This is a genomic window from Streptoverticillium olivoreticuli subsp. olivoreticuli, from assembly GCF_003391135.1.
Lineage (GTDB): Bacteria > Actinomycetota > Actinomycetes > Streptomycetales > Streptomycetaceae > Streptomyces > Streptomyces blastmyceticus.
This window is the reverse complement of the sequence record NZ_CP031455.1, coordinates 914,835-1,145,520: the sequence shown is the minus strand read 5'-3', so window position 1 is coordinate 1,145,520 and position 230,686 is coordinate 914,835. Positions and strand designations below refer to the sequence as shown.

The window sequence follows — 230,686 nt, the reverse complement described above, 5'->3', positions numbered from 1 at the left end:
CGGCAGCCCTGCGCCCGGGCCCGGCTCGGGCGACCAGACGTTGACCGTCAGCCAGTCGTCGCCCACCGCATCCCGCGACAGCGCGTCCATGCCGAAATGGCCGCCCTGAGGTGGCGGCGGTCCGTACGACACCGCCGCCCGCACCCCGTCCCACCCCCGCACCGGCCGTGGCGCGGCGAAACGCAGCGAGCCGACCGGCGGCTCGGCGAACGGGATGCCACGGAAGACCGCCACCCCCGCCTCCCGGCTGCCGCGCAGCGCCCCGGCCGCCGCGCGGACTTCGGGCCGGGACCCGGACGGTTCGGACGCGACGACGGTCATCACAACTCCCTCTCCGTCCGGGTGGAGCGCGATCACAGGGGTTCGCGTCGGCTCCGGACACTCCGGATGGTCCCGCCGCGTCACGACGCGCGCCAGCCATTTATGGATGGCCCGTGGCCTGGCCATCAGGTCGGCGCTCTGTGGGCCAGGGGAGCCGGAGCGGGTGTGGACGGGGCCCGTGGCAGCCTGCGGCACAAGGACACCCCGGCCTTCCAGGCCACTGCGCGGGAGCGGCTGTAAGTTGAACCGCATCGAGCGCGTGTGGCGCTCGGTGAAGTGCGAGGACATACCCGTCCGCGCCTACACCAGCTACCTGGAACTGCACGTCGCCGTCAACCACGCGATGACACGACACGCAACAGCCCTGGAACCGTCCACAACGCGCTCACCCGAGACCGCTCAGCCGCGCCGCAGAGTATCCTGAACGGCCTCGGCCATGCTGGCTTCGCCCTTCGCGTTGGGGTGGAAGGCCATGGCCTGGAGGGGGTTCACGGGCACCATGCCCTCGACCCAGCGGTCGTTGCGGGGCTGGCAGGCGTCGTGTCCGACGGTCGGCGTGTAGGTGTCGACGTAGGACGCGCCGGCCGCCTTCGCCTCATGGCTGAGCATCGTGTTGAGGCTGCGCATCGTGTCCCGCAGGTAGGGAATGTCGCCTACCGGCAGCCGCAGGGAGGCCTTGCAGCCTTCTGCGTCCTCGGACTTCTCCGAAAGGAACGCGGGATAGCCGACGACGAGCACGCGCGCATGCGGCGACCGCTCGCGGATCTCCTTGAGGACGTCGGCGACCTTCGGAGCCGTCTGCAGGATGCGCTCTTCGAGCTCGTCGACGCCGCCCGCGGTGTAGCGCCGCTCGCAGGGGTTGCCGTCCGGGACCGGTCGGAGCGCGTAGGTACAGTTCTTGATGATCTCGCCGAAGCCGATGTCATTGCCGCCGATACCGAGCGAGACCAGGGTGGTGTCCTTCTTGAGCGCGTCCAGCTGCGCGGGATTGTCCATCCCGGGCTGCGGCCGCCACATGTCGTTCGTCGTGGCGCTGCCGCAGCTGATGTCCCGGAAGCTTGCGGGCGTCAGCCAGCTGGAAGTCAAGGACGGGTAGTTGCTGTTGGAGCGCGCACACCAGGAGCCGTCCTGGACCGGGATGAAGGGGCCGGAGGTGAACGAGTCGCCAAGGGCGACATAGTGCTCTGCCCGCGGCCGCGGGGCCGACTGGGACGCGGCGGTCGCAGGCGCGAGGGCACCTGCGGTCAGGGCCGCTGCGGCGCCGCATGCCGCGAGAACTAATCGGGCTCTGCGCTGGCCGGCCGACGCGGTGGAAGTACGGAACATCTGTGCCTCCTCGTAGTGGAAGATCCGGGCGCCAACATTCGAGGGCGGCATGACCGGCGTCAATCGACATCCCTAAATGTCATGTAAATGTGGCTGGATACCAGGACTTCGGCGTCCAGTTGGCCGGGCTTGACGGAGTCGTCCGGGACTGGGCGCGTTCACGGGTATGTCGCCCCCCGGTACGGCGAAGATGCCGTGCCATGCGAACATCCCGTCCGAAAACGGAGGTTGACACGCCTCACCAGGCAACCTGGACGCATGTTCGTGCAATCCTCCTTGACGTCCAAAGAGACGTTTCAGGAGGCGCAGAGTGATCAAAAGACTCGTAGTGCTCATCACGGCCCTCGGGCTGACCCTCTTACCCATAGGTGCCGCCCAGGCGCAGGGCACCGGCCCGGCCCGGGCCGCCGCACCGGGTGATTCGACCCCGCCGCCCCTGACCGACGGCTACGGCCTCACCCAGGTCGGCACCGCGACCGGCACCGCCACGAACTTCGTCATCACCGTGACCACGCCCCAGGTCGCCGGCCGGCATCACATCAAGATCATCCTGCCGAGCGACTACGACGCCAATCCGGACAAGCGCTACCCGGTGTTGTACTTCCTCCACGGCGCGGGGGACGACCCGGTCAACCAGACCTACCCGGCTCTGCTCAAGTCCAAGTCGATGATCACGGTCATCCCGGACGGCGGTCTGCGGGGATGGCACGCCAACTGGCGTGACCAGAACACGGCCGCCGGCGCACAGAACTGGGAGACGTTCAATATCAACCAGGTGATCCCCTTCGTCGACGCCAACCTCCGCACCGTCGCGACCAAGCAGGGCCGGGCCGTCGCAGGCGTCTCGATGGGCGGGTTCGGTGCCTTCCACTACGGCCAGGACCACCCCGAACTGTTCAGCCAGGTCGCCTCGTTCTCCGGCGACATCGACCTGTCGGTGGACTCGATGGACCTGCGCCTGGCCGTCGTCGCCTCACTGACCAACGCCGCCGGCGCGCTCTGCGGCAACATCTTCGGCAACTGCAACGGGCCCTACGGTCCCACCGTGTCGAGTGACGCCCTCTTCGGCTCCCCCTACCCGGTGTTCAACGTCGACTGGAAGTGGAATCAGATCGACCCCTCCCGCCACATGGACAAGCTGAAGGGCATCGGCATCTCGATCTACGTCGGCAACGGCAACGGCAACCCCCTCGAAGCGGAATTCTGGCTGGAGGGAGCGTCCAAGCACGTCAGGGACAACCTGAACGCCCTGGGCATGCCCTACTACTTCGCGGACTACGGCAACGGCTCCAAATGGGGCCCGAACTGCAACGGTGGCCACAACGGCTACTGCTGGGCACAGGACCTCGAGGACTTCATCCCGCGCCTGGAGCAGGCCTTCGCCTCCTCCTGACCGGATCAGCTGGGCTTGCGAACCCGACTGATTCAGCGCGACGAAGGCCCGACAGCCGAGCTGCCGGGCCTTCGTGCGAGTAGCGGGGACAGGATTTGAACCTGCGACCTCTGGGTTATGAGCCCAGCGAGCTACCGAGCTGCTCCACCCCGCGTCGGTACGGTGAACAGTACGGCATCAAACCGGTGGAGACCACTCGCCCGCGAGGATCACGTCAGAACACGCTCGACCAGGTCATGGACCAAGGCGTCAGCGGCTTGTGCGTCACGGGCCCCGCCGAACACCTGGAAGTCGGGGCGGATCGCGACCACGGAGGCGTTGAGGCGTTTGAACCAACGCGCGTAGGCGCCCTCGGCGTCCTTGAGTCCTTCGGGCCCGAAGTGGGCGCTGCGGCCGCCCAGCCGACGCCAGGCGGCGCGCCGAGGCGGGGAGAGCAGCTCGACCGGGTCCCGGTCGCGTCCGAGGAGGAGGAAGCCGGGCGGGGCGATCACTTCGTCCAGGAGCGCCGTACGCCCTCCGCCGTCCACCGTGGCCTGCAGTCCGAGGCTGCCTCCGATCCCGTCGTCCCGCAGGGTGCCGCCCCGTAGGAGCCAGTTCTTGTGAGCGTCTTCGATCCCCGTGGTCGCGTCGCGCCTGAGCTCGGCGTCGCGCAGCGCGGTCTGCGCCGGATCGAGCATGCAGATGAGCCGGCCGACGGCCACGGTCTCCTTGACGATCTGTGCGACTTGCGTGGAACGTTCAGCGCTGTAGTCGTCGAGGAGGGATTCCTTGCCCTCTCCGTTCACCAGCAGGGCCAGGCGCCAGGCGAGGTTGGCCGCGTCGCGGATGCCGGAGTTGAAGCCCTGGCCGAGGAAAGGAGGCATCTGGTGGGCGGCGTCGCCGGCGAGGAGCACGCGCCCTTTGTGCCACCGGTCGGCCCAGCGGCCGCGGAAGGTGTAGTGCGTGTGCCGGACGAGGTCGGCGTTGCCGGGGTGGATGCCCCAGGGGGCGAGAAGGCGCCAGGCGTTCTCATCGGTGTCGATGCCGGCCGGGTCGTCGGTGGGCATGACCATGAACTCCCAGCGCCGCCGCCCCGGACCGGCCGGCACCAGGGTGGTCGGCCGCGCGGGACCGAGCCGCTGGCAGGCATAAGGAAGCCAGGTGGGCGGGGTGTGCGGAACGACGTCGACCACCACCCAGTCGCGGTCGAAGCCAAGGTCTGTCATCTCCGGTCCGAGCAGGGAGCGGACGGTGCTGTTGGCTCCGTCGCAGCCCACCACGTAGGCCGCGCGCACGGTGCGGGGAGCGCCGTCCGCCACCGGAGCGAGTCCGGTGTGCGGCACGACGGTGGCATGGACCGCGGACCCGTCGTCCGTGAGGTTGTCCAGGGCGAAGCCCCTGTACTGGTCGATCAGTGGGGCGGCCTGTACGCGCCGCTCCAGCACCTGCTCGAGGTCCGGTTGCGAGAAGCCGGACATCTGGGCGAATCCCGAATCGGATTCCATCGGGTAGCGCGACTCCACCAAGGTCTGCCCGGAGGAGTCCACGAAGCTGAAACGGTGCCCGTCCTGGCCCCAGGGCTCGAGCATGGCGGAGAGCTCCTCGCCCGGCCCGAGCTGCCGCAGGACGCGCTGGACGTCATGGCTCATCGCCACGGCACGCGGCAGCGGGTAGGGCCGCGCCCACCGTTCCACCACGCCCACGCGCAGCCGGTGCTGTGCGAGCAACAGCGCCAGTACCTGACCGACAGGACCGGCTCCCGCGATCAGTACGTCGCAGTCGAGTTCTTCGGTCTCGGCGGTCATGGCTCAGCCCAGCGGTCCCATGTAGGCCCGGTCGGCGTACGTGTCGGACAGCGGGGCGAGCGTCTTCGGCCACGGGTCGGTCACCGCGCGGCGCAGCCCGGCCGGCCTGGGCCTGCCGTCCCACCCGACCTGCTCCATGTAGGAGTACAGGCAGACCAGGTGACCGTCGGGGTCACGGAGATGCGCCGCGTAGTCGATACCCAGGTACAGCTCCGGTGGCACGCCCTCGACCAGGGTGTGCCCGGCGTTCACCAGATGCTCCACCGCGGCCCGCAGTTGGGCGTAGCTGCCCACTTCCATGCCCATGCTGAGGCACGAGGTGTGTTCGCTCAGACCGAGCCGGCCGCGCAGCGCCTTGTCCGCCAGGACGAAGGTGTGGTGCTCGGTGCCGCTGCGCAGGTACACGATGCGCTTGCCCTGGTGCTCGGCCTCTTCGACGATCTCGAAGCCGAGCAGCTCGGTGTAGAAGGCGAGCATCTCCGCCATCCGCTCGGTGAACATCGAGACCGGGCCGAGCCCGGTCACCTTGAAGGGACGCGGCAGCAGGACGCCGCCGACGTCGTGGGTCTCCTTCAGGTGCCCCTCGGACGGGCTCCAGCCGGAGTGGATGTCGATTCCCCGCTCCAGCGCTTCGCGCACCTCGGCGGCCTCCGACAGCTGGGGCAGCGGTGGCACTCCGTCGAAGCCGCGGTAGTGCATGTCGTGCGGCCTGGACCGGCGCGTCCAGCCGATCTGTTCCATGCCGTAGTACAACTCGACCGTGTTGTCGTCCGGGTCACGGAAGTAGATGTGCCAGTTGCCGCCGGGCATGTCCCGGCCGGTGCGTCCGATCTCCACTCCGTGCGCACGCAGGTACGCCCCGGCGTCCACGACTTCCCGCAGGCTGCCCACCTGCCAGGTGATCTGGCTGAGCGTGATGTCCTTCGCCTTGCGGTCGTTGCCGTTGAGGACGCCGAAGGTGCGGTGTGCCAGCAGCAGCGCGTGGTGGTCCGAGGAGTTGCTGGTGAAGATCATCCGCGGGTCGGTGACGACCTCCTCCACGATGGGGCGCACCTCCGGGGGCACCTGGTCGAAGAGGCTGACCTCGTCGGTGACGCGGAAGCCGAGCAGGTCGGCGTAGAAGGTGACCGCTTCGTCGAGGCGGTCCATGTTGAGGCCGAAGTGGCCGAAGCGCCGGATCTTGAAGGGGCGTGGCAGGAGGACTCCGCCGACGTCGTACCGCTTCGGTGCCGTGGTCGTCATGACTGCTCTCCTTCCTGGTCGGTGCCGTCGGCGTAGCCGGGGCCCGCTGTCACGGGGTTGCGCAGCTCCCCGATGCCGTTCACCCAGCTGACGAGCGTGTCGCCGGGCTTGAGGAAGAGGGGCGGCTCGCGGAAGGCTCCGACGCCGGTCGGTGTGCCGGTGAAGATCACGTCGCCGGGCAGCAGCGGGCACACCGCGGAGATGCGGGCGATCAGTTCGGCGACGGTGAAGACCATGTCGCCGGTTCGGCCCTTCTGCATGAGGCGGCCGTTGAGGCTGCAGCCGAGCTCCAGGTCGTCGGGGTCGTCGAGCTCGTCGGGTGTGACGAGTACGGGGCCCATCGGCCCGAATCCGGGGAAGGACTTCCCCATCGAGAACTGCGGTGCGGCACCGGCGAGCTGGAGGACGCGTTCGGAGATGTCCTGTCCCACGGTGAGACCCGCGACGTGGCGCCAGGCCCGCTGCTCGGAGACGCGTTCCGCCCGCCGGCCCATCACGACGACGAGTTCGACCTCCCAGTCGACGTTCCGGCTGGGCAGAGGGATGGCGTCGCAGGGGCCGGACAGACTGCTCCGGAACTTGGTGAAGACCAAGGGAGTGCCGTGCGGGGCACCCGCGGGAATGGTGTTGCCCTGTGCCCCGTGGTGGGCGGCGGCTTCCGCCACGTGGTCGAGGTAGTTGGCGCCGATACCGAAGACCTGGCGGGGTGCGGGGACGGGGTTCTGCAACCGGCCGAGGGGCAGCAGTTCCCCGCCGTGCTCGTACGTGGCCGCCCAGTCGACCAGTGCGTCCCAGCTGTCGAAAATGTGCGCGGGGTCGGCCGGGAACCGGCCGCCGCCGGCTCGTTCGATGTCAACGGCCGTATCGCCGTCGACGAGGACCAGTCGGTTTGCCATCACTCCGAGGCGCATGATGACGCCCTCCTTCCGATGGACCGTTCAGTGGGCGGTGTGCGGTTGTGTCCGCTCGCCGTCGAGGGGCACTCCAGGGGCTACATGTGGACGACGGGTGCGGCGTCGGCGTCCTGCCGGGGCACGCCGCGGCGGTAGAGCAGGCCGCTGACGATCAGGCCTGCGGCGAAGAAGCCGGCGGCCCACCAGTACGCCGTGGAGTAGCTCTCCAGGGCGGCCTGGGCGAGGACGGCGGGGTCCTTCGGGTTCTTGTCCGCGAGGTAGTGGGTGGCGGCACCGGTGGAGAGCGTCGTGAGCAGCGCGGTGCTGATGGAGCCACCGACCTGCTGCATGGTGTTGACGGCGGCCGAGGCGACGCCGGCGTCCTCGGCCGCCACGCCGGAAGTGGCCAGGCTCATCGCCGGTGCCATCACCAGGCCGATGCCGAGCCCCGTCACGATCAGTGGTGGCATGACGTCCGAGGCGTAGCCGCTGGTCAGGTCGAGGGCGGTCATCCAGGCCAGGCCGGCGGCGGCGAGGCCCATGCCCAGCGGCACGACCGGCTTCGGGCCGAATCGCGGGACGAGGACATTGGTCGCGAGGAGAGTGGTGACCATCAGAGCGGCGACCATGGGCATGAAGGCCAGGCCGGTCCTGGTCGGGGTGTAGAGCAGGCTCTCCTGCATGTAGTACGTCAGGAAGAGGAAGACGCCGAACATGCCCGCGCCACTGATCAGTACGGCGAGGAAGGAAGCGCCACGATTGCGGTCCAGCAGGACGCGCAGCGGCAGCAGAGGGTGGGCGGCCTTGGTCTGCCACCAGGCGAATGCCGCGAGCAGGGCGGCACCGGCTAGCAGGAATCCCCAAGTGGCCACCGAACTCCAGCCGTGGGTCTCGGCGTTGGAGAAGCCGTAGACCACGCTGAAGAGGCCGGCCGAGACCAGCACCGTGCCGGGGACGTCCAGGGTGGCGCTCTTGTCGCGGGCGCCGCGGGTCAGCAGCAGGGCACCGCCGGCGAAGGCCATGGCGGCGAAGGCCAGGTTGACGTACATCGTCCAGCGCCAGTCGAGATGCTCGGTGAGCACGCCGCCGAGGAGCAGTCCGATGGCGGCCCCGGCGCCCGCGATGGTGCCGTAGACGCTGAACGCCTTCGCGCGTTCCTTGGTGTCGGTGAACGTGGTCGTCAGCAACGACAGCGCGGCGGGTGCGAGCAGGGCGCCGAACAGCCCCTGTCCCGCGCGGGCGGCGACCAGCATGCCGAAGCTGTCGGCCGCGCCGCCCAGCGCGGAGGCGCCGGCGAAGCCGACCACTCCCACCAGGAATGTGATCTTGCGGCCGAACAGATCGGCTATTCGGCCGCCGAGCAGCAGCAGGCTGCCGAAGGCCAGTGCGTACGCGGTGACGACCCACTGCCGGCTGCCGTCACTGAAGCCCAGGTCGTGCTGGGCCGAGGGCAGGGCGATGTTCACGATGGTGGCATCGAGGACCACCATCAGCTGGGCGACGCAGATGACGGCGAGGATCCACCACCGGTGGCGGGGCGCCTGGCCGACCGGGGCGGGTGCGGTGTCGACGTCGGTCACGTCGGCAGTGGTGCGGGACATGGTGTGAATCTCCGGAAAGGGGGTGGGCCGGGGGAGACCGGATCAGGAGTGCAGCAGCGCGGGCAGGAGGGCGTGGTCGACGCAGCTGGTGAGGAAGTCGGCGTCGGCGAGGCCGCCCGACAGCAGCGGGCGGGTGATCGTCACGCTGAGGATCAGCTGCGGCAGGAAGTTCGCGGCGGCGGGCCGCGAGGCCAGCTCGCCACGCTCGACGGCTCGGTCGACGACCCCGATCAGGTCACCGGACCAGGGCTCCACCAGCGAGGTGCGCACCGCTGTGGCGAGCTCCTCGTCCGTGAGCACGGCGTGCCCCATCGCGGCGATCAGGGCGGTGTCCTTCGCCGCCTGTGTGGCCAGCAGCTCGACCATGGTCAGCAGATCGCCGCGGAGCGTGCCCGTGTCGATCTCCTCCGGCTTCATCGGCCGCGTGGCGTAGAGCGCGGCGGCGACAAGCTGCGGCTTGCCCGGCCACATCCGGTAGAGCGTGGCCTTGCTGCAGCGCGCCCGGGAAGCGACCAGATCCATCGAAAGGGCCTCGTAGCCGACCTCGCGCAGCACATCCAGCGCCGCGTTGAGCAGATCCATCTCCCGGTCGGGGGTCATCCGGGGGCGGCGGATGCGCGCGGCCTCGGTGTCGTCGGGCATCGGGACCTCCATTTAGTACGGAACAGTTTCGTACTATCAAGGTAGGCCGGTCTCGGGAGAAACGCAACCGTACTATCCGTGGATGTCGATGCCGGGACTCGGCGGTCACGTCACCGGAGTCTTGGTTCGACTTCGAGGCCCGTCGGCCATCCGCACCGCGCGGGCGAACTCCCGGCGAAACGACCGGACTTGCGTCAAACCGACCGGCTGAACAGGAGGGCATCGGCCGCCTTGACGCTCGGAACGCCAAGGCGGCACCTGGTCTCACGGCCAGGTGCCGCCTTGGGCGCAGGCGCAGGGCGCGCGGCTGTCGGATGCCCGGTTCAGGATGGTGCTGCCGGTGGTTACGCTGTGCCGCAGGCCGGCCAGCCGCTGGTGTCGCCGATGATGTCGGCGTCCCAGATGTAGCCGACGGTGTTGGCCCACTGGATGCCGTTCCGCCCCGGCCGCTCGATGCCGAGGATCATCCGGTTGCCCCTGTTGTCGTTGATCTGGCAGATACCGGCTATGTTGTCGCCGGCCCACGCGGTGCCGACCCGAGGGGTGCTCAGGCCGGGGCCCGAGTACATGCCGGTGTCGACGGCGGTGTGGATCTCCCACCCGATTCCCGTAATTCCGGCTGCCGCCTTCGGCGCGGTCGCGGCTGCCTTGGCGACGCCGGGCGACCGGGGGGTTTCCGTGGACGGGGCAGCGGCGCTCAGTGCCACGACCGCGCAGGCCGCGATGACGACGGACAGGGGTCTGGCTATTCGCATAGTGGTTCCCTCCCGCTTCCCCGCCTGGTCGGTCGACCGGGCGGCGTGGGAATACTCGTCCTCCTCATGGAGGTTCTGCGACGCTTCGTCCGTCATTGGCTCGAAGCCGCTCACAAGGACTTTGGGGTCTCTTCCGTCAAGCCGGTCAGGACCGGGCGATGGATCGACCAGTGGTGTCCTGGCCGACGGCTGTTCTGGACGCTCACATGCGAGCCGTCCCGGTGAGCGCCGGGAGATAGCCCTGCGCATGACCGACGGCTGTGGGGTGGTAGGACTCGCCGACGGGAAAAGTGGCGGAACGGATCCAGGGTGCCTCGGAACAGATCTCGTGCCTGGTGAAGCGCTCCCTGACATCCGCGAAGGCGAAGCCGTGACCGGCGGCGCGCTTGGCCATGACGGCGTCCAGCACATCGGCGGCATCGTCGATGGCGGCCCGCTTCGTCTCGCTCATACCGAGCACACAGAGGCCGTGCCGGGCGAAGAGCCGCGGGTAGCCGAGGACGACGACGCGGGCGGCGGGAGCCTTCCCCCTGATGGCGCGGTACATCGTGTCCAAGTCGTGGGGGAGGGTGTGCTGGATGTACGTACGCGCCTTGGCGACCCGCTCCTGGCAGGCGCTCTCACCGCCGAGCGTGCAGGTCTCCATCACCTCGCCGAACCCCGCGTCGTTGGCGCCGGCGGTGATGCTGACGAGGGCGGTGCGTCTGCCGAGCGGCCGCAGCTGACTGGTGACGACGTCTTTGGTGGTGGCCCCGGAACAGGCCGTGAACGCGAACTGCCTGCCCCGGTGAGCCGCCGCCCACAGCGCCGGGTAGGAGCTGGAGCTGCGCTTGCACTGCCCGCTGTCGTCGTCGTAGTGGCCGGCGCCGAGGCCGGAGGAGTAGGAGTCGCCGAGGGCGACGTAGCCGTCGACGGGTGGCGCGTCGGCGTGGGCGGTGGCCGCCCCGCCTCCGGTGAGCAGCAGTGCGGACAGCAGGAGGGCGAGCCGTCGGCGGCGCGGTTCGAGAGTCATGTTCCGCTGAACGAGCCGGAGCGCGGGGCGGATACGGGAGTTTCCTCCCCTCTCCCCGATAACGAACAGTGACCTGCGGGTACAACCCGTATGTGGGCGTATCCGGCGACATCCTCATGGGTGATTGGCGGTATATTACATATTGTCCACATGTGGAGGCGGCTCACGATGGGCTGAGCGATGAACACCGACACGCATGACCGTGACGCCCGCGCGATCCGGAAGGCGGCCGCGCGGTACCGGGAACTGCTCGGCTCGGAACGTCGGAGCGCGGCGCTGTACCGGGGGCTCGCGGAGAGTGCCACCGGGGAACAGCAGCGGATCTTCCTGGAGCTGGCCTCGGTGGAGGAACGGCACGCCGCCCACTGGGAGGACAAGCTCACCGCCCTCGGCGCGCGCGTACCCGGGCCCTGCCGACCGGGGCCGCGCACCAAGCTGCTGTCCTGGCTGGCCGGCCGGTTCTCCGTCGACGAGGTCCTGCCCTTCCTGGAGCGCGCCGAGCACTCCGACGCCGGGCTGTACGAGGGCGACCCGGAAGCCGCGCCGGGGATGGCCGCCGACGAGCGTTCGCATGCCCGCGTGCTGACCCGGCTGCGTGACGAGTCGCAGGGTGACACCGGCGAAGGCGGCCGGGCGATCGCCCGGCGCGAGCGCTGGCACCGCAGCGACCGTTCCGGCGCGCTGCGCGCCGCCGTGTTCGGCGTCAACGACGGCCTGGTCTCCAACGGTTCCCTGGTCATGGGATTCGCCGGCTCCGGAGCGGCGGGCACGACCATCCTGTTCGCCGGAGTCGCCGGGCTGCTCGCCGGCGCGTTCTCCATGGCCGCCGGCGAGTACATCTCCATGCGCAGCCAACGGGAAGCCTACGAACGGGAGATCGCCCTCGAGGCCGAGGAGCTGCGCGACGACCCCGAAGCCGAGGCCGAGGAGCTCGCGTTGATCTACCGGGCCAAGGGGCTGGACGGTGACGAGGCGCAGCGGGTCGCCTCGACCATCATGAAGAACAGCGACACCGCCCTGGACACCATGGCCCGAGAGGAACTCGGACTCGACCCCGACGAACTCGGCTCGCCCTGGTCGGCGGCGTTCTCCAGCCTGATCGCCTTCGCCCTCGGGGCGGTCGTGGTCGTCCTTCCCTACCTGTTCGGCTCCGGCACCGCCGCACTTGTCACCGCGATCGCCCTGGCCGCCACCGCCCTGTTCGCCGTCGGCTCCGCCCTCGGACTGCTCAACGGCAGAACGGCCCTGCGCTCCGGCGCGCGTCAGCTCCTCGTCGGCTCCGGCGCCGCTCTGGCCGTCTACTTCATCGGACACGCGCTCGGCGCCGGTCGGATCTGACCCGAGCGATCCTCGGTCCTTCGGCGGCGAACACGGCAGGAAACTCTCACGCTTGCTACCCGAATGGCACGGCGGATGAACACAACCGACATATCCGGATGAGTTATGTTCTCGCGCATCGTGCCGTGCGGCACGCTCCTGCCCAGCCCGTCGGGCGTTCCCGCCCTACGGCTCTCAAGAGGAAAGCTGTTCGTACATGCGTGATAAAAGGACCGCGGTTCCGGATCCGGCGATCGCGGTGGTCGGGGTGGCATGCCGCTTTCCGGGAGGCATCAAGGATCTCGACGGGCTGTGGGAGGTGTTGGAGCAGGGCCGTGACGTGATCGGTGAGGTGCCGGCCGACCGCTTCGAGTCGCGCCGCTTCGTGGACACCTCGATGCCGCGCACCGGGAAGAGCTACACGGCCGCGGGCGGATTCCTGGACGACGTCGCCGGATTCGACGCGGGCTATTTCGGCATCGCGCCGAAGGAAGCGGCCCGGATGGATCCCCAGCACCGGCTGCTGATGGAGCTGGCCGTCGAGGCGCTGGACGACGCCGGTATCGCCCCGGACCGGCTCGCGGGGTCGGACACGGCGGTGTACGTGGGAGTTTCGGACACCTCGTACGGCGGTCTGCAGATGACGACGCCGGAGTCGGTCAACGCGTACACGATGTCAGGGGCCGCCTCCTCGATCGCCGCGAACCGCCTGTCCCACTTCTTCGACCTGCGCGGCCCGAGCATGGCGGTCGACACCGCCTGCTCCTCGTCCCTGGTGGCGCTGGACCGGGCGTGCCGCACCCTGCGGGACGGCACCAGCCGCTCCGTGCTCTCCGCCGGTGTCAACGTACTGCTCAGCCCCTACCACTACGTGGGGTTCTCGCAGGCGGCCATGCTCTCGCCCACCGGCAGGTGCGCGTCCTTCTCGGCCCACGCCGACGGCTTCGTACGCGCGGAGGGCGGCGGCCTGGTGGTCCTCAAACGGCTCGCGGACGCCATGGCCGACGGCGACCGCGTACACGGGGTGATCCTCGGCAGCGCGTCCAACAGCGACGGCAGGACGATGGGCCTGGCGCTGCCCAACGCGGAGGCGCAGGAGGACCTGCTGCGCGCCGTGTACGCCGAGGCGGGCGTCGGCCCCGACGAACTGGTCTACCTCGAAGCGCACGGCACCGGCACCCTGGTCGGCGACCCGCTGGAGTGCCGGGCCATCGGACGGGCCATCGGCAGACACCGCACAGGCGGGGTGCTGCCGATCGGATCCGTCAAGACCAACATCGGGCACCTGGAGCCCGCTTCCGGCATGGCGGGCCTCCTCAAGGCCCTGCTGGTGCTGCGGCACAAGGTGATCCCGCCCTCCCTGCACGCCTCCCCGCCCAACCCGGACATCGATTTCGCGGCGCTCAACCTCGCACCCGTCGACACGGTCCGGCCGCTGAGCTGTGCCGAGCGCCCCGTCGTAGGAGTGAACTCCTTCGGCTTCGGGGGCTCCAACGCCCACGTCGTCGTCACCGCTTCCCCGGCACTGCCCTCCCCGCCCCGGGAGAGCGCCCCTGCCGCAACCCCCGCCGCGCAGGGCGAGACACTCCCGGTGATCGTATCCGCGCGCACTCCGCAGGCGCTGGAGGATGCCGCGGCCCGGCTGGCCGACCGGCTGGCGGACGCGACGCCGCAGGAGTTCTACGACATCGCGTACACCACGTGTCTGCGGCGCGGCAAGCACCCGCACCGTGCGGCAGTACTGGCCACCGCCGGCACCGCCGCCCAGCGGCTGCGCCGGTTCGCCGGTGAGGCCGCACCCGCCGACGGGGGAGAGGCGAGCGCGGCGGAGACCCCGGCCATTCCCTCCCCACGGGACGACGAGGCCGTCGGCGCCACCGAACAGGCGGTCGACCACGGACGCGTCGCGTTCGTCTTCTCCGGGAACGGCTCACAGTGGGCGGGCATGGGATCCGAACTGCTCGCGAACAGCGAGGTGTTCAGGGAAGCCGTCGCGGCGGTCGACGCGGCCCTTGCTCCCCACCTGGGCTGGTCGGTCACGGAGGAGCTCACCGTGCCCGCCGACCGGGCGCGCCTGGAGCTCACCGAGATCGCCCAGCCACTGCTGTTCGCCGTGCAGATCGGCGTGGCGCGGATGCTCCAGGAGCGGGGCGTCGTCCCGCACACCGTGCTGGGCCACAGCGTCGGGGAGGTCGCCGCAGCCCATGTCGCAGGTGCCCTCGACCTGGAGCAGGCCGCGCAGGTCGTCGCCGCGCGCAGCCGGACCCAGGCGGCCACCGCCCACATGGGCCGCATGGCCGCCGTCGGCCTGCCGCTGTCACGCGCCGAGGAACTCCTCACCGCCCACCCCGGGTTGGAGGTGGCGGCGGTGAACAGCGCGCGGGACGTGACCGTCGCCGGGCCCGCGGCACAGCTGAAGGACTTCGCCGAGGAAATGTCCCGGCAAGGGGTGGTCTGCAAGGAACTCGACCTGGACTACGCCTTCCACAGCGCCGCGATGGACCCGATCCAGGAGCCCCTGTCCAAGGAACTGACCGGACTGCGGCCCGGCCCGGCACACACCACGATGATTTCCTCCGTCACCGGCGCACCGGTCGACGGCACGAACCTGGACGCCGACTACTGGTGGCGCAACGTCCGCGAGCCCGTCCGGTTCGCCACGGCCGTCGAGCACGCCCTCGACGACGGCACGGACGTCCTCGTGGAGATCGGGCCGCACCCCGTGCTCCGCTCCTACCTGCGACGGATCGCAGCCTCCCGGCCCCGTACACCGATCGCGGTGACACCCACCCTGCGGCGCGGCATCGACGCACGCGCGGCCATGCGCCAGGCGGTGACGGCACTCATGGCCCAAGGCGCCCGGCTCGACTGGGGCGTGTACTTCCCCCGGCGGGGCCGGGTGACCGAGCTGCCCGCCTACCCGTGGCAGCGCGAGCACCACTGGAACGGCACCCCGCAGACATGGCTGCGCACCAGCGGCTCCGGGCTCCTGGAGCATCCGCTTCTGGGCGAGCGGCTGCCGTCCCCGCTGCCGACCTGGCAGGGCACCATCGAACCGGTGCTGGTCCCCTGGCTGGTCGACCACAAACTCGCCGGCTCGGTCGTCGTCCCGGCCACGGCCTACGTCGAGATGGCGCTGTCGGCCGGGCGCCTCACCCTCGGCACCGCCGCCGAAGTGGACTGCCTGGAGATCACCCGCCCCCTGGTCGTGCCCTGGGCGGACGCCGGCAGCGTACGGGTCCAGCTGGCCCTGACCCCGGACGACGGGCTGGTCGAGATCACCAGCACCGACGCGCAGGCCCGTCAACCGCGCCCGCACGTACGGGCACGGGTCCGCACCCTCCTCGGCCGGGCACCCGAGCCCCTGGACATCCCGGGCGTCCACTCACGCTGCGCGCGCGTGGTGACCGGTGAGGAGCACTACGAGGCCGTCGGGCGCGCCGGTCTCCAGTACGGACCCGCCTTCCAGGTGCTGAGGGAACTGCGCGCGGGCGACGGCGAAGTGCTGGCCTCCTACCGGCACGACGCCCCCGCCGAGGAGTACGAAGCCCACCCGGCCCTGCTGGACGGAGCACTCCAGGCGGGCGCGCCGCTGCTCGCCGACGCGGTCGCCGACGGCGAGGTGTATCTGCCCGCCTCCATCGGAGCCGCCCGGGTGTGGCGCACTCCGGCCGTCTCCGGATGGATCCATGTGCGGCAGCGGTCGTCCACGGCGAACGAGGCGTGCTGGGACATCGTCGTCACCGACGAAGACGGAACGGTCAGCGTCGAACTGCAGGGGTGCCGGCAGCGGCGCCTGGCCGCCAGTCACCGCACACCGCTGATCTCCCACCACACCGTGCTGCGCGCGGCACCGCACGTCCAGGAGCCGGTGGCCGACAAACCACCCGTCACCCCCTCGGACATCGCGGCAGCCGCAGCCGACCACGTGGCAGCGCTCCGCGAGGACTGGCACCAGTACCCCTACGAGCGTTTCGTGGCGATGCTCAAGGAAGCGAGCGCCCACCGGCACGCCGCGGCCATCGCGGCGCTCCTCCCCGACACCTCCGCATCCTTCGATGTCACCACCCTCCTCGCGGCAGGCATGGACCCGCGACGCACCTCCTACTTCGAAGCGATGATCCCGGAAATGCTCCGCCATGGCCTGCTGGAGCGGGAGGCGGCCGACCGGCTGAGACTGACCCGGACGACCTTCGCCGACCAGGAACTGCTGCGCCGGCTGGTACTGGAATTCCCAGGTGGTTCGACGGAGACCCGACTCGCCGTCCGCGGCTTGCGCGACGTCCTCACCGGCGACGGCACCGACCCCATGGAGCTCCTGCTGTCGGACGGCAGCCTCACGGACGTCGAGCAGCTCTACGACACCGCCGTCATCAGCCGCTTCCACAGCCGCCTCGCGCAGACATTCCTGCGCGAGGCGGTACGGGCCTGGCCCGCCGACCGGCCACTGCGCGTCCTGGAAGTGGGAGCCGGCACCGGTGGCACGGCGGCCGCTCTCCTCCCGCTGCTCCCTGCCGAACGCACCCGGTACGTCTACACCGACATCTCACTGGTGTTCCTGGCCCGTGCCGAACAGCGTTTCGCCGCGTACGACTTCGTGACGTACCGCCCCTTCGACCTGGATGCCGACCCCGACGGCCAGGGACTGCCCGAGGCGGCCTTCGACATCGTCATCGCCGCCAACGCCCTGCACACGGCCAAGGACCTCGGCGCGGCACTGCGCCGCGTCGCCACGCTGCTGGCCCCTGGCGGACTGCTCCTGGCCGCGGAGTCCCACGACCCGTACGTTCTCGCGCCGTACTTCGGCACTCTGGACAGCTTCTGGAACCGTACCGACCGCGAGGAACGGCCGGATTCGCTGCTGCTGCCCGCCCACCGGTGGCCGGACCTGCTCACACGGTGCGGATTCACCGACATCGTGCAGACCGGCGACGATGCCCCGCCTTGTCGCGACGGCTTCTCCGTCATCCTCGCCGCCGCCCCCGATCGCACTGTCGCCTCCCCGCCCCCGGTCGAAACGCCGTCGGTCCGCTGGGTCGTCGCCGCGGAGACCTCCGGCGAAATGGCGCTCGCAGAGGCGGTGGCCGGGCTCCTCCCGCGCGCCGACGGCATGGAATCCCAGGCCCGTCCGGTGGGCGAGGATCCGGCCGACTGGATGCCCGAGCACTTCGGGGACGGCACGGGCCTCTGCCTCGTCCTGGGCGACACACCCCCGCGCGACCCCGATGACCTGGTGGCGCTGACCACCCGGCGCGCGGCCCTCCTTCGCACCGTCTCGGCGGCCTGCGAGCGTCTGCCGGAGAACGCGCGAGCGCCGCTGACTGTCGTGACCCGGCCCAGCGGCGCACTCCCGGCCCCCGAGCGGCCCGCCGCCACCCAGGACGCCGCGGTGTGGGGGATCGCCCGCAGTCTGGCCAACGAGGAGTCCCGGCTGACCGTCCGGGCCGTCTCGCTCGACCGCAGCGGGGAGACGGCCACCGACGCGCACCGGCTGACCCGGGAACTCCTCGCGGACCACGCCGAGACCGAAGTCGTCCTCACAAAGAGCGGTGGCAGGTTCGTACCCCGCGAGATGTCCCTGCCCGCCGACCACCGCATGGTGACGCCCACCGCACCGGACGTGTTCGCGCTCGACGTGCGCACCCCCGGCCTCTCCTACCAACTGGCCTGGTCCGAACGGGCACCGGTCACCGCAGGCCCGGGCCAGGTCGCGATCGCCGTACGGGCTGCCGCCCTGAACTACCGCGACATGATGCAGGCGGTCGGACTCCTGCCGACCGAGGCGGTCGAAGGCACTTACACCGAGGTCGGCCTCGGCCTGGAGTGCGCCGGGGTCGTCACCGCCGTCGGCCCCGACGTGAGAGGGTTCCGACCGGGCGACCGGGTGTTCGGGCTGGCACCCGCCTCCCTCGCCTCGCACACCGTCACCGCCGCCCAGGCCGTCGGCCACATCCCCGACGGGATGCGATTCACCGAGGCCGCGACCCTGCCCGTCGTCTTCTCCACCGTCCACTACAGCCTCGACCACCTCGCCCGGCTCTCGGCGGGCGAGACGGTCCTGGTGCACGGCGGGGCGGGCGGCATCGGGCTCGCGGTCCTCCAGTACGCCCGACTGCACGGCGCCCGCGTGATCGCCACCGCGGGCACCCCCGCCAAGCGGGAACTGCTGCGCCACCTGGGGGCCGACCACGTCCTCGACTCACGCAGCCTGGACTTCGCCACCCAGGTCATGGATGTCACCGGCGGAGTCGGCGTGGACGTCGTCGTCAACTCCCTCGCGGGGGAGGCCATCACCCGCAGCCTGGAACTCCTGCGACCCGGCGGGCGCTTCATCGAGCTGGGCAAGCGGGACATCTACGAGAACAAACCACTCCTCCTGCGCCCCTTCCGCAACAACATCGCCTTCTTCGGCGTCGACCTCACGGCACTGGCCTTCGACCCCCATGCCGGCGCCAAGCTGTTCGCCGATGTCACCGAACACGTACGCAACGGTTCCTACCGCCCGCTGCCGCACCACGTGTACCCCGCCGCCCGGGTGGCCGAGGCGTTCCAGCTCATGCAGCACTCCCGCCACGTCGGCAAGGTCGTCGTCGCCCTCGACCCGCTGGACGAACCGGTGCGGGTCGAGCAGCGCGCCCAGGCACCGGACCTCGATCCCGACGGCACCTACCTCGTCACCGGCGGTCTCAGCGGCTTCGGCGCCGCCACGGCCGGCTGGCTCGCCGAGCGAGGCGTACGGCATCTGGCCCTGGTCAGCCGCCGGGGCGAGGAGGCCCCCGAAGCCGCGGACGTGCTGGCGCGGCTCGGCGAGCGTGGTGTGCGGGCCACCGCGTACGCCGCCGATGTCTCCGACCTCTCCGCGATGCGGCGCGTCCTCGACGAGATCGACGCCGGCGGGCACCCGGTGCGCGGCGTCGTCCACTGTGCGATGCACCTTGAGGACGACCTGCTGACCGAGCTCACCGACGAGCGGTTCTCGGCCACCTTGATCCCGAAGATGGCCGGTGCCATGGTGCTGGACCAACTCCTCGGTGGCCGGGAACCGGAGGTGTTCCTGATGTACTCCTCCGGCACGACGCTCCCGGGCAACGTCCGGCAGTCCAACTACGTGGCCGCCAACCTCTGGCTGGAAGCCCTCGTCCGCAGGCGCCGTGGCGACGGAGCGGCCGGACAGGCGGTCGCCTGGGGCGCCATCGGAGAGACGGGATATGTCGCCCGCAACGAACTCACCCAGCCCCTGACCTCCGCCGGCATCGAACCCCTCGCGCTCCGTGAGGCCTTCGCCGCCGCCGACCGGCTGCTCTGCCGCGACACCGACGTGGCGGGTGTCGGACGCTACAACTGGACCCGGCTGCGCGCCTTCCTCCCGGCCCTCGAAGCTCCCCGCTGCTGCCTACTCCTCCCCGGGCAGTTGGACTGCGTGGACCACACACAGGAGGAGATCCTGCGGACCCTGGCGGGCATGGACCCCGAGGAGGCGGTACGGGCCGTCGCCGACAATCTGGCACAGCTGCTGGTCGAGGTCCTGCACATGGAGCAGAAGGACCTCGACCACAACCGGCGGCTCGACGAGTACGGACTTGACTCGCTCATGCTCGCCGAGATGCTGGTCTCGCTGCGCAGGCGGTTCGACGTCGAGATCCCGCCGCTGGAACTCCTGCGCAGCGGCGGCACGATCACCGACGTCTCGCACCTGGTGCTGCTGCGCCTCGGCCTCGCGGGCGGCCCCGACAGCACCGGGGCGAGCGGCACGGGCGTTACCGAGAGGGTCGCGGCGGTAGGTGCCCAGGCCGGGGAGCGGACGACGTCACCGGTGTGAGCGCGGTGTCCCGGGGGCCCGGCACGCCCTCGGCGCCCCTGTCCCCGGACCGGTGCCACCGGTCCGGGGACAGGCGCCGGTGGAGCGCGGCGAGGGGGCGGGGTGCCCACCAGTTGGCGTGACCGGTCAGCCGCATGAAGGCGGGGACGAGCACACCCCGTACGACGGTGGCGTCGACCAGGACCGCCAACGCCAGCCCGCAGCCGAAGAGTTTGAGCAGGACGATGTTGGAGGCGACCAGGGGGAACAGCGCGGCCGCGAGAATGGTCGCCGCGACCGTGACCATCCTTCCCGTGCGGGCGATTCCGGCGACCACGGACGCCCGGTGGTCGCCCGAGATCCGGTACTCCTCCTGGATGCGCGAGATGAGGAACAGCTCGTAGTCGACCGACAGCGCGAAGGCGGCACCGAAGATCAGCACCGGCATGGAGGTGTCCAGCTCACCCGTGACCGTGAAGTTCCCGAGCAGACCCCGGAGATGCCCGTCCTGGAAGACATGGACCATGACCCCGAAACTCGCGCTCAGGCTCAGGGCTCCCATCAGCACCGCCTTGAACGGGATGAGCAACGAACCCGTGAAGAGGAACAGCAGCAGCAGGACGCTGCCGACGACGATCGCCGCCGCCCACGGCAGGGCCCGGAGGATCGCGTTCTCCGTGTCCAGCAGCCGGGCAGGACGCCCCGAGACCAGGTGCGGCCCCGGCGAGGGAAGCGCGCGCAGCTCCTCGACCAGACGCTCGTCCCCGGGCGGCGGGCCGCTGCCGGTCACGGCCAGCCAGGTCGCGCCACGGGTGATGTACAGGAGTGAGCCGACCGTGGGACCCGCCGTGAGCCGGCCCTGAGCATAGACACCGCCCGCCGTGGAGACCTCGCCCACCGCGGGGAGGGCGGAGACACGGCGCGCGTAGGCGTCCAGCTGCTCCTGCTGGTTCACGGCGTCGACGTCGGTCAGCACCACGGCCAGGGTCCGGTTCCACGGCAGGTCGAATTCGCGCTCGATCCTGGAGGCCGTCGCGTGCGACTCCACCCGCGCCGGCAGGACGCGCTCGTCGGCGACACCGAAGCGGACATGGGCGAAGGGGAACGCCAGCGTCACCAGGAAGAGGGCCGCCAGGCCGCCCGACAGCACCGGCCGCGCCGTCGCGACACGGGCCGCACGGTGCCACAGCGACACATGGCCGTCCCGCCGCGGCCGGCGCAACGGCGCGAACAGGTCGCCCCGGTCGATACGGGTCCCGATGACGGCCAGCAGGGCGGGCAGGACCAGCGCGGTGGTCGCCGCCGCCAGCGCCACCACGCTCATCCCCGCGACGGCCAGGGAGCGCAGGAAGCCCAGCGGGAAGAGCAGCAGCGTGCTCAGACAGATGACGACCGTGGCCGCGGAGTACATCACCGTCCGGCCCGCCGTGCGCATCGTGCGGGCGACGGCCTCCGCGGGACCGGTGCCGGTGGACACTTCCTCCCGGAAGCGCGTGACGACGAACAGGCCGTAGTCGATGGCCAGTCCGAAGCCGAGCGCGGTGGTGATGTTCGACGCGAACGCCGAGACGGGCATGACCGCCGTCAGCAGCCGCAGCACGGCGAACGTGCCCGCCACGGCGAGCCCCCCGACAGCCGCGGGCAGCAAGGCGGCCGTCAGCGAGCCGAAGGCGAACAGCAGGACCAGTACGGCCAACGGCGCGCCGATCAGCTCGGCCTGGAGCAGCTCCCGTCCGCTGACCTGGGTGGCCTGCGCCATCACCCAGGCCGGGCCGGTTGCCGTGACCCGAAGCGGACCGTGCCGGCCTGTCAGCCGCGGTACCAGCGCCGCCGCACGCCGCGCCGCCGCGTGCTCACCCCCGTCGAGGTCGACCGTGACAAGGGCCGCGTGCCCATCCCTGCTCAGCAGCCGGGAGTCGCCGACGGTCCAGTAGGACAGCACCCGGCGCACCCCGGGCTGCTCCGCGACCTTCTGGGCGAGCTCGCGACCCGCGCGGTCCACGGCGGGATCGGTGACGGGCGCGTCGGCCCGTACGTGCAGGACGAGGTCGGGAATGCCGGCGTCGAACCGGTCCTTGAGGATCTTCTCGGCGCGCGTCGCCTCGGTGCCGTTCGCGATGTAGCCGCCGTTGGACAGGCGGGCGGGGGAGCCGACCGCGGCGAGGGCCAGCAGCGCGCCGAGCCCCAGCGCCGCCGCCAGCACCCACCACGGATGACGTACGGACCACCGGGCCACCCGGCCCCCTCCCGCACCGTGCCTTCGTGGACGGGCTGTTGGATCGGGCACGGAACGGCGCCATCGCATGTGCGGGTCCTTTCGTCGGCGGGCCGATCATGACGAAAGGTGCCCGACTGGAGCAAATGCCCTGTAGGCCGTGTGGGCTATGAAAGCGGGGCAAATGTGGCAAGTTGTGGGTGGTTCGGCTAACTTGCGTCACCCGCGCTCGACCGAGCGACCGCATGAACCTTCAGTGGCAAGGGAAAAGACATATGCCCGACAGGGCTCACACCATCCACACCGCCGGAGCCGTCCGAGTGCGCCGCGGCATCAAGGCACTGGCAGTGACCGGAGCGGCTCTCGTGCTGCTCGTGACCGGCACCACCACCGCCCGCGCCGAGCCGCGGGTACGGGCTTCCGCGCGGGCGGCCGACACCCTCAAGTGCCACCTGCAGACCGCGCCGGGCGGCCGGATCACCTTCTCGCCCGCCGTCTCCAACGCACCCAGGCGCATCTCCGCCCACGGCACCGTCGACCTGGACGACTGCACCTCACCCAACGGCCGTCAGCCACGGATCAAGTCCGGCCGGCTGACGCTCAGCGGCAGCGGCCTCGCGACCTGCTCCGGAGCGACCGGCGTGCAGGGGAGCGGCACCGTCACCTGGTACTCCGGCCCCAACCGCACGGGCCGCACCCTCGGACGCACCACGCTCCAGCCCGCCTCCAACGGAGGCCAGGGCTACACACCGGTCGACTCCTTCCTCAGCGGCGTGGCCGCCTCCGGCCTCATGTCGGGCCGCCCCTTCTCGGGCACGGCGGTGCCCACCAACGACGTCAGGCGGTGCTTCACGGGAGGCCTCGGCTATATCGAAGGGCGCGGCAGCCTCACGGTCGGCTGACGCGAACGCCCGGCGCGTTTTGCGTTGATCAGTTCCTCAGGAGTCGGGAGAGTGCCGGTACGAGGCGGTAACGGCGGTGATCCACCCGCCGGGTGCGCAGGACCGTGCCCAGGACCCGGGCGGCGGGGAAGAACCCGGCCTGCCGGGAGTCGTAGCTGTTGTGCGCGTTGTCGCCGATCAGCACGAGCGCCCCGGGCGGTACACGTCCGCCGTCCGCGGCGGACGACGCCGGGACCCCGGGCGGGAGCGGGTCACCCGCGACCGCCGCCACGCGCTTGATGATCCACTCCCGTCCGGCCGGTACGGCGGCCTCCACGGTGGGCGGCGCCGGTCGCCGCCGTACGTCCCTCTCCCCGCCCCGTTCCACCACTCGTTCCACCACGACCACCCGTCCCACCGCGTACCGTCCTCCGCGCCGGACGAGCACCCGCTCCCCGTCGCGGAACGCCGGCTCCATGCTGACGCCCCGTACGGTCACCACGACCAGCGTGCGCCTCAGCACCACGACGGTGAGTACTGCCATGCCCAGGCCCCAGTACAGCGCCGCCGCTCCGCGCCCGGAGGACCGTACCGCCATCAGGCCACCTCCTCCGCGGTCGTCCGGGACGCGTCGGCGCTCAGCTGGTAGCCGGAGGCCTGGAGTGTGAAGAGCCGTGCGTATGCGCCGCCCGCCGCCATCAGCGAATGGTGGTCCCCGCGTTCGGCGATCTGCCCGTCCTCGAGCACGACGATGAGGTCCGCCTCCCGGACAGCGCTGAGCCGGTGCGAGATCAGCAAAGTGGTGCGCCCGTCGCGGTGGGCCCGCAGCGAGGCGTGGATCTCGTGCTCCGCCTCCGCGTCCAGTCCGGCCGACGGCTCGTCGAGGATCATCAGTTCGCGCCGCTCGCAGGTGTCGCGCAGGAAGGCCCTCGCCAGTGCCAGCCGCTGCCACTGCCCGCCCGAGAGGACCACACCCGTCTCCGGGTCGTTCTTGTCCGCTTCCATGAAGAACATGCGGGTGAGGAGGGTGTCGTAGCCGCGGGGGAGTGCCATCAGCTCCTGGTCGATCCGGGCCTGCCGGGCGGCCTCGCGCAGCAGGTCCCGTGACCGGTCCGGTTCGCTCAGCGTGCTCGGTTCGCCGAGCGCGATGTTCTCCGCAGCGGTCATGTCGTACTGCATGAAGTCCTGGAAGACGGCGCCCACGCGTCGCCGCAGCTCCGCCGGGTCCACCTCGCGGATGTCCACTCCGTCCCACAGGATCGCGCCCTGCGTCGGGTCGTAGAACCGGCACACCAGCTTCACCAGCGTGGACTTGCCCGCACCGTTCAGCCCGACGAGCGCGAGTGCCCGGCCGTGCGGGATGCGCAGGGTGACGCCGCGCAGCACCCATGGATGGTCGGCCGAGTAGCGGAACCACACGTCGCGGAACTCGATGCCGCGGCGCAATCGCGGCAGGGGGACCGGCCGCTCCGGCGCGGCGAGGTCCGGCCCGGCCGTCGTCACCGCCGTGAAGTGGTCGAACATCAGCAACGTGTGCTGTCCCTGCGCGGCGTCCCCCGCGAGTGAGACGAGGGCTCCCTGTACTCCGGCGACGGCGGCCACGAACATCGTCACGTCGCCCACCGACAGCGCCCCGTCGCGCGCGGCGAGCACCGCCCACAGCAGCCCGCCACCGGAGACGAGCGCGGCCAGCAGCCCCAGCCCCGTCTGCACGGCGATCTCGCGCAGGTTCATGACGCGCTTCGCCGTGTTGGCCGCGCGCCGCTGCGCGAGCATCCTGCCGCGCAGCAGTGAGCCGATGCCGAAGAGCCGGATCTCCTTGGCGGCCTCCACGCTGGAGAGGAGGTCGGTGTAGAAGAACTCGCGCCGCTCGATGGGGCCGATCTCCCACAGCATCCGCGCCCGCCGCCGCGCGAGCGCGACCTCGGACCACAGCACGGGAATCCCCGCGGCCAGGACCACCCCGGTCATGACCGGGGTGAGCAGGAGGAGCGAACCGAGGAAACCGGCGACGGTGATCCCCGTGCGGACCGTGCCCAGGAGGCTGTCGAGGGCCCGGGTGGCGGCCTCGTGACCGGCCTGCTGGGCCAGCCGCAGCCGGTCCAGGAAGTGCGGGTTCTCGAACCGTCCCAGCCCGGTGAACCCGTCGACCGCGACGAACAGCCGGTCCTTCATCACCAGCCCCACCCGGCGGTCGAGTTCCGCCTGCGCGAACCGCAGGCCCTGGCCCGCCGCCACCGCCAGGAGCCCCAGCCCGGCCAGCCCGGCGCCCAGCCCCACCAGCCTCCCGGTCACCCCGCGCGTCACGTCGTCGAGGACGAACTTCGTCAGCCACGCCGTGACCACGGGCACCACGCCCACGGCCACCGTCAGCGCCGCGTGGAGAGCCACCGTCCCGGGGGCGGCGCGGGCCGTGACCGCGAGGACGGCGGCGATCCGCCGCAGCGCGGCCCCGGCCCGCGCCGGACGGCCGGGGGGAGCACAAGAGGGGTCGGCCGCCTCCTGGGAGGTCTCCCGCGAGTCGCTCACGGTACCCGTACCGGCACCTCGGGCAGGGACAGGTGCGCCGAGTCGGAGGTGACGACGACCCTGCCGTCCGTGTCCGGCATGACCTTGAGGACGGTGGGGAACGCCATGATCTCGAATGCCAGGCCCACGGCCTCCTCGTTGCGCGTCTGCGCCACCACCTGTGCCACCGCGCGCAGTTCGTCGATCATCGGCCTGACCTGTTCGGCCTCGCCGACCACCGTGGCCAGTACCCGGGCCCGGCCGCCGGGCATTGTCCGCGCGTGTTCCACGAACCTCGGCAGCAACTCCTTGCACGGCCCGCAGTTCGGTGTGAAGAAGCCCACCAGCGTCTCGCCGGTCATCATGTCGCGGCCGACCGGTTCGCCGTCCACGGTGTGCGCCGTGAACTCACCCACCTGTTCGCCGAGTTGGATGGAGGAGCGCGGGCCGTTGGTCGCTTGTGAACTCAGCAGTTCACCGTGCTCACGCAGGCGTTTGACCACGCCCACGGTGAGGATCAGATCCAGCGTGCACAGTGCTCCCACGAGGACCAGGACGCTGATCAGAACCGGCATGGACACCCCTTGTCAGTTGCGTATGTGCCTGCGGTCGTGCGTGTTTCCGTGGTCGTGCATGTGCCTGCGGCCGCCTCGGCGCGCTGTCCGCGTGCGGCCCGGCCGGCGCGAAGAGCGCGGCCAGGTCGTCGAGTACGGTCACCAGAGCGCCCAGGATCAGCCCGGCCACCGCTGCCACCGCACCGCCCGCCGCCGTGGCCTTCGCCGTCCCCCCGAGCGCCGCGAGCGCGCCGCCCACGCAAACGGTGATCAGGACTACGTTGCGCACGACGTGCCGGGGGCCGAGCGGAACCGTCGTCGCGCCGAAGCAGCGACAGGACGTCCGCGCGCCCCGGTGCACCGAACGGGCGATGACGACGGCGAACGCGCTCAGCAGAACGGCCGCCAGGGACAGCCCCGCGGCCGTCGCCTCGTCCGACGGCGTCACGAGCAGCACCCAGATCGCACCCTCCGCCGCCACCACCGCTCCTGCCACCGGGGCGGCCGGCCCCGACGGTGCCACGCCGAGGGCGGCGACCGAATCCACGAAGGCGGCGAACGCTGCCCGCCCACGCGCCTTGCTCCAGAAAGAAACCAGGAAAACCGCGCCGATCAGAGCGCGGATCGCGATCACGACATACTGCACGGCGCTCCTCCGTGTCGGTGGCGCCGCGCGCGGGGCGCGGCGCCGGGAGCGGCCCCCGCGTTGTCCGGAGGGGACCGCCCGTCGGCTGCCGCCGGCGACGACGCACCCGTGCGAGGGGGCCGTCACCGGCGGTCAGCGTGGACACGAATCGATTCAGCAGCCGCGGCAGCCGGAGCAGTCGAAGCCACCGGCGCTGTTCTTGCAGCAGTAGGCGTTACAGCCACACGGCCCGCCGTACGCCTTGTTGCACTGCCAGCACTGCGGCCAGCACTGCTTGATCTGCAACGCCGAGGCGTCCACCTCGGGGACGAACAGGCCGAGCAGCTTGCTCCCCATGGATTCGAGTTTGTTTCTGAGCACGTCGACTCCTCTCACGCCGGACCCGCGCTGTCGGATGACGGGCGTGGGCTGACTGACTGATCCGTCTTGTGTGCGCAGACGAAGGTGGCAGTCGAGGGGAACCGTCCACAAGTGGCCCACAGAGCACTGTGGTTCCTTCTCGGACACCCGTCGCAGCTGTGTACGTGCGTCACTTGGCTACCGGAGCGCATCCGGCACGGGTGCCGTACGCCGGACACGGGGCGACACCGCCCGGGGGCCGGGAAACCGAAGGAGCGCTGGTGGGTGGAACCGGCGGCACCGCGCGTGTCCCCGTCCCGGGACCCGGGCCGGAGGGCGGAAAGCCATGGCCCGGGTGCCGAGTACGGTTACTGTGCGCAGTCCCCGCATGTCGGTGCCCTGATCGCGAATGACCAGAAGATGATGGGCAGTTCAACTTCCTGCCTTGGGCGTGCACTCATCTTGAGCAAGGGCGATCAGGGCAGAGTGTGGTGTCAGGAGCCCGCCGGGCGGGTATGGGGCCGACGATCGCGCGCCGCATCACCCGTCCCGGGCGGCATCGCCGCCTGGTAGGCGGCCGCCTGGAGGGTGAACATCTGGGCGTACTCGCCTGGTTCGCCCGTGGGGGAGCGCCGGGCCATGAGCGTGTGGTGATCGCCGGACTCGATGACGCGGCCGTCGCGGAAGACGTAAATGCGGTCGCACTCCGTCACGCTGCTCAGGCGGTGGGAGATCAGGACGGTGATGCGGTCCGGGCGGCGCGGGCCGTGGAGGACGGCGTTGTAGACGGCGTGTTCCGCGCGGGCGTCCATGCTGGCCGTCGGCTCGTCCAGTACGAGTACGCAGCCGTCCTGGTACAGGCCCCTCGCGACGGCCACCTTCGACCAGTTGCCCCCGGAGAGCTCCTGGCCGCCCTTGAAGCGCTTGGACAAGGGGGTGGCCCACTGCTGCGGCAGGGCCGCGATGACGCGGTCCGCCCCGGATTCGACCACCGCCTGCCGGGCCCGCGCCGGGTCGGCCTCGGTGATCGTGCCCGCGCCGATCGTGACGTTGGCCAGCGCCGTCAACGGCCACTCGACCGGGTCCTGGAGCACCATGGCGACCTGGGCCTGGATGCTCTCGGCGTCCACCTCCCCGACCTCGACCTCGTCCCAGTGGATCGTCCCACCCGTCGGCGCGTACAGCCCGGCCAGCAGCTTGGCCATCGTGGACTTGCCCGAGCCGTTGGCCCCGACGAAGGCCACGGTCGAGCCCGCCGTCAGTTTCATCGACACCCCGCACAGCGCGGGCCGGGCCGCCTCCGGGTAGGTGTACCGGACGTCCGTGACGGTGATGGTCTTGACGTGGTCGGGCAGCTGACGGCCGGTCCGGTGCGGCTGGAGGCCGCGGCACCGCTCCAGGTGCGCTTCGAGATCGTCGATCCACAAGGCGTGCTCATAGGCCATGTGCATGGCGGTCACGACGCTGACGAGCGTGCCGCGGCTGGAGCGGATCGCCAGGAACGCGCCGCCGCCCGCTGCCAGCGGCAGCCACCCCGTGGCCGTCATCCACCCCAGCGCGGCATAGGTCGCACCGACCGCCAGGCCCCCCACCGTCCTGCCGGCCAGCGAGACGTTGGCTTCCTCCTGCCCGAGGCGGGTGTCCTCCTCCTCGATCCGGCGGGCGAAGCGCTCGTGTTCCTCCAGCAGTGCCCGCTGCGCGGTGGAGGAGCGCACCTCCGGCGCGGAGTCACGGTCGAGCAGCAGCCAGGTGAAGAGCCTGATACGGCGCTGGAGGGTGCTGTAGCGGCTGTGGGAGAGGAACTTCTGGCGTGCCGAGCGGACCGCCGCGTACCCCTGCGGAACGACGGAGACCACCAGCAGCGGGAGCAGCACGGGGTGCAGGACGGTCAGGACACCGGCGGAGCCGATGAGGGCCAGCACGGCGTGCGCGAGCTGGATCAGCTGGGGAACGGCCTCGCGCATGTAGTACAGGCCGCGGTCGTTGGCCTTGTGGGCTTCGTCGGACCAGTTGGCGTCGTCGACCGCTTCGAGACGTACGTGGGCGTTCAGCCGCAGGAACTCCTGCTCCACCGTCCGCCGGACCTTCGGGGTCAGCGCGGCCTGGCCGCGCGCGACCCCGAAGTCGAGTACCCCCTGGGCCGCCATCAGCCCCGCGACCAGTGCGAGTGAGGGCAGGGCGTTGTGGATGCGGTCGGAGGTCGCGCCCTGGGTGAAGAGCGCCGACAGGACCCGTACGGAGGCCAGCAGCCCGAACGCGCTCATCAGCGCCGACCCCAGCTGCAGCGTCACCACCATGACGGTGGCCCGCGGGTCGGCCCGGTACGCCATGCCCAGCACACGGCGGCTGATCGAGGGCAGCCGGCGGAGGATCCGCCACACGCTGGTACGCGCGGCTTCACCGTCCCACTGCGCCCAGTACGCGCTGGTCAGCTCGTCGCCGACCTCCTCGCCCTCGGGCGCCGCCGAGGCCGAGGCCGGGGGCAAGGACAGCGGCTCGTGGCGGGGACCGGGAACCGTCCCGTCTGTGGTCGCCTCGCTCATGCGCGCCTCCCCGCGTGTCGGACCGACAACAGCGTCGCATCACATAAAGCGGCTCGGTCGGGAGCCGGTCGTGGCGAGGCGGATTCGTACGGGTCATGCATGGCGGCCTCCAGGAGTGTGATCGGATGGAACGTCAGGCCAGGTCGGTGGCCGCACCGGGGCGGGTGGGCGCGGTGATGTTCGCGTAGAGGGATCCGGCGACGAAGTGCGTCAGCACGGTCCGGGTATAGGAGTGGCAGTCGGGCGGCGGGTTGCCGGGGTCCACCCAGAACAGGCCCGTGTGGGTGGGCTCGCGGTTGTACGGCTCGCCCTCCCAGCGCCGCGCGGTGAACGCCATGCCGATCCGCCGCCGCCCGCACGGGGCCAGGTAGTGCACGAGCTGGCAGAACTCGAGATCCGCCGGGGAGACCCGGACGCCCACCTCCTCGTACGCCTTGCGCAGCGTCGCCTGGTCGGCGAATTCACCGTCGCCCAAGTGCCCGCCCACGGCCGTGAGCAGACCGGGCGCGTGCGCGCAGGACGCGTCGCGGCGCACGGCCAGGACACGGCCGTCGTTCCACCGCTGGAGCAGCACGATCACATTCACCGCGCCCGGGCCGCGGCCGTGGCCGTGGCCGGTCAGCATGTGAACTCTCCGCTCGCCAGCCGCTCGAGGGTGCGGCGGCCGCGTGCGGCGCCGGGCGGTCCCGACGCCAGGCGGCTCGTGGCGTCGACGGCGGCCAGGCACCGCAGCATGCGCCGTTCCTCGGTGGTGAGTTGGCGCCCGTAGCCGGTGAAGAAGGCCGCCCGCCGGTCGGGGTGTTCGGCCCAGGTGCCGCACGTCATGGCGGTGAAGTCCTGTACCGCGGCCGCGAATCGGGAGCGTTCGAAATCGATCAGCGCAGTGTGCCGACCGGACCACAGGAGGTTCTGGGGCCGGGCGTCTCCGTGGACGAACCCGAGCGGCACGGGCCCGGCCAGCCGCAGTTCCTCCGCACTGTCACGGACGAGCTTCTGCTCCTGCGCGGACAACAGGCCGCCTCGCCCGAGGTACCGCTCGGCACCGTCCGCGGCCGTTCTGAGGGAGGCCTTGGCCTCGGCGTACGTCTCGCTGGTCCACTGGTCCACCTCGTGGAGGCGGGCCAGGAGGGCACCGGCCCGCCGGTGCGCCGTGCGGTGCTCGGCCGACGTCAGCCGCAGGCGTGGGACGGGGGCGCCCGGCAGCGCCGTCAGCAGCAGGGCGAGAAGTCCGGCGTCGCTCTCCACCAACTGCGGCGCGTGCCCGCCTCCGAGCGCGGGCACGGCGTGCCGGTAGGCGAAGGTCTCCCGGGTGAAGGACACGGCACTGGGCGAGAGCTTGAGGAAGAACCGGGCGCCATCGGACCGGGCGAGCTCCCAGAGCCGGGAGCCCGGCCGGGCGCGAGAGGCGTCGCGTGCGCAGAGGAGCGGACCGAGGAGTCGCTCGGCCCACGCGCGGGGCTCGGCGGGGATGTCGTGACGACCGGTCATGCCCCCCACCTCGGCGCCGGACTGGACGGGTCGAATGCGCGGACGAAGAAACCGTCAACCACAGCATCGCCGCCCTCCGGCCGGTCGGCAGGGAGGTTTTCGAACGCGATCCGAGGGGTGGCGGGGATGGGGACGGGATTCATGATTCCTCCGACAGGTCGTGGTCGCGCGTGGATGTCTGGAGGAACGGTGCTGATCAGCGACCCGTCACGGGGATGGATGGGCGAACTGGCGCGTGAAGGTTCGATTTTTGGTGATGGTCCAAGGCGTGCTTGGGGAGCGGCGTGGCCGTGTCCCGTTCGATCACCCCTGAGGGGGTGGCTCACTCGTAAGGGGGATTGCTTGCCCAGGTGCCACTCGCGCATCCACTCGCATCACCGGGCAGGGGAGGAGCCGGCAGGTGCGGCTTCTCCCCTGCCCGGCCGTGGGACGTATCGGGCCGTCGATAGGGTGGCGTGGCCCCGTCGACATGGCCGGGTGGCCGGAGGCGAGTGCTTCCCGGCCGCGGGTCTCCCGCACTGCCACCCCGTAAGGACCGACGTGACCGACTGGATCACCACGCCCATCGAACCGCGCATCCTGCGCGGCGCCCTCGACGTGGAACGCACCGCGCGCGGCGTGCTGCCGCACCGGCTGCCCGCCTGGGCCCGCAAGCAGTTCCCCGACGGGAACCTGGCCATGGTCGAGGCCCAGCCCTCCGGTGTACGGCTGGCCTTCCGCACCCGGGCCACCGCCGTCGAGCTGGACGTGCTGGCCACGAAGACGGTCTACCAGGGTGCCCCGACCCCTCCCGACGGCGTGTACGACCTGCTCGTCGACGGCCGTTCCGTCGGCCAAACCAGCGTGGCGGGCGGCAACGTCAACACCATCGACATGACCACCCAGTCCATGGCCACCCGTCCCGGCCCGGCAGGCACCGTCCGGTTCACCGAGCTGTCGGCCGACGAGAAGGACGTCGAGATCTGGCTGCCGCACAGGGAGGTCGTCGAACTGATCGCCCTGCGCACCGACGCCCCGGTGGAGGCCGCGCCGGACCGCGGCCGCAGGGTGTGGCTGCACCACGGCAGTTCGATCAGCCACGGCTCCAATGCCGACAGCCCGACCTCGACCTGGCCGGCGCTGGCCGCCGCCCGGGGCGGCGTGGAACTGATCAACCTGGGGCTGGGCGGCAACGCCCTGCTCGACCCGTTCGTCGCGCGCACCATGCGTGACACCCCCGCGGACCTGATCAGCCTCAAGATCGGCATCAACCTGGTCAACACCGACCTGATGCGCGTGCGCGGCTTCTCCCCGGCGGTCCACGGCTTCCTCGACACCATCCGCGAGGGGCACCCCACCACGCCGCTGCTGGTCGTGTCCCCCATCCTCTGCCCCATCCAAGAGGACACCCCGGGCCCTCTCGCCCCGGACTTCACCGCTTCGAAGCTGAGCTTCCGGGCCGTCGGCGACCCGTCGGACCGCTCGCGGCTGACGCTCACCATCATCCGGAACGAGCTCTCCCGCATCACCGCCCAGCGAGCCGCCGACGACCCGAACCTGCACTATCTCGACGGCCGCGCGCTCTACGGCGAAGCGGACTTCGCCGAACTGCCCCTGCCCGACCGGCTCCACCCGGACTCCGCCGGTCACCGCCGCATGGGCGAGCACTTCGCCGAGCAGGTCTTCGGCGAGAGCGGACCGTTCGCTGTCAAGAGCCACTGAGCCTCTTCTACTTCACACTGCCGAGTGGCGAGGCGAGTTGTAGGTTGGCTTTCGCGATCGATTCAAGTCGGAGGCAGTTGTGCCCATCAGCGCACCGGTGGATGGTTTTCGGATCGGCTATGACCGCTCGGGTTCGGGAGACGCGGTCGTCCTGCTGCACGGCTGGCCGGGCGATCGTACGGACTACCGCGACGTCGTGCCGCTGCTCGGCGGGAAGCGCGATGTCGTCGTTCCGGACCTTCGGGGATTCGGCGAATCCGACAAGCATGCCGCCGATCCCTCGGAGCAGTACGGCGCCGCCGCCCAGGCCCGCAGCGTGGCCGGGCTCATCCGGGAGCTGGGCCTGGCCCGGCCCGTGATCGCGGGCTACGACATCGGCAGCCGCATCGCGCAGGCCGTGGCACGGGATCACCCGGAACTGGTACGTGCGCTGGTCGTGACGCCGCCGCTCCCCGGGATCGGCGGGCGGATCCTCGATCCGCAGGCGCAGCGGGAGTTCTGGTACCAGTCGTTCCATCAGCTGGCGCTGGCCGAGAACCTGCTCGACGGCCACCCCGAGGCGCTGCGCGACTATCTGCGCCATTTCTGGTCCCACTGGTCGGGTCCGTCGTTCACTCCCGACGCCGATGCCCTCGACCACCTCGTTTCCGTCTACGGCCCTCCGGGCGCGTTCACGGCCTCCATCGGGTGGTACCGGGCGGGCGCCGGTGCCGTCGCGAGCGCGCTGGGCGAGACGCCACCCGCCCGTGAGGACCGGATCACCGTCCCGACGACCGTGCTGTGGCCCGAGCACGACCCGCTCTTCCCCAGGAGCTGGTCGGACCGGCTGGACGACTTCTTCCACGATGTCACCCTCGACTTCGTCGACGGCGCCGGGCACTTCGCGCCACTGGAGTATCCGGACCGCTTCGCGGCGGCCATCAGCGCCGCGATCGCGGTGTGAAGCGGCCACTTCCGCCGAGGCGGTTTCGGGATGTGAAGGTCACGACCGTCCCCTCCGAGGGGACGACCATGTCGCCGAGGAGCCGGCCGGGGCCGACCGCAGGAGTGACCAGGCTCAGGTCTTCCGCGAGCAGGAGGCTCGCCGCAATGGCCTGGAGCTCGTTCAGGGCGAAATAAGCGGCAATGCACTTGCGTGCGCCGCCGCCGAAGGGGACCCAGGTGTAGGGGGCCGGCCTTTTGTCCAGCCACCGTTCGGGACGGAAGCGGCAGGGGTCGGGATACGCCACCGCCCGGCGATGGGCACCGAAGCCGTTGACGGCGACGTGCACACCGGCGGGCAGGGAGAAGCCTGCGACGGCGAATCCGGGCCCGAGCACGCGGCGGGGCACGATCGGGTTGATCGGGTAGAGGCGCAGTGCCTCGGTGACGGCCGCCGTGAGGTAGGGGAGCCGCGGCAGATGGTCCACGCCGAGAGGGCAGCCTTCGGTCACGTCGCGCAGCTCGGCCCGGGCGCGGTCGGCCGTCTCCCGGTGGGCCAGGACGGCTTCCATGACCCACGCCAGGCTGTAAGTAACGGTCTCCGCACCGCTGCCGAGCACCACCACGAGGATGTCGCGAAGGGTGTCGTCGTCCAGCGGCGCGCCGTTGGGCCTGTCCGCCCGGAGCAGCGCGGTCACGAGGTCGCCGTCCGTCGTGCAGGGGAACGCGCGGCGTGTGGCGCAGAGCTCTCGCAGACACGTGTCCAGCCGGTCGCGGGCGCGGCCGTACCGCCGCCAGGGCCCCACGGCAACCTTGGACGGGAGCTGTGGCAGGTGGAAGGTCAGCGGCCGGTGGGCGGCGTCGATGAACGCGTGCAGGAGTTCCTTGACGTGCAGTGATTCATCCCGGTCGGCCTTGAGGAACTTCTGCGTGAGGACGTCGGTGGTGATCGACATCAGGCGGGGCACGAGAGGAAAGGGCCGGTCGGTCGGCCAGGTCGCCATGGCCTCACGCGTCGCCTCCAGCGCCAGCCGTTGCCCGTGGGTGACGTGGGAACGGTGGAACAGCGGCATGAGGAAGCGTCGTTGCCATGCCTGTTCGTCGCCGTCCCGGGTCAGCAGCGAGCGGGTCCCGTAGATCACGTCGAGTATCCCCCGGGCCCGGCCCGCGGCCAGCACGTCCGGGGGAGCGGCGACGATGTTCCGGATCCCCTCGGGGTCGCTCACCATGACGAGGGCGCCCATGCCGGCAAGACGCAGGGTGAAGGCGTCGCCGAAGCGGGTGTGTTGTGCGGCCAGCATCGCGTAGGGGTCCCGCAGGAAGCGCACCGACTGGACGGGAGTCGGTGCCGCAGGGCCCGGAGGCAGGCGACAGCGAGTGCTCTTCACGGCCCTGTCCTCCTGAACGCCCTTGGGAGCGTGCCTATATGGCCGTATGTCCCCGGCCTCCCCGCCGGAAACCGCATGGTGGAGGCGCCGGTGTATCGCCCGTGCCCTCAGGGGGCGTCCGTCCCCCGGACACCGCTCCCGTCGTCCGCCCCCGAGCGCCCTGGTGCGGCCCGGTCCTGGATGGGACCGTGAGGATGTGCCGGAGCAGCGCCCTCCGTGCGCGCATCCAGGCCCGGAAGCGAGGACGCACGTTGGCACCGACCCACCGTGAATCCCTTGCCGACCGGCTGGCGTCCGTCGTCGCCTTCGCCGTCAACCCCAACAAGTGGATCCATTGGTGGAACCCGTACATCTGGTACCTGGCCCTCCGGGGCGGGCCCGTTCCCAAGGGGTCTTTGGGCAAGGGCATGCACGCCGCCCAGGTCCGGGACTGGCAGGCCGAGCGCCGTTCCCGCAGGCCCCGCTGAGCCCGCTCCGCACCTGTCGAACCGTCGGAGACCGTCGAAGACCTTCGAGAAGGCTGGAGAGGCGAGTCATGGACATCGTCGGCAGATGTGCGTCCTTCACCCGCTCCCGCCAGGCCAAGAGTCTCGGCCTGTACCCGTTCTACTCCGCGTTCTCCGGCCGGGGCCCGGGCGCCGCCCGCACGGTGGGCGGCCGGGATGTCATCGTCTGCGGCTCCGGGGACTACCTCGGGCTCGCCGCCGACCCGCGCGTCACCGAGGCCGCCGCCGAGGCGGCCCGCCGGTACGGCACGGGTTCCTCGGGCTCCCGGCTGCTCAACGGCAACCTCGATCTGCACGAGCAACTGGAGGACGAACTCGCCCAGTTCTTCGGCAAGCCCGCCGCCCTGGTCTTCGCCACCGGCTATCAGGCGGGTCTCGGCGCCGTCGCCGGGCTGTGCCGGACCGGCGACCACGTGCTCGTCGACCAGGAGGCCCACGCCTCCCTCGTCGACGCCGCCCGGCTCAGCCGCGCCAAGGTCCACTGGTTCCCTCACAACGGCACGGACCGGCTCGCCGCAGGGCTGAAGGCCCTGCCGGGCAACGGCGGCCGCATGGTCGTCGTCGACGGCGTCTACAGCATGCGCGGCGACCTGTGTCCCCTGCCCGACCTGGTCCGCGTCTGCCACGAGCACGGCGCCACCCTGGTCGTCGACGATGCCCACGGTGCCGGAGTGCTCGCCGAAGGGCACGGCACCTGCGCGCAATACGGACTCACCGACGACGTACCGGTCATCTCCCTGACCTTCTCCAAGGCGTTCGCCTCCATCGGCGGTGCCGTCCTCGGCGACAGGGCCGTCATCGAGTATCTGCGCCACTACGCCCGTCCCCTGGTCTTCTCGGCCGGGGCCAGCCCGGCCAACACCGCCGCCGCCCTGCAGGCCCTGCGCATCGTGGGCGACGAACCCTGGCGCGGCCGGACCGCCCTCGACAACGCCCGTCGTATGCGGCGCGCGCTCTCCGCACTCGGATACCGGGTGCCGCCCGGCGACACCCCTCTCGTCCCCGTCGACGTCGGTGACGAACTGCGCACGGCCGTCGCCTGGAAGCTGCTGCTGGACCGCGGCGTGCACGTCAACGCGGTCATGCCCCCGGCCGCGCCCGCCTGTCTGCGCGCGAGCTTCTGCGCCTCGCACACCGAGGAACAACTCGACGCGGTCACAACGGCGTTCGCGGACATCCGCGAGCCGCTGGCCGCCCTCGACCTACCGGAAAATGATCTCGCCGCCTCGCACACCAGCCACCTCCGGCTCCCCGGCGCCGAGGGGTCCGCCGAGACCTGGGTCGCGGGGATCCGCCACCTGCTGCCCTGAACCGCCCGCGCCGTACCGCCCTGGAGGAACCGTGGCCACCGCCCTCGTCACCGGCGCGACCGCGGGCCTCGGCAAGGCCCTCGCCCGGGCCCTGGCAAGGGAAGGAGCCGCCCTCGTCCTCGTCGCCCGGACCCGGAAGGACCTGGAGGAGACCGCCCGGCAGTTGCGCGCCGCGGGCGCCGCACACGTGGACATCCTCCCCGCCGACCTGGCCTCGGCCATGGGCTGCGCCGCGGTCGCGGCACGGCTCGCCGACCGGGGAGCGCCGGTCGACCTGCTCGTCAACAACGCCGGTATGGGCTACGCCTCGTCCTTCCCCGCGAACACCGTCGCGGATGAGGAGTACCTCCTCGACGTCAATGTGCGCGCGACGCTGCGTCTGACCCACGCCGCCCTCGGCGCGATGATCCCGCGCCGCTCCGGAGCCGTCGTCAACGTGGCGAGCGTGGCAGGACTGGGACCCGCCTGGCTCGCCTCCACCTACCCCGCCAGCAAGGCGTGGACGGTCAACTTCACCGAGTCGCTGGCCCGTTCGCGCCAGGTCCGGGAGTCGGGGGTACGGCTGATGGCGCTGCTCCCCGGATACACCCGCACCGAGTTCCACCAGCGCGCCGGTATCGGCACGGCCTGGCCACCGGCGTGGCTGTGGCTGGACGCCGACTACGTGGCCCGTACGGCCCTGCGGCACCTCCGGCGCGGTGCCGTCCTCAGCGTCCCCAGCCTGCGGTACAAAGCCGCCGCCTGGGGGCTGCGCCACCTGCCTCGCGCCCTCATCAGGCCCTTCGCCTGGGAGGCGGCGCCCCGGTGAACCGGGCGCGCCGTCACGGCCGGGCGAACACCAGGCAGGCGTTCTGGCCGCCGAACCCGTAGGAGAAACTGGCCACGGCCTCGAGACGGCACGGCCGCGGCCCCCCGTGGACCACGTCCAGATCGATCTCCGGATCCATCCGGTCCAGATTGGCGGTGGGATGGATCAACTCCCGCTGCACTGCAAGGGCACAACACACGGCCTCGATGGCGCCCGCCCCGCCGATGGCGTGCCCCAGGGCGCCCTTGGTCGCGGTCACCGCGGGCGGAGTGCCGAACACCCGGCGCAGCATACGGGCCTCGGCCAGGTCGTTGAGCCGCGTGGCCGTCGCATGCGCGTTGACGTGCCCGATGTCCCGGGGCGCCAGACACGCGTCCGCCAGGGCGGCGCGCACCGCCCGCGCGGCACCCTCGCCGTCCGGGTGCAGCCTCGTCGAGTGGTAGGCGTCGGCCGAGGCGCCGTAACCGGCGAGCAGGGCGTGGACGCGCGCGCCGCGCGCCCGCGCGTGCTCCAGCCGCTCCAGGACCACTATCCCCGCGCCTTCACCCAGGACGAACCCGTCGCGATCGGCGTCGAAGGGACGCGACGCCGTCGCGGGATCGTCGTTGCGGACGGACAGGGCGCCCATGCGCCAGAACGCCACCGCGGCCATCGGCGAGGTCGGCGCCGATTCGCTGCCACCGGCGACCACGATGTCGCAGATCCCCGACTCCAGGAGTGACTTGGCCAGCCCGATCGCCGTCGCGCCGGACGCGCAGGCGGTGCTCACGCAGAAGTTGGGCCCCGACGCCCGCAAGTCGATGCCGACTTCGCCTGCTGCCATGTTCGGCAACGACCGTGGGAGCGCGGTGGGGGAGATCGCCTGGTAGCGGCGCTGCGCGAGGTGCGCGTAGGCCTGTGTGCAAGTGTCGTGACTGCCGGTGCCGACGCCTATGACGACTCCGACCCTGCTTCCCTCCCACGCGGTCGGATCGAGCCCCGCGTCCTGCACGGCTTCCCGCGAGGTCACCAGCGCCAGCTGGACGAACCGGTCGAGGCGCCAGCCCAGCCGGCGCCCCACCACGGCCTCCAGGGCGCCGTCCGGGACCCGGCAGGAGAACGTCACGGGCATCCCGGCGAGCCGCGGGTCGGCGGTCGCCGTCGACACGCCCGCGCAGAGGGCCTGCCACCCCGCCTCCACGCCCAGCCCGGCCGGGGTCGTCAGCCCGAGTCCGGTGACGGCCACCTGCGTCCGGCTCAACTCCCGCTCCGCGAGCCGGCGTCGCCCGCCCGCTCGCCGACGTCCGGTGCGGACGGCGACAGGGCGACGGGGCGCCCGGCCCGCTCCAGGTACTCCACGGCCTCGGCCAGCGTGGTCGACAGCCCCAGCCCACCGGCATCGTCGGGCAGCCGTACACCGAGCCTGTCCTCGACGATCACCGCGACCTCCACCAGAGCGAGGGAATCCATCTCCAGCTCCTCGAATGTGGCCTCCGGGCGCAGCTCCGACTCCTCGAAACCGAAGTGTTCCGACAACAGGCGGGCCAGGACGGGGAATGAGATCACAGAGGCATCCTCGCTCAGTACCGGCAAATGCTTCTCCCGACCATCCCCTGTCGACCACGGGGGTGAAAGAGCGCAGAGGCGCGCAGCCGGGGCGGAGCCCCCGCCCGGGTGTGACAGGGCAACCCACTGATGCGCAGGCGTGCGCTGCGGCGGACAGATCCTGGAGCGGACAACTCCCCTCACCATGCAGGGCGCGCTCCTACGAGCCGTGCTCCGCGAGTGTGACCTTCCGGCCGGTCCGTGCCGCCTCTCGGACCTTCTCCAGCATGCCGTGCCGCCGGACCGCGTGCCGGAAGTCGGGAACGCCGTCCGTGTCCGGTGCAAGGCTCCCGGTGATCTGGTCGCGCAGAAGCGCGTACTGGTGGGCGATGCCGTAGGCGGGCTCGGCGGATCGCCCGGTCCATTGCGTCAGCGACCGCTGGTAGCGGGCGGGAACCGGAAGTTCGGCCAGGACGCCGTCGCCCCGGGCACCGTACAACCGCAGCCGCCCCCACCACCACTGAGGCTGGTCGGCCTTGACGACGAGATCACCGTCCGTGCCGTTGATCTCCCAGTGGAACCCGGTGGCGCGGGACGCGCCGCCACGGAAGTGCACAGCGGCCACGGCCCCCGATGCGAGCAGACCGGTGACGGCGATCTGGTCCTCGGTGCTCTTGGCCGCGACCGCCCCGCTCGTGACGTGGGTGACCTCGGGACGCAGGTTCTCCATGAGGGCCGCCACCTCGCGGAACTCCCCGAGCACCATGGCCAGCGCGTCGACCGAGTGCCCGAAGGGGATCGACAGCAGCGTGGCGCCGCTCGTGGCGTCCAGCAGGTACGTATGGCCGTCGTCGTACGTGGCGCCCCAATAGCCGCCCGACCCGAGCATGCTGGTCGACAGCACCCGCCCGACATAGCCCCCGGTGACCAGGTCCCGCAGATACCGCAGCGGCGGAGCCGACCGGGCCTGCAGGCCCACGGCCGTCAGCACCCCCCTGCGATGCGCGAGGTTCGCCAGCACCTCGGCCTGCGCGAGGTCGGCACCCAGCGGCCACTCGCTGAACACCGTCTTCCCCGCTTCGAGCGCGGGCCGGATGAGCTCCAGGTGCTGCGGAACCCTCACCGTCACGACCACGAGATCGACTTCCTCGCTGCGGGCCAGCTCCTCCGCGCTGCCGAAGGTCAGCGGCACCGCGTACTTCTCGCCTGCCGCGCGCGCCGACTTGTCGCTGCTGGCGCTGAGCGCCCGCAGCTCGTATCCGTCGAGCCCGGCCAGCGCCGGCACATGGGCGGTGGCCGCCCACCCGCCGCTCGCGCTCAGACCTGCGACACCGACGCGAATCGGTCCCTGACGAGGGGAAACGGACGTCATATGTGCACCCCCTGGCTCTCCCGTCAACGCTCAACAGCCGTGCAGGACATGGTCCCAGGCGTACGGCGGCCCTGCGCATTCCACACGCGAGGCCGGGGTCAAATGGCGGTGCGGCCGCCGTCGACGGCGACGGTCGCGCCGGTGATGTACCCGGCCTTCGGCGAGGCGAGGAAGGCGACGACTTCGGCGATCTCCGCGGGGTCGGCCGCGCGCTTCATCGCAGTGGTCCCGGCGATCGCGTCGAACAGGTCGCGGGCCTCGGGCCGGGTGTAGACCGGGCCGGGGGCGACGGTGTTGAAGCGGACGCCACGGCCGCTGTACTCGGCCGTCCAGCTCCGCGTCAGGGATGCCAGCGCGGCCTTGGTCGCGCCGTACGCGGCGGCGTTGGCCAGTCCGAGGGTGCCGGCCATGCTGCCGATGTTGATCACGCTGCCCGATCCCTTCGCCGCCATCGCCGGGGCGAGGGCGGCCACGAGGAAGAACGGTGCGCGGACGTTGCCGGCGAACATCGCGTCGTAGTCGGAGATCTCCATCTCCTCGGTGGGTGCCCAGACGGCGTGCCCGGCGTTGTTGACCAGGATGTCGATCTCGCCGGCCGCCGCGGCGAGCCGGTCGACGCCGGCCGGGTCCGCCAGGTCCGCCGCGACGAACCGGGCGTGGCCGCCAACCGTGGTGATCTCCTCGACGGCCTCGGCGCCGCGCCGGGCGTCGCGGCCGGACAGCACGACGGAAATCCCGTCGGCGGCCAGCCGTTTGGCGACCGCCCGGCCGATGCCGGACGTGGCCCCGGTGACCAGGGCGGTCCGGGGACGCGGGTCGGGGTTCGCACGCTCCGCGGACATGGCACGCCCCTTTCGATCGGCCGGAGCGGCGCACGCCCGACGGGCAGGTCGGCCACGACGCGCCGGCCCCTGACTCCTGCCCTCCACTGTCCGTCCCGCCACGGGATCCGGCACCCCCGGCTACTCCGTCCCGGGGCGCCGCACCATCGTCGGATCACCGGCCGTCCGATTACGGTGCCGGCCGCTCACAACCGGCGGCCCGCCCGCGCACGGGCGGCCAGGTACTCCTCGAACGTCCCCGTGCCCACGGCCCGGTCCGGGGCGAGGTTGGCTCCCGCGCGCAGGCTCCGGCCGATCCTGCCCGGCAGCCGTACCGGCACGAGGCGCCGGCGCAGGCCCGCCGCACGGAGCGTGGCGTTCGCGAGGTCGCGGGCGTCCCGTACCTCGGGTCCCGCCATGTCGGGCACGCGTCCCGCCGGTGCGCCCTGGGCCAGCTCCGCCATGCGGTCGGCGACCTCCGTCACCTCGACGGACTGAAAACGCACGCCACTTGGTGTCAGCACCAGCGGCAGCCGACGCTGCACGGTGGTCAGGGTCGCCACGAGGTCGTGGAACTGCGTGGTGCGCAGGACGGTCCACGGCAGCCCCGATTCCCGGACGATCCGCTCCGCCTCCAGCTTCGACCGGTAGTAGGGGAGCGGTACCTCGTCGATACCGACGATCGAGATGTAGAGGAGGTGCGGGCCTCCGGAGCGCCGCGCGGCCTCGGTCAGCCGCCGGGTCGTCGCCACGTCGTTGCGCGCGTTGGTCGCGCAGTGCACCACTGCCCGCACATCCGTCAGGGCGGCGTCGAGGCCGGAGCCGTCGGCGAGGTCGCAGACCGCCCACTCGCACGGCCGGCCGTCGTCCGCCCGCCGCGGTCGGCGGCTCATCACGCGTACCGTCACGTCGTCGGCGAGGAGCCGCGCCACGACGGCGCGGCCGAGGGTGCCGGTGCCGCCGGTTACCAGAATCGGCCTGTCCATTGCTCTCGTACCTCCGGGTCTGGTTCCACTGTCACAGTGAAGGACGGGAGGGGACTCCGGGATGTGACATGAGGGTTCACGGTGCGGAAGAGCGGTGTACGCCACGGGCCGGCCGTCTGGAAAGACGGCCGGCCCGTAGGCGGTACAGACCCGTGTCAGGGCGTGGCCAGGGCCTCGCGCCGGGAGAGGGCGTCGGAGGTCCTGACGGTGATGTAGAGCGACGCCGCCAGTGTGAGGACCAGCGCGGCACCCACGGCGAAGATGCTCCCGTCCGAGACGGGCGGCGGGCTGCCGGCCTCGGAGCGGGCGGAACCGCTGAGGAACGGGACGACGGCCAGGACGGCGCATCCGAGGGCGACCTCCGCCCACACGACCTTGGGGAAGTGCCGCAGGGTCAGGTGCAGGAGGGAAGCCGTGGAGTCGGCGCGGCGGGCCTGAGCGATGCGGGGCATCAGCCAGAACTGGTTGAAGCCGCCGGCCGCCACCATGCCGAGGACCAACAGGATCTTGACGAGGAGGAAGAAGCCGTAGGTGGTCGTCCACAGCTGCCCGATGGAGCCGACGTGCTTCCAGCTCATCCACAGGCCGGAGGTCAGCACGGCACCGACGCAGACCAGCGCGACCAGGCTGAAGCGGCGCCAGAGGTCCGCCCACAGGACGCCGGCGTTCTCGCTCAGTCGGCCGCGGGCGCCGGCGACGGTGGCGAGCAGGGCCAGACCGCCGGTCCATACCGCGCCGCTGATGATGTGGACCTGCCCGAAGAGGAGGTCGAGCACCTTGTCCGCGTCCTTCAGCGCGGTGGCCGGTATCGCCGAGATGAGCGACACTGCGAGGGAGAGAGGAAGTGCGGTCAGCGCCAGCGTGTTCAGGTGCCGGCGCGCCCGCGGGGCGAACAGCGCGATCAGCGCGGCGGATGCCAGCACCAGAACGATGTTCTGGACCAGGTAGATCGTGCCCTGGGCCACCCAGGCCCCCTTCGCCGCGGGCGCTTGCAGGAAGTCCCAGATCCGCCCCGGTGCAAGGGCATCACCGAAGGGCATGCCCTTGCCGGCCCGGGCTACGCGGGCTGCGAGCTGGAAGTAACCGGCCACGAGCAGGACGACCCCGGCCCACGCCAGGTAACCGGAGATCCGCTGGCGCATGGCGGCGACGTCGCCGCGCTCGCTCTCCGGAGCGCGAAGCGCCGGACGGACTGCTGCCGCGTACGTCACCGTGGCACCGACGGCCCCGGACAGGCCAAGGAAATAGCCCGATTTGGTGAGAATCCTCCAGAGTGGAGGCATGCTGTAGCCGGCCGAGGCGGCCAGATGAACGAGGGTCATGGTAGGTAAGGCTAACCTAAAGTTACCGGGGGTCCGACTGTGATCCTGACGGACATCGTCCGGCTGTGAACCGTCCCTGTGCAGGGAGGGCTTCCTGTGATTCCCTGGGAGACCACCGCGCGAATCGCCGCTCTCGCCATCGTCATGATCACGATGCTCTACAACGGGCCGCTCGTCGTCATGGGCGTCCTCTTCGTCCGCCGCTCCGACGGATCGCTGGGCGGCCGGCTCGCGCCGGACGGGCAGCCGCATCGTCCGCGGCCACGGAGCCGGACTGTTCACGCTCCCGTCCGGCCCGCTGTGGATCCAAGTCCTCGGCGGCGTCGGCTGGTACGCCCTGTCCTCCGCCGGTTGTCTCGCGCTGGCTCTGCTGTACTGGCGGCGCGCTCGCGATCTGCCGGTCTGGACGGCCCTCCTCTACTCCCACGCCTTTCTGCTGTGGACCTACGTCAGCTTCATCGCCGCCTGGCGGGCCGCGTGGCGGATGGCCACCCTCCGCAGGGGCTGGATCAAGAGCGAGCGTACGGAGGAAGTTGCCGTCGCCACCGCGCGGGCGGTCGCACCGCGCGTCACGAAGGGTGCGCGCTGAACCACGCGTTCCGCGCGAGGCCGGCAAGCGCGCCATCCGCGAGAAGACCGCCGCCGACGTGCACGCCGGGCGTGCCGCGCCGGTGCCTGTCGAGTACGAACAGGGACCGGCGCGGCGCGGCGCCCTTGGCCCGCAGCGTGGCCGGGGCCGTGAACCCCGGTGTTCAGCCCGGGTGTGCGGTCGGACCGGCCCTCACGGCGAGGTGAGCGGTTCGGCCTGGTAGGCCCGGTGGAGCAACTCCAAGAAGGACGGCGCCTCGGGCAAGGGCACGGAGCCGATCCGGTGTACCGCCACGCCCGGCGTCCATGAGTTCATGACGACACCCCCGGCCAGCGCCGGCAGGTCGGCGAGCGTGATCTCTTGGACGCGCTGGGGCACACCGAGACGATCCAGCTGCCGGCGGACGATCCCCATCGTGGTTCCGCCCAGCATCTCGGCCAAGGGCCACACCACAGCGGAGCCGTCCCAGAAGGCCAGATTCCAGATCGTCCCCTCGCTGAGCCGGCCTCGACGGTCGACGAAGGCGGCGTCGTCGAAGCCTTGTCCGACGGCCTGACGGAGGAAGTACGTCTTGGCCACCTCGCCGACGTGCTTCACAGCGGGGAGGACCCGTTCGAACTCGACAGTCGCCAGTGTCAGCGGACCTTCCGGGCCGGACGCGGCCGGTCCGGTACGGACCAGTACCTCCGGCTCCACATCCCCTCCGGCCGCGGTGAATTCGCCCGCCGGTGAGTACAGCGTGGCCGTCAGCGAGAGGTCGGCCGGACCGGCCTCCAGCGCCGCGCGCAGGTAGGAGCGCATCCGATCGTCGGGCAATGCCCGGCCGAACAACTCCACGGAGGCGAACCGCAGCCGCTCCAGATGAAGGTCGAGGCCCCGGACCCGGCCCCCACGCACCTGCATGGCGGTGAAGTGGGCATAGCCGGCGAACGCGAGCGGCGCCAACTCCTCGGCGGTCGCCGCCTGTCCGTTACGGTGAACAACAAAAGTGGTCATGCTTCGGCCAACAGGCCGCGTGACGTGGTGATTCCCCCAGGGGACGGCCCGTTCGAGGACTTCGGCGTCCGCGCGCCCGCGCCAGAGCGGGGCATCGGTTCATCCGCCCGTACGATCTCTGGAATGCAGATCATGCCTGTCGCATATGACCACCCCGATGCCCTGAAGCTCAACGACCAGGTGCAGATGGAATACGTGGAGCGATACGGCGACAGTGACCTCACTCCGCTGGATCCGGCACATTTCCAGCCGCCGGGTGGCCTGTTCGTCGTCGCGTACGAGGACGACGGCACACCGGTCGCCACCGGCGGCTGGCGGTCGCAGGAGCGGAACGCGGAGGGCTTCGCGGACGGGGACGCGGAGCTGAAGCGGTTGTACGTGGTGCCGTATGCGCGCGGCCGGGGCCTGGCCCGGCGGATCCTGGCGGAGCTTGAGGAGAGCGCGCGGAAGGCGGGGCGTACGCGCATGGTCCTGGAGGCCGGGACCATGCAACCCGAGGCGATCGCTCTGTATGTCTCCTGTGGGTACGAGCCCGTGGCACCGAAGTTCGGGCTCTACCGTTTCGACGACAGCAGCCGGTGTTTCGCCAAGCCCCTGATCTGAAGGGCGTTCGGCGCGGGCGTCCTCGGGGAACCGGTTCGACGGACCGAGCCGCCGGAGCACTCCAGGCTCCCCTCCGATACTTTTACGACCGGTATTCGGAGATCAACTGCCGGATATGCGGACTGAGCCGATGGCCGGACAGCCGGCGCTCGGACAGAGAGCGGGCGCCGCAGACGCGGCCGAGGCAGACATCTTCCTGGCACAGGCAGGTGAACGGCTCCGCCATCTCCCATTCGGTCGCCGGATAGAAAAGGGTCACTTCGTCGCCGACAGCCAGGTCCCGCGCGGCCCGCAACGCGAGCACGGAGGTGTCGACGATCGCCGTGGGTGCGCAGGAGTGATTGACGTACCGCACATCCCCGATGCCCGGCCCCTCCAGGTGACGATCCACATCCACCTGCAACGACATCCTGCTCGGCCGACGCACCGACACCCCGTGTGCCAGGGACGCCAACACCTGCCCGGAAGCGAACGGCCGGACGGCCACCGCGCCGGATCCGTACCGCGAATCGGCGGCCACCCGCAGACCGGCGCCGCGCGGATACTGATCACCGTGCAATGCCATGACCACAGGCTATGACGGCCGACCTCCACGCGCCCCTCGAGCCGCCCGGCGCGCCTCCCGGTGTGCTTGTCGCGCCGCGTCAGAGGGCGCCAACCGGATCGAGGGCGGGACGGACGCGGGTGAGCAGCAGGTCGAGGAAGCGGTCGGGGTGCTTGAACGCGGCGAAGTGGCCCGCGTCGTCGATGAGCGCGAAGTCCTTGACGGGTGCGTGGACGTCGTCGAAGAAGCGGCGCGCCCGCTCGGGGGGAGTGAGCATGTCCTGGGCCCCCTGGAAGAGGAAGAACGGGACCTCGAAGCGGGTGCCGTCGGCCCAGTCGTCGAAGCCGGTGATGGAGCGGACGACCTGCTCCGACAGCTTCATGCCGCGGAAGAACGTGCCCAGGTCCCGCAGGGAGTGAAGGGGTGAGTACCACAAGGACTTCATCACCACCGACTTCAGCGCGCCGAACGTCTGGGGATCGGTGGCCGCGGCGTAGCGGTTGTAGCGGCTGTGCTGCTCCGCCGTCCAGCTCCGCGCGTCCGGCCCCATGGCCTCGACGGTGGCGAGTTCCTTCTTCTTGCCCGCTTTCCGGAGCCGCTCGATGACGCCGAAGTAGGCGGAGTTGTCGGAGTTGTCGCGTCCGGCGTCGAGGATGTTCTGGTCGGTTCCCACGTAGGCGGACAGCAGCTCGGGATGGCTGCGGGCGATGCGCAGACCGAAGACGCTGCCGAAGGAGTGCCCCAGGAGCACGACCCGCTGCACGCCCAGACGCGTGCGCACATGGTGGATGACTTCGAGGGCGTCGCGGTGGAGACGTTCGAAGCTCACCTCGCCCTGTCCCTCGGCGCCGCCGTGCCGGAGGGTCTTTCCGGCGCCGCGCATGTCCCAGCGCACCAGTGTGAAGTGCTTCTCCCACGCCCGGGTGCGGGCGGTGAAGATCGAGTTGACCGAGCCGGGGCCGCCGTGGAGTTCCAGCAGCACCGGGTTGTTGACGTCGTCGCCGCGGATGGAGAGCCACTGGTCGATCCCGCCGATCGGGGCGAGGTACCGCTCGTCGATTCCGCGGGGGTCGGCGATGCGGATCAAGCGGGCGTTGCGCGCCCGCATCAGGCCGCGCCGGCCGAGCAGACCGGCCGCGGGAGCGGCGACGACGGTGGCGGCGGTGGTGGTGATGACGGTGCCGAGCATGAGAACCCCCCAGGAACTGTGTATGTAGTACGCAGAAACTGATGTGTATCTTATGCACAGTTCTTGGGGAGGGGTAACCCCCACCCCCGACAGCACTTCGAGCAAAGGGACTTGCGATGCCGGCGAACAGGGACAAGAAGCGGGATCCGCACGCGAGCCTGGCGCTGCTGTGGGGTGAGCGGGACCAGCCCCGCCGCGGGCCGAAGCCGAAGCTGACCGTCGCCGAACTCACCGGCCAGGGCATCGCCATCGCCGACGCCGAGGGGCTGGACGCCGTCTCCATGCAGCGACTGGCCGAAGCGGTCGGCGTGACCACCATGGCGCTGTACCGCTACATCCCCGGCAAGAGCGACCTGGTCGACCTCATGGCCGACGCCGTCTTCGTGGACCCGCCCACCGTCACCGGCATCCCCGGAGGCTGGCGCCCCCAGCTCGCCGCCTGGTCCCGCGCCTGCTGGGACCGCTACCGCGAACACCCCTGGCTCCTGGCCGCCATCGGCATGCGCCGCCAGGCCATGGGACCCCACCAGGTCGCCTGGCTCGACGCGGCCCTGGCGGCCCTCGCCCCCACCGGCCTCAGCGCGAAGCAGCAGCACGACGCCGTCATCCTGATCCTCGGCCACATCCGCAGCGTCACCCAGCAGCTCCTCGACCACGACGAGGCCGGCAGCCAGGAGTGGGACCGGCTCACCGCCGACCTCCTCGACCGCAACAGCGAACGTTTCCCCGCCCTCACCCGGGCCGTCGCCGCCGGAGCCTTCGCCCCCACCGACGACGACCCCCTCGACTTCGGCCTGACCTGCATCCTGGACGGCGTCGCCGCACTCATGTGACAGGCTCTGGTTCCCGGCCGGTCTTCTGATCGTGTGCCGGGCCGGTCAGGCGGAACGGTGCCATGATGCACAGGTGAGTCGTAGCGCGAGCGCGGATGTGCAGGCACGGGTCGGCGCGGTCCTCGAAGGGCTCGTGGAGTCCGGTGAGGAGAGCGGACTACAGGTCGCGGCCTACCTGAACGGTGAGCTGATCGTCGACGCCTGTGCGGGCGTGGCCGACCGGTCCGGCGGCGAGTCGCTCCGTCCGGACACGTTGATCCACAGCTTCTCCACCGGCAAGGGCTTCACGGCCACACTGGTTCACGTGCTCGCCGAGCGCGGGCTGATCGACTACGACACCCCGATCGCGTACTACTGGCCGGAGTTCGGCGCCCACGGCAAGGAACGGGCCACGGTCCGCCATGCCCTGACCCACGCAGTCGGCGTACCGCAGCTCCCCGCCGCCATTACACCGGCGGAGCTGTGCGACTGGGACACCATGTGCGCGATCGTCGCCGAGCAGGAGCCGCTGTGGGAGCCCGGCTCCGCCAGCGGCTACCACGGCTGGACGTTCGGCTGGATCATCGGCGAGACGGTGCGCCGGATCACCGGCCTGACTCCGGGCGAAGCCCTGCGTACGTACGTCGCGGAGCCGCTCGGCGTGTCCGACGAGCTCTTCTTCGGCCTGCCCGAGAGCGAGCTGGCGCGTACGGCTCCGCTCGTGGAAGGCAACTGGGCGGCGTGGCTGGAGGCCCTTCCGCCGACGGTGCCCTTCCGTCAGCTCGTCGTGCCGAACCGCAGCGTGTGGACCACGGCCGAGCTGGCCAACCGCCGTGAGTACCTGCTCGCTGACGTGCCCGCGGGAGGCACCACGACTGCGCGGGCGGCCGCGCGCATGTATGCCGCGCTGCTGGGTGAGGTCGAGGGCGTGCGGCTGATCTCCCCGGAGCGCCTGGAGCTCGTAGCGGGCGTGGCAGTCGACGGGAAGGACCGGATGCTTCTCGGCAGGTACACCAAGGGGCTCGGCTACTTCCTGGGACTGCCCGAAATGGCCGGTGAACTGATGGCCTTCGGCCACCACGGCAGCGGTGGCAGCATCGCCTTCGCCGACCGCGAGCGCGGCCTGGCCTTTGCCTTCACCCGTACCCGGCTGGTCGGCGGCGCGGCGGACACGGCCGCGCGACTGCTGGCGGACGAGGTCCGGTCCCACGTGTCCTAGGAGCCGACCGGTGGGAGCGGTCAGTCCTGGGCGGCGTCCAGCAGGTTGTCGAATGCGGCGGCCACCGCGAGGCTCTTGGCGATGTCCTTGGGACTGGCCTCCGGGTTCGGGCCGCCGTACCAGACGTTGGCTTGGACCTGGTACTTCGCGATATAGGGGATCGCGTCGTCGGAGGCCAGGCCCGGGTAGCCGACCGCGACGTCGGTGAACATGTAGTCGATCCAGGGGGTGGCGAAGCGGATGACGTCGACGACGTAGGGCTTGAACTCGTCGCTGTAGGTCGCGCAGAACAGGACCTGCCGGCCGTCGTCGACGAGCGCGACACGTAGGTCGTGGACCGTCCCGAGACGGCTCTCCCAGTAGGGCGCCTCGATGCAGGCCTTCTCGGCGCGCTCCAGGAAGACGGCGGGCCCGGTGGGCTGGATGACCGGTGCGAGCAGGGTGAACTCGGACCGGTTCACCGCGCGCAGGCCCACACCGTCGGTCTGTGTGCGGGGGCTCTGGAAGTACTTGGCGATCTCCTCGACCGGTACATCCGGGGAGATCGGCCGGTAGGTCGACGGGTCGAAGTCGTACATCTGGGTTCCCTTTCGACAGGTTTCGACAGGCGACGTCAGGACCGGTCGGGAAGCACGTCGGCCGCCGAGGCCGGTTCGGCGCGGTGCTGGCCGTTCAGCTCGTGACGCAGTACGGACGAGCGCCGGTACGCCTCCTTGCGGACGGTCTGGATCGGGCCGATCGGCACGTGCTCCGGCGGGCAGCGCCACGGCGTGAACGAGAGCGCGTCGGCGGCGGCGAGGTTGTCCTCGCCGCCGATGTCCTGGCGGGGGAAGCGGAGTCTGGCGACCGTCACGAACGGGGACTCGTGTTCCTCCCATTCGACGGTGAGGTCGTCGACGGGCATGGTCTCCAGGGACGCGCACAGTTGCACCTGGAAGTCGAACTCGCAGTCCGACCGGGCGAGTTCGCTGACCAGGGCGGGCCGGAAGACCTCGTCCCGGCTCGTCGGGTCGAGGTCACGGGCCTGTACGCCGGCCGCCGACCTGTCCGTCGGGCGGATGCGCAGTTTGGCGATGTGGTCGCCGTGGCGCACCGCGCCCATGGAGAAGAACGAGCTGAGGAGGAGGTTCTGCCAGCGGGCCCCCGCGCCCAGCCGCAGCAGCGCGCCGAGCTCGTCCCAGGCCCACTCCTCCGGCGGCAGCGTGCCGTACCCGGTCACCCAGTCGTAGTACATCCGGTGATTGCCCCGGCGGCCGTCGAGCCGGTACTTCGGCAGGTCGATGAAGAGCTTCGACAGGAAGGTGTAGTGGGCCGCGGTATTGCAGAAGAAGACGGGCCCGTTGATCATGTTGAAGTCCATGGTGCGGCTCGCGGCCTCGTCCGGCAGGGTGGTGGTGGAGTCCACCCCGAAAACCTTGGTGGCCATGCCCACGATGTTGCCGAGCATCCGGTCGGCGCCCAGATGGGACAGCCCGTTGGAGTAGCGGACCAGCGCGTCGTGCGTCCCGGGCCTGCCGTAGACGCCCTGGGCGTATTCGGGCGGGACGCCGTCGAGGATCTCGAACGTGCCGCGCACCAGTCCGTACGCCTTCGCGTGGGCGAAGCGGACCGCGCGGTTCTCGCCCTCGCCCTCCACCGAGCCCTTCTCGAAGTCCTCGATGACGTCGATGGCCTGCTGCAGGTGGCGGTCGAAGTCCGGTTCCGGTGGCACGGCATCGGGTGAGTACCGCACGGGGGTGAAGTTCATCTTGGACGGTGTCACCTGTCGTCCTCCGGTCTCGGTGAGGGTCGCGTGGCGGACGGGTCCCCGTCCGGGTCGGGCAGCGTGGTGAGCCACTTGAGCGCGGTGAGGCCGGGCAGGAAGCAGTACTCGCCACCGCGCATGGTCACGAACCGGGGCAGCCCGTTGAGCCGGCGGCGGACCGGCTTGGCCGGGATGGTGTGCGCGCCGGTGCCGTCGTTGTTGCCGACCAGCGGGTCCCGCTCGGTGCCGAGACCGGCGAAGTCGCCACCGTTGAGCCACACCTGCTGCACGAACTCGAACTGCCGGGACAGGCTGGCGCCCATGAAGACGAAGATGATCCCGCGCTCGGCGCCGTCGTCCTCGAGCACGCCGTCGGGCAGCAGCGGGCCGTACGCGGCGCCGCGCCGCAGCACACGGTGGATGCCGGGCTCGACCACGGTGTCCGTGAGGCCGTCCCTCGGGTTGGCACGCCGGATGTGGGCGCCACGCGGTACGCGCAAGCCCCGTGGGTCGTCGTGGTAGCGGAAGTCGTTGTTGCGCATCGGGTCGGCGCCCAGCTCCGGATCGTCGTGGTCCGGCGCCAGCGCGAGCGGCGCACCGCTGCGCCAGCGACCGACGATCTTGGCCGCGAGCAGTTCCTCGTCCTCGGGTGAGCGGGCGTTGTCGCGCAGGTACCGGCGGAACCCGGCGACGTCGGCGTGCAACTGCCGGAAGGCCAGATAGCAGCCGTTGCGGCCGAGCACGTTTGGAGCAGGCCCCTTCGGCGGCGTCCCGGACTCGTCCGGGTAGCCGAAGACGAACTCGCCGGGCTGGACGGCGTCCTGACCGGGCAGCGGCTGATCGGCGCTGCCGACCAGATACGGGCTGGAGATGCCGTCCCGGAACCCGAAGTGCTCGCGCCCGGTGACCGGGACACCGACGTCGAGCCGGTAGACCAGGCTCACCCCGGCCAGACGCCCGGCCGCGTCCACCGGCTCGCGCAGCCCCTCGAGGGCCCTCGCGATGATCATCACCCCGATGTGTACGTCGGGGCCACCCAGCGGGGGGATCCAGTTGCCGGGGTCATTGGCGCCGAGGTCGCCGAGCACCTCCTTGCGAGCGGCCATGCCGACCCGGAACTCATCGGAGAAGGAGGCGAGCGAGTCCTGCGGCACGCCCAGCCGGGCCAGCCCCCGGTAGGTGAAGGCGATGTTGAGGGTGAACGGGCGGGGCCGCTCCCAGTCCACCGCGCTGGTGATCTCCGGCAGGACCTCGCGCAGCGACCGCTTCGTCGCGGCCGGGTCCTCGATCCGGTACAGCAGATAGACGCCGTGGTAGTCGTCCGGGCGACGGCGCAGCACGGTGCCCTGGATGTCGTCCAGCTCCAAGGCAGGCACCGCACCCTGGCTGAGCCCGCTCACCCCTGCGGGTCGAACTGCCGGATGGCTTCAAGCATCGGGGAACCTCCTCAATGTTATTGCAAATATGGGCATATCATGCACCTTTGGTGCGGGTATCGACGGGAATCCGCTCACCGTGTCGCGACAGCGATCCAAGGACTGTCCGGCGGGCCGCGATCGGAGCCGCGGCCGGATCGCGGCCACGGTCATGTGGTCCGGCCGGGTGCGCGGGTGCGCGCCTGGACCTATTGGTCGGCGACCGGCCGGTAGGTGCATACGTGCACGCCCGTGCCGCTGGTGACCGTCGAGACCAGCTCGAGCGTGCGCAGCGCACCGTCGTCCGGGAAGAGCGTTTTGCCGCCGCCGAGGAGCACGGGCATGATCATGAGCCGGAGCTCGTCGACCAGGCCCTCGCGCAGGAGGGTGCGAACGAGTGTGGGGCTCCCCATGACCAGCAGGTCGCCGCCTTCGGTCCCGCGCAGCTCCTCGATGCGGGCGACGGCCTGGTCGCCGGGGATGCGCGTGGTGTTGTCCCACACCAGCTCGTCGTCGCCCAGCGTCCGGGACACGACGTACTTCGGGATGGCGTTCATCCGGTCGGCGAACGGGTCGCCGGCCCGCTCGGGCCATGCCGCGGCCATCGTCTGCCACGTGCGGCGCCCGAACAGCAGGGCCTCGGCCTTGGTCAACGCGTCGCTGAAGGCGCCGCCCACCACCTCCGGATCGAAGAACGGGTGCGACCAGCCGCCGTGGGCGAAGCCACCGTCGGTGTCCTCCTCGGGTCCGCCCGGCGCCTGCACGACGCCGTCCAGGCTCATGAACTCGCTGACCACAATGTGCACGGGAATCTCCTCTTCTCACTCCGCGGTACGGCATCTCTCGCGCCGCATGAAGGGATCATCGCACCGACCACTGACAACGCTTCGGCGACGAGCGGAGGCCGGGGGAACGACGGCCCGGCCGCGGTCTGCCGGCGAGGGGCCTTGCCCCTCGCGGCGCCCCCTCAGGCGGTGCTGCCCTGCGACGGGTCCGGGTCCGGCACCTTCTGGCCGGGACTCGTCGGCCGCGCATGCCGATCCGAGCCGGGTGGGCGGCTGGGGGCAACCCTTCCGCGTTCCCGCGGGTCATACGCCATGTACCTCCCGTTAATGCCTTCAAGGATGGAAAGGGAGATAGATGATGTATCTGTCGATGCGTCGCACGGCCGCCGCGGGCGCGGCGATCCTGCTGGCCGGCTCCGGAGCGCTCCTGGCCGCCGCCCCGGCCGGAGCCCACAGCGCCCAGCCGACCCGGGGTGACGTCTCCGCGGAGCCTGCCGCCAAACCTGCCGCGCCGAAGGGCAAGGTGGTCTCCAGACTGCCCCTGTCGATCCGTGAACAGCCCAAGTCCGCCTCCACCTTCCTCGGCGCGCTCAAGCCGGGCACGGTCGTCGAACTGTCCTGCAAGAAGCACGGACAGAAGGTGGACGGCAACGACCTGTGGTATCTGCTGGCCGTCAAGCCCGGCTACGTCTCGGCGCGCTACGTCGAGAACCTGTCACAGGTCCCTCTGTGCAAGAAGTGATGGTCCGTTAGGTTTGGGGTAGTCCTGAGTGGTCGCACCTGCGGCCGTGACGGTCAGGGCTACCCGTCGGCGCCGGCCAGTGTCCCCGGCCACGCTCGGATCGCCTCCGCTGTCGTGCGTGCGTGTTCCTCGTTCATGCTCCGGTGGTTGCCGGGGACGTCCACGGTGTCGTACGGATCCAGCCAAGAGGTCCGCCAGTCCGCGTCTTCCGCCCTGCTGTCGCCGTGGAGCGGCGTCGGTTCCGTTGCGCGGACCAGCAGTGTGGGGACGCCCGTCGGTTGTGGGCACCAGCCACGGGTCATGCGGGTGTAGGCCCCCAGGGCGGCCATGGACATGTCGTCCACGGCGGTGTCGAACCGCTCGCCCATCTCAAGGGGGAGGCGGGCGGGCATGGCCAGGAGCCATGGTTCGGTCTCGCGGTCCGGGGTGACGTGATAGGTGTCGACGATGGCGAGGCCGGTCGGCGGTGTGCCGGTCCTGGCGAGCCGGGCGGCCACCGAGTGCGCGGGGTAGCCGCCCATCGAGTAGCCGACGATGGCATACGGGCGGTCGCCGAGGAGCTCTTGGACCGTAGCGGCGTGGAGGTCCACGAGGGTCTCCCAGTCACGCGCGACCGCCTCCCCGCGGTTGACGCCGGGGTGCTGGATCTCAAGGACGTCGCCGCCGAGGAAGGGGGCCATCGCCGCGTACCAGGGACTGCCGAGGCCGGGGGAGAAGCCGGGGAAGCACACCAGCGCGGGAGTGCCGGTGCCTTCGGCCAGCCTGAGCGGGGCGAGTGCGTGCCGGGCGCTGTCGGCGCGGTCGAAGGCGGGCACGGCGAGCGAGGCCGTCACCAGCAGGTGCATCGCCGAGACGACATCGCCCGTCTCGCACACCCGCCGGTAGAGGGAGGTGAGCGTCTGGGGCGGCCGTTGTCCGGACGGTGCGCCGCTCAGCTCCTCGCACAGATAGTCGGCCAGCTCCGCGGCGCTGGGCCGGTCGAACACGGCGCCGGCGGGCAGCGGCAGGCCCGTGAGCGCACTGAGACGGTTGCGCAGCAGTACCCCGGTCAGGGAGTCGAAGCCCAGCTCGGCGAAGGGTCGGCCGGGGGCCACGGCGGTCGCGTCCGGATGACCGAGCACCGTGGCGACCTCCTCGCGGACCAGCTTCAACAGGATGGGCACGCGGTCGGATACGGGCAGCGACGCGATCCGCTCCCGCCAGCCCCCGGCCGCGTTCCCGGAGGCGTCATCCTTGGCCGGGACCGCCGGGCGGGCCGGGCGCAACAGCCCTCGCAGTGGCGGCGGCACCGATGTCCCGGCGGGAACGGCCGGACCGGAGCGGTCCAGCAGCAGCGGGGCGAGCACCGGTTCGGTGCTGCCCAGCGCGGCATCGAACATCGCCAGGCCCTGCGCGGGGGAGACCGCGCGCAGCACACCGCCTCCGGCCCGGTCCGTACGGTCGGTGCGCGCGGCCATCCCGTCCTCGTCCGCCCAGGGCCCCCAGGCGAGGGAGAGCGCGGGCAGGCCGAGGGCGGCGCGGTGGTGCGCGAGCGCGTCCAGGAAGGCGTTCGCGGCAGCGTAGTCGGCCTGGCCGGGATTGCCGAGCAGCCCGGCCGCCGAGGAGAACAGCACGAAGTGTGACAAGGGCAGCTGCCGCGTCAGCTCGTGCAGATTCCAGGCCGCGTCCGCCTTCGCCCGCAGCACGTCGGCCGTCCGCTCGGGCGTCAGCGCCTCCAGTACGCCGTCGTCCAGGACCCCGGCGGCATGCACGACGGCGGTCAGGTCCTGCGCGTACTTCTCGACAACGGTGGCCAGTTGGGAGCGGTCGGCGACGTCGCACGCGAGCACATCCACGCGGGCACCGGCCTGCTCCAACGCGGCCCGCAGCCGCTCGGCACCCGCTGCACGCGGACCGCGACGGCTGACGAGGACGAGGTGCCGGATCCCGTGCCGGGCGACCAGGTGCCGGGCCAGCAGCCCGCCGAGGGCGCCGGTGCCGCCGGTGAGCAGTACGGTGCCGCCGCTCGCGAAGCCGCCACCGGAAGAGGGCACATCAGCCTCCGCCAACCGGGGGACGCGCACAGCGCCATCTGCGAGGGAGAGCTGAGGCTCGCCCGTGGCGAGGGCGGCGGGCAGCAGACGCAGCGACTCGGGCCGCCCGTCCGTGTCCACGGCCGTGAGGCGGCCGGGATACTCCGACTGCGCGGAACGCATCAGGCCCCATACCGCGGCGGCGGACAGATCCGGCACCCGCGAGGAGGCGCCACGGGTCACCACGACCAAATTCCTCCCAGGAACGGAAAGTTGGGACTGCAGCACGGACAGAGCCCGCGTGGTCAAGGCGTGCGTGTCCGCGACCGGATCGGTGGATGTCGCGGACAGCGAGACGACCACCGTCTCAGTGGCGTTCCGATTTCCGGGGGACAGGGCGGGAAGCGCGGAGCGCAGGGCCAGATCGTCCGGTGCCACCACGGTCAGGGCAGGTCCGTCGCCGCCGACCGGAACGCCGGTCCACCGCAGGTGGTACAGCCCCCCGGCCCCGGTCGCGATGTCGAGCGACTCCGGGACCGGCCGCGTGGTCAAGGACCCCAACCGGACCACCGGCCTGCCCGTGCGGTCGGCGAGGTCCACGGTGACGGTGTCCGCGCCGGCGGGGCGTATACGGACGCGCAGCGCCGTGGCGCCGGTGGCGTACAGGGCCAGGCCGCTCAGGGCGAAGGGCAGCCGGGCGGGCCCGGCGGGCGGGGCGATGAGCAGTACGACGTGCAGCGCGGCGTCCAGCAGAGCGGGGTGGATGCCGTACCGCCGGGCGTGGGCGCTCGCCGCGTCGGGCAGCCGCACCTCGGCGAACAACTCCTCATCCTGCCCCTGCCAAGCGGCCGTGACGCCCTGGAACGCGGGGCCGTACGCGTAACCGGCGGCGGCCAGGTGCTCGTAGGCACCGGTGAGGTCCACGGGCACGGCGTCCGGCGGCGGCCACACGGAAGCTTCGGCCTCATGGGCCGGATGTCCGGTGGCCGGTCCGAGCCGCCCGGTCGCGTGCCGCGTCCAGGAGCCGAGCGCACCCGACTCCTGAGGGCGGGAGTGGACGTCGACGGTGCGGCGGCCGGAGGAGTCCGGTTCGCCGAGGGCCACCTGCACCTGAACCCGGTCGCCGGAGTCCGGCAGAGCCAGTGGGGTCAGCAGCGCCAAGTCCTCCAGTACGTCCAGCCCGCACGCGTCGCCCGCGTGGATCGCCATTTCGGCGAATACGGCGGCCGGTACGAGCGCGCGTCCGGCGATGACGTGGTCGCGCAGCCATGGCTGGGCCTCGGTGGACAGGTGCCCGGTGCACAACAGGCGTTGCGTGCCGGGCACGCTGGTCGTCTGCGTCAGCAAAGGGTGGCCGTGGCCGTCCGCTGTGGAGGCAGTGTCCTCCAGCCAGTAGCGCTGCCGCTGGAAGGGATAGGTCGGCAGGTCCACCCGCCGGGCGCCGCTGCCCGCGTACACCCGGCGCCAGTCCACCGGCAGTCCGCGTACGTGCAGCCGGGCGAGCGCGGCCAGGACCGTCCCGGTCTCCGGCGCGCCGGCCCGCGCGGTGGCCGTGAGCAACAGCCCCTCGCCCTGATCGGCCAGGCCCGCCGTGGCGGCCGCGGTGAGCTGCGCGTCTGGCCCGACCTCGGCGAACGCGGTCACCCGCTCGTCCTGCGCCAGGCGGTGTACGGCGTCCGCGAAACGCACGGTCTCACGGGCGTGGCGCACCCAGTACGCGGCCGAGCGCAGGTCGTCCCCGGCGGCCTGACACCCGGTCAGCGTCGACATCACCGGTATGCGCGGCGCCCGGTACGTCAGCCGTGACGCGACGCGGCCGAATTCGGCGAGCATCGGTTGCATCAAAGGAGAGTGGAAGGCATGGCCCGCCCGCAGCCGCGTGGTGCGGCGTCCGCGCCCGGCGAAGCGGGCCGCGACGGCGAGCACTGCTTCCTCCTCCCCGGAGACGACGACCGACCGCGGACCGTTCACCGCCGCGATGGCGATCCGGTCGGCCAGGTCCGGCAGCTCCGCCAGCTGACGCACCGTCTCCTCCTCGGACGCCTCCAGGGCCACCATGGCCCCGTTCCCGGGCAGTCGACTCATCAGCCGCCCCCGGGCGGCGACCAGCTCTACCGCGTCCCCTTCCGACAGGACGCCCGCGGCGTGGGCCGCCGCCAGCTCGCCGACGGAGTGCCCGGCCAGGACGTCTGGCCGTACGCCCCAGGACATCAGCAGCCGGAACAGCGCCACCTCGAAGACGAACAGGCCCGCCTGTGCGAAGTCCGTCCGGTTCAGCAAGGCGGCGTCCTGAGTCCCCTCGTCCGCCCACAGCACGGCCCGAAGTGGCCGGCCTAGACTGCGCCCGGCGTCGAACCGGTCGCACAGGGCGTCGAAGGCGGCGGCGAAGACAGGGAAGGCAGCATGGAGATCCTGCCCCATGCCCGGCCGCTGCGCGCCCTGGCCGGCGAACAACAGGGCCAGCCGTGCGGTGGACGGCCGCGCTTCGGTGGTTCCGGTCTCCGCCAGGGCGTCGAGAGCGCTCAGCAGTGCTTCCCGGTCGTCGCCGACGGGCACGGCCGTCCGGTGCGTGAGCGCGGCCCGGGTCGTGGCCAGGGAGAACGCGACGTCCAACGAGGACAGTCGGGGCTGCTCCCGCAGCAGGGACGCAGTCTGCCGGGCCTGCGCGCGCAGGGCCTCCGGCTCCGCGCCCGACAGCAGCAGCGGGGGCACCGTCTTCCACGGCACGGCCGCGGGGGAGGGGATGCCGGGATCGGCCTCTTCCAGGATGACGTGGGCGTTCGTCCCGCCTATGCCGAACGCGGACACCCCTGCCCTGCGCGGGCTGCCCGGCGCGGGATGCCACTCCTCCGCCCTGATCGGCAGCCGTACGGAGCCCGACGACCAGTCCACGCGCGGCGAAGGCTCCTCGCAGTGCAAGACACCCGGCAGCCGTCCCCGGCGCATCGCCAGGACGGTCTTGATCACTCCGCCGACACCGGCCGCGGCCTGCGTGTGCCCGATGTTGGACTTCAGCGCGCCGAGCCACAACGGCCGGTCGGTGGGCCGCTCGCGCCCGTACACGGCCAGCAGCGCCTGAGCCTCGACGGGGTCGCCGAGCGCGGTACCGGTGCCGTGCGTCTCGACAGCATCGACGTCGGCCGGGGACAGCCCGGCGTCGGCCAGGGCCTCGCGGATCACCTGCTGCTGTGCCGGACCACTGGGCGCGGTCAGGCCGTTGGAGGCACCGTCGGAGCCGACGGCCGAGCCGCGCAGCAGGGCCAGCACCGGGTGGCCGTTGCGCAGGGCGTCGGAGAGCCGCTCCAGCAGGACCACCCCGGCGCCCTCGGCCCAGCCGGTGCCGTCGGCCGAGGCCGAGAACGGCTTGCACCGGCCGTCCGGCGCCATACCGCGCAACCTGCTGAACGCGACGAACGGCGCCGGCGTGGCCATCACGGTGACACCCCCGGCCACCGCCAGCGAGCACTCGCCGGACCGCAGGGCACGGGCGGCCCAGTGCATCGCCACCAGCGACGACGAACAGGCGGTGTCCACCGTCACGGCGGGCCCGCGCAGGCCCAGGGCGTACGCGACGCGGCCCGAGGCCACGCTGCTCGCCGAGCCCAGGGCGAGATGTGCCTCCAGTTCGTGCGGGCCGCGGTGCAGGAGGCGGCCGGCGTAGTCGTCGTGCATCACGCCGACGAACACGCCGGTGTCGCTGCCGCGCAGGGCCGTCGGGTCGATGCCCGCCCGCTCGCAGACCTCCCAGGCGGTCTCCAGCAGCAGCCGCTGCTGCGGATCGGTGGCCAGCGCCTCCCGTGGGGACATCCCGAAGAAGGCGGCGTCGAAGTCGGCCGCCCGGTGCAGGAATCCACCGCGGCGGGTGACGGTGGTGCCGAGGTGGTCCGGGTCGGGGTCGAAGAGCTCTGTCAGGTCCCAGCCGCGGTCGGCGGGGAAGTCCGACGTCGCGTCCGTCCCGTCCGCGACCAGCTGCCACAGGTCCTCGGGTGAGGCCACATCTCCCGGATACCGGCACGCCATGGCCACGATCGCCACCGGCTCCATGGAGGCCGTACGCGCGCTGGTGCCACTTGCCTCCGGCGCGGATTCCCCGAGCAGCGCGGTGTGCAGGAAACGCGCCACCGCTGCGGGCGTCGGGTGGTCGAACACCAAGGTCGCGGGCAGATCCAGCCCGGTGTCCGCGCCGAGCCGGTCACGCAGCAGCACACCTCCGAGGGACGCGAGCCCGAAGTCGGTGAAGGGCCGGTCCGGATCCAGCTCCCGCGCGGGCACGCCGCCTGTCCGCGCCACCTGGTCGAGGACGAGACGCAGCACGGCGTCGTACCGCCCGGACGGAGCCAGGGCCAGCAGACGCTCCCGCAGGGCGGACGCGGCGGCTTCGCGCGCCGCGCCCAACCGCTCGGCCAACTGCCGTGCCAGCGCCGGGCGGTCGGTCTTGCCGGACGGGGTACGGGGCACGGCGTCGGTCTCGTACACCTCATCCGGCACCTTGAAGCCCGACAGTCGCTCCCGGCACACGGCGAGCACCCGATCGGTGCCGACGCCGCGCGGGCCCGGGACCACGAAGGCGACAGGCACCTCACCCAGCACGTCGTGCGGCCGGCCGATGACAGCCGCGTCCGCCACACCGGGGCAGGTGAGCAGCACCTGCTCGACCTCGACCGGGTTGACGTTCTCGCCGCCGCGGATGATCAGTTCCTTGACACGGCCGGTGACCCGCAGGCGGCCGTGTTCATCCCGGCGGCCGAGATCTCCCGTGCGGTACCAGCCGTCCCTGAACGCCCGCGCCGTCTCGTCCGGACGACGGTGGTAACCGATCATCAGATTCGGCCCGCGAACCCAGATCTCGCCTTCCTCATCGTCCTCGCCGCTCACCGGATCGGTCAGCCGCACCTCGACGCCGGGCACCAGCGGAGCGCCGACGCCCTCCCGCTCCCCGTCGAGCAGGTCGACCGCGATCTTCCCGCAGGTCTCGGTGCTGCCGTAGCCGGAGAGCAGGGGGACACCCAGCAGCTCCTCGACATCCGCACGCAGCGTCGGCGGGCACGGCGCGCCCGCCGTGACGCACACGCGCAGGCCGGGCAGCGGCCGTCGGCCCTCCCGTACCGCGTCCACCAGCAGGTGGTACGTGGCGGGCACCCCCGCCACGACGGTGAACGACTGCTCGGCGAGGGCCTGCGCGACGCTCGCGGCCCTGTCGAGGAGATACGCGCCCGCGCCCACCGAGACCACACCCAGCAGGCACAACGAATGCGCGTAGGCGTGGAACATCGGCAGCGGCCACAGCAGTCGGTCCCGCGGCTCCAGCCCCCACAGCGGGACGTACGCCGCCGCCACCGACCACAGCGCGGCACGCTGACCGGACACCACGCCCTTGCTCCGCCCGGTGGTGCCCGAGGTGTAGTGGATCCAGGCCGGCTCGTCCAGGCCGAGGTCGTCCCGGGGCGGTACGCCCGGGTCCGTCCCGGCCAGTTCCTCGAATGCGACCGTGCCCGCGGGTGCCCCGTCCGGTACGGCGTCCGTGCCCACCACCACGACCCGTAACCGCGGCTGTCCGGCTGCCAGTCGTCCGACCCGAGGCAGCAGCGCCGCTTCGGTGACGACCGCGACCGCGCCACTGTCCTCGAGGAAGTACGCCAGCTCCGCGTCCGCCGCCCCTGGATCGAACGGAACCCCCACCGCCCCCGCTCGCAGCACCGCGAGGCAACTCTCCACCATTTCCACCCGGTTGCCCAGATGGATCCCCACCCGGTCGCCACGCCCCACGCCGAGCCGCGCCAGATGCCCCGCCAACCGCCCGGTCCGCTCCTCCAGTTGCCGGTAGGTCACGCTCCGCCGGGCATCCGCGAACGCGGTCTTTCCCCCCGACCGCACCGCGTGCTCCTTCAGCACACCCGGTAACGCACGGATCAACTCGCCATGAATCCTCGCCATTCCCACCCCTTGGTCACGCGTCGAACGAGAGAGCGCCCTGCCCGGACACCGTACCGATGAGGATGCTCCTGGAGCGGGGCTCCATGGGTCCGGCCGGATCTCCCGGGATCACAAGTGGTCGGCGAACCAGTCGGCGATCAGCTGCCGGGCGGGGTCGGGGTCGTCGGCGTTGCAGTGCTCGGAGCCGCCTTCCGCGACGGTGAAGACGCGTAGTTCCTTGTCGGCCGAGCCGGCGGCCCGGAGTGCCTTGCGGGCGTCCTCGAGCGGGATGGCTCCGTCGTGTTCGCCGTGGACGATCAGCAGCGGCTGGGTGAGGTGGGGCAGCGCGTCGAGGAGGGTCCACTGCTTGACCCGCTCCAGTGCCTGCTCCATGGTGTCGGTGCCCATCACCCAGGGCAGCTGCCAGAACGGCACCGAGGTGGTCGTCGACCGCGTGGCCCATCGTCGCTGCCAGACGGCGCCGTAGTCCCACACTCCGCCCCACGCGACGCAGGCCTTGATCCGGTGTTCGAACGAGGCGCCGCGGGGCGCGTAGTAGCCCCCGAGGCTGATGCCCAGCAGGCCGATCCGCGCGGGGTCGATGTCCGGGCGCGTCACGAGGTGGTCCACGATCGCGGAGGTGGGCACCTCGTAGTCCGGGCGGGAGGGGACACCACGGAGCCGCAGTGGCTCCCCGGTGCCGGGCGTGTCGACGACGAGACAGGCGATGCCCCGGTCGGCGAACTCCTCGCGGATGATCCCGTAGAGGAGCTCCTTGGTGACATCGAAGCCGTTGTAGAAGATCACGACCGGTGCGCGCCCCTGAGCGCGGGCGGGGATGAGATGGCCGGGCAGGATGCCGTCCGGTGAGTCGATCTCCACCCGCTCCAGGGGGCGGGGCATGTGCTCGACGGCCTTCGCGAAGGCCGCGAGGGCGCACTGGTAGCTGCGCGTCTTCGCCGGACCCGGTGCCGTCTGCCGCTCGCCGGTCAGGTAGTAGGTGGACGCCCGCAGATAGCGTGCGCTCGCGCTGCGCCGGAACCCGCGACGCACATCCTCCTCGGCGAGCTCCTCCTGCTGCGCCGCCGCGCCGTCCCACGCCTTCGTCCACGAGCCGGGATCGGGTGCGGCTTCGCGCAAGGGAGCGAGCCAGCGGTCGATCTGCCCCAGCTCCCCACCGGCCATGATCGACAACATCACCGCCGACGACCACATGTAGTTGTTCGGAAAGTAGTTGAACACCACGTCTCCTCCGTCCGAGCCTTGCCCGGTGAACGCTAACCGGGGCTTGGACCGACCCGCGCGGACCCCGCCCAGAGGTGGGTGAACACTACTCCCCGAGGATGACCGGTATGGCCACGCGGCCGATGGTGCCCGGTACCGGAGAACGAAAACGTAGGGGATGCCAGACACTGGCCCGCTCGAAGAACGAGTCCCCTCCAGTTGCCCTCGCGTGACCTCGAACGACACATGCAGAGGTAAAGATGAACATCCCCAGACACCGGCATTCCGTACGGCGCGTCACCACAACAGCCGTGATATCCGCCATGGTGTTCGCCGTCACCGGTACGGCGGTCGCCCAAGCCGCTCCACCCGTCAAGTCGGACAGCGGTGCCGGCACTTCGCAGGAACTCGCCGACGAGTACACGCACATAGTCGTCGACAAGCGCCCCCGCGGCGAAGCCGACACCGCGGAGCTGCGGGAATCACTGAACAAGAACGGGTTGCAGACCGCGAAGAGCCGCTGGACCGCCGAGGGGAAGGACGTGGAATCCGAGCTGAGGAGCGCGGGCTCGGGTTACGCGAAGAACGGGCATCACGAACATGTCTTCATGTGGGACTCGACGAAGAAGGGCATCGAGGGCAGCAATGCCATCGAGAAGAACGGGGACGCCATCAGGGTCAAGATCCGGTGGGACGCCCTGAAGAAGGACGGACGCATCTTCAGCGGCACGCTCAAGGGCGACCACGGCGGCGGCCCCCTCGGCGGGGAGTCCACCAACGGTGCCTGGGCCCACAAGGGGGACATCCCGAGGAAATACCTGTTCATCGTCGGCGTCGACGACCCCGCGCACCCCGGCATGAGCCAGTGGCTCGCGGGCAAGGGCTGGCCCGACGGCAACGGCGTCTGCTCGACCGGTGGTTCGTCGGGCCGGGCGAAGCGGTCCGTGAGCGTGTGCGAGAACGGTGAGTCGCGGACCAAGCCCTCCGAGGAGGGAACGGCGGGCAAGCCGTCCGGGGAGACATCCGGAGAGGCACTGGAGAACCTGGAGGCCAAGCAGATCGAGCAGGCCTTCGGCGAGCTCGCGGGCAAATACGGGCTGAAGGTGGTCGCGCCCGACGGCAAGCAGCTGTCACCTTCCGAGATCCATGCCCGGATCCGCGGCTACAGCAAGCTCTCACCCGAGGCGAAGTCCGCACTGCGGGCGAACCTGAAGTCGGCCGGCAGCACGGCCAAGGGCGCGCTGCTGGTCGCCGGCGGTGTGCTGTGGGCGAAGGGCGTGCACGACGCCTTCGCCAACGACACCACGAGCCTGGACAAGGCGGCCGCCATCACCGCGATCGTCCCCTTCGTGGGATGCGGTACACAGGCCGGGGCCGCCGCCGACCACGGCCGATTCGACGCCGACGACACCGCCGCTTGCTTCGGCGCCGACGCGCTGCTGGTCACCCCGCTGTGGCCCGCCGGGCTCACCCTCCACGGAGCCCGCTACTTCACCGACAAGTGGAAGGAGGCACAGATCCCCTCGATCACGGTCTTCCAGCAGGCCCGTGACGAAGCGTGGAAGAAGACCCTCGAGGATTTCCGTGCCGACGGCCTCCAGAAGCTTGTCAAATCGGCCACCGAGGTGGAGCACCAGCAGCTCGAGGCCGAAAAGGCCGTGATCCTGCACAACGCGGCCGAGAAGATGGCCGAGATAGACAAGGGCGGCGCTTCCGCCGAAGCCAAGAAGCTCCTCAAGTGGAGCACCGAGCGCACGGCGCGCGAACAGATCAAGAACCTCCCCCAGAAGCTCCGCAAGCAGTTCGACACGGCGATCCGGGACGCGCTCGTGGAACGGGCGAAGCAGTACAACGAGGAATTCATCAAGCAAGAAGTCAACATCGGCCGCTGGACCGAGGAATCGTGGCAGGCGGCACTGCACGGCCCCAGCCAGTCCCGAGAGGACCGGCAGCTCTACCTCGACAAACTGATCCAGCGGCTCCGTGACACCGACATGCTGCCCCCGGTGCCGGACGCGACCAGTCTCAACGCGGACATCGAGCAGGCACGCAAATCCCTGGCCCGGTAACCCCCGGCGGCCGGCGTCACCACACCCGGAACAGCCGGGCCGACGTCGGCCGCCGACTGGCGTATCCGGCTCACGCCCCCTGGAAGGTGCGCCGATAGGCATGGGGGCTGGTGCCGACCAGGCGTTTGAAGCGGTCGCGGAAGGCGGTGGGCGAGCCGAAGCCGACTTGGAGGGCGATGCGGTCGACGGGGTGGGTGGTGGTCTCCAGCAGGTACTGGGCCTGGCGGATCCTGGCCCGGTGCAGCCACTGGAGCGGTGAGGTGCCGGTCTGTTCGCGGAAGCGTCGGTTCAGGGTGCGGACGCTCATGCCGGCCTGCGAGGCGACGTCGTCGAGGGTGAGCTCCCGGCGGGCGTTGTCCTCCATCCACCGGAGCAGGGGCTCCAGCGCCGAGCCGCGCGGGGCGGGTGGGCGCTCGTGGACGATGAACTGCGCCTGGCCGCCCTCCCGTTCCAGCGGCATGACGGACAGGCGGGCCGCGTCGGCGGCCACCGCCGAGCCCAGGTCGCGTCGGATCATGTGCAGACACAGGTCCAGTCCGGCGGCGGCGCCGGCCGAGGTGAGCACCTGCCCGTTGTCCACGTAGAGGACGTCCGGGTCGACCTCGACGGCGGGGTGGAGGGCGGCGAGCTGTGCGGCGGCGGCCCAGTGGGTGGTGGCGCGGTGGCCGTCGAGGAGTCCGGTGGCGGCCAGGACGAAGGCGCCCGTGCAGATGGAGGCGAGCCTGGTGCCCCGGGCGGCGGCCTGCCGCAGGGCGTCGATGACTTCCTCCGGTACGGCAGCGGTGAGGTCGGCGATGCCGGGGAGGACGATCGTGTCCGCTTCGGCCAATGTGTCCAGCGGCCAGGGTGCGCGCAGGGTGAATGCCCCGGCGTCGATGTCCTCGGTGGGCGCGCACACACGGACGCGGTAGGCGGGGCGGCCATCGGGGAGCCGGGTTCGCTGGAACACCTCGATGGGGGTGGCCAGGTCGAAGGGAATGACTCCGTCGAGGGCGAGGACAGCCACGGTGTGCATGGCTCAACCATAGGCGGGCACCAGATACTGGCCGACCACAGCCGGACGCCTCCTGCCTTCTCCGCACTGATGGGAAGCCTTGCCGAATCGCGTTGGCCATAATCCGTTGGGATCTGGCATTTCAGCCACTACTGGGTCGTTCGGCCAGTGGCTAGCGTCGGTGTCCGCGCCCCACACGGGGCACCCGCACCGACAGAAAGGGACTCCTCCCGATGCTGTGCCAGATCGTGCTGTTCGACGGATTCGACCCGCTGGATGTCATCGCCCCCTACGAGGTGCTGTTCGCCGGCGGGATCGCCGCGCCGGGCGCGCTGAAGGTCGAGCTGGTCTCGGCCGAGGGCCCGCGCGAGGTGCCCAGCGGCGCGGGACTGCTCTCGCTGCGAGCCGTGGCCGCACTCGATCCGCAGCGCGCGGACCTGGTCCTCGTACCGGGAGCGGTGGGTCCTCTCGGTGACACCTCCGGCCCCGGTGCCGCGGGGAACGAGGACTCCATCCCGGCGCTGCTCGGCCGCGTGCTGCAGACCGGACTGCCGGCCCTGCTCAAGGAGGCCCTCGACCGTCCGGACCTGATCATGACCACGGTCTGCGGCGGCTCCATGCTCCTCGCCATGGCCGGGCTGATCGACGGCAGGCACGCGACCATCAACCACCTGGGACTCGACCTGCTGGACGCCACGGACGTGGTCGCGATCGAAGCCCGCGTCGTCGACGACGGTGATCTGGTGACGGCCGCAGGTGTCACCTCCGGCCTGGACCTCGGCCTGTACCTGCTGGAGCGCGAACTGGGGCCGCGCATCGCCCACGCCGTCGAGAAGCTCTTCGCCCACGAGCGTCAGGGCACCGTCTGGCGCGCCACCGGCCCGGTCCCCGCCGGCTTCTAGCGGGAGCTTCCGGCACACTCATGACGAAATTCCTTCTCGCCGTCCACGTCCTGGCGGCCATCATCACCATCGGTCCCGTGACCGTGGCAGCCAGCATGTTCCCGCCCTCCGCCCGCCGCGCCCTGGCCGCACCCGACGACGCGGCAGCGCTTGCCACGGTGCGGACCCTGCACCGGATCTGCCGGGTCTACGCCGTGATCGCGGTCGCAGTACCGGTCTTCGGCCTGGCGACCGCCAACAGCCTGCACGTGCTGGCCAGCCCCTGGCTCATGACCTCGATCGCGCTGACCGTGGCCGCCGCTGCCGTACTCGCCGCGCTCGTGCTGCCGCGGCAGAGCTCCGCCCTCGCCGCCCTCGACGGCACGGACGGAGTGCGGAAGCCCACGGACGTCGGCCGGGCCGCCCGGCAACTGGGGATGTACACAGGCGTGTTCAATCTGCTGTGGGCCGCCGTGACCGTCCTGATGATCGTCCGCCCCGGATCCACCACAGGGGTCTGAAGGCGTGCCCGAAGGCTTGGGCCGTTCGGGGGATGAGCGGTGTGCGGCGCGCGCCGCCGCCGGGTGTGGCGGGCGCGGTGTGCACGGTGGTGTGTATGAGAGAACAGGCCGGTGGGCTGAGGGAGAGGCTGCTGCGCGAGCGCGATCGGCCGCGCTGGGTGCGCGAGTCGGCGTACTCATGGCAGCTGGTGGTACTGACCGTCTGCGTCGGCGCCTTCATGGGCCAGCTCGACTCGAGCATCGTCACCATCACCTACCCCAGCCTGGAGCGGGAGTTCGGCGCTCCGCTCGCCACCGTGCAGTGGGTTTCGCTGGCCTACCTCCTGGTGACGACCGCCTTGATGGTCACCGTCGGCCATATGTCCGACCTGCTCGGCCGCAAGCTGGTCTACCTCTACGGCTTCGGTATCTTCACCCTCTCGTCCGCGGCCTGCTCCCTCGCGCCGGACCTGGCCGCGCTGGTGTGCTTCCGCGTCGTGCAGGCGCTGGGCGCGGCGATGATCTCCGCCAACAGTGTCGCCCTGGTCACCGTCGTCGCCCCGCCCGGGAAACTGCGCAGCGCGCTCGGCATCCAGGCGGCCGGCCAGGCGCTCGGCCTGGCCGTCGGGCCGACGCTCGGCGGTGTCCTGGTGGCCACGGTCGGCTGGCGCTGGGTGTTCTGGATCAATGTGCCGGTCGGTGTCGCCGCCGTGGTCATGGGCCGCTTTCTGCTGCCGCCCACGGGGCAGCGGGCCACCGGCATCCGTATGGACCTGCCCGGCATGGCCTGGCTGGGGTCAGGGGTGGCGGCGCTGCTGGGCGGGGTGTCCGTGTTCTCCGGACTGCCGGTGCCCGGCTGGGTGGGCGCTGTGCTGGTCGTCGCCTCCGCGGTGCTGTGGTGGGGCTTCGTACGGCGTGAGAGCCGCGCCCCCGCACCGCTGGTGTCCGTTCGGCTGATGCGCGAACGGCGGATCTCCTGGGGGCTGCTCGGGGCACTTGCCGGATACCTGGTGCTGTTCGGGCCGCTGGTGCTGGTACCGCTGGCACTCGTCAGGCACACCGGTGCGGACGAGATGAGGGTGGGTCTGCTGCTCAGCGCGCTGGCGGTCGGGTTCGCGCTCGCCGCCAACACGCAGGAGGCGGTGTTGCCGCCGTCGTGGTCCAGCCGCCGCCGCTCTCTGGCGGGGGCCTTGCTGGTGCTGGGCGCTCTGGCGGGGCTGGCCTTCGCCGCGCCAGGGGACCTGTGGCTCGTCGTCTGGCTCGGCGTCATCGGGCTCGGGCTCGGCCTCTTCACCCCGTCCAACAACGAGATGGTCATGGGAGCCGTCCCCAAGGAGCACTCCGGTACCGGAGGGGGGATGATCAACATGACGAGATCGCTCGGCACCTCCCTGGGCGTCGCCCTGGTGACCATGGCCTACCACATCGGCGGCGACCACACCTGGGACTCGGTGCTGCCACCGCTGCCCGTCCTCGTACTGGCCGTCGGCGCCGTGCTGATGGCACTGAGCGCGGCGGCGGGCGGGCGCCCCGGGCCCTCCCCGGACCCGGGACACCCAGGGGCCGACGCCCCGGCCTGACCGCGGTGGTTCAGATGCGGTCGGCGGCGATGAGGAGGTAGTGGAAGCTGCCTTCGCGGTACGCGGTCAGGAACGGGTCCTCGACGCCGGTGGCGAGGGAGGACTGGGCGCGCAGCTCCCAGTACGGGATCGTGGCGGCCGTCAGGTCGACGACGTTGATGGGGACGAGGCCGTTGGCGGCCATGGCCTTGAAGTAGGCGCTGCGGGGGTGGATGTTGCAGGTGTAGTGCTCGTCGATGCGGCTGACCGCCTTGGAGCGCAGGCCCGTGACGTCGTTGGAGCAGCCGGTGATGGTGACGTAGCGGCCGCCGTACGCCAGCTGGCGGGCGTGCTCGGCGAAGAGCTCGTGCAGGTCCACGTACATGGTGGACTCGTTGTTCCAGATGCCCTGGAAGGCGCCGGTGGGGAAGCCGGTGTCCAGCATGTTGCGGAAGTGGTAGCGGACCTTGTCGTCCACGCCGCGCTTGTGGGCCTGGCCGCCTGCGAAGTCGACCTGGGACTGGGAGATGGAGATGCCGTCGACCTGGCAGCCGAAGCGCGCGTTGGCCATGATGCTGGTGCCGCCGCGCCCGCAGCCGGCGTCCAGCAGGCGCTGGTCGGGGGCGATGGGACCCAGGTGGTCGAGGAGGACGTCGGCCTGAGCCGACTCCAGGCGGTGCAGCTCCTCGATGATGCGCGCGTCCCGGGTCTCCTCCGGGCCCTCCAGGACGGACGGGTCGTAGTCGCCGAGACCGTAGTGGTGGTGGTAGAGGCCGTCGACGTCGCCCAGGCGCAGGTTGACCGGGTCCTTCTCGTTGTTCCAGTACTCCGCCACGGACTTCTGGTAGGCGGTGCGCAGGACGCCGGCGGGGGCGGGCGTGGTCGTCATGGGGTGCTCCTTACGGCATGCGTGAGTACGCGTGTGGGGATGTGTGTGGTGACAAGAGAGAGGGACGCGGGTTTACGCGCCCTGGTAGCGGGGGCTGCCGCTGTGCCATTCGCGGTTGCCGCCGAGCCAGGCCCACACTCCCGCGAGGAACCGGCGCAGCTGGGGCGAGCCGGTGAGGGCGAGGGCCGCGGCCTCCGCCTCGTAGGCGCGCACCAGCTCGTCGTGGATCTCCGCACTCCGCTCGATCGCCTCGCGCGGCGAACACCGCTCCTCCTCGGCGATCACGGTGGGCAGGTTGAACTCCACGCCCGAGGAGTCGTGTTCCTTCGTCATCGAGTACAGGTCGTTGACGAGCGTGCTCGCCGTGGCGGCCGTCGTCACGGCTCGGCGCACACGCGGGTCGGAGTACTCGGTGGCGGGCAGCGCGTAGCCGCCCACCACGTCGGTGAGCGCGATGCAGGGGAGGAAGCTGTTGATCTGACGGTGGGCCAGGTATTCGTGGACGCCGGGCATGTGGCCCCGGGACCGCCAGGAGCCCTCCTGGCCGTAGCCGACGAAGAGGACGGCGACCTCGTGCCGCAGCCGGGCCACCTGGGACGGCTCCGCGTACCGGTCCAGGTGCGCGAGGCCCGCGCGCAGCGCGACGCGTACGGGGTCCTCGCGCATGTCCCTTTCCCACGCGGGCACGTACCGGGCCGGGAGGTGGGCGGGGTCGATGGCCGCGTAGGCGAGCCCGAGGTGGGAGCCGAGGAGTTCGGTCCTGGAACCCATGGTCTCGTCGTCGCAGTAGTAGTCGTCCGTGGCCCATTCCGCCAGCGCGCACTTCCCCGCCGCCAGCAGCCGGTCCGGGTCGTCGGTATCGGGGTGGGCCAGCATCATCAGACGCCCGAAGTCGGCCGCGCGGACGCGGTCGAGCCGTCCGGCGTAGATGCCGACCTCGTCGGCCCACTCGACCAGCCGGTCGTTGACCTCCTGGCCGAGTGCCGGGTCGTCGCGGAGCGCGGGCGGGCAGTAGAGCTCGGGGACGGCGGTGCCGCGCCCGTCCGAGGTGCCGCCGGCCGGTCTCCCGGCCGTGATACGGGCGGCCGAGATGCCCAGCCCCGTCGGCCCGGTGGGCACGGTGGTGCCCGTCGGGCGCGGGGCGGTGCCGGGCAGCGACTTCGGCGCGGAACGGCGGATGCCCTGGTGGTGGGTGAGCAGCGCGGCCGCGAGCCGCGCCGCGTCGTGGCGGGCCGTGGGCGCGGTGATCCGGGACAGCAGTGACACAGGTTCTTCTTTCCGTTCCGAGGGGGGTGCCCGTCAGGACGGGGTGTGGAAGACCTCGACGTTCTCGAGGACGCCGAGCGCGTCGGGGACGAGAACGGCCGCCGAGTAGTAGGTGCTCACCAGATAGGAGATGAGGGCCTGGTCGTTGATGCCCATGAACCGCACGTTCAGGCCCGGCTCGTACTCGTCGGGGATCCCGGTCTGCCGCAGGCCGACCACCCCTTGCCCGGCCTCGCCCAGGCGCATGGCGAGGATGGCGGAGGTGCCCTCCTCCGAGACGGGGATCTTGCCGCAGGGGAGGATCGGCACGCCCCGCCAGGCGGGAACCGGGTGGCCGTCCACGTCGGCGCTGTCGAAGGACAGACCCCGCTTGTTGCACTCGCGGGCGAGGGCGGAGATGGCCCGGGGGTGGGCGAAGAAGGCCTTGGTCCCCCGCCGCATGCTCAGCAGCTCGTCCATGTCGTCGGGGGTGGGCGGGCCGGAGTGGGTGGAGACGCGCTGGCTGTAGTCGGCGTTGTGCAGCAGGCCGAACTCGGGGTTGTTGACCAGCTCGGACTCCTGGCGCTCGCGCAGCGCCTCGATGGTCAGCCGCAGCTGCTGCTCGACCTGGTCCATCGGGTCGTTGTAGAGGTCGGCGACCCGGCTGTGCACCCGCAGGACCGTCTGGGCCACGCTCAGTTCGTACTCGCGGGGGGCGAGTTCGTAGTCGACGAAGGTGCCGGGCAGCACCGGCTCGCCGGTGTGGCCGGAGGCGAGGGCGATGTTCGCCTCGCCCTTCTTGTTCCGCGGGCGCCCCTTCTCGGCCTGGCGCTGCCGGACGTGGGCCCGCAGCCGTTCGTTGCGGCCCGCCACTTCCTCGTACGCGGCCCGGGGCAGGGCCAGTACGGTGCACGCCGTCATCGCGCGCGCCGTGAACTCCCACTCGCCCGGCTCCTCGGCCACCGCCTGCGCGCCGAAGAACCCGCCGTCGGCCAGTACGCCGCGCCGGATCTCCTCGCCGTACTTTCCGGTGCCGGCCTTCTCCACCTTGCCGCGCGCGATCAGGTAGACGTGGTCGACGGACCGGCCCCGTTCGGCGATCACCTGGCCGGGCTCGTACTCCTGCTGCCGGCACCGCTCGGCCAGTGCGCGCAGCGCCTCGTCGTCGTGGAACCCGCGCAGCAGCGGCAGTTCCTCCAGCTCCGCGGGGACGACCCTGACCGCGGCCCCTTCCTGGACGAAGGTGACCCGGCCGTCGCCGACCTCGTACGCCAGACGCCGGTTGACCCGGTACGCGCCACCCTTCACTTCCACCCAGGGCAGCGTGCGCAGCAGCCACCGCGAGCTGATGCCCTGCATCTGCGGGACGCTCTTGGTGGTGGTCGCCAGGTTCCGCGCAGCGGCGATGCCAAGGCCGAGCTGTGCCCGGCCTGCTTGCTGTTCGGGCTGCTCCAGCTGCTGCCGGTGCGCTGCGGTCGACATCCCGGTACCTTCCATCTGGGCGGATGCGTCAAGAGGGAGCCCCTGGAGTCACCTGATCGGGCGACTGGGAGCTCCGCCGCGCAAGTGAAGCAGCGCCTAATGATGTTGGTCGAAACGGCCGGGGAAGCACCGATGCATTTGCGCCACTGGACGGATGTGGACTCGCATGGCGCCAACGGCGATCCAGGGCGGCGATCGTGTCCGCTATGCAGCGATGACCCCTGTTTCGAGCAAGCCGGGTCAGGGGTGCTCGCGGCGGGTCCGGCGCCGCGCACTCCATGGCCGAGGTGGCCGATAATGTTCGGTCAGGGTGGGTAGACCCTGAGGGCTACGAGCCGTCGAGATCCATCCGCGAGTCGACCCAGGAGTGCACATCATGTTCGACCCCGGACAGAAACACCCATATCCCGACGCCCTTCGACCGGACGAAGCGCCTGCGCCGCACCCGCTGCTCGCGCCGCTGACCGGGTTCCTGGGCACCTGGGCCGGCCGGGGCCGCGGTGGGTACCCGACGCTCGCCGAGGAGTTCGCGTACGCGCAGGAAGTGACCTTCAGTCACGACGGGCGTCCCTTCCTCCACTACGAGGCGCGCGCCTGGCTGGTCGACGCCGACGGCACCCCGCTGCGGCCGTCGGCCCGGGAGAGCGGCTGGTGGCGGCTGCAGCCCGATGGGCGCGTGGAGGCATTGATCACCCAGCCCACGGGCATCGCGGAGATCGCGGTCGGCCGTGCCGGTGACGGGACGGCCGACCTCACCACCCACGAGGTGGCCCTCGCTCCCACCGCCAAGGAGGTCGACGCCACCCGCCGCCGCTACACCCTGACCGACGAGGACACGCTCGACTTCGTCCACGACCTCGCGGCGGTCGGCCAGCCGCTGCAGCATCACCTTTCGGCGCAGCTCCGACGCGTGGGCCGGGTGTCCTGATCCGGTGACCCGGCGACGGGCCGCCCGGCCTCGCTCTGAGGTGCGGGCGTTACCCCGTATGAATGATCAAGTCGGTTTGTACGTCCTGGATTTCGGCTGAGCAGAACCGTCCGCACGCCACCGCGCGTCGTCTGGCTGGAGAGTGGTGGTCCGACCCTGGAGGAGCGAGACGGTGAGCACGGAGATCTACTTCGCCAGCAACTACCGCGACCTGTGCGAGCAGTACGGAACCGCGGCCGGCTTCCAGTTCGAGTTCTCCTGCTGGCGCTGCCACGACACGTGGCGCTCGCCCTTCGAGCCGTACCAGGGCGGGCGGCTCGCCAGCTGGCTCAGCCGCGCCATCGGCATGGCGTCGGGCGCGCTCGGCCGGGTGGGCAGCGGGGTGTCCACCGCCGCCGACGGGCTGGCCGGTTCCGGGTGGGGCGGCGCGCGCGACGCCTCCTTCCAGCGGGCCATCGACAAGGCCACGTCCCATTTCAACCGCTGTGGGCGCTGCAGCGTCTACGTGTGCCGCCGCTGCTGGAACCCGGAACAGGGCCTCTGCCACAACTGCGCCCCCGACACCGCGGGCGAGATGATGGCGGCCCAGCAGCGCGGCCTCAACGACATGGTGGCCCAGCACGCGTACGACCAGGGCCAGAAGCAGGGCCAGGGCTTCGACGCGCGCACTCCCAGGCAGCTGGTCTGCCCGCAGTGCCGTACGGAGGCACAGGGCGGACGCTTCTGCCCGGGCTGCGGCTTCCTGCTGGCCCAGCAGACCTCGTGCAAGGGATGCCAGACCCCGCTACCGGAGGGCGCGGCGTTCTGCCCGGGCTGCGGGCAACGGCGGTAGCGGCCCGGGAACGCCGGCCGCTACGAATGCGGACCTATGTCAGGATTCGTTTATGGACCGTATTGATGTCATTCCCATGCAGCTGTCCCACTTGGACGGCGTTCTGAACCTCGGTTACCGCGCGTACGACGTGGACGCGATGCCGTACACCTCGTGGTCGCTGTCCACGGTCGCCGTGCACTGGGACGCGCAGCCGGAAGCGTGCTGGGTCGCCGTGGACGGCGAGGGGCTGATCGGGTTCGTGCTCGGCTCGCTCTCCTATGACGAGCGCGAGGACTGGGGCTATCTCGAGTGGATCGCGCTGGACGAACGGGCGCGGGGCAAGGGTGTTGCGAGCGTGCTCGTGGAGCGGTGTTGCGACGCTCTCTTCGCGGCCGGCGCCTCCCGGATCATCACCGATGTGGAATCGAGCAACCAGGCGTCGGCGGCCATGATGCGCCGCAACGGGTTCACCGAGGGCGTCACAGTGACCCTGTTCGTGCGGCCCAATCCCGACAAGTCCGCTCCTGCGGCCACCCACCCCCCGCGCGACCCGGCCCGTGCTCGGCTGCGCCGCGCCGCCCGCGCCACCGGCACACGCTGACCTCAGGGCTTCAGCACGATCTTGCCCCGGGTGTGCTGCCGTTCCAGTTCGCGGTAGGCGTCGCGTACGTCGTCCAGCGGGTAGACCTTGGCGATCGGGATCTCCAGCCGCCCCTGGTCGGCCAGTGTGGCGAGCTCCTCGAGCACCTCGGCGCTGGCGGCCAGGGCACTGCCCTCCGCCTTGGTCCCGTGCTTCTCCGCACCGGCGGAATCGATGATCGTGTCGATGCGGTCGGGCCGCACCCCGAGGTCGAGGGCGAGCTCGATGTATCCGTCGCCGAAGGTGTCGATGAAGGCGTCGACCCGGCCGCCCGAGGCGGCACGGATCCGGTCGGCGACGCCGTCGCCGTACGTGACCGGGATCGCGCCATGGGCGGTCAGCCACGCGTGGTTCGGCTCGCTCGCCAGGCCGATCACCGTGGCTCCGGACAGCCGCGCGAGCTGTACGGCCAGCGATCCGACGCCGCCCGCGGCCCCGGAGACGACCACGGTGTCGCCCGGTGCGAGAGCGACGGCCCGTACCGCCGCGTACGCCGTCGTCCCGGCCACGAACAGGGCGCCCGCCTGCTCCCACGGGACGCCCGCCGGGCGACGGATCAGCTCGGCTGCCTCGGCGAGAACGTACTCGGCGTGGCTGGCCCGCCGATTGGTGAAGCCGATCACCTCGTCTCCCGGTGCGAAGCCGTCGACGCCCTCACCGGTCTCCTCGACGGTTCCGGCGAAGTCGCTGCCCTGGCCGGAGGGGAAGGTGGCAGGCCACCGGTCGTGCAGGAGCCCTTCGCGGATCTTTGTCTCCCCCGGGTTGATCCCGGCGGTCACCACCTTGACCAGCACTTGCCCGTGCCCGGGCGAGGGACGTTCGACGTCGACGACCTTCAGCACGTCGATGCCGCCGTATTCGGTGAATCGCACTGCCTTGGGCATCGTGCTCCCCTCTCCGCGTTCCCGACAAAGACAGGAACAGGCCCGGAGCGCCGAGGATTCCCTCGGCGGGTGCTGGGCAGAGATCCCTCCGGCACGAGGCGACCCGGCGGGAGGACACAGTGGTCACGGACCGGCACGCTCACGCGATGACGTACACCGACGCCGAAGCCGTGCGGCACTACGAGAAGGCGCTCGACAGCCTGCTCTTCTTCCGCGGAGAGGTGGCCAAGGAGGCCGGGGCGGTGCTCGACGCCTCGCCCCGGTCCGCCATGGGGAACGTCTTCCGCGCCTACCTCGGCCTGCTGGGCACGGAAGAGACGGACGCGGCCGGGGCGGCCGCCGCGTTCGAGGCGTACCGCCGCGACGTGCCCGTGGCCGACCTGACCCCGCGAGAGCGCATGCATGTCGAGGCGGCCTCCTCCTGGCTGGACGGCGACATACACAAGGCGGGCAGCGTCCTCGCCGAGCTCGTCGTGGCGCACCCGAAGGACGCCCTGGCCCTCGCGGTGGGCCATCAGATCGACTTCTTCACCGGCAACGCCACGCTGCTGCGCGACCGCATCGGCGGCGCGCTGTCCGCCTGGGACCAGGACGATCCGCATTACGGCCTGCTCCAGGGGATGTACGCGTTCGGCCTGGAGGAGGCCGGCCACTACACCCGGGCCGAGCACGTGGGCCTTCAGGCCGTGGAACGCAACGCCCGCGACGTCTGGGGCGTCCACGCCGTCGTGCACGCCTACGAGATGCAGGGACGGCACGAGGACGGCATCCGTTTCCTCGACGCCCGCAGGGACGACTGGTCGACCGGCAACTACCTCAACGTGCACAACTGGTGGCACTACGCCCTGTACGTCCTGGAGACGGGCCACACGGACAAGGTCCTGGCCGTCTACGACGCCGCCGTGCACCACGACGACTCGGGCGGGGCGGCGATGGAACTCCTGGATGCCGCATCGTTGTTGTGGCGGCTGTACCTCGTCGGCGCCGACACCGGCCACCGCTGGCCCGTACTGGCCGATGCCTGGGAGCGGCGCCACGACGGCGCCTACTACGCCTTCAACGACGTCCACGCCATCATGGCCTACGTCGGGGCCGACCGCATCTCCGACGCCGAACGGCTCATCCGCGAACGGGAGGCCTGGCTGCGAGATGCCGATCCGGGTCTCTCCAACGTCCCGATGACCGCCGAGATCGGGCTGCCGGTGAGCCGCGCCCTCGTGGCGTACGGGCAGCGACGCCACACCGACACGGTCGACCTGCTGCTGCCCCTGCGACGCCGCTTCCATACCTTCGGCGGCAGCCACGCCCAACGCGACGCCCTGCAGAAGACCCTGGTCGAGGCGGCCCTGCACGCCCGGCGCCACGACCTTGCCCGCACACTGCTGAGCGAACGAATCAACCTGTGCCCCCGTCGATGAGACCGACCTCAGGAGAGCCGGCCGCCGTAGTCGGGCAGTTTGAAGCCCTTCTCGTAGTAGCCGCCCTCGAAGTCCGTGGAGCGGTTGCCGATGTTGGCGGTGATCGTGTAGCCGTCCTCGGTGAGTTCCTCCCGGCAGCGTGCCTTGCCCTCGTCCTTGCTCTCGCCGTGCTCGCGCGTGCAGACGGCGTCCACCGGGTAGCCGGCGTCCTCCAGCTGCTGCCGGGCGGAGGACGAGGAGGTGCGGGCGGTGACGAACAGCACGGCCACGTTGTGCTCGTTCGCCCACTGAGCGACCTCGAGCACCGGCTTGTCGGCCTGCCCCGGGTGGTAGTACGTCTCCAGCGCGGTGTTGTCGATGTCCAGCACGATGGCCGGCTTGCCCCCACCCCGGCCGATGCGGTCCCGCAGCCACGGGATCGCGGGGGCCACCGCCTTCTTCACGTCGGTCTGCCACGTCTGATAGCCGGGCACGGCGGCCCGGTCCGAAGCTGCCTGCGCCGTGGTGGCGGCGCCCAGCGACGCGGTCGGCAACGCGACCGCCGCCAGCGCGACGATAGCGGCGATACGGGACTTCTTGACGGACATCAGCCCTGTCCTTCCGGTGAACGACGTGTCGGTCACAAAGATCAACATTGCGGATGGACGTACAGGCAAATCACAGATGTCTCGTGAGTGAACAGCTCAGGCGCTGAGCAGGAGCCAGCCCCCGAGGCCGCCGCACATGCTCGCGTTGTAGCCTCCGGTGCGGTAGCCGGCCGGCACGGGCTGATAGGGGCACATGTACTCGCCGGCGCGGACCCGTTGCGTGTACCACGAGCCGATGTTGCCGCAGCCGGCGTTGTTGTGGCCGGTGTTCACGTACCCGGGGGTGATCGGTGAGCCCGCACAGGTCCACTGGCCGTCGCGGGCCAGCTGCATGAACCAGGAGTCGATGCCGCTGCAGCCGGTGGCATTGTGGAGGGTGAGCACATAGCCGGGGGGTATCGGCGAGGTGGCGCAGGTCCATATCCCGTCCTGCACGGGACGCATGAACCACGAGCCGGCACCGTTGCACCCGTTCGGCGCGCGGAGAGTGATCACGTAACCCGGCGGTATGGGCGTGCCGGGGCAGACCCACCCGGCGGACGCGTTGGGGGCGGCGGCGACCGGCGCCGCCAGAGGCGCCGCACTGGCTGTGCCGGCGGCCGTGCCGGTGAGGACGGCCGCCAGCAGCGCGACCACCCCCACCACCGAGGCGAGCCGGCTCCAAACCACCGCCACCGATGAACGACCGAGCAAATGGCGATACTTGATGTTCACTTCACACCGGTCCAATCGACGGGTCCACGAGGCGCCGCGCGATGGCCGTGCGGCGCCGGGCTGCAGAGCTGAAGTGACCCTAGTGGGAACCGATGCGGTTGATCATCACGGAAGGGATACATCATCAACCTGGCCGGAAACCGGTATGAGGAAGCGTCAGCTGTCGGTCCCCCCCTGCTAGGGCCTGCCCGGGCCTAGTACGGCGTCCCGTCCGTGAAGTCCTTCTCGAACGTGGCCTCGATGCCGTTCAGCACGTCCGGGCTGTTGACGATCAAGCCCAGCTCGCGGTTGTTGTTGAGCGAGTTGTCGGAGAAGTTCTCCGAACCCGCGAAGACCTTCGCCGTCGGCGTGCCGTAGTCGGCGACGATCGCCTTGGCGTGGATGTAGAGGCCTTCGGTCGAGGAGAAGGTGACGACCTTCCCGCCGGCCTCCTTGACCTGGTCGAAGTAGCTGCCGTAGCTGTCGGGGTTCATGCCGACGACCCTGACGGCCACGCCGCGGTTCTCCGCCGCCACCACCGCGTCCACCAGGGTGCTGTCGCCGAACTCCAGCTGCTGCAGGTCCAGGGAGTGCTGGGCGCCGTTGATCAGTTCCAGCAGGTGCGACTCCGAGTCGGTGGGCGACCAGACCAGGTCGTCGCCGTCGGACGGGGTGACCGCGGTCTTGGCGAAGTCCGCGTCGAAGACCTTCTCTATGGCGGCGACGTCGGCGGCGTCCGCGTCGAATACGCCGTAGTCGCGGCTGCTCGCGTAGTACGTCGAGTCCAGGTTCCCCGTCAGGATCAGCGACTTGGAGCCGTCCACGGTGATGGTCTTCTGATGGGTGAAGACGTAGTCGGGGGAGGAGTACGTCACGCCCACCCCGGCGGACTTGAGGGTGCGGTAGGCCGAGTCGTTCACCGCGGTGCGCTTGGCGTCGAGGATGACGCGGACCTTCACGCCCGCCTTCTTGCGGCTCACGAGCGCGCTGACGACCTTGGTGTCGCGGAGCTCGTACATCGTGACGTCCACCGACGTGGCGGCCGATCCGATGAAGTCGTAGATGGCGGTGCGGCCTTGGTCGGGAAAGACCAGCAGAGAGTACGTGGCGGGGGCGGCCTGGGCGGCGCCGGGGGCGGCCAGGACGGATATCGAGGACAGCAGCAGGGCGCCTGCCGAGAGGGCGGCCTGACGGGCGGCGGGGGGCAAGGGCATGCCGGACTCCGGTCGTGTGCATGGGCGGTGGGGGGCTTGCGGGGCGCCCGGGGGCGCGCAGGGCCCATGATGCGACCGCCGGAGTTTACGCGGGTAGATGCCGGAGGTTAATTCTTGGCATAGCCACGACAATCATTCCCCCTGGAGTCCCTCGACTACCCGGCCGTGCCGGGCGGCGAGTTCTCCTCGGGCGGGTCAGGCGTCGTGCTGTCGCGTGATCGCCCGGGCCGTGCGTGCCGCCCTCTCCTCCGTGTCCGCGAGGGCCTCGCTTCCCACCCCGAACAGGCCCTGGCGAAGGAATACCGCGAGGCCGTGCGCGGCACCGGCGATGCGGAGCAGCAGGTCGAATGCGTCGTCTGCGTCCGAGGCCAGCCGGCGGGCGACCGGCAACAGGAGGCCCGCCACCTCGTCGCCGGCCGAAGCCAGCTCGGCGAACCTGGATTTGTCGAGGCCCGCATGGAAGGTGATGTCGAACAGGGCCGGTTCCTCGGCGGCGAAACGGACGTAGGCGGACGCGAAGGAGGCCAGCTGCTCCGCGGGGTCCTCGCTGCTGCCCACGGCTACGGCGAAGCGGTTCCGTTGCTCGCGGTAGCCCGTCGTGGCGAGTTCGGCCAGCAGGGTCTCCCGGTCGGCGAAGTGCTTGTAGGGCGCCGCGACGCTGACTCCCGCCCGGCGGCTCGCCTCGGCCAGGGTGAAGCCGTGCGGGCCGCGTTCGGCGACCAGTTCGAGGGCTGCCCGCAGCAGGGCGTTGCGCAGGTCCCCGTGGTGCCGGCCGGTGGGTCGCCGCTTGACGGGAGAGCTCATGGCGCTAAGGTTAACACCACTTACCAGGTAAATGGCATTAACCATGGGAGTCGCCATGATCGCTGCTCGTTTCCACCACGTCAGCCTTTCGGTCGCCGACCTCGCTGCCCAGGAAGCCTGGTACGGCGGCGCTTTCGGGCTCACTCACGTGGACGAGCGCTTGGAGATGCCCGAGGCGGGCGTCCGCACCGTCGTCCTGAGCGATGCGGCCGGCCTGCGTGTGGAGTTCGTCGAGCGGCCCGGTTCGAGCCCTGTCGCGCACACCGACCCCTTCGCCGCCACCGCTGTGCAGACCTTCACCCACCTCGCTGTCCAAGTCCCGGACCTCGACGCCGCGTTCGCCCGTCTGACAGGTGAATACGACGCCGCCCCGGTGTCGCCCCCCGCCCCAGGCGTGACCAAGGGCATGCGGTACGCCTACATCGCCGACCCGGAAGGCAACCTCCTCGAACTGATCGAGACGTCACTCGAGTGACCCGGCCGGTCCCTCCAGCGGTACGGCAAGGCGCTTCCTGCGCCCAAAATGCAAGAAGAATCAGCACGTCAAGGATGCGGAGAATGTCATGGGACAGCTGGACGACAAGACCGCCCTCGTGACCGGTGCCTCCACCGGTATCGGCCTGGCCATCGCCCGCCGGTTCGCCGCCGAGGGAGCGACCGTCTATCTCACCGGCCGCCGCAAGGCCGAGCTGGAGGCCGCCGTCGAGCAGGTCGGCAGCCGCGGCATCGGCATCCAGGGAGACGTGTCGAGGCTCGATGACCTCGACCGGCTCTTCGCCGAGATCACCGAGCGCAGCGGTCGTCTCGACATCGTCGTGGCCAACGCCGGCGTCGGGGACTTCGGCCCGCTCGGCGAGATCACCGAGGAGGAGTACGACCGCACCACCTCCATCAATCTCAAGGGCACGGTCTTCACCGTCCAGAAGGCGCTCCCGCTGTTGTCGGCCGGCGCCTCGGTGATCCTGCTCTCCTCCAGCGCGGCCCTGATCGGCGCCCCGGGCCTGGGCGTCTACGCCGCCACCAAGGCCGCGATCCGCAGCCTCGCCCGCACCTGGGCCGCCGAACTCGCCGGCCGTGGCATCCGGGTCAATGCCCTCACCCCAGGCCCCGTCGAGACCCCCGGCGGGGACGAGCTGCGAGCCGCGTACCCGCAAGCTGATCAGGCCGCCGCAGCGAGCGAGTCCGCCGCGCCGACCCCGCTCGGCCGCGTCGGCCGCCCCGACGAGGTCGCCGCCACCGCCCTCTACCTGGCCGGGGAACAGAGCTCCTTCACCACCGGCGCGGAACTGCTCGTCGACGGTGGCGCCACCCAGCTGTAGACCGTGCTTCGCTCGTTGCTCCCTCGCGCGTGATCGGGCTGACGGGGTCGCATCCCCGACTTATGGCGGCTCCAGGAACAGCCGATGGCGGGAACGGAATCCCACGGTGGCGTGGGTGCTTGCCTTGTATGTCGGCTCGCGGTCGAGTTGAGGGGCGCCGGACACGGCACTGCCGCACGCCCGGGGCCCCTACTTCTCGATGCGGAGGACAACCTCATGGGTTCTCATGACCTGACCGGACGAGTGGCCCTGGTGACCGGGGCGACCAGCGGGATCGGCGCCGCGACCGCGGTGCTGCTGGCCGAGCGGGGAGCGCACGTACTGGTCGCCGGGCGGGACAGCTCCCGCGGCGAGTCCGTGGTCGCCGCCATCCGCGACCGCGGCGGCAAGGCCGACTTCGTCGCCGCCGATCTGCGGGAGGCGCAGTCGGTGCGGCAACTGGCGCGGCGCGCCGTGGACCTGGGCGGGGGCCGGGTGGACATCCTGGTGAACAACGCGGGCATCTACCCCTTCGGGCCCACCGAGCAGGCAACGGAGAGCGAGGTCGACACCGTCTACGCGCTGAACGTGAAGGCGCCGTTCCATCTGGTGGCGGCCCTCGCGCCGGCGATGGCCGAGCGGGGCGGCGGTGCGATCGTCAACGTGAGCACCATGGTGGCCGAGTACGGGGCCGCGGGCATGGCCCTGTACGGGTCGAGCAAAGCGGCCGTGGAACTGCTGACCAAGGCATGGGCGGCGGAGTACGGCCCGCGCGGGGTGCGGGTCAACGCCGTCCGCCCCGGGCCCGTGCGCACGGAGGGCACGGCCGACATGGGCGAGGATCTCGACGCCCTGGCCGCCCAGGCCCCCGCCGGACGCCCGGCCGAGCCGGAGGAGATCGCCGAGGCGATCGCCTATCTGGCCGGCGAAGCGGCGAGCTTCGTCCACGGCGCCGTACTGCCCGTGGACGGCGGCCGCACAGCCGTCTGACACGCCCGGCCTGCCGGGCCTCCCCGGCCGCATGACACCGGCCCGGGGTGAGGGCTGCCGGAACGCGGAAGCTCGGCGGTCTGCTTCACGGCCGGCCGAGCAACGCCGTTCCCGCACCCCTCAACTTCCCCTTCATTGACACCTCCACGCTACGACGGAGTGTTGACAACGCGGACTGTCAGCCCGTACATCTGACGATCCCGGCCATGTCGGCGGATGGAGTCGGCCCCGACGGGAGAGGGGAGGGGGAGGTGCACAGCATCTGCCGGATGGTCTGCGACGGTGTGCGGGTTTTTCCCCGTCTCGGTCATGAGTGGGGTGCGCGGCAGGTAGTGCACGCGCTCATCGGCCCGGGCGGCCGACCGGACGCGGTGGGCGTATGACCGGCCGGCCGGCACCCGCGCTGCTGCCCCCATCGCTGCGCGCGTGGCTCGGGCTGATCGCGGCGCTCGCCACGCTGGCGGTCGTCGTGCTCGGGGTCCTGTACGCCGGCCACAGCGAGCCCGGCACGGTGGACAGGTGGATCATCCAGCCGACGGCGGACACTGTGGGGCCGCCGTGGCGGCAAGTCGCCCTGGCCATGGACTCCTTGGGGGAGCCCGCCGGAGCGGCGACGCTGGTCGTGGCCACCGTGACGGGCTGCCTGCTGCTTCGGCGTCCTCGCGCGGCGGTGCTCGTCGTTGTCGGCGTCGGCATGACCGTGGGGACGGCGACGCTGCTCAAGCACCTGGCGGGACGCACCATCCACGGCGACAACCTGTCCTACCCGAGCGGGCACACCGCCTTCGCCACCGCGCTCGCCCTCGTGGTGGCGCTGCTCGCGACCGGCCGGCTCGGCCTCGGCAGGACGGCCGGCACGTTGCTCGTGCTCGTCGCGGCGCTGGTCGCCGGCGCCGCCATGGGCTGGGCGCAGGTCGCCCTGGGCGCGCACTACCCGACCGACGTCCTCGGCGGCTGGTGCACCGCGCTGGTGGTGATACCGGCGACCGCGTGGCTGGTCGACCGGACGGCCGACGCCGGTCGGCGGGAGCGTAACTGACGTCACGTCACATCATGCCAAGCGGCGGAATACGGGCTTCACCGGCCGCCCGGCCAGCCAGGGGGTGGGGTCGGCGGCGTCCAGTGCCTTCCGGTACACCGCACATGCCTGGGCCACCACGTCGACGGTGCGGTCGATGTCGGCGTCGCCGAGCGCGCTGCTCACCACGAACGACGGGGCCAGCACCCCGCCCGCGAGGAGCCGGCGCAGGAACAGGGTGCGGTACTGCTGCGACGGCTGCCGGTTCTCGTCGAGGGTGGCGAAGACCAGGTTGCTGGCCCGGCCCCGGACGACGATGTGGTCGCCGACGCCCATGCCGGCCGCGGCCTCGCGGACACCGGCGGCCAACCGCTCGCCGAGGGCGTGCAGCCGCGCGGTGACGCCCTCCTCGACGTAGGTGGTGAGCACGGCCATCGCGGCGGCCAGCGAGTGTGTTTCCGCACCGTGCGTGGTGGACAGCAGGAACACCCGGTCGCCGGGGTGACGCAGCCCGCCACGCTCCATCAGATCGCGGCGCCCGGCCAGCGCGGAGACGGCGAACCCGTTGCCCAGCGCCTTGCCGAACGTGGAGAGGTCGGGGACGACGCCGTACAGGCCCTGGGCGCCCGCCTCGGACCAGCGGAAGCCGGTGATCATCTCATCGAAGACCAGTACGCAGCCGTGCCGGTCGGCCAGCTCGCGCAGGCCCTGGAGGTACCCGGGTGGCGGCTCGGTGTGGGAGGCGGGTTCGAGGATCAGGCAGGCGACCTCGTCCTGGTACCGGGTGAGCAGCTCCTCCGTGGCGGCCAGGTCACCATAAGGGAACGCCACGGTGAGCTCGGTGGTCGCCGCCGGAATGCCCGCGGACATCGGCGTGGTGCCGATGAACCAGTCGTCGACGGAGAAGAACGGATGGTCGCCGCAAATGGCCACCCGCGGGCGCCCGGTGGCGGCGCGGGCGAGGCGCACCGCGGCGGTGGTGGCGTCGGAGCCGTTCTTCGCGAACTTCACCATCTCGGCGGTCGGCACCGTGGCCAGGAAGCGTTCCGCGGCCTCGACCTCCACGATGGACGGCCGGACGAAGTTGCTGCCGCGGTCGAGTTCCCGCCGCACCGCCTCGATCACGCGTGGGTGGGCGTGGCCGAGGCTGACCGACCGCAGGCCGGAGCCGTACTCGATGTAGCGGTTGCCGTCGACGTCCCACACGTGGGCGCCGTGGCCGTGGCTTATCACCGGGGCCAGGTTCTCGGGGTACTGGTCGTCGCCCTTGGCGTAGGTGTGCGCGCCCCCGGGGATCAGGGCGTGCAGCCGCTCGTTCGCGGCCCGGGACCGGGGCAGCGGGAATTCATCGGTGTCCATGCCGACCTCACCTCTCCTTTTGCTTCAGGGCCTCGGCGAGGCTCGGCGCCTCCCGGTCCCGCTGGGACATCGATGTGACCGGCAGCGGCCAGGGAATGGCGAGTTCCGGGTCGTCGAAGGCGATCGTCACGTCCTCGGCCGGATCGTGCGGGCGGTCGATCCGGTACGAGGTGTCGGCGATTTCGGTCAGCGCCTGGAAGCCGTGCGCGCACCCCGCGGGGATGTACAGGGTCACCTGCGTCTCGCCGGACAGCTCGAAGAAGGCCGGGTTGCGGTAGGTCGGCGAGTCCGTCCGCAGGTCCACGACGACGTCGAAGATCCTCCCGTACGAGCACCGCACCAGCTTGGCCTCGCCGGCACCGGAGCGCAGGTGCAGGCCGCGCAGCACGCCCCGGGCCGAGCGGGACACGCTGTCCTGGATGAAGGTGTCCGGGTCGAGGCCCACCGAGCGGACCACGTCGGCGTCGAAGGTGCGGCAGAAGAAGCCGCGCTCGTCGGCGTACGGCGTCGGCTCGAACAGGTACGCGCCGGCGATCGCCGGGACTTCGGTCGCTTTCATGGAGCCTCCCGCAGGGCGTGGGCATGGGCGTGGTCGGCCGCCGGGAACAGGGCCGCGGTCAAGGCGCTGAACTGGTGCTCCAGTTGCCGGGCGGCGATCACGTTCCGCTCGGTGAGGGTCCGCCGCAGCTCCGCCGATCGCTGCTCCAGTGCCCGGAACTGCTCGAGCAGCCGGTCGGCGTCGACCTCGCGGGCCGGATGGCAGTACGCGGCAAGCCCCATCCGATCCATGAGCGCGTCGCTCTTCGCCGCATAGCTGAGTGCGAGCGTGGGCGTGCCGACCTTCAGCGCGCAGATCAGGTTGTGGTAGCGGGTCGCCACCACGGTGTCGGCAGCCGCCATCTCCTTCATCAGGTCGGCCAGCGAGGCCGCTTCGGCGGCGGTGACCAGCGGCGAGTCCACCGCGTCGAGGATCGCGGCGACCACTGGCGCATCGCACTCGTCGCCGGTGACCAGCCGGACCGGCCTGCCGTCCTCGACCAGCGCGCGGACGAAGCGGGTCGTCCCGTCGAGGTAGCGCCGGTGGATCTCCTCGGCGCGGGCGCGGTCGTCGTCGCCGCCGTGGAAGTCCATGACGCCGACGCAGACCTGGCCCGAGGGATCAGGCGGCGGCGTCGGCAGGGCGAACGCGAGGTCCGGGTAGACCTCGTCGCGCGCGGTGTCCACGCCCATCGCCCGCATCGCGTCGCGGGACAGGGTGTCCCGGTAGGAGCGGTAGGTGGCCAGCCGCGCCGACCAGCGCACCAGGGCCCGGGCCGGCCGGTTGCCGATCGCGGCGGCGCCCACGCCGACCAGCGCGACCCGGGTGCCGAACAGCCGGCCGGTCGCGCAGAGCAGGAACAGCGCGTACGGGAAGCCCCACGGCCGCAGCGGCAGCGTGGCCTCCAGGACGCCCATGCCCGGCACGATCACCACGTCGTGCCGGCGCACCCAGGCGGTGGTGCGGGCGGCGTCGACGAGTTTGCCCAGACCCTTCGCCGCGATCGCGCCCGCACGCGACGCGGTCCGGTACTCCCCGCGGTACCAGTGCAGCCGCGTCGCGGGGATTCCGTACCGGGCCGCGACGACCTCGGGTCCGCCGCACAGCGCGTCCACGACCGCCTCCGGGTGCTCGGCGCGGAGGTAGCCGAGCACGGCCTCGAGCGACCCGTCGTTGCCGAGGTTGCCGGAGCCGAGCAGGCCGAACACCCCGACGCGCACCGGGGTCTCGTCCGCGGACGTCATGCCCGCCTCTCCCCACGTCCGGCGACGAGGGCGTCGACGGAGACGGTGAGTCGGCCCGGGTCGACGGGGGCGCGGTCCTCGACCCGCTCGCCGGCGCCCGGCCGGACCCGGCTGGCCATCCATGCGCCCAGGTGGCGGTGGCACGCGCGCCGGTCGGCCGGGGACAACGGCGCCCGCCGGATCGCCGAGGCGAAGCCCCAGACGTACTCGGCGAGCAGCCGGGGCGTCGGGTGCAGCGGGCCTGCCCGGCGCGGGTCCAGGTTGACGCACCGGGAGCGTTTGGAAGGGTTCGCCCGCTCGGCGCGAGTGGGGTGGTCGCGGCGGAAGTACAGCAGCTCCGGCACCTGGTGGAAGGGCCCGTGCAGGGTGATCTCGGCGACGAACGTGCGGTCCGCGTGGTGGTAGCTGTCGTGCGGCTTCACCCGGCGCAGCACGTCGGCCCGCATCACCCCGTAGAAGTCGTCGCCGCCGGGCTCGAACAGCAGGCTGCGGAAGCGCTCCGGCGCGTACGGCGAGTCGGTGGCCAGCCCGTACTCGTACGGGACCTTGACCTGGCCGTCGCCGTCGATGACCGCCTGGCCGGAGTGCGCGAGGATCACGTCCGGCCGCTCGTCCAGCGCCTCCACACAGCGCCGTAACAGGTCCCGGGCGTACAGGTCGTCGTGCGAGGCCCACTTGAACAGCTCGCCGCGGCACTCGGTGAACACGTAGTTGTGGTTCGGCGCGGCGCCGATGTTCCGGGGCAGCCGGAGGTACCGGACGCGCGAGTCCCGCGCGGCGTACCGGCGGCAGATGCCCCGGGTCCCGTCGGTCGAGGCGTTGTCGGAGACGACCAGCTCGAAGTCCTCGTAGGTCTGGCCGAGCAGGGCGTCGAGCGATTCGGCCAGATACTCCTCGCCGTTGTAGACGGGCAGGCCGATGCTCAGCCTGGGTCGGGTGGTCATGAGGTCCTCACTTCGGGAATGGGGTGGTGGTCGCGCTCGCGCAGGGCGGACCGCAGTTGCAGCCACCACACGGCCGAGCCGCAGGCGGTCGCGGCGGCGACGCCCCAGGCCGAGCCGACCGTGCCGGCGGCGGCCGCACCGCCGATCCCGCCGCCGAGGTAGCAGGCGGAGGCGAACAACTGGCAGCGCAGGCTGCGCCGGGCCGCGGCGAGCGCGCGCAGCCCGGCCGCCGCGCCGCTGCCCAGGCCGGCGCCCGCGACGCCGAGCGTGGCGGGCAGGATGAGCCGCGAGGCGGAGTGCCAGACGTCGCCGAGGACGAACTCGCCGGCCCGGTCCGGCATCAGCAGCAGCGCCGAGCCCCACAGCAGTGCGGCGGCGGCCTGCCCGCCGCCCAGCAGGAGACAGAACCGGCCGAGCCGTTGCGGTGACTGCCTCAGCACCCGTGCCGCCTCCGCCACGGTGACCAGCGACAGCCCCATCAGCAGAGCGAGGAACGGGCCGAGCAGGAGCTCCGCGCCCCGCACCGCACCCACCGCGCCGACCCCGGCGATCGCGCCGAGCCCGTACGCCCGCAGCTGGCCGGCGCCGCTGAGGCTGACGTTCTCGACCAGGTACCGGGAACCGAGGTCGCGCTGCTCGCGGAGCCACCCGCGGGCCTGGGTCACCCGGGGCCGGATGCCGGACTGGAGGAAGCCGTACCCGGCGGCCACCGCGGCGGCGGCGCCCCAGGCCAGCAGGAACGCGGCCACGGTGCCCACCCTGGCCGCCACCACCATGGCCGGGACGAGTGCGACGCCCTGCACGAGGTCGTTGGCGAACGCCTTCCGCCCGGCGCCGGCGGCGAAGAACGCGAACCGCCGGGAGTCCTGGAGCAGCAGCGCCGGCAGGGCGACGCCGAGGCAGGCGAACGCGGGCCCCACGTCGCCGCCGAGGCCGAGGCCGATCAGCAGGCAGACCGCGCCGAGGGTGGCGCCGACGGCGAGCGCGGCGCCCGACGACCGGGCCGCCGCCGCGCGCCAGGTCGCCTCCGGCACGCCGCTGAAGCGCACCACGAGCGGGTCGGTGGCCAGCCCGCGGGCGACGTTGAGCACGACGCCGTAGGTCAGCCAGGCCAGGCTGAACACGCCGAACGCGTGCACCCCCAGCTCGCGGGCGACGTAGATGCCCACCGCGAAGTTGATCATGCTGGAGACCGCCTGGTCGGCCAGCCCCCAGGACAGCCGTCCGACGGCACCCCGCTTGGCGGTCCGCCGGGCCTCTCCGGGTGGGTCCGCCGGTGCCGTCGCCCCCTCGGTGGTCATCGGCGTCATGCCTTGATCAGCCCGGCGCCGTGCAGGGCGTCGGCTGCGACGGCGACGGTGTCGAACGGCAGCCCGGACCGCTCGGCGACGTCCAGCAGACTGTGCTCGCCGTCGGAGAGACTGAGCACCCAGAGCATGGCCATCTGGGCCTGCTTCGCGTCGCTGCGGCCGCCGAGCGAGTCGTACAACCCCCGTCGGCCCAGCTGCGGTTCGCCGTAGGGACTGAGGTTGACGTACCGCCGGTTGCGGTCCAGCACGGCGAATGCCTCGCGGCAGACGGCGAGCGTGTCCGCCATCGCCTCCGGGGAGACGAAGTCCAGGTTGTCCGCCGAGGTGTGGTACTCGGGATACCCGGCGTACGGGGTCCGGCTGAGCGAGCCCACGCCGAGGTCGAACCCGGGCGAGCAGAACTGCCGCTCGTCATAGCCGTACGGAGTGAACTCGGCGACGCGGTGCGGGCGTTCGGATGCGAGCAGCACATGCCGCATCACCCGGTCGATCTCCGCGTCGCCGCGCCTGCTCTGCTTGTACGTCAGCCGGCCCGGGTCGCCGGCGCAGGCCAGCACCAGCCCGTGCTTTACCTGCTCGATCCGCTCCGCGTTGCGGGCCAGCCAGGTGATCGCCCCGATGGTGCCGGGCGCGAACAGGAACCGGTAGGTGTACCAGGGCGTCTCCTCCGCAAGCGCCCGGGCCAGGAACGTCGCCACCGCGATGCCTGCCAGGTTGTCGTTGGCCAGCGACGGGTGGCAGACGTGGCAGGAGACGATCACCTCGTCGGGAACCTGCCCGGGGACCACGTGTTCGGCGTAGGTGAGGTGGCCGTCCGCGAGTGTGGAGTCGATGCGCACCTCGTAGTCGCCGTCCGGCAGCGCGTCCAAGGTCTCCTGGGCCAGGCAGAACCCCCATTCCGGCGTGTAGTAGCTGGTGCGGTACGGCACCCAGCCCGGGTGGTCGGGGAGGGTGTGCAGGTGTCCGCGCAGCTCGGCCAATGGCATGGTCGCCGACACCGGCACGCTGTAGCCGAGCACGTGCAGGCTGGACGCGGCGAAGTCGACGACGCGGTTGCCGGCGGTGTCGGCGATGTACGCGTCCCGGATGTTCCACTCCTGCGGCACCGTCCAGTCGAGCACCTGAGTCCCGGTCGGCACCTCGTGCACCTGCAGCGGAACGTACTCGTCGACGATCTCCAGGGTGGCGCGCACACCGTCACCGGTGATGCTCCGGCACAGCGGGTACAGCCGCTCCACCAGCGCGTGCATCTGTTCGCCGGCCGAGGTCATCGGCGCCACCGCAGGGTGTCGTCGACGGTGCCGGCGTCGGACGCCGCGCGCAGCACGGCAAGGCGGGTGAAGCGTCGCTCGAAGTCCTCCCGGGTCAGCCCGAACTTCCGGTAGGCGTCGGCGAGTTCGAGCGCGCCCTGCTTCACCGTCCACTCGCAGTCGAAGCCGGGGATGGCGGCGCGGAACCGGGAGAAGTCCACCCGGTACGACCGTGGATCGGCACCGGTCTCCCCGGTGATCACCACCCGCGCGCCGGACACCGCCTCGGCGACCTGCTCTGCGATCTCGGCGACCGTGACGTTGTTGATCTCGCTGCCGATGTTGAACGCCCGGTCGTGCACCGCTTCCCGCGGTGCGGTGAGCGCGGCCGCGAAGGCCCGTGCGATGTCGGCGGCGTGCACCAGCGGGCGCCAGGGGGTGCCGTCGGAGAGCACCAGCACCTCGCCGGACAGGAGTGCGTGGCCCACCAGGTTGTTCAGCACGATGTCGGCGCGCAGCCGGGGCGAGTAGCCGAAGGCGGTGGCGTTGCGCATGAACACCGGGCCGAAGTCGCCGTCGGCGAGCGCGTGCAGGTCGTCCTCCACCCGCACCTTGGACTCCGCGTACGGCGTCACCGGGCGCAGCGGGGCGTCCTCGGTCACCAGGTCGCCACCGCCGGCGGCGCCGTAGACGGAGCAGGTCGACGCGTACAGGAAGCGTCGCACTCCGGCGTCGCGGGCCAGCCGGGCCAGCCGCACGGAGGCGTGGTGGTTGATGTCGTAGGTGAGGTCCGGCGCCAGCGATCCCAGCGGGTCGTTGGACAGCGCGGCCAGGTGGATCACGGCGTCCACCCCGGCCACGTGGTCGGCCGTGACGTCGCGCAGGTCCACCCGATGCCCCGGCGGGTCCGCGGGCGACGGGCCCAGCAGACAGTCGGCGAACAGGCCGGAGTCCAGCCCGACGACCTCGTGCCCGGCGGCCGCGAGGACCGGGGCCATCACGGTGCCCAGGTATCCCTGGTGTCCGGTCAGTAGTACGCGCAAGGTTCAACCCCCCAGGTTGAGAGTGAGTTTGGTGGCGGCGAACGCCTCGGCGTAGCGCGCGTGGCATTCGATGCCGCGGATTCGTGCGAGACCGAGGAAGGCCTCCCGGTCGTACCAGGGCCGGTGCCGCTGCGAGGGGTAGTGCTCCTGCAGCAGCCGCACCTTCTGTTCGGCGATCTCCGGCGACAGCGGCTGGTACGCCGCCGGACGGCCGAGATCGCCGTCCCACTTGACGATCTCGTAGCCGAGCACGAGGTGGTCACGGAATGCGGTGGTCACCAGCTCCGCGAGGCCCCGGTGGTCCTGGTGCGCGTCCTCGGTACGCGGCGCCAGCATCAGATCCGGCTCGGTCTGCAGACGCAGCTCCTCGACCGCGGCCTTGGCCTCCTCCCAGTGCGCGGGCAACCGGCCGTCCGGCAGCTTGAGCACGGTCAGCCGCAGTTCGGCGCCCGGGCAGAAGGCGGCGAGCGCGGCCCGCTCCTCCTGCTCCCGCTCGCTGCCACCGCCGGAGAGCACCAGCGCGTCGATACGGATACCCGGCCGCGCGTGACACAGCGTCAGCAGCGTGCCGCCTGCGCCGATGGCGATGTCGTCGCAGTGCGCGCCCACTGCGGCGATCCGTTCCAGGGGCCCGGCCCCGAGCCGGATCACGCCCGCACTCCCACAGTGTCCCGTTCCCACACGGCCCACGGGCGGTCTCCCCGGGCGTAGGCCTCGTCGAGCGCGGCCCGCTCCTTCACGGTGTCGGTCGGCTTCCAGAAGCCGCGGTGCTGATGCGCCACCAGCCGGCCGTGCTTGGCCAGTTGGGCACATCCGTCGGCGACCAGGTCCCCGTTCTCCGGGATGTGGTCGAAGACCTCCTGGCGGAGCACGAAGTAGCCGCCGTTCTCCCACAGCGGCATGTCGCTCACCGCCGTGATGCCCCCCACCAGACCGTCCTCGCCCAGGTCCACGCAGTGGAACGAGGACTGCGGCGGCACCACCATCATCGACGCACCGGCGTCGCGCCGGGCGAACCGGTCGATCATCTCCGGCAGCGGGGCGTCGGTGAGCACGTCGGCGTAGTTGGCGAGGAACATCTCGTCGCCGTCCAGGTGGTGCCGCACCCGGCGCAGCCGCTCCCCGATCGGTGACTCGATGCCGGTCTGCGCGAACGTGATCGTCCAGTCGGCGATGTCGGTGGACAGCAGCTCGGTCTGCCCGCCCCGCAGCACGAAGTCGTTGGACGTCGTCTCTTCGTAGTTGAGGAAGAAGTTCTTGATGTGGTGGGCCCCGTAACCGAGGCACAGGATGAACTCCGTGTGCCCGAAGTGCGCGTAATAGCGCATGACGTGCCAGATCAGCGGCCGCGGGCCGACCATCGCCATCGGTTTGGGCACGTCGTCGGAGGCGCCGCTGCGCATCCGCATCCCGTAACCGCCGCAGAACAGGACGACCTTCATCGCTCGACCTCGACAATGCTCAGTTCCGGGATGGGAAAGACCAGCCGGCCGCCCCAGTCGTGCACGAAGGACAACTGCTCGACCAGCTCGGCCCGCAGGTTCCACGGGAGGACGAGGACGTAGTCCGGTCGGTCGGCGGCTATCTGCTCGGGCGGCAGGATCGGGATGCGGGTGCCCGGGGTGAACCTGCCGTGTTTGTAGGGGTTGCGGTCGACCGTGTACGGGAGCAGGTCGGGCCGGATGCCGCAGTGGTTGAGCAGGGTGTTGCCCTTGCCCGGGGCGCCGTAGCCGACGACCGTCTCGCCGCGCTCGGCCGCCTCGACGAGGAACCGCAGGAGATCCCGGCGCACCTTGGCCACCCGGGCGGAGAACTCGGTGTACCCGGACAGCTCCTGCAGCCCGGCGGCCTTCTCCCGGGCGAGCACGTCGGCCACCCGCCGGGTCGGCTCGCCGGCCACCTCGGCCGGCCGGGCCCACAGCCGGATGGAGCCGCCGTGCGTGGGCAGCAACTCGACGTCCACGAGCGCGAGTCCGCCACTCGCCAGCGCCCGGATCGCGGACGCGACCGTGTAGTACTGGAAGTGCTCGTGGTAGATCGTGTCGTACTGGTTCTCCTCGATCAGGGTCAGCAGGTGCTGCACCTCGATGGAGACCCAGCCGTCGTCGGCGACCAGGGCGCGCAGCCCCTGGGTGAACCCGACCACGTCGGGGATGTGCGCGTACACGTTGTTGGCCACGACCAGGTCCGCCGGGCCGTGCTCGGCGCGGACGGCCGAGCCGGTGGCCGGGGCCAGGAACTCCGTGAGCGTGGGCACACCCGCGTCCCGCGCCGCGGCACCGACGTTCACCGACGGCTCGATGCCGAGGCAGCGGATCCCGCGGTCCACCACGTGCCTGAGCAGGTACCCGTCGTTGCTCGCGACCTCGACCACGAAGGCGTCGGGGCCGAGACCCACCCGCTGTACGGCATCGGCGACGAACGTGCGCGCGTGCTCCACCCAGGAGGTCGAGTAGGAGGAGAAGTACGCGTACTGCGTGAACGTCTCCTCCGGCGTGATCAGCGGAGGGATCTGCGCGAGCCAGCAGTCGGTGCAGACCCGCAGGTGCAGCGGGTACGCGGGCTCCGGCTGGTCCAGTTGGTCCGCGGCGAGAAAGCTCTCGCACGGCGGGGTCGCCCCCAGATCGACGACGCTCGCCAGCGCCGCCGAGCCGCAGAGTCTGCATCGTGTCATCTACTGCCCCCATCCCTGCTCGCGCGGGTGCCCCGCCGCGAGCCGGCGTTTGTGTTCCCTACCGGCGGCGGGCTGTCCCCGCCGCCGGACCGCACCGCGATCGCGGTGCGGTACCCCTCCACCAGGCGCTCCAGCCCGACGGCCGGGCTGAACCCCTGCTCGTAACGGCGCCGGGCCGCCTGGCCCATCTCTTGGTTGCGGGCCGGCCCGGCCGCGATCCGGCGTATGCGGGCCGCGAGCGAGGCCGCCTCGCCCGGCCGGTGCAGCAGCCCGGTCACCCCGTCCTCGACGAGTTCGACGAAGGCGCCGTGACCGGCGGCGACGGCCGGGACCCCCGCCGCCATCGCCTCCACGACCACCAGGCCGAACGCCTCCAGCCACGTCGAGGGAGCCACCACGGCGACCGACCGCGCGATGGCCTGCCGGCACTGGGCCGCGTCGTACAGGCCGACGTACCGCACGTCGTCCCGGCCCGCCGCCCAGGCGGTCACCTCTGGCTCCAGCGGCCCCGCGCCGGCGACCACGAGCGGCACACCCACACCGCCGCTCGCCGCGATCTCGTCCCACGCGGCCATGAGCAGCCGCACGCCCTTGGCCTCCGCGAGCCGGCCGAGATAGAGCAGATGCTCGCCGGCGCCCGCTCGGCGGACGCCCGGTTCGGGCACGAAGTTGTGCTTCACCGCCAGCCGCTCGGGCGGCATGCCGGCCCGCACCAGGACGTCGCGCTGCGCCGCGGAGATGCAGAAGAACCGCTCCACGCCGGACCACCACCGCCGCCGGTTGACCGACAGGCTGACCGCGAGCGGCACCGTCGCCAGCCGGGAGCCCCGGTAGCAGCCGTGCCGGACGGCGGGCAGCGGCGTCGCCCCGACGCACTCGGTGCACGGCCGGCCGTCCCGCTGCAGCGTGCCGGGCGGGCAGACCTGGGTGTAGTTGTGCAGCGTGGCGACGGCGGGCACGCCGGCGTCGGCGCAGGCGGCCAGCACCGCGGGCGACAGGAGCGGGAAGACGTTGTGGACGTGGACCACGTCCGGCCGCTCGGTGCGGAGCCGGGCGGCGAGCTCCGCGCGGACCGCCGGGTTCCACGGCACCAGCAGCGGCACCGCGGCCTTGCCCAGCAGGGACCGGGCGGCGATGTCGTCGCTGCGCCGCTCGAACACCTCGACCCGGTGGCCGCCCTCGCGCAGCAGCTCCACCTCCTGGTCGACGACCTTGTTCTCCCCGCTCGGCTGTGCCGAGGAGTAGCGGTTGTGCACCACGAGGATGTGCATGCTCAGGTCACCTCCGATCTTCGGGCCCATCGTGGTACGCGTCGTTGAGGGACTTCGGGCGTCGGCGGGGGAGTGGCCGCGGCAGGTGCCGCCAGCAGCGAGGCGGCCACCGTCAGATGCAGCAGATACGGCGAGGCGTCGCCCAGCCCGGCCTCGGTGTACGACGCGATCGCGCAGTAGCTGATCAGGAAGATCGCGCAGGCCCTCGACAGCGACGGTGGCCGCAGCAACGCGACGCCGCCCAGCACGATGATGACCGCCGCCACCAGGGCGATGCCGGTCAGACCCTGCTCGTGGTAAACGGCCAGCCAGCTGTTGTCGATCGGCAGCCCGCCGAACGACTTGTCGCCCAGGCCCACGCCGAACAACTTCTCCGAGGTCGTCCGGGGCGCTGCCAGCAGGGCGTCCCAGACCTTGGCCCGACCGGTGAGGTTGGAGAAGTTCTCCTGGCTCTGTCCGCGCAGGAACCACGCCTGCAGCACGGAGCTCAACGCCACCGCGGCCACGGCGGCGCACAGCACCGCCCAGCCGAAGAACCGGCGGGCGGCGGCGCTGGTCAGGACGAGCGAGCCGATCGCCAACGCCAACCCGATGAACAGGCCGAGCGTGGCCGTCCGGGTGTGGGTCAGCGCGAGCAGGACGAGTGACGGCACGATGACCACCGCCGCGCCGGCCCTGGTGGTCCGGTGGCCCAGTACGAGCAGCACGGTGAGCCCGATGATCACCGCGGCGTACTGTCCGATCTGCGGCGGGGTGAGCGGCCACAACGCGCCGACCAGCCGCCCGCCGTAGAGATCGGGCATGGCCGCGCCCGGTGAGATGAGCAAGCCGGCGGCCACCGACGCGAGCACCGCGAAGTACATCCGGATGTGGTGCCGGACGAGCGTCTCGCTGCCGTCCCACCAGCGGCTGAGCAGCCACAGCGTGCCGACGAAGAGAGCCAGCCGGGCGCACCGGAACAGCGCGCCGAACCCGGACTCCAGGTGCGCACTGGAGATCACGCTCGACACCAGCAGCAGGGTGAGCAGGAACAGGAAGGCGCCGGCCCGGATGCGCAGCCGGAGATTGAGTGCGAGCGCCAGCGCGAACGCGGCGACCAGCGCGCCCATGGTGACCAGCTGGATGAGGGAGCGGGGCAGCGGGATGATGGTCTTCGCCCCGGCGGAGCCGAGCGTGTTGAGGATCAGCAGCCCCCAGACCGTACCGACGGCCTTCGACGTGTGGTCCTCGCCCATCTCAACCACCGTCCCGTGCGCGGAAGGTGCTGCCCGCGTCCTGCTGGTACGGCGTGCCCTGCCACTGCCCGGAGTCGAGGACCCGGCTCGGGTCGTGGGCGACGAATTCCCATGGTCCGAGGTAGACGTTGTCGTGCCAGCGGTTGTTCTGCTTGAGGGTGATCGCCTCGGCCACCCTTTCGCCCTGGTAAGGCGACCAGTTCGGATAGGTGCCGTAGTTGGCCAGCACCGCCATTCGGTCGCACTTCGCCGTGCACTTGACGATGGACTTGTCCAGCACGAAGCGGTTGTCGTGGATGTCCACCCGCTGGGTCTTCCACCGGCAGTCGGCGTAGAGCGGTGCGGTGGCGATCGTCGGCCGCGCGCAGCGGTCGGAGTGCCGCACCAGCAATGTGCAGTCGCCGGACGAGGTGTTGGCCGGGCTGTTGCAGAACCGGTCGGCGTTTTCCCACAGGGTGATTCCGGACCAGTTGTTCTCCAGCACGTTCCGGTCGATCTCGATCTTGTCCGTGCGGGCTCGGATCCGTGGTTCGCCGCCGGACTCGGACAGGTAGACGGTCGCGAACGGGAAGTTGTCGCCGCGGTCGGCGTACTTCCGGCCCTCGACCCAGTTGTTCCGCAGGATCGCGTTGTTCCGGATGACCGCGTTGTAGCTGGTCTCGTAGATCAGCGCGGCACCGTCGTTGGCCTCGAGCACGTTGTCCTCGATGCGGAAGTCGTTGTTGTTGGTGTCCGCCCACAACCCGGTTCCGCGGTTGTCGTGCACCCAGTTGCCGCGTACGTCGGCGCCGTTGACGGCCCAGAACTTGACGCCTCCGGTGCAGCCGCAGCCCGGCTGCCGCCGCTCCCAGTCCTCGGTGTTGTTGGCCACGATCTCGTTGCCCTCGACCACCAGGCCGCTGATGGGATCGCCGGTCTTGTATGCGTTCATTCCGTACTGTCCGTTGCCGCGCAGGCAGCTGGCGCGGACCTGCTGGCGGGCACCGGCCATCAGCCCGGCGCCGGAGTTGTTCTGGATCGTCGCGTGCTCGATCACCCACCCGTCGGCCGAGTCATGGTTGACCACGCCCTCGTTCTGCGGCGCGACGAACCCCTGCACGGTCAGGTAGCGGATGGAGACGTCGCGGGCGGTACCGCCGAACGCGTACTGGTTGGTCTTCCGGCCGTCGAGCACCGCGCCCGGCGCGCCGAGGTAACTGTCCCCCTCCTTGGGGATGACCTGGGCGTACCGGTCTGATTCGAGGCCGTGCGTGCCCGGTCGAAGCCAGAACGTGGTGTTCGGGGGGCTGCTCTTGGTCTTCGCGGCCAGGTCACCGACCACCGCGGGGTCGACCGTCACCGCGCCCGCCGGCGCCTTTGCCGGCCCGTCGGCGGGCTTGGCGCACACCCGGGCCACGGATCGGGCCGCGGACGTGGACGGCGCAGCGGTCGGCTCCGTCGGGGCGCCCGATGTGCTCGCACAGCCGGTCGCCAGCAGGGCCGGCGCCGCCAGCAACGCCCAGTTCCGCCACTTGATCCCCACACGTCCCCCTAGCCGCGGAACTTGAGTACGGTGGTGAACCCTTCCGCGCCGTCGGCGAAACCTGTGCCGACCAGCGTGGTGGTGGGTTCCTTGCGTCCGAAGCCGACGGAGTACCAGCCCAGCGGCGGGTCGGTCTCGCCGCGATGCGCCCGCCAGCACAGCTGCCCGGGCAGGTCGAGCACCGCGGAGCGGTCCTCGCCGTCCCGGGTCCAGGTGAGCACTGCCCGGTTCCCCACCAGGTCCGCGGCGATCGCCGGGCCGAGGTGGAACGCCAGGCGCGCGGCCCGGCGCGGGCCGCGTACCTCGTCGACCACCCGCAGCTCCTGGCTCGCGGCGGTCAGCTCCACCCGGCGGCGGTGCACGGAGCTCTGGTAACCGTCGTGCTCGGCGCACCAGCGGGCCACACCCTCGCCGCCGGATGTGTCCGCGACCAGGACCCGGCTGCGGGCATGCCGGGTCCACAGGAACGGGCCGCCGGAGACGGACTGGTCACCGCCGTCCAATTGCAGGGTGTTGTGACCGAGGGTCGACCGGAAGTACTGCCGCCACCCGGGCTGCCCGTGGTAGCAGAACGTCCCCGGGTCGGCGAGCACGTCGACCCCGTCGTGCCGGACCTCCACGGACAGCGCGTCCGCGTGTGCGTGCGCGGCGATGGACAGGAAGCCGTGCGGACCGCCGTCGCAGCGGCACCAGATCTCCGCCGGACCGCGCAGGATGGTAAGCCCTGCGTCGGCGAAGTGGCCTGGCCGGCTTGCCGGGCGGGTCACGGCCGGTGCACTGCAGTTATCAGCGCCGGCATTCCTCGGGTACGGCCGGATGAGCGCGGCCAGCAGCGGGGTGCGCACATCGGTGTCGGCCACCGTCGGCCACCAGGCGAGCCGGCCGAACACGGCGTCCCCGGTGGCCAGCAGCGAGGCCCAGCGGTCGGTGCCCGCGCCGTCCACGACCAGACCGTGCCCGTCGTCCGCGTCCCCCTGGCGCGGCGGCCGCAGCCGGCCGTCCACGATGGCCGCGAGGGCGTCGGTCATCCGCAGCAGCACCAGCCGGATCGACGCGGGGACCGGCACGCCGGCGGCATCCGCCTCGGCCACCGCGGCCAGGCCGAGCTCCAGCACCAGTCCGTGATACTCCGTGGCCAGCTCGCGGTTGAGGCCGGAGCCGAAGGTGTTGCTCCGCAGATGCCGCTCCAGCGACCGCAGCGCGCCAGCGCGCCAACGCGCCGAGGAGGGGAACCACCTGAACGCGCAGGCCGCCGCGAGCTGCCCGGCGGCCTCGGCGATGACGTGGTTGTTCGCCGAAGACCCCCGGCTGGGGAAGGCGGCCAGCCAGCGCTGGTGGTGCCAGATCTGGTTCAGCGCCACCGGGTTGTCCTCGAACAGCCCGGGCGCGCCCGGCCAGCCGTCGAGCAGCCGGCGGATCCACACCCAGGACAGCAGCCGGATCCCCAGCTCGATGCCGCTGATCCAGTGCACTCCGCGCAGCGGCGCGTTGGCCGCCCACCACGACCGCAGGTGCTCGGCCACTCGCTCGGCGTACCGCTCGTTCCCGGTGACCGCGTAGGCGGCGGCGAGCACGGTGAGGTACTGATGCCGGGACAGCTCCCAGATCTGCTTGACGTCCCCGACCGCGTCCTCGTTCCGGTACGGCACGTCGAAGGCGTACCCCCACGGAGCCCGGCGCCCGGTCTTCGGGTCGTACCACCAGTCCGGGTCGGCCAGGTCGTCGCGGTCCACCCCGAAATACCCGGCGTGCCCGGCCATCAGCCGGTCCGCCTCGGCGATGAGACGTTTCGCGGCGTCCGGCGGCACCGCGGCGATCGCCCCGGCGGGCAGTACCGCGGTGAACCGGGCGCCGGTCACGCCCGGGCAGTCCGGCAGCGCCGACCGCCACCGCCGCCTGCGCACCGCGTCGCCCACCCGGCCGCCGACCTCCTGCGGTCCCATCCGGGACAACCGCCGCAGGTACCAGCCCGCGCTCATGGTCATCGAGCCCTCGCCAACGTCACCGGCGCGCCGCCGACCAGGCCGGCCTGCACGGCGAGGGTGGCCGTCGTGGTGGCGACCAGTGACTCCAGCGGCACCGGCATCGGCCCGCCGGTCCGCACGGCCCTGATGAAAGCGGCCAGCTCGGCGTTCTGGCCCTTGTCCCGGGCCTTGGGCAGCCGCGAGCTGACCCACCGCTTGCGGCCGACTCCTCCGTCTGCGAACACCGAGGCACGGACGAAGTCGTCGAGCTTCAGCACCTTGCCGTCCGCGACAAGGTCCAGCGTCTCCTTGGGGAAGCCGGGCGCGCCGGTGGTGACGTAGCTGATGGTGGCGGTGGACCCGTCCGGGTAGCGCAGCACGACCTGCAGGTCCTCGTTGCCGGACGTGGCGACCGCGTACACCGATACCGGGTCGGCTTCGAGCAGCCAGCTCGCCGTGTCGATGAAGTGCCCGCCCTCGCCGGCGAACCGCGAGCCCTCGGTGCCCTGTTGGAGGTACCAGCTGCCGTGCGCCAGCCGGCCCGCGTTGACCAGGTAGCGGACGCTCGCCGGCCCGGTCCGGGCGCCGAACCGCTTCCTGGCCTCCTGCAGCAGCGGCGCGAACCGGCGGTTGAAGCCCACCTGCAGCCGGTCGTTGCCGGACTCCTCCACCGCCGCGAGCACACCGGCCAGCTCGTCCTCGGTGAGCGCCAACGGCTTTTCCACGAACACCGCCTTGCCGGCCAGCAGCGCCCTTCGCGTCAGTTCGGCGTGCGAGCTGTGGCGGGTGACCACGAACACCGCGTCGATGGACGGGTCGCCGAGCACGGCGTCGAGATCGGTGGTCGCCTCGGCGAAGCCGAACTTCCGCTTCGCGTTGGCCGCGGACAGCGCCGTCGTGGTGACGACCGTGGACAACTCGACGCCGTCGCGCTGTGCCAGGTGCGGCAGCAGCATCGACGTCGCGTAGTTTCCCGCGCCGGCGAACGCCAGCCGCACCGGCCCCTTGGCAGCCCGGGCCGGACTCCGCCGCACGTTCACCGTGGGCACCGTGACCGCCGGGGCCTCGGCTTCCACCTCGTGTCCGGGGTACCGGAACAGCACGGCCACGGCCTTGAGATCGCCGTCCTTCAGGCGCCGGTACGTCTCGACGGCGTCATCGAAGTCGGCGATGTGGGAGACCAGGGGTTCCACGTCCACACGGCCGCGGGCGAGGAGATCGAGGAAGCACGCCAGGTTGCGGCGCTCGGTCCAGCGCACGTAGCCGATCGGGTAGTCCCGCCCGTCGAGCTCGTACTCCGGGTCGTAGCGCCCGGGGCCGTAACTGCGGGAGAACCGTACGTCGAGCTCTTTCTCGTAGTACGCGTTCCACGGCAGGTCCAGGCGGCACTTGCCGATGTCGACGACCCGGCCGCGGTCCCGGCTCAAGCGGGCGGCCAGCTCGACGGGCTGGTTGCTGCCGCCGCCGGCGGCCAGGTACACCTGGTCCACGCCGTGACCGCCGGTGAGCTCGGTGACGGCAGCCTCCACGGCCGCGGACGCGGGATCGCCGCAGGCCGCGGCGCCCAGGCGCTCGGCGAGCTCGCAGCGCACCGGGTCGGGGTCGGCCCCGACGACGCGGACTCCCGAGGCGGTCAGCAACTGCACCACCAGCTGCCCGATCAGCCCGAGGCCGATGACCAGCGCCACGTCGCCCAGCTGTGACTCGCCGCGGCGGACGCCCTGCAACGCGATCGACCCGACGGTGCCGAAGGCCGCGTGCCGCGGCGCGAGGCCGTCCGGCACCCGGGCGTAGAGGTTCTTCGGCACCCAGTTCAGCTCGGCGTGCAGCGCGTGCTCATTGCCGGCGCAGGCCACGAGGTCGCCGACCTTCACATCGTCGATCCCGGTGCCGACCTGCTCGACCACCCCGCACAGCGAGTAGCCCAGCGGCGTGTATGAGTCCAGCTTGCCCATCACCTTGCGGTAGGTGGCGGGCACCCCGTTGGTGGCCACGCTCTGCACGACCTTGGCCACCTGGTCCGGCCGGGAGCGGGCCTTGCCGAGCATCGACATGCCGGCCTCGGAGACCTTCATGAGCTCGGTCCCGGTGGATATCAGCGAGTAGGCGCTGCGGACCAGCACACCGCCCGGCTTGCACCCCGGCACCGGCACGTCGAGCACCGCCAGCTCGCCGCTCTTGTAGTTCTGCACAACCTGTTTCACCCGAAGTCCCCTTGTTTCTTACGCCGTCAAGTGAGCGTTCTGGCCGGACCCGGAGGTCGCGCCGCGGTACCAGTACTCGAGGGTCAGCACGTGCCATAGATGCTTGGAGAAGTCCCGCTGCCCGGCGGCGTCCTCGGCGACCATGCGCGCCAGCGCGTCGCGGCGCAGGAACCCGGAATTGACGAGCACGCCGTCGTGCACCACCTCGCGCACCAGCGGTGCCAGATCCCGGCTCATCCAGGCGCGCAGCGGGGCGCTGAACAGGCCCTTGGGCCGGTACACGATCTCCCGGGGCAGGACCGAGGCGGCCGCCTCCTTGAGGACGGCCTTGCCCTGTCGTCCGACGATCTTGCGATCGCCGGGCACGGCGAACGCCGCCTTGACCACCTCGACGTCCACGTACGGCACCCGCACCTCCGTCGACGCGGCCATGCTCGACCGGTCCGTGTAAGCGAGGTTCAGGCCCGGCAGGAACATCCGGGCGTCGCCCAGGCACATGCGGTTGACGAAGTCGTCGAGGTCGTTGTCCTGGTAGATGTCCGCGTGCTCGGTCAGCACGTCCTCGACCGTCCCGGCCAGGTCCGGATTGACCAGGGCGAGCAGTTCGTCCTGGTCGTACATGGTGTAGCTGCGCCGGAACGCGGTCTCCTCCGGCAGATCGGCGAAGGAGAGGAACCGCTTCGCGAAGCGCACCGACCGGTACCCCCGGCGGGCCGTGGCGACCGGCAGCCGGTCCACGGTCGCGGACAGGCCGCGCCGCAGGGGCCGCGGGATGCGCTGGTAGCGCAGCGCGATCAGGTTGGCCAGGTGTTTGCGGTAACCGGCGAACAGCTCGTCGGCACCCATCCCCGAGAGCATCACCTTGACCCCGGCCTCCCGGGCGGCCGAGCAGATCAGGAACGTGTTGATCGCGGCGGGGTCGCCGATCGGCTCGTCCAGGTGGTACGTCATCCGCGGCAGCAGGTCGAGCACGTTCGGAGCGATCTCGATCTCGTGCAGGTCGACGCCGAACCGCTCGGCCACCCGCTGGGCATAGCGCAGGTCGTCCGGCATCGCCTCGAACTTGGCGTCCTCGGCGCGGAATCCGATCGTGTAAGCGGAGATACCGGGTCGGTGGCGGGCCGCCAGCGCGGTCAGGTAGCTGGAGTCCAGCCCGCCGGAGAGGAAGGTCGCCACGGGTACGTCGGAGAGCAGATGGCGCCGGGTCGACTCCTCGACGACGGCGGCGACATCCGGCCGCTCGCCGCTCCGGGCCCGCTCCCGGCCCTCGGCGGCGACGTCCCGGAGGTGCCAGAACCTGCCGTGCTCCACCCTGCCGTCGGGCCGGCACCGCAGCCAGCTCCCCGGCGGCAGCTTCTCCGCTTCGCGGAACGCGCACCGTGAGTCCGGCACCCAGTAGTACAGCAGCGAGGCCACCAGCGCCGCCTCGTCCACCTGCAGCGACCCGCCGGTCACGGCGGCGAGCGCCTTGAGCTCGGAGGCGAACACCAGGCCTTCACCGCGCCTGAGCAGGAACAGCGGCTTGACGCCGAGCTGGTCGCGGGCGAGCACCAGGTCACCGGTTCGCTCGTCGAAGATCGCGAACGCGAACATGCCGCGCAGCCGGGGCAGGCAGTCCGTGCCCCAGCGCCGCCAGGCCTCCAGCAGCACCTCGGTGTCGGAGGTACCGCGGAAGCGCACCCCGGCGGCCGCCAGTTCGGCACGCAGCTCGGGCGCGTTGTACAGCTCGCCGTTGTACGAGAGGGCGAGGCCGCCCGAGACCATCGGCTGGGCGCCGGTCCCGGACAGATCGATGATGGCCAGCCGGCGGTGCCCGAGGTGCACTTCGCCGTCACCGGCGGGATGGCTGTACCGGCCCGCCCCGTCCGGACCGCGGTGGGCGAGGGTATCGGTGAGCCGGTCGGTCACGGCCTTCCCGTCCGGCCACCGGTAAGTGCCTGCGATGCCACACATGTCCTACCGTGCCTCCTGGTCGCTGTCCGGGACCCGTGCGGCCCACATGGGCAGCCACTCCGTCCGCCCCCGGTCCGTCCCGTTCTGCCGGGCCGGCCGCTCGTTGTTGCCGCGCAGCGCGGTGTGCGGCCCGTCCCACAGCGTGCCGTCGGTCCGGTCACGCGGATCGGGGTCGATCAGCACCACACCGATCACCGGAATGCCCAGGTCCGCGAGTTGCCGTGCCACGGTGTGCAGCCATGCTGCGCTGCCGTGCCCGGCACGCACGACGAGCACGGTCCGGGTACCGAGGTACTGGAGGTCGGTCCACGCCGCGCCGGGCGCGACCGAGCCGACGCCGAACCGGCGCTCCTCGTGCGACACGTCCGCGGCACGCTCGCCGCTGACCACGGTCGGGCCTCCCGGCTTCCGGCCGCTGTCGGCGAGCTGCGGGCCGGGCAGACCATCGATGATCACCACTGGCCCGTCCGATGCCAGCGCCTCGGCGAGGTCCAGGGCGATCACGCTCGTGCTGCGCGCACAGCCCAGTTCCAGCAGCGACACCGGTTCGGCGGAGCCGCGCACGGTGCGGGCCAGGCTCGCGGTGAGCCTTGTCCGCGCCGCCCGGGTCCGTCGGCGCTCCCACCGCCCGGCCGGCCGGCGGGGCGCGTGGCGCAGCTCCGCGACGACCGAGGCGCCCAGGTTCGCCGCGATCTCCCGGCGCAGCACGGGGCGGTCCGCCACCACCGTGCCGACCGCGGCCAGCGCCAGCCCGAGTACGAGCCCGAGTACGAGCCCGATCGCGGCGTTGGTGGCGGCGGCCCCGGGCAGGGAGTGCCGCACCGCGCGCGGGGCGTCCACGATCTGCGTGCCGGCGATGAGTTTGGGCGTGCCGGTGCGCGCCTCCGCGGCGCGCTGGTCGAAATCGGCGATCCGCGAGGTGAGCTCGGCCCGGCGGGCGAAGAGCGACTCGATGCTCGCCGACGCTTTCGGGTCGCTCCCCGGCGACCGGTCCCCGATCGCCTTGTTGACCTGGGCGAGCTCGTCCCGCATGCGGTCACGCTGGTCGAGCAGGGCCTGGGCCTCGGCCTTCGCGGTCTCCTGCATCCGTTCCACATGGTCCGCGACGAACGCATCGGCCAGCGCCTTTGCCCGGGCCACCGCCTCCGCGTCGCTGCCACCTGTCACATCGATCTGCAGCAGGTTGTTGGTCAATCCGGTACCCCGGTAGTTCTGTATGAAGTCTTCCGGTTTTTCAGGGGACTTGAGGGACCGCAGGGCCTTGTCGGCGATCCGCGTGGTCCCCAGCAGCTGGACGTCGGTGCGGATCAGCGTTCCGGTGTCGTTCGGCTGGTCCTCCCGATGCGCGACCAGCACCTTGGTCACCGCGGCCGACGGCGGCGGCAGCAGGACCGCAAACGCCGCGCCGACCAGCAGCCCCAGCAGCGCCATGGAGCACCAGAGGCGGCGGCGCCTGCGCACTGCCACCACCAGTGCCTGCAGGTCGAGGAGCGGAGCGGCGGCCGACGACTCCGAAGTCTTGCTCGTCGTCACACAGAACCACCCCTCGCGTGGCCGCGCACCGCGAGCGCCGGAGTGGCGTTGTCCGGAGGACGGCCGGCGGTCCGCGTCGGACGGGCCCGGACCGTGCCGGCGACGACGGTGCCGACGACCTCGTGCCCTGCGTCCGCACACGCCTCGGCGATGCCGCCGAGCTCCTCCGCGGTCCAGCTGCCCGCGCTGAGCACGACCAGGGCACCGGACTCGGTGTCGCGGTCCGGCACCATCGGCCGGGACACCGAGACGTCCACCACCCGCAGCAGCGGACCGCTCTTGGCCTCGGCGACGAGCTGCCCGGCTGCCCGGCGGGCGATCTCGTCGCCGTCCGGTACGACGACCAGCAGCCGCCGGGGGGCCGGCAGCCGGTCCCGGAGGCGGGCGCACACCCGCCGGTAGCGGATCCGCCTGCCGGCCTCGTCGCCGGACATCCGCGGGGCCGGTATGTCCCACCGGGTGTCGACGCCGAGGAGCCGGCGGATCCGGGCCCGCGGGCCACGGCCTTCCGGCCGGTGCACGGGCCGTTCGCCAGGTACGTCGACGGAACCCAGCAGCACCGAGCCCAGCGCTGCGGCGATCTCCGGTTCGGTGCGCAGTCGGCGATTCACCCGTGCGGCGGCGAGATGGCCGATGACCGCGAGCAGGAAGAACACCAGCGCCCCGGCGCCGATGAGCTGCGTCCTCGTCGGCGGTGCCTCGCCGGTCGGCCGGGCCGCCGGACCCATGACGACCATGCCGGCCTTGCCGGCCGCCGGGTCGGCCTGGTCCAGCTTCTTCATGGCCTCCTGCAGCGCGGTGCGCAGCTTCTCGAGCTCGGTGCGGGCCTGCACGCTCTCCACGGTCCGCCCCGGATCGGCCACGTTGGCCAGGTCGGTGATGCGGAGGTTGGTCTCCTCCACCTTCCTCCGCAGTGCCCCGGGCCCCGTAGCCGCGTCGGATTCGGTGTTGTCGCCTGTCATCCGCGCGGCGAATGCGACGAATTGCCGGGCCATTTGGTCGGAGAGCCGCTGCGCGCGCTCCGGGGTGTCGGCCGTACCCGAGATCTTGATGATGTTCCCGTCGGCGGCCTTGGCGCTCACTCGATCCCGCAGCTCGGCGCCGCTGACGCCCGTCCAGCCGAGCGTGGCGGCCGCACGGTCGGCCACCGCCGAACTGGTCGCGATCTCCGCCTGGGTCAGCAGCTCGCGCTCCTGCCACGCCCCCGGCAGCAGTACCGATGCCGACGCCGTGTAGCGCGGCGGGAACAGCAAAGAGGTGCCGTAGCCGACGAGCGCGCCCACCACGGCGAGGATGGCGAGAATCCGCCAGCGCCGACGGAGAATCCGCCCCACCGTGACCAGGCGTATCGTGTCATCGCTCAACGGCGCGGCCTCCTCCCTGTCCTGACCGGGTCGCCCGCCGACACCGGAATGTGGTCACGGCAGGCGGCGGCGTAGGCGGCGAGCAGCGACGCTTGCGAGTTCCGCCAGGAAAGCGGCCCGCTGATCCGCTCCTGGCCGATCTTGCCCATCCGGGCCCGCTTCTCCGGATCGTCCAGCAACAGCGCGATGAGCTGGGCGAATTCGGCCTCGTCGTTGGCGGGCGCGTAGACGGCGGCGTCACCGGCGGAGACTCGCGCCTCCCGGAGGTCGAACGAGACGACCGGCCGGCCCATCGCCATGTACTCCAGGACCTTGTTCATGGTCGACACGTCGTTGAGCGGATTGCGCGGGTCGGGGGAGAGGCACACGTCCGCGGTGGACAGGTAGCGCACCAGATCGGCGTCCGGAATGCGCCCGGTGAACTGCACCTGCTCGGAGAGCCCGAGCCGCCGGGACAGCTTCACCATCGCGTCGAAGGCGTCGCCGGCGCCGATGAACACCGCATGCCAGTCGGTCCGCCCGAGCTCGTCGCGCATCTTCGCAAGGGCCCGCAAGGCGTAGTCGACGCCGTCCTGAGGGCCCATGACGCCGAGGTAGCACAGCAGATGAGGCTTGCTGTGCTTCAACTCAGGCTCGGGCGGGACCGGTTGGAACCGGTCGATCTGGGGTGCGCTGCGCACCACGAAGACGTCCGCGGGGCGCCGACCGCCACGGCGCACCGCGACGTCCCGGTAGCTCTCGTTCGTGGCGAGCACGACGTCCGCGGCCCGGTAGGTCAGCCGTTCCAGCGCGCACACGGCGCGGTAGAGCAGATCCTCGCCGCGGTCGAACCGGGAGAGGTACAGCTCGGGTACCAGGTCGTGCTGGTCGAAGACGAACCGCGCGCCGCGCCGCTTCAGCCACAGTGCCGGCAGGAACAGCAGGTCGGGCGGGTTGCAGGCGTGGACCACGTCGACCGGGCCGACCTTCCGGGCCAGCCGGACCGTATGCCACAACGCCGATCCGTACTCCCGCAGGTAGCCGGCCGGCCCTCCGGTGGCCGCGCGCAACGGGTAGCGGTGGATCAGCACTCCGTCGATCTCCGCCTCCGGCTCCGTGTCCCGTTTGTTCCCCCGGGGACAGATGACGTGCACCTTCCAGCCCGCGTCGCGCAGCGTCGTGCACTCCTGCCACACCCGCCGGTCGAACGGCACCGACAGGTTCTCCACCAGGATCAGCGCGCGGCGGTCCGACCGGTCGCCGCTGACTGTGTCACCGAACGACGTGTCACCAAGCAAGGCCCATGTACCCCGGTTCGGCCCGGCGCGCCTCGGCGTCGGGAAGGCGGATGAGGTCGACGATCACCGGACCGTCGCCATGGGGCAGCGCCGACAGCACGGCCGGGTCCATGGTCCCGACCAGGCACACCTCGGCGTGCTGGAGCACCTCGTCGACGGAGTCCGCGAGCAGCTGCGCGAGGTGCGGCAGCCGGGTCTCGATGTACTCGCGGTTCGCGCCGATCAGCCGGGAGAGGCTCACGTTGGCGTCGTGGATCCGCAGGTCGTACCCCTTGCCGAAGAGCCTCTCCGCCAGCTCGACGAGCGGGCTCTCGCGGAGGTCGTCGGTGCCGGGTTTGAAGGACAGCCCGAACAGGCCCACCCGGCGCTTGCCGGTGCGCTCGACCAGGTCCACCGCACGCTGCAGATGGTCGGAGTTGGAGGGCAGCACGTGGGCGAGGATGGGCACCGAGACGTCGGCCCGCTGCGCCGCGTGGACCAGGCTGCGCAGGTCCTTGGGCAGGCAGGAGCCACCGAAGGCGAAGCCGGGCCGCAGGTAGGCGGGGCTGATGTTCAGCTTGCGGTCGGCCAGGAACACGTCCATCACCTGGTGCGAGTCCACTCCGAGCGCCTGGCACACCGCGCCCAGCTCGTTCGCGAAGCCGATCTTGAGGCCGTGGAACGCGTTGTCCGCATACTTGATCGCCTCGGCCGCCGGGACCGGCACCCGGAACACCTCGCCGGGCAAGCCGTCGTACAGCGCCGCCACCACGTCGCCGCTAGCCGCGTCGAGCTCGCCGATGACGGTCTTGGGCGGGTCGAAGAAGTCCCGCACGCTCGTGCCCTCGCGCAGGAACTCCGGGTTGACCGCGACCCCGAAGTCCGCCCCGGCCGTGCCGCCGACGTACTTCTCCAGGATCGGTACCAGCAGGTTCAGGCAGGTGCCCGGGAGCATGGTGCTGCGGAACACGACGGTGTGCCGCCCACCCCGCTCGGCCAGCGCCGCGCCGATCTGCTCGGTGACCCGCTCCAAGTACGTCGTGCACAGGCTGCCGTTGGGCTCCGACGGTGTGCCCACGCAGACCAGCGACACCTCGCTCCCCATGATCGCCTCGCGGACGTCGCCGGTGGCGCGCAGCGCTCCGGCCCGCACGACCTCGGCGACGAGCTCGCCGATCCTCTCCTCGACCACCGGGGCCTTGCCGTCGTTGACCAGGTCGACCTTTGCCTGGTTCACGTCCACACCGATGACCTCGTGACCTTGGCCGGCCAGGCACGCGGCCGACACGCAGCCCACGTAGCCGAGCCCTAGGACACTGACTCTCATGACCTGTTCCTCCCCCCGGGCAGGCCCTTTTGGCCTGCCGTCCGCGCGCCGACCGGGCGGCGCCCCCCGCGCATCAGTAGGCCCCTTGCCCCTGGAGCACCGCACGCAGCGTCTTCCACAAGATCACTGTGTCCAGGGCGAGCGACCAGTCCTCCACGTACCGCAGGTCCAGCCGGACCGCCTCCTCCCACGGCAGGTCGCTGCGCCCGCTGATCTGCCACAGGCCGGTGAGCCCGGGCTTGACGAGCAGCCGCCGCCGGATGTCCGGGCCGTACGCAGCGGACTCCTCCGGTAACGGAGGCCGCGGACCGACGAGCGACATCGATCCGGTGAGCACATTGAAAAGCTGCGGGAGCTCGTCGATCGAGTACCGGCGCAGCACTGATCCCACCCGGGTCACCCGCGGATCCCGGTGGAGCTTGAACAGCAGGCCGGCGCCCTCGTTGCGGTCGGCCAGCTCGGCACGTGCCCCGTCGGCCCCGGCGACCATGGTGCGGAACTTGAAAATGGTGAACTCGCGGCCGTCCTTGCCGACCCTGCGCTGGCGGTAGACCGCCCCACCCCGGCTGTCCATCAGCACGAGCAGCCCGACGAGCACCATCAGCGGCGCGAACAGCATCAACAGGACCGCCGCGCCCATCCGGTCGACGACCTCTTTGACCGCCCGGCGGCCCCCGGTGAAGGTGGGCATACTGACCCGCAGCAGTGGGATCCCGAGCACCGCGTCGACGTGCAGCCGTGGGCCGGCCACCTCCATGAGCACGGGGGCCACGATCATCTCGGCATCGCTGCCTTCGAGGTTCCAGGCCAGCCGCTGCAGCCGGTCCGGTGACCAGTGCGGGTCCGGTGTGACCGCGACGACGCGGTAGCCGTTGCGGCGGACGTGGCCCGCGACGTCGGTCAGCCGGCCGACGACCGGCACTCCGTCCAGTCGGTCACCGTCGAGCCCGGGACTGTCCGTCGTGCACACCGCTTCAACCCGCCAGCCGAGGTGCGGGAACTTGCGGGTCCGGGTGATCAGGTCGCGCACGGTGGCCGGGCTCCCGGCAGCGAGCACCGGTCTCAGGCACCGTCCTTCCTTGCGCTGTTTATGCAGCCAGAGGCGCAGCAGATACCGCGCGGTCATGGTGACGAGCGCGATCGCCGGGATCGCGACGAAGATCCAGAGCTTGATGTTGCGCGAGGCGAGGGCGATCCCGCCGAGCGCCAGTACGACGGCCGCCGTGAACAGTGCGCGTCCGAGCCTGCGGAATTCCTCGGCGCCCTGGCCGAGCACGGCCGGAGCCCACGACCGGCTCACCGCGAGCGCTCCCAGCACCAGCAGCTCGGTGCCGAATGCGAGAATCCCCCACTTCTCGTGCCAGTTGGCCGAGTCCCGGGCCCCGAAGAAGATGCCGATCGCCGCCACCACGAAGGCGGTGGCCGCGGTATCGCTGGTGATCACGGCAAGGCGGTACCGCTGCTCCCAGTCGATCGCGGGCTGTCTTATTGCCCCGTTCGCCGGACGCCCGCGCGCCGGCTGAAACGGGTTGGCTAATTCCCCCTGCTGCACGGGACCCCCCAGGTCTCCAGTGGTTCGACGTGTTCGCCTCGCACTGTTTCTCCCCCCGGGAGGCACCCCCGCCCCCCGCGCCGCGCTGTTCCTCCCCTTGGGAGGCCCCCGCCCCCCGTGCATGACATCCCTGCTGTTTCAGCGCTGCTTGAACAACCCGCTCGGGCGGCAGCGGACTCGCATGTCCTGCCGGACTCTCGAGGTACGCGGGAACCCGTCGAAACCTCGGGTGCTCCCCGCACCCAAGGCCCCTGTCGGGCTCCAGGAATTGATCGCCTCGTACCCGAGCAGCTGAAGCACGGACAATCTAGAGCACCGGAGCCAATATGTAGAGGGGCTGTGTGTAATTTGTGCTCAGCTTTGAGACGGAGGTTTTTCCCATCTCGCGCCGACGCTGGTGAAGGACCATGATCGCCTTCATCGCGTCGGTGATCCGGTCCCGGCCGTGGGGCCGCGGCTACGGCATGGCGGCCCCGGATCCCGGGATCATGAAGCCGTACTCGTAGGCGAGGATCACCGCCTGGGTTCGGTTGCGGGCGCCGAGTTCGGCCAGGGGTGTGGCCGACGGAGTCGCGGCCCCACCAAGGGCTCTTGGCCTGTTGAGCCTCCCCTCTGTCCGATTACCGACTTCTGATCAGGAGTGACTCGCTGTAACGTCGGCGCGCGTCAGGAGAGAGACGAACGACCGGGCGGGAGAGATCTTGTTCACTGGGGGCGCTGCGTGATGCCTGGGCAGGACTGTCAGGGATCAGAACGCCAACGCCGATCCCCGGGCGGGTTCGCGTGCACAACGACCTCTCCATGAGGCAGACCGAGGGAAGTCGACTCCGCCATCGGCGGGCCCCTTACGGCTGAACGCCTCCATGACCCCTTCCCCTCCACGAACCGGTGTGGAGAGCAGTCGCCGGCGCTGATGCCTGCTCCCATGAGGTGCCGCAAGGCGCGGTGCGCCTTCACGCCGTCGTACTGAACCGCTGCCGCGGACGCGGAGCGAGATTTCCAGAAAGGCTCGATATGACTTCGTCCGGCGTGCGCGCTGCCCGCCTGCCCTTGTCGGCGGCGCAACGCGAAGTGTGGTTGGCGCAGCAACTGGCGCCCACAAGCCTGCGCTACCGGATTGCGGAATACCTGGACATCGCCGGTGTGATCGACGCGGCGTTATTCGAGAAGGCTCTGCGCGGTGCCGTCGAGGAGGCCGAGTTCCTTCGTGTGCGGTTCTTCGAGGAGGACGGGGAGAGCCGGCAGGTCGTCGAGCCCCGCGCCGACTGGCACTTCACGGTCCTGGACCTCAGCGGCGAAGCGGATCCGCGTGCGGCCGCCGAGGCATGGATGCGGGCCGAGACGGAACGGCCGATGGACCTGGCGCGCGACACCCTGTTCTCGTTCGCCCTGCTTCAGGTCGGCCCGCAGCATTTCCTCTGGTATCAGGGCTATCACCACATCGTCGCGGACGGGTTCAGCCTGGCGCTCTTCGCACAGAGGGTGGCCGAGTCGTACACCGCCCATGTCGACGGATCGCAGAGCGCGGGAACGCCCCTTGCGCCCCTGCGCGCACTGCTGGACCAGGACGCGGCGTACCGGGCCTCGGAACAGTACGCCGAGGACCGGCAGTACTGGGCGGAGCGCCTGGCCGACCACCCTGAACCGCCGCGCCTGGCCGACCATCCGATCCGTCCGGCAACCGCCCGGATCCGCCACTCGGCAGTTCTGCCCCAGGAGACGGAAGCGCGGCTGCGCGAGGCGGCGGACAAGGCCGGCGTCCGCATGGCAGCCGTCATGACCGCTGCCACGGCCGCCCTGACACACCGCCTGACCGGAGCACCCGAGGTCGTGCTGGCCCTGCCCGTGTCGGCCCGGCCCGGCAGCGCTCTGCGCAGGATCCCCGGCATGGCCTCCAACGTGCTGCCTCTGCGCCTCGAGGTGCATCCGCACACCACGCTCCGGGATTTGGTGAAGGAGACGGCAGACGAGATCCGGCGCATTCTGCGGCACCAGCAATACCGGATCGAGGACATGGTCCGGGACCTGGGCCGGCCCGGCGGAGCTCATGAACTGACCGGACCACAGGTCAACTTCATGTCCTTCCCCTACGACCTGTACTTCGCCGGACACCCGGCCACCGTCGGGAACGTGTCGACCGGGCTGTTCGAGGACCTGGGCATCAACGTATTCGACCACGGCGGGGGCATTCGCATCACGCTCGACGCCAATCCCGATATATATGGCGATGATGAACTTGCCGCCCATTACCGGCGGTTGTGCGCGCTGATCGAGAGTCTCATCAGCACCCCTGACCTGCCTCTGGGCGGGGTTGATGTGCTCAGTGCCGAGGAGCGGCAGGGGGTGTTGTCGGCCGGTACGGGTGTGGTGCGTGATGTGCCGGAGGCGGTGCTGCCGGAGTTGTTCGAGGCGCAGGTGTTGCGTGATGGTTCGGCTGTGGCGGTGGTGTGCGGCGAGGAGTCGTTGACGTATGCCGAGCTGGATGCTGCCGCCAATCGTCTGGCCAGGTTGCTGACGGAGCACGGCGTGGGACCGGACCGTCTGGTGGCGCTGGCTCTGCCGCGTACGCCCGAGCTGATGATCGCGATCCTGGCGGTGCTGAAGGCTGGGGCGGCGTATCTGCCGCTGGATGTGGACTACCCGGCCGAGCGGCTCACCTTCATGGTGGATGATGCCCGGCCCGCTCTCCTCCTGACCGTCGACGAACTCGCCGACAAGCTCCCCGATTTCGATGTCCGCCGGGTGGTGCTGGACGACCCGCTGACTGGTAAGCGGCTGGCCGACCTGTCCGATGTCGTGGTGACGGACGAGGGGCGGGTGGCACCCCTGTTGCCCGTGCACCCTGCCTATGTGATCTACACTTCCGGCTCGACCGGTACCCCCAAGGGCGTCATGGTCACCCACGCCGGACTGCCCCACCTCGCCGGCGCACAGATCGAGCGCTTCGATGTGAAGGCCGACAGCCGGGTGCTCCAGTTCGCCTCCACCAGCTTCGACGCCGCGGTGTCCGAGATATGCATGACACTGCTCTCGGGGGCGCGGCTGGTTCTGGCCTCTCGTGACCGGATGCTGCCGGGGGAGCCGCTCGCGGACACCTGCACCGCATTCGGCATCACCCACGCCACCTTTCCGCCGAGCTCCCTCGCGGCCACAACGCCGGGCAGCCTCCCCACCCTTACCACCTTGATCGTGGCCGGCGAGGCGTGCTCGGCCGCGCTGGTCGACGTCTGGGCGCCGGGCCGCCGGATGGTCAACGCCTACGGGCCGACAGAGACGACCGTGTGCGCGACCATGACCGACCCCCTGACCCCGGGTTCCGGTACTCCTGCGATCGGCCGCCCCAACCCCAACACCCGCGTCTATCTCCTCGATACGAGCCTCCAGCCCGTACCTCCTGGTGTGGCAGGCGAGTTGTACGTGGCCGGGCCCGGGCTCGCGCGTGGTTACCTCGGCCGTCCGGGTCTGACCGCGCAGCGCTTCGTCGCCAACCCCTTCGGTGCTCGTGGTGAGCGTATGTACCGCACCGGTGACATGGCCCGCTGGCGCGATGACGGTCAGCTCGAGTATCTCGGCCGTACCGACGACCAGGTCAAGATCCGCGGCTTCCGTATCGAGCCCGGCGAGATCGAATCCGCTCTCGCGGCCCATCCGGGCGTAGCGCAGGCCGCGGTTCTCGTACGCGAAGACCAGCCCGGCAACCACCGACTCGTCGGCTACGTCACCTCCACCGCACCCACGCCCGACCTGGCGGCCTCGGTGCGTGACTTCGTCGCCGAGCGGCTGCCTCGGCACATGGTCCCGGCGGCGGTTGTGGTGCTCCCCGAACTGCCGGTGACCGGCAGCGGAAAGCTCGACCGCCATGCCCTGCCCGCCCCCGAGCCGACGGCCGGTACCTCGCGGCGTCCGCTCACTCCCGCCGAACAAGTCCTGTGCGATCTCTACGCACAGGTACTGGGCGTCCCCGCGGTCGGTGCCGAGGACGACTTCTTCGACCTCGGCGGACACTCGCTGCTGGCCACCCGGCTGATCTCCCGGATCCGCACCGCCCTGGGAGCGGAACTACAGCTGCGCACCCTCTTCCAGGCCCCCACACCGGCCCAGCTCGCCAAGGAACTCGACCGGAGCCGCGAAGCACGCCCTGCACTGGTGCCGCAGGAGCGTCCGTCGCAGTTGCCGCTGTCTTTCGCGCAACAGCGGTTGTGGTTCCTGCACAAGCTGGAAGGCCCGTCGGCCACCTACAACATTCCGCTGGCCGCCAGGCTCTCCGGCGAACTGGACGTCGATGCGCTGCGTGCGGCGCTGGCGGATGTGGTCGAACGCCACGAAGCCCTGCGCACCGTCTTCACCGAGGTGGGTGGCGTACCCTGCCAGCGCGTTCTGGAGGGCGCGGATGCCGTCCCGCCGCTGACCGAGGTGAAGCTGGGCGAAGCGGAGCTCGACAGCGCGGTGGCCACCGCGGCGGTTCACCCCTTCGATCTCGCCGACGAGTCGCCGATACGGGCAACGCTGTTCGCGCTGGACGGCGACGATCACGTCCTGGTGCTGGTGGTCCACCACATCGCCGCCGACGGCTGGTCGATGCGCCCGCTGTGGCGTGACCTGTCCGCTGCGTACGCCGCCCGCCGTGACGGCCGGACTCCGAACTGGGCTCCGCTGCCGGTGCAGTACGCGGACTACACACTGTGGCAGCGCGGACTGCTCGGGGACGCCGCGGATCCGGACGGCCTCTGGACGAAGCAGGTGGCCTACTGGAAGGAGGCTTTGGCGGATCTGCCGGAACGCATCGAATTGCCGACCGATCGCCCTCGCCCGGCGCAGGCCTCCTACCGCGGGCAGGCGGTCTCCTTCCACTGGGACGCCGACCTCCACACAGCTCTGAAGGAGCTGGCCCACTCCTGCCGGGCCAGTGAATTCATGGTTGTCCAGGCCGCATTGGCGGCGCTGCTCTCCCGCATGGGAGCGGGCTCCGACGTCCCCGTGGGCATCGGCATCGCCGGCCGCCTGGACCAGGCCGCGGAGAGCCTGGTCGGGTTCTTCGTCAACACCCTGGTCCTGCGGGTGGACACCTCAGGATGGCCCAGCTTCAGGGAACTGGTGGGGCGGGTGCGGGAGAAGAGCCTTCAGGCCTACGCACACCAGGACATCCCCTTCGAGAGCCTGGTCGATGTCCTCAACCCTGCTCGCACCCTCTCCCACCAACCGCTGTTCCAAGTCGCACTCGCCTGGCAGAACGTGCCCCAGGGAGAGCTGGCCCTGCCCGGCCTGGAGACCACCGTCAGGCCGGTGTTCACCGGCACGGCCAAGGTCGACCTCTCCTTCCATCTGACCGAGCAGCACACCGACGACCGTGTGCCGTCAGGCATCGAGGGCTTCGTCGAATTCAGCACCGACATCTTCGACGCGGCCACCATCGAGGCGCTGACGGACCGCCTGCGGTTGCTGCTCGAGGCGGCCGTGGCCGATCCCGACCGGTCTGTGGGCGGGGTTGATGTGCTCAGTGCCGAGGAGCGGCAGGGGGTGTTGTCGGCCGGTACGGGTGTGGTGTGTGATGTGCCGGAGGCGGTGCTGCCGGAGTTGTTCGAGGCGCAGGTGTTGCGTGATGGCTCGGCTGTGGCGGTGGTGTGCGGCGAGGAGTCGTTGACGTATGCCGAGCTGGATGCTGCTGCCAATCGTCTGGCCCGGTTGCTGATCGGGCATGGCGTGGGGCCGGACCGTCTGGTGGCGCTGGCTCTGCCGCGTACGCCCGATCTGGTGATTGCGATCCTGGCCGTGCTGAAGGCTGGGGCGGCGTATCTGCCGCTGGATGTGGACTACCCGGCCGAGCGGCTCACCTTCATGGTCGGTGACGCCCGGCCTGCTCTCCTCCTGACCGTCGAGGAACTGAGCGGCAGACTTCCCGAGTTCGACGTTCATCGGGTGGTGCTGGACGACCCGCTGACCGGTAAGCGGCTGGCCGACCTGTCCGATGTCGTGGTGACGGACGAGGGGCGGGTGGCACCCCTGTTGCCCGCGCACCCTGCCTATGTGATCTACACCTCCGGCTCGACCGGTACCCCCAAGGGCGTCATGGTCACCCACGCCGGACTGCCCCACCTCGCCACCGCAGAGATCGAACGCTGGGGAGTGGGGCCCGGGAGCCGGGTACTACAGTTCGCCTCCACCAGCTTCGACGCCGCAGTGTGGGAACTGTTGATGTTGTTGTCCGGTGCGAGCCTGGTTCTGGCTTCTCGTGACCGGCTGCTGCCGGGGGAGCCGCTCGCGGACACCTGCACCGCATTCGGCATCACCCACGCCATGTTGACGCCGAGCTCGCTGGCAGCGGTGACGCCGGGCAGCCTCCCGGCCGGGATCGCCCTGGCCGTCGGTGCCGAGGCGTGCCCGGCCGGTCTGGTCGACACCTGGGCACCGGACCACAGGATGATCAACGCCTACGGGCCCACCGAAGCCACCGTGTGCGCGACCATGACCGACCCCCTGACCCCGGGTTCCGGTACTCCTGCGATCGGCCGTCCCAATCCCAACACCTGCGTCTATCTCCTCGACTCGGGCCTCCAGCCCGTGCCCCCCGGGGCGGCAGGCGAGCTCTACATCGCCGGGCCCGGGCTCGCGCGTGGTTACCTCGGCCGTCCGGGTCTGACCGCCGAGCGCTTCGTCGCCAACCCCTTCGGTGCTCGTGGTGAGCGTATGTACCGCACCGGTGACATGGCCCGCTGGCGCGATGACGGTCAGCTCGAGTATCTCGGCCGTACCGACGACCAGGTCAAGATCCGCGGCTTCCGTATCGAGCCCGGTGAGATCGAGTCCACCCTCGCCGCCCATCCGGGCGTCGCGCAGGCCGCGGTCGTCGTACGCGAAGACCAGCCCGGCAACCACCGACTCGTCGGCTACGTCACCCCCACCACACCCACAGCAGACGCCGACAACCCGCGCAGCACAGAACACGTCGACGAGTGGCGGGACATCTACAACTCGGTCTACGGCCAGGAACCCGAAGCCGTCCCGCTGGGGGAGGACTTCTCCGGATGGAACAGCAGCTATGACGGCGAGCCCATCCCACTGGACCACATGCGCGAGTGGAGGCAGGGCACCATCGAGCGCATCAGCGCACTCGAGCCGCAGCGGATTCTGGAGATCGGCATCGGCAGCGGGCTGCTCTTCGCCCATCTGGCACCGCACTGCGAGACCTACTGGGGTACGGACATCTCGTCCGCGGTGATCGAGCGCCTCGGCCGGCAGATCGCCGGCCGACCCGACCTGGCCGACCGGGTACAGCTGCGCTGCCGGGCCGCCGACGACTTCAGCGGCCTGCCCACCGGCTTCTTCGACACGATCGTCGTGAACTCGGTGATCCAGTACTTCCCGCACGCCGACTATCTGGCCGAGGTGCTGGGCTCGGCGGTCGAGCTCCTCGCTCCGGGCGGCCGGATCTTCGTCGGCGATGTACGCAATCTGCGGCTGGCCCGCTACCTGCGCACCGCGGTGCAGCTCCACCGCACGACCGCCACCGCGCAGTCGGCCGATGTGCGCCGGGCGGCCGAGCACGATCTGCTGTTCGAGAAGGAACTGCTCATCGCGCCGGAGTTCTTCACCAGCCTGCGTTCGCAGCTGCCGGCTGTCGCTGCCGTGGACATCCGTCTCAAGCGGGGCCGGAACCACAACGAACTCACCCGGCACCGCTACGACGCCATCCTCCACAAGAGCCCCACAAGCCCGGTCTCCGCCGCCCCGGCGGACCAGGAGCCCATGACGAGCCTGCCCTGGGGCGGAGAGATGAGCAGCACAGAGGAGTTGAAGGGTTACCTGGCAACCCGGCGCCGTCCCGGTCTGCGTATATCCGCCATCCCCAATGCGCGGATCGCCGGTGAAGCAGCCGCATGGCGCGCGGTCCACGCCGCGCATCCGGTAGCGGACGCGCAGCGCGAACTCAACAGCTCCGAGCACCCGGGAAGCATCGACCCCGAGACACTGCACCAGCTGGGCGAAGAACTCGGATACCGCACCATCACGACCTGGTCCGCCGAAGCCGACCACTTCGACGTGGTGTTCCTCGATCCCGAGATCCCGGCCGGCGGGGCGCACGTCGAGGCGTACCAACCGGCGGTTGTCCCCGGGGCCGCGCTCACCAACCACCCATCGGCCACTCAGCAGTTGGCTGCTCTGGCGGCTTCGGTGCGTGACCTCGCCGCCGAGCGGCTGCCTCAGCACATGGTCCCGGCGGCCGTGGTGGTGCTCCCCGAACTGCCCGTGACCGTCAGCGGAAAGCTAGACCGACGGGCGCTGCCCGCCCCCGAACCGGCGGCCGGGACCTCACGGCCTCCGCTCACCCCCGGTGAACAAGTCCTCTGCGACCTGTACGCACAGGTACTGGGCGTCCCCGCGGTCGGTGCCGAGGACGACTTCTTCGACCTCGGCGGACACTCGCTGCTGGCCACCCGGCTGATCTCCCGGATCCGCGCCACCCTGGGAGTGGAACTGCAACTGCGCACCCTCTTCCAGGCACCCACACCGGCCCAACTCTCCAAGGAACTCAACGAGACCCAGGAAGCACGCCCCGCACTGGACACCCTGCTGCCCCTGCGCGAGCGCGGCAGTCGCCCCCCGCTGTTCTGCGTACATCCGGCCAGCGGGATCAGCTGGCCCTACGCGGGACTGCTGAGCCATCTCGGCCAGGACCGCCCGCTGTACGCCTTGCAGGCGCGGAGACTGATGGACCCGCATGCTCTCCCCGCAACCCTGGAGGAAATGGCGGCCGACTACATAGACCATCTGCGCACCGTCCAGCCGTCAGGCCCCTACCACCTGCTCGGCTGGTCCTTCGGCGGCATGGTGGCGCACGCCATGGCCACCCGACTCCGGGAGGAAGGGGAGGAGGTGGCGCTGCTGGTCATGCTCGACACCTATGTCCGCGCCGAGCAGTCCGTGCAGGGAGTGCCCGAGGGCGGTGAGCAGCAGATCTTCGGACTCCTGCTCGACGCGGCCGGTTATCGCCCCGAAGACCTCGAGGGGAAGGACCTCACCCGCGACGTCGTGGCGGACCTCCTGCGCCGGACCAATCTCCTCCCCCCGGAGATCCTGGAGGACAATGCCCTGACCGCCATGATCGACGCCTACAGCCACAACATCGGCCTGCAGCGGAAGTTCACACCGGAGCGGTTCGACGGCGATCTGCTGCTGTTCACCGCGGCAACGTCCGACACGGGCCCGACCGTTTCCGCGAAGGACTGGGAGCCGTACGTGGCCGGCACGGTCACCGCGCACCCGATCGTCGGCGAACACCACCATCTGATGCGACCGCAGTCCCTGAGCCACATCGGTCCGATTCTGCGTGCAGCACTCGACCGGACCACCCAGAACTCTTCCACTCCCAGGAGCTGAACCATGAGCAACCCCTTCGACAACGAAAGCGGCACCTACGTCGTCCTCGCCAACGAGGAAGGACAGCACTCCCTGTGGCCCGCTTTTGCCGCGATCCCCGCCGGCTGGACCATCGTTCATCCGGAAGGATCCCGCCAGTCCTGCCTCGCCTACATCGAGGAGCACTGGACCGATCAGCGGCCCAAGAGCCTGGTCGACGCCGTGAACCGGGCAGGCGTCGGCGCGTAGTGGCGTGACGTCACCAGGGGCCGCCGATGTCTGCCAAGGCTTCGGCGGCCCTGTTCGCGTTTGTCGCAGCAGTGAACCGTGGCGTCCGCGCAGCAAGCGCGGACGCCACGGCCTGTGTTCCTGGCGGGGAATCCATGGGGCGCAGGTAGCCTACGGAGCGTTGGTGACCTGGTGTGAGGCTATGTTGTTGTCAAGGGCTTGCCCCGAGCCTGCTCCGGTGCCGGCGTCGAAGGTCCAGTCCCGGAGGTCTGGTAGGGCGACCCCGTTGTAGATGCCCCGCCGGGCACCCTGGTTGTTGCTGTTGTAATGGACCCAGACGAAATCCAGGGCTCCCGGGTAGCGGTTGTTCCACACCGAGCTCGTCCAGTTCTTGCAGCTTCCCCAGTCCGCCGAGTCGCCCTGCCAGCTGCACCAGCCGGCCGCAGAGTCGTAGTTCCTGTTGACGTACGCGTACAGCCTGCCGTCCGCCTGGACCTGGGCGTGACCTTGGCCGCCCGGTCGCGGTGCGACCTCAGTGGCCTGCGCCACGAAGGGGGCGGCCGTCACGGTCAGTGCGGCGATCGCGGCACCTGTCAGAATCGTTCGCAGGGATTTCATGTATGTCCCTTCTCGTTGTTGTGCTGCTGGTGAGAGAACACGCGGCGCAGCATCCTTCGGTCACCGCTGTCCGGCTTCCTCGATGACCGACCGGGCGCGGGGCAGCGCGGCCAGCTGGAGCCGTAGCCGGGCCTCGACCTCGGTCCGGTACCGCCGGCGCAGCTCGGCGTCGTGTTTGCGGTCGAGCCGCCTGGCCGTCTCGCCCAGGCCGGAAGTCCGTGCGCAGTCGGCCTCGTCGACCGCCAGCTCGACCTCTTGGCCCCGGGGCAGGGGACGCTCAGGCGGTGGCAACGCCGCGCGCAGGGCCGCCGGGTCGGCGTAGTCATGGCCGGCTGCGCGCATGCACGTTGCCCAGGAGCGGGTGGCCTTGGCGAATTCTGGTTCGGCGGCCACCTTTTCATTGCGCATGGGCGGCAGCGCTGTCGCGGTCGTCTGAGCCTGGAACCACGCCCGAAGATCTTGGTACAGCGTGCCTTCGGCTTCCGACTGGCATCCTGCGGAGCTTCGGGTCATCGTCATGCCGTCGGGTGTTCTGGCCGTGAGCCCCTGTGGGCGGGCGCCGTTGGCCGCGGCGAGTGCCGCTGCCCTCCGCTCGGCCGGCAAGCCCTGGAAGTAGTGCTGATTGACGTCGTTCCTGCGGATCTCCTGCATGGCCCGCTCGATATCACTGCCGTATCCGTGCCGACGGGCCCAGTCGACATCGTCGATCACATAGGGGAACTCTCGGGCATCGGACACCGGGTTGCGTTCGAACGTCCGGTACTCGAAACCCTTCCGTCGCATACAGTCCCGCAACAGCAGTTGCCCGGCCTTGTGGAGCAACTCCTTCTCTTTTTCGGTCGGCTCCCGCAGCACTGATGCCGCCGGTCGGGCCGATGTCCTGCCCGGGGCGTCGGCCGGTGCCGAGGCGGCACGGAGCGCGACGGCCACTACCCCCGCGACCACGGGCGCCAGAACTGTCAGGGCCACCGCGATACGGCGGCCCCCGCCCCGGCGGCCGACCCGTCCGGCGCCTTCGGGACCGGCCGACTGATCCCCGTCGGCCGACGAGTCGGCCAGGTCCTCCCTATGACGCATCTGCCCTCCTCAAGCCCCGTGCCACTGGCCATAGCGGTACCGCCGTGCCGCTTCCGGCGAGGACTGCTCGTCGGCCACGACCACGTGACGGTAGTTCGACTCTTGGAGTGTGCTGGCAGTCGGCCCACCCAGTCGTTAGCACAGCGCGCACGGAGTCTTGCTCTGGGGCGCATCTCGTGCACCAATGCTGCCGGGATAGCGGTTCCGCGAGGACGCCGTGGATCAGTACATGCGAACCATGAACCCCGACCCTCAGGAGGCAGGGAACGGTCGAATTCGTCCCAAGTGGCGAACTCCTCCGGGGGCGGCGGTACGACGTACCCCAACACCTCGCAGGGACCTGCATGTTGACGGGAGGACGGTGCGGTAGCAGGGGCTGTGTCAGCGTTCCACGAGGCGTGCGGACGCCGCACTACGGAAGTCTCTGGCGGTGATTTCATACTCACCGCGGAAGGCCCGGCTGAACCCTGCCGCGCTTGTGAACCCCCACCGCGCCGCGATGGTGTGGATGGGGACTTCCGCCAGGCTGCCATCGGCGAGGTCGGCCCTGCAGCGCTCGAGACGCCTATGGCGGATTGCAGCCGATACGGTCCGCCTCCGGCACCGGAAGAGCCAGTGGAGAGTGCGTACGGAGATGTGGTGGCGGGCGGCGATGAACGACGGTGACAATTGAGAATCGCCGAGGTTGTCGTCGATGAATGAGTCGATACGTGCCAGCATCATCCGGTTGTGCGGCCCCTGCGGTAATCGGTCATGTTCATGCGGTCGATGCGGGAGAAATCCCGCCGGTTCGTGTGTCTTCGCGCCCAGCCGATCCGAACCGGGCTTCGCAGGCGCTGGAGTTTCCTTGACCGGGGCCTCGATGAATCCGACCAGAATCCCGCCGATACCGCTCAGGGTCGGCACGGCGGGGATCCGAGCGGGGGCTGTGCCATCCGGCGTGACGGTGATGCTGTGGAACATCATGTAAACCATGATTCTCCCACTCCTGTTGCGTATCCTCATCTGCCATATATGCGTCGCTTGCGCACTCAAGTTCAGCTGGTGTTGACCGCCGTACCGGCTGCCCGGACCCGGCTTCGCGTCGAGCTGTGCCACGGAACCTTCCAAGTTGTCCGAAGAGGCGGTGGAGAACCCACCGTGCGGGCTGGTCTGATTGGCCATCAACAGCAAGGAGTCAACTCGCAGGTGCGCAGCGGACAATCAGGGTTGGCCGCGGACAGCGACAGGGGGCAGAGGTGGCCAGGGCCGGGCGCCCGCAAGGGCAGTTCAAAGGTGAGACGGAAGAGGCCAACGCCTTGGCCCAGTTCGTGCGCGAGATGACTCCCGGCGTTACGGTCCGGGAGCTCGCACGGCGGTATCCGCTCAGCAAGACCACTTGGAGCCAGTACCGCTCAGGAGAGAAGGACATCCCCTGGCACTGGCTCGAGCGCCTCGTGCACGGCCAGCCGGCGGCTCCCCGGACTCGTCTGGCACTGCTGGGCCGCGCCAGGCATCTGCATGAGCGGGCCACTCAAGCGGCCGAGGGGCTGCGGCCGCCTGCTGACGAACGGTCGGCCGCCCGGCAGGCGCTGGACAGGGCCCGGCAGGCGCAGTGGCAGGCCGAGGCGAGCGTGGCGGAATCGGAGGAACTGATCCATGTGCTGCTGACCATCGTGGCAGAGCTGCGAGGTGAGCTCGCCAGCGGCCATCCAGGCGGCGTGGTCTCCGCTGCTGTGATGACAGTCGACGCAGACCGGACGAGCCCGCGCCGGGCGCGGCTGCAGGAGGCGACCTGTTGCCTGGCCGAGGTCCGGCGGGTCAGGGAGAGCGCTCACGTTGCACAGCAGGCAGCTCACAAGGAGCAGGAAACCTACCGGCACTTGGTCGACCAGGAGCAGCGGGATCACGTCGGCGGTGATAGCCGGCAGGGTGCCGAGCTGGCGATAGCCGACGGGGTCCAGGCGCGTCTGCCCGCGCTGTGGCGCTTGGAAGCCGACCTTGTCGGGGTGAGAGCGGCCCTGGCCGATCAGGACCAAGCGGTGGGTCGGCTGGCTCCCTCCGTTCTGGGCCCGTCCGACTCCAGGTTTGTCCGCGGCGAGGTGGTCCAGGCTCCGGACAAACGTCTGACCAGCGCGATGGCCCCGCTCGAAGGAGTGTGCATCAGCTCGCCGCGCGACGACGGCCGAAGGCCGGGAAACCGGAGCCGCGCAGCGCGGAACGGAGCGGTCGTGGCCGCAGCGGGGGTTCTGGTGGTAGCCGGTGTCCTGGTCGGCGTACACCTCAGGACGCCGGCGCCCGCCCCGGGAGCGGCGCCGCCTCAAGCAGCAGGCCCCTATGTGTCATCGGCAGCCAGTGCGCTCCCCGGCCTCTCTCCTTCAGAGCCCGGCGCCTCGGTCGTGCCCTCCGGCTCAGCCGGAGCCTCGCTGACCTCTCCGTCTTCGCCCGCAACCCCGGCAGTTGCGTCGGTTTCGCCTGACGCCTCGAGAAGCTCATGGAGGGACAACACGCAAGGCCCTTCGGCCGACGCCGCCAGTCAGGAGAGTCCCGTCGTCGTACCCTCCCCGGCCGGCGCGCTGTACGCGGTAGCCCCGGACCACCAAGCCGTCTACCAGTGGCAAGGACACGGCACGGACTGGACCCGCATAGGAGGATCCGTTCGAACGGTCCTGGCCGGAGGCGCCGGCCTGTTCGCCGTCCGTGCCGACGACAAGCAGCTGCTCGGCTATACCGGCACACCCGGAAAATGGACACCTGTCAGCGAACCAGGCGCCGAATTCGCGATCAGCGGCAACCACCTGTACCGGCTGGCCGAAGACCGCAGCGCGGTTTACCTCTGGAGCGGCACCGGAACAAGCTGGACCAAAATCGGCGGCCCGGCCGAGCACCTTTACGGCGGCGGAGCCGGCATTTTCGCCAGTCACCCACGTGACGGCCGCATTTACCGCTACGACCACAACACGGATTTCTGGAGTTACATCGGCAACGCCGGAGCCACCTTCGCCGTCAGCGGTACTCACCTGTACGGACTCGCGCCCGACCGCAGCGAGGTATTCCAATGGGACGGCGGCGCCAGCACCAGCTGGACCCGCATCGGCGGCCGAGCCACAGACCTCTATGCGGGGCCGGCCGACCTGTTCGCCACCAGCCCGGACCATGGCACCCTCCTGCGTTACACCCGAACCCCCGAGTTCTGGAGTCCTGTCAGCGAAGCAGGCGCCGAATTCGCCATCACCACCGACCACATCTACCGCCTCGCCCCCGACCACAGCGCCGTCTACCGGGCATCCAGCAACGACACCGGGACATGGACGAAAATCGGCGGACCAGCAGCGGCCCTCACCGCCAGTAAATAGCCCTCTGCCAGGAACCTGCCATCAGGACCACGCGTACCGCAGAGAAGCCCCGGAGCGGCATCCGAACCCGACTCATGGCCACTACCGCCGGTGCCACATGCGGTCTTCCCATGTGGACGCTGCTCGCGGGACACCGATCAGCAAGGCCGACAGTACGGCAGGGGTTCCGTCGAGCCCGAGGCCTGTGGTGAGTTCGTGGGCTTCACCGGAGTGGATCCGGGTCGCGAGGCCGCACGCGGCGGCGGCCAGTGCGCCTCGCTGCAAGGCGAATCCCACATCGGCCTGCAGCAGCCGGTACCAGCGTGCGCCAAACGGCGAGAAGCCCCCCAGCGGGTCACCGACGGGCAGCAGCACGGCCGCCGCCTCACCCACTGGCGTGCGTGACAGGACTGCGACGAGCGTGTGCGATATTCCGCCGATCTCGGTGAGCGTGTGCTCGGCCGGGTCGTACCGGTAGGCACCGGCGGCGATGCCGTCGACGCGTGAGGCCAGACAGTACAGCGCGGTTGCGTGCACCGATCCCGGACAGCCGGTGCCGGACGCCTCCAGCAGGCCGGCGAGCGGTGCCATGCCGATGGCGTCGGGGAGGAAGCCGTCGGGCGGGGAGCACCGGCGGTCGATCCCGTCGGCGGGACGCACCGGCACCCGTGGCAACGCGATCACCCTGCCTCCGGGACGGGGATCGAGTGGCGGCCCCGGGGACGGCCCTTGCGTATCGGTCATGCCGGCCTCGTGCAGTGCGGCGGTGACCGGCAGCCGATCCCCGATCGGCGGCACGTCGAACAACGGGTCCGGCACGGGCTGCTCGACGAGACTCTCGTACGTGACAGGGGGGCCGGCCGCCGCGTCGGCCGACGCGGCCATGTCCAGCGTGATCATGGCCATGGCCGCTTCCGCGGACGGGGTGAGCCCGAGCAGGGCGTTCACCCGTCGATCGGTGAAGTGCAGATGGGCCCGTGCGGAGAGGCCGAGCCGGTCGGCCACGGTGAGCGCCTGGGCCACCAGCACCCCGGTTTCCTGGGTCTGCAGCCGATATCCGAACTCGCGGTACTTGAAGGAGGTGCGCCTGCGGCCGGTGCACCTGCAACCCGATGTGAGTACTGCGGGCCGCCCGTACTCCATCGTGCGGGCGGCCCGTTGGACGGTCCCGTCGCGCGACACCGTTCGGAGCGGGACACCCATGCCCGCTCGAGCGGCACCCGGCCGTCGTCCGGCCTGACAAAGGCCCAGGTCAAAGACCTGGGCCGGATCTCTTCCTGTGGTCAGGGCGCCTTCCGTGTCGGGTCGTACGTGTAGCCGACGTTGCGCACGGTGGTGAGGGTGGCGCGGTGTTCCGGTCCGAATTTGCGGCGGAGACGGGCGATGTGGACGTCGATGGTGCGGGTCTCGCCGACGGGTGGCCGGCCCCATACGGCGCTGATGAGCTGGTGGCGGGTGTGGACTTGGCGGGGGCGGGAGGCCAGGTGGGCGAGGAGTTCGAACTCGACGTACGTCAGGTCGAGCTGTCGCCCGCCGATGACGGCGGTCCGTTGCAGCCGGTCGATGACGAGGGCTCCGGATCGGACGGGGAGGGTCGTGGCGAGCCGTGAGGAACGGGGGTCCGGGCCACGGGAGGGACGCATGTCCGCTGGGGCGGCGGACGGGCAGCCGCTGTGGAGGCGCTGGAGTCGGGGGTAGCTCAGGTACATGGCTGCTCCTGGCGTGCTGGGCGGAACAGGGGAGAGGGGCCGGGGCGGGTCGTCAGGGCTTGGGCTCCAGGAATTCCAGGCGGTTGCCCACCGGGTCCTGGCTGTAGAAGCGGCGGTATCCGGGGAGGTTGTCGTCCCAGACGACCTGGGCGCCGTGGGAGGCGAGCCAGGCGGCGAAGGCGTCGATGCCGGTGACGCGGAGCCCGGCGTGGGTCTTGGCCGAGGGGCGGAACGGTTCTTCGATGCCCAGGTGCAGCTGGACGCGTCCGTCGGCGGCGGTGAACCAGCACCCGCCACGGGCGGCGAGGACGGGTGGCTTGGGGACTTCCTTCATGCCGAGGGCGTCGATGTAGAAGGCGCGCAGGAGGTCCTCGCTGCCGGCGGGGGCTGCGAGCTGGATGTGATCAAGTGCGGTGAGCATGCCAGGGCCTTTGCTGGTGTGTGGGGTGATCTGGGGACTGCGGTGCCGGGCGTTGCACGGCCGTACTATTCGCCCGTGGCCCGGCGGCCGACGAGTGCGGCCTCCTCCAGCAGCCAGGGGACGTGTTCGTCCGTGGTCCGGTAGAACATACGCGTCCCCTCGCGGCGGGAGGTGACCAGGCCCACCGCACGCAGTCGCGCGAGGTGTTGGGAGACCGCGGCGTAGTGCGAGCCGACCATCTCCGCGAGTTGTCCCACCGACTGTTCCTTCTGGTTCAGCGCCCACAGCAGCCGGAGCCTGGTCGGATCCGCCACGGCTTTGAGCACCACAACCATGCGGACGGCTTCGAACGGGTCCGGCGCCGCAGTCCGGCCGGCCGCGTGGCCGGTACCCGTACGGTTCCGGTGCGGTGCTGTCGTGGTGGGGCCGATACGGGTGGGGTTCACGCGACGGCCTCCCTGCTGTGCCGGGGAGCCTGCGCGCCGTGCAGGCGCCAGTGCAGGTCACGTACGTCGCTTTCCGCGGACAGCCTGGTGATCAGCTGTTCCAGGAGGACGGCGGCGGGGCCGTCGACGGCGAGGGTGACCCACACGTGGACAGCGGAGTCATGGTCCTGGCCGGTACGCAGGCCGAGCAGGTGTATGCCGGGCTTGAGGCCGAGTACGCACAGGGCCCGCACCTTGGCCTCGTTCCGGGCGTCGCACAGCACGTGCACCGTGGCACGGGCGCCGGGGCCGTCGGCTCCGGCCCGAGTGGCGCGGGCGGGCGACCCGGTCGTCCTGTGCAGGTGTCGGGGAAGAAAGCGCATGGTGGCACCCCCTCTTGGGTACGTCCCGTCGGGTGTCGACGGGGTGGACGGATCAGTGGGCACCGTGCGTTCGCGGTGCCGCCTTCGTCGGGTCGAGTACGTATCCGGCTTGTCCCGCGCTCATGACGACGGCTCCATGACGGGGGCCGAGCTTGTGCCGCAGACTGCCGATGTGGACGTCGACCGTGCGCTTCTCGCCCACGGCGCACTGCTGCCACACCAGCTGCATCAACTGGTCGTGGCTGAAGGGCCGTTGGGGGTGGGCGAGGAGGTGGGCGAGGAGTTCGAACTCCATGCAGGTCAGCTTGACCGGACGGCCGAGGACCGAGACGGAGCGGCGTTCGAGATCGACGACGAGACCGTGCAGGCGGTGCACGGGGGCTCGTGGAAGATCCCTGTCGTCGGAGTGGGGTTGCAGGGGCAGTTGGTTCAGGTGCCAGTGCAGGTCGCTGACGGCGGGTTCGAGCCAGACCAGGGCGAGCAGCTGCGACAGGGCCGCGGTGACGGGCCCTTGGGTCGCGAAGGCCGCTTCCAGGAGCGTGAAGCCGGGCTTGTCGCTTCGGCTGGACATCTCCGTCAGACGGACGTCGTCGCCGGTCAGGGCCTGGGTGAGCCGTTCGCGTACGCGAGGTTCCCTGTCGCTGTCGCACATGACGTGCGCGACGCCGTGCAGGGGGGAGTCGGTGGTCGTGTGCTGGGCGGTGTCGATGAGCCGCTCGACGGTCTCCAGCAGCAGGCCGGCCGGGAAGGACATGTCGGCGTCTCCTCTCTGTTTCCCGGGGAGCCGGGTCGGGTCAGTGGGTCAGGTGCCAGACGGCTTCGAGGTGCCGGCGGCCGTCGGGGCCGGTGACCATGTGCCAGTGGGCGTGCGGGCGTTCGGGCTGGTCGTGTGCGGCAGCTCTGGGGGTGGGTGCCGTAACGGGGGCCGCGCGCAGGACGCTGCTGTCGAGGGGGCTGTCGGCGATGCGCCGGACGGCTGTGGCGAGGAAGGCCAGGACGGCGCCGTGGCGGTGTGCGGAGCGGTGGCGCGTGTGGATGGTGGTGAGGGCGGACATGTGAAGGTCACCTCCGTGAGGCGGCGCGCCTGCGGGGAGGCAGGCGGCGGGCAAGGGATGGCGGGACGTTTCGGCAGGGAGGGCCGTCAGGCGCGGGACAGTGCGGCGGCTCCGGCGATGCGGTACGCGGCGGGCAGCGGCAGTCCGGTGAAGCGGGCGAGCCAGTGGGCGTCGTGGCCCTGCCGGGCGAGGATGTAGGCGAGGTGCACGCGCGGGTCGTAGGCGGCGTGTGCGGCATAGGGCCGGGGGCAGGTGCTGGAGTCGTCCAGCCGGTAGTCCCGCTCGGGCCCGTCGCCCAGGACCAGGCTCACGTGCGGGCAGGCGTGTTCAGTGGGGTCGGTGTGGTGGCCGGTGGCATGCGGGCGTCGGCGGGCCGGAGCGGTGAGCTCGGTGGTGTGCGTGAGAAGGCGCACGATGCCCTCCCTTCCGCTGGGGAAGTCGGTGGCTGGTGCGGTGGCAGCGGGCGGGTAGGGCCCGCTGCCACCTGGGACGGGTCAGTGGCCGAGCGCGAGCTGCGCGATGCGGACGATCACCAGGATCATCGCGACGAGCAGGTAGGTGCGCAGGGCGGTCAGGCCGACCTTGCGGCCGGTGGAGATGACGGGCTTGGGGAGCTGGTCCAGCGGAGGCATCCGCCAGGCACCCCTGCCCGTACGGTCGATGACGTGCCCCGTGCGGGCCCAGCCCTTGCGCCGACGGCGGGTCTCGGCGTAGCCCAGGGCGAGGATGCCCGCGACGCCGCAGATGGCCATGATGTCGAGGATCGCGGCGGTGGTGATGCCGGGGAAGAGGACGGCCGCGGTCAGGATGACCGACAGGGTGACGAGGACGGCGACGACCAGCGAGGTGAAGACGTTGGTCCAGCGGCCGTTGACCCAGGGGCCGAGGACGGCCTTGTCGTTGCAGAGCAGGAGGAGGAAGACCGAGGCCGAGGGCAGCAGCACGCCGGCCAGGGTCTGGACGCCCTCGGTGAGCAGGCCGAGCGGGGAGCCGGGAATGATCACGATGATGGCGGCGGCCAGGATGACACCGGCGAAGATCGCGTAGAACCCCTTGGCGCCCCTGACCCCACGGTGCAGGGAGTGCTTGAGGCCCAGCACGTCACCGAGTGCGTAAGCGGTGGAGAGTGACACGGCGGAGGCGCCGATGATCGAGGCGTCGAGCAGGGCGATGGCGAACAGGACTCCGGCCGTCTTGCCCGCGTAGGCCTCCAGGCCGTGCGCGATCCCGGCGGCGTCGTCGAAGTTGCCGAACTCCTTGGTGCCGGTGAAGGCGGCGGCGGTGAAGCCCATCATGGCTGCGGCGCCGATGACCACGATGACGATGCCGAGCCACAGGTCGGCCTTCTCGTAGCGCATGAAGCGCGGGGTGATGCGCTTGTCGATGACGTAGGACTGCTGGAAGAACAGCTGCCACGGGGCGACGGTCGTGCCGACGATCGCGATGATCAGCAGCATCACGTCGGAGAGCTGCGAGCCGTGCGGCATACCGGGAACGACGAAGTCGTGCGCCATCTGAGAGGTGGCGGGGTGGGCGAGGAAGTAGATCGGCACCAGCAGCAGAGATCCGGCGCACAGGATGACCGCGGTGCGCTCGAAGCGGCGGAACGACCCGGTGGAAGCGGCGACGATCACGACTGCCGCCGCGACGAGCACGCTGGCCGTCTTCGGTAGCCCCAGGTAACCGACGGCAAGCGTGACGCCGATGAACTCGGTGACGATGGTCAGGGCGTTGAGGAGGAACAGGTCGATGACCGAGAACGCGCCCCAGAACTTCCCGAACCGCTCCAGGATCAGCCGCGCGTGCCCCACCCCGGTGACCGCGCCGAGGCGCAGCACCATTTCCTGGTTGACATAGAGCACAGGGACAAGAAGGAGCAGGGTCCACAGCAGGGTGGTGCCGTAGTTCTGCCCGGCCTGGCCGTAGGTGGCGAAGGCGCCGGCGTCGTTGTCGCCGACCATCACGATCAGGCCAGGGCCGATGATGGCCAGGAGCGTCTTCAACTTGGCGGGTATGCCACGGCGCGGGGCGTTGTCGCCCTGCTTGATGGTGCCCAGCGCGCCGCGGATATCTCCGACGTGGGCGTCGTCCAGCACCGCGGTACGCGGCTCCGGAGCGGCCGGACTGGTAATCGTCGTTTCGGTCATGACAGACCTCCCGGGCCCCCCGGCGGGGGGAGGCGGTGGGGCACGCGGCAGCAATCCCCCCCCTGCGAGCGCGCAGCCCGACGGCCCGGGGCGGCATCAGGCCGCACGGGTGCCAGGGCGATCACGCGAGTGCGCGCAGAGAAGGTGGTTACCGCATGCCGGGCAGAAGCGAGGACAGGCGGAGACGGGGCCGATGATGACCCGGACTACTGTGACTGCAATCCATCTCTCGCCTCCTCCCGGCCAGGGCGCACGCGGGCGCCATACGACTCGGCAAAGAGCGGACCGGCCCCTTGCGGCCGGTTCACCCCCACTCGTCAGAGCTTTGGCACTGCACGGCGTAATCCCCTTTGTGGGGAAGCCACTTGGGATCACCCCTTAGGCCGGGGAGATCTGTCCTGAACCTGGGCGTCTCTCGACGTCGTGGGGTCAGTGGCCTGTGTCCGTACAGACGCCTCACCGAACGAGGTGTCTTCCTCAAACGCCTAGCAGTCTGCCCTGTACTTGCGCATCGACGCAACTGCTTGGCTCAACCTTGACGCCGTCAGTCCGCTCCAGACGCATCGATTCGGCGTGGTTTGCCGTGCCGCCGCGTCGCTCCCACTGAGATCGACGAGTTCGGCACTACGTACTGACCGGCCGCAGATGCGAATGTGGTACGCGGCGGCATGCTCCCACCCCATGTCGTGCCGGGCCATCACAAACCGATGAGGAGCGGCTGTGGACGGGAACCGATTCGCTGACAAGGTAGTGGTCGTCACCGGCGGTGGGTCCGGCATCGGCGCCGCCACCGCGTATCGCCTCGGGCGCGAGGGTGCCACGGTGATCGCCGTCGGGCGGACCGAGGACAAGCTGAAGACGGCTGTCGCCGGTGCTCCCGCCGGTTCCACGATCGTCACACACGTCGCGGACGTCTCCGACGAGTCCGCGATCACCGCGCTGATCGCTGGGGTGGCCGAGGAATACGGCCGGCTGGACGTGCTGGTCAACAACGCGGGCATCGGCGTGCCCGGGACCGTCGAGGACACCGACACCCCCACCTGGCGCCGCGTCTTCGCAGTCGATGTCGACGGTGTTTTCTTCGCGTCCAGGGCCGCGCTGCCCCATCTGCGTCGTGTCGGGGGCTGCATCGTCAACGTCGGCTCGGTGTCCGGGCTCGGCGCGGACTGGGGCCTGGCCGCCTACAACGCCGCCAAGGGGGCACTGGTCAACCTCACCAACGCCATGGCACTCGACCACGGCCACGAGGGCGTGCGCGTCAACGCCGTACACCCGAGCCTCACCCGCACCCCGGTGGCAGCGCCCATCTTCGAGAATGCGGACATGCTCGCTGCGTTCCGCCAGCGGATCCCGATGCGGCGCCCCGCCGAACCGGCCGAAGTCGCCGATGTCATCGCCTTCCTGGCCGGCTACGACGCCCGCTTCGTCAACGGCGCCCACATTCCCGTCGACGGCGGGCTCAGTGCGTCCAATGGTCAACCGCGCATGTTCTGACGACCCGCACACGGAAGTCGATCCTGTGGCGGAAGGCCATGGGGAGCGAGTGCCCTTGTCGGTCGGGGAGTGTGGTTCAGGAGCACAGGGCCGCGTTCATGGCTTCCTCAAGGTGCTTTATGGCTTCACCGGTCCTCGGTTCAAGGGTCATCGAGACGCTCGCGGCACGGCCGTCGTCAGTGGCTGCGGCCCAGGTCCCGTAGCCGGGGATGCCGCCGTTGTGGCCCCAGGCGACGCGGCCGCCTTCGCGGCCGCACGGCAGTGGCGTGCTGAAGATTCCCAGGCCGGCGTTGTAGCCGTCTCTCCCCATGGAAACGGTGGTGCGCATCTGGTCGAGCTGCTTCTTGTCGAGGAGGCGGTTGCCGTCGCCCTTCAGCAGCTCGGAGAAGAAGCGGCTGAGGTCGGATTCGGTGGAGACCATCGCGCCTCCCGCCCAGGACGCGGAGGGGGCGATCTCGGTGACGTCGCGCAGGAGGGCGCCCGGGGATTCCTGGCGGTAGCCCTGGGGGTGGCGTTCCCGGATGGTGGTCTCGCCGGGCGCGGGGAAGTAGGTGTGGCGCAGCCCGATCTTCTGGATGACGCGCCTGTCGATCTGCTCGGCGAGGGGCCGTCCGGTGACTTTCTCCACGATCAGCCCGGCCACCAGGTAGTTCGTGCTGCTGTATCCCCACTTCCCTTTCTCTCCGGGGGCGAAGACGGCTTCGTGCCCGAGGGCGACGTCCAGGGCGTCGCGGGGGCGGAGGTAGCGGCGCTGAAGGATGTCGTCGGTGACGTCGTCCTCGTAGTCGGGAAGTCCGCTGGTGTGCTGCAGGAGCTGACGTACCGTGATGTGACGTCCGTCGATCCCTTTTCCGCGCACGAGATTCGGCAGGTAGGTCTCGACCGGTTCATCCAGGCCGATCTTGCCCTCTCCGACCAACTGCAGCACGACGACCGCGGTGAACGTCTTGGTGATGCTGCCGATCCGCACCTGGCCGTCCCGGGGCATCTTCGCGTGAGTGTCCCGGTCCCCGACCCCCGCGGTATAGGTATGGAGGTTCCCGTTATGGTCCATCACGCTCGCCAGCGCACCGGGTGCGCCATTGGAGTGCAGCAGTGTCTCCAGCCCCTGTTGCGCGGGGTCCGGCCGGGCGGGGGTCGCGGCTGCCGCCGCGCCGGCGGTGACGGCGGTGGCCAGGGCAAGGGTGGTGAGGGCGAGGCGGGTACGCATCGAGGTTCCTCCAGGGCATCGGTGACGGGGCTGTCGACAAGGTCAACTCTGCTGGGAGCAGCCGCCGTTGCCCATCAGTGATCACCCTGGCCGGACCCCTGATTCGCCCCTGAGTCATGGCCCGCCCGCACCCTGGGCTGTGTGAGGAGCCCTGTTGTCCTCGCGGACCGACCTTCGCGTGGGGGCGGGTGGTGAACACTCGCCCCCACGCGAGGCGGTTCAGACGCGCAGCATCTCCGCGACCACCGACCGCCAGTCCTCGCCCGGCCGTTCGGCCAGTGGACCGGCCAGCGTGTCGGCGCGGTAGCGGTGACGGTGCACCAGGCCGGGAGCGGTCCCGGCTGCGGGGCGGACGTCACTGGGACTGTCCAGCAGCCGTACGAGTTCGGCCGCGAACTCGGCCCAGCCGACGTGTCCCCCGATGGCGTTGGCCATCCCGTTCACCGGCCGCTCCAGGCAGTGCACCAAGGCGCGCGCCAACGCGGCGGCGTGCACCCACGGGGCGCCGGACCAGAGGTCGCCCGAGGCCGGGACGGCGCCCGCCGGAGGCAGCGCGACCGGCGCCCCGGCCAGGGCGGCCTGGTAGAGGGTGCCGGTCGCGCCCCAGCGCAGCTGGTCGCGCAGCCGGGGATGGGCGCCCCAGACGATGGGCGCGCGTACCGCGCTCGCCCCGCCCCGGTCGCCGAACGTCTCCAGGAGCATCCGTTCGCAGTCGAGCTTGGCCCGTCCGTACGAGGTGAGCGGCTCGGCGGACGGCGTGCCCTCCGTCACCTCGGCCACCGGCGGCCTGCCGTAGGCGTCCACGCTGCTGACGAAGACGAAGGAGCCCTCGCGCCGCCCGTCCAGCAGCGTCCGCATCGCCGCCACGTCCACCTCCGGCGAGGTGAAGGTGCAGGCGGCGTGGATGACGGAGTCCACCCCGGCGGTGGCCGCGCGCAGGCTGTCGGGGTCCGCGAGGTCGCCCTCGGCGATCTCGACCCCCTCGCCCGCCACCAGGTGTGCCGACTCCGGCCGCACCAGCGCCCGGACCGGGCGGCCCCGCCCGGCCAGCTCCCGCAGGACGAACGCGCCGACGCCGCCGGTGCCTCCGGTGACCAGGACGGTCCCGGTGCGGGGCGCCGACGTACGGCGGGCGGGCCGTGAGGCCGAGCGCTGCCGGGCGCGCTCGTCGAGCAGCGCACCGAGCCCCCGCGGCGTGCGGTGCTCCAGCACGTCCAGACCCGTCAGCGGCACCCCGAACTCCTCCCGCAGCCGGTCGGCCACCCGGACCGCCAGCAGGGAGTGCCCGCCCAGGAGGAAGAAGTCGTCCTCAGGGCCGGCCGGTTGGCCCAGGAGCTCGCCGAACACCGCGCCGACGGCGGACGTGGCGGCACTCGTCCGCGCATCCGCCACCACGGGGGCTTCGGGCGCCCGGCCGGTGTGCGCTCCGGCGGGGGACAGCGGCCGCCCGGGGGAGGCGAGCCGGTCGGCGAAGGCGCGCAGCAGCCCGCGGGCGGTCTCCTCGTCCAGCCGTGCCGGGTCGTACTGCACCAGGCAGCGCGGACCGGTACGGTCGGTGGCCTCCTCCAGATAGAAGCCGAGCCCGAACTTGGCCGTCCCCAGCCGGATGTCGACGGGCTCGCACTCCGCTCCGGCCGGCCGCAGGGAGACCGGCTCGCCCAGTACGTCGGCGGTCACGCCCACCAGGGGATTGCCCGCCTCGTCCCGGGCGGCCGCGCCCAGTCGCTCCACGATCAGGTCGAAGGGGACCTGGCGGTGGTCCTGCGCCGCCAGCAGTTCGTCCCGCACCCGGGACAGCACAGTGGTGAAGTCCCCGGCGCCGCGGAGGTCCGGCCGGACGGGAAGCGTATTGACGCACAGGCCGACCAGCCCCCGCGTCCCGGCCCGGTCGCGGTGCCCGCTGGCACAGCCGATGACCAGGTCCCGTTCGCCGGTCGTCTCCCACAGCGCGGCGAACGCCGCGGCGAGGACCACGGTGAAGAGGGTGGCACGGTGCGTACGCCCCGTCGCGCGCAAGCTCTCGACGGCCCCGTCCGTCAGCGGCTCGGCGACGATGCGTCCCTCACCACGGCCGTCGCCCTTGCGTGGCAGGGCCAGCGGTCGTGCGCCCGCGAGTCGTTCGGACCAGTACGCAAGCCCCGGGGCGAGCGCTGCGGAGGCCGCCCGCTCCCGCCACGCGAAGTCCGCGTAGCTCGGCGCCTCGCTCTCCGGCTCCGCCTCGCCCCCCGCCAGCGCCGCCCGGTAGCGGTCGTCCAGCTCCCGGGCGACGATTTCCAGCGACCCGCCGTCGATGGCGATGTGATGGAAGGTCAGCAGCACGGTGTGGTCGTCGGGTGCGTGCCGCAGGTGCAGGGCCCGCAGCACCGGCCCGGCCGTCAGATCGAAGGGGCGGGACGCCTCCTCGCGCAGCAGCCGGTCGGCGTCGCCCGGCGCCTCCACCGTCGGCACCGCGACGGGCCCGGCCGGGACGGCCTCCTGGTACGGCTCGCCGTCGCTCTCGCGGTAGCGCGTGCGCAGCACCTCGTGGCGGCGCACCAGGCCGGTCAGGGCCCGGGCGAATGCGTCCGGATCGAACGGGCCGCGCACCCGGGTCGCGAACGGCACGTGGTACTGGGGGCCGGTGTGGCCCAGGCGTTCCATCAGCCACATGCGGTGCTGGGCGTGCGAGAGCGGCGCGCGCCCCCGTGTCGGACGGGCAGGTTCCTTGCCGGCGTCGGCCCGGCGGGCACGGGCCAGCCGGAGCAGTGCCTCCTGGCGCGCGGTGTCCTCGGTGATGCTCATCGGCCGCCCTCGGTCTCCGCGCCGTACGCCTTGGCCAGCTCGTCCTCGATCAGCCGTGCCTGCCCGGCCACGGTGGGGGAGGAGAAGAACGCCGCGAGCGGGAGGTCCACCCCCAGGTCCTCGCGGAGGTCGTCCACGATGCCGAGTGCCAGCAGGGAATGGCCGCCCAGGGCCAGGAAGTCGGCGTCGGGGTCGGCAACTTCGCGCTCCAGGGCGCGTCCCCAGGCATCCGCCACCGCCTGCTGCATCGGCGTCAGCTCACCGCTGTCCGGGGCCTCGGGTCCGCCGGGCTGCGGGAGTTCGGCCAGGGCGCGGCGGTCGACCTTGCCGTAGGGGGTCAGCGGCAGAGCGGTGACGACCGACCACGCGTTGGGCAGCAGGTGCGGGGGAAGCCGGTCCGCCAAGTGGTCGCGCAGCTCGGCGGGGGCGGGACGGGCGCCGTCCGCGGGGACGACGAAGGCCGTCAGCCGCGCGTCCCCGGCGTCGTGCCGCACCACGGTGACCGCCGCGTCGGACACCTGCGGATGGGAGCGCAGCGCGTGCTCGATCTCGCCGGGCTCGATGCGGTAGCCGCGGACCTTCACCTGGTCGTCCAGGCGGCCGTGGAACTCCAGGACGCCGTCGGGACGCGCCGAGGCGAGGTCGCCGGTGCGGTAGAGCGGGCCCAGCGAAGGGTGCTCCACAAAGCTCTCGGCCGTGCGCTCGGGCTGGCGCAGATAGCCCCGGGCGAGCCGGGAGCCGCCGAGCCACAGTTCGCCGCGGGCGCCCGGCGGCAGTGGTTCGCCGTGCTTGTCCAGGACGTGGGCCGTCGCCCCGGCGACCGGGCGGCCGATGGGCGGTGGGCCGTCGCAGTCGGTTTCGCGCACCCGGTGGCAGGTGGCGAAGGTGGTCGCCTCGGTCGGACCGTAGCCGTTGACCAGCTCCAGCCACGGGTACTCGCGCAGCACGGCGCGCGCGTGCCGCGCCGACAGCGCCTCGCCGCCGACGAGCAGCGTGCGCAGCACGGCGAAGACCGACGAGCCGCGCTCGGCCAGGTGGTGGAAGAGCGCAGCGGTCAGCAACGCCGCGGTGGCGCCCAGCCGTTCCACGTCCCGGCCCAGGCTCTCCAGGGACTGCCGGTCGGCGGTGGACACGACCACGGCGGCCCCGTTGGCCAGCGCCACCCACACCTCGAAGGGGGAGGCGTCGAAGGTCAGCGGCGAGTGGAAGAGCATCCGGTCGCGGGCGGTGATCGTCACATAGTCCGGGTCGACGGTCAGTTCGGCCACGGCCCGCTGGGGGATCGCCACTCCCTTGGGGCGGCCGGTCGAGCCCGAGGTGTACATCACGTAGGCGAGCGCGTCCGGATCGTAGGAGCAGGGCCCCAGCAGGGGCTCATCCGGGCCGGTTTCGGGCGCTCCGCCCGCGGCGACGGCCAGGGACCGGCCGGCCGCGATGCCGGCGGTCTCCAGCAGGTCCTTCTGGCCCACGACGAGGACAGCTTCGGAGTCCGCCAGCATCGTCTCGGTGCGCGCGCGAGGGTAGGCCGCGTCCAGCGGGACGTAGTGGCCGCCCGCCCACCAGACGGCGAGCTTGGCGACGACGACGCCCACCGAGTGCGGCAGCAGGAGGCCCACGGCGGTGCCGGGGGTGACGCCGCGGTGGCGGAGGGTGGTGGCCAGGCGCTGGGCGGCGGCGGTCAGTTCGCGGTAGGTGAGCGCCTGGGTGCCGTCCCATACGGCCAGGGCCTCGGGGGTGTCGGCGGCGTGGTCGATGATCCGGCCGAGTACGCCGCCGGGCCGGTCGGTTTCGCTCGTCGGCCGCTTCTCCTGGGGGCCGGTGCCCCCGGAACCCTGCGGCGTGCTTCGGGCGTCGCTCCCGGACGCCGGACGGACCGTGTCGTCCAGCAGTGCCGCGATGGCGCGCAGATCCGGCTGGCGCAGCAGTTGCGGTGCCCGCAGCCGCACTCCGCACTCCTCCTCCAAGGCGGTCAGCAGCCGGGCCGCCGTCAGCGAATCGCCGCCCGCGCCGAGGAAGTTGTCGCCGGGGCCGATCTCCGGGTTGCCCAGCAGCTCGCGGCACAGGCCGACGACCAGCTCCTCGGTGGGGGAGCCCTCCGCCGTCCGAGCCGCGGCGGGTTCCGGGTGCCGCGCGGCGAGCAGTGCGGCACGGTCCACCTTGCCGTTCGCGTCGAGCGGGAAGGCGTCGACGCACCGGACCGCCGACGGCACGGCCTGCTCCGGCAGCCATTCGCTCGCCGATGCCAGCAGCTCGGCCTCGTCAGGGGCCTCCTGGCCGGGTGCGGTGCGGACGAACGCGATCAACAGGCTGCCTCCCCGTTCCGAGCTCTTGACCGCCACCGCCGCGCGCAGGATGCGCGGATCGCGCTCGAACACCGCCTCGATCTCGGCCGGTTCGATCCGTACGCCCCGTATCTTCAGCTGCTCGTCGAGACGGCCGAGGAACTCCAGCACGCCGTCCTCCCGCATCCGCACCCGGTCCCCGGTGCGGTAGACGCGGTCGGTGCCGGTCAGCTCCGGAGGCGGTGCCACGAAGCGCCGGGCCGTCAGCTCCTCGTCGAGGTAGCCGAGGGCCAGCCCGGCCCCGCCGACGCGCAGTTCGCCCTCCTCTCCGCGCGGCACGACCCGGCCCCCGTCGTCGGTGACACAGAGCGCCACACCCGCCACCGGCGAGCCGATCGGCGGCAGACCGTCCTCCGCGGCACCCGTCAGCTCGTGGGTGGTGACCAGGACGGTCGCCTCGGCCGGGCCGTAGGCGTTGTCGACCTGCGCGGTGACGTCCGTCCCGGGGCGGCGGCGCAGCCGGTCGCCGCCGGTCTGGAGATGGCGCAGCGGCAGATCGCGCGGCCAGGGCCGCTCCATGACGAGTTCGGCCAGGGGAGTGGGCAGGATGGTGACGGTCACGCCCGCGCTCCGCCACCAGTCGGTGAGGGTGTCCGGGTCCCAGCGGACGGCGTCCGGCGGGACGGTGAGCGTCGCCCCGGAGGTCAGGGCCGTCCACAGCTCCATGATGTGCGGGTCGAAGGAGGGGCCGACCAGCAGGCTGTGCCGGTCGCCGGGGCCGCATCCGGTGCGTCCGGCGTACCAGCGCAGCCGGTGGGCCAGGGCCGGACCGGACACCGCCACCGCCTTCGGCGTGCCGGTCGAACCCGAGGTGAGCACCGCGTAGAAGGCGCCCTCGGGTGCCGTGCGCAGGGCGGCGGAAGGCTCGGCGGGGAAGGCGGCGAGGGCCGGGCCGCCCGCGTTCGCCCCCCGCTCGGGCAGGGGCAGGGGCGTCTCGTCCGGGCGGTACGCCCGCGGCAGCACCTCGGCCGTCCCGATGAGGCAGGCCACGCGCAGCCGGTCGGTGACCGCGGCCAGCCGCCGCTCGCCGGGGCGCGGGCCGAGCGGGAGGTAGACCGCGCCGAGGCGGGCCAGTGCCACGGCCGTCGCCACCAGGGCCACGGAGCGGTCCAGGCACACGCCGACGAGGTCGCCGGGCCGTACCCGGTCGCGCAGCGCCTCGGCGGTGCGCTCGGCCAGCGCGTCCAACTCTCCGTAGGTCCAGGTCAGTTCGCCGTCCTCGACGGCGGGGGCTTTCGGGTCCTGCAGGACCCGGTCCGCGTAGCGGGCCAGGACGTCGTCCCAGCCGGGGGCGGCCGGTGCCGCGCCGTAGGCGATGGATGCAGTGGTCATGATTCCTCGGTTCGAAGAGATCGGGGTGGCGGAAGGGCGAGCGCTCAGCCCAGGCCCATGGCCCGGGCGATGATCACCTTCTGGATCTCCGAGGTGCCCTCGATGATCGTCATCATCCGGACGTACCGGTACAGGAACTCCAGCGGATGGCCGCGGACCCAGCCCGTCGCCCCGTGCACCCGCAGCGAGCGGTCGACGACGCGCACCGCCGTCTCGGAGGCGGTCAGCTTGGCCAGCGCCGCGTTCTCCGGCGCCTCCACTCCCCGGTCCACCAGCCGCGCGCAGGCGAGGGTCAGCAGCTTGGCCGCCTCCACCTCCGCCCGGCTGCTCACCAGGTGCTCCTGGACGTGCTGGTAGGAGCCGATCCGTTCGCCGAAGGACCGCCGCTCGCGGGCGTACTCCACGCCTAGGCGGAGGGCGTACTCGGCGATGCCGTTGCACATCGCGGCCACCACCAGACGGCCGCAGGAGAGGCTGTCGATGCCGTTGCCCAGTGCCGCGCCGACGCCCGCCTCGCCGCCGATGACCGCGTCGGCGGGCAGCCGCACCTCGTCCAGCACCAGCTCGAACAGCTCCTCGCCGGACATGCCGGCGTAGCGCTGGCCGATCCGCAGCCGGGGGTCGTCCATCTCCACCACGAAGGCCGTCGGACCCTCCTCGGCCCTGGCCACCACGATCGCGAAGTCCGCGTGTCCGGCGTTGCTCACGAAGGTCTTGCGGCCGGACAGCAGCCAGCCGCCGTCCTCCTGGCGGGTCGCGGTGCTGGTGAGGTGGAAGGCGTCCGAGCCCGCGTTGGGTTCGGTCAGCGCCAGGCAGCGTGTCGCCTCGCCGCGCACCAGCGGCATCAGGTAGCGCTTGATCTGCTCTTCGGTGCCCTGCCGCAGCAGCGGGCTCGGTCCGTCCGAGCCGGCCAGCGCGTACGGGGCCAGCGGGCAGCCGCTGCGGCCCGCCGCGTGGTGCAGCTGCACCACGGCGCTGAACGGCAGGTCGGAGCCGCCCAGCTCCTCGGGGTGGTCGGCCGCGTAGAAGCCCAGCCGGGCCGAGCGGGTGCGGACGTACGCGCGTAGATCGGCCGGAGGCAGCTCGCCGCTCTCCGGCAGGTCGGCGGCGAGCGGTACGAGCTCCCGGCGGACGAACGACTCGAAGGCGTCGACGATTTCCCGGTGTTCGTGCTCCAGGACGGACGAGGGGGAGGTGCTCATCGGGTCGCCTCCATGACGGCGCGGGCCTGCTCGGCGAGGACGGGGTGACGGAAGAGGACCCGCAGCGGCGGGCGGGCGCCGAGGCGGGGTTCCAGCCAGGCGGCGAGCTGGGCGGCGAGCAGCGAGTGCCCGCCGACCTGGAAGAAGTGGGACGACGGCGAGAAGTCGCCGTGGCCCAGCACCTCCTGCCAGCCCTCGCTCAGCAGCTCCACCGCCGGGTCGGCCGGGGCGGCCGTATCCGGCGCGCCGTCGCGGGCCTCGTCCCGGACGGTGGCCGCGAGGCGGGCCAGGGCGGCGCGGTCCGGCTTGCCGCCGGACAGCAGCGGCATGGCGTCCAGCCGGATCCAGCGGGACGGGACGAGCGCGGCGGGCAGCCGGGCGGACAGCGCCTTGTGCAGCAGCAGGGGGTCGGGCTCGGCTCCGCCGTCGAGGAAGCCGACCAGGCACGGGGTGCCGGCGGCCCGGCCGAGGACGACCGCGCACGACCGGCCGCCGAGCTCGGCCGAGGCGGCGGCCTCGATCTCCTCCAGCTCGATCCGGTAGCCGCGCAGTTTGACCTGGTTGTCCTGGCGGCCGAGGAAGTGCACCAGTCCGTCGTGGCCCCGGTGGCCGAGGTCGCCGGTCAGATAGACCCGCTCGCCGCCGAGCCCCGGCACGGTGACGAACCGGGCCGCGGTGGCCGCCCGCGCCTCCTCGCCGCCCAGGTAGCCCTCGGCCAGGGCGGCCCCGGACACGGCGAGTTGGCCGACCGCCCCCGAGGGCAGCGGACGCAGCCCGGCGCCCAGGACGTGCACCCCGACCCCCGGCAGCACCCGGCCCAGCGGCACCTCGGCGCACTCGTCCAGCCCCTCCCGGGTCACCTCGTGGACGGTGGAGGTGATGGTCGCCTCGGTCACCCCGTAGGCGTTGAGGACGGTGGCGTCCGTGGCCGCGAGCACCTCCCGCAGCGCGGCGGCGGGCAGCCGCTCCCCGCCGAACACCAGCAGCCGGGGCTCCCACCGGCCGTCCTCGAACGCGGCGCACAGCTCCTCGCGCACTGCCAGGAGATAGCTCGTCGGCAGATTGGCGACCGTGACCCGGCGCGAGGCCAGCACCGCGATCAGCTCCGGAGCCGTCGGCACCTCCCGTTGCGGCAGGACGAGGCAGGAACCGGCGAGCAGCGACGGCAGAACCTCCTCCAGCGCCACGTCGAACGAGGGCTGGGCGAAGAGCAGCACCCGGTCGTCGCGCGTCAGCCCGAACCGCTCCGCCGTCACCTTGGCGTGGTGGGCCAGCGCGGCCCGGCCGACCACCACGGCCTTGGGCAGGCCGGTGGAGCCCGAGGTGTGGATGATGTACGCCGCGTCCGCGAGGCAGTCCGCCGACTCGGCGCGGGGGAACGCCGCACCGTCCAGCAGGGCGAGCGGCAGGCCCTCCGCGGGCAGCGCGAGCGCGCTCTCCCGGTCCGTCACCACGAGCGCCGGGCGCAGTCGCCGCAGCAGCGTCTCCAGCCGGTCCGCCGGGTCGTTGGGGGACAGCGGGCAGTACACCGCGCCCAGCCGCAGACAGGCCAGCAGGGTCACCACGCTGTCCACGCCGCGCGGCAGCACGGCCGCCACCGGCTGGCCCGGCCGCACCCCCGAGGTGCGCAGCCGTCCGGCCAACTCACCTACCAGGCCGTCCAGTTCTCCGTAGGTGAGCTTGCGGGCACCCGCGACGACCGCGGTCGCTCCGGCTTCGGCCCGTGCCACGGGGTCGAGCACGCCGTCGCCGGCCACCGGCGCCGGCTCCGGCCGGGCGGCGGGCGGCTCGGGAGCGAGGGAGGCGAGCGCGGTGGACGGCGCGTCCAGATACGCGCGCAGCAGGCCGAGGAAGCGCTCGGAGAGCAGCCGGGTGGTCTCCTCGGCGAACAGGTCGCGGTCGTAGTCCCAGACCAGCGTCATGCCCGCCGCGCCACCGCGCGGGCCGACCGTGCGGCGGTCGTCCGGGATCAGCACCAGGTCCAGGTCGAAGCGGGTGGTGCCGGTGTTGAAGCCCTCGAACAGCGACACCTCCAGGCCCGGCACCGCGATCTCGGGCAGGGGCGCGTCATGGGCGCTGAACATCACGCTGAACAGCGGGTTGTCCGCGCCGCCGGTGTGCAGGCCCAGGGTGCGGGTCAGCACCTGCACGGGCACGTCCTGGTGGGGCAGCGCCCGGATCAGGCCGTCGGTCACCTCGTCCACCATCGCGTCGGCACCGGCCTCGGGGTCCAGCCGGAGCCGCAGCGGAATGGTGTTGACGAACATGCCCGCGGTCCCCTCGAACCCCGCCGGGCGGTTGCCGACGGCGGTGCCGACGACCAGGTCGGCGCGCCCGCTGTGGCGGCGCAGCAGCTCGGCGAAGAGGCCCAGGAGGGTGGAGAAGGGGGTGTGGCCCTGGGTGCGGCTGTGGACGCGCAGCCGCTCGGCGAGATCCGCGCCGATGGTCTGGCGCAGCTGGCCTCCCGCGTGCCTGCGCACGGCGCCGGGCCGGGTGAGGCCGGGGAGCGGCAGATCGAAGGAGGCGTCGCCCAGCTCCCGCTGCCAGTGGGCCAGCCCGGCCTCCCGGCGCTCCTGGCGCCCGGGGCCGTCGGTGGCCGCGATGTGCTCCTCGTACGAGGGGGCGTCGGGCAGAACGACGGGCTCGCCCAGCACCCGCGCCCGGTACACGGTGAACACGTCGCGCAACAGGATCGCGAACGAGTGCCCGTCGTGCACGAGATGGTGCTCCACGTGGATCAGCCGGTGGTGGTCCTCACCGAGGCGGACCAGGCACCAGCGCAGCAGGGGCGCCTCGTGGACGTCGAGCGCCGTCTCGGCCTCGGCCCGCAGCAGCCGGGCGAACGCCTCCTCGGGCTGCTCCTCCTGGCCGAGGTCGACGGTGCGCAGGCGGGGCGGACACCCTTCGCGCACCCGCTGGCCGGGCAACTCTCCCGGCTGGTCCACGAGTTCGAGGCGCAGTCCGGGGTGCCGGTCCAGGGCCGCGGCGAGCCCGGCCCGCAGGGCCTCCTCGTCGAGGGCGCCGCGCAGGTCGACGGTGGCGGTGAAGTTGTAGGCGCGGCTGCCGGGCTGCATCTGCTCGTGCAGCCACACGATCTCCTGGGATGCGGAGAGTCGGAACATGGTCAACCTTTCCGGTCGGTGTGCCGGGTGGACGGTGCGCCGGGTGCCGGTTCGGCGGTTGGCGCACCTGTGGGCGGCGGCTGGGCCTGTGGGCTCAGTTCGCCGGGTTCTGGGCGTACGCGGTGCGCAGGGTGGTGAGGAGGACGGCGAAGGCGTCCTCGGCGAGGCCGTCCGGCACGGCTGTGCGCTGCCACACCATGCGGACGAGCAGGTCGGTGCCGTAGGAGACGGACACGGCGAACGGCGCCTGGAGCGGGCGGTCGTCCACATGCGTCTCGTGGCCGGTGGCGCCGCCGAGCCGCAGCGGCGGGCGCCGGTGCAGGTCCTCGAAGGTGAGTACCCCGTCGAGGTGCCCGGACCAGGGCACGCCCGCGCCCCGGGCGGCGTGCACCACCTCGTCGAACGGGGCGTCGGCGTGGTCGAGGTCGTCCCACCAGGCCGTCGTGCGCTCGTCCGGCCCGCAGTCGGTGGCCGGGTGGACGACCGTGTTGAGGAAGCAGCCCAGCACCGGTGCCGCCGCGGCGGGCCGGCCGCCCCACGGGTAGCCGAGGGCCGGTGTGTACCCGGCGCCGTACAGGGTGCGGGCGGCGGCGGCACAGCCGTCGAGCAGCGCAGGGAAGGCCACCGCCCGGCCGCCGCCCGCCGGGAGCGGCAGCCGGTGAAGGGCGGCGCCGGTACCCGGCGCGGCGTCGCGCGGCACGGCCGGGGCGGGCGGTCGCAGGACCGCCAGGCGGCGGGCCCAGTAGGCCAGGGGGCCCGGCCCCGACGCCCGCTCCTCGGCGGCCAGCTGGAGGCGTACGGCCTCCCGGTAGCCCGTCAGCTCGGCCGCCGCCTCGTTCTCCGGAACGTCGTACGGGCCGAGGCCGTGGTCGTAGGCGTGGGTGAGGTCCTCCGTGATCCGGCCCAACGACTGCTCGTCGCAGGCCGCGTGGTCCAGGACCAGGGCGAGGAGCTCGGATCCGGCTCCGTCGCCCTGGACTTGGGGCGAGGGCTCGGGGGAAGCGAGGAAGAACCGCAGCGGCGGCCCGTCCACGGGCCAGTCGCCCAGCGCCCTCACCAGGGCCCCGGCGGCCCGCTCCCCGGGGCGCACGGCCACCCGGTGCGCCCACCCCCGCGCGGCGACGACGCGCTGCACCGGAACGCCCCGGCGCACCTCGGGCCGGGCCCGCAGGGCGGGATGCAGGGCGGCCAGGTATCCGGCGGCGGCGCGCAGCCGGTCGAGGTCGACGGCCCCGCGCGGGAAGGAGAAGAACAGCGGGACGAGCGCGGGCCGTCCGGCGGGGTCCATCCGCCGGGTGAGCAGGAAGCGGCGCTGCGCTCCGGTGACGGGCAGCAACTCGCCCGGGGTGTCCGGTGTCCGGGCCTCCTCGGTGAGGCGGCGGTATCGGGTGAGATAGGACGCGGTGATGGTACTGGACTGCACGATGACCTCCCGCGCGCTGGGGGCGCGACGGTTCGCGAGACGACAAGGGGCGGATGGGGGCGGGCCGGTTCAGCCCGCGACGGGTGCGGACTCCGGCAGATCCCGCAGCCGCCGCAGCGGCGAGAGCAGCAGCGGCACCGGAACCAGCAGGAATCCGGCCGCGCACACCCAGACGGCGGCGCGCGCCCCGGCGGCCCCCGCGATGGCCCCGCCGAGCAGGGCGCCGAAGGGCATGGTGCCCCACACCATGAAGCGCAAGGTGGCGTTCATCCGGCCCAGCAGCTCGGCGGGGCAAAGGAGTTGACGGAAGCTGACCTGGGCGACGTTGTAGACCACGGCGCCGAAGAAGACGGCCGCGGAGGCGACGGCGAACCACACGGCGGCGGCACCGTGCCCGGCCAGCGGCCACAGCAGGGCGAACGGGCCGGTGAGGAGGGGGGAGAGCCAGATGACCCGGGCCCTGCCCACGGCGCGGGCGAGGGCGCCCGCGCACAGGGCCCCGGCCAGTCCGCCGACGGCCGAGGCGGACATCATCAGGCCCATGGCACTGGGCGGCAGGTCCAACACCCGGACGAGGAAAACGGTTTGCACGGCCATCAGCATCGCCGTGAAGAAGTTGGCGATCGCCGTGGTGCAGGCGATCACCCGCAGGACCGGGTGCCGGAAGACGAAGACCAGCCCCTCCGTCACCTGGGCGCGCAGCGATTCGCCCGGAGCGGGGACCGGTGGCGGTGGCTCGGGGGTGCGGATGCCGCGCAGGAAGACGGTGGATAGCAGATAGCCGACCGCATCGGTCAGCAGGGCGAAGGGCGCCCCGATCATCTGCACCAGCGCTCCGCCCAGCCCCGGACCCGCCACCTGCGCCGAGGAGCGCACGGTCTCCAACGCGCCGTTCCCGGCCACCAACTGCTCACGGGGCAGCAGCCCCGGCAGATAGCTCTGGTGCGCCACGTCGAAGAAGACCGTGGCCACACCCGTGATCAGGGCGACCAGATAGAGCTGTGCCATGGTCAGCGCCCCGGCCCAGGCGGCGAGCGGCAGGCTCGCCATCGCCAATGCCCGTACGACATCGGCCCGGATGAGCACCGGCAGTCGGCGCATCCGGTCGATCCACGCCCCCGCGGGCAGGCCCACCAGCAGGAACGCGGCGGTCTCGGCCGCGGTGAGCACGCCCGTCTGCAGGGGAGTGGCGTCGAGCTCGACCACGGCGACCAACGGCAGTGCCACCAGGGTCACTTGGACACCGAGCTGACTGGCCGTGGCTCCGGCCAGCAGTAATCGGAAGTCGAGGTTTCGTAACGGACTGCCGACGCGAGGCGTTATTGGCAACATTTGGCAGACATTTGGCGATGCCGACCCGTTCAGTCAAAAACGACGGATATTTTCGGTCAGTCGCGTTCGCAATGCGGACAGGGGTGGGATGGATGATCGGTGAACGTGTGCGCAATGTCGTCTGAACGTCACCCCTTGTGACCTGCGGCGCGGGTGGTGGGCGAGTGGAAGACCCGGGAATGCGCCCGCGCCGGTCAAATGTCCGAATACCGGCGCCTCGGCGTTCGGGCCCTTCGTATGGCCGACCGATGGTGTCGTTCCAGCCATCGCTGACAACTGCTGTATGGGCGGGGCGGTCGATGCGGTGACGTCAGCCGTCGGGATCAGGATCGGTGTCGAGGGCGGACCGCAGGAGATGCGGAAGGGTCTCCGAAGTGTGAACGCAGTGATACATCGCAGGTAGGAGGATGGGTTCACGGGCGCTGTGCGGCGATCCGGACTCCTCTGCATGTCGGGAGGTCGGCGGGCTTACGCGCGGGCAGGCTGCTTGGTAAGGTGACCCTAAGTCGAGGGTGTCTCGTATGCCGGTTCGCACGGAATCAGCCAGCGCGTGCCCTGATTGCGTGGCGAGCGGCTCGCTCCTGTCGTGACGGATGAACTGTGCGGTGCGTCACGGCATTTGCGGGTTGTCGGGAGTCAATTCGGAGCCATAACTTCCGCATACGGCTGCTGGGCGACCCCTTGTCGCCCTTGAGTCCCATCGGCACCGTTCTCAATCACGCCTGACCGACGGTCGCCGCCGTCGGTTCGCCCCCTGGGAGTGCACCATGCGTCCGAACCCCCTCGTGAGAGCCGGCCTCGGCCTGACCACGGCCATAGCCATCGTGTCCGCGACAGCGCTGCCGGCCTGGGCCGCGAGCGCACCGGCTCCTTCCTCCTCACCGGTCGTGAAGACCGTGCAGACCGCGAAGGACTCTGTGAGCCTCGGCTGGCTGAGCACCGAGGAGCGCAAGACTCTCGCACCCTTTGTGAGTTATGACGGAGGGAGCTACCGGCTGGACGCCAAGGGCGCTCGGGCCGCGGGCGTGAGCCAGCGGGCGATCGACGCGGTCGGGACCGCAGTCGCCCGCATGGACACACTCCTGGGCAAGAAGCTCGTGGTCAGCAAGGACAGCGAGGGTGTGGTCGTCGATCCCAAGGCGGCGGGCACCGGGCCGGGTATCTCCGTGCGCGGCGCGGAGGCCCAGCTCGCGGAGGGCATCACCGTCAAGGTCACCTGGTTCGGGCTGCTGATCCACCTGGATCCCTTCGTCACCGGCAAGGTCCAGGCCGGGGTGGACATCACCAAGGACCTCGTCCAGGTCGTGACAAGCGTCGCCACCATCGCCTCCCTGGGCAGCCTCCTCCCCGCCGCCGTGCTCGCCTCCGCGCTGGCGGACCTGGGCTCCAAGACGGTCTCCTTCTGCACCACACGCAAGGGGGAGCTGTACGTCTACCTCACATGGGCGGGCATCCCGGTCTGCAACCCCCTCGCCTGAGCGAGCCTGCCGGGGCGGTGGCCGGCGCGGGATCCGGCCACCGCCTCACGCGGGCGCGAATCGCCCGACGGAAGTGAAGCGACCAACTACAGCTTTGCCAATCCTTGGTGGTTTTGACCGGACATTCGGACGAGTCTCTGTCGCGACACACGGTGACACTTCCGGAATCCCGGCTTCACCGTCCCCTCGTACTGCCGATGAGGAGGATCCGTTCATGACGGAACGCGGAAGACCCCGGTACGGCCGCCAGGCCCTGGCCCTGGTGGCGACGGCGATGGGCATAGTGATGGCAGCATCGCTGCCCGCCTCGGCCGACGACAATCTCTCCCGCAAGGAAATCCTGGCCGACTGCGCGTCCGGCACAGGCAAGTGCACCTTCAACGATCCCGAGCTCGGCCAGGCCTACCTCGGCGCACCCCGGCGGGTCTCCGACGAGCTGCACAACTGCAGCACCTCGGACGCGTCACAGTCGATGGCCTGGTCCGACACGGTGGGCTCAAGTGACACGGCCGGCGTGTCCATCACCGCGGGCGGCAAACTCGCCGGGCTCATCGACCTCAGTGTGACCGCGAACTACAGCCATACCTGGTCGAGTTCGCACACCGAATCCAGCACGCTGTCCATGACCGTCAAGCCGGGCGAGGTCGGCTGGATCGCCCGTTCCCAGGTGATGCGGACCGTCTCGGGCACCTGGCAGACCCACTACGACACACCCAGGGCGGGTCACTACTTCTGGTACGTCCCGGACGCGGTCACCGGTCCCGCCCCCAACGGCACCGACGGTGTGCACAACGCGGTCACTGTGAAGACCCGCCCCATGACGGCCTCGGAGAAAGCGTCCTGCTCCACCCGCTCGGTGAAGACGTTCCGTACCGCCCGCTGACGCGCGGCGCACCCCACCGGGCGGACGAGCCCTCCTCGCCACCCACCGACCGGCCGTACGGCGCCCCCTGAGCCGTACGGCCATCACGGCCCGGCCTGCTCCCACCTCCTCGGGAGCGGGTCGGGCCACCCCGCTCCAGGAATAATCGCAAGTAAGGCCACCCTTAGTTTGATGCGGAAGAATGAGCCGTTGAACCACTTCCTCACTCACCGCTTCACCGTCGGCTTCGACCTCGACCTCACCCTGGTCGACACCCGCCCCGGCATCCGGGCCGCCTACGTGGCCCTGGCAGCCGCCACCGGTACCCACATCGACGTCGACGTGGCCGCCGACCACGTCGACGTCCCACTGGAGCAGGAGTTGCGCAACTGGTTCCCGGAGGACCGGGTTCCCAGAGCGCGTGACATCTGCATATCCGGCTACCCACGGCACGGGATCACACTCTCGCAGGCCATGCCGGGCGCCCATGGAGCCGTCGCCGCGGTCAGGGCCCTGGGCGGTCGCGCCCTGATCGCCACCGCCAGGCACTCCCGCAACGCCCGCCTCCACCTCGACCACCTCCGCATCGAACCCGACGTCGTCGAGGGCTCGTTGTGGGCCGCGGACAGGGCCCGGGCCCTGCGGCGGTACGACACCGCCGTGCATGTCGGCGACCACGCCGACGATATGCACGGCGCCCGCACGGCGGGAGCCCTGGCCGTGGGCGTCCTCACCGGCACCTGCACCGAGGAAACCCTGCGCTCGGCCGGAGCGCAGGTCGTCCTCCCAGGCCTCGCACACTTCCCCGCATGGCTGCACCACTACCTCACGACCCCGCCACGCCGCTGACACCCCGCCGTCGTCAGAGGATTGCGAGTCCGTACGCTATTTGTCTGCGATCTCCAGCACCACAAGTCGACGGTGCCCGGGGACGGTCATCGGACGAGGTAGCGGCTGACCATGCCACTCATCATGTGTTCGTCGATGTGGCAGTGGAAGAGCCAGGTGCCCGGGTTGTCGGGACGCATGTCGGCGGTGACCACGGTCGCCGGGAGCACGGTCACCACGTCTGTGCGGTGGCCGCGCACGAGGACTGTGTTGCCGTGCCAGTGCGGGGTGTGGGTATCCCTCGCCCCGCCGAGGCCGATGCAGTACCAGCGCACCCGGGTGTCCCGGTCGATGGTGATCGCGGGCCGGGAGTCGGTGGTGCCGGCCGGGCCGTTGCCGAAGAGATAGCCGTTGACGCACGGCTTCCGGTTGCTGGTGAGGAAGGTGGTGTCCGTCGGGTCGATCTCCTGGCCACCGCCGAACCGGTCGGTGTTCTGCTCCAGATAGGGGCTGATGTTCTCGTCGAACTGGGTGAAGAGCGCGAACACCTCGCGGTCGACGTCCTTCGGGGCGGTGCAGTGCCCGGCTGAGCAACGGCGGGTCACCACCATCGGACCGACGAGCCCGGCATTGGTGCCGGGGACGCCCATCATGACGCTGTGGTCGTGGTAGAGCCACCCGATGGACGAGGGGTCATTGGGACCCGGTCCGGCCCGTTCGGGGACCTGCCACACATAGGTGTGAGTCTTGCCGGGATCCACGATGCCGCCGTCCCTGACGGAGTCCGTGGTTCCGTCGTTGACCGTCGCCCCCTCGTCGGACGTCGTGTAGAAAACGCCGTGCGGATGCATCGAGGCCTTGAACGGGGTGTTGTTCTTGAACACCACCCGGATCGTGTCGCCGACATGGGCCCGGATCACCGGACCCAGCAGGCCCATGTACGACTCCCCGGGCCGGCGTGCCAGCTTGGTGAACGTCGCGTCGGTGTACTCGCGGTACTGGGACTTGTGGAAGACCGAGCCCAGGCGGTTGAGGCCGGGGCGGGCCAGCACGCTCTCCTCGGTGGTGAATGACTTCCCGCTGATAAGACTGCGGGCCTGCGGGGCGTAGTCCCAGATCACGGTATCCGCCGCGATGTAATACACCCGGGTGAGAGGCGCATCCGGGCTGAGCCGCGGTACCGCCCGCGCGGGCGCGTGCCCGCCGACGAGAGCCCCGCTGCCCAGCGCGGCGGCGGCCCATCCCATGAAACGGCGACGCGATTGCCCCTGGCGCACAGTCACATCGGCGACCATATACCGCCGAGGCCTGCCGGCCCGGCAAGACGGCGCCCCGCGTTTCCGTGCCGCTGGTGACCGGGATCCCGAGTCGCCCCAGGCCCGGCCCCCTCCCACGGCGCTTCACGGGTCGGACTGCGAGTAGCGGGGCCCCGAGTACCAGGATGCGACGGTGTCCGCGCTCGGTCGGACATGGACCGTGGACTTCACCTCCGCACGCACACAACCGGCGCATTCTTCCGGACCCGCTGAATCCCGGCCTCGCCGGGCGATGGTGCGGATCGGGCGCAGGGTTCTACCGCACGCGGTGAGACCTGCGGGAGTGGTCCCGGGGGCGGTGGGCCGGGGTGTGTGCGACGGTGAAGCCATGAAGGTTGGAATCATTGGTGCGGGCCGTATCGGTACCGCTCTGGCCCGGCACTTCACCCGGGCCGGACACGAGGTGAAGCTGGCGAACTCACGCGGCCCCGAGACACTCGGGCCGCTGGTCAGCGAGCTGGGCGCGACGGCATCAGCCGGGACGCCGCAGGAGGCGGCCGACTTCGGCGACGTCGTCGTCCTGGCCGTGACATGGGACCAGAAGGAGAACGCGGCCTCCGCGGTCTCCTCCTGGAAGGGACGGACAGTCCTGGCCCCCATCAACCCACTGCGTGAAACACCGGACGGCATCCAGGTGGTCGACACCGGCGACCGCCACCCCACCGAGATCGTCGCCTCGCTCGTCCCGGGCTCCCGCATGGTGAAAGGCTTCAACACCTATCTCTCCACCGTCCTGGCCGAGAACCCCGCCGTGGACGGCGGGCGTCGCATCGTCCTGCTCGCCGGCGACGACGCCGGTGCCAAGCGGAAGGTGGCCGAGCTCGCTGACAGCTCGGGCTTCCAGGCCATCGACACCGGATCGCTTGCCGAAGGCGGCCCTCTGTTCGACACCGGCGGCCCGCTGAGCATGCTCGCGGGCAAGCTGATCGCTTTGTGACAACGCTCGGTCGCACATGCCGGGCAGCACGAGTAACCAGCCGACGGGCATCGCGGCCCGTGTTCACCCCGGCACCACAGCGTGCGCCCTGGGCATGCACTACTGCCGGTATCGGAACACCAGTTCGCTGTCGGTTCACCCGAACGGGCTCTTTCTGTGCTTCGACAGCTTAGGCGCTCAATGATTTGGGAACGCATGCGGAAAGCGTGTTGTATCGAGCCGCGTAGCGTGATCTTCCACGCACCCATCCTGAGCTCGCACACTCAAGAAGCCTTGCGGGATTTTTCGCGAAGTGGCCGTGCCCGCCTTCAAGGTAGACGCAAGGAGTTCGGGGATGAGCGCATGCCAGCCACATAAAAATCCAGGTCGAGCGACTTTCCTGCGACGACGAAACCTGTTGGCCATAGCCGCGCTGACACCTGCGGTCGCAAAACTGAGAGTCATCGACTCCCACGCCGAGCCCGCTCGGACGAAGCCGACAGGGCATCTACACCCCGAGCCCACGACTCAGGCAGCTTGGGCGGAGGTCGCAAAGATACTCGGACGCCCCGGCAACATGATCCAAGGTCTCTTCTATCACACACCCTTTCCTCGATGGGATCTCCGCGTCGTTTCCCGCGGGATCACGATCACACCAGGACTTGCGCTGGGCTCACACGCATCGTTCGTCCGCTACGGCGACGGAATCACCATGGTCATGGGAGACTTGGTGGTCACCGAGAGCCGAGTTCAGAAGCTCACGGATGCGCTGCAAGCCCACGGATTCATACAGACCGCGATCCATAAACATCTGTTGAATCAAACCCCGCCAGTCTGGTGGGCGCATATCCATGCGCATGGTCACGACCCTGCCGATCTGGCTCGCCGCCTGCGCGCCGTTCTGGAAGAAACCGGCACGCCACCGCCCCGACCGACCGCACCACCCGGTCGACTCGACCTGGACACGGCAGGAATCGACGCCGTTCTGGGTTCCCGCGGAACCGCCGGCGCCGGTGTCTACACCTGCACATTCATCCGGCGAGAAGCCGTCGTGGACGGCAACCGGGTCCTGCCTCCCGGCCTCGGAGCGACCACGGCCTTCAATTTTCAGCCCATAGGCGGCGGCTGCGCCGCACTCAACGGCGATTTCGTCATGATCGCTCAGGAAGTGCAAGACGCCATCGGCGCCCTGCGCCGCGGCTCGATCGACCTCGTCGAGTTGCACAACCACGGTCTCACGGAAGAGCCACGCCTGTTCTTCACCCACATCTGGGCAGTCGGGGATGCGGTCACACTCGCACGAGCCCTTCGGCCTGCGGTGTCGGCCACCAACATTGTGCCTCCATCGCCACTTTGAAGATCGGCCACTACGTCGTGCAGTTCTGTCGAATCGGTCGGCCGGTCCGGAGTCGCGGCGTCTCTGGTCATCCATTCGGCCCATCGTCGAACATGCCTGCTCCGGCAGGGCACGGTGGCCGGATCCCTGGCAGGGAACGCTGCGGCGGCGCATCATGAAGCGAGTGCCCCGGGGCGAGGAGGGCCCGGCGGTCGAGGTTCCGGCAGAAGGGGCTCGAAGATGCCGAGCGGAAGGGATGACGGCCCGACCACCATGGCCTGGGTGGTCGACCACACCGCACCGGCTGCGGAGCATCCGTTGTGCCGTGTGGAACGCTCCCTCGACCCGCTGGGGCCGACCGGCCTGCTCGTCGAGGTGCGTGCGTGCGGGGTGTGCCGCACGGATCTGCACCTCGCCGAGGGGGACCTGGCGCCCCGCGCTCCGCGATGCACCCCGGGTCATGAAGTCGTCGGCCGGGTGCTGTCCACGGGGCCCGAGGCCGAAGGCTTCAGCCAGGGCGACCGCGTCGGCGCCGCCTGGCTGGCAGGCACCTGCGGCACCTGCCGCTACTGCCGGGCGGGACGGGAGAACCTCTGTCCGAACTCGCGCTACACCGGCTGGGACATCCACGGCGGCTACGCGCAACACGCGGTGATCGACGCACGCTACGCCTATCACCTGCCAGAAGGCCCGCCCGACGAGGAACTGGCACCGTTGCTGTGCGCCGGGATCATCGGTTACCGGGCACTGGGACGCGCCGCGCTGCCACCCGGTGGCCGGCTCGGCATTTACGGCTTCGGTGCCTCCGCCCACCTGACCGCCCAGCTCGCGATCGGCCGCGGCGCCACCGTTCACGTCCTGACCCGCGCCGAGGAGGCGCGCCGCCTGGCCCTCGATCTCGGAGCCGCCTCCGCGGCCGGGGCGTACGACGGGCCGCCCGAGCCCCTCGACGCGGCGATCCTCTTCGCGCCGGTCGGCGACCTTGTCCCCGTCGCTCTCGCCGCGCTCGACCGCGGCGGCACGCTCTCCATAGCGGGCATCCACCTCTCGGACATTCCGGTCCTGAACTATCAGCGGCACCTCTTCCAGGAACGCACCCTGCGCAGTGTCACCTCCAACACCCGTTCCGACGGCCGCACTTACCTCGCCGAGGTCGCCCAGCGTCCGCCTGTTGTCCACGTCCAGCGCTATCCGATGAGCCGTGCCGACGATGCGCTCGCCGACCTGGCCGCGGACCGTGTCACGGGGGCGGCCGTGCTCCTGCCGGACTGAACGCGAAGTGAGCCGTGGTGACCGGTGGGACGGCCCTGCGCCGCTTCAACCGCGGCGGCCCCAAGCGCGGGATGTCCATCGTGCTTCGCGAGAACCATGGTCGCGTACCCATTCCGAAGCGACGGGTCTCTGTCGTGAGTGTCGTCACGGCTTCGTGAAGCTGATCAGCTTCTCGCCGCCCATTCTGGTGATCGTGGGCGGATCCGTCCCCAGTTCCTCGTTCCAGAACCGCTTGTCCTCGAACACTTCGAGGACGAGGGGAAGGTGGCCGTCCTGCGAGAAGACCCGTCCACCCGATGACACCCACGGGTAGAGGTTCTTCAGGCAGGCACGGGTGGAGGCCGCCAGGTCGACGTCGAGATACATGGCCGCGATCGGTTCACTCCATGAGGGCAGCGACTCGTCGAACCATCCGGGAACGTAATCGCATACGTCGGGGACGCCGAATCTCGCGATGCTCGCGAGAACCTCGTCCAACGATCCTGCGAAGTCTCCCTCGTTGAAGATCACCGGTCGTCCGGTGATGCTCAGATCGTGCTGCTCGTTGATACGAGGAAGCCCCTCGAAGGAGTCGCAGACGACCAGGCGCCGGCCCGCGAAACCGGCCGCGATACTGAACTTCGCCGAACTCGATCCCTTGTAGCTGCCGGCCTCCACAACACAGCCGGGAACCGACGGCGGGATCGTGAGGATCGTCCGGCAGAAGCCGAGGATCTCGCCGGTCGTGTGGGGGCTGATCAGAGATCTCGATGCCAGGTAGTGCTGCTGGAGCAGGCGTCGGCGCTGTCGAGGGGAGATTCCCAGGCTCCTGTCCTTCAGGAAATCTGCGGCGATGTGACGCTCTGGGTCGGCGAGGGCGTCGAAGCAGGCCAGCAGCCCTCCGGGGAGCACGGTCACAGCCCGGCCCGCCCATGAGCAGAAACGTTCGCGTGCTCTCATCCACACTCTCCGGTCCGGCCGTCGGTCGTCATATGCGGGCTGCCAGCAGCTCGGCGGCACGTGCGCGGACGACGTCGAGCTCCGCGGATTCCGCGAGCTCCCGAGCCCGTTCCAGCTGGACCGAGCACCATGCCTCGGCTTCCTCCATACGGTCGGCCGGGGTCAGGCGGGCGATACGCGCCACGCTTGACGCCTTGAGGAAGAACGAGCAGTTCGCCAGCGCGTACAGCTCGTTCAGCTGTTTCTTCGACACCGCCTCACACACGGTCGGCAGGCCGTAAGGGGTTTCCGTGCCGAACAGGTCCGGCCGCGGCCGTATGTTCATCCTTGTCCCTTCGTCACCGAGGGAGTTCAGCAGGGGTATCCGCTTCTTCGCCCGGCTGAACTCGGCAGTGCCGATGTCCGGGGTGAGGATGGCCGAACTCAGGAAGACGATCGGCAGTTCCAGCACCCGGTCGATGTCGGACACGATGCTGTCGACCGTGTCGTGCGGGGCGCCGATGATGAAACCGCAGACGACACCGATTCCGACGGTGTCGAGCGCCCTGACGGCGTTCTGGTTCATCTCGACCGTCGTACCTTTTCGGTAGTAGTCGAGCGTGCGCTGGTTCAGCGATTCGATGCCGAGGAAAACCTTCCGGCATCCCGCCCGGTACAGTTTCCCGGCGATCTCCGAGTCCATGAACTCGGCGCGGGCGTTGCAGCTCCAGGGCACGCCGCGCGCGCCGAGGCAATCGAGGAGGTCGTCCAGCTCGTCGTGTTGCAGCAGATCGTCGTCGTGGAACTCGATCGAGTCGTGCCCCAACTCATCGATGACATAGTCGAGATCGGCGGAGACGAGCGACACGGGGCGCGAAACCAGGTTTCCGTGGATGATGTACGTCGAGCAGAACGAGCATCGGGAGCGGCAGCTCTGTGTACAGATGTAGATCTGCGGGCGGCTGCCGAGGGATTTCCACCAGCGGACGCGGACTCGCTCGACGGAGTTGTCCGGCGACCTGGTGAGATCGTAGCGGAAGGCCGGTGCGGGGATCGTGGCGAGCGACCTGTCGAACGCCGGTGGACTCATATGGGACTCACCGCCGCGGGTGAAGCAGATGCCGCGGGCCTCGGGTCCCTGCCCGAAGGACGGTTCCAGCAGCTCGGTCAGGATGTGCCGCAGTGCGGCGCCTCCTTCCCCCCTGACCACCACATGGGCGAAGTCCGCCCGGGGAGCCATAGTGGGGTGTGCACCGCCGATGACGATGCACACCTCCGTAGGGTCCAGCATCGCCAGCATTTTCGCGGTGCGCTCGAACGCCAGCGAATACAGGCTGACCAGAACGAACCGTGCTTCCGCCGGGCGTAGCCACTCGGTGATGCCCTCGGCAAGGTGGGCGTCGTCCGCGTAGTGGTCTTCGTCGAAATACCGGAACTCGGGACGGTGCGGGATTCTCTTCGACTCGTAGTCCGCCTGCGCGGAGCGTGCCAGATTGAGGAGTCCGAGCGAGGCGTACCGGTCGGTGAAGCGGTCCTGCCGGGCGTCCGCGAACCCGATCTGATTCGCCCGGAATCCATGGTGCACCAGGGCCAGGCGGGGCGTGCCCTCGTGGAGGGAGAATCCGCTGCCGCGGCTGAGCATGTCCAGGTCGATCATCGCGGTGACCTCTCGGTTCAGGCGCACAGAGGATCGGCCGGATCCCAACGGGCGAAGGCGGGCCGCGGTTTCCCCGCGAGGGCTCGTCGGGCCGACTGCCAGGAATCCGCCCACTGTTCCGGGTCCGTCAGCTCGGTTTCCGGGTGGGCCCGGCTCCGCGCGATGAATTCCGGGTACCAGCGACGGCCGGTCGGCTGGCCGGCAGGGCTGTATCGGAGGTCGAAACTCCACCGCCCGCCGTCGCTGAGGTTCGGGAGGGAGGCATGCATGATCAGCGGGTGCAGCAGGATGACGTCCCCCGGAGACACGGGCAGGGGCACCTTGCTCTCGCCGATGAGGTGCTCCGGGATTCCCTGGAACGTCGGCGTGTCACAGTGGTGCACCAGGCCGAGCTTGTGGCTTCCCGGAACGACCAGCAGGCAGCCGTTCTCCACGGTCGCCTCGTTGAGAGGAAGCCATACGCTGACCAAGTTGGTCTGATCCGCGTCCTCCGTCACGACGGCGAGGTCCTGGTGCCAGGACGTCTTACCGGTCAACGTCAGCGTGTGCGGCTTGTTCTTCGCGGAGATGCTGCTCTGCGGAGGCTTGATCCGCATGTGCTGGACCGGGTTGGACAGGATCTCGGGGCCGATGAATGTCTCCACGGCATCCAGCAGGGCTTCGTTCCGCAGCAGATGGAAGACCGCGGGCCCCAGATGCATCGGTGTGTCCGGGAGGATGTCGTCCTCAAGTGGAAGCGTGATGTCCATGGCTTGGAAGCAGGCGCCATGGGTTTCCCGCATCAGTTGCAGCATGCGCTCGATGGGGGACTCGCTCGGGTCGTACTCGTCAGGGATCCATCGCTTCCCCAACCGGTCGGCAACGGAAGCGTATTCATCAATCACGGGCTGCAACACCGTATCCGGATCCAGGATGTTCCTGGCGATCACATATCCCTGGTCCGCGAATTCGTCGAGCAGGTTCGAGCTCAGCATGTCACCTTCCGGAGATCTTCACCCGGGTGACGCAATCGGGTGCGGCGGTGGGGAATTTATTTCTGCGACATCTCCTGGAGTTGATACAGCGACTTCGGGCGGCCGTTGGGCCGGTAGATCGTCGGCTGTGGGCCGCCGAATCGCGCGATCGGAGATCGCTCGCCCCGGATGTGGTGTGCGCAGTTCTCGACGTCCACGACATGCGGTCCGGTGTAGATGGGGAACGCATCGGCCGCCCGGTACTGGTAGATCAACGCCCGGCGCCGTTCCGTCGAGATGTTCTTCGCAGACCGGTGCGGGGCCAGCGGATGCAGGATGATCGCGCTTCCGGCCCTTCCCTCCACCGTGACCGGGGCGCCGTACTGTTCCTCGTCGAGGTCCTCCGTGATACGACCGGCGAAGGTGCCGTCCGGGAGGGAATGGTCGAGGAAACGCAGGTGCCGCCGGGGCAGTACCTCGATGCAGCCGTTCTGTTCGGTGGCGTCGTCGAGATAGATGAGGACCGCCACCAGGTCATCGTTTGTGTGCGGAAAGTAGGTCAGGTCCTGGTGCCAGTCGACCGGGGCCCCGACCCGGGCCGGTTTGAGGTTCAGCTTGCTGTGCTGCAACGCCAGGTTCGGACCGAGCAGCGAGACCATGCGGTCGGTGATGCGTTCGTCCACAGCCAGCTTCCGGAAGTTCTCGTGCTGCTCGTACGGGTTGTACAGGCGGCGGGGCACCCGTTTCCCGTCGACGGATTCGTGCTCGAACTCGAAGACGAGGGTGATCCGTTCCGTATCGGTTTCTTCGGCGAGTTCCGCTATCGAGGCATCGATGAGCCGGATGTCTTCCTCCGACAGCAAGGACGGAACTGCTACGAAGCCTTCTCTCCGGTAATGCTCGATCTGTTGCTGCGTGAGGCCGCGCATCAGGTAATCCAGACATCAGGAGGTGAAGAAGGAGGCAAGGAAAACGCTGTCCAGCCGACTCCGGGCCGGCTGGACAGCATCAAAGGGCTACACCGTCGCCGAGAGCGTCAGTGTGAAGGCCCGGATGAACTGGGTGGAGACGCCACGGCGTCCCTCCAGATCCTTGGTGTTCTGGCCGCCGAACAGCCAGGCGAGTTCGTACAGCTTGTCGGCGCTCACGTCGCCGCCCAGCGAGGTGACCACCCTGGCCGCGACCTCGGGGGAGAACATGAGGTTCCGGCAGTAGTCCGGAAGGCTGTCCATGATCCGGTCGAACAGGGGGCGCTCTTCCGCGATGAGTTTTTCCGCGTTGCCGTCGTCGACCTCGTCCAGGGCCGCGCCGAGGTCGGTGAACCCACGCAGCACCAGACAGGCGGCATCCAGGGCGTGGTAGGTGAACTCGGCGCGGTCGGGCTCGCCCGACACGTTGTGCTTGACGTACGCGATGTCGCAGACACCGTCGTACACACCGGAGACGACGTCCTCGGAGAATCCGATGACGTTGAAGAGCCTTTCGACGGTCTCGCGGTCCAGGATGAACATCGCCTGGCCCCATGAGTCCGTAAGTTCCATCGCCTTCTTGCCGAGGCCGTCTGCCTCATCCCGCAAATAGGAGAGGCATTTGGCATCGACCTGGTCGACCGTTAACCGGGACTTGGCGCTCATGGCAGTACTCACTCTTGTGACCTCCCAATTGTGGGTGGTGCTTGCACGAGTACGGGGACCGAAGGCTAGCAGCCATCCTCACGGAGAGTCAACGGTCAACTACCGGCTTGCCAAATGGATTGAGACAGTCACTCCTGATCGCCACAGCCCGTCGAGTCCCGATCATCGCGGCACAACCGATCAATCCGAGAATGAAGCACATCGCCCAAACGATATTCTTACCGAAGGCGGTTACTGCAGCGGTCCCGCAGATCGGGGCCAGCAGCGCGGCCACACCGGCCCCGAAGCCGATCACTCCGTTGTATCTGCCGCGCAGACCGGCTGGCGTGATGTCGGCTGTCAACGCCGGGAAAGCCGAGTTGAAAATGACCTCTCCGATGGTCCAGATCACGACGGTGGCGGCATAAGCGAGCACCGTGTCCGCGTAGGCGGTCAACCCGAAACCGACTCCCTGTACAACCAGCCCCACGGCGCATGCCGCCACCGTCGACCTCGCGGTCATAAAGCGCAACATCAACGGCTGCAGCACGATGATGGAGATCGGATTGACCGCCCAGATCACACCGTACGAGGCCGGTCCCAGCCCGTCCGCAACGATGGCCAGCGGCAACGTCGTCAGTTGTTGCAGGTAGATGAAGGTATTGATCAGCCCGACTGCGGCCAGCCCCATCAGGAGGCGGTCGCGCAGCGCCTCACGGTAGCCTCCGCTCTTTCGCTCGGAACGCTCCGGACGACTATCCGGTACATGACGCGCGATCAGTGCGGCGAACAGCAGGCAGGTCAACGCGTCCGCTACGAAGAGGATTTCGTAGTTGCGCTGCGCGAGGGCCCCGCCCAGCAGGCCGGCTGCGCCCATTCCGAGGTTGATCGCCCAGTAGAGCAAGCCGAAGGCGCGCGCTCGGTTCTCGGCGGGAACGAGGTCGGCGACCATCGCGGAGACCGCTGGCCGGTAGAGATCCGCGGTCAGCCCCACCATTGCCGCCGCCATGGCGATCAGCAAAAGATTTGGGGCCAGCATCAGCAGGATGACACTGAACGCCGTACCGATCATTCCGGTTACGAGAGTGAACCGTCGGCCGAATCGGTCGGCCAGATAGCCACCCAGGACTTGGGAACCCAGAGTCCCGCCTCCGTAGCAACTGACCACTATTCCTACGGTTTTCGGCGGAAACCCCTGATGTGCCAGAAACATTGCCATAAATGGCAGTACGAAGAAGCCAACCCTGTTGGCGAGGGTTCCTACCCATAGTATCCAGAACTGGCGCGGCAGTCCCCCGACCCCTAAGAAAGTCAAGTTCATTGACGAACGCTAACTCTCCGATAGCGCCGACCGGCCGTGAGCAAACGATTCTTGCCAGGCCATCGACCGGCCACCGAATCGGTGTCAGTGTGTCTGTGCGGTGAAGGCCTCGTAGGCGGCCTCGTCGAATGGCGAACCATGTTGAAGTGCGTGGTCCAAGCTTCGGACGAAAGACGAAGGCCCTGACGCGTTTGGCGTCAGGGCCCTTTTCGTCATTGCGGCCGGGTCACGGAATCGTCAGCACCTGGCCAACGTCAATCACGTCCGGGTCGGCGATGCCGCTGGCGTGGGCGATTTCTTGGTAGCGGTCGCCGTCGCCGTAGAAGCGTTCGGCGATGGCCCACAGGGTGTCGCCGGGTTCGATGGTGTAGGTGCGTGGCTCGGTGGCGGGCGGTGTCGGGGGTACCTCTTCGGCTACCGGGGTCGCGGCCGGTTCCTCGTCGGTGAGCGGGTTGTCGGTGTTGGTGTCCGACGCCCACAACGGGCCACTGTCCTTGTCGTACAGCACCACGTTGCGGTCGGCCTGCACGACCAGCCGGTCGGCGTCCTCGCCGTTGGTGTCGGTGGCCCACGCCGCGTCGTCGCCGCTGTAGAGCACGAAGTTGCCGTCCTCTTGGAGCACGGCCCGCTGGACCCCCTGCTCGTGGGTTTGGGTCGCCCACACGACGTTGCCGTCCGGTTCGGAGAGCACCAGGTTTCCGTCGTCCTGCAGTGTCAGCGTGTAGGCGCCACCCTGCAGGGACTGACCGAGACCGAGTTCATCGCCGACGTTCAGCGTGTCACCCATGGATGTTCCTTCCAGGAAAGGGGATTCGCCTCGTCGTGCACCGACGGCGAACCGCACTCGCCGTCGCCCGCGAACGTTACCGCTCGCTCCGGTGCGGCCCGCAGGCATTGCGCGCAGTTCACTGATTCGTGGAGCGCGGTCGCCGCCGATCGCCGTGCGCCATCGCGCCGTACGTACCGAACGGGCCTGGCAGGCTGGGCGCGCCGCCGCGCCCTTGGGCCGATGAAAACTGGGGATCACCGCACCACCGTGCGGCCGAGGTTCGGCGGACTCACGCGCGAAGTGCTCCGTGACGCGAACTGTCTCCATCCGTAGCCGATGTGACGCAGCGTCATTCTCATCAATGATCATCTGTGGGAGTTCTGCGACAGGCCTTGGGGTGATCGCGCTTCCGTAGGTCGCCGACGGTGCCGTCCCGTCGGCCGGTCAGTCGTGGGGCGGGAGGTCGCCGAGCCGGTGGTCGGCGGACCGGAGTGCCTCGTCGACCAAGCGCCTGATGTGTCCGTGCCGGAGGGCGTAGATCACCCGGCGGCCTTCCTTGCGGGTGGTGACCAGGTCTGCCAGGCGGAGGCGGGCCAGGTGCTGGCTCACCGAGGGCCGGGCGACCCCGCACGCTTCGGTGAGGGTGGTCACATCCGCCTCGCCCCCGGCCAGATGTTCCAGGAGGGCCAGGCGGGTGCGGTCGGCCAGCAGTCCCAGGACCTCCGCGGCCACGGCATACCGCTCTGCCTGTCCGCCTCCGTCTCGCTGTTGCGGGCCGTGCGCATCTGATAGGTGCATGCGTGCGCTCATACGCACATAATGGTGGGGTGAGCGGCCGGTGTCCAACCGGCCTGCCCTGTCGCCCCCTGATCCGGAAGGCGTGAGCTGTCGTGAGCAACCAGAGCACCCCCCACCAGCCACACCGCCACGACCACGGACACGGCGGTCACCGGCATGGCCACCAAGAGCAGCACGGTCACCATCACGACCACGACGGCCATGGTCACGGGGCGGGCCGGCGGTCGCAGTTCAGGCATCAGGTCGCGCACCTGGTCAAGCCGCACAGTCACGAGGCCGCGGACAAGGTCGACTCGGCGATGGAGACCTCCGCTGAGGGCATGCGCACGCTCTGGATATCCCTCGGCGTCCTGGGCCTGACGGCCGTTCTGCAGGCTGTCGTGGTGGTGGTGTCCGGCTCGGTCGCGCTGCTGGGGGACACCGTCCACAACGCCGCCGACGCGCTGACCGCGCTCCCGCTGGGCGTCGCGTTCGTGCTCGGGCGCCGGGCGGCCACCCGACGGTTCACCTACGGCTTCGGCCGCACCGAGGACCTGGCCGGCGTCTTCATCGTGCTCACGATCGCCGCCTCCTCCGGGCTGGCCGCTTGGACCGCGATCGACCGGCTGCTGAACCCCCGCGAGATCAGCCATCTGCCCGCGGTCGTCGCCGCCGCGCTGATCGGCTTCATCGGCAACGAGTGGGTGGCCCGCTACCGCATCACCACCGGCAAACGGATCGGCTCGGCGGCCCTGGTCGCCGACGGGCTGCACGCCCGCACCGACGGATTCACCTCCCTCGCGGTCCTGCTCGGCGCCGTCGGCGCCGCACTCGGCTGGCGCCTGGCCGACCCGATCGTCGGCCTCCTGATCACCGTCGCGATCCTCGCCGTCCTGAAGGGTGCCGTCCGTGAGGTCTTCCGCCGCCTGATGGACGCGGTCGACCCCGCCCTGGTCGACACCGCCGAAACCGCCCTGCACCAGGTCGACGGCATCCTGGAGGTCGGCGAGCTGCGGATGCGGTGGATCGGCCACCAGCTGCGGGCCGAGGTCGCCATCGTCGTGGCGGGCGACCTCAGCGTCCGCGACGCGCACCGGGTCGCCGTCGACGCCGAGCACGCCCTCCTGCACGCCGTCCCCCGGCTGACCGCCGCCCTCGTCCACGCCGACCCTGCCACCGACCACAACAACGCCGACCCGCACGCGACCCTGGCCCACCACCACGCCCACGCCTGATCACAAGCCTGACAGGCAAAGGGGACCCCGGTGGTGGTGCGGCCCGGGGTGACCGTGCTGAAACGGCTGGTCTCCGGCTCGCGCGTGCGCGCCGAGAAACACCTGTGGGCCACCCTCGCCGCCGCCCCGGACGCTGAGGCGCGGCTGCTGAGCATCGGTGGCTGTAGCTGAGTTGATGCATTCACCTGGGGTGCGCACCGCGTCGGGCGGGAATGAACCGTACGATAGTCAACAGTGTGCGCAGGCACCAGGTTTGGGAGGGGAAAGCATGGCTGACAGGGTCAGTGGCGTGGTCCGGTGGTACAACCAAGCTCGGGGCGTCGGGTACATAGACGGGGACGACGGCCGTGAGGTGAGGGTGGACAGCCGGGTCATCGAGGACGGAACCTTTGTCGTCGAGGGCTTGCGGGTGACTTACGTGCCCGTGGAAGACGAAAACGGCTGGCATGCGGAACACCTGACCATTGTCAGGCACTCCCCGGGAGCCGCCCACCAGGGGTGACCCGCACGTCCGGCAACATCCGGGGTGGGTGAGCGGACATACCCGTGCTCCCCGCATCGGCAAAGGAACTGGCGGACGGAGCCCGGGACTTGTGCGCCGATGCCGAGCAGTGACTGCTCGGCATCATTGCCTGGCGCTCGCTGCCGATCTGGACGCCCCGGGTCGGGCCACGGCCGAACTCGCCGGCGTTCAGGCGCTGCGCCGTGCATCTCAGGGCGTCGTCGATGCCCTCGGCGCAGCCATGCAGACCGAGGTATTCGACGCGGTCGCGGAGGCGTGCAACGCAGGCTCCTGTGCGGGCAGGACGCGCGCCGGATCACCGAGAGCACCCCGACACGCGGGCAGTCGAATGCATGGATCGCAACCAATGACGGTTACCTGGTTCGGGCAGCGTTTCCCGCCCTTGGCCAAGCCTTGGTGGGATCTGCGAGATCAGGCCGGCAGCAGTACCGCGGAGGGACGGGCCTTCTCCTCGGCATCGATGACGAGGACACGACGTACGGACTTGTCGGTCTCCTTTATTGCCGAAGCCATCCTGAGGGCCGCCTGTGCCCCGGGGACGTCGAAGGCCACGACATCGTCCCGGGTGTTCAAGGCGTGGGCGACGCGTGCTGACTGCCAGCGCGGTGGGAATTGGCGGAATGAGGCGATGTAGATGATGACATCGACCTCGGAGGCGTCCGCGGAGGCATCGCTCAGGGCGCGGCGTGCGGCGTGGACGGCGCGGTGCAGGGCCTCGGTGTGGTCGAGGTGGGTGGCCTTCCGGGATTCGCACGTGACGGCTCCGGGAAATGTGATGATGCCGTCCATGGCCATGTGACCCTCCCCTTTGGTCTCGTCGCGCGCGAGCTCTCTTGACCACTCTTCCCATCGTTGCCCCTGACCAGCGGCAGGGGACGGCGGTTTTGATGCGTTTCAAACGGTCGCGGAGCGGTTCTGTGCGTCCCTGTTGCGGACGTCGCCGGTGTGCTGGGCGAGCTCGAACAGTGAAGTCGACGCGCCGTCCTCACCAGCTCTCGTCGTTTCCCGGTCGTGCGGCGCTCGCCCGACGGAGGGACTCTGTCATGTCGTTCCTCGCTGCCTTCCATGCTCATCGCCCGATACAGCTGGGCACCCCGACCATCCGCACCTTCTTGCGATGCGCGATGCTCCGGCGGATCGCGGCCGGCGCCCTGGACAGCCCGGTTCTCCAGGTGCTGGGCGTCGACTCCGACGCCTGTACGAGGGTGAACCGCACCATGGCCAGGCCGGAGCGGATACCCCCGTCACATTGACCTTGGTGGTGAACTGACATCACAGGGACCGCGCGTGGCAGTCGAACTCGGCACAACGGCGCACGCTGATGCTCGCACCACCGCGTTTACGACACCCTGACGCGCCCTCCTGCACCGGATGTCCTGAAGACGCTCCTACGCTGTTACCTGTGGTCTCCGCGCCGTCGCAAACTGTCGAAAGGAGTGCCATGGCACGAGCTGACGGGCTCGCTCCAGGACCCTCTTACGATGAGCGTGCCCTGGTGCAGGGCACAGCGTGGCTGCTCGTGTTCCTGGCCCTCGGTATGGACGTATTCCACCAGTCGTGGAAGGCCCTGGCCATTACTGCGGCGGCGATTGTCCTGGTCAGCGTCGGCCTGGCGATGCGGTTGCAGAACGTCAACCTCGTCGCGTTCCTGAAGAAGACGGGAATCTGGTTCGCTCTGATCATCGGCGTCCTGGTCGTGGAGCTGGGAATCCATGATCACTGGGACATCGATGCGGCGACCAGCAGGCAGATCACGACCGCAACGGTGCTCGTCATGATCGGGGATCTGGTTGCCGAGGTCCGCGACCATGTGACCGAGAAGGTCACCGTCCATCAGCGGAACGATCGGATCCGAGATTCGGTCAATACCATCGGGCTGGTGATCGCAAAGATCCGGCACTGGTCTCCCCGGTAAAGGGCGCCGAATTCACTCCGCGCAGCGTACGGGCTGTCCGCGGTACTGGCTCGGCCAACGGTCTCGAACGCCGCTCCGGCTTGGTCGGCCAGAGTCACCGCGACCAGGCGGGCCGCGAGCGGGAGTACCGTGCCCGGGGTCGGCCGGAGCATGAACCGGCCGTGGAAATGCTCGTTGTGGAGGACCCGGAGCTCCACCTCCTCGTCCAGGAGCCCGTCGCGGGACGCGTCCCACCGCCGGTGACCCCAGCTGATCGTGCCGTCCTCTTCCAGCCGTGGTGGGTGCCCGATGAGCGTGTCGTATTCGAAGCGGCAGCCTTGCAGAGCGAGCAGCCCCACGAGTTGTTGGCACACGCGGTCGACCACGGTGTCGAGGGCGGTCTCCGCCAGGCGTGCGGTGTGGTGAATCCGCGCCAGATAGTCGTCGTCGGCGAGGCTCCGGGAACCCAGATCGTGCACTCCGCCGCCGACGTGCACCGCGCCACAGGGCCCGCCGGGCTCGTCGCCGCCGCGGCGACGGTGCTGTGGGCGGGACTCGCCATCCGGTTCTCCTGCCGGCCTCCGTCCGGCCGTAGGGATGACTCCCGCTGCCCTCCGGCAGTCGCGCATAGCGCCCACCCGGCCATGTGTGGCGACGCCGCCGAACAGTGACATACCGACGACGCGCCCCCGACCGGACACCCCGGAGCCGATCGGCTGCCGGATCGTTCGCCTGCCCGGCTCAACCCGCAGCTGCTCCCGTTCACCCTCCTCACACGGCTCGGTGCGCCGTGAGCCGGGCAAACAAATCTTTCGCGTGACAGTCCCCGCATTCGCGGGCCATTCCCGGGAGAGGAAGCGGGCGGTCCAATTCCGGCTGCACGGTTCCGCCCTTTGTGTCTGTTTCCGCTGTGGCTGCTTCCGCTCCTTACCCCATCTCTCGTTCCCGTGGACTATTCAAGTCAGCCCGCCGGGCCAGGCAAGAGCCGGGAATCAATCGACGAGAGGCATGTCATGATCAAGCTGACGACGTCCAACTCCTCCTCCTACGTAGGCGAGAAGAACGGCGTCTGCGGGCACGGGTGTTGATCCGCTAGCAGAGCAGATCTCTCGCGCGGCATGCCGCGTGGCGGCCTTTCACCTGTCCAGGCGTGACGCTGTCACGCGGTAGCAGAGCCTGTCGGGAGGACCTCATGTCGTTGCCGGAAACGGCACCAACGACCGCCCATGAACGCGTGAGCAATTACGTACGGGTGAGCGGGCGTACGTATCTGCACGACGGCACTCGGCGCATGCGCATGCTGTATGCCACCCGCACGGGCTCGATGGTCTGCGTCCCGGAAGAGGCCGCGGCACGGCTGGCCGAAGGGCGGCTCGAAGGGATCGACCCCGAACTGCTCGAGGGGCTTCGAGAGATAGAGGCGGTGGTCGCCGCAGGCCCGGACGCCGCGCCGGAACTGGACGTCGTACTCGCCCGCCAGCGCGCCGCCTCGGCGGACCGCAGCGCCCTCCGCTATGTCCTGCTTCCCACGACGTACTGCAACATGGGTTGCTCCTACTGCGGCCAGGAGCACACCCGCGGCCGGCTCTCGGGGCGGCACCGGGACGCGGTCGCCCGGCGCGTACTGGCGGGCATCGAGGCGCAGGCCACCCGTTCCGTGGCGGTCAGCTGGTTCGGCGCCGAGCCCATGATCGGCTATCCGATGATCCTGGACCTGAGCGCGCGGTTCACCGCCGCGGCGCGGGACAAGGGTGTCGAATACGTTTCCCGCATGGTGACCAACGGTACGCTGCTCACCCTGGAAAAGCTCAGGAAGCTGCGGCGGGAATGCCAAGTGGTCAAGTTCGACATCACTTTGGACGGGCCTGCCCGCGTACACGATGTCCACCGGCCGCTGCGCAACGGGAAGAAGTCCTTCGAGCGCACCACGCGACTCCTGCTCGAAGCGCTGCGGGACGACACCCTCGCCGATGTGCTGTTCATTCTCCGCACCAATATAGATGTGGAGAACATGGAATGGGTCGACGAATATCTCGACACCATGGCCGGCCTGGGATTCTCCAATGAACAGGTACTGTTCAATCTCGCTCCGGTGTATCCCTGGGGCAACGATGTGTCACGGGTCGAGATCGACCGGCGCGTATACGCACGTCATGAGGTCGACTGGATGCGGCGCATGAACCGGCTCGGCCTGCGTTTCACGGCCCTGCCGAACGAGCCGGAAGGCGTGCTGTGCGCCGCCGTATCGCAGTCCGTGGAGATCCACAGCAGCAGCGGCGCGATGTTCTCGTGCTCGGAATATCCCTTGGTGCCACAGCACGAGAAGGGCGGCGGCCTCGGCCTGATCGAGACGCTGCCCGTGGGCGCGCCACGCCCGCTCGGACCGTTCGACGACTGGCATGACGCCGTGGCGACCGGCGAAACGCCCTGCCACTCCTGCTACTTCTTCCCCGTCTGTGGCGGTGCCTGCCCCAAACAGTGGCGCGAGGGCGCAGTCCCCTGTCCACCGTACAAGTTCACGTTGGAGGAGCGCTTCGACCTTGTGGCCGAGATGAACGGGCTGACGCCCATGGCATGTTGATCAATGACATGTTGATCAACAGAAGCTTCCGGCTGCTCTGGGCAGGGCAGGCCCTCTCTCTGGTCGGCGACTACGCCTTCGGCACCGCGTTGCTGCTGTGGGTGAGCACGGAGCTGTTGCGCGGCGAGGCCTACGCTCCGACCGTGACGGCGGGGCTGCTGATGACCATGTACGTCGCGGGGATCGTGGTCGCACCGCTCGCCGGAACCCTGGTCGACCGGTGGCACAAACAGCGGACCATGCTCCGGTCCGAGCTCTTCCGGGCGGCTGTCATCACAGGCGTGGCCCTGCTGACCTTTTCACCCGCCGGGTCTCTGCCGCCCTTGGTGCTGCCGCTCTGCCTCGGCGGGGCGCTGGCACTGACCGCCGCGGCGGCACAGTTCTTCCGCGCCTCACGATTCGTCATGATCAGCGATGTGGTGCCCGCAGAACAGCACGGCCGGGCGTTCAGCTACACCCAGACGGCTTCGGCGCTGGCGGGGATGGCCGGGCCGGCGGCGGCCGCGCCGCTGGTGATGGCGTTCGGGGTGCGCTGGGTCCTCGTATTCGACGCGCTGACCTACCTGGTGTCGTACGGGGCGATCCGAGCGGTGCACTACAACGAGCCGGAGCGGGCGCACTCGCAGGCATCGGACGGGCACGCACCCACGGAGCGGCCCCGGGTGCGGGGTGAACTGCTGTCGGCGGCACGTCTGTTGTTCGGCAACCGCGTGCTGCGGACCATCCTGACCGCCGCCGTTCTGATGACCGCCGGCACCGGGGCACTCAACACCCTGGAGGTGTACTTCGTCCCGGAGAACCTGCATGCCTCGCCCAGTTGGTTCGGGACGCTCGAGGCACTCTTCGGCGCCGGTACGGCCGTTGGGGCACTGCTCGGCGGACGGCTCGGCGACCGCGCCGGACACGCCCGGGTCTTCCAGGGCAGCGTGCTGCTCTTCGGGCTGCTGCTCGTCGCCTACTCACGGGCAACCGGCATCCTGACCGCCGCGGTCGTCTCGCTGCTGTTCGGACTGGCGCTCGGCGCGCTCAACGCGGTCTCGTCGCCGTTGATCATTCAGCAAAGCCCACGCGACCATCTGGGACGCATCATGTCGGTCTTCGACCCGGTCGCCCAGCTCGCCTCGCTCACCTCTGTCGCACTGTCCGGAGTGCTCGCGGGGACCGTGCTCAACGGCTTCCACGGGCGCTGGGCGGGCATGGACTTCGGCCGTATCGACGTCATCTTCCTGGTCGGCGGCGTGTGCACCGTGGCGACCGGCCTCTACACATTGATCGCGCTCCGGCACGCGGTGGCGTCCGCCGCGCCCCCGCCTCCCGTGCCCTCGGGGAGCCCACCCGATGTGCGGGACGAGAGCTTCCCGACCCACCGGTCCGGCGATCAGGCAGGCTGACATCTCCACAGCGTCGCTGCCGGGGGAGTGTCTGCCGTGGCCTTTGCAAGATCCGGCTCGGTGCGAGCGCGGTGGTCCCGGTGACCGCTTCTTGCCTGTTGTGTGACCGATCGATGACCGCGGGGCGAACCGGCCGGGCGGGCTGATTGCCTGCAGGCATGGACAAGGACATCACTCCCCACCAGACCCACCCGTTCTCCCGCCGCCACCGCCGGACCGCGCTTGCCGCGCTCCTCGCGGCCACGGCGGTGACCGGTGCCGCGCTCACCGGCTGCGGAGCCGGGGACGAGAAGGGCAGCGGCTCGAAGACCGGCGGCACCTCGGCGGCGCAGACGGGCAAGAAGGTTCTGTGGATGGGCGACTCCATCGCCGGTGCCGAGGCCCCGCCTCTGGAGGCGGCGCTGAAGGCGAGCGGTGTGGAGTTCAAGAACGCGGCCTCCGACGGCGGCGGCACCGTCGTCGAGGGCGACAGGACGGCCGGGCAGATCGCGGAGGGGACGTGGAAGGATCTCGCGAAGAACATCGCGTCTTTCCGCCCGAACGTGATTGCGTACCAGATCACCACCTACGACTGGGGCAGCGCCGAGCAGCAGCGTGCCTCGTACGAGAAGCTCGCGAAGACCGCGCGGGACGCCGGTGCCGAGCTGGTGATCGTCTCGGCTCCGCCATTCAAGATCGACGATTTCTACAAGAAGTACACGGGCGCGATCGAGAGCGCGCCGAAGGCGGCCAAGGAAGCTGCCGACCGCAGCGGCGGCAAGGCGCGGTTCCTCGACTCCTCCGCGCTGTGGGGCACCGATGCCGGGGCCGGGAAGGCCCAGCGGTCGTCCGACGGCATCCACTCGTGCCAGCAGGGCTCCGCCGCCTTCGCCAAGTGGTTCACGCAGCAGCTCGGCACGGCGTACGGGTTCGCTCCGGCGGACCCGGCGAAGTGGGCGACCGGCTCGTGGACCGCCGACGAGCGGTACGGCAAGCTCGGCTGCCGCTGAGCCGGAGCACCGCGCACGCCCTCCCGCCACCCCACCTGGACCGCCCATGCCCGTATCTGTGCCCGCGCCCGCATCCCGCTCCCACCGCCGCCCCGGGCCCGCTCACGACCCGGCGGCCCGTACCGCCCGCATCGCCCCGCTCGACGGCCTGCGCGGACTGGCCGTGCTCGCCGTCCTGCTCTTCCACGCGGGGCACCTCGACGGGGGTTTCCTGGGCGTCGACCTCTTCTTCGTGCTGTCCGGCTTCCTGATCACCGGCCTGCTCCTGGGGGAGACGGCGAACCGCGGCCGGATCGCCCTGGCCGCGTTCTGGGGCCGACGGGCCCGCCGGCTGCTGCCCGCGCTGGGTGTCGTGGGCGTCGTCACCCTCCTGCTCACCTGGGCGTTCGGAGCGCCGTCCGTTCTGCTCTTCGCGCTCGACGACGCGCCCTGGGTCGCGGCCCAGGCGGTGAACTGGCACTTCGTCACCGAGCAGATCGGGTACTGGAACGCCTCCGGCACCCGCGTCTTCGCGCACCTGTGGAGCATCGCCGTCGAGTGGCAGTTCTACCTGGCCTGGCCGGTGGCTGTGACGCTGGCCGGGCGGGGCCGGGGCGGTCAGGGGCGGGTGGCCGTCCTCGCGGGTGCGGGGGCGCTCGTCTCGCTCGCGTTGATGGTCGTCCACGGGGACGCCGTGGACACGACGCGCGCGTACGAGGGCACCGACACCCGGGCGTTCGCGCTGCTGCTCGGCGCGCTGGCCGCCACGGCGCCGGTCCGGCGGCTGCTCGCCCGCGTCCCGGGACCGGCGTCGGACGGGGTGTGCGCCGTGCTGGCGTGCGGCCTCGGCGCCGCCTGGGTGCTGACGGACGGCCAGAACGCGCCCGGCCTCTTCCAGGGCGGCCTGTTCGCGCACTCTCTGGCCTGCGCCCTGTTGATCGGGCTGCTCGCCCAGTCCCCGGACGGCCGTGCCGGACGGCTGGCCGGGAGTACGGTCCCGCGGCGGCTCGGGGAGCTGTCGTACAGCCTGTATCTGTGGCACTGGCCGCTGTACCTGCTGCTGCCCCGGACGGTGTTCGGCGTCGGCGGGTGGGGCCGCACGGCCGTGGCGATCGGGGTGTCGCTGCTGGCCGCGTGGGCGACGAAGATCCTGGTGGAGGATCCGGTCCGGCTCCGGGCGCGGTGGGCGACCGGGCGGCGGGGCGCTCTGGCGCTCGCCGCCGCCCTCGCCGTCGCGGCGGGTGTGTGGACGGCCGTACCGCAGCCGCATCCCGGCGCCGGGACCGTGGACATCGGACGGCTGACCGCGCCGTGAGACGCGGGTGCGAGGAGTCCGGCCCGGTCCGCGGGGAGACTGGGCGCATGCCGACAAAGGCCCCTTCCAGACCGCTGCGGCGGACGGCCCGGACCGCCGGCGCGGCCCTGCTCGCGTGTTTGGCGCTCGCCGCCTGCGGTGTCCCCGACACCGGACCGACGGCGGACGGCGCTCCGGCCGGCGGGGCCCGAACGGCCGGTGCCGCTCACCCGGTGCGGGTGTACCTCGTCGCCCCGAACGGCAGCTGGCCCGCCGCACGCCCCGCGCCCGCCGGCGCCGGACCGCAGCAGGCACTGGACGAGCTGTTGGCCGGTCCGACCCGGGACGAGCGGGCGCGCGGGCTGGTCACCGCCCTGCCGGCCGGGACGCACCGGGTGCGGGCCGAGTCGACGGCACCGGGGACGGTGGACCTGTACCTGCCGTGGCTGGTGTCGGAACTGGACCGGACGGCGGTGAACCAGCTGGTGTGCACGGCCGCCGCGGCGCCGGGGATCCCGGGCGGGAAACGGCCGGCGGACGTGGTCGTCCGGATCCACGAGTCGGGGCTGTCCGGCGGACCGTGGCCGGTGATGTGCGACGAGACCGGCGCGGCCGCCCCGGTGGGAGCGCCGCGCAGGACCCGCTGACGCACCGTCCGAATGGATATGTTCAACCTGTATCCACCCTTTTGCGCCGCCCGGCGGGAGAGGGTGGCCACGCCGACGAGCGAGAGGAGAGGGCCGGTCCATGACACGCGTCCTGCTGATCGAGGACGACCCCGCCGTGCGCCGCGGCGTCACCCTGGGGCTGCGCCGCAACGGCCACGAGACGGAGGCGGTCGGCACCGGCGAGGACGGCCTGGAGTCGCTCGCCCCGTTCGCGCCGGACATCGTCCTCCTCGACCTGATGCTGCCCGGCATGAGCGGCCTGGAGGTGTGCCGGCGCATCCGGGAGGCCGGCCAGGTGCCCATCGTGATCCTCTCCGCCCGCGGCGACGACATCGACGTCGTGGTGGGCCTGGAGGCGGGAGCCGACGACTACATCGTCAAGCCCGCCGGCACCGAGGTCATCGAGGCACGCATGCGCGCGGTGCTGCGCCGCGTCGCCCCCAGACAGCCCGCCGCGGGCCACCACGACGGACCCCTGACCCACGGCGATCTGGAGGTCGACGCCTCGGCGGTGCGCGTGTGCAAGCACGGCCACGAACTCACCCTCGCTCCGTCCGAGTTGAAGCTCCTGCTGTTCCTGTCGGCCTCCCCGGGGCAGACGTTCAGCCGCCGGCAGCTCCTGGAAGAGGTCTGGGAACACAGCTACTACGGCGACGCGCGGCTCGTCGACGCGTGCGTGAAACGGCTGCGCGCCAAGATCGAGGACGACCAGCGGAACCCGCGCTACGTCCAGACCGTGCGCGGCTTCGGCTACCGCTTCGGACCGCTGTGAGACGCCGCCGCTTCCCGCGCCGCCTCGTCCCCAGAAGCTTGCGCACCCGCCTCGTCGTCGTGTTCCTCCTGGTCGCGGCGGTCAGCGCGCTCGCCGCCGCCGCTCTGACGTTCCGCCAGGCCCGGACCGCGATCCTGGACCGCGCCCGGGACGACGCCGTCCACGACCTCCGCGCCCAGGTCGGCTCCCTCGCCCCCGACCTGCCCGCCGCCCCGGCCGAGACGGACCTGCGCGCCCTGACCCTCCAGCTCGACCGGGCCGGAGGATCCCGGGACTGGCGCACCGCGGCCGCCTACCGCGACGGCGGTCCCGTCTCCGCCGGGGATCCCGCGCCCGTCCTGCCGGACCGGCTGCGCGACGCGGCCGCGGCGGCCCGTACCGCCGTCGTCCAGCGCTTCCACCACGCCGACGAGCCCTGGCTCGCCGTCGCCCTCCCGGTCACCCGCGCCGACCGGTCGGCCGAACCTTCGGGCCTGGTCGTCTACGCGTCCTTCTCCCTCGCCGGCCAGGAGCGCGACGTCGCCGCCCTCGTCGCGGCCGCGCGGGCCGGCGCCCTGCCCGTCGTCCTGCTGGCCGTCGTCCCGGCACTGCTCGCGGCCCGCCGCGTCCTGCGCCCCGTACGGCAACTGCGCTCGGCCGCCGAGAACATGGCCGCCGGCGCCCTCGACACCCGGATCGACGTCACCGGCGACGACGAACTGGCCGACCTCGGCCGCACGTTCAACACCATGGCCGCCACCCTCCAGGCCGACGCGGCCACGCTGCGCGCCATGGAGGCCCGGGCCCGCCGCTTCGCCGCGGACGTCTCCCACGAACTGCGCACACCGCTCGCCGCGATGACCGCCGTCACCGGCGTCCTCGACCAGGACGCCGCGTCCGGACGCCTGGAACCCGAGACCGCCGAGGCGCTGGAACTGGTCGCCGACGAGACGAACAAGCTCGTCCGCATGGTCGAGGACCTGATGGAGATCTCCCGGTTCGACGCCGGCGCCGCCGTCCTGGAGCTCGACGAGATCGACGTCCGCGAACTCGTCGGCAAGACACTCGCGTTGCGGCACTGGCAGGACCGGGTCGGCGCCGACGTACCGTCCGGGCTGCGCGCCCGCCTCGACCCGCGGCGCGTCGACGTCGTCCTCGCCAACCTCATCGGCAACGCCCTGCGCCACGGCGGCCCGTCCGTACCGGTGGACGTCCGGGCCCGCGCCGAGGACGACCGGCTCGTCGTCACCGTCACCGACGGCGGTCCCGGCATCCCGGCCGGCGTCCTGCCGCACGTCTTCGACCGCTTCACCAAAGGCGACGCGGCCCGGACCCGCAGCGAGGGCAGCGGCCTGGGCCTCGCCATCGCCGCGGAGAACGCCCGCCTCCACGGCGGCACCCTCACCGCGGCCAACGCCCCTGGCGGCGGCGCGGTGTTCACCCTCACGCTTCCCTGGGAGCCGGTGTGAGAGGGCAGTTGCTCGCCCTCGTCCTGGCCCTGTCGCCTCTGACCGGCTGCGGCATCGCCGACACGGGCCCCACCGGGGCCGGCGCCCCCGCCTCCGGACTGCCGCTCCCGGGCCGACGTCCGGCCGCCGTCCTCCATCTCTACTTCTCCTCCTCCGTCGGCCTCGAACGCGTCTCCCGCCCCTACGACGGCCCCGACGCGCCCCAGGCCGCCATGGACCGGCTCGCCCAGGGCCCCGACCCGGCCGAACGCACCCGTGGCCTGGTCACGTTCATCCCGCCCGGAACTCCCGCGCCGACCGCCGTCACACGGGAGCGAGGCACCGTGGACGTGCACCTCCCACCGGCCTGGACGGCCAACCGCACCGCCCTGCGACAGCTGGTCTGCACGGCGGCCGATGCCGTGACGGCACCCGGCGCCGGACCGGAGGGCATCCGCGTGCGACTGCACCGGGCGGAGGGCGGCGAACCTGCCGGGGAGACGTGCGCACAGTAGCCGAGGCGCGGTCGGTGCCGTTTCCGCTGCAATCGTCCGCCCTGACGCCGAGGCGCTCGGCGCGCATGCCGTACCCCTAGGACATTTCCCGGCCTGAAACGTGGTTTTCGGGCTGCTGACCAGCGCTTTTGATCAATAGGTCATGGATTGACCTATTGGCTTCCTATGGTCGTTCCGTACCCCGGAGAGGCCCCTTGGGCCACTACCGATTCCCGGGGATCCCCCCGACACCACCAGGAGCCCGTCATGGCCGAGCAGACCCTCTTCACCACCCCGATGATCTACTGCGACAACGCGCTCGACGCCCTCGCCTTCTACGCGGACGCCCTCGGTGCCGAAGAGCTCGCCGAGCGCCGCATGCTGGCCTCGCACCTCCCCGGGCTGGCGGACGTACCGGGCATGGACCGCACCGTCGTCTACTCCGCGCTGCGGTTCCCCGACGGCAGCGGCCTCAACGTCGCCGACCGCTTCGGTGACCCGACCGCCAAGAACGGCCCGGTCACCGGCAACAACCTCCACATCGGCCTCCAGCACACCGAACTCACCGAGCAGAAGGCGGCGTTCGACAAGCTCGCCGAGGGCGGCACCGTGTACGAGGCGCTGGAGCCGAAGCCCTGGGGTGCGGTCTACGGCATCGTCCAGGACCGCTTCGGCGTGATCTGGGAGATGAACTGCTGCACCGGCTGAGCCCGTTGACGCGCGGGGACGTGAGGTCCCCGCGCCCGCGCAGCCGTCAGCATCACCCCTTCAGGAGCACCTCGATGAATCCCCCTGCCACTTCCCACGCACCCCCTGATCCCCGCCGCTGGCTCGCCCTGACCGCCTTGCTGGCCGGCACGCTGATGGACGTCATCGACGTGACCATCGTCAATGTCGCGATCCCGCACCTCCAGGAGGACCTCGGCGCCTCCTACACCGCCGTGCAGTGGACGGTCGCCGGGTACGCGCTGACCTTCGCCCTGCTGCTGATCACGGGCGGGCGGCTCGGCGACATCTTCGGCCGCAAGCGCCTGTTCCTGCTGGGCATCGCCGGGTTCACCGCGGCCTCGCTGCTGTGCGGCCTGGCCGTCAACGCGCCCATGCTCATCGCCTCCCGCGTCGCGCAGGGCGCGATGGCGGGCCTGATGGTGCCGCAGGTCCTGGCGACCGTGCACGTAGCCTTCCCCAAGGGCGAGCGGGCCAAGGTCTTCGGCATCCACGGCGCGATCACCGCCGTCGGCACCATCCTGGGCCCGGTCCTCGGCGGCGTCCTGGTCCAGGCCGACCTGTTCGGTCTGTCCTGGCGGCCGATCTTCCTGATCAACCTGCCCATCGGCCTGGCCGCCCTGATCGTCGCCGCCCGTGCGATGGGCGAGTCGAAGGCCGAACGGCCGCCGCGCCTGGACCTTGCCGGCATGGGCCTGGCGGCGCTGGGTCTGCTGATGGTCATCTACCCGCTCACCGAAGGCCGTTCGCTGGGCTGGCCGGCATGGGGCTTCGTGATGATGGCCGCGGGCGCGGCCGTACTCGCCGTCTTCGTCGTGCACCAGCGGACCAAGACCGCGCGCGACGACAGCCCGCTGATGCCGACCGGCCTCTTCACCGCCCGCAGCTTCAGCGCCGGCATCGGCGTGCAGCTGCTGATCACGCTCAGTCTGAGCGTCTTCTTCCTGGCCTGGATGCTCTACCTCCAGATCGGCCTCGGTTACAGCGCCCTGCGCGCGGGACTCGCCGGACTGCCGTTCTCCGCCGCCGTCATGATCGGCGCCGGGCTGGCCATGGGCGCGCTGGTGCCGAGGTTCGGCCGTACGGTCCTGCAGGCCGGTGCCGTCCTGATGGCCGTGGGGCTACTGCTGTTCGCCTGGCAGACCGGCGCGGCCGGGCCGGCGATCGGCTACTGGCAGATGGCCTGGCCGATGGCCGTCTTCGGACTCGGCATGGGAATGATCGTCGCCCCGCTGACCGACACCGTCCTGACCGACGTCCCCGCCCGTGACGCGGGCTCCGCCTCCGGTGTCACCGCCACGGCCGGGCAGCTCGGCAGCGCCTTCGGCGCGGCTCTGGTCGCCGTCGTCTTCTTCGGCCTGCTCCCCGGTCATGCGGCGAACGACGACGTCACCGACCGGCTCCGTAGCGACCTGGCCGCCACCTCCCTCGCTCCCGACCAGGCCGACCGTGCGGTGACCGCGTTCTCGGTGTGCCACCGGGACCGTGCCTCCCAGACCGACCCCGCCAGCACACCGGCCAGCTGTGCGGCACTCGCCTCCGCGCAGACGGACCCGCGCGCCGCGGACGCCCTGCGGAAGGCGGGAGCGCAGGCCAACGCCCGGACCTACACCGACACGGTCGGCGAGACCGTCCTGTACGTCGCCGGGCTCGTCACCGTCGCCCTCCTGCTGATGTTCGCCCTGCCCCGCAAGGTCCGCCAGTCGGAACCCGGCCCGGACCAGGAGCGGACCTCCTCGACTTCCCTCACCACGGCCTGACATCACGAAGGGAGCTCCGTCATGAGCTTCATGTTCCCCGGATCCGTCGTCTGGTTCGAGATCGGCACCGCCGACTCCCACGCCGTACAGGACTTCTACGGTCCCGTGCTCGGCTGGGACTTCGAGGTCGACCCCGACTCCTCCACCGACGGACGTACCTACACCCGCATCATCGCCCCGGGCGCACCGTGGCCCATGGGCGCGATCGAGCAGGGCGGCACCGGCGGCGAGGTCATCAACCTCTCCGTCCTGTCCGCCGATGTCCACGATGACGTCGAGCGGCTGGAGAGGCTGGGCGCGACCGTCGTCGTCCCCCCGACCGCGGTCGGCGACGTCACCGTCTTCGCCCGGCTCCGGGACCCGCTCGGCAACGCCTTCGCCCTCTTCTCCCGCACCTCCTCGCAGAAGCTGGAGGAGCGTGCGGCCGCCACCGAGGAGCACCTCGAGCAGGCCGCCTACGCCCCCGCCCCGGGCGGCTTCGCCTGGTTCGAGATCGGCACCACCGACCCCGGGGCCACGCAGGACTTCTACCGCGAGGCGTTCGGCTGGCGGTTCGAGAAGGATGACAGCACGGGCGGCAAGCCGTACTACAACGTCTTCACCGGAAACGAGTGGCCCTCGGGCGGCATGTACGACCACTCCTGCGGCCCGGGCGGCGCCGACTACGTGATGCCGTCGTTCCTGGTCACCGACGTTCCCGCCATGGTCGCCGAGGCCACGGCCGGCGGCGCCGCCGTCGAGCACGGCCCGGACAGCAACCCCGACGGGCTCGCCTTCGCCCGGCTGAAGGACCCCAACGGCAACCGCTTCGGCCTCTTCGCCATGCCCACCGCGCCCGCACAGGGCTGACAATCGTGTGCCCGCTATCGCGCTCGTCCGCGCGATGGCGGGTCTGGTCCTCGGAACGGCGACCAACGTTGGGCAGGGGATCCTGCCCGGAGGCTTCAACCGTCCCCTGAGCCGCCTCGCAGGTCCTGCCGCAGCGCCCGGGCGGTGTGGGACGTGCGATGCTCGAGCAACTGGGCGGGGGTGCCGGTGAACAGGATCTGTCCGCCGTGCCGTCCGCCCTCCGGGCCCATGTCGACGACCCGGTCGGCCCGCTTGACGACATCGAGGTTGTGCTCGATGACGATGACGGTGTTGCCGTCGTCGACGAGCCGGTCCAGCAGCCGCTGGAGGGTGTCGATGTCCGCCATGTGCAGGCCGGTGGTGGGCTCGTCCATCACGTAGATGCCGCTGCGGCTGCCGAGATGCCCGGCGAGCTTGAGCCGTTGGCGTTCGCCTCCGGACAGGGTCGACAGGGGCTGCCCGAGCGTGAGGTAGCCGAGCCCGACCTCCACGAGCGTCTCCAGCGCCGCCCGCACACTCTTCTCGCCCCGTCCGGTGAAGAACGCGCGGGCTTCCTCGGCGGTCAGCGCGAGGACGTCGGTGACCGTCCTGCCGCGCAGGGTGTGGGCGAGGGCCTCGGCGCTGTAGCGCAGGCCGCGGCAGGCCTCGCACACCGTGGTGACGGGATCGGCGAAGGCCATGTCCGCCGTGATGCTGCCCTTCCCGCCGCACGCAGGGCACGCGCCGGTCGAGTTGAAGCTGAACAGCCCGGCGGGCACGCCGCCCGCGTCGGCGAAGAGCTTGCGCACAGTGTCCATGATCCCGAGCCAGGTGGCGGGTGTGGAGCGGGAGTTGGAACCGATGGCGCTCTGGTCGATGACGACGGCCTCCGGGTGGTGTTCGGTGAACACCTCGGAGATCAGGGTGGACTTGCCGGATCCCGCCACGCCCGTGACCGCGACCAGCACTCCGGTGGGGATGTCCACGGAGACGTCCTTGAGGTTGTGGCGGCTCGCGCCGGTGACGGCCAGGTGCCCGGTGGGAATGCGGACCTCGGTCTTCAGCGGCAGCGTGCGGCCCAGGTGCCGGCCGGTGAGCGTACCGGCCCTGCGCAGCCGGGCCACGCTCCCCTCGAAGACCACCTGCCCGCCGCGCGTCCCCGCGCCGGGCCCCATGTCGACGACGTGGTCGGCCAGGGCGATGACGTCCCGGTCGTGCTCGACGATCAGCAACGTGTTGCCCTGGTCCCGCAGCTGCGTCAGCAGCTTGCCCACCCGGTTCACGTCGCGCGGGTGCAGGCCGGTGGACGGCTCGTCGAAGATGTACGTCATGCCGGTGAGACTGGAGCCCAGGTTGCGCACGATCTTCAGCCGCTGGCCCTCGCCGCCGGACAGGGACGCCGTCTCGCGGCCCAGGTGCAGATAGCCCAGCCCGATGTCGTCGATCCGCCGCAGCCCCTCGATCGCGGCCTTCGCGATCGGGGTGCCCAGTGGGTGACCGACCTTTTCCAGGACGCCGATCAGGTCGATGATCTCCATGGCCATGTGGTCGGCGATGGTCAGCCCGTTGATCCTCGTGCGCAGGGCGGCCGCGTTCAGCCGGGCACCCCGGCAGTCGGGGCAGTCGGCGTCGGTGGTGAACTCCTCCACCGCGTCCCGGGTCCGCTTCGACAGTGTGGAAAGGTCCCGGTTGAGATAGAGGCGGTTGAACCGGTCGACGACGCCTTCGTAGGTGACGTTCTGGGTGCCCTTGCGGGTGGCGAGTTCGATCTTCACTTCGCCGTCCGCGCTGCCGTGCAGCAGGGTCTGCCACTCCTTCTTCGTGTACGAGCGCAGCGGCTTGCCGTTGTCGAAGAGCCCGGAGCGGGTGAACAGCGTCCACTGCACACCCCCGACGTTGAACAGCGGGAAGAGCAGGGCCCCGGTGTTGAGGGACTTGCTCCTGTCGAAGAAACGGTCCAGGTCGAGCTGGACGGTGCGGCCCAGCCCCTGGCAGGTCGGGCAGGCGCCGGACGGGTCGTTGAAGGAGTACGCCGTCGACATGCCCGCCGACGGTTCTCCCGCGCGGGAGAACAGCAGCCGGATCAGCGAGGCGATGTCCGTCATCGTCCCCACCGTGGAACGGGCCCCGCCGCCGAGGGGCCTCTGGTCCACCACGACGGCGGGGGAGAGGTGGCGGATGCCGTCGGCCTCGGGCTTCTCGTACTTGGGCAGGCGGTTGCGGACGAACGTGGGGAAGGTCTCGTTCAGTTGCCGCTGGGACTCCACGGCGATGGTGTCGAAGACCACCGACGACTTGCCCGACCCGGACACGCCGGTGAACACGGTGATCACCCCCTTGGGGATGGTCAGGCAGACGTCCTTGAGGTTGTGCTCGCGGGCATGGGTGATGACGATGCCGTGCTCGTCACGACGGGGATTGCTGTGCATGGCGGTGCTCCTGGCAGGCGGTGCGGGGGCGGTCAGGACTGTGTGAGGGCCTGGTCGATGTCGAGCGCGAGGCGCAGCGCCTCCGTGGCCGCACGTGGGGTGAGGAGGGTGTCCTCGGTGCCGCTGGTGAGGCAGTCCAGGACGTGGCTGATCGCGGCGGCGTAGTTGTCGGCCGGAGCGAGGTCGATGTCACGGGAGCCGGCCGGCGTGTATTCGGCCAGGCGCATCACCGGGCCGGTGCGCTCGAAGGGACGCTCGTGCAGTTCGAGGACGCCGCCGGTGAACGTGGCCTCGAAGCCGTGGGTGACACCGTAGGAGACGGGGACCATCGACGAGGCGGTGTACTCCACCACCACGTCGTCGTAGCGCAGCACCGTCTCCGCTGCGGCCCGCCCGTCGCCTGCACCGACGCCGGCGGCGTGGATCTCCCGCGGCAGGCCGAGAGCGGCGACGGTGTAGTCCAGGTCGGAGAGCATCACCTCCAGCGCGAGCCGGTCCAGCCCCAGATCCACCGGCCCCCAGACCGGGCCGGCCTTGCGGTACGAGCGCAGGGTCCGCAGCTCGCCGAGCGAGCCGTCCCGGATCACCCGGTGCAGGTGCCGCACGGCCGGATGCACCCGCATGAACATGTCGATGAACACCTGCTTGTCGCTCGCCTCCGCGGCCCGGACGATCTCCTCGGCCTCCGCGACGGTGGGGGCGATGGGCAGCTCGCACAGCACATGCTTGCCTGCGGCCAGCGCCCGCAGGATGTGCTCCTTGTGCAGGGCGGTCGGCAGGCACACATCGACCAGGTCGATCTCCGGATCGCTGTAAACGGCGTCGAGATCCGTGGTGGTGGCGAAGCCGAAGTTCCGGGCGAACACCGCGAGCTTCTCGGGGTTGCGCCCATGGACGACCACCTCGGTGTCGGGACGCGCGGCGTAGACGCCGGCATGCGCGACGGCGAATCCGGTCCCCAGCAGTCCGATCTTCATGGCGACACATCTCCTTGGCGATATACGAGGGAATGATCTGGTTCGTTCCCTCCGGCAAATCCCACGCTAGGAGCCTTTTAGGACACGACTCGTCCGCATACGGAGTCACAGTGGAGGCATGACGACCGACATGCCCGCCCGGATGCTCCGCCTGCTCTCGCTCCTCCAGACCCGCCGCGAATGGGCCGGTACGGAGCTCGCCGACCGGCTCGGCGTCACCACCCGCACCCTCCGCCGTGACATCGACCGGCTGCGCGAGCTCGGCTACCCCGTCGAGGGCACCACCGGCCGCTGCGGCGGATACCGCCTCGCCGCCGGCACCGCCATGCCACCCCTGCTCCTGGACGACGACGAAGCCGTCGCCATCGTCGTCGCCCTGCGCACCGCCACCACCGACGTCACCGGCATCGAGGAAACCGCCCTGCGCGCCCTCGCCAAGCTCGAACAGGTCCTCCCCGGCCGGCTGCGCACCCAAGTGGCGGCCCTCCAGCAGGCCACCACCGCACCCGTCACCTACGGCAGCGCATCCCGCGCCCAGGCCGACCCAGCCACCCTGGCCCTGCTGGCCGCCGCCTGCCGTGACCACGAGATCGTCACCTTCGACTACACCACCCGCCACGGCACCCCCGGCCCCCGGCGCGTCGAACCCCACAGCCTCGTCCCCGCCGCAGGCCGCTGGTACCTCGTCGCCTACGACACCCACCAGGACGACTGGCGCACCTACCGCCTCGACCGCATCACTGACCCCACCCCCACCGGCCACCGCGTCCCGCCACGCGCACTGCCCGCACCCGACCCCGCCGCCTATGTCGCCGCGAAGATCGCCACCGCGCCCGCCCGCTACCGGGCCGTCGCCACCGTCGCCGCCCCCGCAGACACCGTCCTCGCCCGCACTCAGGGCCTCCCCGAACGTGTCACCCCTCTCGATGCCGACACCTGCACCGTCGACCTCTCCGGCGACTCCCTCCACCGCATCACCCAACTCCTCGCCGCCCTCGACAAGACCACCGCCCTCGACGCCGACCCGGCGGTCCTCACCCACCTCAAGGCAGCCGCGGAGCGGACGTTGCTCCTGCTCTCCGCCGAACCCGGAACCAGTACGGGGTAAGGCGCAGAAAAGGGCCAGGTGAGACCCGACGGGCCAATGGTTACTGAATGGGACATCCCACGACCTATTGCGATCGTAATGTCGCTCCAGACCCCCGGAGATCCCGTTTGGTATTCGGCCCCGAACAGGAGCCGCGGGTCAGGTAATTGGCCAGCAATGAGGAGAGAGCCTTGTCCAATCGAGCAACCCGAAAAGCGGCCCGAATGAACAACCGCGCCGCTATCGCCCTCGGCGCCGGTGCATTCATCGCCGTACTCGGTGCCGGAGCAGCCCAGGCAGCAACCGCACCCGCGGTGAAGACACCCGCCGAGCACACCGCGCAGGCCAAGCCCGCGACGGACCGAAAGGCCCTGATCAAGCAGGCTGAAAAGCACCTGGCTCATGCCAAGGCCAACCTCGACCGCATCCAGCGCGGGATCCGTAACGGCACCCTCGACGCCGACCGCTACGCCCTCGCGCTGGAGATGTACGGCAAGGACGTCACCGGCCTGACCCGCAAGTACGACGAACTCCGCGAAGGCAAGGCATGGGACGCCTCCCAGATCCCGGACACCGAACGGAAACTGCGCTTCGCCGAGGCGAACCTGAAGAGGATTCAGCAGGGCATCCGTAACGGCACCTACAGTGCGGACGAAATGGGCCTCGCGCTGGAGATGTACGGGAACGACGTCATCGGCCTCACCTACAAGCTCGACGACATCAGGACCGGCGGGCTGAAGCGCTGACCACACCGCGCCTGCCCCCAGACTGCGAGGGTGGGCGTTGAGGCTGGGGCGGGGCGACTCCCCGCCCCAGCGGACAGTCGACGCCGAAGTGCCCACGTGAAACGGTCGGCATCGCATCGTCAGGGCGGAAAATTGGCTTGTGTATCAGCCAGTTGATCGAGATCGCCCGTAAACGCATGACGATCTTGCCTTGTTCTTCGCGAGAGGTTGCTTCGGTGGCTCAAGTTCCAGGCAGGTGCTCTCCCTGTCCAGGAGCGCAGGACAGTTGCCGACGGTTCGAGAGCGCTGAAGGTAGCGGCTTTGGACAGTCGTATGGCGTAGCTCGAGGCGGAGTTCAAGTCGGGGCAAGTTTCCGCCGTCGAGTGCGCGCGGCTTCTCGGGGAGGTGGTGCGGGATCGGGAGGAGCTGACGAAGGCATCTGCGGCCAAGTCTGTTGAGAAGTGGGTGTCCGTGCAGAGGCACGTGGTGGACTGTGCGGGCGGGGTCTGTGATTGCCCCGTCCCGACCTACGCGGAGTGGTGGGACGCTTCGACTCCGGAGGAGCGGCGCGAGAAGTTGCTGGCTTGGGTAGTGACGAGGCTCCGTCTCCCTGGGGGCCCAGGAGCCGGCGCTGGCCGTGTGAGCAGCCACGGGCCAACGCTTCCATCGATCTTCCGCTTGGTCGTCAGTGCGCCTGCGCGGTGAAGGCCTCGTAGGCGGCCTCGTCGAAGAGGACGAAACGGACCTCTTCCACGGCTGTGTCCGCGGTGCGGACCTCTTCCACGGCGATGCGTGCCGCGTCGTCCATCGGCCATCCGTAGATGCCGGTGGAGAGCGCCGGGAAAGCGACCGTCCGGGCGCCCAGTTCGTCGGCGACCCGCAGCGACTCTCGGTAGCAGGAGGCGTGGAGCTCCGAGCGGTCCTCGGTGGCGGACCACACCGGGCCCACGGTGTGAAGCGTTTACCCACTCCTGAGCCCCCGTTCTGGCCGTTTGAGCAGGTCGGGGTCATGTAGTCCACGTGCGTCGACGGTGTTGGTGAGACGCACGTGAGAGAAAGCGACAGGTGAGGAACCCCCGTCGAGTAGGCGTCGACGGGGGTTCCTGCGTTTGGGGACTGCCTGGCTCACGGTGTTCGGCGCGATCTTGCTGTGCTCCGGCTCACCGTTCTCGACGCAATGGAAAGGGCGAGGCGGCGGCTGAGACAACGCGGTGCGCGTCTGCGGGCGGTCGCGCCGCTCGGGTGACTTGCCCGATTCTTGACGTTCTGGTGGTGAGGTGCGGGCACGGGAGGTGCCGACGGCCAGATGCTCAGGAATAAGGAGTTGCGGGCGGCAGATGCGGTGTGGGCGGCGGCTCGACGGCTCTGTTCGCGAAAATGTTCACGAGTTTCGACAGCGCCGGGTTTTGCAAGCAGGCCGATCGTGATCACCGTCCGTGCGGCCGCTGATCGGCGCGTAAGAAGCTGAGAGCCGGGCTTGAACCTGCCGCAGCGGAAGCCTCTACCGTCTTGAGCAGGGCCGGAGGTTCCGGCCCGGTGAAGCACGTGCGAGGGAGGCGGCGATGGCCTGGCCGATCGCGGAGGTCGCCCGGATGTCGGGTGTGACGGCCCGGACACTACGGCACTACGACGATATCGACCTGCTGCCGCCGGCCTGGATCGGGGCCAACGGCCACCGTTACTACGAGGAGCGCCAACTGCTGCGGCTGCAGCAGATTCTCGTGCTGCGGGCGCTGGGCCTGGGGCTGCCCGAGATCGGCCGGATCCTGGCCGCGCAGGTCGACGAGCTGGAGGCCCTGCGGGGCCATTACCGCCGGTTGCTCGCCGAGCGCGAACGGCTGGATGCCCTGGTCGGCACCGTCGCCCGCACGATCACCGAACTGGAGCAGTCCAGGAAGGACGGCACAGACATGATCAGCATCAGCCGGCCGGAGAATCTGTTCGAGGGCATCCGGCCTGCCCAGTGCATGAAGGTCCTACGCGATTTCCCGGAGCTGGTCGGGGCCGTCGAGCGGCGTACCGCGGCGTTGAGCAAGGCCGAGATCGAGGCCGACGAGCGCGAGCGCACGGCGCAGATGATCCGGCTGGCGGAGCTGCTGGCCACCGGCCTGCCCGCTGACGCCGACGCGGTGCAGGCCGAGATCGACATCCAGTACCGGACGTTGGCCCGGAGCCGGGCAGCCACCGCCGAGGAGTACCGCGCGATCGGGCGTTGCTGCGTGGAGAACGAGCACTGGCGCGCGGCGTACGAGTCGATCGCGCCGGGCCTGGCCGCGTACCAGCGGGCCGCCATCGAGGCGTACGCCGCAACTCGGCTGCGCTGAGCCGGGACCGGGCCGCCGCCACGGGGGTGCGGCGGCCCTGCCGGATCGGGCCACTTGCAAAGAACCTGGCCGGTTCGTGTGCCGTGTGCTGTTGTGGAGTCGAACGGTTCGGGTCACTGGGTGGTGCTGCTGTCCCAGTTCGCCCGCGGGGTGGCGAAGTCCGTGCCACGGCCGGTGAAGGACCACAGCGCGGTGCGGTTGCGGCCGTTGGCCGCGTTCCCGTAGTCGTACATCACCGCGAGGTCGGCCCTGCCGTCCCCGTTGAAGTCCCCGGCCACCGGCTCGCTCACGGTCCAGTTCCAGCTTTTCACCGGGTCGGTGGAGCTGTCCCACGCCAGGCGGGGTTTACCGAATCCGTTGCCGTTGCTGGTGAAGGTCCACAGCCCGGTGCGGTTGCCGGAGCCGGTCCTGCCGTAGTCGTACAGGACCGCGATGTCGGTCTTGCCGTCGCCGTTGAAGTCCCCGGCGACCGGCTTGGCGGCGGACCAGCTCCAACTCTCCGATCCGCTGTCCCAGACCTGCTTGGGACCGGCGAATCCGTTGCCGTTGCTGGTGAAGGTCCATAGGGCGGTGCGGTTGCCGTAGTCGTAGAGGACGCCGATGTCGGTCTTGCCGTCGCCGTTGAAGTCACCTGCGACGGGCTTGCCGGCGGTCCAGTTCCAGCTTTTCACCGGGTCGGTGGAGCTGTCCCAGACCTGCTTGGGACCGGCGAATCCGGTGCCGTTGCTGGTGAAGGTCCACAGCCCGGTGCGGTTGCCGGAGCCGGTCCTGCCGTAGTCGTAGAGGACGCCGATGTCCGCTCTGCCGTCGCCGTTGAAGTCGCCCGCGACGAGCTTGCTCGTGGACCAGTTCCAACTGGGAACGGCCGTGTCGTCGCGGCTGTCCCACACCTTGCGGGGTGCCTCGAAGCCGTTCGGTGTCCCCTTGAAGGTCCACAGCGCGGTGCGGTTGCGGTCGCCGTCCTTGCCGTAGTTGTAGAGGACGCCAAGGTCGGTCTTGCCGTCGCCGTCGAAGTCCCCGGAGGCCAGCGCGCTCGCGGACCAGTTCCAGCTGTCGGCACCGCTGTCCCAGACCTCGCGCGGCGCGGCGAATCCGGCCTCCGCTCCGGTACCGGAACCGTTGGAGATCCACAGGCTGGAGCGGTTGTGACCGTCCGGGGTCCTCCCCTGCCCGTAGAGCACTGCGAGGTCGGCCTTGCCGTCGCCGTCGAAGTCCCCGGACGTGCTCAGGTGCCGCGGCGGCTTGAGGTAGCCGATGATCGGCGCATGGTCCGAATACCCGTTGGGGGGACCGCTGTCGGGCGCGTTCTCGGTGGTGTCCATCCGGGTCCGGTCGACTTCGCAGGATGTGAACTGACTCGCCGATTCTCCCCACGAGGCGAAGATGTGGTCACGCTTGCGCCATACGTGTCCGCCCTTTTCGTCCCAGGAGTGATGGGTGGCCTCGTTGACCGTGTCACCGGCGCCGTAGGAGCGGCGGTCGCACTCGTCGAATTCGTCCGAGATCGGCTTGAGCTCGGCGGTGTCCGGGAACATGTTGAAGTCGCCGCCGAGCACCAGCTGATAGCGGTCCGGCCAGATCTCGTTCTTCACGTTCCGGATCTGCCCCGGCCTGCGAGGGTCGGCAGGGTCGGACAGGATGTGGGTGGTGCAGATCCTGGTCGACCAGCCCTCGACACGTACACAGAGGATGGGCAGGGTCTGCTGGTCGCCGCCCCCGGGCACGGTGTTCGTCGCGGTGGTCGCGGTGACGCGCCCCTTGACCGCGATCCCCACGCCCAACGTGCCGCTCAGCCCGCCCCGGCAGTTCGTGGTCCCGTCCGGGCGGGCTCCCGGGGCGTGCGCGATCGACCAACCGCTGCCCAGGGCCGCGCGCAGCCGCTCCATATGGCTTCCGGGCGCCTCGCCGCACACCTCCTGGAGCATGACGACATTGGCATTGCGCTCCGCGGCCACCTGCGCGATCTGGTCGACCTTCGCCTGGGGATCGTTGCGGTAGGGGCAGTAGCCGTCCTGGCCGCGCAGCCCGCCGGCCTCCCCGCAGATGTTCCAGGAGACGACACGCAGTTCCGGCTCGGCGAGCAGCGTCGGCGGACTTTGATCCCGTACGGCGGCTGCGGACACCGCAGAACGCCCCTGCTCCGGCCCGGCCGCCTGCGCCACCGAATGCACCGGAACGATCAGGGCGCACACGCCTGTTATGGAAGTGAGCAGCGTTCTCAGTCGGTATTTCATCCTTCCTTCTCTCTTCCGTACGACATGAATGGCTCAGCCGACCTTGCTCATGTTCCAGTTCCAGCTCTTGACGGGGTCGGTACGGCTGTCCCACGTGAGCTTGGGGCCGGCGAATCCATTGCCGTTGCTGGTGAAGTTCCACAGTCCGGTGCGGTTGCCGGAGTCGGTCTGGCCGTAGTCGTAGAGGACGCCGATATCAGTTTTGCCGTCGCCGTTGAAGTCCCCTGCGACCGGCTTGCTCGTGGCCCAGTTCCAGCTCTTCACCGCGCTGTCGTCCCGGCTGTCCCACACCTTTGTCGGCGCGTTGAGGCCGGTGCCGTTTCCCGCGAACGTGAACAGTTCGGTGCGGTTGCGGTCGTCGTTCCTGCCGAGGTCGTACAGCACCCCGATATCGGCTTTGCCGTCGCCATTGAAGTCGCCGCCGACCACCTTGGCAGCTGACCATCTCCAGCTCTCCGATCCGCTGTCCCAGGTCTGCTTGGGGCTGTTGAATCCGCTGCCCGTGCTGGTGAAGGTCCACAGTCCGGTGCGATTGCCGGAGCTGGTTTTGCCGTAGTCGTACAGCACCCCGATATCGGTCTTGCCGTCGCCGTTGAAGTCGCCGGAGACGGGCTTGCTGGCTTCCCAGTTCCAGCTCTTCACGGGGTCGTTGTTGCTGTCCCAGGTCTGCTTGGGGCTGTTGAACCCGCTGCCGTTGCTGGTGAAGTTCCATAGGGCGGTGCGGTTGCCGGAGTCGGTCTGGCCGTAGTCGTAGAGGACGCCGATGTCGGCCTTGCCGTCGCCGTTGAAGTCGCCGACAGTCAGCTTGCTGGAGGCCCAGTTCCAGCTTTTGACAGGGTCGTCGTTGCTGTCCCAGACCTTGACCGGGCTGTTGAATCCGCTGCCGTTGCTGGTGAACTCGTACAGCTTGGTGCGGTTGCGGCCGTCCTCGGTGCGGCCCATGTCGTACAGGACCGCGATGTCGGCCTTCCCGTCCCCGTTGAAGTCGCCGACGGCCAGTTTGGCGGCCGACCAGCTCCAGCTGGCCGATCCGCTGTCCCAGACTTTCTTCGGGCTGCCGAAGCCGCCACCGCTCCCGGAGAACGTCCACAGTCCGGACCGGCTGACGCCGCCCTCCTTGCCGTAGTCGTACAGCACGGCCACGTCGTCGCGTCCGTCGCCGTCGAAGTCACCGTTGACCCGGGCGGAGGCGCCGTCGTCCGGCGCGTCGGGGAAGGGGCGTGCGTCGTCGTCGGCCAGCCCCATTTCCTTTCCGCAGTGCGGCCAGGGAGCCGCGCCCTCATTGTCGAGGACCCGCTGCGCGACCCGGATCTGCTGTTCCTTGGTGGCCTGATAGGGGTATGGCGCATAGTCCGTTCCGTGGTACGCCACCCACGTACTCTCCAGGAATTGCAGGCCGCCGTAGTACGGTGCCTGGTTGTATCCCCAGTCCCCGCTGCTCTCGCACTGGGCCATCTTTTCCCAGGTGGCGAGTGATGCCGCCTGGGCGGGGGCGCCGGTGACCGACAGCGCAAGCAGCATGCCGGAGGCCGACACCGCCGCCGCGCCCGCGCGTCCGGCCTTCCTGCGGGGGGTGCGGGTCTTGCGTATCAAGGGATCCACTTCTTCCTTCCATTGAATGACGGGCCCGTCCGGCCGGGCCGCAACCGGGCCGGACGGGCGCCGACGGGTGCCGCACGTCTCACAAGGGGGGCATCAACTCACCTTGCTGGACCGCCAGTTCCAGCTCTTCACGGCATCCGTTGCGCTGTCCCAGCCCAAGAGGGGTGTACCGAATCCGGTGCCGTTGCTGGTGAAGGTCCACAGTCCGGTGCGGTTGCCGGAGTCGGTCTGGCCGTAGTCGTAGAGGACGCCGATGTCGGTCTTGCCGTCGCCGTTGAAGTCCCCGGCGACCGGCTTGCTGGCGGTCCAGTTCCAGCTTTTCACCGGGTCGGTGGAGCTGTCCCATACCTGTTTCGGGCTGTTGAATCCGTTGCCGGTGCTGGTGAAGGTCCACAGCCCGGTGCGGTTGCCTGAGTCGGTCCTGCCGTAGTCGTACAGCACGCCGATGTCGGCTTTTCCGTCGCCGTTGAAGTCGCCGCCCACTACCTTGCCGGCGTCCCAGTTCCAGCTCTTCACGGGGTCGTCGTTGCTGTCCCACACCTTGACCGGGTTGTCGAACCCGTTCGTGGTGCCGGTGAAGGTGAACAGTTTGGTGCGGTTGCGGCCGTCCTCGGTGCGGCCCATGTTGTAGAGGACGCCGATGTCGGCCTTCCCGTCGCCGTTGAAGTCGCCGGAGACAGGTTTGCTGGCGGCCCAACTCCAGCTGTCCGAGGCCGCGCTGCTGTCCCACACCAGCTTGGGGCTGGCGAAGGCGGCACCGTTGCTGGTGAAGGTCCACAGGCCGGTACGGCTGCGGTCGCCGTCCCTGCCGTAGTCGTACAGCACCCCGATGTCGGTCTTGCCGTCGCCGTTGAAGTCGCCGGAGACGGGCTTGCTGGCGTTCCAGTTCCAGCTTTTGACGGGGTCGTCGTTGCTGTCCCAGACCTTGACCGGGTTGTTGAATCCGCTGCCGTTGCTGGTGAACTCGTACAGCTTGGTGCGGTTGCGGCCGTCCTCGGTCGCGCCCATGTTGTAGAGGACGGCCAGGTCGGTCTTTCCGTCGCCGTTGAAGTCGCCGGCCGTCAGCTTGGCGGCCGACCAGCTCCAGCTGTCCGACGCCGCGGCGCTGTCCCACACCTTCTTCGGGGCGCCGAAGCCGCCGCCGGTCCCCGCGAACGTCCACAGCGCGGACCGGCTGACGCCGCTGTCCTTGCCGTAGTCGTACAGCACGGCCACGTCGTCGCGTCCGTCGCCGTCGAAGTCGCCCTTGACGCGCGACGAACCGTCTTCTCCGCCGGGTGCGGGCAGGGCCGAGGACGGGGCGACATCGACGTAGTCGCGGTCGATGGCGAGGGTGACACCGCCGTAGGTGTCGTTCACCTGGCCGCGGTACTGGTGGATGCGCCGCCCATTGGGCCAGTAGCCGGGGCCCGGAAGCCCCATCGACGCGTCCGACACATCGGCCTTGAGGTTCCAGTTCGCCGACCACAGCACGTCGGGCGACGCGTAGTTGGCGTCGTCGGCCACCGAGGCGAGGTCCGGGGTGCCGCTCGTTTCGCTTGCGTACACACCGGAGCGGTAGCCACGTTCGTGGAGGCGGCTGGTCCACCCCGACACGTAGTCGATGACCCGGGCCCGGTACGAGCGGTTGTCGTAGTGCTCCATGTCGCTGTAGATGACCGTCCCGGGGCCCAGGCCCAGGTCCGCCGCCTTGGCCACGGCGGCGTCCGCGGACTCGCGGCCCTGCGCGTCCGCGGTGGCCGGAGAGATGTCGCCGGCCTGGAGATCCACGAAGAGAGGCAGCAAGTGCCACCCGTCGGCGGTCTGCTGACGCACCCAGTCGCTGGTGAGCTGCGGCTGCGCACAGCCCCGCTTGCGACCGCCGATGTAGATGCCGACGGCCCCGTAGGGCGACGAGGCCTTCCACGCCTTCATCGCGGCGGACGAAGGGGCGGTGCAGGACTCGAAGCCCAGCCCTGTGTACCCCTTGTCGGCCGTGACGGCGGCAACCGGTGGAGCCGCGAGGCCGCTGCCCGCCTTGCCGGGCAGGGGAGTCGGCTTGGCTGTCGCGTCTGGGCGAGCCGAGCCGAGGACGGCGGCGACCGTCGTACTGGACGTGCCGTAGGAGGCCGTGACCATGACTCCGGCGCCTTCGACGGCGACCTTCGTCTCGTGGTCGTACGTCACCGGCAGCTCGTGCGGCATCGAGGTCCCGGCAGGGACGCGCAGTGCGTGGGAGACGTCCTGGCCGCCCGCTCCGGTGATCGGCTCCAATATCAGGGCGTCCGTCTTGTCCGCGACCAGATGGGAGGGGCAGGACTGTTCGGTGCCGGGGTGGCCCAAGTACACCGTGTGGCGGTCGAGCCGCACGCACGTGTCCGGGCTTTTTTCCAGGTCCACGACCGGCCAGCCGGAGGGTACGTCGAGGGTGAGGCCACGGTAGGTGATCGGAGTGGTGCCGGACCGTCCGGCGTTCGAGGGCGCGGCCTGGACCGCGGCTGTGCCGGAGGCGGCGAGGGCCATCAGGGCGGCAGCGGCGGCGAAGGCCACGCCGTTCGTTCTTCGCATTCGTATGGTTCGCATGTGTGGTGGCTCTCCCGAACAGTGAGGTGAGGAGGGGCGAAGCCGGTCAGCCGAGCTTGCTCGCGCTCCAGTTCCAGCTCTTGACGGGGTCCGTGCTGCTGTCCCAGCCGAGCTTGGGGCTGTCGCTGCCGCTACCGTTGCTGGTGAAGGTCCACAGCCCGGCGCGGTTGCCGGAGTCGGTCCTGCCGTAGTCGTAGAGGACGCCGATGTCGGTCTTGCCGTCGCCGTTGAAGTCACCTGCGACGGGCTTGCTGGCGGACGCGTTCCAGCTCTTGACGGGGTCGTCGTTGCTGTCCCACACCTTGACCGGGCTGTTGAACCCACTCGCCGTGCCGGTGAAGGTGAACAGCTTGGTGCGGTTACGGCCGTCCTCGGTGCGGCCCATGTCGTAGAGGACGCCGACGTCGGTCTTGCCGTCGCCGTTGAAGTCGCCGGAGACGGGCTTGCTGGCGTCCCAGTTCCAGCTCTTCACCGGGTCGTTGTTGCTGTCCCACACCTGCTTGGGGCTGTTGAATCCGCTGCCATTGCCGTTGAACGTCCAGAGTCCGGTGCGGCTGCCGGAGTCGGTCTTGCCGTAGTCGTAGAGGACGCCGATGTCGGCTTTTCCGTCGCCGTTGAAGTCGCCGGAGACGGGCTTGCTGGCGTCCCAGTTCCAGCTCTTCACCGGGTCGTTGTTGCTGTCCCACACCTGCTTGGGGCTGTTGAACCCGCTGCCGGTGCTGGTGAATGTCCAGAGCCCCGTCCGGTTGTGGTCGTCGTCCTTGCCGTAGTCGTACAGCACCCCGATGTCGGCCTTGCCGTCACCGTTGAAGTCCCCGACCGTCAATTTGCTGGCGTTCCAGTTCCAGCTCTTGACGGGGTCGTCGTTGCTGTCCCACACCTTGACCGGGGCGGCGAATCCGCTGCCGGTGCTGGTGAACACGAACAGTTTGGTGCGGTTGCGGCCGTCCTCGGTCGCGCCCATGTTGTAGAGGACGCCGATGTCGGCCTTGCCGTCGCCGTTGAAGTCGCCGACCGCCAACTTGCTGGAGGCCCAGTTCCAGCTCTCCGCCGTCCCGCTGTCCCACACCTGCTTGGGGCTGTTGAAGCCGTTGCCGTTGCTGTTGAACGTCCACAGGGCCGAGCGACTGCGGTCGTCCTTCCTGCCGTAGTCGTAGAGCACCGCCACGTCGTCGCGGCCGTCGCCGTCGAAGTCGCCCTGGACCCGGGCGTTGTCCTCGGCGGGCCCTGCGGCCGTGTCGTCGTCCACGATGGTGTTGAGGCGGATCGGGCGGTACTGCTCGGACCTGGAGAAGTAGGTGTACGGGATCACATGGTGGTGCAGACCGCTGCTGCTGAATTCATAACCCCAATAGGAGGACTGGGAGGAATCTGCCCACTTTTCGAACAGGACGACGTGACCGTCGTTGCCGGGCGCCTTGTTGTTGAGCGCGTCGCCGGGCTTCAGCTCGTCCTTGGAGATCTCGTGGGCGATGCCCGCGGGAATGAACGAATCGGTGGTCTCGCCCGGGCCGGGCAGCCCCCAGGCCATGGAGACGAAACCGGAGCAGTCCGTGCGCCAGCCCTGATAGGTGTTGTACCCGCTGTAGTGGAGGCCCTTGCCGAACCAGCCGGCGGCGCGTCTGAGGGTCTCGCTGCGGGTGATGGGCTTGGCCGCGAGACTCGACGAGATCAGGCCCTTGTGCTGGAGCTCCGAGGTGGGGGTGCCCTGCCCCGGGCTCGGGCGGTCGTCCTGAGCCCCGGAAGCGGCGGCCGCGCGGGAGTCGGCGACGGCCGTCGGGGCGACGGTGCCGACTGCCGTGAAAGCAAGTGCAGTTGTCACCAGGGCGGCGACGGATGACGCATGACGTATTCGAGAGATCTTCATGTGTGCTTTCTCCAGCCTTCTGTTTTCGGGCAGCCTTCGGCGTGGCGAGGTGCGTGGGTGGTGTACGCGGCGTTGCAGGGCGTCGTTAGCCGACCGCTCGAATGCGGGGGCCGCGTGGGAGGTGTGGCAAGGGGTGTTCGTGAACGGTGGGACGGACGGCTAGATCAGCGGCGGAAGGCTGATTCCTGTCGGCGTGGTCCGCCACTCCAGGGTCCGCACATGCGTAGCCATCCCATGGTCTCCTTCGGAATCGTCGGGCAACGGCTTCAACTACCGTCACTGCCCTGACGTTTCATGTGCCGAAGATGTGACAGGTTCGCGGAAAAACTTTTCGGTGGAGAGAACTTCGGCGAGGAGAAGGTGGACGCTGCCCCCGCCGGCACGCCAATCGCGCCGTAGGCCAAGCACGCCGAGCGAGGCGCCCGCGCCAGGAACAGTGCGGATGCCTTGCTGATGATGCGGACGAGGAGGAGTGAGCGTCCGGGCCCGTGGGCGGCGCCAGGGCGGGCACAGGTTCCCTGCGATCATGGAGTTGTGACCCTCTGTGATCACGGGGCCTGTGCCAGTGCCGTCATCATGGCTGGCTGACCCGCTGTGGGACCGATTCGCGGCGCTGCTGCCGAGCCGCCGGCGGTCGTCCCGTCCCATCCACTGGGGCTGCCGCCGTTCCGGCATCAGCGGCCCGGCAGTCCTCCCTGTGGCGCTGACGCAGGTCGCGAGCGACGGAGCAAAGCACTGCGGGCCGTAGCCGGTTCGCTGCCTGCTTGACCACGTCCAGGGGGCAGGTTCCAGGAGTCCTGCGTTGAGTCTCCATGCATGCGTCGGTCCTCGAGAGCGCCCGCCCGGCACCACCCGGCCGTCCCGGGACCGCGTTGCCTGGCGGGGGCCGGGGAGCGTCCGCGGAAAATGGGTTGGGCGGGATGCCGCCCGCTTGGTAGCGTGCGGAACACCGTGACAGGCCGCTAGGAGGTGAGACCCGTGAACGCTGTTCTCAAGTGGGTGCTCCCCCTTTCCCTCACGGTGCGCGAGTGACATAGGTGTCCTCGGGAGTGCCTCGACCGACAAGGCACTCTTGAAAGGCCATCACTATGAATACATCGCATCTCTCTTCGGGCGCCGGGGAGCGCCCGGTGACGATCACACGGGTCGAGGAGACGCACTGGCTCGCCGTCGAAGACGACCGGGAGGTCGGTCGCGGCGACGCAGCGTGCAGGCCCGACGGGCGGATGTTCGTCAGCATCGATGCGTGGCAGGGCGCGGTCTTCGACCGGCTCGCCGCTGCGATGGTGGCGGACCTGTCGACGCCGCTGTACGTGGTGGTCGACGAGACCGACCGCGAGGTCAGGGCCGGTTGGGAGCGGGCCGGTTTCACGACAGGACGCCGTGAGCGGGAGTACGCCGTGCCCACCGACCCGCGGGTCACCGGGCTCGACGCGGTGCGACGGCCGTCGGCTGTGACGATCGTGCCCGCCGGCGAGGCGCAGGAGGCCCTGCTGCGCGTGCTGGACCGGGCGATTCGCGACGAGGTCGAGGCCACGGTCGGCTGGCAGGCGATGCCGGCCGAGGTGTTGCCCCGCCCTGCTGGGGTCACGATCGTGGACCCGTCGAAGTACGCGGTCGCGGAACTGTCCGGTCGGTACGTGGGGCTGATCCGGGTGGCGCCGGTCACCCGAAGGCCGCGGATCGGGCTGATCTCGGTCCTGGCCGATGAGCAGCGCCGGGGCATCGCGCGGGCGCTGCTGGCCCACGCGCTGGGTTCGCTGCACCGCTCCGGGGCCGAATCGGTATGGGCCGAGGTGGACGAATCCAATGCCGCGGCCGTAGCGCTCTTCGAGGGCGTCGGCGCCCGGTGCACGGGCGGAAATCTGGAGTTGGTGCGCCTTTGAGGCGCCGCCACATCTCAGCGCGTCCCCGCGTTTTTCACAGTCATCGACTCCAGGAATGAGTGATTTGCCGAAAACATCGGGCGGTCTCGAAGTGGAGGGAACCGTCATCGAGTGCCTGCGGAACGCCACCTTCACGGTGGAGCTGCAGAACGGGCACAAGGTGCTCGCGCACATCAGCGGGAAGATCCGGAAGAACTACATCAAGATCCTCCCGTACGACCGGGTGCTCGTGGAGCTGAGCCCCTACGACCTCACCCGGGGTCGGATCCTCTACCGGTACCGGACGTGAGCGCGATCGCCCCGCGGATGAGGCTGCGAACGGTGATGATCGTGTCGGCGAGGTCGAAGAAGGCGTTGACGACTGTCGTGCGGCGTTCGTAGCAGCGGGCGAGGCGGTGGAAGGAGTTCTGTCAGGCGTGGGTGCGCTCGATGTGCCACCGCTGACTGGCCTGGACCGGTGCCTTCTCGTCCTTGTGGGCGATGCGGCCGCGCAGGTTGCGGGCGGCGAGTCCGGTGCGGGTCTTGTCCGAGTCGTAGCCGGCGTCGAGGTTGATGGTGATGTCGTCGGGAAGCGGCCCGAGAGCGTCCAGCAGGTCCAGGGTCGGTGCGAGCAGCGGGGAGTCGTGGCGGTTTGCTCCGACCAGGACACGGCCGAGCGGGATGCCGTGACCATCCGTCATATCCGAGCGCTTCAGGCCCCGTTTGCCGCGGTCGACCGGTGAGCGCCCGGTGTCCTCGCCGCCGGGGGCCCTGGTGATGCAGCCGTCGACGGCGATCTGATCGAGCACGAGCCCGACGATCCGGTCGTAGGACTCCAGCGCGATCTGCTTGAGTCGGGCGAACACCGCGCCACCGGCCTCACGCCGGACGGCAAGCAGGTCATCGACAAGCCGCTGCCCAACAGCGAGCCGAAGATGCGGGCCATGCCGGACAAGCTCATCAAGAAGTACGGCACCCTGCTCCTGGTGGTTGGCCAGCCCGCCTCGATCGGCGCTTTGCCGCCGGCCGTCGCTCGTGACGCCGGCTGCGAGGGTCCTGCGCCTGCTGGCCCAGCGCATCGAGCAGCTCACCGGACAAGTTAGGGGCCTGGAACAACGCCTGGCCCGGCTCGTCGAACGTCACTTCCCGCAGTTGCTCGCCCCGGTGGGCATCGGGCCGGACACGGCCGTCACGTTGCTGATCACGATGGGCGACAATCCGGAGTGCCTGGGTGGTGAGGCGTCCTTCGCCGCACTGCGCGGGGTAAGCCCTGTCGAGCGTTCCTCGGGCAGTCGGTAGTACCGTCGCCTCAACCGTGGCGGCGACCGGCAGGCCAACGCCGCCCTGCCCCTGATCGTGCAGACCCGGCTGCGCCTCTGCCCGCGCAGCCATGCCCCCCGTCATAGGGGCGTGAGAGGTGAGGGCCCCCGTCGGTTTGCTCCGGCGGGGGCATGTGGTGGCGGGTCGTGTCCTTGTGCTCGTGGCCGGTTGCCGGGTCCTGTGATGCCCGGACACCGATGAGGAATAGCCTGGAATTCCTCCGGACCGCGTTACCGGGATGCACTTTTGATGAGGAGTCATATGCTGTGCGTTAAGTGGGCCTGAGGGGTCGGAAGAGAACGAGGGTTGGTGTGCTCTCTTCCGGCGAAAGGTGTTCGCGTCCGGAATGGCCGGATCTCAACTGAAAGTCCACTTGATCACTTAAGTGAAGGCGTTTACCGCGAAGCCTAACGGGGCCATCCGCGTTAGCCTTCTTTCTTCACCAGTGGCATATTTTTCCCGTCAAGACGGGATATTCGGGCTCTTAGGTGCAGACAGTGCAATCACCCCGAAAGGTCATGGCGTCCAGATGCTGGAACCGCTGGAGGGCATGGCTGGTCGGGCTGGTCGCGATGTCGAAGAGCGTGGAGAACATCTCGGACCCCTTTCTTTCTCGTGATCGCCGGACGTCCTGTGGGCAATTCGGACGAAACGGCCGCCCCCGACCTGCCCGCTGCGGGAAGTCCGTAGAAGTCCGCAAGATTTCTGCGGGTCGGCCGCAGGAAATTGAACTTTTGACTGTCCGTTGCAGGAATTCCGTCAGTTGACAAGATTGGCCACTACACCGGAAGGTGAATGCATCCAATGGGGCGACAAAGCAGCCATGTTTCCCCGTGCCCGAAAAGGCTATGCAGAAGGTGGGGGGTCCCGTGCGAGTGGTCCTGGCCGAGGATCATCCGACCGTACGAGCCGGAACCCGGGCGCTCCTGGAGCCTGAGGGCTTCATCGTGGTCGGGGAGGCCGCCTGTGAACGCGAGGCGTTGGAGATCGTTTCCGAGCAGCAGCCCGATGTGCTGATGCTGGACATGAAGCTGGAGTCGGGGCTGGCGCTCAAGGCCATTCCCCAATTCCTCGCCGCGGCACCGGAGATGGGAATTCTCGTGCAGAGCTGCTACGAGGACCGGGCCATCATCTGCGGGGCACTGGCCGCGGGTGCCGCAGGCTATCTGCTGAAGAGCAGTCCAGTGTCCGAGCTGGTCCTGGCGGTACGGATGGTGGCGTCGGGAGGACGGTACGTACAGCCCTCGCTCGGTGCCGGGCTGGCCCGTGCGCAGGGCCGGGAGCCGGAACTGCAACTGCGGGAGCGGCAGGTCCTGGGCCTGCTCGCCGAGGGGCACACCAACCGTGAGGTGGCCGCGCGGCTGACGGTCAGCGTCCGCACGGTGGAGAGCGTCAGGGCTGCTCTGCGCGCCCGGCTGGGCCTGGTCACCAGGGCCGACCTCGTCGCGTACGCCCGGCAGAACCGCTCCGCCGATGTGTAGCGGAACCGCCCGGCCGGCCACCGCACGACAGCCGCTCGACCTGGGCGCACTCAGCAGCTTCTGTGTCGCGGTCAGCCTGGTCAGCCTCGTGGCCTACGTGGTCAACTTCCTCGCCCACGACCGGATGCCGCCCCGGTCGATCTCGACCCTGAGCGTCGCCCTGGCCACCGGTGTCCTCGCACTGCTGACCTGCGGGCTGCGGCGGGCCCGCCGGGTGCTGATCATGATCTGCTGCGGATTCACGGTCCTGAGCGTGGACCGGTTCGCGCACTCCACACCGATGGACCACGTGGCCATGGCGTTCCTGCTGGCGGCATCGGTGTACGCCGTCCCGGCCTGGCCCGAGATGAAGGTGGTCCTCAGCCGGGGAAGCGCCAGCGCCATGGTGGAGCGGCAGGAGCACCATGCGGGCCTGCTCGCGGGCGAGTTGCACGACGAAGTCCTCCAGCTGCTGGCACTGACCCGGCGGCGGCTCGATGCGGCCCGCGCACTGGACGACCTCAGTGCGCTGCGTGCGGCGATGGAGGACGCGTCCCGCACCCTCGACGAACAGGCCGGTACGCTGCGCCGCATCATCGCCACCGTGAGCCCGGCAGCCGTCCAAGGGCTGGGGCTCGCCGAGTCGGTCACCTCCCTCGCCGGACAGGTCGCCGCCGAGAACGGGCTCGTGGTGGACGTGGACGTCCAGGGCGACCGGCCCCATGCGTGCACAGGGGAGAACGGCGTGAATCTTGCCGTCTACCGGGTCGCCCAGGAAGCGCTCACCAACGTGGTCAAGCACGCCGACGCCCGGCGCATCACCCTTGCCCTCACATGTCGCGACGAGGGCATCAGCCTCACCGTCACCGACGACGGACGCGGCCTCGGCCCGAACCCGCCGAGAGCCACCGAGGGGTACGGCATGCAGGGCATGCGCTGGCGCTGCGAGGCGTACGGCGGCACATTCAGCGCCAGAACCGCCGACGCCACCGGCACGGTCGTCCGGGCCGTGTTCCCCCTGCGCAACTGCCGGAAAACCCGCGCGTCCTAGCCGGCCGACCGCGTCGGCACCAGCCTGCCCCTGGCCGGCACTGGTCGACCAGGGGCAGGATCCGGGGGGACAACGCGGGACTCTTCTCCGACTCCTCCGGGGCACCGCGGCACCACCGCGCGGACGGAGAGGGATTGCATCGTGGCCCGGCAGAACGTGAAGGCCGAGTTCACCCATCTACGCTCGGCGGGAGCGGACCTCGGCGAACGCTTCTTGCCCGCGTGCGCCCGCACGCCCGGCGAGGCCCGGATCGCCGGGCTCCTGGACGGGCGGGAACAAGCCCCTGGACCACTTCGACACCATCCCGGGGATCGGGCGGCTCGCTGCCGAACATCATCGCCGAAACCGGCGGGGGTCCGTTGCCCCACAGCCAGGCGCCCGGCTGCGGGCGGTATCAGGCCGAGCGGCGTCGGCGGCGCAGATGAAGGACCGCCGCGCCCGACACCGCCAGGGCTGCCGCGCCGGAGGCGGCCGGGAGCCAGGAGCGGGAAGGGGCGGAGGCGGCCTGCTCCTCGGCGAGGGCGTAGCCGCCCGCGAGACCCTTGCGGTCGTAGGCCGAGCCGGGGAGCTTGTCGCCGTAGCGCTTGGCGACGAGTTGCTGGTACGCCGCGAGCGGGACGCGGGGCTTGCCTTGCAGGGCTGTCCGGGCTTCCTTGTTGAGGGGCTCGACGGAGCCGCTGCCGGTCAGCCGGTACCAACCGTGGATCTGCGGCTCCATGAAGGTCTGCGCCTGGTCCGTGCCACGTTCGGCGGCGCTGATGTCCGCGTCGCCGTCGCGGATGCCGGCCAGTTGCCAGGCACGGCCGCCTTGCTCCGGGGCGAGCAGGACGGCGGCCTGACGGCCGTTGGCGGCCGAGACGCGGGAGGCGAGGTAGGACAGCCGCAGAGCCGCGCCGGCGGTGGCCTCGGTCCTGCCGGCGACGAACTCGGGCGACAGCTCGTAGAAGGGGACCGGCTTCTTGAGGTCGAAGCCGGGTGCGGCGGCAGGTGCCTGCGCGGGGCTGGGCGGGGCGCCGGCCGTGCCGCCGTCCGCGCCGCCGTCCGGGGTGTGGCCCGCGACGGCCGTCAGGAAGCGGGTGACGGTGTCGTGGACCTTGCCGGAGCGCAGTACCTGCTGAGCGGCGGTATAGTCGGTCGCCGCGGGGGTGGTGGGTCCGTCGGCGGCCTGCGCGGGAACGGTTCCGCAGAGGGCGGCGACGGCAGTGGCCGCGCACAGGGTGGCGGCGCGTCTGGTCGTACGGTGCATGGTCGGTGGTCTCCTCAGCCCTGGATGCCGGTACGCGTGTGGGTCCACCGGAAGGAGTTGTTTCCGGAGTAGGCGGAGTAGTTCCACCAGGTGTAGGTCTTCGTGGTGGGCCAGGGGTCGCCGACCGCGATCATGTTGCTGGTGCTGTCGTAGCCGTAGACGACGTTCATGTGGCCGCCGCCGGAGTTCCAGCCGATACGGACGGCGAACGGACGTCCGTTCGCGATCTCGGTCCGGGTCTCGCCGAAGGAAGCGTTGCGGTAGAGGTCGTTGCCACTGCTGCGGAAGCCCATGCTGCGGAGGGCGTTGGCCATGTCGCCGAGGGTGGCGGGGCGGTTGTTGCAGTCCAGCCGGTTGTTCTGGGCGGCCAGGCGGCAGAAGTCGTACTGGTCGTAGCGGGTGTAGCCCCAGAAGTTGGCTATGGTCAGACCGGTGGCGTCCCAGCACCACTGGTCCTTGACCTGCTTCTGCATGCTGATGTCGAGGGCCTTCCGGCCGGTGGGATCGCCGGTGGGCTTGTCGGTGGGCTGAGTGGAGGTGCAGACCGGCAGCGTCCCGGTGTTCTCCCGGATGAACGCGTCGGCGATGTAGTACTTGCCGGACCGGATCCAGCGGGAGTTGTTCTCGACGACGTCGCCGGTGGTACGGCAGGTCATCGGGATCTGGTCGCCGGCCCACGACTTTCCGGTGATGTCGGCCGAAAGTGACGGCTGGGACCGCTGGTTGACGGTGCTGAAGTTGCCTCGCCCGCCGGTGACCGTGCCGGTGACGCTGGCCTGGGCCTGGGGGGAGATGCTCAGCAGGAGTACGCCGGACAGGACGGCGGCGCCCGTCGTGGCCAGAAGTGCCTTTTTGCGCCTTGACGCAGGGGCGGCGTGTGTGTGCGGTGATATGCGGGTTGATCTACGGAATCTGTGCATGGGGGATTCTTCTCTTGCTGATCGGTGAGGGCGGATACGGCCTCGCCGCAGCCAGAAGGTGGTGAGGCCGTATCCGGTGAAGAATGCTCTTCGGGTACCGATCGGGCGGATCAGTACTGGATGGTGTGGTTGTAGAGGATGTTGCGGGCCTTCGCTCCGCTGTCCAGGCCGTACGCGGGCCGGTCGGTGAGGAAGTACTCACGGAAGGTGGACTGGCGCTCGCGGGACATCATGGTGTTGCTCTTCGTCCAGCCGCCGTCGACCTGGGACCACAGGTCGACCAGTGCGGTGGCGACCCGGGCCTCGCAGGCGTCGCCCCAATCGATGTCGCGTGTGGTGCGGTCGTTGGCGAGGTTCGTGGAGCTGCCGTTGCCCCACGTCATGACGGTGTCCTTGAAGGCGCGGAACGCCACGGCGTCGGCGAAGCCCTCGGTCCAGCCACAGGTGGTGGAGGAGGTGCGGTTGACGTAGTGGGGCGAGCAGTTGGTGACGTTCGGCCACCATCCGTTGTAGAGCTTGCCCATGAGGGAGTGGCCTGCCTCGTGGACGGTGGTGTGGCCGGAGTCGGGGTCGCTGTCCGCGAGGTGGACCTTGTCGTCGCGGTTCGTCCAGTACGTACCGTCCTGGGAGCCCGGGTACCACTGGACGGTGATCGGGGAGCAGCGGCCGTCCTTTTCGTTGCTCGTCCAGCATGTGCTGGTCGAACCACGGTCCCACCAGAGCTTGTTGAGGGTGTCGAAGGCGTGCCAGGCGCGGCTCTGGCCGCTGTTGGCGTAGACGGTGCCCAGGCTCTTGTTGCCCGAGACGTTGCTGAGGGCGTTCGAGGTGGTCGAGTAGCGGCGGTTGTATCCGTCGACGACCGACCACATGCTGCCGGCCTGGGTCTGGAACTCCGCCCAGACCTGGGAGGTGACGGAAGCGCTCGGCGTGTAGCAGAGGTTGAACGTGCCGTCTCCGTTGCCGGTCAGACCCGTGGCGAGCTTCTGCGTACTGCCGCCTGCGGTCGCCCTGCCCCAGAGGGTGACATTGGCGTTGCTGACCGGCAGGTCCCGGTCGGCCTTGCGGTTCCAGCTGCCGCCCTCGGAGGACTGGAAGCGGTTGCGCAGAGTGCCGTTGACGCAGACCGGGGCGTAGGGCTTGCCGGGGGCGGCGGCCTGTGGGGGAGTGCTTGGTGCGGCCGGGGCGGCGGCGCCCGGGCGTGCCGGGCGGTCGTGTGCCGTGGGCCCGTCGGCCGGAGTCGCGTCGGCCTTGGTGACGGACATGCCCTTGGCGGTGGAGCCCTTGACCTTGCCGATGGTCAGTTCCACCGAGGCGTGACCGGCGCGGCGCGGGTCGGGGCGGTCGATGTCACTGATGTCCGCCTGGATCTGGGCGGGGCCCGCGGCGACGGCCTCGACCTTGAGCCTGATGGTGCGGGTGCCCGGGGTGAGGGCCAGCGTCCGGCTGGTGCGTTGGCCGAAGGGGTCCGTCGTGGGCGCGGCGAGGGCCGGGTTCCGGTCGACGATCCGCAGGGCGGGCGGCAGTTGGAGGGAGAGGCCGGCGCGCTTGACGTCGGTCTGCGCCGTGACGGCCACGGTGAGGGTGGTCCGCTCTCCGATGGCGGGAAGGTGCTCGAGGGAGGCGGTGACGCCGAGACAGCTCAGCGGCGCTTCGGAGTTCTTGTCCGCGGGACGGACAGTGCAGCTGTCCGCCGGGGTGGGGGTGACCGCGTAGGCGGGCGGTACGGCGACGGTGGCGATGCAGGCGCTTATGCCGCCCGCTGCGATCAGCGCCGCGGGTCTCGGTATTCGTATTCGGAACATGGGCATGCCTTTCTGTGGCGTGCACGACGGGTCCGGTGCACGCCGATTCGAACCGTGGGGGGTGGGCACTGCCGCGATCGTCAATCACTGGTAAACGGCAGTGTCTTGAGCGACAACTCGCCGAGACTTTACGTCATATGGATTGCGCATGTCACATTCGGCATGCAACTGCATGACGTAGAAGGCGAATAGATGCACAGTCACCTGCGATGTTGCGGTAAACCCGCAATAAATAAAGGGCATTGGGGCGCACGCAACCGGAATGCGTCGGCCCGACGGTGGCCCGCCAGGATGGAAAAACGGGCCCCACGCTCGCACCGGCCACCCACACGGCGACGGGGTCTCACCTCCTCTGCGTTGCCGTGTGGGCTGAGCGTCGGTGTGTCAGTTGTGCCGGGGCTTGCTTCCGCCGGACTGGTCCTTGTCACCCGGTTTCGTGTCGTCCTGCGGAGTGCGTGGCTGGGGGATCTGTATGGCTCCCTTGCCGTGTGCGAGTTGCACCTCGCGCTGCACCTTGGGCATCGGCAGGCGCACCGCGAGCGCCTGTACGCCGCCGATCTTCAGATACGGCATGACCCAGCCCTCCAGGTCGACTCCCGCGAACAGCTTCCAGTCGGCGTCGGCCGCGGCCTTCCCCTCGGTCGACCCGCCGGCCCCGCCCTTGACCTCGGTGCGCACGTACGGCGCGGCGACGTCGCCCTTCACGCCCACGCTGCCGTAGAGACCGAGGTTCGCCTCGGTGCCGAACCGGACCTTCGCGTTGACCGCGGCCGAGGCGCTCGCCTTCAGTGTCGCGGGGGTGAAGTTCGCCTTGGCCTCCGGCTGCCATCCCTCCTTCAGACCGAACGCGGAGCCGAGGGCGAAGTCGCCCTTCACCGGGTCCTGTTGGACGTCCAGGCTCGCCTTTCCGTCGGCGTCGATCAGGACGTAGCAGGTGAGGTCGATGTTGACGGTGACCGGAAGTTCACCGATGTAGAAGGTCGGGTTGGCGTGCAGGACGACGAACGGTATCCGCATCGGCTTGCCGTTGGTCGTGGGGGCCGTCCGCCCCTTGAAGTGGAACCCCGAGGACCAGTCACCGCTCAGCCGCAGGCCGGCCCCCGACGGGCCGTCGCCGGAACCGCGGCCGTAGTAATTGAAGTCGACCTCGGGCGCGAGCTGGACGAAGCCCTTGAACGACGCCTTGGTGGGGCTTTCCACCCCTTCCCCCTTCGCGCCCTTCTCCGTGTCGACCGAGGTGTCGACGTCGACGCGCAGGCTGCCGAAGGGCAGCTTGAGGCCCTCGGGTCCGGCGTGGACGTTGCCGCGCTTGGCCCAGGAGAACTTCACCCCCGGGACGAGCGAATCGGCCTTGAAGCCGGACGGGTCGACGGGCAGCTTGTTCTCGACCTTGGAGTTGCCCAGCACGGTGGAGAGATCGACCGGGGCGGTACGGACCTCGGTGCCCTCCGAGGTCTTCTTCTCCACCTTCGTGACCTTGGCCAGGACGCCCTGGGGCGCGCCGGGCACGGGCTTGCTGGCGATGATGTCGCCCACGGCGACGGGCTTCTTCGCGGCAGGCGTCGCCGACGGCCCCGGTGTACCGGACGGGCTCGGGGTGGCCTGCGCGACGGTCTGGGAGATGACGGCGCGCCCGCTGTCCCGGTCGATGGAGTCGACCTTCACCGCCGACTTGTGCGCCTTGACGCCGCCGCCCGCCGGAATGGTCACCGCGCTGGGGTCGGTTCCCCGGGGGGAGGGCACGCGGAGGCTGACGTCGCCCTGAGGGGCGCCGGCTTCACTGCTGTTCTCCGCCTCGCCCAAGGCGGGGCCGCTGTCAAATGGCGTGCAGCCGGCGAGGGCAAGGGCGAGGGAGGTGAGCAGCACTGGTGCCAGTGCCGCTCTTCTGTGGGGGTTGCGCATAGTGGATCCTTGTGGGTTGGTGTGAGGGGGATCGGTGTGAGGGGGCTGTTTTCCTCGCAAGAGGGATGGCGGGAACATGCCATCCCTGGCATGGGTGGCACCTCTCATTCGGCAGGACCTGCGGGCCGGCGGGTCACTTCGCCCTCGCCGCCAGGGCTTCGAGGTGCACGGCCGCGGCCGTGGCACCCCCCGCGGCGCGGAACGACGCGCGCACCCTCCCGGCCGCCGCGCGGCAGTCGGGCTCGCGGAGGACAGTGTCCAGCGCCGCGCCCAGCACTTCGGAGGTCGCCCGGTTGAACCGGACCCGCACGCCCGCCCCGGCGTCCGTCACCTGGGCGGCGACGGCGGGCTGGTCGTCCCGGATGGGCGCGACGATCAGAGGGAGGCCGTACCACAGCGCCTCGCACACGGTGTTGTGCCCGCCGTGGCAGATCACCGCGTCGCACCGTTCCAGCAGGGCCAGTTGGGGAACGTGCGGCCGGACCAGCACCCGGTCGGCGAACTCCGGCACCGTGCCCGTCGGGTCGACGACCACCGCCTGTGCCCGGTCCGGCCGTCCGCGCACCGCCTCGGCGCACGCGGCGAGGAAGCGGGGCGCCGCCTCGGCATTGGCCGTGCCGAGGGTGATCAGCACGGTGGGGGTCCGGGGGTCGAGCCGGTGCCAGGGGAAGTCGTCCGCGGTCGGGCGGGCGGCGAGCGACGGTCCGACGAACCGGACCTGTTCGCCTGCGGACGGGACCGGCCCGGCCAGGGCCTCGGTGCTGAAGGCCAGCACCAGCCGGTCGGACAGCCGGGGGTCCGCGGTGCTCCGGGGGTCGCCGATCCGCTGCCGCAGCTCCCCGATCAGCCCGGCGATCCAGGAGTCGACCTTCGGCAGGCCGGACAGCGAGGTGAAGCCCGCCGTGGTGGTCGCCGAGGTGGCCCACACCAGCCCCAGCCGCTCGGCCACGAGGCCGCCGGCGACGGCCTGTTGGTCGGCCACCAGGACGTCCGGCAGGAACTCGCCGACGGCCGCCCGCACTCCGGGCGCCATGTGCTCGGCGAGCGGCCCGAGGAACCGCTCCCACAGGAACTTCAGCGCCGCCGGGCCGCGGAGCGAGGGCGGCCGCAGCAGGGCGGGGTCGGCAAGGTCCGGGGAGGAACACCGGAACACGGTCGCGCCGCTGCCCACCAGCGGTCCCACGACCTCCGGCAGACCGGCCCAGGCCACCTGGTGCCCGCCCCGGACCAGCTCGGCGGCGACGCCGATCGTGGGGTTGACGTGCCCGGCCAGGGGTGGCACCACGAACAGGAAGCGGCTCACCGGATCGCGTCCCCGGCCGCCGGTACGGGCGTGTGCGCCCGTATCCACTCGAGGATCAGGTCGCCGGTCGATTCCGTGGCGCCGACGAGGACCCAGTGTTCCTGGTCCGGCAGCACGACGGTGCGGCAGACGGGCAGGAGGGACCGCAACCAGCTCTCCTGAGCGGCGAGTTCGGACTCGGCGCCGTAGAGGGCGAGTACGGGGATGCCCATCGACCGGATCCCGTCCTCGTCGAGCACCTGGCTGGCGGGGACGTCCCGCACCGTGGTGGTGGAGTGCAGCAGCCGGGCGGCCGACCGGATGCGTTTGGTCACGTGCTTGCCGTGCTTCTCGACGAGTTCCTCGAAGAGGCCGTCGCGGGCGAGCTCCTCCGCCCCGCGCGCGAGGTTGGCCGCCATCTTGCGGGACCAGGCGGCGGTGGCCGGCTCCGACTCGATCATCGAGACGCTGGCCACCCGGCCGGGGTGCCGCGCCGCGTGGCCGAACGCGATGGTGCCGCCGTAGGAGTTGCCCACCAGGTGCACGGGGCCCACCGGATCCAGCCGGTCGAGCAGGGCCTCCAGGTCGTCGAGGTGGTCCTCCAGCCGGTAGCCGGCCGACGGCCGTTCGCTGAGGCCCTGCCCCCGCAGGTCGTACATGATCACGTCGAGTCCGGCGGCTGCGAACCGGGGCGCCAGGGTGAAGTAGTAGCTGATGAGGCTGTCGATGAGCATCCCGTGGACGAGCACCACGGTGGGCGGCGGGGCGGTGCCGGCCGTCGTCCGCGCGGGTATCCGTTCCACGTGCACCGCAAGGCCGTTGGCGTCGATCATGGCCATGGGTCACCGCTCCCCGGGGGCCCGCAGGCAGCCGGTGATGTGCTCGACGAGCTGTCCGACCGTCAGGCCGATGATCTCCTCCAGCCCGAGCCCGGCCAGGTACTCGGCGAAGTTCACCAGCTCCCCGTACCGCGCCTGGAGGTGGCCGCCGAGGGTGACCAGGTCGATGCTCTCCAGGTCCAGGTCGTCGTGGAACCGGGTGTCCATGGTGATCCCGGCGTTCACTACGCCCCCGTACTCGCCGAGGACGGCGTGGAGCATGCCGGTGATTTCCTCGAACACGGCCTCGGGGGTCGCGGCGGTCGGCGCCGCTTGGCTGCTGTTCACTGCTTACTCTCCTGTCGTTCGTCTTCCGGCCGGGCGTCCCCGGGGGCCGGACCCGTGGTCCACGCGACCACGTACTCCCTCTCCGGCAGGCCTTGCGGGTTGGTGATGGTGCGGCAGCGCACCGGGTACCGGCGGCCGCCCACGACCACCACCAGGGCGTCCGCCCGTGCCTCGGTCACGGCGAAGTCCTTCGGCCGTCCCCGCAGCCCGGTGCCCTCGGCCTTGGCCACCGCCTCCTTCGCCGCCCAGAACCGGGTGAACCACAGCGGCTGCGGTTCACCGGTCCGGAAGCACAGCGCGACGAGGAGCTCGCGCTCGACGGGGCCGAGGGCGGCGGCCAGGGTCCCCGGTGGCCGTTGGGCGACCTCCTCCACGTCGATGCCGACCGGCGCCGGGCGCCCGTCCGTGCCGCGCGGCCGGACCAGGGCGACCGCGGCCTCGGCCCGGTGCGCCAGCGAGACGTCGAGGGCGGGGAGAACCCGGCCGTGCGCACCGGTCACCCGCGGCCGGCCGGACGCGTCGTTGTCCACCCGGATCTCGGCGGGGAAGACCGGCCCTTCGCCGTGCTGCCACAGCCACCGGCGGACCGCGTCCTTGGCCGCGATGCGGCCGAGCAGCCACTGGCGGCGGCCGGACGGCGGGCGCCGCTCGTGGTCCTCGCGCTCGGCGGTGCCGAGGTGCCGCCGCATCACGAGGTCGCGGGACGCGAGGTCGTGGCACCCGTCGAACAGGAGCACCCAGCCGCCCGGTTGGACCGCGGAGAGGGTGTGCTGCTCGGGGAACCGTTCCTGCGCCTTGGTGTCCGTGCGGCTGTCGAACCGGTGGTCCTGCCAGCCGCGGATCTCCGCCCAGACACGACCGCCCAGGAGCAGCTGCACGTCCGCCCCCACTGTGGCGTCGGTGACCGAGACGATCCTGATGAGGCACTCGACCCGGGTGCCGGGCGACGGGTGCGGCCCGAAGAACCGGATGTGCCGCACGCGGGCGGGGAACACCAGGGTCCGTTCGGTCAGGGTGGTGAGGATCCAGTAGCCGAGCAGCTGCCCCACGCTGTCGAGCAGGGCGCCCGGCGCGGACGGGGCGGTGAGCACGCCGCGCACATGCGCGTCGCCGACCGCCGTCAACTCGGTGACGCCCTGGAACGCCGGGCCGTGGAACATCCAGCGGTCCCGGTACAGTTGCCCGGCCGTGATCCCGGGGGCCCGTTCCTCCTCGGGTGCCCACCGCCAGGGCCGGGGCGCGCCGCCGGGGTACCGGTCCGCGAGTTCCACCTCGCCGTGCGCGTACGCGCCGAGCGTCACACCGGCCCGGCCGGTCCCGGATGCCTCGACGGTCACGGGCACGTCGACGGCGGGGGCCGCGGCCACCCAGCGGTTCAGCCGCACCTCGTGCACCGCCACCGCGGTCGTCCCGGGCCGGGCCCGTTCGGCGTGCTCCATCATGTGGTGCACCACGGTCGTGGCCGGGACGACCGGCCACCGGTCGGCCTCGTCGGGCCAGCCGGGGCGCTGTGCGAAGAAGCAGTGGTCGCGCAGGTACGGCATGGTGCCCGTGGACACCCGCAGCAGGGTGCGGACCGTGGACGCCGCTGCGGCGCGGGACACCGCGACGGCCGTGTCGGCGGTGTCCTTCAGCAGGGCACGGAGCTCGGCGGCCAGCGGGGAGCCGTCCGGGACGGGCGGCACCGCGCCGGAGTCCGTTCCCTGCCGGACGGCGAGCGCCGAGCGCACCGCGGCCACCGTCTCCCGGTCCAGGGACACCAGCTTCCCGCCCAGGTCCAGCCGCGAGGGCGGCATCCGGCGGGCGTGGCTGCCACCGTCCACCGGGACCCCGGTGGACGGGTCACCGCCGGCCGTCCACAGCGCCGTGGCGACCCGCAGCAACTGCGCGGTCCCGTCCCGGTGCGGGGAGTTGGCCGACACCACCAGGTGGGGGAGACCGCGCAGGGTGTTCTCGACGAGCGAGCCCACCTGGCCCGCACCGGCCTGGACGAAGACCCGGAAGCCGGCCGCGTACATGGCCTCGATCAGCGGCCGGAAGCGGACGGGCTCCAGCAGGTGGCGTACGAAGAGCTCCCGCACCTCGTCCTCGGTGCCGGGGTACTCCGCGGCGGTGGTCGCCGACCAGACGGGCACGGTCGGCCGACGCAGCTCGAACAGGCCCGCGTAGTGCCGGATCTGGTCGAGGTAGGGGGCCAGCATCGGGGTGTGGAAGCCCGAGCGGAACGGCAGGACCTGCCCGATGACGCCGCGTTGCCGGAAGTGCCTTACCAGGTCCTTCACTTGGCCGGGCGGGCCGCAGATCATCGACTGCTCCGGGGCGTTGTCGTGCGACAGCACCACATCGGGACGGTCGGCGAGCACGGCGGTGACCTGCTCGGCCGGTGCACCCAGCGCGGCGAAGGACAGCCCGGCCACCCGCACCTGGTCCGGGTCGAAGGAGCGGGTGAACTCGTCGACCGCGTCCCCGGTGTACAGCCCGGCGGTGGCCATGGCCGTCCACTCGCCGATGCTGTGGCCCGCGACGGCGTCGGGCACGATGCCCATCCGGCGCAGCGCGGCGTCCAGCACCCGCCCCACGGCGATGACTCCGGCCCCGTGCCGTCCGACGTCCGCGACATCGGCCCCGGACCCGCCGAACCCCGCGGGCAGCAGCGCCGAGAGTCCGAACCGTTCGACGACGTCGTCGATCCGGGGTCTGAACTCGGCCTCCAGGCCGGGGAAGACGAAGGCCAGCCGCCCACCCGCAGGGCCGCCGAGCAGTGGTTCCGGGGAGAACCATATGTCGCCGCGCCCGCGCCAGGGGGCGCCCTTGGCCACTGCTTTCCGGGCCAGGGCGAGGCGCTCGGCGTCCGGGGCGACGACGCCCAGCCGGGTGCGTCCGTCGTGCGCGGGCCGTCGTGCGCGGACGACGGCGTCGTCGGCGTCCAGCAGCGCGGCGAGCTCCTCCGGGGTGTCGGCGGCCAGCCGCAGCACCTGTTCCGGTTCGCGGACCTCCACCGCCGGACGGTCCAGGCCGGGGGCGGCCTCGAGCACCACATGGGCGTTGATGCCGCCGAAGCCGAAGGCGTTGACGCCCGCCCGCCGGGTCCGCCCGTCGCCGGTCTCCCAGCCCCGCGCCGCGGCGATCGTCCGGAAGCGGGTACGGGCCAGGGCCGGGTGCGGCTCCTCGCAGTGGAGGGTCGGCGGCAGTACGCCGTGGTGCACCGCGAGCGCGGCCTTGACGAGACCGGCCACGCCGGCGGCCGGCATGGTGTGCCCGATCATCGACTTCACCGACCCGAGCACCGGCCGGTCCTTGCCATCGGACGGGCCGAACACCTCGGCCAGGGTGGCCAGTTCGGCCGCGTCGCCCGAGGGGGTGGCGGTCCCGTGTGCCTCCAGGAGTCCGACCGACCCCGGTGCGGCGGGATCCAGCCCCGCCTCGCGCCAGGCCGCCCGTACCGCCTTCACCTGGCCCGAGGGGTCGGGGTTGACGAGGCTGCCGCTGCGGCCGTCGCTGGCCACGCCGGTGCCGCGGACGACGGCGTAGACACGGTCGTCGTCGCGCAGCGCGTCGGAGAGGCGCTTGAGCGCCACCACGCCGGTGCCCTCGCCGATCAGCAGGCCGTCCGCGTCCCGGTGGAACGGGCGGATCCGCTGGCTCGGCGACATCGCACGCAGCCGGGAGAACAGGGACCACAGCGTGATGTCGTGACAGTGGTGGACCCCGCCCGCCAGCACCAGATCGCAGCGGCCCGAGGCCAGTTCGCCGACCGCCTGGTCGACCGCGACCAGCGAGGACGCGCAGGCGGCATCCACCGTGTACGCCGGGCCGCGCAGGTCGAGCCGGTTGGCCACCCGGGAGGCGGTCAGGTTGGGCACCAGGTTGATCGCCTGCTCGGGCTCGTCCGGTCCCAGCTGCTGCGTGTACGCCCGCCGGACCCGCTCCAGCAGGCCGGCGTCCAGCTCGGGCAGCAGCTCCGCCAGGGTGCGCACCAGTTGGTTGGACGTCTGGACGGACTGGGTGCCCCGCGCCATCCCGGGGGACAGATAGCCGCCCCGGCCCAGGATCACCCCGATCCGGTCCCGGTCCGGCAGTCGCGCCTCGCCGCCCGCGTCGGCGATCGCCCCGGCGGCCACGTGCAGCGCGATGAGCTGTTCCGGCTCGGTGCCGGGCACCGAGTTGGGCATGATCCCGAACCGGGTCGCCTCCACCTCGGCCAGCTCGTCGACGAATCCGCCGCGACGGCAGTACACCCGGTCCGAGCGGTCGCGGGCGGCCGCCGGGTCGTAGAAGGAGGGGTCCCAGCGCCCGGACGGGACCTCGGTGATCGCGTCGGTCCCGGCCGTCAGATTGCGCCAGTACGTCGCGAGGTCCGGCGCGCCGGGAAAGAGGACCGCCATGCCGACGATGGCGACGGCGGGTCGGCCGGACGGCGTGTGATGCGTGCTCATTCTCACCGGCCCGTTGCGGTGTAGACCACGGCGTCGACTGATTCCTCGCCCCAGGCGAGCTCGCGCAGCAGGCACAGCGCCCCCTCCTCGGGGTCGATGAGTCCGACGCCGCGCCGCGCGTACTCCCGGGCGAGCTCGGGGGTCACCATGCCCGCGTGCTCCCCGTCCGGCGCCCAGGGCCCCCAATGCACCGTCAGCGTGCGGGACGTGGACTTCTCCGCCCACCGGCTACCGAGGGACTGCAGGGCGTCGTTGGCGGCCGCGTAGTCCGCCTGGCCGCGGTTGCCGAGAACGGCCGCGACGCTGCCGAAGAACACGACGAACCGGGAAGTCTGTGGCAGCTCGTCCAGCGCCGCCAGCAGGGTGCGCGCGCCGTCGACCTTGGTGTCGTAGACCCGGCGGAAGGACTCCGGGTCCTTCTCGGCCAGGACCCGGTCCTCGATGATCCCGGCCGCGTACACCACGCCGTCCAGCCGGCCGTGTTCGGCGTGGACGTCCGCCACCAGGCGTCGCACCGCCTCGGGGTCCCGGACGTCCACCGTGTGGTAGCGCACCGGGCTGCCCAGATCCCGCAGTGTGCCGAGGGTGTGGCGGACCTCCCGGCGGGCGAGGATCTCCGAGATCGCCCGCTCGACCCTGGCCGGGGAGCGTTCTCCCCGACCGGCCAGGGCGGCCCGCAGCGCGGCCCGGTCCGGCGCCTGCCGGGTGGCCGCGTCTTCGAGGTCCTCGGGGGCGTTGTCCGGCAGGGCGGTCCGGCCGGCCAGTTCGATCCGGCAGCGGGAGGCCGCCGCCAGCGTCGCGGCGACCCGGGCGGAGATGCCCCGGGCCCCGCCGATCAGCAGCACCACCGAGTCCCGGTGCAGGCCGATGGCGGCCGCCTCGGCCGTACCGTCCCCGGCCGGGCCCGCGCCGCGGTCGCCCAGGGCGCCGAGGCCGGCGGCCGCGGTTTCGAGGCCGGACCGGACGCCGTCCGGTGACCGCAGTACCACCGGGGCCGGCTCCTCGGACGTCAACTCGCCCACCAGCGCGGTCGCCATCTCGGCGGCCGTCAGCTGCGGGGCCAGCTCGACGAACCGGGCGAGGGTGTCCGGGTACTCCCGCGCGACGGTCCGGAACATGCCCCGCAGCCCGTCCGCCCGTCCGCCGGTCCCGGCGTGGACGTCCGCGTCGGCGGCGGGCGCGGCCGCGAGCAGCCAGCGCGGCCCGCACCGCAGCGCGGCCTGGAACACCGGGAAGGAATCGGGCAGCAGCGGCCCGCCGCCGTCCTGCGACAGCGCCTCCAGGTGGAACACCCCGTCCAGCGGGCCGTCCGCGTCCGTGAGCACGTGGTCCGACGGCAGGGCGACCGCCTCCGCGCCGCGGGCGCCCAGCAGGGCGGCCAGCGCGTCCGGCACCGGTCCGGCACCGCCCAGCAGGGCGAACCGTTTCCCCTCCAGTACCGCGAAGTCCCCGTCGGGGGAAGGGAGGCGGACGCTGCGCAGCACCAGCCTGCAGGGCGCCTCGCCGGTGACGGCCGGACCGGGGTCCTCCGCAGGGGCGGGGGTCTGCTGCGCGGGAACCGTTCCCCCGCCGGGCAGCCGCTCCTCCAACAGTTCGGCGATGCCGGACGCTGTACGGGCCTTCGAGACCGCTTCCAGCTCCGTGTCGTCGAGCCGGGGCAGCTCGGTCCCGCCGGTGCCGAAGCCCAGCCGTGCGGCCAGCTCGCCGACGATCTCGACCCGCTTGATCGAGTCGATGCTCAAGTCGGCCTCCAGGTCGAGACCGGGCTCGATCATGTCAAGGGGATAGCCGGTGCGTTCGCTGATGATGTCCAGGACGGTCGCCAGCACGTCCGCCGGTGCCGTGGGTGCCGCCGCCGGGGACAGCACGGGAACGGCAGCGGGAGCGGGATCCGGCACGGCCGGCGGGAGCACACCCGGCCGGAGCACGCCTGCTGGGAGCGCAGCCGGCACCGGCGCAGGCACCGGCGTGACCGGCGGCACACCCGCCGCCCCGCCGAGATACGTCAGCAGCACGTCGCGCTGTGCCGCGACCAACTCCCTGCTGGTGCGCAGAAATTCATGGACCATTCGGTCACGGTCGTCCGCCGTGCCGCCGTCCTGGGCCCGGATCACTGTCATCTCCTCCATCGGTATGCGTCGGGCGGGTGCGAGCGAGCCGGGCAGCAGGCCGCCGTCCCGGGTGCGTGTCAGCTGCCCGTTGACGATCCAGCCGGGTGCCGCGGGGCAGGTCCCGGGGACGGCTTCGACGCTGTCGCGCCCGCGGTGCGTCCAGCCGGTGCGGACGGGGACGCCGGCGACGGCGAGCCGGGCGAGCAGGCCCAGGAAGCCGCGCAGTCCGGGGCCTTCGGGCCCCTCGCACCCCGCCGCGGTGTGCGGACGGTCGCCGAGGATCCGGCCCACCAGGCCCGTCAGCACGGAACCCGGCCCGGCCTCCACGAAGACCCGGACGCCGGCCTCGTACATCCGCTCGATCTGCTGCATGAAGCGCACGGGGGAACCGATCTGGGCCGCCAACTCGGCTCGTATCCCGTCGGGTTGACCGGGATAGATGGCGGCCGTCCGGTTCGCCCACACCGGTATCTCCGGTGCGGCCACCTGCCGGGCGGCGAGAACCTCGGCGAACCGCTCGCCGGCCGGGGCCACCAGGGGACTGTGGAAGGCGCACGCCACCGGAACGGTCTTGGCGCCCAGGCCCCGCTCGCGCAGTCGGCGCACCGCCGCCCCGACCTCCTCGACGGGACCGGAAATAACCGTCTGCTGCGGCGCGTTGTGGTTCGCGACCACCGCCCGGTCGGCCAGCCCGGCCGCCCGCAGTTCCTCGGCGACGTCCTGGTGCCCGGCCGCCACGGCGGCCATGGTCCCCGGCTCCACGCCGGTGGCGGCCAGGATCGCCTCCGCGCGCGCCGCGCTCAGTTCCAGCAGCGTCTCCGGGTCGAACGTCCCGGCCGCGCACAGCGCGACCAGTTCGCCGTAGCTGTGCCCGGCCACCGTCGCGGGCCGGACGCCGGCCCGGCCCAGCAGCTCGGACACGGCCAGCCCCATGATGCCGAGCGCGGGCTGGGCGGTCCTGGTGTCGGTGACCCGGGCGCGCCGTGCCTCCTCCGCGCCGGGGTCGAAGGCGGTCGGCGGGAAGACGGCGTCCGCCCACTCGCGGCCGGTCCGCAGATACCGCTGGACCTCCGGGAAGGCGATGAACAGCTCGGCGAGCATGTCCGGCCGTTGACTGCCCTGGCCGGGGAAGAGGAACGCCACCTCGCCGCCCGGCCCGTCCGATCCGTCCGGCCCCGCGACGAAGATCCCCGCCCGGGGATCGTGCTCTCCCTCCCGGGCCCGTCCCAGCAGCCCGGGCAGCTCGTCCAGGTCACGGGCCACGACCGCCGTCCAGGCCGGTTTCCCGGACGCGTCGGCGCGCCGGGCGGCGCTCAGCGCCAGGTCGCGCAGCCGCCAGGAACGGCCTTGCCGGTCGTTCTCCGCGACCAGCTCCAGCAGTCGGCCGATCTCCCGGGCGGTTTCCGCCCGGTCGGCGCCGTGGAAGACGAACAGCTCCGCCGGCCAGGCGTCGAGCCCGTGCCGGGGCGGAGGCCCCACCTCGTGCCCGCGCAGCACCACGTGGAAATTGGTGCCGCCGAAGCCGAACGCGCTGACCCCGGCGACCCGTTCACCGGGCGCGGCCGCCCACGGGCGGGCGACGGTGTGGAAGGCGAACGGGCTGCTCTCGGCCTCCCAGGCCTCATTGGGCCGGGTCAGCTGCGCGGTGGGCGGCCTGACCCCGGTGTGCAGGGCCAGGGCCGTCTTGATCAGGCCGGCCAGTCCGGCCGCGCACTTGGTGTGCCCGATCTGGGACTTCACCGAGCCGAGCGCGCATCCGCCCGGAGCCGCCCCGGCCTCGGTGAACACCTCGGTGAGCGTGGTGAGTTCGGTGCGGTCGCCGACCACCGTCCCGGTGCCGTGCGCCTCCAGCAGGCCCACCTCGGCCGGCGAGATCCCGGCGTGGCGGTAGGCCCGTTCCAGCGCCGCCCGCTGACCCTCCGGGCGGGGTGCCGTCAGCCCCAGGGACCTGCCGTCGCTCGAACTGCCGACGCCCTTGACGACCGCGTAGACGCGGTCGCCGTCCCGCTCCGCGTCCGCCAGCCGCTTGAGGACGACGCAGGCGACGCCCTCGCCGAGCGCGATACCGTCCGCCGCGCTGTCGAAGGTGCGGGAGCGGCCGGTCGGCGACAGCGCGTGCACCGAGGAGAACAGCAGATAGTCGTTGATCCCGTTGTGCAGGTCCGCGCCTCCGCACAGGACGAGGTCGCTGGTGCCGGCGGACAGTTCCTTGCACGCCACGTCCACCGCGGCCAGCGAGGAGGCGCAGGCCGCGTCCACGGTGAAGTTCGCGCCGCCGAGGTCGAGCCGGTTGGCGATCCGCCCGGCGATGACGTTGGACAGCATGCCCGGGAACGAGTCCTCGGTCAGCCGCGGGAGTTGCTCGTCCAGCCCGGGCGGCAGTTCCCCCACGTAGGCGGGGAGCACTGCGCGCACGGTGGTGGCGTTCGACAGGTCGCTGCCCGCCTCGGCCCCGAACACGACCGAGGCCCTGGAGCGGTCGAAGGGGCGCTCCTCGTAGCCGGCGTCGCGCAGCGCCCGCCGCGCGGCCTCCAGCGCGAGCAACTGCACCGGCTCGATGCTGCCGAGCGAGGACGGCGGGATGCCGTAGCGCAGCGGGTCGAAGGGGATGTCCGGCAGGAAGCCGCCCCACTTCGACGCCGTGCGGGCGCCGTCCGCATCGGGCATGTAGTGCAGCTCCGGGTCCCAGCGTTCCGGTGGCACTTCGCCGACCGCGTCGGTGCCCGCGACCACGTTCGCCCAGTAGGCGGCCAGGTCCGGCGCGCCGGGGAACATGCAGGCCATGCCGACCACGGCGATGTCGAGCGGGTCCGGGACGCGCTCCGGGGCGTCCTGCCGGAACCCCTCGCGCAGCTGCCGGGCACGCGCGGCGAAGAAGCCGGCGGCCTCCGCGCTGACGGCGGTGTGCAGTTCGGGGACGGTGGTGACCGCGGACCGCAGCACGGCCACCTGGCCGGCCATGAACATGCCCTCGGTCAGCTGCCGGGGCTCGTCCACCTCCGTGAGCGACTCACCGGTCCGCTCCACGCCCTTGCTGGCGATCCTCAGCCGCCCGACGTTGAGCTGTTCCAGCCGCTCCCAAGCCCGCCGCTCCGGGACGCCCCGCTCCCGCAACTCCTCCTTGGCGCCGCGGAATTCGTCCGTGAACGGGCTGCTCACGCAGCGCGTGGCATGCCCGGGCGCGGTCTCCAGCAATTCGGTCCGCCGTGCCGCCAGGACCTGCCGCTGGAACGAGGGCCGCACGGCACCCCGGTCCACCGCCTCCTCGGTGAACAGGTACGCGGTGCCCATGAGCAGTCCGACGGCCACTCCGCGGGCGGTCAGCGGTGCGGCGAGCGCGGCCACCATCGCGGCCGACCGCTTGTCGTGCACGCCGCCGGCGAAGAACACCCGCAGCTCCGCGGGGTCCGCGCCCTCGACCGTGTCCAGGAACTCCTCCAGTACATCGGCCTGCGCCTCCCACAGCGCGAAGCTGCTCCGTGGTCCGACGTGGCCGCCGCATTCCGAGCCCTCGAAGACGAACTTGCGCGCGCCCGCGTCCAGGAACTGCCGGAGCAGCCCGGGCGAGGGCACATGCAGGAAGGCATCGACACCTGCCGCCTCCAGCTCGGCCGCCTGCGCGGGCCGGCCGCCCGCGATGACGGCGCAGGAGGGCCGGATCTCCCGGACGAGCTCCAGCTGCGCCGTCTTGATCTGCACCGGTGCGAAGCCGAGGATGCCCACGCCCCAGGGGCGTCCGCCCAGTTCGTCGCGGGTCTGCTCCAGCAGGGTCCGGGTCTCCACCGGCCCGGCGAGGGCCAGCGCGAGGAACGGCAGCCCGCCGTGGCCGGCGACGGCGGCGGCGAACCCGGCCCGGTCGCTGACTCTGGTCATGGGCCCTTGGGCGACGGGCAGCGCAGTGCCCAGCGCGCGGCTCATCGGGGAGCCGCGGAGCAGCGCGTCCGCGGCGTCGTCGTCGCGCACGGCCTCCCGGATGGCGGTGGTGACACCGCGGACGGCCGTGCCCACATCGCCCCAGCGCCGCGCGAACGAGGAGGCCAGGAAGCCGTCCTGGCCCACGGGGAGCAGCCGGGCCCGGGGATCGTCCGCGCCCAGCAGCCGGGCGACTTCGCCGGGCTCGTCCGGCAGGGGCGGTGCGTTGGGTCCACGGCGGCGCAGCACCCGGTGGCCGGCGGCCACTACGGTCTCCGAGCCGTCCATGGCCCGGACGGCAGCCGCCACCTCCTCCGGGACGCCGGATTCGTCGAGCAGCGACAGCTGGGTGTCCAGGACGACCCCTGCCGCACCGCCGACGACGGCGGCCGCTGCGGTGCGCGGCCCGATGCCCCCGCAGGCCCAGACCGGCAGGCCGAGCTCCGGGTCCGCCACCAGCTGCTGAAGGAGGACGAAGGTGCTCAGCTCGCCGACCCGTCCGCCGGCCTCGTTCCCCCGGGCGACGAGACCGTGCGCCCCGGCGCGCGCGGCCGCGAGGGCCTCCTCGTAGCCGGTGACCTCGACCAGGACGCGGTGCCGGCCGGCGGCGAGGTCGCTCGGGGTCAACTTGGCGTCCGCGTCGAGCAGTACGGTGTGCACGCCCCCGTCGGCCGCCAAGTCGTCCGGCCCGAGTGCGCATCCCGCCCCGACGCGCACTCCGAAGGGGCCCGGCACCCATTGCCGCACCAGTTGGAGGGCCGCGAGGGCCGCGCGGCGCCGGCCCCTTCCGAGATCGAGCACGCCCAGACCGCCGGCCCGGCAGACCGCCGCCACCAGACGTGGATCGGGTTCGCCGAACGGGCTGACGCCCAGGATTGTTTCTGTGGACACGGGCACTCCGGGAGGCAAGAGGGTCGTTCGGAAGCACCGGGAACGCGCGGGGGCCTCGGGTACCCGAGGCCTGAGGAATGCCGCGATCGGTGCCGGTGAGGTGAGACGAGACAAGGGGCGCGCGACCTCGAAGGTCGTCGGAAACGCGGCCCGACTTCCCTGGTGGGCCTGGCTGGATCATTGCACGACAGGGTGCGAAGGGAATACCCAGTTCAGTATTGTCGCGTGAATGGTGTGCATCACATCAATGGTCGGACCGATATTCCTTGCGGGCTTCCCGCAAGGGAATTGCGGGAAGCCCGCAGCGGGTGCGGAATTACCGCAACAATAGTCCGTACCAATTGCGGTGACGGGTTCAACTCCACTGGAAACACTGCCTGTTGGCGACTCGCGGGATCGGGGATGAATTCCGTGCGGAAACTTTCTCCCGCCCCGGGGTTGCCATTCTGAATCCGTGTGCGAGGATTCCTGCTACCCGGCTCGAAAAGGGCTGGATGGAGAATGGAGTCCTGTGAAATCATTGACGCTGAGAACCGCTGCCGGGGTGGTTGCCTCCCTGGCGGTGTCGGCCGCGTTGGTGCCGATATCCCCCGCGGGGGCTGCGGCCCGGCCCGGGGGCACGGACAGGGCGACGGCCGAATCCTTCGGCCGTATCGCGGGTGTCGTGCTCACCGACCGTACGGCGGCGCTCGTCGACGGGAAGGCGCAGGGGCACACCACCCCGCCGCCCACGAAGAAGGTGCACCTTTCCTCCGCGATGGCGCGTTCGGAGAAGTCCGTCGTGGCCTCGCTGCACCAGCGCAAGAAGAAGCTCAAGGCCCTGGGCGAGGCGTACTCCGCCGGCGACACCCGGGTCGTGGTGGACCGGACCAGCGTCGACGGCAAGAAGGCCACGATGCGGGTGACCGAGACCACGCGGCTGACCTACCGGAAGATCCGCGGTGACGAGCCGGACGACACCGGCTTCCAGGCCCACCACGAGCTGAGCTTCGCCGCCGCCGGGAACGGGGCGTGGGAGCTGACCGGCATCAGGGCTCTGGACGAGATGCCGCAGATCAACGCACCCGCACCGGCGGCGCCCAAGGCGAAGGCCGCCGCAGCGGGCGCGGGCGACACGCCGAACGCACCCGAGGCGAGTGTCTGGCCCTTCCCCAAGCGGCTGCCGAAGGACACGACGACCGGCCTCGACTACAAGGCGATGGCCGAATACGCCGAGAAGTACTGGAAGAACTACAACCCGGCCTACCGGGCGTATCCGCTGGGGACCGGCGGCGACTGTACGAACTTCGTCAGCCAGGCGCTGAAGGCAGGCGGCTGGAAGCACGCTCCCGGCAAGGCCGGTGACTACACGAAGTGGTGGTACGGGTCCGACACCCAGTCGGATTCCTGGACCGGCGTCAACGAGTGGTCCTGGTTCGCGCAGAACTCGAAGCGGGTGAAGCCGCTGAAGTACGCCTACCAGATGGAGGTCGGGGACGTCCTCCAGGCGGACTTCGACCGCGACGGATCCAAGGACCACACCATGCTGGTGACTTACCGCGACCGACTTGGCACTCCCTATCTGACGTACCACTCCTTCGACACCTACCGGCGGTCGATGCTGAGCCTCTCGGTGATGCTGCCGCTCACCAAGTGGTACGCCTACCGGACCTGATGCGTACGGCGCGCGGTGCGGTGGTCCTGGTGACCGGGACCGCCCTCATGCTCGGGCTGCTGTCGGGCTGCGGCTCCGGTGGGCACGAAGCCGGGAAGAGGGCAGTGTCCTCTCCCTCCACCCGTTCCTCGTCCGCCCCGCCGCCCCCCATACCGTCCGCGTCGGAGACGGCGAAGCCGGAGGAGAAGTGGGACGGAAAGGTACGGATTCTGGGAGACGGTTCGACCTCCTACACCGGCCCGCAGCCGCTCCAGCCCAAGCCGGTGAAGCTCAAACCGGGCGAGAAACCGCCGCAGTTCGTGGTGTTCTCCTGGGACGGCGCCCTCCAGGGCGACGACGAGCAGTTCTCGCACTTCCGTGAGGTCGCCAGGGAGAACAACGCGCAGATGACGTTCTTCCTCACCGGGGCCTATCTGCTGCCCAGGTCGAAGGCGTCGAAATACCGGCCGCCGCAGCACAAACGCGGTGAAATGGCGATCTCGTACGCCACCGACCAGCACATCAGGGACACCCTGGAACAGCTGCGCGGCGCCTGGCTGGAGGGCAATGAGATAGGCACGCACTTCAACGGGCACTTCTGCGGTGCCAAGGGCGGCGGCGACTGGAGCGTCGCCGAGTGGAAGAGCGAGATCGAGCAGTCCTACTCCTTCGTCGAGAACTGGAAGACCAACACCGGCTACAAAGACCTGCCCCCACTGCCCTTCGACTACCGCAAGGAGCTGGCCGGCGGCCGGGCTCCCTGCCTGGAGGGCCAGGAGAACCTGCTGAAGGCCGCCAAGTCACTCGGCTGGCGCTACGACGCCAGCTCACCGGGCGACTTCCAGATCTGGCCGTCCAAGATCGATGGCATCTGGAACTTCCCACTGCAGCTCGTCCCTTACCCCGGCACCGAGCAGCAGGTCCTCTCCATGGACTACAACTTCCTCTACAACCAGTCCGGTGACAACACCAAGGGCGACCCGGCCAAGTACGAGCAGTGGCGCAAGCTGACCAGGGACAGCTATCTCAACGGCTTCGAGCGCGCCTACAACGGCAGTCGCGCGCCGCTGTTCATCGGCAACCACTTCGAGGACTGGAACGGCGGCATCTACATGAAGGCCGTCGAGGACGTAGTGAAGTCGGTGTGCACACGCGACGGCGTGCGCTGCGTGACCTTCAAACAGCTCGCCGACTGGCTGGACGCCCAGGATCCCCGCGTCCTGGAGAAGATGCGCCAATTGGACCCGGCGCAGTCCCCGGACTGGAAGTCCCTGGTCAAGTAACTCCCCACCCCTGCCCACCCCCACCCTGTGAGGCACTCCCATGTCCCCGCACAAGAGATCCGTCCCTGTCCCCGCCCTCGCCTGCGCCGCCTCGGCGCTGGCCCTGGCCATTACGGCAGTCGCCGCCTCCGCGTCCGCCGCCCCGACCGTCGCGAAGACCGGACCGGCCGGCAAGACCGTCACCAGCGGCTGGAACAACTGGTCCTGCAAGCCGTCCGCCGCCCACCCCAACCCCGTCGTCCTCCTCCACGGCACCTGGGCCAACCAGCTGGACACCTGGTTCGTCCTGGCTCCGGAACTGGCCGCCAAGGGCTACTGCGTCTACTCCCTCGACTACGGCAAGCTGCCCTACATGCCGGGGCTAAACGGCCAGGGGCCGCTGGTCAAGTCGGCCGGAGAGGTGTCCGCCTTCGTGGACAAGGTCCTGGGGTCCACGGGCACGAAGAAGGTGGACATCGTCGGCCACTCCCAGGGCGGCGGCCCCCTGCCCCGCTACTACCTCAACTTCATGAACGGCGCCGACAAGGTCGACAAGCTCATCGGCCTGGCCCCGGACAACCACGGGTCGACCGCCTCCGGGCTGGGCACCCTCGCGCGCAAGGTTCCAGGCGTGAGCAAGGTGCTGTCTCTCTCCGTCCCCGGTGTGGAGGACCAGATCGTCGGCTCCGAGTTCATGAAGAAGCTGAACTCCAAGCCGGACACCGTGCCCGGTGTCACGTACACGGTCATCTCGACCAAGTACGACGAGATGGCCACGCCCTACAAGTCGCAGCAGCTCTCGGGTAGGAACGTGCGCAACGTGGTGGTCCAGGATCTGTGCAAGCTCGACTTCTCCGAGCACAACATGCTGGGCATGGTCGACAGGATCGCCTTCCACGAGGTGACGAACGCGCTGGATCCGGCGCACGCGACCCCCACCACCTGCGCCTCCTTCTTCAGCTGACCCCGTCGGCCGGGGCCCGAAGCCGGTTCCCTCATCCCCCACTTGCGAGGTAGCTCCATGTCCGTACGTGCAAGAACGCTCCGCGTTCTCGCTGGTGCCGTCTCGGCGCTGGCGCTGGCCCTGTCCTTCGGTTCCACCTCCGCGTCGGCGGCCCCGGCCGCTTCCCAGGCGGACAAGACCGTCACCAGCGGCTGGAACAACTGGTCCTGCAAGCCGTCCGCCGCCCACCCCAACCCCGTCGTCCTGGCACACGGTACGTTCGCCAACTCCTGGGACAACTGGCTCATGGCGGCCCCGTACCTGGTCCAGCGCGGCTACTGCGTCTACTCCCTGGACTACGGGCAGCAGGCCGGCGTGCCGCTCTTCCACGGCATCGGGCCGATCGCCAAGTCCGCCGACCAGCTCTCGGTGTTCGTGGACAAGGTCCTGGGGTCCACGGGTGCCGAGAAGGTGGACCTGGTCGGCCACTCCCAGGGCGGCGGCGCCCTGCCGCGTTACTACCTCAAGTTCCTGGGCGGCGCCGACAAGGTCGACAAGCTCGTGGGCATCGCGCCCTCGAACCACGGCACCACCGCCTCGGGGCTGTCCCGCCTCATCGACGCCGTGCCGGGCGCCCGCAATGTCGTCTCCCTCGCGATGCCCGGTGTCGAGGACCAGCTGGTGGGTTCGGAGTTCATGAAGAAGCTGAACGCCGGCGGTGACACCGTGCCCGGTGTGAAGTACACGGTCATCTCGACCAAGTACGACGAGGTGGTCACGCCTTACAAGACCCAGTTCCTGTCGGGCCCGAACGTGCGCAACATCGAGCTCCAGAATCTGTGCAAGTGGGACGTCTCCGAGCACGCCGCGATCGGCACCATCGACCGCATCGCCTTCCACGAGGTGGCCAACGCGCTCGACCCGGCGCACGCGACTCCCACCACCTGCATGTCCGCCATCAGCTGACCCACCCCCCCGTACCGGCCCGGCCGCCTCCCCCCGGCGGCCGGGCCCCTGCCCTGTTGCCGGACGGTCCAGTGATCATTCGCCCCCGCCTGTACGCACTCCTGCCCCGGACGCGGGAAGTCCCGCCCGTCGGGTCACGATTCCGACCCGCCTATCCCCGCCCGGGCCGGACGGGGTTCAGGCGCTGGATACCGTCGTGGCGCCAGACCCTGGGGCTGCTCGGCTCCGCCGTCACCATCATGGTCGGGTTGCTGACCGTCATGTACCTGCGCACCGGGATACCCGCCGACCTGAACGCCTTCGCCACTCAGCAGGACAACGTCTACTACTGGGCCGACGGCAGTGAGATGGCCCGCACCGGCGAGGTCGACCGGCAGGACACGCCGCTGGATCAGGTGCCCGAGAAGGTCCGCTGGGCGACGCTGGCCGCGGAGAACGAGACGTTCTACTCCGACAGCGGGGTCTCCCCCAGCGGCATGGTCCGCGCGGTCTCCAAGATGGTCACCGGGGGCGACACCCAGGGCGGTTCGACCATCACCCAGCAGTACGTGAAGAACGCCTACCTCAACCAGGAGCAGACCTTCTCGCGCAAGCTCACCGAGATGTTCATCGCGATCAAGCTCGACAACAGGATGAGCAAGGACGAGATCCTTGAGCAGTACCTCAACACCAGCTGGTACGGGCGCGGTACCTACGGCATCCAGCGGGCCGCCCACGCCTACTACGGCAAGGACGTCTCCCAGCTCAACGCGAGCGAGGGCGCCTTCCTTGCGTCCCTGCTCAAGGGGGCCGCGCTCTACGACCCGGCGGCCGACGCCGAGAACCACAAGCGCGCGGTGGAGCGCTGGAACTGGGTCCTGGACCGGATGGTGGCCACCGGCAAACTCTCCAAGCGGGAGCGCGCGCAGTACACGCACTTCCCCGAACCGATCGCCCCGCCCAAGGACACCGGGCTGACCGGCCAGACCGGCTACCTCGTCGACACGGCCCGCGCCTATCTGCTGGCCCACTCCCACGTCTCCGAGCGGGACTTCGCGCTCGGCGGCTACCAGATCCGCACAACATTCGAGAAGAAGCGGATGGCAGCGCTCACCCGGGCGGCCGAGCAGGCGCGGGACGGTCTGGCCCCGGACCGGCGCCCGGCCGACCGCGATGTGCGCATCGGGGCCGCGTCGGTGACCACCGACGGACGCATCGTCGCCCTGTACGGTGGGCCGGACTACCTCGAACAAGGCTTCAACGACGCCAATTCGTCCGTCGTGCCGGCGGGTAGCGCCTTCACCCCCTTCGTCTACGCGGCGGCCTTGCGCGACGGGGTACAGCGCGAGCGCGGCAAACCCCGCACACCCGTGACCCCGGCGACGCTCTACGACGGCGACAACAAAATCTCGCTGCACACCCCGGAGGGCCCCTACTGGGACCGGTCGGGGAAGATCGTCAAGGCGGTCAACGACGGCGACGAGTCCTGGGGGAAGATCTCACTCAAGGACGCGGTCGCACAGTCGGTCAACACCCCCATGATGCAGCTGGGCATGGACGTGGGGCTGGACCGGGTCGGCAAGGCGGGCGTGCAGGCAGGTCTGCTGGAGAGCAGCCTCGGAGAGAAACTGCCGTCGTTCCCGCTCGGCACCTCCACGCCCAGCGCCATCCGCATGGCCGACGCCTACGCCACATTCGCCGCCAAAGGCCGGCACACCGAGCCGTACTCGGTCGCCGGACTCCGGCGCAACGGCGACGACGTGCCCGTGGAGAGGCCGGAGCCCGAACAGGCCCTGCCGCCGCACGTGGCGGGTGCCGTGGACGACGCGCTGCGCGAGGCGGTCCGCGACGGCACAGCGAAGCCGACGCAGGCCGCCGGGCCCGGCACGGCCGGCAAGACCGGCACCGCGCAGGACAACAAGTCCGCTTGGTACGTCGGCTACCGCGACTCCCTGTCGACCGCGGTCTCGCTCGCCCGTATCGACCCCAGGACGCAGGAGCTGCTCCCATTGGACGGGATCGGCGGAACACCCAGCTGTACGGTGGGCAGTTCGCTGCCGATCGAGCTGTGGACGCGCTACATGACCGCAGCACAGGAGACTGGCTAAGCTGACCTCCCGTCGGACAGATGCCGGCGGAGGCTCCTGCGTTCGGGGACCTGGTTCGCGGTGTTCGGCGCGATCTCGCTGTGCTCCGGCTCACCGTTCTCGACGCAACGGAAGGGGCGAGGCGGCGGCCCGGCTGACCGATGCGCTTGGGACCCGTTGCCGCGTTGCAGGCCGTTAGCCTGTCGGTATGTCAGAACGTGTCATGCCCGGTTGCACGGACGGCTTGATCACCCTGGGCGCCGCGGACGCTTTGTGGGTTGAATTGACGGCCGGCAGTGCTGTGCCGACGGCTTCTGGGACATTCACCCCCTCTCCTGCCTGTGCCCGGTTGGGGTACGTCCTGCTCGGCGGCCACGTGGTGGCGACGGTGAGGGCGAGCGGCGGTCAGTGGAGTGTTGCGGAGGATGAGGTACGCCGGGCGGCCGCGGGACTGAACGCGGTGGGGATGGACCGGCAGGACTTGGTCCGCATCGGTCCGTTTCATGGGCCGCCACGGCAGGAGTGCCACGAGGAAACACCGCTGCGCTGGCGCCAGCGCATCATGCGGGAAGTGCAGGAGCTGGGCGGTCCCGAGCGGGCAGCACAAGGTGAAGTCGGCCGGCCGTACCCTTTGGCAGGCATCGACTGGCGCCAGATACTCGTGGAACGCACCCGCGACGGGGCACAGCGGACGTGGTGGCTGCCGCGTGCTGTGGTCAGGCTGCTCGATGCGGCCGAGCACGCCGAAACGCAGTGGGTGCAGGCCGCGCGGACCCGCCAGGCAAGCACAACCGTCATCGAGCCGCCCTCCCGCCCCGGCTGCCGGCAGGCGACGAGCCCCGAGGGCACCACTGCCTCACTGCGCCCGTACAGCGCAGAGCTGGAAGGCCAGCTGTACTCGGTGCTCATCAGGAAACCCGGCACCTCCCGCAGAGTGGCCGGGTG

Annotated in this window: 174 protein-coding genes, 1 tRNA gene, 4 pseudogenes and 1 riboswitch (2 of these 180 only partly in view); of the genes and pseudogenes, 67 read left to right on the top strand and 112 right to left on the bottom strand. The window is 70.7% G+C overall.

The window, feature by feature from the left end; genetic code table 11:
• A protein-coding gene (locus DXZ73_RS04940; protein ID WP_116209802.1) for a carboxylesterase/lipase family protein crosses the window boundary here: on the bottom strand, nucleotides 1–321 show its beginning. Its footprint begins 1,215 nt before the window's first position; only the first 321 of its 1,536 coding nucleotides appear in the window; its start codon is at nucleotides 319–321; the stop codon falls past the left edge of the window.
• 399 nt (nucleotides 322–720) lie between these two features.
• The gene (locus tag DXZ73_RS04935) at nucleotides 721–1,647 is read right to left on the bottom strand and encodes an SGNH/GDSL hydrolase family protein (RefSeq protein ID WP_116209801.1); all 927 of its coding nucleotides are present in this window, start codon (nucleotides 1,645–1,647) and stop codon (nucleotides 721–723) included.
• A gap of 349 nt (nucleotides 1,648–1,996) precedes the next feature.
• Between DXZ73_RS04935 and DXZ73_RS04930 the strand changes: the two genes are divergently transcribed.
• Nucleotides 1,997–3,040 carry an alpha/beta hydrolase gene (locus DXZ73_RS04930; RefSeq protein WP_425315902.1) on the top strand — a complete coding sequence of 348 codons (1,044 nt, stop codon included), beginning with the start codon at nucleotides 1,997–1,999 and terminating at the stop codon, nucleotides 3,038–3,040.
• Nucleotides 3,041–3,120: 80 nt separating this feature from the next.
• Here DXZ73_RS04930 and DXZ73_RS04925 read toward each other — a convergent pair.
• The 8 genes from DXZ73_RS04925 to DXZ73_RS04890 form a co-directional block, all read right to left on the bottom strand.
• Nucleotides 3,121–3,194 (bottom strand) — tRNA-Met (locus DXZ73_RS04925).
• 55 nt (nucleotides 3,195–3,249) lie between these two features.
• On the bottom strand, nucleotides 3,250–4,824 hold the full coding sequence (locus DXZ73_RS04920; RefSeq protein ID WP_116209799.1) for a bifunctional 3-(3-hydroxy-phenyl)propionate/3-hydroxycinnamic acid hydroxylase: 1,575 nt from the start codon (nucleotides 4,822–4,824) through the stop codon (nucleotides 3,250–3,252).
• 3 nt (nucleotides 4,825–4,827) lie between these two features.
• On the bottom strand, nucleotides 4,828–6,066 hold the full coding sequence (locus DXZ73_RS04915; protein WP_116209798.1) for a VOC family protein: 1,239 nt from the start codon (nucleotides 6,064–6,066) through the stop codon (nucleotides 4,828–4,830).
• A complete protein-coding gene (locus DXZ73_RS04910) occupies nucleotides 6,063–6,977 on the bottom strand; it encodes a fumarylacetoacetate hydrolase family protein (protein ID WP_116209797.1) in 915 nt (304 codons plus the stop codon). Before DXZ73_RS04910 ends, DXZ73_RS04915 begins: the two co-directional genes overlap by 4 nt.
• 80 nt (nucleotides 6,978–7,057) lie before the next feature.
• Nucleotides 7,058–8,560 carry an MFS transporter gene (locus DXZ73_RS04905; RefSeq protein WP_116209796.1) on the bottom strand — a complete coding sequence of 501 codons (1,503 nt, stop codon included), beginning with the start codon at nucleotides 8,558–8,560 and terminating at the stop codon, nucleotides 7,058–7,060.
• Between the two features lie 42 nt (nucleotides 8,561–8,602).
• Nucleotides 8,603–9,202 carry a TetR/AcrR family transcriptional regulator gene (locus tag DXZ73_RS04900; protein ID WP_240351183.1) on the bottom strand — a complete coding sequence of 200 codons (600 nt, stop codon included), beginning with the start codon at nucleotides 9,200–9,202 and terminating at the stop codon, nucleotides 8,603–8,605.
• A gap of 344 nt (nucleotides 9,203–9,546) precedes the next feature.
• Nucleotides 9,547–10,053 (bottom strand): hypothetical protein, encoded by a 507-nt coding sequence (locus DXZ73_RS04895; RefSeq protein ID WP_162890043.1) that lies wholly within the window; start codon nucleotides 10,051–10,053, stop codon nucleotides 9,547–9,549.
• A 106-nt stretch (nucleotides 10,054–10,159) separates the two neighbouring features.
• Complete coding sequence (locus DXZ73_RS04890) at nucleotides 10,160–10,969, bottom strand: SGNH/GDSL hydrolase family protein (protein WP_116209793.1); 810 nt, start codon at nucleotides 10,967–10,969, stop codon at nucleotides 10,160–10,162.
• 180 nt (nucleotides 10,970–11,149) lie between these two features.
• Between DXZ73_RS04890 and DXZ73_RS04885 the strand changes: the two genes are divergently transcribed.
• Both DXZ73_RS04885 and DXZ73_RS04880 read left to right on the top strand, forming a co-directional pair.
• Nucleotides 11,150–12,307: a VIT1/CCC1 transporter family protein gene (locus tag DXZ73_RS04885; protein WP_116209792.1), complete on the top strand. Its 1,158-nt coding sequence runs from the start codon at nucleotides 11,150–11,152 to the stop codon at nucleotides 12,305–12,307.
• A 196-nt stretch (nucleotides 12,308–12,503) separates the two neighbouring features.
• Nucleotides 12,504–20,105, top strand: a complete 7,602-nt coding sequence (locus DXZ73_RS04880; RefSeq protein WP_116209791.1) for a type I polyketide synthase — start codon at nucleotides 12,504–12,506, stop codon at nucleotides 20,103–20,105.
• Here DXZ73_RS04880 and DXZ73_RS04875 read toward each other — a convergent pair.
• Complete coding sequence (locus tag DXZ73_RS04875; RefSeq protein ID WP_162890042.1) at nucleotides 20,044–22,320, bottom strand: MMPL family transporter; 2,277 nt, start codon at nucleotides 22,318–22,320, stop codon at nucleotides 20,044–20,046. The two genes, DXZ73_RS04880 and DXZ73_RS04875, sit on opposite strands and share 62 nt — an antisense overlap.
• A 254-nt stretch (nucleotides 22,321–22,574) precedes the next feature.
• Between DXZ73_RS04875 and DXZ73_RS04870 the strand changes: the two genes are divergently transcribed.
• Nucleotides 22,575–23,201, top strand: a complete 627-nt coding sequence (locus DXZ73_RS04870) for a hypothetical protein (RefSeq protein ID WP_116209789.1) — start codon at nucleotides 22,575–22,577, stop codon at nucleotides 23,199–23,201.
• Between the two features lie 28 nt (nucleotides 23,202–23,229).
• Here DXZ73_RS04870 and DXZ73_RS04865 read toward each other — a convergent pair whose 3' ends face one another.
• From DXZ73_RS04865 to DXZ73_RS04830, 8 genes are all read right to left on the bottom strand, one after another.
• Nucleotides 23,230–23,778: a S26 family signal peptidase gene (locus DXZ73_RS04865; protein WP_205519108.1), complete on the bottom strand. Its 549-nt coding sequence runs from the start codon at nucleotides 23,776–23,778 to the stop codon at nucleotides 23,230–23,232.
• Nucleotides 23,778–25,709: an ABC transporter ATP-binding protein gene (locus DXZ73_RS04860; RefSeq protein ID WP_116209788.1), complete on the bottom strand. Its 1,932-nt coding sequence runs from the start codon at nucleotides 25,707–25,709 to the stop codon at nucleotides 23,778–23,780. Before DXZ73_RS04860 ends, DXZ73_RS04865 begins: the two co-directional genes overlap by 1 nt.
• Nucleotides 25,706–26,263: a redoxin domain-containing protein gene (locus tag DXZ73_RS04855; protein ID WP_116215413.1), complete on the bottom strand. Its 558-nt coding sequence runs from the start codon at nucleotides 26,261–26,263 to the stop codon at nucleotides 25,706–25,708. Before DXZ73_RS04855 ends, DXZ73_RS04860 begins: the two co-directional genes overlap by 4 nt.
• Nucleotides 26,172–26,876 carry a MauE/DoxX family redox-associated membrane protein gene (locus DXZ73_RS40520; RefSeq protein WP_425315817.1) on the bottom strand — a complete coding sequence of 235 codons (705 nt, stop codon included), beginning with the start codon at nucleotides 26,874–26,876 and terminating at the stop codon, nucleotides 26,172–26,174. Before DXZ73_RS40520 ends, DXZ73_RS04855 begins: the two co-directional genes overlap by 92 nt.
• Nucleotides 26,877–27,041: 165 nt before the next feature.
• A complete protein-coding gene (locus tag DXZ73_RS04845) occupies nucleotides 27,042–27,248 on the bottom strand; it encodes a hypothetical protein (protein WP_116209787.1) in 207 nt (68 codons plus the stop codon).
• 473 nt (nucleotides 27,249–27,721) lie between these two features.
• Entirely contained in the window at nucleotides 27,722–29,770 is a 2,049-nt protein-coding gene (locus tag DXZ73_RS04840; protein WP_116209786.1) for an ATP-binding cassette domain-containing protein, read from the bottom strand.
• Nucleotides 29,771–29,903: 133 nt separating this feature from the next.
• Nucleotides 29,904–30,395: an NUDIX domain-containing protein gene (locus DXZ73_RS04835; protein ID WP_116209785.1), complete on the bottom strand. Its 492-nt coding sequence runs from the start codon at nucleotides 30,393–30,395 to the stop codon at nucleotides 29,904–29,906.
• Nucleotides 30,389–31,258, bottom strand: coding sequence for a phosphotransferase enzyme family protein (locus DXZ73_RS04830; RefSeq protein WP_116209784.1), 870 nt, complete (start codon nucleotides 31,256–31,258; stop codon nucleotides 30,389–30,391). The genes DXZ73_RS04835 and DXZ73_RS04830 overlap by 7 nt, the downstream gene beginning before the upstream one ends.
• A 540-nt stretch (nucleotides 31,259–31,798) precedes the next feature.
• Between DXZ73_RS04830 and DXZ73_RS04825 the strand changes: the two genes are divergently transcribed.
• Nucleotides 31,799–32,959: a GDSL-type esterase/lipase family protein gene (locus DXZ73_RS04825; protein WP_116209783.1), complete on the top strand. Its 1,161-nt coding sequence runs from the start codon at nucleotides 31,799–31,801 to the stop codon at nucleotides 32,957–32,959.
• Between the two features lie 79 nt (nucleotides 32,960–33,038).
• Nucleotides 33,039–33,902 (top strand): alpha/beta fold hydrolase, encoded by an 864-nt coding sequence (locus tag DXZ73_RS04820; RefSeq protein ID WP_205519107.1) that lies wholly within the window; start codon nucleotides 33,039–33,041, stop codon nucleotides 33,900–33,902.
• On the opposite strand, the gene DXZ73_RS04815 is transcribed toward DXZ73_RS04820, so the two are convergent.
• On the bottom strand, nucleotides 33,880–35,268 hold the full coding sequence (locus DXZ73_RS04815; RefSeq protein WP_162890041.1) for a cytochrome P450: 1,389 nt from the start codon (nucleotides 35,266–35,268) through the stop codon (nucleotides 33,880–33,882). The genes DXZ73_RS04820 and DXZ73_RS04815 overlap by 23 nt on opposite strands.
• A gap of 251 nt (nucleotides 35,269–35,519) precedes the next feature.
• Here DXZ73_RS04815 and DXZ73_RS04810 point away from each other — a divergent pair, with 251 nt between their 5' ends.
• The 3 genes from DXZ73_RS04810 to DXZ73_RS04800 all read left to right on the top strand — a co-directional run bounded on the left by DXZ73_RS04810 (nucleotide 35,520) and on the right by DXZ73_RS04800 (nucleotide 37,892).
• Nucleotides 35,520–35,735 (top strand): hypothetical protein, encoded by a 216-nt coding sequence (locus tag DXZ73_RS04810; protein ID WP_116209781.1) that lies wholly within the window; start codon nucleotides 35,520–35,522, stop codon nucleotides 35,733–35,735.
• A 68-nt stretch (nucleotides 35,736–35,803) separates the two neighbouring features.
• Complete coding sequence (locus DXZ73_RS04805; protein WP_116209780.1) at nucleotides 35,804–37,084, top strand: aminotransferase class I/II-fold pyridoxal phosphate-dependent enzyme; 1,281 nt, start codon at nucleotides 35,804–35,806, stop codon at nucleotides 37,082–37,084.
• A gap of 31 nt (nucleotides 37,085–37,115) precedes the next feature.
• Nucleotides 37,116–37,892 (top strand): SDR family NAD(P)-dependent oxidoreductase, encoded by a 777-nt coding sequence (locus DXZ73_RS04800; protein ID WP_205519106.1) that lies wholly within the window; start codon nucleotides 37,116–37,118, stop codon nucleotides 37,890–37,892.
• 13 nt (nucleotides 37,893–37,905) lie between these two features.
• On the opposite strand, the gene DXZ73_RS04795 is transcribed toward DXZ73_RS04800, so the two are convergent.
• The 7 genes from DXZ73_RS04795 to DXZ73_RS04765 all read right to left on the bottom strand — a co-directional run bounded on the left by DXZ73_RS04795 (nucleotide 37,906) and on the right by DXZ73_RS04765 (nucleotide 45,502).
• Nucleotides 37,906–39,132 carry a beta-ketoacyl-[acyl-carrier-protein] synthase family protein gene (locus DXZ73_RS04795; protein ID WP_116209778.1) on the bottom strand — a complete coding sequence of 409 codons (1,227 nt, stop codon included), beginning with the start codon at nucleotides 39,130–39,132 and terminating at the stop codon, nucleotides 37,906–37,908.
• The gene (locus DXZ73_RS37900) at nucleotides 39,129–39,437 is read right to left on the bottom strand and encodes an acyl carrier protein (RefSeq protein ID WP_162890040.1); all 309 of its coding nucleotides are present in this window, start codon (nucleotides 39,435–39,437) and stop codon (nucleotides 39,129–39,131) included. Before DXZ73_RS37900 ends, DXZ73_RS04795 begins: the two co-directional genes overlap by 4 nt.
• A gap of 199 nt (nucleotides 39,438–39,636) precedes the next feature.
• The gene (locus DXZ73_RS04785; RefSeq protein WP_116209776.1) at nucleotides 39,637–40,788 is read right to left on the bottom strand and encodes a Gfo/Idh/MocA family protein; all 1,152 of its coding nucleotides are present in this window, start codon (nucleotides 40,786–40,788) and stop codon (nucleotides 39,637–39,639) included.
• Nucleotides 40,789–40,886: 98 nt separating this feature from the next.
• Nucleotides 40,887–41,630 (bottom strand): SDR family NAD(P)-dependent oxidoreductase, encoded by a 744-nt coding sequence (locus tag DXZ73_RS04780; RefSeq protein WP_116209775.1) that lies wholly within the window; start codon nucleotides 41,628–41,630, stop codon nucleotides 40,887–40,889.
• A 185-nt stretch (nucleotides 41,631–41,815) separates the two neighbouring features.
• Complete coding sequence (locus tag DXZ73_RS04775; RefSeq protein WP_116209774.1) at nucleotides 41,816–42,595, bottom strand: SDR family oxidoreductase; 780 nt, start codon at nucleotides 42,593–42,595, stop codon at nucleotides 41,816–41,818.
• Between the two features lie 155 nt (nucleotides 42,596–42,750).
• A complete protein-coding gene (locus DXZ73_RS04770; RefSeq protein WP_162890039.1) occupies nucleotides 42,751–43,917 on the bottom strand; it encodes a copper resistance D family protein in 1,167 nt (388 codons plus the stop codon).
• Nucleotides 43,918–44,698: 781 nt separating this feature from the next.
• Nucleotides 44,699–45,502 carry an aminotransferase class IV family protein gene (locus tag DXZ73_RS04765; protein ID WP_205519105.1) on the bottom strand — a complete coding sequence of 268 codons (804 nt, stop codon included), beginning with the start codon at nucleotides 45,500–45,502 and terminating at the stop codon, nucleotides 44,699–44,701.
• 123 nt (nucleotides 45,503–45,625) lie between these two features.
• Here DXZ73_RS04765 and DXZ73_RS04760 point away from each other — a divergent pair, with 123 nt between their 5' ends.
• Nucleotides 45,626–46,105, top strand: a complete 480-nt coding sequence (locus DXZ73_RS04760) for a GNAT family N-acetyltransferase (RefSeq protein ID WP_116209772.1) — start codon at nucleotides 45,626–45,628, stop codon at nucleotides 46,103–46,105.
• 82 nt (nucleotides 46,106–46,187) lie between these two features.
• Here DXZ73_RS04760 and DXZ73_RS04755 read toward each other — a convergent pair whose 3' ends face one another.
• A complete protein-coding gene (locus DXZ73_RS04755) occupies nucleotides 46,188–46,670 on the bottom strand; it encodes an SET domain-containing protein-lysine N-methyltransferase (protein WP_162890038.1) in 483 nt (160 codons plus the stop codon).
• Nucleotides 46,671–46,749: 79 nt separating this feature from the next.
• Complete coding sequence (locus DXZ73_RS04750) at nucleotides 46,750–47,838, bottom strand: alpha/beta fold hydrolase (RefSeq protein WP_116209770.1); 1,089 nt, start codon at nucleotides 47,836–47,838, stop codon at nucleotides 46,750–46,752.
• 116 nt (nucleotides 47,839–47,954) lie between these two features.
• On the opposite strand from DXZ73_RS04750, the gene DXZ73_RS04745 reads away from it, so the two are divergent.
• Together DXZ73_RS04745 and DXZ73_RS04740 are read left to right on the top strand one after the other, a co-directional pair.
• The gene (locus tag DXZ73_RS04745) at nucleotides 47,955–48,671 is read left to right on the top strand and encodes a TetR/AcrR family transcriptional regulator (protein ID WP_116209769.1); all 717 of its coding nucleotides are present in this window, start codon (nucleotides 47,955–47,957) and stop codon (nucleotides 48,669–48,671) included.
• A gap of 73 nt (nucleotides 48,672–48,744) precedes the next feature.
• Entirely contained in the window at nucleotides 48,745–49,869 is a 1,125-nt protein-coding gene (locus tag DXZ73_RS04740) for a serine hydrolase domain-containing protein (RefSeq protein WP_162890037.1), read from the top strand.
• A gap of 20 nt (nucleotides 49,870–49,889) precedes the next feature.
• Here the strand turns inward: DXZ73_RS04740 and DXZ73_RS04735 are convergent, their stop codons facing one another.
• From DXZ73_RS04735 to DXZ73_RS04720, 4 genes are all read right to left on the bottom strand, one after another.
• Nucleotides 49,890–50,447, bottom strand: coding sequence for a hypothetical protein (locus DXZ73_RS04735; RefSeq protein WP_116209767.1), 558 nt, complete (start codon nucleotides 50,445–50,447; stop codon nucleotides 49,890–49,892).
• Between the two features lie 35 nt (nucleotides 50,448–50,482).
• The gene (locus DXZ73_RS04730) at nucleotides 50,483–51,631 is read right to left on the bottom strand and encodes a catalase family protein (RefSeq protein ID WP_240351181.1); all 1,149 of its coding nucleotides are present in this window, start codon (nucleotides 51,629–51,631) and stop codon (nucleotides 50,483–50,485) included.
• A complete protein-coding gene (locus tag DXZ73_RS04725) occupies nucleotides 51,628–52,989 on the bottom strand; it encodes a Dyp-type peroxidase (RefSeq protein WP_205519104.1) in 1,362 nt (453 codons plus the stop codon). The genes DXZ73_RS04730 and DXZ73_RS04725 overlap by 4 nt, the downstream gene beginning before the upstream one ends.
• Before the next feature lie 248 nt (nucleotides 52,990–53,237).
• Nucleotides 53,238–53,834 (bottom strand): dihydrofolate reductase family protein, encoded by a 597-nt coding sequence (locus DXZ73_RS04720; protein ID WP_116209765.1) that lies wholly within the window; start codon nucleotides 53,832–53,834, stop codon nucleotides 53,238–53,240.
• 334 nt (nucleotides 53,835–54,168) lie between these two features.
• On the opposite strand from DXZ73_RS04720, the gene DXZ73_RS04715 reads away from it, so the two are divergent.
• The gene (locus DXZ73_RS04715; protein WP_116209764.1) at nucleotides 54,169–54,555 is read left to right on the top strand and encodes an SH3 domain-containing protein; all 387 of its coding nucleotides are present in this window, start codon (nucleotides 54,169–54,171) and stop codon (nucleotides 54,553–54,555) included.
• A gap of 59 nt (nucleotides 54,556–54,614) precedes the next feature.
• Here DXZ73_RS04715 and DXZ73_RS04710 read toward each other — a convergent pair whose 3' ends face one another.
• Nucleotides 54,615–62,501 (bottom strand): type I polyketide synthase, encoded by a 7,887-nt coding sequence (locus DXZ73_RS04710; RefSeq protein WP_116209763.1) that lies wholly within the window; start codon nucleotides 62,499–62,501, stop codon nucleotides 54,615–54,617.
• 108 nt (nucleotides 62,502–62,609) lie between these two features.
• Nucleotides 62,610–63,722, bottom strand: a complete 1,113-nt coding sequence (locus DXZ73_RS04705; protein ID WP_162890036.1) for an alpha/beta hydrolase — start codon at nucleotides 63,720–63,722, stop codon at nucleotides 62,610–62,612.
• 242 nt (nucleotides 63,723–63,964) lie between these two features.
• Between DXZ73_RS04705 and DXZ73_RS04700 the strand changes: the two genes are divergently transcribed.
• Nucleotides 63,965–65,773 carry a hypothetical protein gene (locus DXZ73_RS04700; RefSeq protein WP_162890035.1) on the top strand — a complete coding sequence of 603 codons (1,809 nt, stop codon included), beginning with the start codon at nucleotides 63,965–63,967 and terminating at the stop codon, nucleotides 65,771–65,773.
• A 70-nt stretch (nucleotides 65,774–65,843) separates the two neighbouring features.
• Here the strand turns inward: DXZ73_RS04700 and DXZ73_RS04695 are convergent, their stop codons facing one another.
• Entirely contained in the window at nucleotides 65,844–66,788 is a 945-nt protein-coding gene (locus DXZ73_RS04695; protein WP_116209760.1) for a GlxA family transcriptional regulator, read from the bottom strand.
• A gap of 212 nt (nucleotides 66,789–67,000) precedes the next feature.
• Between DXZ73_RS04695 and DXZ73_RS04690 the strand changes: the two genes are divergently transcribed.
• The 3 genes from DXZ73_RS04690 (at nucleotide 67,001) to DXZ73_RS04680 (ending at nucleotide 69,728) form a co-directional block, all read left to right on the top strand.
• Nucleotides 67,001–67,669 carry a DJ-1/PfpI family protein gene (locus tag DXZ73_RS04690; protein WP_116209759.1) on the top strand — a complete coding sequence of 223 codons (669 nt, stop codon included), beginning with the start codon at nucleotides 67,001–67,003 and terminating at the stop codon, nucleotides 67,667–67,669.
• A gap of 20 nt (nucleotides 67,670–67,689) precedes the next feature.
• The gene (locus tag DXZ73_RS04685) at nucleotides 67,690–68,169 is read left to right on the top strand and encodes a DUF2269 family protein (RefSeq protein ID WP_116209758.1); all 480 of its coding nucleotides are present in this window, start codon (nucleotides 67,690–67,692) and stop codon (nucleotides 68,167–68,169) included.
• Nucleotides 68,170–68,264: 95 nt separating this feature from the next.
• Nucleotides 68,265–69,728: an MFS transporter gene (locus DXZ73_RS04680; protein ID WP_116209757.1), complete on the top strand. Its 1,464-nt coding sequence runs from the start codon at nucleotides 68,265–68,267 to the stop codon at nucleotides 69,726–69,728.
• A 10-nt stretch (nucleotides 69,729–69,738) separates the two neighbouring features.
• On the opposite strand, the gene DXZ73_RS04675 is transcribed toward DXZ73_RS04680, so the two are convergent.
• The 3 genes from DXZ73_RS04675 to DXZ73_RS04665 all read right to left on the bottom strand — a co-directional run bounded on the left by DXZ73_RS04675 (nucleotide 69,739) and on the right by DXZ73_RS04665 (nucleotide 73,323).
• Entirely contained in the window at nucleotides 69,739–70,596 is an 858-nt protein-coding gene (locus DXZ73_RS04675; RefSeq protein ID WP_116209756.1) for a geranyl diphosphate 2-C-methyltransferase, read from the bottom strand.
• A gap of 72 nt (nucleotides 70,597–70,668) precedes the next feature.
• The gene (locus DXZ73_RS04670; protein ID WP_116209755.1) at nucleotides 70,669–71,862 is read right to left on the bottom strand and encodes a family 2 encapsulin nanocompartment cargo protein terpene cyclase; all 1,194 of its coding nucleotides are present in this window, start codon (nucleotides 71,860–71,862) and stop codon (nucleotides 70,669–70,671) included.
• 33 nt (nucleotides 71,863–71,895) lie between these two features.
• Nucleotides 71,896–73,323 (bottom strand): family 2B encapsulin nanocompartment shell protein, encoded by a 1,428-nt coding sequence (locus tag DXZ73_RS04665; RefSeq protein ID WP_116209754.1) that lies wholly within the window; start codon nucleotides 73,321–73,323, stop codon nucleotides 71,896–71,898.
• Between the two features lie 376 nt (nucleotides 73,324–73,699).
• On the opposite strand from DXZ73_RS04665, the gene DXZ73_RS04660 reads away from it, so the two are divergent.
• From DXZ73_RS04660 to DXZ73_RS04650, 3 genes are all read left to right on the top strand, one after another.
• On the top strand, nucleotides 73,700–74,251 hold the full coding sequence (locus tag DXZ73_RS04660) for an FABP family protein (protein ID WP_116209753.1): 552 nt from the start codon (nucleotides 73,700–73,702) through the stop codon (nucleotides 74,249–74,251).
• 172 nt (nucleotides 74,252–74,423) lie between these two features.
• Nucleotides 74,424–75,083 (top strand): double zinc ribbon domain-containing protein, encoded by a 660-nt coding sequence (locus tag DXZ73_RS04655; protein WP_116209752.1) that lies wholly within the window; start codon nucleotides 74,424–74,426, stop codon nucleotides 75,081–75,083.
• Nucleotides 75,084–75,135: 52 nt separating this feature from the next.
• On the top strand, nucleotides 75,136–75,666 hold the full coding sequence (locus tag DXZ73_RS04650; protein ID WP_116209751.1) for a GNAT family N-acetyltransferase: 531 nt from the start codon (nucleotides 75,136–75,138) through the stop codon (nucleotides 75,664–75,666).
• A gap of 2 nt (nucleotides 75,667–75,668) precedes the next feature.
• Here the strand turns inward: DXZ73_RS04650 and DXZ73_RS04645 are convergent, their stop codons facing one another.
• The gene (locus DXZ73_RS04645) at nucleotides 75,669–76,589 is read right to left on the bottom strand and encodes an NADP-dependent oxidoreductase (RefSeq protein ID WP_116209750.1); all 921 of its coding nucleotides are present in this window, start codon (nucleotides 76,587–76,589) and stop codon (nucleotides 75,669–75,671) included.
• A 146-nt stretch (nucleotides 76,590–76,735) separates the two neighbouring features.
• On the opposite strand from DXZ73_RS04645, the gene DXZ73_RS04640 reads away from it, so the two are divergent.
• Complete coding sequence (locus DXZ73_RS04640; protein ID WP_205519103.1) at nucleotides 76,736–78,007, top strand: tetratricopeptide repeat protein; 1,272 nt, start codon at nucleotides 76,736–76,738, stop codon at nucleotides 78,005–78,007.
• Between the two features lie 8 nt (nucleotides 78,008–78,015).
• Here the strand turns inward: DXZ73_RS04640 and DXZ73_RS04635 are convergent, their stop codons facing one another.
• From DXZ73_RS04635 to DXZ73_RS04620, 4 genes are all read right to left on the bottom strand, one after another.
• Nucleotides 78,016–78,594 carry an HAD family acid phosphatase gene (locus DXZ73_RS04635; protein ID WP_116209749.1) on the bottom strand — a complete coding sequence of 193 codons (579 nt, stop codon included), beginning with the start codon at nucleotides 78,592–78,594 and terminating at the stop codon, nucleotides 78,016–78,018.
• Nucleotides 78,595–78,690: 96 nt separating this feature from the next.
• Nucleotides 78,691–79,269, bottom strand: coding sequence for a hypothetical protein (locus DXZ73_RS04630; RefSeq protein ID WP_116209748.1), 579 nt, complete (start codon nucleotides 79,267–79,269; stop codon nucleotides 78,691–78,693).
• Nucleotides 79,270–79,502: 233 nt separating this feature from the next.
• Nucleotides 79,503–80,501 (bottom strand): phospholipase D-like domain-containing protein, encoded by a 999-nt coding sequence (locus tag DXZ73_RS04625; protein WP_116209747.1) that lies wholly within the window; start codon nucleotides 80,499–80,501, stop codon nucleotides 79,503–79,505.
• Between the two features lie 195 nt (nucleotides 80,502–80,696).
• Nucleotides 80,697–81,305: a TetR/AcrR family transcriptional regulator gene (locus tag DXZ73_RS04620; RefSeq protein ID WP_116209746.1), complete on the bottom strand. Its 609-nt coding sequence runs from the start codon at nucleotides 81,303–81,305 to the stop codon at nucleotides 80,697–80,699.
• Between the two features lie 55 nt (nucleotides 81,306–81,360).
• Between DXZ73_RS04620 and DXZ73_RS04615 the strand changes: the two genes are divergently transcribed.
• The 4 genes from DXZ73_RS04615 to DXZ73_RS04600 all read left to right on the top strand — a co-directional run bounded on the left by DXZ73_RS04615 (nucleotide 81,361) and on the right by DXZ73_RS04600 (nucleotide 84,632).
• Nucleotides 81,361–81,780 carry a VOC family protein gene (locus DXZ73_RS04615; protein ID WP_240351179.1) on the top strand — a complete coding sequence of 140 codons (420 nt, stop codon included), beginning with the start codon at nucleotides 81,361–81,363 and terminating at the stop codon, nucleotides 81,778–81,780.
• An 88-nt stretch (nucleotides 81,781–81,868) separates the two neighbouring features.
• Nucleotides 81,869–82,624, top strand: a complete 756-nt coding sequence (locus DXZ73_RS04610; RefSeq protein WP_116209744.1) for an SDR family NAD(P)-dependent oxidoreductase — start codon at nucleotides 81,869–81,871, stop codon at nucleotides 82,622–82,624.
• Nucleotides 82,625–82,840: 216 nt separating this feature from the next.
• Nucleotides 82,841–83,593: an SDR family NAD(P)-dependent oxidoreductase gene (locus DXZ73_RS04605; protein ID WP_116209743.1), complete on the top strand. Its 753-nt coding sequence runs from the start codon at nucleotides 82,841–82,843 to the stop codon at nucleotides 83,591–83,593.
• 379 nt (nucleotides 83,594–83,972) lie between these two features.
• On the top strand, nucleotides 83,973–84,632 hold the full coding sequence (locus DXZ73_RS04600) for a phosphatase PAP2 family protein (RefSeq protein WP_116209742.1): 660 nt from the start codon (nucleotides 83,973–83,975) through the stop codon (nucleotides 84,630–84,632).
• A 12-nt stretch (nucleotides 84,633–84,644) separates the two neighbouring features.
• Here DXZ73_RS04600 and DXZ73_RS04595 read toward each other — a convergent pair whose 3' ends face one another.
• The 21 genes from DXZ73_RS04595 to DXZ73_RS04495 all read right to left on the bottom strand — a co-directional run bounded on the left by DXZ73_RS04595 (nucleotide 84,645) and on the right by DXZ73_RS04495 (nucleotide 112,154).
• Entirely contained in the window at nucleotides 84,645–85,970 is a 1,326-nt protein-coding gene (locus DXZ73_RS04595) for a glutamate-1-semialdehyde 2,1-aminomutase (protein ID WP_116209741.1), read from the bottom strand.
• Nucleotides 85,971–85,977: 7 nt separating this feature from the next.
• On the bottom strand, nucleotides 85,978–86,529 hold the full coding sequence (gene rfbC, locus DXZ73_RS04590; RefSeq protein ID WP_116209740.1) for a dTDP-4-dehydrorhamnose 3,5-epimerase: 552 nt from the start codon (nucleotides 86,527–86,529) through the stop codon (nucleotides 85,978–85,980).
• Nucleotides 86,526–87,752: a polysaccharide pyruvyl transferase family protein gene (locus tag DXZ73_RS04585; protein ID WP_116209739.1), complete on the bottom strand. Its 1,227-nt coding sequence runs from the start codon at nucleotides 87,750–87,752 to the stop codon at nucleotides 86,526–86,528. The genes rfbC and DXZ73_RS04585 overlap by 4 nt, the downstream gene beginning before the upstream one ends.
• On the bottom strand, nucleotides 87,749–88,696 hold the full coding sequence (locus tag DXZ73_RS04580; protein ID WP_116209738.1) for a glycosyltransferase family 2 protein: 948 nt from the start codon (nucleotides 88,694–88,696) through the stop codon (nucleotides 87,749–87,751). Before DXZ73_RS04580 ends, DXZ73_RS04585 begins: the two co-directional genes overlap by 4 nt.
• Complete coding sequence (locus DXZ73_RS04575; protein ID WP_116209737.1) at nucleotides 88,693–89,997, bottom strand: hypothetical protein; 1,305 nt, start codon at nucleotides 89,995–89,997, stop codon at nucleotides 88,693–88,695. Before DXZ73_RS04575 ends, DXZ73_RS04580 begins: the two co-directional genes overlap by 4 nt.
• A 5-nt stretch (nucleotides 89,998–90,002) precedes the next feature.
• A complete protein-coding gene (locus DXZ73_RS04570) occupies nucleotides 90,003–91,277 on the bottom strand; it encodes a DUF4910 domain-containing protein (RefSeq protein WP_205519101.1) in 1,275 nt (424 codons plus the stop codon).
• Nucleotides 91,274–92,299: an NAD-dependent epimerase/dehydratase family protein gene (locus DXZ73_RS04565; protein WP_116209735.1), complete on the bottom strand. Its 1,026-nt coding sequence runs from the start codon at nucleotides 92,297–92,299 to the stop codon at nucleotides 91,274–91,276. The genes DXZ73_RS04570 and DXZ73_RS04565 overlap by 4 nt, the downstream gene beginning before the upstream one ends.
• Before the next feature lie 3 nt (nucleotides 92,300–92,302).
• Nucleotides 92,303–92,950 carry a PIG-L deacetylase family protein gene (locus DXZ73_RS04560; RefSeq protein ID WP_116209734.1) on the bottom strand — a complete coding sequence of 216 codons (648 nt, stop codon included), beginning with the start codon at nucleotides 92,948–92,950 and terminating at the stop codon, nucleotides 92,303–92,305.
• Nucleotides 92,947–93,741 (bottom strand): glucose-1-phosphate cytidylyltransferase, encoded by a 795-nt coding sequence (locus tag DXZ73_RS04555; protein WP_116209733.1) that lies wholly within the window; start codon nucleotides 93,739–93,741, stop codon nucleotides 92,947–92,949. The genes DXZ73_RS04560 and DXZ73_RS04555 overlap by 4 nt, the downstream gene beginning before the upstream one ends.
• Entirely contained in the window at nucleotides 93,738–94,973 is a 1,236-nt protein-coding gene (locus tag DXZ73_RS04550) for a class I SAM-dependent methyltransferase (RefSeq protein WP_116209732.1), read from the bottom strand. The genes DXZ73_RS04555 and DXZ73_RS04550 overlap by 4 nt, the downstream gene beginning before the upstream one ends.
• Nucleotides 94,970–96,244, bottom strand: coding sequence for a glycosyltransferase (locus DXZ73_RS04545; protein WP_116215409.1), 1,275 nt, complete (start codon nucleotides 96,242–96,244; stop codon nucleotides 94,970–94,972). The genes DXZ73_RS04550 and DXZ73_RS04545 overlap by 4 nt, the downstream gene beginning before the upstream one ends.
• Nucleotides 96,245–96,246: 2 nt before the next feature.
• Nucleotides 96,247–97,479: an O-antigen ligase domain-containing protein gene (locus tag DXZ73_RS04540; protein WP_116209731.1), complete on the bottom strand. Its 1,233-nt coding sequence runs from the start codon at nucleotides 97,477–97,479 to the stop codon at nucleotides 96,247–96,249.
• Between the two features lies 1 nt (nucleotide 97,480).
• The gene (locus DXZ73_RS04535; RefSeq protein WP_116209730.1) at nucleotides 97,481–99,001 is read right to left on the bottom strand and encodes a right-handed parallel beta-helix repeat-containing protein; all 1,521 of its coding nucleotides are present in this window, start codon (nucleotides 98,999–99,001) and stop codon (nucleotides 97,481–97,483) included.
• 8 nt (nucleotides 99,002–99,009) lie between these two features.
• A complete protein-coding gene (locus DXZ73_RS04530) occupies nucleotides 99,010–100,986 on the bottom strand; it encodes a heparinase II/III family protein (RefSeq protein WP_116209729.1) in 1,977 nt (658 codons plus the stop codon).
• Nucleotides 100,983–103,169 (bottom strand): bi-domain-containing oxidoreductase, encoded by a 2,187-nt coding sequence (locus DXZ73_RS04525; protein WP_116209728.1) that lies wholly within the window; start codon nucleotides 103,167–103,169, stop codon nucleotides 100,983–100,985. Before DXZ73_RS04525 ends, DXZ73_RS04530 begins: the two co-directional genes overlap by 4 nt.
• A gap of 18 nt (nucleotides 103,170–103,187) precedes the next feature.
• Nucleotides 103,188–105,122, bottom strand: a complete 1,935-nt coding sequence (asnB, locus tag DXZ73_RS04520) for an asparagine synthase (glutamine-hydrolyzing) (protein WP_116209727.1) — start codon at nucleotides 105,120–105,122, stop codon at nucleotides 103,188–103,190.
• A gap of 3 nt (nucleotides 105,123–105,125) precedes the next feature.
• Nucleotides 105,126–106,655, bottom strand: coding sequence for a Wzz/FepE/Etk N-terminal domain-containing protein (locus DXZ73_RS04515; protein WP_116209726.1), 1,530 nt, complete (start codon nucleotides 106,653–106,655; stop codon nucleotides 105,126–105,128).
• Nucleotides 106,652–108,019: a Wzz/FepE/Etk N-terminal domain-containing protein gene (locus DXZ73_RS04510; RefSeq protein ID WP_116209725.1), complete on the bottom strand. Its 1,368-nt coding sequence runs from the start codon at nucleotides 108,017–108,019 to the stop codon at nucleotides 106,652–106,654. The genes DXZ73_RS04515 and DXZ73_RS04510 overlap by 4 nt, the downstream gene beginning before the upstream one ends.
• Nucleotides 108,016–109,296: a glycosyltransferase family 4 protein gene (locus tag DXZ73_RS04505; protein WP_116209724.1), complete on the bottom strand. Its 1,281-nt coding sequence runs from the start codon at nucleotides 109,294–109,296 to the stop codon at nucleotides 108,016–108,018. The genes DXZ73_RS04510 and DXZ73_RS04505 overlap by 4 nt, the downstream gene beginning before the upstream one ends.
• Complete coding sequence (locus DXZ73_RS04500; RefSeq protein ID WP_116209723.1) at nucleotides 109,286–110,602, bottom strand: nucleotide sugar dehydrogenase; 1,317 nt, start codon at nucleotides 110,600–110,602, stop codon at nucleotides 109,286–109,288. The genes DXZ73_RS04505 and DXZ73_RS04500 overlap by 11 nt, the downstream gene beginning before the upstream one ends.
• A 73-nt stretch (nucleotides 110,603–110,675) precedes the next feature.
• The gene (locus tag DXZ73_RS04495; RefSeq protein WP_116209722.1) at nucleotides 110,676–112,154 is read right to left on the bottom strand and encodes a sugar transferase; all 1,479 of its coding nucleotides are present in this window, start codon (nucleotides 112,152–112,154) and stop codon (nucleotides 110,676–110,678) included.
• Nucleotides 112,155–113,168: 1,014 nt separating this feature from the next.
• On the opposite strand from DXZ73_RS04495, the gene DXZ73_RS04485 reads away from it, so the two are divergent.
• Together DXZ73_RS04485 and DXZ73_RS04480 are read left to right on the top strand one after the other, a co-directional pair.
• Nucleotides 113,169–121,529: a non-ribosomal peptide synthetase gene (locus DXZ73_RS04485; protein ID WP_116209721.1), complete on the top strand. Its 8,361-nt coding sequence runs from the start codon at nucleotides 113,169–113,171 to the stop codon at nucleotides 121,527–121,529.
• Between the two features lie 3 nt (nucleotides 121,530–121,532).
• Nucleotides 121,533–121,757, top strand: a complete 225-nt coding sequence (locus DXZ73_RS04480) for an MbtH family protein (protein WP_116209720.1) — start codon at nucleotides 121,533–121,535, stop codon at nucleotides 121,755–121,757.
• Nucleotides 121,758–121,907: 150 nt separating this feature from the next.
• Here the strand turns inward: DXZ73_RS04480 and DXZ73_RS04475 are convergent, their stop codons facing one another.
• From DXZ73_RS04475 to DXZ73_RS04460, 4 genes and pseudogenes are all read right to left on the bottom strand, one after another.
• A complete protein-coding gene (locus DXZ73_RS04475; protein ID WP_116209719.1) occupies nucleotides 121,908–122,354 on the bottom strand; it encodes a hypothetical protein in 447 nt (148 codons plus the stop codon).
• Nucleotides 122,355–122,414: 60 nt separating this feature from the next.
• Entirely contained in the window at nucleotides 122,415–123,431 is a 1,017-nt protein-coding gene (locus tag DXZ73_RS04470) for a hypothetical protein (protein WP_205519100.1), read from the bottom strand.
• A 218-nt stretch (nucleotides 123,432–123,649) separates the two neighbouring features.
• A pseudogene (locus DXZ73_RS39245) lies at nucleotides 123,650–123,760 on the bottom strand (VOC family protein); the annotation flags it as partial.
• A 52-nt stretch (nucleotides 123,761–123,812) separates the two neighbouring features.
• Entirely contained in the window at nucleotides 123,813–124,406 is a 594-nt protein-coding gene (locus tag DXZ73_RS04460; RefSeq protein WP_240351177.1) for a helix-turn-helix domain-containing protein, read from the bottom strand.
• Nucleotides 124,407–124,729: 323 nt separating this feature from the next.
• Here DXZ73_RS04460 and DXZ73_RS37895 point away from each other — a divergent pair, with 323 nt between their 5' ends.
• Nucleotides 124,730–126,766 carry a hypothetical protein gene (locus DXZ73_RS37895; protein WP_162890033.1) on the top strand — a complete coding sequence of 679 codons (2,037 nt, stop codon included), beginning with the start codon at nucleotides 124,730–124,732 and terminating at the stop codon, nucleotides 126,764–126,766.
• Nucleotides 126,767–126,847: 81 nt separating this feature from the next.
• Here DXZ73_RS37895 and DXZ73_RS04445 read toward each other — a convergent pair whose 3' ends face one another.
• The 9 genes from DXZ73_RS04445 to DXZ73_RS04405 form a co-directional block, all read right to left on the bottom strand.
• Nucleotides 126,848–127,927 carry a hypothetical protein gene (locus DXZ73_RS04445; RefSeq protein ID WP_162890032.1) on the bottom strand — a complete coding sequence of 360 codons (1,080 nt, stop codon included), beginning with the start codon at nucleotides 127,925–127,927 and terminating at the stop codon, nucleotides 126,848–126,850.
• 101 nt (nucleotides 127,928–128,028) lie between these two features.
• Entirely contained in the window at nucleotides 128,029–128,454 is a 426-nt protein-coding gene (locus DXZ73_RS04440; protein ID WP_116209714.1) for a winged helix-turn-helix domain-containing protein, read from the bottom strand.
• Between the two features lie 52 nt (nucleotides 128,455–128,506).
• The gene (locus DXZ73_RS04435; RefSeq protein ID WP_116209713.1) at nucleotides 128,507–128,875 is read right to left on the bottom strand and encodes a VOC family protein; all 369 of its coding nucleotides are present in this window, start codon (nucleotides 128,873–128,875) and stop codon (nucleotides 128,507–128,509) included.
• A gap of 65 nt (nucleotides 128,876–128,940) precedes the next feature.
• A complete protein-coding gene (locus tag DXZ73_RS04430) occupies nucleotides 128,941–129,321 on the bottom strand; it encodes an ArsR/SmtB family transcription factor (RefSeq protein ID WP_240351175.1) in 381 nt (126 codons plus the stop codon).
• The gene (locus tag DXZ73_RS04425; RefSeq protein WP_162890031.1) at nucleotides 129,318–129,683 is read right to left on the bottom strand and encodes a hypothetical protein; all 366 of its coding nucleotides are present in this window, start codon (nucleotides 129,681–129,683) and stop codon (nucleotides 129,318–129,320) included. Before DXZ73_RS04425 ends, DXZ73_RS04430 begins: the two co-directional genes overlap by 4 nt.
• A 52-nt stretch (nucleotides 129,684–129,735) precedes the next feature.
• Nucleotides 129,736–130,437, bottom strand: a complete 702-nt coding sequence (locus DXZ73_RS04420) for a winged helix-turn-helix domain-containing protein (protein ID WP_116209711.1) — start codon at nucleotides 130,435–130,437, stop codon at nucleotides 129,736–129,738.
• 40 nt (nucleotides 130,438–130,477) lie between these two features.
• Nucleotides 130,478–130,738, bottom strand: coding sequence for a hypothetical protein (locus tag DXZ73_RS04415; RefSeq protein ID WP_116209710.1), 261 nt, complete (start codon nucleotides 130,736–130,738; stop codon nucleotides 130,478–130,480).
• Between the two features lie 86 nt (nucleotides 130,739–130,824).
• Nucleotides 130,825–131,151, bottom strand: a complete 327-nt coding sequence (locus tag DXZ73_RS04410) for a hypothetical protein (protein ID WP_240351173.1) — start codon at nucleotides 131,149–131,151, stop codon at nucleotides 130,825–130,827.
• An 81-nt stretch (nucleotides 131,152–131,232) separates the two neighbouring features.
• Nucleotides 131,233–132,885, bottom strand: a complete 1,653-nt coding sequence (locus tag DXZ73_RS04405) for an NRAMP family divalent metal transporter (RefSeq protein ID WP_116209709.1) — start codon at nucleotides 132,883–132,885, stop codon at nucleotides 131,233–131,235.
• A 301-nt stretch (nucleotides 132,886–133,186) separates the two neighbouring features.
• Nucleotides 133,187–133,360: riboswitch (M-box (ykoK) riboswitch) on the bottom strand.
• A gap of 245 nt (nucleotides 133,361–133,605) precedes the next feature.
• On the opposite strand from DXZ73_RS04405, the gene DXZ73_RS04400 reads away from it, so the two are divergent.
• Nucleotides 133,606–134,379 (top strand): SDR family NAD(P)-dependent oxidoreductase, encoded by a 774-nt coding sequence (locus tag DXZ73_RS04400; RefSeq protein WP_116209708.1) that lies wholly within the window; start codon nucleotides 133,606–133,608, stop codon nucleotides 134,377–134,379.
• A gap of 76 nt (nucleotides 134,380–134,455) precedes the next feature.
• On the opposite strand, the gene DXZ73_RS04395 is transcribed toward DXZ73_RS04400, so the two are convergent.
• The 7 genes from DXZ73_RS04395 to DXZ73_RS04360 all read right to left on the bottom strand — a co-directional run bounded on the left by DXZ73_RS04395 (nucleotide 134,456) and on the right by DXZ73_RS04360 (nucleotide 149,123).
• Nucleotides 134,456–135,589 (bottom strand): serine hydrolase domain-containing protein, encoded by a 1,134-nt coding sequence (locus DXZ73_RS04395; RefSeq protein WP_116209707.1) that lies wholly within the window; start codon nucleotides 135,587–135,589, stop codon nucleotides 134,456–134,458.
• Between the two features lie 219 nt (nucleotides 135,590–135,808).
• Nucleotides 135,809–138,370 (bottom strand): condensation domain-containing protein, encoded by a 2,562-nt coding sequence (locus tag DXZ73_RS04390; RefSeq protein ID WP_116209706.1) that lies wholly within the window; start codon nucleotides 138,368–138,370, stop codon nucleotides 135,809–135,811.
• Nucleotides 138,367–142,044, bottom strand: coding sequence for an amino acid adenylation domain-containing protein (locus tag DXZ73_RS39240; protein ID WP_240351171.1), 3,678 nt, complete (start codon nucleotides 142,042–142,044; stop codon nucleotides 138,367–138,369). Before DXZ73_RS39240 ends, DXZ73_RS04390 begins: the two co-directional genes overlap by 4 nt.
• A gap of 44 nt (nucleotides 142,045–142,088) precedes the next feature.
• Complete coding sequence (locus DXZ73_RS04375; protein ID WP_116209705.1) at nucleotides 142,089–143,246, bottom strand: acyl-CoA dehydrogenase family protein; 1,158 nt, start codon at nucleotides 143,244–143,246, stop codon at nucleotides 142,089–142,091.
• Entirely contained in the window at nucleotides 143,243–146,368 is a 3,126-nt protein-coding gene (locus tag DXZ73_RS04370) for a non-ribosomal peptide synthetase (protein WP_116209704.1), read from the bottom strand. The genes DXZ73_RS04375 and DXZ73_RS04370 overlap by 4 nt, the downstream gene beginning before the upstream one ends.
• 94 nt (nucleotides 146,369–146,462) lie before the next feature.
• Nucleotides 146,463–147,791: a non-ribosomal peptide synthetase gene (locus DXZ73_RS04365; protein ID WP_116209703.1), complete on the bottom strand. Its 1,329-nt coding sequence runs from the start codon at nucleotides 147,789–147,791 to the stop codon at nucleotides 146,463–146,465.
• Nucleotides 147,792–147,860: 69 nt separating this feature from the next.
• Complete coding sequence (locus tag DXZ73_RS04360) at nucleotides 147,861–149,123, bottom strand: MFS transporter (protein WP_116209702.1); 1,263 nt, start codon at nucleotides 149,121–149,123, stop codon at nucleotides 147,861–147,863.
• A 767-nt stretch (nucleotides 149,124–149,890) separates the two neighbouring features.
• Here DXZ73_RS04360 and DXZ73_RS04355 point away from each other — a divergent pair.
• The 3 genes from DXZ73_RS04355 (at nucleotide 149,891) to DXZ73_RS04345 (ending at nucleotide 152,312) form a co-directional block, all read left to right on the top strand.
• The gene (locus tag DXZ73_RS04355) at nucleotides 149,891–150,601 is read left to right on the top strand and encodes a hypothetical protein (protein WP_116209701.1); all 711 of its coding nucleotides are present in this window, start codon (nucleotides 149,891–149,893) and stop codon (nucleotides 150,599–150,601) included.
• 214 nt (nucleotides 150,602–150,815) lie between these two features.
• Nucleotides 150,816–151,484, top strand: coding sequence for a hypothetical protein (locus tag DXZ73_RS04350; protein ID WP_116209700.1), 669 nt, complete (start codon nucleotides 150,816–150,818; stop codon nucleotides 151,482–151,484).
• 171 nt (nucleotides 151,485–151,655) lie between these two features.
• Nucleotides 151,656–152,312, top strand: coding sequence for an HAD family hydrolase (locus DXZ73_RS04345; protein ID WP_116209699.1), 657 nt, complete (start codon nucleotides 151,656–151,658; stop codon nucleotides 152,310–152,312).
• A gap of 86 nt (nucleotides 152,313–152,398) precedes the next feature.
• Here DXZ73_RS04345 and DXZ73_RS04340 read toward each other — a convergent pair whose 3' ends face one another.
• A complete protein-coding gene (locus DXZ73_RS04340) occupies nucleotides 152,399–153,538 on the bottom strand; it encodes a multicopper oxidase domain-containing protein (RefSeq protein ID WP_162890030.1) in 1,140 nt (379 codons plus the stop codon).
• Between the two features lie 397 nt (nucleotides 153,539–153,935).
• Between DXZ73_RS04340 and DXZ73_RS04335 the strand changes: the two genes are divergently transcribed.
• The 3 genes from DXZ73_RS04335 to DXZ73_RS04325 all read left to right on the top strand — a co-directional run bounded on the left by DXZ73_RS04335 (nucleotide 153,936) and on the right by DXZ73_RS04325 (nucleotide 157,131).
• Nucleotides 153,936–154,544, top strand: coding sequence for an NADPH-dependent F420 reductase (locus DXZ73_RS04335; protein WP_116209697.1), 609 nt, complete (start codon nucleotides 153,936–153,938; stop codon nucleotides 154,542–154,544).
• Nucleotides 154,545–154,878: 334 nt separating this feature from the next.
• On the top strand, nucleotides 154,879–155,880 hold the full coding sequence (locus DXZ73_RS04330) for a DUF1259 domain-containing protein (protein ID WP_116209696.1): 1,002 nt from the start codon (nucleotides 154,879–154,881) through the stop codon (nucleotides 155,878–155,880).
• Nucleotides 155,881–156,099: 219 nt separating this feature from the next.
• Nucleotides 156,100–157,131, top strand: coding sequence for a zinc-binding alcohol dehydrogenase family protein (locus tag DXZ73_RS04325; protein ID WP_116209695.1), 1,032 nt, complete (start codon nucleotides 156,100–156,102; stop codon nucleotides 157,129–157,131).
• A gap of 144 nt (nucleotides 157,132–157,275) precedes the next feature.
• On the opposite strand, the gene DXZ73_RS04320 is transcribed toward DXZ73_RS04325, so the two are convergent.
• The 8 genes from DXZ73_RS04320 to DXZ73_RS04285 all read right to left on the bottom strand — a co-directional run bounded on the left by DXZ73_RS04320 (nucleotide 157,276) and on the right by DXZ73_RS04285 (nucleotide 165,172).
• Nucleotides 157,276–158,070, bottom strand: coding sequence for a TylF/MycF/NovP-related O-methyltransferase (locus DXZ73_RS04320; RefSeq protein ID WP_116209694.1), 795 nt, complete (start codon nucleotides 158,068–158,070; stop codon nucleotides 157,276–157,278).
• Nucleotides 158,071–158,098: 28 nt separating this feature from the next.
• Nucleotides 158,099–159,733, bottom strand: coding sequence for a B12-binding domain-containing radical SAM protein (locus tag DXZ73_RS04315; protein ID WP_116209693.1), 1,635 nt, complete (start codon nucleotides 159,731–159,733; stop codon nucleotides 158,099–158,101).
• Nucleotides 159,724–160,680, bottom strand: coding sequence for a phytanoyl-CoA dioxygenase family protein (locus tag DXZ73_RS04310; protein ID WP_116209692.1), 957 nt, complete (start codon nucleotides 160,678–160,680; stop codon nucleotides 159,724–159,726). The genes DXZ73_RS04315 and DXZ73_RS04310 overlap by 10 nt, the downstream gene beginning before the upstream one ends.
• Nucleotides 160,681–160,736: 56 nt before the next feature.
• A complete protein-coding gene (locus DXZ73_RS04305; protein ID WP_116209691.1) occupies nucleotides 160,737–161,588 on the bottom strand; it encodes a phytanoyl-CoA dioxygenase family protein in 852 nt (283 codons plus the stop codon).
• Nucleotides 161,589–161,675: 87 nt separating this feature from the next.
• Nucleotides 161,676–162,293, bottom strand: a complete 618-nt coding sequence (locus DXZ73_RS04300; RefSeq protein ID WP_162890028.1) for a hypothetical protein — start codon at nucleotides 162,291–162,293, stop codon at nucleotides 161,676–161,678.
• A gap of 88 nt (nucleotides 162,294–162,381) precedes the next feature.
• Nucleotides 162,382–163,593: an MDR family MFS transporter gene (locus DXZ73_RS04295; protein WP_116209689.1), complete on the bottom strand. Its 1,212-nt coding sequence runs from the start codon at nucleotides 163,591–163,593 to the stop codon at nucleotides 162,382–162,384.
• Nucleotides 163,594–163,819: 226 nt separating this feature from the next.
• Nucleotides 163,820–164,380: a LysM peptidoglycan-binding domain-containing protein gene (locus DXZ73_RS04290; protein WP_116209688.1), complete on the bottom strand. Its 561-nt coding sequence runs from the start codon at nucleotides 164,378–164,380 to the stop codon at nucleotides 163,820–163,822.
• Between the two features lie 426 nt (nucleotides 164,381–164,806).
• Nucleotides 164,807–165,172, bottom strand: coding sequence for an ArsR/SmtB family transcription factor (locus DXZ73_RS04285; RefSeq protein ID WP_116209687.1), 366 nt, complete (start codon nucleotides 165,170–165,172; stop codon nucleotides 164,807–164,809).
• 80 nt (nucleotides 165,173–165,252) lie between these two features.
• Here DXZ73_RS04285 and DXZ73_RS04280 point away from each other — a divergent pair, with 80 nt between their 5' ends.
• From DXZ73_RS04280 to DXZ73_RS04275, 3 genes are all read left to right on the top strand, one after another.
• Nucleotides 165,253–166,374, top strand: coding sequence for a cation diffusion facilitator family transporter (locus DXZ73_RS04280; RefSeq protein WP_116209686.1), 1,122 nt, complete (start codon nucleotides 165,253–165,255; stop codon nucleotides 166,372–166,374).
• Between the two features lie 30 nt (nucleotides 166,375–166,404).
• Nucleotides 166,405–166,545, top strand: coding sequence for a hypothetical protein (locus DXZ73_RS37890; RefSeq protein ID WP_162890027.1), 141 nt, complete (start codon nucleotides 166,405–166,407; stop codon nucleotides 166,543–166,545).
• A 97-nt stretch (nucleotides 166,546–166,642) separates the two neighbouring features.
• Nucleotides 166,643–166,876, top strand: a complete 234-nt coding sequence (locus DXZ73_RS04275) for a cold-shock protein (RefSeq protein WP_162890026.1) — start codon at nucleotides 166,643–166,645, stop codon at nucleotides 166,874–166,876.
• Nucleotides 166,877–167,308: 432 nt separating this feature from the next.
• Here DXZ73_RS04275 and DXZ73_RS04270 read toward each other — a convergent pair whose 3' ends face one another.
• The gene (locus tag DXZ73_RS04270) at nucleotides 167,309–167,692 is read right to left on the bottom strand and encodes a hypothetical protein (protein WP_116209684.1); all 384 of its coding nucleotides are present in this window, start codon (nucleotides 167,690–167,692) and stop codon (nucleotides 167,309–167,311) included.
• Nucleotides 167,693–167,940: 248 nt separating this feature from the next.
• Between DXZ73_RS04270 and DXZ73_RS04265 the strand changes: the two genes are divergently transcribed.
• The 14 genes from DXZ73_RS04265 (at nucleotide 167,941) to DXZ73_RS04200 (ending at nucleotide 181,721) form a co-directional block, all read left to right on the top strand.
• On the top strand, nucleotides 167,941–168,150 hold the full coding sequence (locus DXZ73_RS04265; protein ID WP_116209683.1) for a hypothetical protein: 210 nt from the start codon (nucleotides 167,941–167,943) through the stop codon (nucleotides 168,148–168,150).
• 188 nt (nucleotides 168,151–168,338) lie between these two features.
• A complete protein-coding gene (locus DXZ73_RS37885) occupies nucleotides 168,339–168,812 on the top strand; it encodes a hypothetical protein (RefSeq protein ID WP_162890025.1) in 474 nt (157 codons plus the stop codon).
• Nucleotides 168,813–168,973: 161 nt separating this feature from the next.
• Complete coding sequence (locus tag DXZ73_RS37880; protein ID WP_162890024.1) at nucleotides 168,974–169,462, top strand: hypothetical protein; 489 nt, start codon at nucleotides 168,974–168,976, stop codon at nucleotides 169,460–169,462.
• Nucleotides 169,463–169,941: 479 nt separating this feature from the next.
• The gene (locus tag DXZ73_RS04250; protein ID WP_162890023.1) at nucleotides 169,942–171,372 is read left to right on the top strand and encodes a radical SAM protein; all 1,431 of its coding nucleotides are present in this window, start codon (nucleotides 169,942–169,944) and stop codon (nucleotides 171,370–171,372) included.
• A gap of 8 nt (nucleotides 171,373–171,380) precedes the next feature.
• Nucleotides 171,381–172,763, top strand: coding sequence for an MFS transporter (locus DXZ73_RS04245; RefSeq protein ID WP_162890022.1), 1,383 nt, complete (start codon nucleotides 171,381–171,383; stop codon nucleotides 172,761–172,763).
• Nucleotides 172,764–172,921: 158 nt separating this feature from the next.
• Nucleotides 172,922–173,752: an SGNH/GDSL hydrolase family protein gene (locus DXZ73_RS04240; RefSeq protein ID WP_116209679.1), complete on the top strand. Its 831-nt coding sequence runs from the start codon at nucleotides 172,922–172,924 to the stop codon at nucleotides 173,750–173,752.
• 46 nt (nucleotides 173,753–173,798) lie between these two features.
• Entirely contained in the window at nucleotides 173,799–175,046 is a 1,248-nt protein-coding gene (locus tag DXZ73_RS04235) for an acyltransferase family protein (RefSeq protein WP_116209678.1), read from the top strand.
• Nucleotides 175,047–175,093: 47 nt separating this feature from the next.
• Nucleotides 175,094–175,672, top strand: a complete 579-nt coding sequence (locus DXZ73_RS04230; protein WP_240351167.1) for a GerMN domain-containing protein — start codon at nucleotides 175,094–175,096, stop codon at nucleotides 175,670–175,672.
• A gap of 100 nt (nucleotides 175,673–175,772) precedes the next feature.
• Entirely contained in the window at nucleotides 175,773–176,465 is a 693-nt protein-coding gene (locus tag DXZ73_RS04225) for a response regulator transcription factor (protein ID WP_116209677.1), read from the top strand.
• Between the two features lie 38 nt (nucleotides 176,466–176,503).
• On the top strand, nucleotides 176,504–177,913 hold the full coding sequence (locus DXZ73_RS04220; RefSeq protein ID WP_338059109.1) for a HAMP domain-containing sensor histidine kinase: 1,410 nt from the start codon (nucleotides 176,504–176,506) through the stop codon (nucleotides 177,911–177,913).
• Nucleotides 177,910–178,407: a GerMN domain-containing protein gene (locus DXZ73_RS04215; RefSeq protein WP_162890020.1), complete on the top strand. Its 498-nt coding sequence runs from the start codon at nucleotides 177,910–177,912 to the stop codon at nucleotides 178,405–178,407. The genes DXZ73_RS04220 and DXZ73_RS04215 overlap by 4 nt, the downstream gene beginning before the upstream one ends.
• Before the next feature lie 246 nt (nucleotides 178,408–178,653).
• Nucleotides 178,654–179,094, top strand: coding sequence for a VOC family protein (locus DXZ73_RS04210; protein WP_162890019.1), 441 nt, complete (start codon nucleotides 178,654–178,656; stop codon nucleotides 179,092–179,094).
• Nucleotides 179,095–179,168: 74 nt separating this feature from the next.
• Complete coding sequence (locus tag DXZ73_RS04205; protein ID WP_116209673.1) at nucleotides 179,169–180,872, top strand: MFS transporter; 1,704 nt, start codon at nucleotides 179,169–179,171, stop codon at nucleotides 180,870–180,872.
• A 21-nt stretch (nucleotides 180,873–180,893) separates the two neighbouring features.
• The gene (locus DXZ73_RS04200) at nucleotides 180,894–181,721 is read left to right on the top strand and encodes a VOC family protein (protein WP_116209672.1); all 828 of its coding nucleotides are present in this window, start codon (nucleotides 180,894–180,896) and stop codon (nucleotides 181,719–181,721) included.
• Between the two features lie 95 nt (nucleotides 181,722–181,816).
• Here the strand turns inward: DXZ73_RS04200 and DXZ73_RS04195 are convergent, their stop codons facing one another.
• On the bottom strand, nucleotides 181,817–184,129 hold the full coding sequence (locus tag DXZ73_RS04195; protein ID WP_116209671.1) for an ATP-binding cassette domain-containing protein: 2,313 nt from the start codon (nucleotides 184,127–184,129) through the stop codon (nucleotides 181,817–181,819).
• A gap of 32 nt (nucleotides 184,130–184,161) precedes the next feature.
• Nucleotides 184,162–185,106 carry a Gfo/Idh/MocA family protein gene (locus tag DXZ73_RS04190; RefSeq protein ID WP_116209670.1) on the bottom strand — a complete coding sequence of 315 codons (945 nt, stop codon included), beginning with the start codon at nucleotides 185,104–185,106 and terminating at the stop codon, nucleotides 184,162–184,164.
• Between the two features lie 118 nt (nucleotides 185,107–185,224).
• Between DXZ73_RS04190 and DXZ73_RS04185 the strand changes: the two genes are divergently transcribed.
• A complete protein-coding gene (locus DXZ73_RS04185) occupies nucleotides 185,225–186,214 on the top strand; it encodes a helix-turn-helix transcriptional regulator (protein ID WP_116209669.1) in 990 nt (329 codons plus the stop codon).
• A gap of 170 nt (nucleotides 186,215–186,384) precedes the next feature.
• A complete protein-coding gene (locus DXZ73_RS04180; RefSeq protein ID WP_162890018.1) occupies nucleotides 186,385–186,939 on the top strand; it encodes a hypothetical protein in 555 nt (184 codons plus the stop codon).
• 664 nt (nucleotides 186,940–187,603) lie between these two features.
• On the opposite strand, the pseudogene DXZ73_RS04175 reads toward DXZ73_RS04180, so the two are convergent.
• A pseudogene (locus DXZ73_RS04175) lies at nucleotides 187,604–187,876 on the bottom strand (macro domain-containing protein); the annotation flags it as partial.
• 604 nt (nucleotides 187,877–188,480) lie between these two features.
• Here DXZ73_RS04175 and DXZ73_RS04170 point away from each other — a divergent pair.
• Nucleotides 188,481–189,242: a MerR family transcriptional regulator gene (locus DXZ73_RS04170; protein WP_116209667.1), complete on the top strand. Its 762-nt coding sequence runs from the start codon at nucleotides 188,481–188,483 to the stop codon at nucleotides 189,240–189,242.
• A 113-nt stretch (nucleotides 189,243–189,355) separates the two neighbouring features.
• Here the strand turns inward: DXZ73_RS04170 and DXZ73_RS04165 are convergent, their stop codons facing one another.
• From DXZ73_RS04165 to DXZ73_RS04150, 4 genes are all read right to left on the bottom strand, one after another.
• Nucleotides 189,356–191,434, bottom strand: a complete 2,079-nt coding sequence (locus tag DXZ73_RS04165) for an FG-GAP-like repeat-containing protein (RefSeq protein ID WP_162890017.1) — start codon at nucleotides 191,432–191,434, stop codon at nucleotides 189,356–189,358.
• 75 nt (nucleotides 191,435–191,509) lie between these two features.
• Nucleotides 191,510–193,069, bottom strand: a complete 1,560-nt coding sequence (locus DXZ73_RS04160; protein ID WP_116209665.1) for a transglycosylase family protein — start codon at nucleotides 193,067–193,069, stop codon at nucleotides 191,510–191,512.
• A gap of 102 nt (nucleotides 193,070–193,171) precedes the next feature.
• A complete protein-coding gene (locus tag DXZ73_RS04155) occupies nucleotides 193,172–195,640 on the bottom strand; it encodes a glycoside hydrolase domain-containing protein (RefSeq protein WP_116209664.1) in 2,469 nt (822 codons plus the stop codon).
• A gap of 46 nt (nucleotides 195,641–195,686) precedes the next feature.
• Complete coding sequence (locus DXZ73_RS04150; protein WP_116209663.1) at nucleotides 195,687–197,507, bottom strand: FG-GAP repeat domain-containing protein; 1,821 nt, start codon at nucleotides 197,505–197,507, stop codon at nucleotides 195,687–195,689.
• Nucleotides 197,508–198,595: 1,088 nt separating this feature from the next.
• Between DXZ73_RS04150 and DXZ73_RS04145 the strand changes: the two genes are divergently transcribed.
• Both DXZ73_RS04145 and infA read left to right on the top strand, forming a co-directional pair.
• Nucleotides 198,596–199,393, top strand: a complete 798-nt coding sequence (locus DXZ73_RS04145; protein ID WP_116209662.1) for a GNAT family N-acetyltransferase — start codon at nucleotides 198,596–198,598, stop codon at nucleotides 199,391–199,393.
• A 55-nt stretch (nucleotides 199,394–199,448) separates the two neighbouring features.
• The gene (gene infA, locus DXZ73_RS04140; RefSeq protein WP_116209661.1) at nucleotides 199,449–199,682 is read left to right on the top strand and encodes a translation initiation factor IF-1; all 234 of its coding nucleotides are present in this window, start codon (nucleotides 199,449–199,451) and stop codon (nucleotides 199,680–199,682) included.
• On the opposite strand, the pseudogene DXZ73_RS04135 reads toward infA, so the two are convergent.
• A pseudogene (locus DXZ73_RS04135) lies at nucleotides 199,645–200,238 on the bottom strand (transposase); the annotation flags it as partial. The gene infA and the pseudogene DXZ73_RS04135 sit on opposite strands and share 38 nt — an antisense overlap.
• On the opposite strand from DXZ73_RS04135, the pseudogene DXZ73_RS04130 reads away from it, so the two are divergent.
• The 4 genes and pseudogenes from DXZ73_RS04130 to DXZ73_RS04115 form a co-directional block, all read left to right on the top strand.
• Nucleotides 200,218–200,424, top strand: a pseudogene (locus tag DXZ73_RS04130) (IS110 family transposase); the annotation flags it as partial. The pseudogenes DXZ73_RS04135 and DXZ73_RS04130 overlap by 21 nt on opposite strands.
• Nucleotides 200,408–200,671, top strand: a complete 264-nt coding sequence (locus DXZ73_RS40515) for a transposase (RefSeq protein ID WP_425315816.1) — start codon at nucleotides 200,408–200,410, stop codon at nucleotides 200,669–200,671. The pseudogene DXZ73_RS04130 and the gene DXZ73_RS40515, both read left to right, overlap by 17 nt.
• Nucleotides 200,672–201,561: 890 nt before the next feature.
• Complete coding sequence (locus DXZ73_RS04120; RefSeq protein ID WP_240351165.1) at nucleotides 201,562–202,173, top strand: response regulator; 612 nt, start codon at nucleotides 201,562–201,564, stop codon at nucleotides 202,171–202,173.
• Nucleotides 202,166–203,203, top strand: coding sequence for a sensor histidine kinase (locus tag DXZ73_RS04115; protein WP_116209659.1), 1,038 nt, complete (start codon nucleotides 202,166–202,168; stop codon nucleotides 203,201–203,203). The genes DXZ73_RS04120 and DXZ73_RS04115 overlap by 8 nt, the downstream gene beginning before the upstream one ends.
• Nucleotides 203,204–203,597: 394 nt before the next feature.
• Here the strand turns inward: DXZ73_RS04115 and DXZ73_RS04110 are convergent, their stop codons facing one another.
• From DXZ73_RS04110 to DXZ73_RS04070, 9 genes are all read right to left on the bottom strand, one after another.
• On the bottom strand, nucleotides 203,598–204,449 hold the full coding sequence (locus DXZ73_RS04110; RefSeq protein ID WP_116209658.1) for a hypothetical protein: 852 nt from the start codon (nucleotides 204,447–204,449) through the stop codon (nucleotides 203,598–203,600).
• Nucleotides 204,450–204,463: 14 nt separating this feature from the next.
• Nucleotides 204,464–205,369 (bottom strand): papain-like cysteine protease family protein, encoded by a 906-nt coding sequence (locus DXZ73_RS04105; protein WP_240351164.1) that lies wholly within the window; start codon nucleotides 205,367–205,369, stop codon nucleotides 204,464–204,466.
• Between the two features lie 110 nt (nucleotides 205,370–205,479).
• Nucleotides 205,480–207,171, bottom strand: coding sequence for a mycolysin (locus DXZ73_RS04100; protein WP_240351162.1), 1,692 nt, complete (start codon nucleotides 207,169–207,171; stop codon nucleotides 205,480–205,482).
• 384 nt (nucleotides 207,172–207,555) lie between these two features.
• Nucleotides 207,556–209,073, bottom strand: coding sequence for a hypothetical protein (locus DXZ73_RS04095; protein ID WP_162890016.1), 1,518 nt, complete (start codon nucleotides 209,071–209,073; stop codon nucleotides 207,556–207,558).
• Between the two features lie 133 nt (nucleotides 209,074–209,206).
• Nucleotides 209,207–210,376, bottom strand: coding sequence for a glycosyltransferase (locus DXZ73_RS04090; protein ID WP_116215401.1), 1,170 nt, complete (start codon nucleotides 210,374–210,376; stop codon nucleotides 209,207–209,209).
• Nucleotides 210,373–211,194, bottom strand: coding sequence for an alpha/beta fold hydrolase (locus DXZ73_RS04085; protein ID WP_116209656.1), 822 nt, complete (start codon nucleotides 211,192–211,194; stop codon nucleotides 210,373–210,375). Before DXZ73_RS04085 ends, DXZ73_RS04090 begins: the two co-directional genes overlap by 4 nt.
• Before the next feature lie 3 nt (nucleotides 211,195–211,197).
• Nucleotides 211,198–211,455: an acyl carrier protein gene (locus DXZ73_RS04080; protein WP_116215400.1), complete on the bottom strand. Its 258-nt coding sequence runs from the start codon at nucleotides 211,453–211,455 to the stop codon at nucleotides 211,198–211,200.
• Nucleotides 211,456–211,517: 62 nt separating this feature from the next.
• A complete protein-coding gene (locus tag DXZ73_RS04075; protein WP_116209655.1) occupies nucleotides 211,518–215,957 on the bottom strand; it encodes a type I polyketide synthase in 4,440 nt (1,479 codons plus the stop codon).
• A 2-nt stretch (nucleotides 215,958–215,959) separates the two neighbouring features.
• Nucleotides 215,960–222,871, bottom strand: a complete 6,912-nt coding sequence (locus DXZ73_RS04070; RefSeq protein WP_240351160.1) for a type I polyketide synthase — start codon at nucleotides 222,869–222,871, stop codon at nucleotides 215,960–215,962.
• Between the two features lie 511 nt (nucleotides 222,872–223,382).
• Between DXZ73_RS04070 and DXZ73_RS04065 the strand changes: the two genes are divergently transcribed.
• The 6 genes from DXZ73_RS04065 to DXZ73_RS04040 all read left to right on the top strand — a co-directional run.
• Nucleotides 223,383–224,525 carry an amidase domain-containing protein gene (locus tag DXZ73_RS04065; protein ID WP_338059108.1) on the top strand — a complete coding sequence of 381 codons (1,143 nt, stop codon included), beginning with the start codon at nucleotides 223,383–223,385 and terminating at the stop codon, nucleotides 224,523–224,525.
• Nucleotides 224,525–225,787 (top strand): hypothetical protein, encoded by a 1,263-nt coding sequence (locus DXZ73_RS04060; RefSeq protein ID WP_116209653.1) that lies wholly within the window; start codon nucleotides 224,525–224,527, stop codon nucleotides 225,785–225,787. The genes DXZ73_RS04065 and DXZ73_RS04060 overlap by 1 nt, the downstream gene beginning before the upstream one ends.
• Before the next feature lie 40 nt (nucleotides 225,788–225,827).
• A complete protein-coding gene (locus DXZ73_RS04055) occupies nucleotides 225,828–226,730 on the top strand; it encodes an esterase/lipase family protein (protein WP_116209652.1) in 903 nt (300 codons plus the stop codon).
• Nucleotides 226,731–226,787: 57 nt separating this feature from the next.
• On the top strand, nucleotides 226,788–227,675 hold the full coding sequence (locus DXZ73_RS04050) for an esterase/lipase family protein (protein WP_116209651.1): 888 nt from the start codon (nucleotides 226,788–226,790) through the stop codon (nucleotides 227,673–227,675).
• Between the two features lie 239 nt (nucleotides 227,676–227,914).
• Nucleotides 227,915–229,762: a transglycosylase domain-containing protein gene (locus DXZ73_RS04045; RefSeq protein WP_338059107.1), complete on the top strand. Its 1,848-nt coding sequence runs from the start codon at nucleotides 227,915–227,917 to the stop codon at nucleotides 229,760–229,762.
• Between the two features lie 541 nt (nucleotides 229,763–230,303).
• On the top strand, nucleotides 230,304–230,686 hold the 5' end (the start) of the coding sequence (locus tag DXZ73_RS04040) for an endonuclease domain-containing protein (RefSeq protein WP_240351158.1). 589 nt of this gene lie beyond the right edge of the window; only the first 383 of its 972 coding nucleotides appear in the window; it begins with the start codon at nucleotides 230,304–230,306; its stop codon lies off the right edge, out of view.

Excerpts from the sequence above, each read along its gene's own strand:
- infA (WP_116209661.1), top strand. The coding sequence starts at position 199,449 with ATGAGTGATTTGCCGAAAACATCGGGCGGTCTCGAAGTGGAGGGAACC.
- DXZ73_RS04685 (WP_116209758.1), top strand. The coding sequence starts at position 67,690 with ATGACGAAATTCCTTCTCGCCGTCCACGTCCTGGCGGCCATCATCACC.
- DXZ73_RS04190 (WP_116209670.1), bottom strand. The coding sequence starts at position 185,106 with ATGAAGATCGGACTGCTGGGGACCGGATTCGCCGTCGCGCATGCCGGC.
- DXZ73_RS04440 (WP_116209714.1), bottom strand. The coding sequence starts at position 128,454 with ATGTACCTGAGCTACCCCCGACTCCAGCGCCTCCACAGCGGCTGCCCG.
- DXZ73_RS04195 (WP_116209671.1), bottom strand. The coding sequence starts at position 184,129 with ATGCACAGCAATCCCCGTCGTGACGAGCACGGCATCGTCATCACCCAT.
- DXZ73_RS04570 (WP_205519101.1), bottom strand. The coding sequence starts at position 91,277 with ATGACCTCGGCCGGCGAACAGATGCACGCGCTGGTGGAGCGGCTGTAC.
- DXZ73_RS04155 (WP_116209664.1), bottom strand. The coding sequence starts at position 195,640 with ATGCGAACCATACGAATGCGAAGAACGAACGGCGTGGCCTTCGCCGCC.
- DXZ73_RS04265 (WP_116209683.1), top strand. The coding sequence starts at position 167,941 with ATGTCGTTCCTCGCTGCCTTCCATGCTCATCGCCCGATACAGCTGGGC.
- DXZ73_RS04870 (WP_116209789.1), top strand. The coding sequence starts at position 22,575 with ATGCCCGACAGGGCTCACACCATCCACACCGCCGGAGCCGTCCGAGTG.
- DXZ73_RS04300 (WP_162890028.1), bottom strand. The coding sequence starts at position 162,293 with ATGAGCGCCAAGTCCCGGTTAACGGTCGACCAGGTCGATGCCAAATGC.
- DXZ73_RS04405 (WP_116209709.1), bottom strand. The coding sequence starts at position 132,885 with ATGACCGAAACGACGATTACCAGTCCGGCCGCTCCGGAGCCGCGTACC.
- DXZ73_RS04390 (WP_116209706.1), bottom strand. The coding sequence starts at position 138,370 with ATGAGCATCACCGAGGACACCGCGCGCCAGGAGGCACTGCTCCGGCTG.
- DXZ73_RS04610 (WP_116209744.1), top strand. The coding sequence starts at position 81,869 with ATGGGACAGCTGGACGACAAGACCGCCCTCGTGACCGGTGCCTCCACC.
- DXZ73_RS04230 (WP_240351167.1), top strand. The coding sequence starts at position 175,094 with ATGCCGACAAAGGCCCCTTCCAGACCGCTGCGGCGGACGGCCCGGACC.
- DXZ73_RS04370 (WP_116209704.1), bottom strand. The coding sequence starts at position 146,368 with ATGTTCCGACTCTCCGCATCCCAGGAGATCGTGTGGCTGCACGAGCAG.
- DXZ73_RS04700 (WP_162890035.1), top strand. The coding sequence starts at position 63,965 with ATGAACATCCCCAGACACCGGCATTCCGTACGGCGCGTCACCACAACA.
- DXZ73_RS04935 (WP_116209801.1), bottom strand. The coding sequence starts at position 1,647 with ATGTTCCGTACTTCCACCGCGTCGGCCGGCCAGCGCAGAGCCCGATTA.
- DXZ73_RS04885 (WP_116209792.1), top strand. The coding sequence starts at position 11,150 with ATGAACACCGACACGCATGACCGTGACGCCCGCGCGATCCGGAAGGCG.
- DXZ73_RS04550 (WP_116209732.1), bottom strand. The coding sequence starts at position 94,973 with ATGACACGATGCAGACTCTGCGGCTCGGCGGCGCTGGCGAGCGTCGTC.
- DXZ73_RS04605 (WP_116209743.1), top strand. The coding sequence starts at position 82,841 with ATGGGTTCTCATGACCTGACCGGACGAGTGGCCCTGGTGACCGGGGCG.
- DXZ73_RS04805 (WP_116209780.1), top strand. The coding sequence starts at position 35,804 with ATGGACATCGTCGGCAGATGTGCGTCCTTCACCCGCTCCCGCCAGGCC.
- DXZ73_RS04830 (WP_116209784.1), bottom strand. The coding sequence starts at position 31,258 with ATGACCGGTCGTCACGACATCCCCGCCGAGCCCCGCGCGTGGGCCGAG.
- rfbC (WP_116209740.1), bottom strand. The coding sequence starts at position 86,529 with ATGAAAGCGACCGAAGTCCCGGCGATCGCCGGCGCGTACCTGTTCGAG.
- DXZ73_RS04340 (WP_162890030.1), bottom strand. The coding sequence starts at position 153,538 with ATGGGATGGGCCGCCGCCGCGCTGGGCAGCGGGGCTCTCGTCGGCGGG.
- DXZ73_RS04660 (WP_116209753.1), top strand. The coding sequence starts at position 73,700 with ATGTTCGACCCCGGACAGAAACACCCATATCCCGACGCCCTTCGACCG.
- DXZ73_RS04770 (WP_162890039.1), bottom strand. The coding sequence starts at position 43,917 with ATGACCCTCGTTCATCTGGCCGCCTCGGCCGGCTACAGCATGCCTCCA.
- DXZ73_RS04285 (WP_116209687.1), bottom strand. The coding sequence starts at position 165,172 with ATGAGCGCACGCATGCACCTATCAGATGCGCACGGCCCGCAACAGCGA.
- DXZ73_RS04640 (WP_205519103.1), top strand. The coding sequence starts at position 76,736 with ATGACGTACACCGACGCCGAAGCCGTGCGGCACTACGAGAAGGCGCTC.
- DXZ73_RS04200 (WP_116209672.1), top strand. The coding sequence starts at position 180,894 with ATGAGCTTCATGTTCCCCGGATCCGTCGTCTGGTTCGAGATCGGCACC.
- DXZ73_RS04275 (WP_162890026.1), top strand. The coding sequence starts at position 166,643 with ATGGCTGACAGGGTCAGTGGCGTGGTCCGGTGGTACAACCAAGCTCGG.
- DXZ73_RS04760 (WP_116209772.1), top strand. The coding sequence starts at position 45,626 with ATGCAGATCATGCCTGTCGCATATGACCACCCCGATGCCCTGAAGCTC.
- DXZ73_RS04425 (WP_162890031.1), bottom strand. The coding sequence starts at position 129,683 with ATGCGCTTTCTTCCCCGACACCTGCACAGGACGACCGGGTCGCCCGCC.
- DXZ73_RS04110 (WP_116209658.1), bottom strand. The coding sequence starts at position 204,449 with ATGCACCGTACGACCAGACGCGCCGCCACCCTGTGCGCGGCCACTGCC.
- DXZ73_RS04245 (WP_162890022.1), top strand. The coding sequence starts at position 171,381 with ATGTTGATCAACAGAAGCTTCCGGCTGCTCTGGGCAGGGCAGGCCCTC.
- DXZ73_RS04645 (WP_116209750.1), bottom strand. The coding sequence starts at position 76,589 with ATGCCCAAGGCAGTGCGATTCACCGAATACGGCGGCATCGACGTGCTG.
- DXZ73_RS04480 (WP_116209720.1), top strand. The coding sequence starts at position 121,533 with ATGAGCAACCCCTTCGACAACGAAAGCGGCACCTACGTCGTCCTCGCC.
- DXZ73_RS37885 (WP_162890025.1), top strand. The coding sequence starts at position 168,339 with ATGGCACGAGCTGACGGGCTCGCTCCAGGACCCTCTTACGATGAGCGT.
- DXZ73_RS04665 (WP_116209754.1), bottom strand. The coding sequence starts at position 73,323 with ATGTCGACCGCAGCGCACCGGCAGCAGCTGGAGCAGCCCGAACAGCAA.
- DXZ73_RS04750 (WP_116209770.1), bottom strand. The coding sequence starts at position 47,838 with ATGCTCGGCACCGTCATCACCACCACCGCCGCCACCGTCGTCGCCGCT.
- DXZ73_RS04075 (WP_116209655.1), bottom strand. The coding sequence starts at position 215,957 with ATGAGCACGCATCACACGCCGTCCGGCCGACCCGCCGTCGCCATCGTC.
- asnB (WP_116209727.1), bottom strand. The coding sequence starts at position 105,122 with ATGTGTGGCATCGCAGGCACTTACCGGTGGCCGGACGGGAAGGCCGTG.
- DXZ73_RS04485 (WP_116209721.1), top strand. The coding sequence starts at position 113,169 with ATGACTTCGTCCGGCGTGCGCGCTGCCCGCCTGCCCTTGTCGGCGGCG.
- DXZ73_RS04620 (WP_116209746.1), bottom strand. The coding sequence starts at position 81,305 with ATGAGCTCTCCCGTCAAGCGGCGACCCACCGGCCGGCACCACGGGGAC.
- DXZ73_RS04115 (WP_116209659.1), top strand. The coding sequence starts at position 202,166 with ATGTGTAGCGGAACCGCCCGGCCGGCCACCGCACGACAGCCGCTCGAC.
- DXZ73_RS04595 (WP_116209741.1), bottom strand. The coding sequence starts at position 85,970 with ATGGACACCGATGAATTCCCGCTGCCCCGGTCCCGGGCCGCGAACGAG.
- DXZ73_RS04295 (WP_116209689.1), bottom strand. The coding sequence starts at position 163,593 with ATGAACTTGACTTTCTTAGGGGTCGGGGGACTGCCGCGCCAGTTCTGG.
- DXZ73_RS04530 (WP_116209729.1), bottom strand. The coding sequence starts at position 100,986 with ATGACCATGAGCGCGGGCTGGTACCTGCGGCGGTTGTCCCGGATGGGA.
- DXZ73_RS04855 (WP_116215413.1), bottom strand. The coding sequence starts at position 26,263 with ATGCCGGTTCTGATCAGCGTCCTGGTCCTCGTGGGAGCACTGTGCACG.
- DXZ73_RS04305 (WP_116209691.1), bottom strand. The coding sequence starts at position 161,588 with ATGCGCGGCCTCACGCAGCAACAGATCGAGCATTACCGGAGAGAAGGC.
- DXZ73_RS04735 (WP_116209767.1), bottom strand. The coding sequence starts at position 50,447 with ATGTACGACTTCGACCCGTCGACCTACCGGCCGATCTCCCCGGATGTA.
- DXZ73_RS04085 (WP_116209656.1), bottom strand. The coding sequence starts at position 211,194 with ATGGCCATGATCGACGCCAACGGCCTTGCGGTGCACGTGGAACGGATA.
- DXZ73_RS04920 (WP_116209799.1), bottom strand. The coding sequence starts at position 4,824 with ATGACCGCCGAGACCGAAGAACTCGACTGCGACGTACTGATCGCGGGA.
- DXZ73_RS04915 (WP_116209798.1), bottom strand. The coding sequence starts at position 6,066 with ATGACGACCACGGCACCGAAGCGGTACGACGTCGGCGGAGTCCTCCTG.
- DXZ73_RS04060 (WP_116209653.1), top strand. The coding sequence starts at position 224,525 with ATGCGTACGGCGCGCGGTGCGGTGGTCCTGGTGACCGGGACCGCCCTC.
- DXZ73_RS04780 (WP_116209775.1), bottom strand. The coding sequence starts at position 41,630 with ATGTCCGCGGAGCGTGCGAACCCCGACCCGCGTCCCCGGACCGCCCTG.
- DXZ73_RS04625 (WP_116209747.1), bottom strand. The coding sequence starts at position 80,501 with ATGCCCTTGCCCCCCGCCGCCCGTCAGGCCGCCCTCTCGGCAGGCGCC.
- DXZ73_RS04095 (WP_162890016.1), bottom strand. The coding sequence starts at position 209,073 with ATGCGCAACCCCCACAGAAGAGCGGCACTGGCACCAGTGCTGCTCACC.
- DXZ73_RS04100 (WP_240351162.1), bottom strand. The coding sequence starts at position 207,171 with ATGTTCCGAATACGAATACCGAGACCCGCGGCGCTGATCGCAGCGGGC.
- DXZ73_RS04170 (WP_116209667.1), top strand. The coding sequence starts at position 188,481 with ATGGCCTGGCCGATCGCGGAGGTCGCCCGGATGTCGGGTGTGACGGCC.
- DXZ73_RS04555 (WP_116209733.1), bottom strand. The coding sequence starts at position 93,741 with ATGAAGGTCGTCCTGTTCTGCGGCGGTTACGGGATGCGGATGCGCAGC.
- DXZ73_RS04205 (WP_116209673.1), top strand. The coding sequence starts at position 179,169 with ATGAATCCCCCTGCCACTTCCCACGCACCCCCTGATCCCCGCCGCTGG.
- DXZ73_RS04355 (WP_116209701.1), top strand. The coding sequence starts at position 149,891 with ATGCGTCCGAACCCCCTCGTGAGAGCCGGCCTCGGCCTGACCACGGCC.
- DXZ73_RS04755 (WP_162890038.1), bottom strand. The coding sequence starts at position 46,670 with ATGGCATTGCACGGTGATCAGTATCCGCGCGGCGCCGGTCTGCGGGTG.
- DXZ73_RS04575 (WP_116209737.1), bottom strand. The coding sequence starts at position 89,997 with ATGACCACCGAGGGGGCGACGGCACCGGCGGACCCACCCGGAGAGGCC.
- DXZ73_RS04890 (WP_116209793.1), bottom strand. The coding sequence starts at position 10,969 with ATGACTCTCGAACCGCGCCGCCGACGGCTCGCCCTCCTGCTGTCCGCA.
- DXZ73_RS04580 (WP_116209738.1), bottom strand. The coding sequence starts at position 88,696 with ATGACCACCCGACCCAGGCTGAGCATCGGCCTGCCCGTCTACAACGGC.
- DXZ73_RS04865 (WP_205519108.1), bottom strand. The coding sequence starts at position 23,778 with ATGGCGGTACGGTCCTCCGGGCGCGGAGCGGCGGCGCTGTACTGGGGC.
- DXZ73_RS04360 (WP_116209702.1), bottom strand. The coding sequence starts at position 149,123 with ATGTTGCCAATAACGCCTCGCGTCGGCAGTCCGTTACGAAACCTCGAC.
- DXZ73_RS04745 (WP_116209769.1), top strand. The coding sequence starts at position 47,955 with ATGCCGGCGAACAGGGACAAGAAGCGGGATCCGCACGCGAGCCTGGCG.
- DXZ73_RS04080 (WP_116215400.1), bottom strand. The coding sequence starts at position 211,455 with ATGCTCCACGCCGTCCTCGGCGAGTACGGGGGCGTAGTGAACGCCGGG.
- DXZ73_RS04435 (WP_116209713.1), bottom strand. The coding sequence starts at position 128,875 with ATGCTCACCGCACTTGATCACATCCAGCTCGCAGCCCCCGCCGGCAGC.
- DXZ73_RS04045 (WP_338059107.1), top strand. The coding sequence starts at position 227,915 with ATGGTCGGGTTGCTGACCGTCATGTACCTGCGCACCGGGATACCCGCC.
- DXZ73_RS04420 (WP_116209711.1), bottom strand. The coding sequence starts at position 130,437 with ATGTCCTTCCCGGCCGGCCTGCTGCTGGAGACCGTCGAGCGGCTCATC.
- DXZ73_RS04635 (WP_116209749.1), bottom strand. The coding sequence starts at position 78,594 with ATGTCCGTCAAGAAGTCCCGTATCGCCGCTATCGTCGCGCTGGCGGCG.
- DXZ73_RS04225 (WP_116209677.1), top strand. The coding sequence starts at position 175,773 with ATGACACGCGTCCTGCTGATCGAGGACGACCCCGCCGTGCGCCGCGGC.
- DXZ73_RS04840 (WP_116209786.1), bottom strand. The coding sequence starts at position 29,770 with ATGAGCGAGGCGACCACAGACGGGACGGTTCCCGGTCCCCGCCACGAG.
- DXZ73_RS04235 (WP_116209678.1), top strand. The coding sequence starts at position 173,799 with ATGCCCGTATCTGTGCCCGCGCCCGCATCCCGCTCCCACCGCCGCCCC.
- DXZ73_RS04710 (WP_116209763.1), bottom strand. The coding sequence starts at position 62,501 with ATGGCGAGGATTCATGGCGAGTTGATCCGTGCGTTACCGGGTGTGCTG.
- DXZ73_RS04460 (WP_240351177.1), bottom strand. The coding sequence starts at position 124,406 with ATGGTTTACATGATGTTCCACAGCATCACCGTCACGCCGGATGGCACA.
- DXZ73_RS04765 (WP_205519105.1), bottom strand. The coding sequence starts at position 45,502 with ATGACCACTTTTGTTGTTCACCGTAACGGACAGGCGGCGACCGCCGAG.
- DXZ73_RS04690 (WP_116209759.1), top strand. The coding sequence starts at position 67,001 with ATGCTGTGCCAGATCGTGCTGTTCGACGGATTCGACCCGCTGGATGTC.
- DXZ73_RS04375 (WP_116209705.1), bottom strand. The coding sequence starts at position 143,246 with ATGAGCACCTCCCCCTCGTCCGTCCTGGAGCACGAACACCGGGAAATC.
- DXZ73_RS04470 (WP_205519100.1), bottom strand. The coding sequence starts at position 123,431 with ATGCGTCATAGGGAGGACCTGGCCGACTCGTCGGCCGACGGGGATCAG.
- DXZ73_RS04600 (WP_116209742.1), top strand. The coding sequence starts at position 83,973 with ATGACCGGCCGGCCGGCACCCGCGCTGCTGCCCCCATCGCTGCGCGCG.
- DXZ73_RS04680 (WP_116209757.1), top strand. The coding sequence starts at position 68,265 with ATGAGAGAACAGGCCGGTGGGCTGAGGGAGAGGCTGCTGCGCGAGCGC.
- DXZ73_RS04320 (WP_116209694.1), bottom strand. The coding sequence starts at position 158,070 with ATGAGAGCACGCGAACGTTTCTGCTCATGGGCGGGCCGGGCTGTGACC.
- DXZ73_RS04350 (WP_116209700.1), top strand. The coding sequence starts at position 150,816 with ATGACGGAACGCGGAAGACCCCGGTACGGCCGCCAGGCCCTGGCCCTG.
- DXZ73_RS04290 (WP_116209688.1), bottom strand. The coding sequence starts at position 164,380 with ATGGGTGACACGCTGAACGTCGGCGATGAACTCGGTCTCGGTCAGTCC.
- DXZ73_RS04500 (WP_116209723.1), bottom strand. The coding sequence starts at position 110,602 with ATGAGAGTCAGTGTCCTAGGGCTCGGCTACGTGGGCTGCGTGTCGGCC.
- DXZ73_RS04185 (WP_116209669.1), top strand. The coding sequence starts at position 185,225 with ATGACGACCGACATGCCCGCCCGGATGCTCCGCCTGCTCTCGCTCCTC.
- DXZ73_RS04775 (WP_116209774.1), bottom strand. The coding sequence starts at position 42,595 with ATGGACAGGCCGATTCTGGTAACCGGCGGCACCGGCACCCTCGGCCGC.
- DXZ73_RS04145 (WP_116209662.1), top strand. The coding sequence starts at position 198,596 with ATGAATACATCGCATCTCTCTTCGGGCGCCGGGGAGCGCCCGGTGACG.
- DXZ73_RS04715 (WP_116209764.1), top strand. The coding sequence starts at position 54,169 with ATGATGTATCTGTCGATGCGTCGCACGGCCGCCGCGGGCGCGGCGATC.
- DXZ73_RS04675 (WP_116209756.1), bottom strand. The coding sequence starts at position 70,596 with ATGACGACCACGCCCGCCCCCGCCGGCGTCCTGCGCACCGCCTACCAG.
- DXZ73_RS04585 (WP_116209739.1), bottom strand. The coding sequence starts at position 87,752 with ATGACGTCCGCGGACGAGACCCCGGTGCGCGTCGGGGTGTTCGGCCTG.
- DXZ73_RS04895 (WP_162890043.1), bottom strand. The coding sequence starts at position 10,053 with ATGACGGACGAAGCGTCGCAGAACCTCCATGAGGAGGACGAGTATTCC.
- DXZ73_RS04475 (WP_116209719.1), bottom strand. The coding sequence starts at position 122,354 with ATGAAATCCCTGCGAACGATTCTGACAGGTGCCGCGATCGCCGCACTG.
- DXZ73_RS04545 (WP_116215409.1), bottom strand. The coding sequence starts at position 96,244 with ATGCACATCCTCGTGGTGCACAACCGCTACTCCTCGGCACAGCCGAGC.
- DXZ73_RS04270 (WP_116209684.1), bottom strand. The coding sequence starts at position 167,692 with ATGGCCATGGACGGCATCATCACATTTCCCGGAGCCGTCACGTGCGAA.
- DXZ73_RS04345 (WP_116209699.1), top strand. The coding sequence starts at position 151,656 with ATGCGGAAGAATGAGCCGTTGAACCACTTCCTCACTCACCGCTTCACC.
- DXZ73_RS04835 (WP_116209785.1), bottom strand. The coding sequence starts at position 30,395 with ATGCTGACCGGCCACGGCCACGGCCGCGGCCCGGGCGCGGTGAATGTG.
- DXZ73_RS04880 (WP_116209791.1), top strand. The coding sequence starts at position 12,504 with ATGCGTGATAAAAGGACCGCGGTTCCGGATCCGGCGATCGCGGTGGTC.
- DXZ73_RS04540 (WP_116209731.1), bottom strand. The coding sequence starts at position 97,479 with ATGGGCGAGGACCACACGTCGAAGGCCGTCGGTACGGTCTGGGGGCTG.
- DXZ73_RS04910 (WP_116209797.1), bottom strand. The coding sequence starts at position 6,977 with ATGCGCCTCGGAGTGATGGCAAACCGACTGGTCCTCGTCGACGGCGAT.
- DXZ73_RS39240 (WP_240351171.1), bottom strand. The coding sequence starts at position 142,044 with ATGACCACTGCATCCATCGCCTACGGCGCGGCACCGGCCGCCCCCGGC.
- DXZ73_RS04330 (WP_116209696.1), top strand. The coding sequence starts at position 154,879 with ATGAGCGCATGCCAGCCACATAAAAATCCAGGTCGAGCGACTTTCCTG.
- DXZ73_RS04055 (WP_116209652.1), top strand. The coding sequence starts at position 225,828 with ATGTCCCCGCACAAGAGATCCGTCCCTGTCCCCGCCCTCGCCTGCGCC.
- DXZ73_RS04395 (WP_116209707.1), bottom strand. The coding sequence starts at position 135,589 with ATGCGTACCCGCCTCGCCCTCACCACCCTTGCCCTGGCCACCGCCGTC.
- DXZ73_RS04325 (WP_116209695.1), top strand. The coding sequence starts at position 156,100 with ATGCCGAGCGGAAGGGATGACGGCCCGACCACCATGGCCTGGGTGGTC.
- DXZ73_RS04335 (WP_116209697.1), top strand. The coding sequence starts at position 153,936 with ATGAAGGTTGGAATCATTGGTGCGGGCCGTATCGGTACCGCTCTGGCC.
- DXZ73_RS04615 (WP_240351179.1), top strand. The coding sequence starts at position 81,361 with ATGATCGCTGCTCGTTTCCACCACGTCAGCCTTTCGGTCGCCGACCTC.
- DXZ73_RS04415 (WP_116209710.1), bottom strand. The coding sequence starts at position 130,738 with ATGTCCGCCCTCACCACCATCCACACGCGCCACCGCTCCGCACACCGC.
- DXZ73_RS04785 (WP_116209776.1), bottom strand. The coding sequence starts at position 40,788 with ATGACGTCCGTTTCCCCTCGTCAGGGACCGATTCGCGTCGGTGTCGCA.
- DXZ73_RS04900 (WP_240351183.1), bottom strand. The coding sequence starts at position 9,202 with ATGCCCGACGACACCGAGGCCGCGCGCATCCGCCGCCCCCGGATGACC.
- DXZ73_RS04210 (WP_162890019.1), top strand. The coding sequence starts at position 178,654 with ATGGCCGAGCAGACCCTCTTCACCACCCCGATGATCTACTGCGACAAC.
- DXZ73_RS04905 (WP_116209796.1), bottom strand. The coding sequence starts at position 8,560 with ATGTCCCGCACCACTGCCGACGTGACCGACGTCGACACCGCACCCGCC.
- DXZ73_RS04240 (WP_116209679.1), top strand. The coding sequence starts at position 172,922 with ATGGACAAGGACATCACTCCCCACCAGACCCACCCGTTCTCCCGCCGC.
- DXZ73_RS04695 (WP_116209760.1), bottom strand. The coding sequence starts at position 66,788 with ATGCACACCGTGGCTGTCCTCGCCCTCGACGGAGTCATTCCCTTCGAC.
- DXZ73_RS04050 (WP_116209651.1), top strand. The coding sequence starts at position 226,788 with ATGTCCGTACGTGCAAGAACGCTCCGCGTTCTCGCTGGTGCCGTCTCG.
- DXZ73_RS04150 (WP_116209663.1), bottom strand. The coding sequence starts at position 197,507 with ATGAAGATCTCTCGAATACGTCATGCGTCATCCGTCGCCGCCCTGGTG.
- DXZ73_RS04105 (WP_240351164.1), bottom strand. The coding sequence starts at position 205,369 with ATGCACAGATTCCGTAGATCAACCCGCATATCACCGCACACACACGCC.
- DXZ73_RS04650 (WP_116209751.1), top strand. The coding sequence starts at position 75,136 with ATGGACCGTATTGATGTCATTCCCATGCAGCTGTCCCACTTGGACGGC.
- DXZ73_RS04310 (WP_116209692.1), bottom strand. The coding sequence starts at position 160,680 with ATGCTGAGCTCGAACCTGCTCGACGAATTCGCGGACCAGGGATATGTG.